This window comes from Phaeobacter sp. JH204B (genome assembly GCF_048055755.1).
GTDB lineage: Bacteria > Pseudomonadota > Alphaproteobacteria > Rhodobacterales > Rhodobacteraceae > Phaeobacter > Phaeobacter bryozoorum.
On sequence record NZ_JAYMXF010000002.1, the window covers coordinates 1 to 229925 of the forward strand.

Below are 229925 nucleotides of genomic sequence, written 5' to 3' on the forward strand. Positions count from 1 at the left end.
AAACGCCTGAGACGGCATCCGCGATGCCGGGGAACGGGGGCGGGAGCCTTTTGCGACGCCCCAGGCAGACAGCCCCAGATTGCACGGGGGCGCGCGTGAAAGAGGCTCAGCCCTGCTCGTTCAGCCGGGCCACGTAACGGGCCAGCGTGTCGATCTCAAGATTCACCGCATCGCCAATCGCGACATCCCCCCAGGTCGTCACTTCCTTAGTGTGCGGGATGAAGTTGATGCCGAAATCACATCCGTCGACATCATTCACAGTCAGCGAGGTGCCATTCAGCGCCACCGATCCCTTTGGCGCGATAAAGCGCGCCAGCTCCTGTGGCGCGCGCAGAGTCACGCGGGTGCTGTCCCCTTCGTCGCGGAGATCCACCACCTCGGCCACGCCATCGACATGCCCCGACACGATATGGCCGCCCAGCTCATCACCGACCTTCAGCGCGCGTTCCAGATTGACGCGCTTGCCCAGGGTCCAGCCGTTGCCGCCGATATTGGTCTTGGACATGGTCTCGGCAGAGATCTGCACATCATACCAATCCTCCCCCAGTGCGATCACCGTCAGGCAGACACCGTCAGAGGCGATCGAGGCCCCGATGTCGATGGTTGCAGTGTCATAGCCGGTCTTGATCCGCGCCCGCAGGTCGCCCTGCTGCTCCAGCTCGGTGATGATGCCGATATCGGTGACGATGCCTGTGAACATGGGCGGGCTCCTGCAGGTTGCATATGCGGTTATGGCCGTCTTGGTCGGCCGGCGCCTCTCTGGTAGCCATTGGACCGCCGCGCGGCAAGCCCCGCTGTTGCCGGATAGGCGCGCCCGGGTCGCTGTGGCGCAGAACAGGCCGCCACTGGGCTTGCCTCGCCCAGCCGCGCCAGCCTACCCTTGCGCGGAAAGATGGTTAAATCCGATTAGGGGTTAAGCCATTGTTTGTACAATCGGGATATATTCGGCCCATTATGCACAAGACCGACCATCCACAACGCTGCTTTTTGTTTCTGCAAGGGCCTCATGGCCCGTTCTTTGCCAGCCTGGCAGAGATGTTGCAGGCTGCGGGCTCAGACGTGTGGCGGGTGGGGTTCAACGCCGGCGATCAGGCGTTCTGGCGCGACCGGGCCAGCTACCTGCCCTATCGCGGCGCCCCACAGGATTGGCCCACCCATCTGGAGACGATGCTGGACGACAAGAAGATCACCGATCTGGTGCTCTACGGCGATACCCGCCCGATCCACGCCAAGGCGGTGAGCATCGCGCGGAGCCGCGGCATCCGCGTACATGTCTTTGAGGAAGGCTATCTGCGCCCCTATTGGGTCACCTATGAGCGGGACGGCTCCAACGGCAACTCGCGGCTGATGGACATGCCCGTGGAGCAAATGACCGCAGCGCTTGCGCTCTCCGATATGGAGGCGCCGCTGCCCCCTTCACATTGGGGCGATACCCGACAACATGTCATCTACGGCGCGCTTTACCACGGCTGTGTTATGCTGCTCAATCAGGGGTACCGCCAGTTCCGCCCGCATCGGGCGCTGCCGGTCACCCGCGAATTTCAGCTCTATCTGCGCCGCCTGCTGCTGATGCCAATTCAGGCCCTGGAACGCCGATTGGCGACCCGGCGCATCCGCAACGGCGGCTTTCCCTATCATCTGGCCCTGCTGCAACTGGAACATGACAGCGCCTTTCAGGAGCATTCCCCCTTTGCCAGCCTCACGGATTTCCTGACCGAGGTGTTCCAGGGCTTTGCCGAGGGCGCGCCGCGCCATCACCATCTGGTGGTCAAGGCGCATCCGCTGGAAGATGGCCGTGTTCCGATCCGGCGCGCAGTGCGCCAGCTGGCAAAACACTACGGGCTGGAACAGCGCGTCCACTACGTGCGTGGCGGCAAGCTCGCCACCCTCCTGAACGAGGCCCGCACGGCGGTCACGGTGAATTCAACGGCCGGCCAGCAGGTACTCTGGCGCGGCATCCCGCTGAAGGTGTTTGGCAGGGCGGTCTACGACAAGCCCGAATTTGTCTCCACCCAACCCCTGCCGGAGTTCTTTGCCGCGCCCGCACGACCGGACAATCGCGCCTATAAGGATTATCGCCGCTATCTTCTGGAAACCTCGCAGCTCCCCGGTGGCTTCTATTCCCGCAAGGGCCGCCGCCAGCTGCTGCGGCAGGTGGTGGATATGATGCTGGCGCCGGAGGACCCCTATCAGGCGCTGATCCAGGGGACAGCGGCACCGCGGCAACAGTTGCGTGTGGTGAACTGACGAGGCAGACCTCCAAGGCTGGATTTTTTCAAAACACTGCGCTAGCTTGGCCTTAAAACTTGAGGCAGAACAATAATAGGTCGAGGAGACCGAGCAGTGAAAACCGTTCCCTTGCAATGGGCGCGCCCGGTTGCGATTCTGGCCGCAGTCACGCTGGCAGCATCCTGTGGCCTGCCCCAGGTCGGCCCGAACAAGCGTCAGATTTATGCCGGTTCCGTGCAAAAAGAAGGCGATGCCTTCATTGTATCGGTCAATGATCGCGTGACCCGCGCCACCGCCGTTGTCCCGGCGCTTGGCTTTTCCGAAAGCTTCCGCAGCGCCGGTCAGCTGACCTCCGACGTGATCCGCCCCGGTGACGTTCTGGGCCTCACCGTCTGGGAAAACGTCGATGACGGGCTCTTGGCGGCAGAGGCCACCAATGCCACGGTGCTGGAAGAGGTGCAGGTCGACAGCGCCGGCTTTATCTTCGTGCCCTATGCCGGTCGGCTGCGCGCCTCAGGCAATACGCCGGATCAGCTGCGCCGCACCATCACCAAGAAACTCGAAGATCAGACCCCCGACCCGCAGGTTCAGGTCCGCCGCCTCGCAGGCGATGGCGCCACTGTCAGCCTGACCGGGGCTGTCGGAGGACAGGGGGTTTACGCGATCGAACGTCCGACACGGACGCTGGCCACCATGCTGGCCCGCGCCGGCGGCGTCGCGATTGAGCCGGAAAACGCCCAGATCACCGTTATTCGTGGTGCGGAGCGCGGCACCATCTGGTTCCAGGATCTGTTCAAACACCCCGAGCTGGACATCGCCCTGCGCGGCGGTGACAAGATCCTGGTGGAAGAGGACAGTCGCTCCTTTACTGCTTTGGGCGCAACCAGCGCGCAGGCGCGTGTCCCGTTTGAAAGCCAGAACCTGTCCGCACTTGAGGCCATCGCCCAGGTCGGCGGTCTGGTCTCCACCGCATCAGATCCGACAGGCGTCTTCGTCTTGCGCAATGAGCCTGCGGAAATCGCCAATCAGGTGCTCGGGCGCAACGATCTGATCGGGGCGCAGCGGCTGGTCTACGTGCTGAACCTGACCAAGCCCAACGGGTTGTTCGTGGCGCGCGACTTCGTGATCCGCGATGCCGACACGCTCTATGTGACCGAGGCACCCTACGCCCAGTGGACCAAGACCATCTCGCTTCTGGCCAGCCCGCTGGCGCCAATCGCCAGCGTCGAAAGTTTGGCCAGCGGCGGCTGATGACATGACGGGAACAGACCCGACGACAAGGGCCGGGGGCATTCGCTCCCGGCTTTACTATTTCAACGCCGGTTTCCTGCGCCAGCGGCGGCTGCGGCGCATCCTGTCACTGGCGGGCTATGACCTGCGGCTGGGCAAGCCGACGGCAGAGGATCTTGTCGCGGTCTGGGGCAATGCCGATACCGCTCATCGTGGTCTGGCCGTGGCGGCGGCACAGGGCTGTGGCCTGCTGCGGGTCGAAGACGCGTTTCTGCGCTCGATCTATCCCGGCCGTGAGGGAGAGCCGCCGCTGGGCTTGCTGCTCGACCGGTCAGGGTTGCATTTCGATCCCGCCACCCCCTCGGATCTGGAGCAGCTGCTGGCCACGCACCCGCTGGATGACAGCGCGCTGATGCGCCGCGCCCGCCGCGCGATTGCCCGGCTCCAGGACGCCCATCTGAGCAAATACAACGCCTATTCGCCAAACGCGCCGGTGCCGGAACCGGGTTATGTTCTGGTGATTGATCAGGCCCGCGGCGACGCCTCCGTGCGCGCATCCACCCCTCATGAAGGAACCGATCACGCGCGCTTTCAGGAGATGCTTTACTATGCGCAGGACGAACATCCCGGCGCCCGCATCATCATCAAATCCCATCCGGAGGACCGCGCAGGCCATCGCCCCGGTTACTATACCGCCGCAGACGCGCAGAGACGGGTCGAGATCCTTGATGCGCCGGTCTCGCCCTGGGCGCTGCTGGAGGGCGCCATCGCCGTTTATACCGTGTCTTCGCAGATGGGGTTCGAGGCCATCCTCTGCGGTCACAAACCCCGCGTTTTTGGTCAGCCCTTCTACGCGGGCTGGGGCCTCAGCGAGGATGAATTCCCGATCACCCGGCGCCAGCGCCGCCTGACCCGCGCGCAGCTGTTTGCGGCGGCGATGATCCTCTATCCGACCTGGTACAGCCCCTATCACGACCGGCTCTGCGAGCTGGAGGAGGTGATCGACGCGCTGGAGGCCGAAGCCCGCGCTTGGCAGCAGGATCGCGCAGGCTGGATCGCCTCAGGAATGCGGCTGTGGAAACGACGGCCGCTGCAACAGTTCTTTGGCCGCTACCGACGTCTGCGGTTTAGCGACAGCCCCAAGGTCGCGCGCGCCAGCGGGCGCAACTGGATGATCTGGGCCGGGCGCACCGGCACCGGGCAATCTCCGGGCGCCCATCGTGTCGAGGACGGGTTTCTGCGGTCCCGCGGGCTGGGGGCGGCGCTGGTGCCGCCACTGTCGCTGGTCGTCGACCGGCAGGGTATCTACTACGATCCGCATCAGCCCAGCGACCTGGAAGACCTGATCGCCGCCCGCGCGACCCTGACCGCCCAGCAGCAACAGCGCGCCGAGAACCTGACCCGGCGGCTGGTGCAGGACAGCCTGTCGAAATACAACCTCGGCGGAACGGTCCCGAACCTGCCCGAGGGGCACCGCATTCTCGTGGTCGGACAGGTGGCAGATGATGCCTCGGTCCGTCTGGGATGTGAGAAAATCGCAACCAATGCCGACCTGCTGCGGGCGGCCCGTGCGGCCAACCCGGACGCCGTGCTGATCTACAAGCCGCACCCGGATGTGGAGGCCGGGCTGCGCGACGGTAGCATCGCCGCCGAGGGGCTGGCGGATGTGGTCGTGCCCGACAGTGACCCGATGGCGCTTCTTGACATGGTGCATGAGGTCTGGACGATGACCTCGCTTCTGGGCTTTGAAGCGCTGCTGCGTGGGGTCAAGGTGACCACGGTTGGCGCACCGTTCTATGCGGGCTGGGGGCTGACCCGGGATCTGGGCGCGGTGCCCGTTGCCCGACGGCAGGCCCGCCCCTCCCTGATGGGGTTGGTCCATGCCGCGCTGATTGATTATCCGCGCTATGTGGATCCGGTCAGCGGCCTGCCCTGTCAGGTCGAACTGGTGGTGGAGCGGCTGGCGAAGGGCGATATTCCTGCCCCGGGCACCGCCACCCGGTCCCTGGCAAAGCTTCAGGGGCTATTCTCCACCTATGCGCATCTCTGGCGCTAGGCTGCTGCCATTAGGCGACCTAGCCCAGTGAACGGGCCCAACGGTGCTGGATATCTGCCCCAACGGGACGCATGTCGATCAGATCAAAGCGCGGCGCATCGGCCAAACCCTTTAGGCCCATGCTGCCAATTGAGGACAGACCATCACCCCCGATGGCCAGCCCGGCAGTGAAGCCAATCAGCTCATCCACCAGATCCTGCGCCAGAAGCGAGGCCGCAAGCGCGCTGCCGCCTTCGCAGAAGACGCGTGTCAGACCCGCCTGCCCCAGCTGCTGCAAGACATCAGCCGCATCCAGCTGCTGACCCTCTGCGGCGCAGGGCAGCAACCGCGCGCCCAACCCTTCCCAGGCGCGCAGGCGCTCAGCATCGGCGCCGGTCCCATGGCAGATCCAGACCGGGATATTGCGTGCACTGCGTGCCAGCTGCCCCATCAGCGGCAGGTCGAGATGTCGCGAAATCACCACCCGCACGGGCTGACGGCTCACCCCAAGATCCCGCACGGTCAGTGACGGGTCATCCGCACGGGCAGTCCCACCACCCACCATCACCGCATCATGGCGTGCCCGCATCGCGTGGACGGCACGGCGGGCCTCGGGTCCGGTGATCCATTTGCTCTCGCCCGCAGCGGTGGCAATACGGCCATCAAAGCTGCTCGCAAGCTTCAGCGTCACAAAGGGGCGCCCTTGTTCCGTCTTCAGAAAAAAACCGGCATGATCCCGCGCCGCCGCGTCCGAGCACACCCCGGTGGTGACCTCGATACCGGCATCGCGCAGCATCGCAAACCCGTGGCCTGAAACCCGTGGATCACTATCTTCCATGGCTGCCACCACCCGCGCCACGCCAGCGTCGATCAGGGCCTGAGCACAGGGAGGTGTCTTACCGGTATGAGAACAGGGTTCCAGCGAGACATAGGCGGTAGCGCCGCGCGCCAGTGCACCGGCCTGGCGCAATGCCTCGGTCTCCGCATGAGGGCGGCCCCCCGGCTGGGTCCAGCCCCGGCCGACAATGCGGCCTTTGCGCACGATCACACAGCCGACAGCCGGGTTCGGCCAGCATTGCCCCTGCCCCCGTCGTCCCAGCGACAGGGCCAGCAACATATAGCGCGTATCCCCAGCCCGCATCCGTCCGGAGGCGTTCACTCTTCCGGCGCCTCCGGCGGGCGCAGCTCGTGAACGAAATCCTCAAAATCATCCGCCGCCTGAAAGTTCTTGTAAACACTGGCAAAGCGGACGTAGGCCACGGTATCTATACGGGCCAGCGCCTCCATCACGATTTCACCGATCTTCTTGGACGGGATATCGGTCTCACCCATGCTCTCCAAGCGCCGCACGATGCCCGAGATCATCTGATCTATGCGTTCCGGTTCAATCGGGCGTTTCTGCATGGAAATGCGGATCGAGCGCTCCAGCTTGTCGCGGTCGAAATCTTCACGTTTGCCATTGGTCTTGATCACCACGAGGTCACGCAACTGCACCCGCTCATAGGTGGTGAAGCGGCCACCACAGGCCGGGCAGAACCGGCGCCGCCGGATCGAAACGTGATCCTCAGCAGGGCGCGAGTCCTTTACTTGGGTGTCGATATTTCCGCAAAACGGGCAGCGCATCAGCTGTCCCCCCTGTTCCAGTCCGCCGGTCAACCGGACGCCGCTGCGCCCTTATCCACAACTATATGGCAGCCTCTAGGGTTTGGGTAGAGGTGAATTAAGACCACAAGATGCCGGGGCTTAAACCAAATGCGCGATCACCCTGCGGCTGTGCGCTGCGTCGCGATGCTCGAACAGGTAGATGCCCTGCCAGGTGCCCAAGGCAGGCCGCCCGGCGGTCACCGGGATCGACAGGCTGACAGGCAGGATCGCCGCCTTGATATGGGCAGGCATATCGTCTGGCCCCTCATAGGTGTGGCGCAGATAGGCCATCGACGGATCGGACGCGGGCGGCACCAGACGCGACAGATAAGCGAGGAGATCGCCCTGCACCTCCGGATCGGCGTTTTCCTGGATCAGCAGCGAACAGGAGGTGTGCCGCACAAAAAGCGTCAGCAGCCCGGCGTCGCAGGGCGCGCGCGATACCCAGTCCACGATCTGATCGGTGATTTCATACAGCCCCTGCCCGCGGGTGGAGACGGTGAACTCTGCCTGCATGGATCACCTCGATGCCCAAACTTCTGCCCGGCTATCAGTTACGGCTGCGAAAGGGGAAAATCCAGTCTTCGCATTTGCCATAGGCCGCATTGGCACGAAACGCATAGCCGGGCGTCAGGATATCACCGGTCCAGTTGCCGGTGAATGGCGTCACCCCGGCGGCGGCCGGATCCAAGGTGAACCGCACGGCGGAGCGTGCACCGGTGGTGCTGCTGGCCCCGATGCCGTCGACGGCGTAGATCTTTGTCTGCCAGGGCAGTCCGAGCGATTTGCGCACATAATCTCCGGCGGCACACCAGTAGTCGGATTTCAGCGCCCCGGCCCGTCCGATCACCTCAAACTGACTCGCCCCCGCGGGCACGACCTCCAGCCGGTTGATCGCACGAAAGGCGGATGCCGGCACCGCCAGCGCCAGAAGGCCAAGCCCAACACCCAAAACGGCGAGTGCCGTCCGGCGTGGTCCAGCCCGACGGCCCCTGGAGATCTGACGCGCTCTGCGGAATTTGAAACTGGGAAAGCCGGTCATGATGAACCTCGCCTATTGCGAATGAGGGCGACGGTCAGAAGCGAACAAAGGCGGTGGTGCACTGGTGATCGGCCTCCTGAACGCTGAGCCGGTCACCAACGCGATAGGCATTTGTCCGTTTCAGCCAACTGTCGGGACGATCACTTGCAACCGGGCTCAGGCTGAAATGCACGGTGGATTTACGGTTCACGGCGACGCCCTCGCCGACACCCCGCGCGACATAGATGCTCTGCCCCCAGTCGGCACCAAGCGCGCGGCGCGCGTAGTCCGCCGCGCCACACCAGAATGCCGAGCGCACTGCGCCCTGCGGCGGGACCACTTCGAAACTGCCGTCAGGAAGAGCAAAGACACGCGCCTGATCGACGGTCACATGACCTGTCGGGGTTGCTTCGGCGCAGGCTGACAGCGCAAGCGCCGCCGCAATAGTCACAGAAAATAGTCGCATGATGCCTATCCTTGATGAGTAATCCAGCCCGCGGCTCTGAGGATGCGCGCGCAAGCTGACCTGCGATCTGCGCGAAGCCCCAGGTTAGAGATAGAGGGCCACCGGCAGGATTCCAGATACCGCCGACCACGGCCAGTCACAACTGTTCACATTCAACGCTGCCGAAACGGGCCCATCACCTGCGCAACCAATCGGGCACTCGCCGCGTTGAGCGGTCAAACAACCACAAGACAGAGGATCCTCCCATGGCTCAGAAAACCCTGTTCATCACCGGCGCATCCAGCGGCATCGGCGCAGCAACCGCGCGTGCGGCCCACAAGGCAGGCTGGAACGTCGGCCTGTTCGCCCGGTCCGAAGACAAGCTCAACAGCCTCGCCGAGGAACTGGGCGACGGCGCCCTGGCCTTGCCGGGAGATGCCACCAAATTCGAGGATCAGGTCGCCGCCCTACAGCATCTGCGCGACAGTTTCGGCCAGATCGACGCAGCCTTTGCCAATGCCGGGACCGGTCTCAACACTCCCGGGACGGAAAACGGCGACCCCTCGGAATGGCATGACATGGTTCATATCAACATCATGGCCCTGCTCTACACGGCAAAAGCCGCTATCCCGCATCTGAAACCGCAGAAAGGGCATATCGTGCTGACCGGTTCGGCGGCAGGGCGGGTGCATATCCCCGGCTCCATCTATGGCGCCTCAAAATGGTTCGTCCATGGCTATGGCGGCAATCTGGCCGAAGAGATGAAGGACTGGGGCGGGCGCTGTACCGTGGTTGCGCCGGGGATGGTGGACACCGCGTTCTTCGACGAAGCCAAGCCCGACAAGCTCCAGCCCGAAGACGTGGCCGATGCCGTTGTCTTTGCGCTGGAGGCCGACCCGCGCAATGCCGTGCGGGAGGTCTTCCTGATGCCGACCGGCTGAGGCCGCACGCGCCGCAGCACTGCGGGGGAGTAACGCCCATAAAAACATCCGGAAGGGTCACCCCTTCCGGATGTGTCACCTCAGGCGCGGTGACGCGGCGGTGCCTATGGCCCGCTCAATGACGTCGGTCGGTGGGAAACGGAATGATTTCAGCTGTTTGCCCTTCGGTTAGGGCGGTCGCCAGCACCTCCAGAACATCTGGATCTGCGGCATCTCCTGCGCCCGCACCAAAGCACTGGCAGGCGCGGTCCATCAACATCGCCCGGGCAGCAGGGGCTTCCATCTGTTCAAGCAGGGCGCGATCTTTGCGCATGATTTCGACAAGAAAGGCATTCGCCTTGGTCAGCGCGCTGAGCGAGCGGAGCTTGTCGTCCAGCACATTAAGTGCCTCGTTCAAATTCGAATGATGCGCCATTGGACCCCTCCGATCTCGCAAAGTTAACATATTGGTAACTTAGGTATTCGCGGCTCAAAAACAATCGCTGACTGTTAGGAATGGTTAACAACGCCACCCAGACAGGCGGGCCGGGCTGCGACGGGCTGGACCCGCAAAATCCATGCCGAACCGCCCCCTGCTGCAAGGCACACAGCAAAAAGGCGCCCCACCGGGGCGCCTGTTCTGTTCGGATATCAACTGCCGCATTACTGGTCGAGGAAGCTGCGCAGTTTGCGAGACCGGCTCGGGTGCTTGAGCTTGCGCAGCGCCTTCGCCTCGATCTGGCGGATCCGCTCGCGGGTCACGCTGAACTGCTGGCCCACCTCTTCCAGCGTGTGGTCGGTGTTCATGCCGATGCCAAAACGCATCCGCAGAACCCGCTCCTCACGCGGGGTGAGCGAAGCCAGCACGCGGGTGGTGGTTTCCTTGAGGTTTTCCTGAATGGCGCTGTCGAGCGGCAGCACGGCATTCTTGTCCTCGATGAAATCGCCCAGCTGGCTGTCTTCCTCGTCCCCGATCGGGGTTTCGAGAGAGATCGGCTCCTTGGCGATTTTCATCACCTTGCGGACCTTCTCCAGCGGCATCTGGAGCTTTTCGGCCAGTTCTTCCGGCGTCGGCTCGCGGCCGATTTCATGCAGCATCTGGCGGCCGGTGCGAACCAGCTTGTTAATCGTCTCGATCATATGGACCGGAATACGAATGGTCCGGGCCTGATCCGCGATGGAGCGGGTGATCGCCTGCCGGATCCACCAGGTCGCATAGGTCGAGAACTTGTAACCGCGGCGGTATTCGAATTTATCCACCGCCTTCATCAGGCCGATGTTGCCTTCCTGAATGAGGTCAAGGAACTGAAGGCCGCGGTTGGTGTATTTCTTGGCGATCGAGATCACCAGACGCAGGTTGGCCTCAACCATTTCCTTCTTCGCCTGACGGGCTTCTTTCTCACCCTTCTGGACCTGCTGCACGATGCGGCGGAATTCAGAGATGTCGAGACCGACATACTGACCGACCTGCGCCATATCGGCGCGCAGCTCTTCGACCTTGTCGGTGGAACGTTCGACAAACATCTGCCAGCCCCGTCCCGGCTTGTCCGCCATATCGGCCAGCCAGTTCGGATCCAGCTCGCGGCCACGGTAGGCATCCACGAACTCGCGACGGTTGATACGGGCCTGATCCGCCAGTTTCACCATCGAGCTGTCGATCTGCATGACACGGCGGTTGATGCCATAAAGCTGGTCGATCAGCGCTTCGATCCGGTTGTTGTGCAGGTGCAACTCGTTGACCAGCAGAACAATTTCAGACCGCAGAGACTGATAGATCTGCTCATCCTGCGCGCTGAAAGAGCCATCTTCGTTCAGCGTGGCCGAAATCCGGCTGTCCTGCATTTCGCTCAGCTGTGCATAGTCGGAGGAGATCTGTTCCAGCGTGGTCAGCACCTTGTCCTTCAGCGCCGCTTCCATCGCGGCAAGGGACATGTTGGCCTGATCGTCCTCGTCCTCGTCGTCGTCCGATGCAATCGGGTTGCCGTCAGCGTCGAGCTCTGGACCGGTGTCTTTCGCCACAGGTTTGCTCGCGGCAACGACAGAGGTATCCACCACCGGCTCGCCAACTTCACCGTCTTCGTCCAGCTGGTTGCCGAACGTCGCCTCGAGGTCGATCACATCGCGCAGCAGAATGTCTTCGGACAGAAGTTCGTCATGCCAGATGGTGATCGCCTGAAAGGTCAGCGGGCTCTCGCAGAGACCGGCGATCATCGTGTTGCGGCCAGCTTCGATCCGCTTGGCGATGGCGATCTCGCCTTCGCGGCTCAGCAGTTCGACCGATCCCATTTCGCGCAGATACATGCGGACGGGATCGTCCGTGCGGTCCAGCTTCTCAGCTGCCGCGCCAGCCACCGCCACTTCGCGGTTGCTGTCGGTGGTCACCAGATCGGTCGAGCCCTTCTGCTCTTCCTCTTCGGCTTCCTCATCTTCGATGATGTTGATGCCCATTTCGGAGAGCATCGACATCACGTCCTCGATCTGCTCCGAGCTTACCTGATCCGGCGGCAGGACCTGATTGAGCTGATCATAGGTGATGTAACCCTTCTCGCGCGCTTCGGCGATCATCTTCTTGACCTGAGCCTGGCTCATGTCGAGAGAGATTTCGGGCTCCTGATCGTCAGGTTTGCGGTCGTCGGTATCTTTGGCGGCCATTCAATGCTCCTCGTCGGGGCTGGGGCGATTCGGTTTCGCGAATCATTATCGCGATCCGCTGATTCGTCACCCGGTTTACCCGTTTTTCTTTCGCTCTTCCTTAGCAAAACGACCTGACTGCGGCGCAGCGGTCACTTCTTGGAGTAGCCAATTCGTTCCAAAAGGGCTCCGAAAGCGTCGCGTTCCTCACGGTTCAGACGCGCTCCGTTCTCCCCCACATCATATTGCGCTCGGTCTTCGTTCTCACTGCGCACGGCTTTGTTGCGCGCTTCGGCAGCCTGTCCCAGCCGCCATGTCACAGCCTCATCAGCCAGCCCGTCCAGATCCTCTTCCGCCTCGGCCAGCTCTGCATCCAGGCCCCGGCTTGCCTCCAGCTTGGCAAATTCCTCCGCCAGGGTCAGGCTGGCGATTTCCACATCGCCGGGACGACGCAGACAGGGGCTGATTGCCACATGGCGAAGCGCAAAGAGGTTTTCAAGGGCATGGCTGCCGGCAGCCTGTGCAATTTCCTCTTTCAGCCGTTCAGGCGCATCGACACCATGACGCAGCACCAGATCGCGCAGCAGCGCGTGATCCGAGCCGACACAGGCCATACGTTCCAGATTGACCTCATATTTTGCAATCACCGCCGGTGTGGTGATCACCGTCGCCAGAATCACTGCCTCACGGACGCGCACCAGCGCTTCCTCGCTGCCGCCAGCAAGCAGCGAATTACGGGTCGTCTCCAGCGGCTGTGGTGGGGCGTTCTTGCCGCGCCAGGGCATCCGGGCACCATCGCGGAAACCACCAGCCTTGCGGAATTTTCCAGCGCTGTAATTGCCCTGATTGCCCGCCTGAGCCGGGGTGACGGACGGCGGCGGCGCCTCATAACCGGGATCAACTCCACTGTCGTAGCCCGGATCGTAGCCGCCATCATAATCGCCGCCAAAGTCGGGATCGCCCGCAACTCCAAAGCCCGGATCAAAGCTTGGCCCCGGATCAAAACCGGTATCAAACCCCGGATCCGGCAGCGCGTCGAACCCGGCGTCCAGCCCCGGTGCCGCTGTCGCTTCGCGCGGGCGCCCGCCGCGAAACAGCTGCCAGCGCAGATCCTGCAGATCCTCGCCATAGTGGCGGCGGATCGAGGGATCGCGGATCAGCCGGATCTTGTCGCGCAGCGCCTTGTCCAGCGCGGCCTTGCGCTCGGGGCTGTCGAAAACCTTGCCTTCCGTTTCGCGCTGCCACAGCAGCCGCACCATCGGCATCGCCTGATCAAGCACCCTCTGCACCGCCTCCGGCCCTTCGGCTCGGATCAGGTCATCGGGGTCCTTGCCCTCGGGCATCAGCGCAAACCGCAGGGATTTCCCCGCCTCAAGCAAGGGCAATGCCAGATCAATCAGCCGCATCGCCGCGCGCAGACCAGCGGTATCGCCGTCCAGCGCGATGATCGGCTCATCCGCAATGCGCCACAGCATCTGGAGCTGGTTTTCGGTGATCGCAGTGCCCAGAGGCGCCACCGCCGCCTCAAATCCGCCCTCTGCAAGGGCGATCACATCCATGTAGCCTTCGGCGACCAGCAGCTGGCCGGATTTCCCCGACGCGGTGCGCGCAGGCCCGTGATTGTAAAGGCTGCGCCCCTTGTCAAACAGCGCGGTCTCCGGCGAGTTCAGATATTTCGCATTGTCGCGCGGATCCATGGCTCGGCCGCCAAAGGCGATCGCCCGCCCGCGCGCATCGCGGATTGGAAACATGATCCGGTTGCGAAAGGTGTCATAGGGCTTGCCGCCTTTGTTCGAGGGTTTGGCCAGCCCCGCACCCATGATCAGCTCTTCCGGCACACCCTTGCCGCGCAGCGCGTCCCATAGGTTCTGCCAGCCGTCAGGGGCAAAACCGATCTCCCAGCGTTCCAGGGCCTGACCCGTCAGCCCGCGCCGCGCAAGATAGCTGCGCGCAGCCTCACCCGACCGCGTGTTGAGCTGAAGGCGGAAAAACCGCACCGCCTGTTCCATCACCTCGGCCAACTGGGCCCGGTGGTCCTGCTTCTGCTGGGCCTTGGGGTCGCGGGCGGGCATTTCCATCCCCGCCTCCTGCGCCAGGATCTGCACCGCCTCCATGAAGCCGACGTTCTCCGTCTCCTGCACGAATTTCAGCGCATCCCCTTTGGCATGACAGCCAAAGCAGTAATAGAAACCCTTGCGGTCATCGACGTGGAAACTGGCGGATTTTTCATGGTGGAAGGGGCATGGCGCCCACATGTCGCCCTTGCCCTGATTCGATTTTCGCTGATCCCACATGACCTTGCGCCCGACAACCTGAGAGAGGCTGACGCGAGTGCGCAATTCATCAAGGAACCCGGGGGGAAGCGACATCTCAGTTGCTCTGCAACTGCTTCTGCATCTTCTGGATCTGATCCCAATTCGCCAGACATTGCTGCTGCAGCAGCGCGCCGAAGTCATTGTCGCGCAGATCGCGCTTGCGCAGACTGTAGATATGCGCGGTCAGCTGCGGAATGGCTTTGCTGTACTGCTCGGGCCAGGCGGGATCACTGTCCAGAATCGTCTGGGCAACATCAGCCTGTTTCACACGGTCCAGCCGCGCCTGCTGCACGGCCGCCATGACCTGCCCTTGATACTTGCAGCTTTCTTCTTTTTTTTCAGCGGCATAGGCTGGCGCGGCCAGCAAAGCTGCGACAAGGGCAAGACGGATCATACACTTGGCTCCCGGAATCAGTTGGTGATCCCCGAGATTACCCCCGTGCCGCAACAGCTTCCATCGCTGTTTTCAGATCATCCACAAGTGTCTCCGCCATGGAGCGGAACACCATGATCTGCAGGCTCTTTGGCCCGAGCCGGGTGACCGAGGCCGCCATGTGCTTCAGCTCGCATCGGACGGTATGGCCGCGTTTGAACACGGCGGGCCGCAAATCCACCGGGCAGAGCCGTGCCAACACCGCGTCGCCCTGCGCGCCTTCCAGAAGCACCACGGCCCAGCCATCGCTCTGATCGGTCAGCGCGGCATGATCTGCCAGCGCAGGATCCGGCCGCACGCCGGACAGCAGCGCCAGCTCACGGCCAAACCAGATAATCCGCGCCCCAGCCTTGCTGTTGCTTCGGTTCGGCTTCGGCCAGCGCAGCCCATGCGCGGCCGACAGCACTTCGGAGAGCGCGGCTTCTTGACCGGCGTAGGGCGCGAGGGTGGTCATTTCCTCCAGCGTCGCCTCCCTCAGCGACAGATCCCCCACCTGCACAGGCAGCAGCCCCGCACAGGGCGATTTTGCAATCAGCTTAACCACGCGCACGCTCCCCCTCTGGATCAAAGAACACCGGCTCGACAATCTCGCAGAGCACGTCCAGCCCTGCCGTGTGATCCACCATGCGGATCGGATCGCCAATCCGGTCTGGACCGGCCTTTATCAGCGCCAGACCAATCGTATGCCCCAAGGTCGGCGAATAGCAGACCGAGGTGACATAACCCTGATCATGTGGCCGGTCGACCGGATCCTCCGGGTCAAACAGATGCGCCCCGGCGGTCAGCTGCTGCACCGCGCCGGTGGGTCTGATCCCGACCAGCCGCATCCGCGCCTTGTCGACGAGCCCCTCGCGCAGGGCCATCGCGCGACCGACACAGGGTTTGCCGGAGCGGAGCATCCCACCGAACCCCAGATCATGCAGCGTCGCGGTGCCGTTGATCTCGGCATGGGTCAGAAACCCTTTTTCAATGCGCAGCACATTCAATGCCTCCAGCCCATAGGCCCCACCGCCAAGCGCTTCCGCCCGGCGCAGCAATTCGCCAAACAGGCTCTCGCCATAGCGCGCAGGAACCGCCAGCTCATAGGCCCCCTCGCCCGAGAAAGAGATGCGGAACAGCCGCGCCGTGACCTCTCCCAGCGCAACTGCGCCACAGGCCATGAACGGCCAATCCTCGCTAACAAATGCCGCGCCGAGGAGATCCTGCAACACCCTCCGCGCCTTCGGGCCTGCGATGGAAAACTGCGCCCACTGCTCGGTCACAGAATGGATCCGCACGTCCCACTCCGGGTGCAGCGCCTGGCTCACGAATTCCAGATGCGCCATCACCTGCCCGGCCGCTGCGGTCGTGGTGGTCATCACATAGTGGTCTGGCGCCAGACAGGCGGTGGTGCCGTCATCCATGACAAACCCGTCTTCGCGCAGCATCAGCCCATAGCGCACCCGACCGGGTTGCAGCGTGGCAAACCCATTGGCATAGACATAGTCCAGTAACCGCGCGGCATCCGGCCCCTGAATGTCGATCTTGCCAAGGGTGGAGACATCCGCCACCCCAACCGCATTGCGCACATACCCGACCTCGCGATCGCAGGATTGCCGCCAGCTGGTTTCACCCTGTTTTGGAAAATAGCTGGCGCGATACCACAGCCCCACCTCCATCATATGCGCGCCCATATCCTCGGCCAGCGCATGGGATGTCAGCAGCCGACGCGGCGCAAAGCCGTGATCCTGCGCGCCTGCCCCCATCACCCCGATCGGCACCGGCACATAAGGCGGGCGAAAAGTGGTGGTGCCGGTCTCGGGAATGCTGCGGCCCGTGGCCTCGGCCAGCACCGCCAGAGCCACCACATTGGAGCTCTTGCCCTGATCGGTGGCCATGCCTTGCGTGGTGTACCGCTTCATATGCTCGACCGAGCGGAAATTCTCGCGCCCCGCCTGACAGATGTCCTTGACCGTCACATCGTTCTGGAAATCCACCCAGGCCCGCCCGCGCCCCGGCACCGACCACAGCGGCGTCACCCGGCAGGGCGCATCCTCGGCCTCCGGCAGCTCCACGGGCACAGCGCGCCTGCCCAGCGCCTCTAGCGCGCGTGCGCCCGCCTCCGCCCCATCCCGCAAGGCCGCCGCAGTGGAGAAAGCTCCGCCACAGGCCCCGGCAACCGCCAGCCCCGGCACCGCGCGCTCCTGCGGCACAAAACAGGCCAGATCGCGCCGCCAGCGCGGCCGCCCGTTCAGGTGACAGGTCAGATGCAGCGTCGGATTCCAGCCACCGGACATGGCCAGACAGTCGGTCTGCAGCTTTTCCTCCCCCGCAACAGAGCGCAGCGTCAGGCTTTCCAATCGCTGACGGCCTGAGGCATTGCAGACCTGAGCGCCCCGGATCACCCGGAACTCATCGCTCTGTGGTGCGTCATGGCGGCTGTCGATGACCGCCGCGACATGAACACCCGCCGCCGCCAGATCCCGTGCCGTCCGATGAGCATCGTCATTGTTGGCAAACACCGTCACCCGCTCTCCGGGCGCCACCCCCCACCGATTGAGGTAGCTTCGCACCGCACCTGCCATCATGATGCCGGGTCGGTCGTTATTGGCAAAGGCCACCGGCCGCTCCAGCGCGCCGGATGCCAGGATCGCGCGTTTTGCCACCAGCCGCCAGAAACAGCTGCGCGCAGCCTTGCCGGACCCGGCAGCTGTGGTTTCAAGCGCACCATAGGTGCCCTGATCATAGACCCCGGTCACCGTGGTCGAGGCCATGCGCCGCACATTGTCCAGACTGTCCAGCTCCGCAACCACAGCCGCCACCCAGTCCCGTGCAGGCTGCCCTGCGATGGTCTCGCGCTCGCTCAGCAGGCGACCACCGGGCGCGCTATCTTCGTCACAAAGGATCACATCCGCACCACCCCGCGCCGCCGTCAGCGCCGCCATCAGACCCGCAGGTCCCGCGCCGATGACCAGAAGATCACAGAACCCAAATGCCTTTTCGTAGGTCCCGTCATCCGGCGCCCCGGACAACGCCCCCAGCCCTGCTGCACGACGAATGACCGGCTCGTAGATCTTCTCCCAGAAGATCGCAGGCCACATGAAGGTCTTGTAGTAGAACCCCGCGCCCAGAAACGGGGCCGCCAGATCATTGACGGCCATCACATCAAAGCCCACCGAGGGCCAGCAGTTCTGGCTCCGCGCCGCCAACCCCTGGTAGACCGGCAGGGTGGTGGCGCGCAGATTGGGTTCCTGCGCCGCCCCCTCGCCCAGGGTAACCAGCGCATTGGGCTCCTCGCTGCCCGCGGTCAGGATGCCGCGTGGCCGATGATATTTGAACGAGCGCCCGACAAGGTGAATGTCATTGGCCAACAGCGCCGCCGCCAGCGGCTCACCTTCATGCCCCCGCAACACACGCCCATTGAAACTGAAATCGACCTCGCGCGGCTCTGCCATGCCGCCCCAACCTGCAACCCGCATCAGCCCGCCTCCCCGGTTGCCGCAGGCGCGGCGGCGAGCATCTCGTGATTTGAGGTGTCGCGCCGCACCCTGATCCAGCTGCCACAGCCGTGCTGATGGTACCACCATTCCTCCAGCGGGCCTGCCGGGTTGAGCCGCAGATGGACATGAGCATGCCAGACCTCGAGGGGCGCGCCCTCCTCCGGCGCCTCCAGCACCGCCCCGCGATAATAGAACTCGCGACGATCACGCTCACCGCAGAGCGGACAGGTAATCCTCATGACGGGCGCCCTTTCACCTTTCCAGAAATACTCAAATACGCCGTCACGCCAGCCACGACGCCGGCGCGGACCACGCGATGGTCAATGCAGGTTATGCTGCGCACCGGTCGCCTCCTCATCCATCAGGCCTCGACCGGTCTCAAACCGGTCCAGCCGGAACGCTGCCGCCGCCTGATGCGGGCGATCCGTGGCGATCAGATGCGCATAACACTGCCCCGAGGCAGGGGTTGCCTTGAAGCCGCCATAACACCAGCCCGCATTGAGATAGAGACCCTCAATCGGCGTGCGATCAATGATCGGCGATCCGTCCGGCGTCATATCCATGATGCCGCCCCAGCTGCGCAGCAGCCGCGCCTTGCCGATGGCCGGCAGCATCGCCATGCAGGCCTCCATCGTGTGTTCCACCATCGGCAGATTGCCCCGCGCCGCATAAGAGGCATAGAGGTCGAGATGGCTGCCAAACACCAGCCCCCCCTTGTCGGACTGGCTGATATAGAGATGCCCCTCCGCAAAGGTGATGACGTGGTCGATAATCGGCTTCAGCCCTTCGGAGACAAAGGCCTGGAGCACATGGCTCTCGATCGGCAGGGTCAGCCCCGCCATGGCCGCCACCTGGCTGGAGCGCCCGGCGGCGGCCATCGCAACCTTGCCCGCGCGGATCAGACCACGGGGGGTTTCCACCCCGATGACCTTGCCGCCCTCGGTCCGAATGCCGGTGACCTCGCAATTCTGCAGGATATCGACACCGCGCTGATCCGCCCCCCGCGCAAAGCCCCAGGCGACCGCATCATGGCGCGCCGTGCCCGCCCGCCGCTGCAACAGCGCCCCCTGGATGGGAAACCGGTTATTGTCATAGTTCAGCAGCGGCACCATTTGGCGCAGCTGGTCACGGGACAGGATCTCGGCATCATCGCCCTGATTGATGATCGCATTCGCCCGCCGCACCGCGCTGTCGCCCTGCGCGTCATTGTGGAACACGTTCAGGATCCCCCGCTGCGACATCATCGCATTGTAGTTCAGATCCTGCTCCAGCCCCTCCCAGAGCTTCAACGAATGGGAATAGAACTCCGAATTGCCGGGCAGATAGTAATTCGCCCGCACGATGGTGGTGTTCCGTCCGACATTGCCACCGCCGATATAACCGCGCTCCAGCACGGCGATATTGCGCATCCCGTGGTCCTTGGCCAGGTAATAGGCCGTGGCCAGCCCGTGACCACCGCCGCCGATGATCACCGCATCATATTCGGGTTTGGGATCCGGGTCGCGCCAATGGGCCTGCCAGCACCGGTTGCCTGTCAGCCCTTCGCGCAGCACACGCCAGCCAGAAAATCGCATCCCCGCTCCCCCCTTTGTATCCCGGTTGATCCCCCGGTCGTCCGCAGGCCAGGCCACCTGCACCCGCGGTGATCTCATGCCAGCCGCCGCGCCCTCATGGGCGACAGTCTGGCGCGTTCCGCATCCCGATACCAGCCCTGATGCACCGATTGGCCCGCGCCCTGTTCCCGGTTCCAGCCCTGGCCGGGACACCCGTGCCGACCGGTGCTGCACCTGCCCTGATCCGCCCTTGCAAACGACACCGCCCGCTATCAGCAGCACATTCAATACACATGTGTCCAGAGCAAAGAAGCCAGCGTTGCCGGATCGCGCCTCGGGCCTGGCCAGCGGGCCGCCTTGATCGCAGCGCTACTGCTTTATCGGGGTTTCCTAAGGGCATCGGCGGCATTCCAACGCGTCGCAGCGGACATCCAAAACGCAAGAAACCCCGCCAAGCTGGCGAGGTTTCCTGTAGGTCGGGCGCAAAACCGCGTCAGCGCCCGGTGTGTTTGCGGGGCCCCGATCCGGTTCGGGTCCTTCGCGTGACGATCAAAGCCCCTTGGCGCGGTAGCTCTTGGCGACCTTGTCGATGGACACCAGATAAGCGGCGGTGCGCAGATCGGTGACATCGTCGCGGCCATGCCAGACCTCGCGCATGGACTGATAAGCCGTGCGCATAGTGTCATCGAGCCCCGACCGCACCAGCTCCAGCTCATCGGCGCCCCGCAGGTAGCGTTCCTTGAACTTCGGATCCAGCGTCCAGGTCTTGCCCAGGCTTTCCGACAGCGCTTCCAGCTCATCCACGACCAGCTGATGGCGTGCCTCTTCCTGACGGCGCTGCATCCGGCCAAAACGGATATGGCTGAGGTTCTTCACCCACTCGAAGTAGGAAACCGTCACACCACCCGCGTTGGCATACATGTCGGGAATGATCACCACGCCCTTCTTGCGCAGGATCTCGTCAGCGCCCGCTGTGATTGGACCGTTGGCCGCCTCGATGATCAGATTCGCTTTCACGTTTGCCGCGTTGGAGAGGTTGATCACCCCTTCCAGCGCCGCCGGAATCAGGATGTCACAGGCCTCCTCCAGCAGAACCGCGCCGTTTTCGACGTAGCGGGCATCCGGGTAACCGGTGACGCCGCCATGGTTGGCAATCCAATGGGACACCGCTTCGATGTCCAGACCGTTTTCATCGACCAGACCGCCATCGCGTTCGATCACTGCGGTGATTTTGGCACCGTCTTCGGACATCAGGAACTTTGCCGCGTGGTAGCCCACGTTGCCCAGACCCTGAACGATGACCCGCTTGCCGTCCAGCTTCCCTTCGAGACCGGCCGCAGCCACGTCCTCGGGGTTGCGGAAAAACTCGCGCAGAGCGTATTGCACGCCACGGCCGGTGGCCTCCACACGGCCGGCAATCCCGCCGGCATTCAGCGGCTTGCCGGTAACACAGGCCTTGGCGTTGATGTCGGTGGTGTTCATCCGCGCATATTGGTCGGCGATCCAGGCCATCTCGCGTTCGCCGGTGCCCATATCAGGGGCCGGAACGTTCTGCGACGGGTTGATCAGGTCGCGCTTGGCCAGCTCATAGGCAAAACGGCGGGTGATGAGTTCAAGCTCATGTTCTTCATACTGGCGCGGATCAATGCAGAGCCCGCCCTTCGAGCCGCCAAACGGCGCTTCGACCAGCGCACATTTATAGGTCATCAGCGCCGCCAGCGCCTCAACCTCATCCTGGTTCACGCCCATCGAATAGCGGATACCGCCTTTGACGGGTTCCATATGTTCGGAATGAACCGAGCGATAGCCGGTGAAGGTCTGGATGCCTCCACGCAGGCGAACGCCAAAACGCACCGTATAGGTCGCGTTGCAAACCCTGATTTTCTCTTCCAGGCCTGGTGGCAGGTCCATCAGGGCAACTGCCCTGTTGAACATCAGGTCCACACTCTGGCGAAAACTGGGTTCTGTTGCACTGCTCATCAGGCTGTACTCCGTGCTTCTGCGTCGACTCAGTGAGATAGTGTTCGGACACTATGACTCTTGGATTAAGAAGGTGCGACCTTTTTGACCATTCCCATGCAAAAAGATTTATTTTTAGGCAATTTGAAAACAGTGGGCATTTGACTGAGTCGCCTCTTGCTCGCAGCTACCGTCGATTTGTTCGCAGCGCCCGAACAACCGGCGCGCCGAGACCTCATTGGGCCTGGAATTGACGACAATTCGCGCGATTTGGTCCGGTATACGCCCCAATTCCGCCACCTTCATAAAGCATTAATAAGTGTGAAATTCCATTTCTGATGGCGCTGTGCCGGGGGGTTAAGCGGCTGGGGGTTCGACTTATGACTACGCGTTTTGACAAGATATCCATCGCAGCCCGCAAGGCCTGCCTGACCGCCTGTGTCCGTGGCGATGCGCGGCTGCGGGCGTTCCGCGCGGATGAATCGGGCGTGCTGCTGAAACCCATGGTGGGATTTCTGCTGTCGATGCTGGCCGTCGGCGGGATCGGCGTCGATCTGATGCGCATGGAGCGCGACCGGACTATCCTGCAATATACGCTCGACCGTGCGGTTCTGGCAGCAGCTGACCTCGATCAGCCACTGCCGCCTGCAGTGGTTGTTCAGGATTATCTCAACAAGGCCGGGCTGAACAAATATTACACCCCACCGGTGGCCGAAACCGGGATCGGTTTCAAAAAGGTGCAGAGCACCATCGACACCACATTTGAAACCCATATGCTGAAATTCTCCAGCGGTCAGGACATGCCTCTCTACGCGACCTCGCGCGCAGAAGAGAGCATTGACGGGCTGGAGATTTCACTGGTGCTGGATGTCTCCGGCTCGATGAACTCCAACAGTCGCCTGACCAACCTCAAGGTTGCGGCCAAAGACTTCATCGACACGATGGTCGCCAATACCATCGACAACAAGATGTCGATCTCGATCATCCCCTACGCCACTCAGGTCAGCCTCCCGGCGGATTTGATGGACCAATACACAACGACCGATGAACACGAATACTCCAACTGTGTGAATTTCACCGGCGCCCATTTCCAGAGCACCGCCCTGTCGACCGGGATCGAGCTGCAGCGCACAATGCACTTCAGCCCATGGTCCAGCGGTGATTACCGTCGCAGCTCGGACCTCGTCGCAAGCCCCGTCTGCGAAGATCGCGCAGACCGCGAGACGCTGCCGCTCCAGAAAGATGCAAACACACTGAAAACCTTCATCGACAACCTCTACGCAAGAGGCAATACGTCGATTGACGTCGGTATGAAATGGGGGACCGCCCTGCTCGATCCCTCCGCCCGCCCGGCCATCAGCGCGCTGGCCTCGGGGGGCGCTTCTATGGTTCCGGCAACCTTTGCCAACCGGCCTGCGAATTTCAACGACAGTGAAACCGTCAAGGTCATCGTCCTGATGACCGACGGTCAGAACACTGCGCAGTATTATGTGGAGCAGGATCACCGTGAGGGGCCATCCGACGTCTGGTACAATTCGGCGGCGACCGGATCCAATCCGCGCTATTCGCTCTATGACCCGCAGCGCGACAAATACTGGTGGGATCGCCTCAACCGCTGGGAAGACCACGCCTATGGTCAGGGCAGCTACCGCAAATGCGACAGCTATAGCTGCTGGTGGCAGGACGAACAGGGCGAGCCTGCCAATGTGCAACGGCTGAGCTACGCGGATCTCTTTGCCGACACGTCGCTGAAGTATCTCTATTCCAACCTCTATGGCGACTGGATGGGGCAGTCCTCGGCGCGCAGCGTCTGGTACTACGGTGTCTATGACTACTGGAACACCAGCGTCAAAAACGCCCGCACCAGCGCCATCTGCACCGCTGCCAAGAATCAGGGCATCGTGGTCTATACCATCGGCTTTGAAGCGCCCAGCGGCGGCACTGCGGTGCTGAAGGACTGTGCCAGCTCGGATGCCCATCACTTTGACGTCAACGGGCTGGAGATCAACGACGCTTTTGCCTCGATCGCCACGTCGATCCGCCAGCTGAGGCTGACCCAATGACCTGTCACCTCCCGCATAAGGGCCTCCATCGGCTGCGCCGGGCGCTGCGCCTGTTTCGCGATCGCGAAGACGGCAATGCCACGGTTGAATTTGCCATCGTGATCCCGGCCTTTCTGTTCCTGCTGATGAATACGGTGGAACTGGGCATGATCACCATCCAGCAGTCGATGCTGGAGCGGGCGCTGGATCAGACCGTGCGCGGCCTGCGCCTGTCGACCGGCGTGCCCAAACAGCACAATGAAATCCGCGATGAGGTCTGTAGCCGGTCCGGGTTTATTCGCGACTGCGGCACGTCGCTCAGGCTGGAAATGGTCCAGGTCGACCCCTACGCCTGGATGCCCGTCGATCCCGAGCCCGATTGCATCAACCGGGTCGAGGACGTGCAGCCGGTCCGAACCTTCGTGACAGGGGCGTCAAACGAGCTGATGTTCATCCGCGCCTGCATGGCGTTCAAGCCGGTCTTTCCCCACTGGGGCCTGGCCGATGACATGGACAATGACGCCGACGGCCGGATCCGCCTCTATGCGACCTCCGCCTTTGTTCAGGAGCCTCGGTAAGCCATGTTGACCAATATCCGCGCCCTGTTTCGCCGCTACAAGCGAGAGACCGACGGTTCCGTCTCGGTGGAATTCGCCTTTTACATGCCGCTGCTGCTCGGTGTCTTTGCGGCGATCTACACCTATTTCGATGCTTTCCGGCAGGAAGGTGTGAACCTCAAGGCCGCCTATACGATCTCGGACCTCATCTCGCGGGAGACCTCCACGCTCAACGAGGACTATATCGACAGTATGCACGAGCTGGCCAAGCTGCTGATCCGCGTGGATTCGTCGATCTCCCTGCGGATTTCGGTGATCCGCTGGGACGAGACGGACAACCGCTACTACGTTGACTGGTCCAAGGTGCGCGGCGGACAGTTCGCGGAATGGCAGGACGCCACGATCCAGCAGGTAAAAGCCAACCTGCCAAACATGCCCGATCAGGAGCGGGTCATTCTGGTGGAAACCCGCAACGACATCGACCCTGCGTTCAACATCGGCCTGCCAGCCATGGACATCGAGAATTTCGTCTTCACCCGACCCCGCTTTGCACCACAGGTAAAATTCGAAGGTCAGGATGGCAGCGGCGGCGGCCATGACGACAGCACACCGTCAACAGACTGACACCCTACGGACCACCCAAGAGTGGATCGAAAAACAAAGGCGCCTCCGGTAACGGTGGCACCTTACTATGTTCGTCGAATAAATTCGGTCTCAGACCTGTGGTTGTCCCGCCTCACGCCGTGCAATCATGATGGCGAGGATCTCGGCCATGGATTTGCTCTGCGCCCCCGGCGTCACACCCCCAATGCCAATGCGATGTCCAAGCCGCCACCAAAGCCCGGGCCGCCAGCTGCGGTCGCCCTTTGAGGCGGTGCGGATCAGAAACCCGTTTGACGGCTTGAACGCAAATACGCCGCGGTCCACCGCGACGACATCTGCGACCTCGGCGATCACGGCCCCGTCAGAGCTGCGCAGCACCTGTTCTGTCAGCTCGATCCGCAACGCTGTCGCCTGCCACAGACGCATCGCCAGCCACAGGCAGAAACCGCCGATGGCCAGCAGGAACACCAGCCAATGCGCGGCAGGCGGCGTGGCCAGTGCAACATAGATCACCAGCGCCCCCACCACGACCAGCATCACTGTCGCCAGCAGCCGTCGCGGTGCCGAGGCATTGACGGTTGCCAAAATCTCATCGCTCATCTCGCCCGATCCAGTCATCTCGCCCATCACCTGCTCCCTCAGCCTGTTCGTCGCACCCCGCCTGCATCACGGGGTTGGTCCGGGCGGATGTACCCTGATTGCGTCTGACCGCATAGCCCCCCTGTTGTCGCGGCACCGCTGCACCAGGGGCCGTACCGACTGCGGCTGTGCGCTCCCGCACATCAGCCGTTAACCGGAAGGGCTTTTCGACACACTCGCACAGGCCTATTTATGACGGAGCAATCAGCAACCGGAGACCCGCTATGTCGATCCGCCCTATCCTAGAGACCCGCCCCGCCACTCCGGCGCTGGAGGGCGCAGGCGTCAAACTGCATCGCGCTTTCGGCTTCCACGACCCCAGTGAACTGGACCCGTTCCTGCTGTTTGACGACTTCCGCAATGACCACCCTGCGGATTTCGAAGCGGGGTTTCCCTGGCATCCGCACCGCGGGATCGAGACCATCACCTATGTTCTGGACGGCACCGTTCAGCACGGCGACTCACTCGGCAACAACGGTGTCCTGGGCGCAGGTGACGTGCAGTGGATGACCGCAGGGTCAGGCATCCTGCATCAGGAAATGCCAAAGGGCAACGCAAAGGGTCAGATGCACGGCTTCCAGCTCTGGGGCAATCTTCCCGCCAGCCAGAAGATGACGGCGCCGCGCTATCAGGACATCACCGCCAAGGACATTCCCGAGGTCATCGACGATGACGGCACCCGCGTAAAGGTCATCGTGGGCGAATTCTGGGGCAAGCGCGGCCCGGTGGACGGAATTGCCGCCGACCCGCAGTATCTGGATGTCTCGGTGCCTCCCGGCGTGAAAAAGACCTTCTCCATCGACACCTATCGACGGGCCTTTGCCTATGTCTTTGCCGGTCAGGGCGCTTTTGTCGATGCCGCCCCGCCACAGGGGGTCCTGCTGGAAAAAGAGGTCGCAGGCGAAGAGCTGCATATCCGCGACATGTCAGGGGATCGCACATTGGTGCGTTTTGGCAGCGGCGAGGAAATTACCGTGCAGGCAGGCCCCGATGGCCTACGCTTCCTGCTGATCTCAGGCGCGCCGATCGAGGAACCCGTGGCCTGGCACGGCCCGATCGTGATGAACACCCAGGAAGAGCTGCGGCAGGCCTTCAGGGATCTGCGCAACGGCAGCTTTATCCGTCCGGCGCATTAGACCTCAAACATCACCGCCCCGGCGGGTGCGGCGTCAACAGCGCCGCGCCCGCTGTCGGGCTGTCAGGCGCGCACGGATTTCTGCACCATATCCCAGTAAATCGCCTCGACCTCATCCAGCGACAGACGTCCACCGCTGCGATACCAGGTCATCACACCGTTCAGCATCGCAATCACCGCCAGCGTCGCGATCTTGGTATCGGGGATGTGAAACACCCCCAACCGCACGCCATCCTTCAAGATGGTCTCCAGTGTATTTTCATATTCGCGGCGCAGGGATTCGATGGCTGCGAAATTGTCCTCTGACAGGTTTCTCAGCTCCATATAGGCGATGAACACCGCATCGGGCCGTTCCAGGTGAAAGCGAATGTGAAACCGGGTAAAGGCCTCAAGCCGCGCCACCACATGGTCCTCGGCGCTGCCGGTTGTAACCGCCTGATCGGGGCTGCGCTGATCCTGCCAGGCCTGCAACAGCTCGGTCATGTGACCTTCCATCAGGCTGAACAGCAGGCTCTGCTTGTCTGGTGTATAGTTATAGAGCGCCCCCGCCTGCACCCCGACCTCTGATGCGATCTGGCGCATTGAAACAGCCGCATACCCATGCTGGGCAAACAGCTGCAGGGCGGCGGCACGGATGCGTGGGCCTGTGATATCGGAATGTGAACCTTGGGTACGTGCCATGCCTCAACAATATCTGAACAGATGTTCAGATAAAAGCCCCGCTTGTGCCTTTTCACCAATATGTGCATCAAGGGAACAGCGAACAAGGATGGTTTTGATGCAGTTGACCGCAGAGCCCGAGAACCGGCCGCAGATGCCCGCAACTGATGACGAGCGGGCGGCATGGATCAGCCACGGGACCACCATGCGCCTGACCTTGCTGACCGCGGCCGTGCTGCTCTGCGGCTGCGCGCGGGTGCCGGAGCTGGAAGACCGGCTGACCCCAGACCTGCGCGGTGCCGATTATCCGGCCCTTGTTCCGCTGGAGCAGGCCTTGACCCCCGAGACGCCCCCCGCCGAGGAGAGCAAAGCGCTCCAGCAGACGCTGGAGGCCCGCGCTGCCCGCCTTCAGGCCCGCGCCGATGCGCTGCGCGCAGCCCAGCCCTAGGCGACACCTGCCTTGGACGCCGGTCGAGATACCCCTGCGCGTGGATCCTGCGACTGCATTGCTGCCACCAAAACCCGCTCTTCGGAATTGTCCGCCCGGAGCCGCCGCTGCCGTTGCACCGCTGCGCCGAACCCGCTAAGGCGGGGAGACGTCTTTCGGAATTAAAGGATCCCCAGCTATGACAGAGCCGCTTCGCCTTGGTATCGCAGGTTTGGGCACGGTTGGCACCGGCGTGGTCAAGATCGTCCGTCGGCAGGCGGCCATGCTGGAGGCCCGCACCGGACGCCGCATCGAGATCACCGCGGTTTCGGCGCGCGACGCAAGCAAGGATCGCGGCGTCCCGCTCGGCGACTACGCCTGGGAAACCGATCCCGTGGCGCTGGCAACCCGCGACGATGTGGATGTCTTTGTCGAGCTGATGGGCGGCCATGAAGGCGCCGCAAAAGCCGCCACCGAGGCCGCGTTGGCTGCGGGCAAGGATGTGGTCACCGCCAATAAGGCGCTCCTGGCGATCCACGGTCAGGCTTTGGCCGAACAGGCCGAGGCCGCAGGCCGCGTGATCCGTTTCGAGGCCGCTGTGGCCGGTGGCATTCCGGTGATCAAATCCCTGACCGAAGGTCTGGCCGGTAATCAGATCACCCGCGTCATGGGCGTGATGAACGGCACCTGCAACTACATCCTGACCCAGATGGAAGCCACCGGTCAGGGCTACAATGCCCTGTTCGAGGAATGCGGCCGCCTGGGCTATCTTGAGGCCGATCCGAACCTTGATGTGGGCGGCATTGATGCCGGGCACAAGCTTGCGATCCTTTCGGCCATCGCCTTTGGCACCAAGCCCGCCTTCGACGACGTGCAGCTGGAAGGCATCCAGCGCATCAGCCTGGATGATATCCGCCACGCCGCCGACATGGGCTACCGCATCAAGCTTCTCGGCGTTGCACAGCGCACCGGGCGTGGGTTGGAACAGCGCATGACACCCTGTCTGGTGCCGGCGGATTCACCGCTTGGCCAGCTGGAAGGCGGCACCAATATGGTCGTGATCGAAGGTGACGCGGTTGAACAGATCGTTCTGCGCGGCCCCGGCGCCGGCGAGGGCCCAACCGCCAGCGCGGTCCTGGGCGATATCTGCGATCTGGCCCGTGGCACTCGTCTGGCCACCTTTGGTCAGCCTGCCACCTCGCTGGAGGATGCCCCCGCCGCCCGCACGAGCCTGGCCGCACCGCATTACCTGCGCCTGGCGCTGCTGGACAAACCCGGCGCGCTGGCCAAGGTGGCGGCGGCCCTCGGCAATGCCGGCATCTCGATCGACCGGATGCGCCAATACGGCCATACCGAACCGACCGCTCCTGTGCTGATCGTCACCCACAAATGCACCTCCAGCACCCTGCAGACCGCGCTGGAAGACCTCGCCAAGACCGATGTGGTGGCAAGCGAACCCGTTGCCCTGCGGATTGAAGAGGTCTGACAGGCCCAAACGCAGAAAAACACCGGTAGCGGCGCCGATTGCAGCGCGCTGTTACCGCCAACTGCCCTTGCCCGCGCTGCCAGATGCAGGGTATGCGACGGCACCGACCCGGGATTGAGATAGGACATTGGCTATGACTTCTGACACCAACGACGCCGCATTCAACGACCGCCTGCTGTCGCTCGGCCTGGCCCGTGTGGCCGAACAGGCCGCTCTGGCCTCGGCACCGCTGATCGGTCGCGGCGATGAGAAAGCCGCCGATCAGGCCGCCGTCAACGCCATGCGCGAGCAGCTGAACCTGCTGGACATCGCAGGTGTCGTGGTCATCGGCGAAGGCGAGCGTGACGAGGCGCCGATGCTTTATATCGGCGAGGAAGTCGGCACCGGCAACGGCCCCGGCGTCGATATCGCTCTGGACCCGCTGGAAGGCACCACGTTGACCGCCAAGGACATGCCCAATGCGCTGACCGTCATTGCCATGGGACCGCGCGGCTCCATGCTACACGCACCTGACACCTATATGGACAAGCTGGCTGTCGGCCCGGGCCTGCCCGAGAATGTCGTCTCCCTCGACATGAGCCCGCGTGAACGGGTCGAAGCCCTCGCCAAGGCCAAGAACTGCGCGCCCGGCGACATCACCGTCTGCATTCTGGAACGGCCGCGTCATGAGGCCATGATCGCCGAGGTCCGCGAAACCGGGGCCTCGATCCGCCTGATCACCGATGGCGACGTTGCGGGCGTCATGCATTGCGCCGAAAGCGAGATCACCGGCATCGACATGTATATGGGCCAGGGTGGCGCGCCTGAGGGCGTGCTGGCCGCCGCTGCGCTGAAATGTATGGGCGGGCAGATCTTTGGCCGTCTTCTGTTCCGCAACGACGATGAGAAAGCCCGCGCCGCCAAGGCTGGCATCACCGATCTGGACCGGGTCTACAGCCGTGATGAAATGGTGACCAGCGATGTGATCTTTGCCGCGACCGGCGTCACCGGCGGTTCGCTGCTGCCGTCGATCAAGCGCCAGCCGGGCTGGGTTGAGACCACCACCTTGCTGATGCGATCCAAGACAGGCTCGGTCCGCCGGATGAGCTATCGCACTCCGCTGAGCGCGCATCAGTAAGCTCTGACCGTGCGGCTTGCAGCACCGGTCGGGATTTGAGTATTTGAAGAAAGGTGAAAGGCCGGGTCCGCGCAGATCCGGCCTTTGCCATGGTCAGCCCGGTATCGGACTAGGGGCGGGCACGCAGGAAAGGGGCGCAGATATGAACTTTCTGGGAGTTGAGACCTCGCTCACCGGTCGTCGCTGGATCGGTCCCGACGTGGACACCGCCCGCGCCGCCGAAATGATGGAACAGCAGACCACCCTGCCCCCGGCCGTCTGTCAGGTGCTGGCCCGGCGCGGCGTCCCGGCGCATGAGGCCAGCGGCTTTCTGACCCCGCAGCTGAAGGAGCTGCTGCCGGACCCGCGCCGGATGAAAGATATGGAAAAGGCCGCCGCCCGGTTTCTGCAGGCGGTGGAGCGGCGCGAGCGGATTGCGGTCTTTGCCGATTATGATGTGGATGGCGGGTCTTCTGCCGCACTGCTTCTGGTCTGGCTGAACCAGGTCGGCCTGAGCGCCACGCTCTATGTCCCGGACCGCATCGACGAAGGCTATGGCCCCAATGACGAGGCGATGGCCGCCCTGGCGCGGGATCACGATCTGATCGTCTGCGTCGATTGCGGCACGCTGTCTCACGGCCCGATTGCCGCCGCCAAAGGCGCCGATGTGGTGGTTCTGGACCACCATCTGGGCGGTGAAACCCTTCCCGACTGCGTGGCGGTGGTGAACCCCAACCGTCAGGATGAGGACGGCGATCTGGGCTATTTCTGCGCCGCGGGTGTGGTGTTCCTGATGCTGGTCGAGCTGCGCCGCCAGATGCGCAACAAGGGACTTGGCACCGGGCCGGACCTGATGGCGCTGCTGGATCTGGTGGCGCTGGCCACCGTTGCGGACGTGGCGCCGCTGATCGAGGCCAACCGGGCGCTGGTCCGTCAGGGGTTGAAGGTGATGGCCGCCCGCCAGCGCCCCGGCCTGGTGGCGCTGGCCGATGTCTCGCGGATGGATTCGGCCCCTTCGACCTATCACCTCGGCTTCCTGCTTGGGCCTCGGGTCAATGCAGGTGGCCGCATCGGCAAGGCCGATCTGGGCGCGCGCCTGCTGGCGACCACGAATCCTGCCGAGGCCGAGGCAATCGCGGCCCGGCTGGATGAGCTGAACACCGAGCGTCGTGATATTGAAAACGCCGTTCGCGCCGCGGCGCTGGAACAGGCTGAGGCGCGCGGACTGGATGCACCGCTGGTCTGGGCCGCAGGCGAGGGCTGGCATCCAGGCGTTGTCGGCATTGTCGCCTCGCGCCTGAAAGAGGCCGCAGGTCGCCCCGCCATTGTCATCGGCCTTGACGGCGACGAGGGCAAGGGGTCGGGCCGCTCTGTCAGCGGCATCGACCTTGGCGCCTCGATCCAGCGGGTCGCCGCCGAAGGGCTGCTGATCAAGGGCGGCGGTCACAAGATGGCCGCTGGTCTGACTGTCGCGCGCGACCAGCTGGAGCCCGCCATGGCACGGCTGAGCGAGCTGCTGGCGAAGCAAGGTGCCGGTGATCTGGGGCCAAGCGACCTGAAGCTCGACGGAATGCTGATGCCGGGCGCCGCCACGGTATCGCTGATCGAACAGATTGAACAGGCGGGCCCCTTCGGCGCGGGCGCACCGGCTCCGCGCTACGGGTTCCCCGATCTGCAGGTACGCTTTGCCAAACGGGTTGGTGAAAGCCATCTGAAACTCTCGCTCAGCGACGGGCTGAGCAGCGGGATTGACGCCATCTGCTTTGGTGCCTTTGACACCCCATTGGGCCAGCGCCTGCTGGACCACGGCGGCGCGCGGTTCCATTTTGCCGGGCGCCTTGAAATCAACACCTGGGGCGGCCGACAGTCGGTGCAGCTGCGACTGGAGGATGCGGCAGAGGCCTGACCGCGCGCCGCCAGCAGAGCCAGGGAGAGCACAACAATCTCCAGTTTTTGGCGGGGATAAAATAAATCGCGATGCCGGTGTTTTTTGGCTTGCGGCTTCCGGCCTGAGCCACTAAACACCCGCTCACACCAAGTGGCCCGTTCGTCTATCGGTTAGGACGCCAGGTTTTCAACCTGGAAAGAGGGGTTCGATTCCCCTACGGGCTGCCACTTTTCCTCCCCTTGCATATCCCTGCTGATCGTGACGCCCCTGTTGCCTTTTGCGCGTCTGCGTGGCCTGCCTGCGGGTCTCCCGCCGTCATGTTCCCTTGCAACACCGGCAAACGGCCCGTTCGAATAAATCCGAAAAGCTCTGATTATATTCTGAGGTTTTTCAGAAGCTTGCAGAGTTTTTTACGATTTGGAAAAAAACTGGTCTTCTTGTGAAAATCCCTCTTGCACCGGGGCAGCGTACTCAGTAAACACCCCCTCACAGACCAAGTGGCCCGTTCGTCTATCGGTTAGGACGCCAGGTTTTCAACCTGGAAAGAGGGGTTCGATTCCCCTACGGGCTGCCACTGTATCTCCACAGATTTTGCTTCGAGTTGCCTACACGCTTGAGATCCGATTGGCCCTGTTGGTGGGTTCAAAGGGTATCCGGGTCTCGAATATATCACCCGTTTTCCCGGCAGATGCTGAGCCCCTGCGCAACGGGTGATCTGGCAAATCCATCTGAAAAACAGCCTCCGATGCGCCTCCAGCGACGTCTGCCGATGAGACAGGTCCAACTCGCCGGTCGCGAAATCAGGCCGCAGGGAGCATCAGACGCCTGAAGGCCGCGCGCAGGTCGCGCCGCCGCGGAACAGCCGCTTAAATCGGCTTGACGGTGTCTTTGTCTTCCATACCCGGCTGGTAAAAGAAATGGCGCGCGCGCCCGGCGTTTTTCGCCGCATAGAGCGCCACATCGGCCTGATTGAGCAGCGTCGCGGCATCCAGCCCGGCAGAAAACATCGTAGAAAGCGCGGTGCCTGCGCTTGCCGAGATCTTGCAGGTCTTGTCGCCAAAAGGGATCGGCTCTTCAATGCTGGCGATCAGACGGCGCGCGATGCCCGATAATTGGATCCGGTCAATAAGCCCCTCGAAGATCAGAACAAACTCATCCCCGCCGACCCGGGCAACGGTGTCGTTCTGGCGGGTACATTGCACCATAAGCTTTGCCACCCGCTGTAGCACGGTATCGCCGGCGGCGTGACCAAGCGTGTCGTTGACCTCTTTGAAGAAATCCAGATCCACATGCATCAACGAGAAATCCCGGCCCGAGGCAATCAGCCGGTTGAGGATATGATCCATCGCGCGGCGGTTCTTGACCCCGGTCAGCGTATCAGTGAAGGCCTGTTCCTCGGCGGCGATTTTTGCCCCCTGCAGGCGCAGATTCAGCTGGCGTGACGCCTCCATCGCGGCCGATTTGGCCTCAACCAGATAGAGCATCTCGATGGTCAGATCGGTGGGGGAGAAATCGGCGCTGGTCAGGTCATAATCACGCACGGCCTCAAGCACGGAAATACCAAAAGACAGGTTGATGAACCCACCCTTCCCCTCTGGAAACGGTGCCAGAACCCCCTTCAGGCCGGTCTGCGGCGCATCGCGGAAATTCAGGTGCAGTTTGGCCCCTGCCGTCTTCATCAGATCCTCGGTCGAGCGCACCCGGCGCGGCCGCGCCAGATCAAAGATCCGAAAGAACCTGCTGCCCAGCCATTCGGTGTCCGGGCGCAGCTTTCGCAGCGTCGGTCCGACCCCGGTAATCCGACCCTCATGGTTAATGACCACATGCATCGGGCAGATTTCATTGGCGATGGAGGAGATTTCCTGCATGCTCAGCATCATAGAGAATGGGCCCCAAGATCGAAGGCCCGGCCTTCGGCAAATTCGGTTTCGACCAATGTGATCGATATCACCTCGGCATTGTCCTGCGTGCCGGAGTGGTCAAGGAAGACCAGATCGCCGTAGTCATCCGCCATCGCCCGAAGCACGCCCATCAAAACATGGGCATAGCCCGGCAGACCCGGCTGGCAATGCAGTTCGAATTGCCCCGGCGCCTGTTCGATCAGTTCCAGTCCGGGCAGGTTCAGATCCGATACCGCAAGCCGCGCACGATCCGGCAGATCGTCCAGAGAATGCAGGAATTCCACATAGTTAACCCCGCCAAACCGCAGCAATCTGCGCAGCGACTCCAACTGCGGGTTCGACACCAGAAACGTGCCCATATCCTCAAGCATTTCAGGCAGCGGACGCCTCAGTAGCTCTTCGGCGGTGCGCAGCATGGTCTGGGATTGTTCATCCGTGTAGGTGAGCATGGCTTCGAACTCGCTGAAGCCGAGCTCTGCCGAATCCATAATCGCCTGCCAGCTCTCCGTTCCGAAGGTGGTGCTGACAAACGCCTGGAATGCCCTGTTGATCAGACCGTGCATCACTGGCCCCTTGCTACATGTCTCTACTTTTGGCCCAGCCTGGTTAATAAAGGGCCAACAATTAAAATTGCTACGGTTTTCCCTCAACCGTCGATCAGGGGGTTATCAGAACCTCCAAATCGCCCAATTTCAACGTATTTTGCCGCGCGGGCGAGATTTCGAAACGACCCGCCTGCGCCGCCGCCAGCAGGGCCTCGACCTGCGCTATGGTCTGCTCTGTCCGGGCCGCCTCTCCAAGCAGAACGCTGCCCAGCATCTCGGCCCCATCCGGGCCAAACCGCAGGGCCAGACTCTCAAGCTGGGCACCGTTGCGGCCCTCTCTGAACAACAGCAGCGCCTGATCGTCGGCCGCATCAGCACTCACCCCGAGTGGCCCGCGAACCAGCACACATCCGGCGGCGCCATCCGGCAACAGCTGTTTGCAGCCCCGGATCCAGCGGACCAGCTGATAACGCCTCAGCCCCCTGAAATCCTCAGGAGTCGGCACCGCTCCGGCTGGCTGCACCGGCATCACCTCCAGCAGGTTCCGGCGCAGATCATCGGTGACATCCTGCACATCCGCCGCCAGTTCCCAATAGGTCGCGGCACTGCGCGCCTCTTGCAGCCGGGTCGTCAGATCCGTGTTGCCCGAGGCCTCGGCATAGTCCGCCAGCTGCTCCAGCCCGTCGCGCCCGGCCGTCCCCCACCGATGCGCCATCTGCCACAGGGGCAATTCCGCCGCATCGGCCTCGCCCGCCAGCACCCGCGCCACCTGGCTCTTGGCGGCAATGCGCCCGGCATCCACAACCGGTGTCAGGATCAGGGCCAAGGCGGCCGCGGTCACCAGCGCAAGGCCAACAGCCGCCCGGCGCAGCCGACCGGGCCACGCTGACCCGCCAAAGACGGCACAGCCGGCATAGGCCAGCCCATGCAGCAGCAAGACCGCCGCGAACCACAGCGCATAGACCCGATCCGGGGTCCAGCCATATTGCCGCACGCGCATCAGCACCGCCCATACGGCAAGCCCGGTCACCAGCATCAGCGCACCCGCCAGCAGGCGCGCGGCAGCCCCGTTGACCCCGCTCGGGTGCTGTTGCCAGGTCAGCGCCACGCAGACCAGCATCATCATCACAAGAGCCATCGCCATCAGGGTTCCCGCCGACGACAGCTGGCCAAAGGCGCTGGACAGCCCCTGCACAGGGATAGCGGCCAGGAACAGGCCGACCACCAGCGCCACCGGGATCAACAGCAGGCTGAGCAGCCGGAACAGCAGCTGAGGCGCACCGCTGCCACCCAGATCCTGCACCACCGCCAGCCCCAGCCCAAAGACAGCGCCGCTCAGCATCAGCGCCAGCCAGTCGATCTCGGCGATATCCTCCAGCAGGGTGATGTTCACCAGATCAAGAAGCGCATGGGACAGGAATCCCAGGATCCAGAACACCAGAACAAACCCGGCGCCACAGGACAGGCGGAACAGCATCCCCCAGCTGGCCGACGACAGATCAGCAAAACGCATCCAGCGCCCCGGCTGCGACATCCGCAACAGAACAAAGGGGCAGGCGATCGCCACCAGCACCACGGCCACCAGGACCAGAACTTCGTTGTCAAAGAGACCTGTTGCGACCTCGTACCGCGTTCCCGCCAGCAGCATCAGACCCGTGATCGGCAGCGCGATCCACAGCGCCCCCCGCAGCGCCCGCGCCAGCGATACCGGGCCAATCATCGCAAGCGCCGCACCGCAAAAGCTGGAGAGAAAGGCAAATACCGCCAGGAACCCGGCCTCCGGCAGGACCGTCTGATCCCAGGACCGCGCCAGCAGCCAGAAGGCAAACCCGCTGCCAGCCCCCAACGCCACCATCGGCAAGCGGGCCCGTAGCAAGGTCGCGGTATCCGGATCAGTCATGGTTGCGATTCTCTCGTTAGACCGTCCTGATTTATACAATCGCATCAATTAATGGCAGAGGTCCGAACAGGCGAAACTTCCCCTCAACCGGGATTAGAAGTCCGTGGGGGCACCTCCCTCGGATTTTCGCCGCGCGACAAACTCCGCCAGCTCCTCGCGCAGAGCGGGATCCAGCGGTGGAGCCTCAAACCGGGCGATGATCTCCTTGAACAGGTTATGGGCGCGCTGCGGGGTCCAGATGGCGCCTGCCGCCTCCCAGGCCTCGTAATTGCGCCAGTCGCTCAGATAGGGCTGGTAAAACGCGGTGCTGTAGCGGTCCTGCGTGTGCTGGATGCCAAAGAAATGGCCGTCGTTCCCGACCTCGCGAATGGCGTCCAACGCGATATCCTCAGGGCCGGTCCCAATGATCTCAGGCTGCATATAGCGCTGTATCTGCTGGAGAATTTCGCAATCCATGATGAACTTCTCGGGGCTGGCGATCAGCCCGCCTTCCAGCCAGCCCGCCGCGTGATAGACCATATTGGTGCCGGACTGCACCGCCGCCCAGAGCGAATTGGAGGTCTCCCACATCGCCTGCCCATCAGGCACATTCGCCGCGCAGACACCGGAGGATCGCATCGGCAGCCCATAGTAGCGCGCCATCTGCCCGGTCATCTGGGTCGAGCGCATATATTCCGGCGTCCCAAAGGCCGGGGCGCCGGACTTCATATCCACATTGGAGGTAAAGGTGCCGATCACGCAGGGCGTCCCCGGGCGCACATATTGAAACAGGGCAATGGCCGACAGCGCCTCCGCGATGGATTGCGCAACTGCACCGGCCATGGTCACCGGCGCCATCGCCCCCGCCAGGGTAAAGGGCGTCACGACAATCGCCTGACCACGGCGCGCCAGCCGCAGACAGCCGTCGATCATCGGCTGGTCATGTTTCAGCGGCGAGGTGGAGTTGATGTTGGTATACATATGCGGACGGGCCTCGAACTCCTCATGAGTAAGCCCTGCGGCGATGCGCACCATCTCCATCACATCCTCGACCCGCTCCTTGCCCAGCGAATAGGCGTGCATCGCCTTGTCGGTCAGCGTCAGCTTGTCATAAACCACGTCCAGATGCCGCACCGAGGCATGGATATCCACGGGTTCCACCGGGTAGCCACCGGCAAAATGAATGCAGTTGAAATACTGGGTCAGCTTCAGCAGGTTCTGGCACTGCTCGCGGGTGCCAGCCACCTTCGCATTGAGCGACATGTCCCAGTAGTTCGGTGGCGAGGAGACATTGCCGAACAGCAGGTGATTGCCGCCCACCGGCAGGCTATGGTTCGGGTTGCGCGGGGTGATGGTGAACTCAGACGGTGCCTTGGCGATCATCTCCATCACGAACTCACGATCCAGATGCACGCGGTCGCCGACCACCTTGCAACCCGCTTCCCTGAAGATCGCAAGCGCCTCATCGTTGAGGAACACGATGCCGATCTCTTCCAGGATCCGCATCGCGCCATCATGGATCGCCGCAACCCCCTCAGGCCCCAGCGGTTCCACCGGGCGGTCGATGTTGCGCGGAATCGACCAGGGCATCTGTTCGATCACCGCATCGCCGCGCCGGGCAGCTGCCCCCGCGCGCCCACCACCGCGCCGTCTGGATCTGGTCTCGGATGTCATGGCGGCCCTCCCCTGCTGTCATCCAGCCGCAGCAGACACATTGAGATGCGCCCGACCGCCGGCTCATGTCTCTCAGCAGGCCCTGTTCACACCGGGCAGGAATGCCTGTTCCCGACAGGTTTTGTCGCTTTTCAGCGCCAAACCGTCTCAGAACACATATTTCTGGGCATATGTGTCCAGTCCGTCAAACCCTGACCGCCGGTCAGCGATCCAGCCAGGCCGGGATATGGCCAATATCCGGCAGGACCACATCGGCATGCGCTTCCAGCTCCGCGGCCCCGGCAAGGCCGGTCAGAACCGCGATCCGTCGCATCCCCGCCGCCGCACCGGCCTCCAGATCGTGCAGGCTGTCGCCCACCATCGCCGTCCGCTCAGGTGCGATCCCGGTGGCGGCGCAGAAGGCCAGCAGCGGATCGGCATCCGGCTTTGCGCCATGGCCGCTGTCGAACCCCGCCACAAAGGCAAAGCGATCCAGCACACCGACGCGGCTCAGCTGCGATTTGGCCGAGAGTTCCGCATCATTGGTCATCACCCCAAGCACCTTGCCCCGCGCCAGCAGATCATCAAGGAAGGCCGCCAATGGCACCGCCTCTGCAAGCTCTGCCGCCCCGGCGCTTTCAGCCATGTAACGCTCCAACGCATCCAGATCCATCGTCGACACATATGGCGCCAGAGCCTCGGCAACCTGTCGATTGGTCGAGGCAATCACCAGGCTGCTGGGCAGGATCTCTCCGGTCTGAAGATCAAAGTCGATGGCCGCAGCCATGGCCTGCAACCGCTCGGCATCGCCGTCCGACAGCAGCTCCAGCATCCGCCGGGTCCAGCGGTTCCAGGTCTCGGCAAAGTCGAACAGGGTTCCGTCCTTGTCGAACAACAGGGCATCAACGGGCATGGGCTCTCCTAGATCAAAGCTCTGTTTCATCCCGCGCCCTGACATCAGCGCAACGGGTCAGACGCGGAACGGTTGCCCGCAGGCTGCCGGAGACGTCGCCCGAGTCATAGGCGATTGCCACGCCCCACGCCAGAGCGCGGCAGCACTGCCCAGATCGCCTGGTTCAGAGAGGTTAATCAAACCGGTTAACACCGCTCCAACCGGCCGCGCACGTCAGCGTCACATTCCCGCCATCACAGCCGTTGCAGACCTGCCACCCCGGCTGGAAGTCGTGACTGGGCGTCCCCGCCGCGTGGCTCATGTCCAATGCACCTGCGAACCGCCGGGCAACGCCATCCGCGCCTGCATCGGTTGATCATAGGCCAGCCCGACACTGTCGCAGAACTGCATGACCCAGGCGTCATCCATGGTCAGAAAATCAAGGACGGACCCCAGAAACTCGGGATTTGCGGCCTGATCGCGCAGATCCGCCTCGCTCGCTCCGGTTGCGCCCAGAAAAACCGGCAGCAACTCATCATTGCCCGCCAGCCAGGCAAGCGCTTTTAAGCCCAAAGTCTCGGCTGCATCGGCGGAAAATAGCATATGGGCACACATTCCTGACACTTCGCTGTCAAATTGATGAAAATACGAAAGGGTTTGTTAACCAGTCTCATTAAAACTTGAGTCAATTCCAATGCAAGGGGCGAAAGGGCACCACGTGCAGGGCACTATCCTCATCATCGACGGGGTTGCGACCAACCGGATCATGCTAAAGGTCCAGCTGTCCGCCGCCTATTACCGGGTGGTTCAGGCCGAAACGGTCGCCGATATTGCCAAGACCGCCAGACGCTGCCGCCCCGACCTGATCCTCAGCGCGATGTCGCTGCCCGATGGCGAGGCGATGGATGTGAAACAGGCGCTGGCCGCAGATGACCAGCTTGCTGAAATCCCGATGATCGCCATTGATCGCGACAGCGACGCCGACCGCCGTCTGGCCGCTCTCAGCACCGGCATCGACGACGTGCTCTGCCAGCCGCTCGACGACACCATGCTTCAGGCCCGCATCCGCAGCCTGCTGCGCGCCAGCAGCACCCAGGAAGAGCTGCATCTGCAACAGGGCGGCTCGCATGGCTATGCCCTTCCCCTGTCCAGCCCGCATATCAGCGCCGGTCTGAGCGGCGCCCATGTCGCGCTGGTCACCGAACAGACCGCCACTGCGGTCTACTGGCAGGCGCAGCTCGCGCCGCGGGTTCCCTACCACCTGTGCAACCACCAGTTCAGCGCGGTGCATCCGCTGATGCGCGAACCGGTGCCGGATGCCATCGTGATCGAACTCGGCCGCAATACGCTGGCGCAGGGCCTGCGCCTGCTGGCCGACCTGCGCGCCCGCGCCGCCACCCGGAAATCCGTCGTCATCGCTGTCGTCCATCCCGCCGATCCCGCCATCGCCGCAGAAGCTCTGGACCGGGGCGCTCATGATGTGCTCCAGTCCGGGTTCGATGTCGCCGAACTGGCGCTGCGACTGGATAGCCAGCTGCGCAACAAGGCGCGGATCGACCAGCTGCGCGACAATCTGCGCAACGGGCTGCGCGCCGCCGTCGAAGACCCGATGACGGGCCTCTTCAACCGCCGCTATGCCAAGCCATTTCTGGAGCGCGTCGCGCAGACATCGGCCAAGACCGGCGAGACATTTGCCGTCATGCTGGCCGATCTGGACCACTTCAAACAGATCAATGATCTCTACGGCCACCCGGTCGGTGACGCCGTGCTGATCGAAGCGGCCAAGCGCCTGCAGACCGCGCTGCGCCCAGTGGACCTGCTGGCCCGCATCGGCGGCGAGGAATTCATGATCGTGATGCCCGCGATCGGCGAGGCCATGGCCGAGGCCGCCGCCAGCGATCTCTGTAACCGGATCAACAGCAAGCCGTTTCACATCGCCGGTGTCGAGACACCGATCTATGTGACCATCAGCATCGGTGCGGTGATCGGCGGGCGATCGACCCCGGCAGATCAGCACAGCCGTACCGCGCTGTCGCCTCAGGATCAGGACAGCGCCGTCAGCGCCCTGATCACCAATGCCGACCGGGCGCTTTACGCGGCCAAACATGCCGGACGCAATCAGGTCTCGCTCGCGGAGCTTGCCGCCTGACGCAGTCCACCACGGCTCCGGGACTTCTTGCCGGGCAAACGGCTCAGAGATATCCGCGCGGACCATGGCGCGGCGCAGGACACAGACCACGACCACCAGACACGGGACAGTGTTATGGGCGCCAGCGGCCACAGACCGGGACAACCCGGCAGGCCACTGGCACAGACGCAGGCAGGACCGGCCGAGCAGCCAAAGGGTCCAGAAACATGAAACGGGGCAGCGATCCTCTCACTGCCCCGTTTGGTATGGCTGCAATTCGACGAGGTGCCATATCCCGATCATTCGCACCTCATGCCTGTTAGCCTGCGCAGCAATGGCTCAATGCGGCCACCGGCGCCGACGCGGATGTTTGATCCGCTGTTCCAGATTGTCGGCATAGGCCGCCCGTTCGACCGGGCTCATCGCCACCACCTGATCCAGCCAGGCCGCCTGCACCGAGCGCTGGAACCCATGCCGCCGCTCGGCGTGTTCATCCAGCATTCCGCTCAGCGCCTCGGCATCAAAGGGGTCGGCCCGCAGCAGATCCACCACCTTGCGCCCCTCGGCCTGACGCCGTCCCTGATAGCTGCCGTGCTCGCCTTCTGCCGCTTTGCGCAGGCTACGGCGGGTCTCGACCTCCAGATCCCGGAACAATATCGCGCCCACCGGTGGTGGCATCCCGGCAGCGGCCCTGCCGCCCGCAAACCGCCAGGCGGCCCCGCCCACAATGCCGACAATCACCAGGTTCAGCGCCAGAGAGGCAATCAGAAGCCAGCGCATCCAGCGACGCCGCTCAGGTCTGGGGGGTTCGTTGGTCATTCCATCTCCTCGCTCAGCACCATCGCCAGATCGTAACTGTCATCCGGCAACGCATCCTCACTCATCTCCAGCCCGGCAAGGCTCACCGGGTCGGGCAGGAACGACGGCGGCGCCAGCCCGATCCACAGCCCCGCCGCGCCCGCCACGCTAAGGCCTCCTAGGGCAGGCCATCCGCCCAGCCCGGCCAGCAGATCCCGCAGCCCGGCAAAAATCCGGTCGCGCATATCAGCGGGCTCAGCCGCCAGATCCCCCACAGGCACGCTGCGCTGCAGGATCGCCGCCTGCGTCGCCTGTGCATCGCTCAGGATCGCGCGCTCCAATGCCGGGGGCAGCGCCATCGGTGCGGCGGTTCGCGCCTCGGCAAACAGATCGTCCAGCACCAGCTCCGCAGCTTCCAGCGCCGCCGGATCCAGCTCATGCAGCGCATCATCGCCCATATCCGCGGGCGCAGTTTTTCCAGTTTTATCAACCATCACTATACCCCAGTTCGGCCCGCCGCCCGGCAAGAAGAGCCGCCAGCGCCCGCTTGCCCCGCGCGGTCAGACTTTCGACCGCCTCGACGCTGATGTCCATGATCCCGGCAATTTCCGGGTTCGGCAGATCCTCAATGTGGCGCAGCACCACCGCCTGCCGCTGACGCTCCGGCAGCTGCATCAAAGCCGCCTGCAAAGCATCCTGCCGCGCGCCATCCTGCATCTTCTCTGCGGCGGATTTCGACGGATCGGGCGGATCGGGTATCGCATCCAGATCCACATGCCCGCCGCGCAGGCGGCGCTTGTGATCGATACAGAGGTTCATCACCACACGGTAGAGCCAGGTCGACAGCCGCGCCCGTCCGGGTTCCCAATGTTCCGCCTGTCGCCACAGACGCACCATTGCCTCCTGGGCGATATCCTCGGCCTCGGCCCGGTTGCCCAGAACCCGCATCGCGACCCCTAAGGCCCGAGGCGCCAGCCGCGAGGTCAGCAAACCCGCCGCATCGCGGTCGCCCGCCGCAAATCGGATCAGCAAGGCGCCATCGGGATCATCCAACACAGGACCATCCACAGCGCCCATATCAGCCGCCGCCTTGACGTCAGGCGGTGACATCAGCGGGCCCTCATCACGGGCCCGCTGCAGGGTATCGGCAGAATTATGCACCTGTCGTATCGGATCAGTTCTGTTCCGTCCCGCTGTCCTGCGCCCCGGCGCGTGGTCGGTGACCAGCGCCATGGCGGTCACGGAACTTTGCCCGGGCAGCTTCGAATTCATCCTTGCTGATTGCACCATCGTCATTGGCATCGGCGCGGTCAAACATCTTTCCGATCCGGCGCGGTTTCGGCAACTCATCCAGGCTCAGCGCACCATCCTTGTTGGCGTCCATCCGCTCCAGCATCGCTGCGGCACGGGTCTTGGCACGGGCCTCGGCAGCCTTTTCCATCTCAGCCAGCGTCAGCTTGCCATCGCCATCCGCATCCGCCGCAGCAAAGCGCGCCTCGCGCAGACCTTCCATCTCGCTCCTGGTGACCTGACCATCACCATTGGTGTCCATCTCCTCAAAGCTCATCCTTGGACCATGCCCGCCCTTGCCCGCAAACCCCGGTTTGGCGATCGCACCGGTGGCCCCGATCAGAGCTCCGACAGCAACAACAGCGGCAATAAAATTGGTATGCTTCATATCTGCGCGTCCTCTTGCAGCAGGCAGCCCCATGCTGCCGATCACAGAAACAAAACGCAGCCCCATCCGGGTTCCGTCGCAAAAACTTCAAAACCGTCGCAGAAAGTTTCAACCGTCCATTGCACTGAAGCACTTGGCAGCGCAGTCTTGCGGCATGCCGACGCACTGTGGCGCACTGCCTCTTTAAACTTATGGGAGAAACGCTCAGATAAGCGAACAAAAGATAGGATTTGTCATGACCGAGTCATCTGTGGCCCTTTCGGCCGATATTCAATCGAACGATCAGGAAGACCGCCCCACCATGCCCGCCGTTCTGCGCGGCTGGCGGTGCAAATGCCCCAACTGCGGCGAAGGCAAGCTGCTGCACTCCTATCTGAAGGTGAACGACAGCTGCTCCAACTGCGGGCTTGATCTCACCCATGCGCGCGCCGATGACGGCCCGGCCTATCTGACCATTCTGCTGGTCGGCCACATCATGGCCCCGCTGCTGCATGTGGTCTATTTCACCTGGCGGCCCGAGCCGATGGTCACCTTCACGGTGTTCTCGCTGGGCTGTTTGCTGTCCTCGCTGTTCCTCCTGCCACGGATGAAAGGCATCGTGATCGCCTATCAATGGGCACGCCGGATGCACGGCTTCGGCAAGAACAGCTGATCCCGAAAATCGACAGGAAGACCCAGACATGAGCAAATCGCCCAGCCCGGCCCAGGCAACCATGGACACCGGCTACGCCGATGCCGCCACTGCCCGCCGGGACACAACACCGATCCGCAACGCCGCGACAATTATCGCCGTGCGCGACCGGATGGGCGACGACCCTCAGGTGCTGATGGGGCAGCGCGGGGCAAAGGCCGCCTTCATGCCCAACAAGGTGGTCTTTCCCGGCGGCGCCGTCGATCCGGGCGACGCCGATGTCCCGCTCGCCAGCGCCCTGCCGCCCCTCTGTCGCGAACGGCTGACGGAGCAGGCGCAGGAGGATCTGCATCACGCCCTTGCCGCCGCAGCCATCCGCGAGCTGTGGGAGGAAACCGGCCTCATCCTCGGGCAGCCCGGCAGCTGGCCGACAGCCCCCACCCCCGACTGGGTCGAATTTGCCGCGACCGGTCATCTGCCTGCCGCCGAGGCGCTGCAATTTGTCTTTCGCGCCATCACGCCCCCCGGTCGCCCGCGCCGCTTTGATGCGCGGTTCTTTCTGGTGGATGCGGCGCATGTCAGCAGCGATATCGACGATTTCTCCCGCGCCTCGGATGAGCTGTCGCACCTGCAATGGATCCCGCTCAGCCAGGTGCGCACCTATGATCTGCCCTTCATCACCGAGGTGGTGCTCGCCGAGGTCACCCGCCGCATCCGCCAGGAAGGCCCGCCCGCAAGCGTGCCGTTCTTTCGCAATGATGATGAATCGAGCCATTTTCTGCGGCTGAACGGCTATCCGATGCCGCAGCACGGCTGACCCCCAGCCAGTTGCCTCGCTCGCACGATCGCTCAGATCGCCAGCAGCAGTGCCAGAATGGACAGGATCAGCAAGCCCATGCCCAGGATTTCCCGGCGCGTGATCTGTTCCCTGAAAAACAGCACCGATGCCAGCAGGGACAACAGCAATTCGATCTGTCCCAGCGCCTTTACATAGGCCGCGTTCTGCAGGGTGAAGGCCCAGAACCAGCAGAAGGATCCCGCCATGCTGGTCAGGCCCACCCAGATTGCCACCCGCCGCGCCGCCCAGACCCGCGCGATTTCGCCCGGCTCCCGCCACTTCAGCCAGACCAGCATGAACAGCGTCTGCAGGCTCACCACGATGGCCAGCGTGACCCCGGCACGAAACGCAGGCGCCAGCGCGTCAAGCTCAAGCGAGGCGGCGCGGTAGCTCACCGCGGAAAAGGCAAACAGCACCCCCGATCCCAGCCCCAGCAGCGACGCCGGACTGGACAGATGCCGCCACCACGGCCCCTTGCTTTCGGGCGTCTTCGACAGCACCAGCACCGCGCAGAGCCCGATGACAATGGCCAGCCAGCCCAGCGGCGTGATCTGATCGCCCAGCACCACCAGCCCCACCAGCGCGGTCTGAATCACTTCGGTTTTCTTGAAGGTGATGCCCACGGCAAAATTGCGCTGGCGAAACAGCGCCACCACGCAGACGGTCGCAAGGATCTGCGCCGTCCCGCCAATGGTGGCAAACACCCAGAACCGTCCGGTCAGCGCGGGCATCCCCTGCCCCGATATCGCCAGATAGGCCAGCAATCCGGCCCAGATCACCGGCGCCGAATAGACAAACCGGGCAAAGGTCGCGCCGGCCGAAGACAGCGTGACGCTGCTCAGCACTTTTTGCAGCATGAAGCGAACCGTCTGGAAACTGGCCGCGGCGATAGCGATGGGGATCCACAATGTCATACCGCTCTTATGGGGCGCTATCGGCGCTCTGACCAGATCGGATGTGCCACCGGATCCTTTGCGCGCAGCGCATATCGGCGCAGGACCGCGCCATAAGACGGGTAGGCATAGCCTTCGTTGCGCCTGAGAAATTCCGCGCGCCGACTTCGGTACAGCTTCGGCAACGCGTACCAGGGCACCCCCGGATGGCTATGGTGCACCACATGCAGGTTGTTGTTCAGAAACAGAAACCCCAGAACACCGCCCCGCTCGATGATCACCGTGCGCGCCGCCGGGCTGACATGGGCGCGATGCTCCAGAAAGGTGCGGATCTTCAGGATCGCAAGCCCCAGATAGGCCGCCAGCAGATAGGCCCATAGCGGCAGCGCGCTCTGTCCCACCAGCCACAACGTCAGCCCAGCCCCCAAGATATGCAGCAGCCAGTCGCGCAGCACTGCCATGCTCCCGCCCCGGATCAGCCGCCAGTCCGCCACCATAAAACGGATCTGCCCCAGCAGCGGCCCCAGCAGCACCCGCCCCAGAAGCGTGTTGTTCACCCGCAGCAGCAGCCGCGCCGGCAGCCCCAGCCGCCGCCATCGCGCCGGATCCAGGTAATTGCTTTCGGGATCATCATAAGGATCGGTCAGCCGCTCATCCCGGTGATGCGCCAGATGGGTGTCGCGAAACCGGCCATAAGGAATGGCAAGGTTCAGTGGCAGCGCCATCAGCGCCTCGTTCAGCGCCCTCAGGCGGAACGGATGCCCATGCAGCGCCTCATGACAAAGCGAGGATTGCAACGTGATCAGAAAGGCCAGAACCGGCACCGCCAGCCAGACAGATAGAGGTGGCAGCCAGATCAGCGCCGCGCCCCAGACCGCGTAACAGCCGAGCATCAGCCCCAGCGTGCCCCATTCGACCCGCCCCGGATTGAGCACGAAACGGTCTAGGCCAACGCTGCGGGCGGTATGCGGATCAGACATGCCGCCGCCCCCAGCCCACGCCTGCCCAGACCCGTTCATAGATCACATAGCACAGGAACCCGACGCAGCTGTTCAGGATCGCAAGCCTGCCGCCCAGCCCGGCAGATCCGGTCACCAGCCAGCCAACGCCCGCCATCATTATCAGGCCAAGCAGGTTCCAGATCACCGCCTTCGCCACGGATCGCGCCCGCGTTTCCATCCGCATCCTCCTGTTTTTTCGGCTCCCCTCAGGCCTACCCCGGCGCGACACGATGCAGAATTCGGAATATGATTAACAAAATTCAGCAACAGTGATAATAATCACCACATGATTGAAATTCTGGACAAACGGCTACGCGCCGAACAGTTCCGCCTGCGTCTCAACCGCGCGCTCAGCGACAGCGGCCTCAGCCAGAGCGCGCTGGCCCGCGCTATCGGCGTCGACCGCTCCACCATCTCGCAACTGCTGACCGACGCCGGCGCGCGGCTGCCGAACGCCCATGTGGTCGGCGCCTGCGCCGCGGCCCTCGGTGTCTCTGCCGACTGGCTCCTCAGCCTGTCGGACCGCCCGGAGAACGCCGCCGATCTGGTGGCCGCCAGCCTGACGATGACCGCGGCCCCCCGCGCTCTGGTGGATGAACGTATCTTTGAATGGCACCAGGAGGCACAGGGCTACAAGATCCGCCATGTGCCCGCCGCCCTGCCCGACATGCTGAAAACCCGCGCCCTGCTGGAATGGGAATATGCCCCGCATCTGGGCCGCACCGCCGATCAGGCCATCGGCGCGTCGGAGGATCGTCTGACATGGATGCGCCAATCAGCCTCCGATTATGAAATCGCCATGCCCATCTATGAGCTGGAGAGCTTTGCTCAGGGCGTCGGCTACTATGAGGGGCTGTCGGCAGAGATCCGGCGGGAGCAGCTTACCCACTTTGAACGCCTCTGTGAGCAACTCTACCCCCGCCTGCGCATCTATCTCTTTGATGCTAAGCGGCTTTATTCCTCACCGATCACCATCTTCGGCCCGCTCCTAGGGGTGTTCTATGCCGGCTCGCATTATCTGGCCTTCCGCGACAAGGAGCGGATTGCCACCTTCACCAGCCATTTCGACAATCTGGTGCGCGAGGCGGATATCACCGCCCGGCAGCTGCCGGGACGGCTCAGAGCGCTCAGCGCCGCGATCAGCAGCGGTTCCACCTAACACCGAGGGCTGCGCCTGCCTTGCAGCCGGGCAGAACATTTCACCGTTGGGCAGGCCTTTCCGCCCGCCGCCCCACCGTCACAGCTTCGGGTCCGGATTCTCCGTGTGGCCATCAACCGCAATCACCTGCCCCGATACCAGCCGCGCCGCGTCAGACCCCAGAAAAACCGCCATATTGGCAATGTCGCTGGCCTCGACAAACCGTCCCATCGAGGTGCCGGAGGCATAACCCGCATAGACCTCATCCCGGGTCATGCCCTTGGCCGCCGCCTCGCGCTCCAGCACCCCTTCCATCCGCGGCCCCTCCACCGCTCCGGGACAGATCACATTGGCGCGGATGCCAAAGGGGCCAAGCTCCATCGCCAGCGTCTTCATCAGGCCGATGACCGCCCATTTGGCCGAACAATAAGGTGCCCGGTTCGGATAACCGTACTGCCCGGCAGTTGAGGATGTCACGATGATCGACCCGGCCTTTGCCGCCTTCATCAAAGGTGCGGCGTATTTGGCGGCCAGAAAGCAGCCCTCCAGATTGACGCTCACGCATTTGCGCCAGTCTTCCAGCTGAATGTCCTCAATCAGCGCGGTCGGCCCGGCGATGCCCGCATTGGCGCAAAGCACATCGAGCCCGCCCCAGGTGTCAGCGATCTCCGCAAACAGCGCCTTGACGCCCGCCTCATCGGTGGCATCCACTGCCGTCGCCCTCCAGCCCTCCGGCACGTCTGCCAGTGCGACGGCGCTCACATCCGTGACCCAGACCTGATGGCCGGCGGCGGCAAAGCCCTCGGCCATGGCGCGGCCAATTCCTGACCCGCCGGCGGTGATCAGAACCCGGCTCATGCCCGAAACCTCACCGTGGCGCGCCGATGGCGCGGCCCAGCCCGTCCGGCGCGGGCAATGCGGAATGCGCCTCGGCCAGCTTCACCAGATTGGCCTCGATATGCGGCGCAGGCGGGGCAGAGCGGCGGGTCGCAAGATCCACATGCAGCAGCATATGCTCGCCGGTCGCCAGCAGACGCTCGCCCGAATACATTTCGTGCCACAGGTGCATCTTCTTGCCAGCGCCCATGATCACCCGTGTCCGCACCTGGATCGGATCGCCCGCGTGCACCTCGTCGATGTGGCGGATATGGGTCTCAGCGGTGAAATAGCTGCCGCCACTGGCGATATACTCCGCATCGCAGCCGATGATCATCATCAGCCGGTCGGTGGACTGCGCGAACGCATCCAGATAGCGGCTCTCGGTCATATGGCCGTTGTAATCGGTCCAATCCAGCGGCACCACGCGGCTCTGGGTCAGAACCGGCTGGCTCAGGTCTTTCAGGTCCCCGATGGCGCGCACCAGACCGGCCTCGCCTTCGCGGTTCAGGTCATGACTGTTCTGCAGCGCGCCCGCACCCCAGTTGTTTGCGCCCAGCGCCCGCATCATGCCGACCAGGTTGTCGTCCCGGTGCCGCTCCAGCTCGCGGATCGAATACTGGCCGGACTGCGCGTCCGACTGGCCCGCGATCAGGTCTACCAGCTCATCGGTGAACTCCGGCACATCCATCAGCTTGGTCCAGGGCCAGCTGAGGCAGGGGCCGAACTGCGCCATGAAATGCTTCATGCCCGCCTCGCCGCCCGCCACCCGGTAGGTCTCGAACAGACCCATCTGCGCCCAGCGGATGCCAAAGCCATAGCGGATCGCGTTGTCGATCTCCTCGGTGGTGGCGATACCGTCCTTGACCAGCCACAGCGCCTCGCGCCAGACTGCCTCCAGGAAACGATCCGCCACATGGGCGTCGATCTCTTTCTTCAGGTGCAGCGGGTACATGCCGATCTCGGTGATGATCGCCTTGGCCCGGTCGACAACACCCGCCGGGTTGGCCCCGGTGGTGACCAGCTCCGCCAGCGGCAGCAGGTAGACCGGGTTGAACGGATGCGCGACCACGATCTGGCCGGGATTCTCGCGCCCGTCCTGCAGCTGCGACGGCTTGAAGCCCGAGGTGGAGGAGCCGATCACCGCATCCGGCGCGCAATGCGCCTGCAGCTCGGCATAAACCTTCTGTTTCAGGTCCAGCCGCTCCGGCACGCTTTCCTGGATCCATGCCGCGCCGTCCACGGCATCCGCAATGGTGTCATGGAAGGTCAGGCTGCCCTCCGCAGGCAATGCCACATTGCCAAGGCCGGGCAAGCTCCGGCGGGCATTCCCCAGCACTTCGCCGATCTTGCGCTCCGCTTCCGGGTCCGGGTCGAACACCCGCACGTTCCAGCCGTTCAGAAGAAACCGCGCGGCCCAGCCGCCGCCAATAACCCCGCCGCCGATGATTGCTGCTGTTTTCATGTCAGAATACTCATCCAAGTCCAGGTCCATAGCGTGGCAATACCGACAAGAAATGCCACGCCTCCTACTTTTCCCGCTGTACTGATTCGCTTGCCGATCAAACCGATCACTGCGCCCGCCAACACCAATGCACCTGCGTTGAAACCGCTTCCCACGAGAAACGCAATTTGCCCATTCTGTTGCCAGCCCTCATGAAGAAATGCCGGAGCGGCCAACGCTGCAGCCATCATGGCGACCGCGGCGGCAAAGTACCTCCATCCGCCATCGCTTGCCTGAAGAAAGGCAGAAAGACCAACAATCCCTGCAAACGGAAGCGTCATTACCAAAACCATGCTGAAATCCCCTTTTTGGTTATGATTCGCATCATTGGGTTTTCGCTGCCAAGTTCAAGCAGGGCCAATTGGCCGGTGCACAGGGGGGCACAGAGGGTGCACGCATGTCACCCCCGGTTTTGAATGCTTACTTCGCCACCGGTGCGCGTTTCACCAGACCCAGCTGCTCCCGCACGTCCTGCGGCCCCATCACGCGGGCCCCCATGTTCTCGATGATGGTGCCCGCCCGTTCGACCAGCTGCCAGTTTTCCGCCAGCTGCCCTTTGCCGAGCCACAGGTTGTCCTCAAGACCCACCCGCACATTGCCGCCCGCCAACACGGAGGCCGCCACATAGGCCATCTGATCGCGCCCCAGCGAGAACGCCGACCAGTCCCAGTCACCCGGCACATTATTGACCATCGCCATGAAGGTGTTGAGGTCATTGGGCGCGCCCCAGGGGACCCCCATGCACAGCTGGACCAGCGCCGGGCTGTTCAGCACGCCTTCCTTCACCAGCTCCTTGGCGAACCACAGATGACCGGTGTCGAAGGCTTCGATCTCCGGCTTCACCCCCAGATCGGTCATCATCTGGCCCATGGCGCGCAACATGCCCGGCGTGTTGGTCATCACGTAATCGGCCTCGGCGAAGTTCATCGTGCCGCAATCCAGCGTGCAGATCTCCGGCAGGCACTCCGCCACATGCGCCATCCGGGCGGTGGCGCCGATCATATCGGTGCCAGCCTCGCTCAGCGGCAGCGGGTTTTCGGTGTCGCCAAACACCATGTCACCGCCCATGCCCGCTGTCAGGTTCAGCACCACATCGACATCCGCATCGCGGATCCGCTCGGTCACCTCGCGGTACAGATCCAGCCGTCGGCTGGGGGCACCGGTCTCGGGATCACGCACGTGGCAATGCACGATCGCCGCCCCGGCCTTGGCCGCCGCAATCGCGCTATCGGCAATCGCCTGGGGTGATCTGGGCACATGCGGGCTGCGATCCTGGGTGCTGCCAGAGCCGGTCACGGCGCAGGTGATAAAGACGTTTTTGGCCATATTCAGAGGCATTTTGGTTTTCCCCTCGATGTACAGGGTTGTGCCCGAGTTATCCCCAAGCCTGCCCCCAGATTCCTGTTTGTGTTGCTTTCAACAGTGCCGCAGCCTTGGTGCACCCACTAGTCAACATGCGAATCGAACTTGATGAAATCCGCAAAAAACATCCTCCAGCCCGAGAATCAGCCGCTAAAAACCGCTGTTTTGGTGCTTGATGAGAGCAATACGCTGTCCTTCGCCGCTGCCGTCGATCCGATGCGCGCGGCCAATCGGCTGGCAGGTCGCGGCGCATTCGACTGGGACTATGTCACCGCCACCAGCGAGCCTGCGATGCTGACCAGCGGCCTCTCGGTGCCCGGCATCCCGCTGGCCCGGCTGCAAAGCTGCGAATTGCTGATCGTGATCGCCGGCTTCCAGCTCGCGCGGCATGCGACCCCCAGCCTGCTCGCCGGTCTGCGCCGTCTGGCGGCAGGTGGCGCGACCATCGCGGGCATCGACGGCGGCCCCTGGCTGATGGCCGAGGCCGGTCTGCTGGACGGCCACCCCGCGACGACACATTGGGAAGATCTGGACAATTTCGCCAGCCGCTTTCCGGGCGTGCAAAGCCGCAACGATCGCTTCACGCTCTCCGAGGGGCGGATGACCTCCGGCGGGGCGACCCCGGCGATCGAGATGATGCTGCATATCATCGGCAGCCGTCATGGTGCGGGCTTTGCCTCACGCGTGGCCGGTCTGTTCCTCTACGATGGCCCCGGCTCGACCGAACGGCCACAAAGCCGCCTTGGCAGCTCCAGACATTCCTCGCTCACGGCACGGGCCAACGCCCTGATGGAGGCCGCGCTGGACGATCCCAAACCGCTCAGCGAGATTGCCGAGGAACTGGGAACCAGCACCCGCAGCCTGCAACAGCAGTTCCGCCTGCGGCTGAATACGACGCCGCAGGACCATTATCTGCAACTGCGTCTGGCCGAAGCGCGCCGATTGGTGACCGACACCGATCTGCCGATCATGGAGGTCGCGCTGGCCACCGGCTTCAACTCGCAGTCGAGCTTTGCCCGCGCCTTCCGCACCGCCCATGGCATCACCGCGCGCGAACTGCGCCAGACCAGCCTCGCAACCGCCGCAACGCCACGTCTGGCGGCAAGCAAACCGCTGTTCAGCCAAGCCCCCCTGTCGCAGGGCCAGACCTCGCTGCGCCAGAGCGGACCACTGCCACGGCACTCAACCGGTTCTTACTGACTGAGCCTTTTGCAGATCAGAACGGGCGCCCCGGCGGGCGTGCCCGTTCTGCCAGCAGCACCGCCAGATCAATAAGGCATCGGATGGGCGCGATGGGCCGCGTCGATCTCGTCCATCACCTCCGGCGACAGCGTCAGATCATCGCCCGCCAGCGCGTGCTCCAGCTGCGCCAGCGTGGTGGCACCCAGAATGGCCGACGCCATGAACGGCCGGGTATGGCACCAGGCCAGCGCCATATGCACCGGGTCCAGACCATGGCGCGCGGCAATCTCCAGATAGGCAGCTACCGCCGGATAGACCCGCGGCGTATCACGCCCGCCCAGTTCCGGGTTCAGCGTCTTGCGGGAGGCCTCAGGCACCGCACCATCCTGATATTTCCCCGTGAGCAAGCCCGTTGCCAGCGGTGAAAATGCCAGCAGCCCGACGTCCTCATAGGCGCTCAGCTCCGCCAGATCGGTATCGTATAGACGGCACAGCAGCGAGTATTCATTCTGGATCGAGGCCACCCGTGGCCCGCCCGTCTCCTCCGCCAGCCGCAGCCAGTGCGCCGTGCCCCAGGCGCTTTCGTTGGACAGACCAAAGGCGCGGATATTGCCCTTGTCCACCTGCGCTTTCAGCGCCTCCAGGCAGCCGGCCATATTGTCCAGCACCTCGGCCCGGTCATCGCCACCCGGATCATATTGCCAGTTCTTGCGGAACATGTAGCTGCCCCGATTGGGCCAGTGAAACTGATAGAGGTCGATGTAATCCGTCTGCAGCCGCCGCAGCGATCCCTCGATGGTGGCCGGAATGGTCTCTGTGGTGATCGCAGCGCCATCGCGCACCGCCTGCAACCCCTCGCCGGAATGTTTGGTCGCCAGGATGTAATCCCCGCGCCGCCCGCTGCGGGCATTCCAATTGCCGATGATCGCCTCGCTGTCCCCGATCGTCTCGGCGCTGATCGGATTCACCGGGTACATCTCGGCGGTATCCAGAAAATTCACCCCCGCCGCCAGCGCCAGGTCGATCTGCGCATGGGCGTCAGACTCATCCGTCTGGGTGCCAAAGGTCATGGTGCCAAGACAGATACGCGACACCTCCATACCGGTGCGGCCAAGCGGGTTCTTTTTCATTTCGCGCAGATCCTTCGTGTTGCAACTCGCAACAGACCCTAGCCCACCCGCGGCCCAGTGCAACCAGATCGCCTCCGTCGTGCATCAGGGCGTTAACCTTTCATGCACAATCCAGACGTGAAACACGATGGATATGATATGATTAAAATTGTCGCAAATCTAGAAAAGGAGAGTGACAACATGACGTTCTCTATGTCCAAAAGCTACAAAGACCTGATCGCAGAAGCTGAAGCCATCGTGGTGTCGATTTCCCCGGCAGAGGCGGCAGATCTGCATGGCCGTGACGACAGCCTGTTTGTCGACCTGCGGGTAATCCGCGAAGTTGAACGCACCGGCGTCATCCCCGGCGCCCTGTCCTGCCCGCGCGGCCTGATGGAGTTCTGGATTGATCCCTCCAGCCCCTACCACAAACCGGTCTTTGCCGAGGATCGGGCCTTCATCTTCTATTGTGACAACGGATGGCGGTCGGCCCTGGCTGCCAGCACCGCGCTGGAAATGGGATTGCAGCGGGTGGTCTTTTTGAAAGGCGGCTTTGATGCCTGGATCGCCGACGGGGGCGATGCCATCCCTTACAAGTGGTAAATACCGGCTGATACCGGACAAGCGGTGCTTGTCACCCCGCGCAAAACCCGGCAGCCTGTGCCTCTGACAGCCAGAGGGAGCACAGCATGCCGCAAACCATCACAAAAGGCGTCAAGGCGCTCCTTGACGAGGCCAACGCCGTCGTGGACACCATGTCCGTGGAGACCGCAAAAGAGGCCATCCATGATGACGCCTATGCCTTCATCGACCTGCGCGATATCCGCGAATTGCAGGCCAGCGGCATGATTCCAGGCGCCTTTTCCTGCCCGCGCGGGATGCTGGAATTCTGGATCGACCCGGACAGCCCCTACCACAAACCGGTGTTCAATCAGGACAAGACCTATGTCTTCTACTGTGCCAGCGCCTGGCGCTCCGCGCTGGCCGCCAAGGCGGCGATGGAGATGGGGCTCGGACCGGTGATGCACCTTGAGGGCGGCTTTACCGCATGGAGCAAGGCCGGCGGCGAAATCGCCCAGCGCGACGACTGACCCGCAGCCCACCTGCGCCGGAACGACCTGCACCGGAATAACCCGCGCCTGACAGGCCTGCGCGGCAAATCTGCCGCGCCGCTGCACAATACGACATTCCTGACCGGCAAATGTCGGAAACACCCGTGCAATCCCGCGGCGCAGCGGTCATGACTGGCCATTATGCGGATGATGATTTCCTTTGCGGCGCTGTTTCTTTCGGTGATCCTGTTGCAACTGTCGACCGGCGGCGTTGGCCCGCTGGACGCGATCTCTGGCCTGACGCTTGGCTTTGACAAGGAGCAGATCGGCTTTCTCGGCTCGGCGCATTTCCTTGGCTTTTTTGTCGGCTGCTGGTGGGTGCCGCGCCTGATGGGCAATGTCGGCCACAGCCGCGCCTTTGCCGTCTGTACCGCGCTCGGCGCCATGGGGCTGATCGGCCATACCCTGACCGAGGATCCAATGGCCTGGGCCGTGATGCGCATGGCCTCCGGCCTCTGCGTTGCGGGCTGCTACACGGTGATCGAAGCCTGGCTGAACGCCAAGGTCACCAATGAAAGCCGTGGCCGCGCCATGGGCACCTACCGGATCGCGGATCTCTCCGCCTCGCTCGCGGCACAGCTACTGATCGCGGTGCTGCCGCCAGCCTCCTACGTGTCCTACAACCTGCTGGCCATCCTCTGCTGTGCCGCGCTGCTGCCACTCACCATGACCAAGGCGAGCCAGCCGGAGATCCCCGACGCCCCGCGCCTGCGCCCGAAACTGGCCTGGGCCTGCTCGCCACTCGCCGTCGCGGGGGTGATCGTCGCCGCGCTCAGTTCAGCCTCCTTCCGTATGGTGGGGCCGATCTACGGTCAGGAGGTCGGTCTGGAGGTCGGCCAGATCGCCTTCTTCCTCGCCACCTTTGTTCTGGGCGGCGCGCTGGCGCAATATCCGCTCGGCTGGCTGGCCGACAAATACGACCGCCGCTGGGTTCTGATCTGGCTGTCGGTGGTGGCGATCCTGTCCTGTGGCGTCACCATGGCGGCCAGCGGCATGGGCACATTGGCGGTGATGGCCTCTGCCGCCTTCTTCGGTTTTACCACCATGCCGATCTTCTCGGTCTCGGCCGCACACGCTAACGACTTTGCCACCTCGCAGCAGCGTGTCGAACTCTCCGCCGCGCTGATGTTCTTCTACGCCCTTGGTGCCATCGCCTCGCCGCTGATCACCTCGGCGCTGATCGAAAACTACGGTCCCGGCGCTTTGTTTGCCTTTGTCGCCGTGGGCCACCTTGGGCTGATCGTCTTTGGCCTGCTGCGGATGCGCGCCCGCCCCGCCCCCGAGGATCGCACACGCTATGTCTATGCGCCGCGCACCTCCTTCACCATAGGCCGCCTGCTGAAACGCTCCCGCGAGCGCCGCTAGCCCGCCGCGACCCGATACGGGAAAATGGCGGCAAAGCGCACCACGGGGTTTTCGGCGGCAGCGCCATGCGCTAGACGGGCCAGCAGAGCTTTAGTTGGATGGATGATATGGCGCGCTTTCTCATTACCTCGGCGATCCCCTATATCAACGGGATCAAGCATCTGGGCAATCTGGTCGGCAGTCAGCTGCCCGCAGATCTCTATGCCCGCTACCAGCGGGCGCGCGGCCATGAGGTGATGTTCCTCTGCGCCACCGACGAACACGGCACCCCCGCCGAACTGGCCGCCGCCAAGGCAGGCAAGCCGGTGGCGGAATACTGTGCCGAAATGCACGAGGTCCAGGCCGGTATTGCCAAGGGGTTTGGCCTCAGCTTTGACCACTTCGGCCGTTCCTCCAGTGCGCAGAACCATGCGCTGACCCAGCATTTCGCAGGCAAGCTGGCCGAACAGGGTCTGATCCGAGAAGTGACCGAAAAACAGGTCTATTCCCACGCCGACGGCCGCTTCCTGCCCGACCGCTATATCGAAGGCACCTGCCCCAACTGCGGCCATGAGAAGGCGCGCGGCGACCAATGCGAGGAATGCACCAAGCAGCTGGACCCGACCGATCTGATCGACCCGCGCTCCGCGATCTCCGGCTCCACCGATCTGGAAGTGCGCGAGACCAAGCACCTGTACCTCTGCCAGTCGCAGCTGAAGGACCAGCTGGATGCCTGGATCGACTCCAAGAAGGACTGGCCGGTCCTCACCACCTCGATTGCCAAGAAATGGCTGCATGACGGCGACGGCCTTCAGGACCGCGGCATTACCCGCGATCTCGACTGGGGTGTCCCGGTCAAGAAAGGCGATGAAGATTGGCCCGGCATGGAGGGCAAGGTGTTCTACGTCTGGTTCGATGCCCCCATCGAATACATCGCCTGCGCCAAGGAATGGGCCGACGCCAACGGCAAGACCGACGCCGATTGGGAACGCTGGTGGCGCACCGACAAGGGCGCTGAGGATGTGAAATACGTCCAGTTCATGGGCAAGGACAACGTCCCCTTCCACACCCTCTCCTTCCCGGCCACCATCCTTGGCTCGGGTGAGCCGTGGAAGATGGTCGACCACCTCAAATCCTTCAACTACCTGAACTATGACGGCGGCCAGTTCTCCACCTCGCAGGGGCGCGGTGTGTTCATGGATCAGGCGCTGGACATCCTGCCCGCCGATTACTGGCGCTGGTGGCTGCTGAGCCATGCGCCGGAAAGCAGTGATTCCGAATTCACCTGGGAGAACTTCCAGCAATCGGTGAACAAGGATCTGGCCGACGTGCTGGGCAACTTTGTCAGCCGCATCACAAAATTCTGCCGCTCCAAATACGGCGAGGCGGTTCCCGCAGGCAATGACTACGGCGAAGCCGAACAGGCGCTGATTGACGAAATCAGCACCCGCGTCACCGCCTATGAGGGCCATATGGCCGCCATGGATGTGCGCAAATCCGCGCAGGAGCTGCGGGCGATCTGGGTCGCAGGCAATGAATACCTGCAATCCGTAGCCCCCTGGTCCGTCTTCAAAACCGACCCCGATCAGGCCGCCGCTCAGGTGCGTCTGGGGCTGAACCTGATCCGGCTCTATGCGGTGCTGTCCGCCCCCTTCATCCCCGACGCGACCGAGCGTCTGCTGGCCGCCCTTCAGACCGAGGATCGCAGCTGGCCCGACGATGTGGCCGCCGCCCTCAGCGCGCTGCCCGCAGGTCATGCCTTCACCGTGCCGGAGGTGCTCTTTGCCAAGATCACCGACGAACAGCGCGAAGACTGGCAGGAGCGCTTCTCTGGCACCCGCGACTGTTCTCAGGGCCGCGCCCCGTGACAAAGACCAAGGCCGCTCCACCGGGAGCGGCCTTTTTCGTCAGATGCGGGCCATTCCGCCCAGCACCGCCACCACCCACACATGCGCGCTGAAAAATATCAAGGCGCGCAAAAAACCTTAATCTGACTAAAAAAGTCAGGTTGACGATTCCGATTAAATCGGTCAGGTTTAGCGCAGTTCAGCCAACCTGTGATTGTGCAGCCAGCCCGACTGATAGCAATTCAACCGAGATCGTCCAGTGTCGTTTCTTCTGCAATTCTTTTCCCTGCGCCACCGCCCCGCCGAGGGTCGGAGCATACCGCACAGCCTGAACGCCTACGGGCTGCCGCGCGGCGATCAGGGGTTTTGCCTGGAGTGGTATCTGGATCGGTCGGAAAACAGAAACGGGTGACCCTGATGAACCAGATGAATTTTGACCACGCCACCACCACGACAACTGCGGCCACCGAAGTCTTCCCAACCTACCACGCCGAGGAACTGGCCCGTGGCGGGAACCAGGCCCGCATTCTGCTCAACGGCCAGATCTACAGCCTGCGGATCACCCGCGCCGGAAAGCTGATCCTGACAAAATGATTTCCAATACTGCAACAGCCGCATCTGCGGTCTCACGGGGCGGGGCCACTGTTGGTCTGCTGACCGACTTGCCCGCCCTGGAAGCCATGGTCGTTCGCCAACTGCGCCACTGGTTCAGCGGGGCCGAAACCCGCATCGCCCTGCGCCACCAGCTGCAAGACCTGCTTGGCCCGGTTCTTGGCCGTCAGACCTATGAGAATTTTGGCCGCCTCTGCAACTTCTGCGTGACCGAAGGCCGCCGCCCGCTGGTGCGCCACGGGATGACCTGCACCTGCCTTGGCGCTGACGAAAACTGCTTTGCCAATCTGGTCGCCGCTGCCGCGCGTGGCGAATATGAGGATGCCAATCTCTTTGCCGCGCTGATCGTGCAGCCCCGACAGGCGCAGCGCGCCACCGTTCTCGCCGCCAAGATCGGCCTGGTACTCGACCAGCTCGCGGATCGGCAGGCCCGCCCCTCCGCGCATCCGGCACCGCTCACCCCGCTGTCGGCAACTCTTCACTGACGGTCCGGCGCCGACCGGCACCCGTCGCTTAACCCGTTCCACTTTACCCGTTTCGACGATCACCTAAGGACCAACCAGATGACATCGCATTTCCTCGCAGGCACCGCTGTTGCAGCGCTCGCCACAGTTGCGGCTCCCGCTTTTGCGGCCGACAAGGCTGAGGTGCTGACCACCTACGCAAATATTGCCCAGGCCAAATACCAGGACAGCCTTGAAACCGCCAAAACCCTGCAAACAGCCGTGGACAGCCTGATCGCTGAACCCTCCGCCGAGGCGCTGGAAGCCGCCCGCAAAGCCTGGCTCGCCGCCCGCGTGCCGTATCAGCAGTCCGAGGTATTCCGCTTTGGCAATGCCATCGTTGACGACTGGGAGGGCAAGGTGAACGCCTGGCCGCTGGATGAAGGCCTGATTGATTATGTCGATGCCAGCTATGGCGGTCCGACCGATGAAAACACCCTCGCCGCGCTGAACATCATCGCCAATCCCAGCTTTGAGCTGTCCGGCACCAGCATCGACGCCAGCACCATCACCCCCGACCTGCTGGAAACCACCCTGCATGAGGCCGACGGCGTCGAGGCCAATGTCGCCACCGGCTATCACGCGATCGAATTCCTGCTCTGGGGGCAGGACCTGAACGGCACCGACCATGGCGCAGGCACCCGCGCCTGGACCGATTTCGCCGCAGGCGAGGACTGCACCAACGGCAACTGCGACCGCCGGGGCGACTACCTGAAGGCGGCGACCGATCTGCTGATCTCCGATCTGCAATGGATGGCCGCGCAATGGGACAGCGAAGGCGAGGCCAGAACCACGCTTCTGTCGGACGAAAACGCAGGCATCACCGCCATGCTGACCGGCATGGGCTCGCTCTCCTACGGCGAGACCGCAGGCGAACGTATGCGCCTTGGCCTGATGCTGAACGACCCCGAGGAAGAGCATGACTGCTTCTCCGACAATACCCACAACAGCCACTACTACGACGGTCTGGGCGTGCAGAATGTCTATCTCGGCGAATATATCCGCGCCGATGGCAGCCTGGTCTCCGGCGCCTCGCTCTCCGATCTGGTGCAGGATATCGACCCGGCGCTGGACGCTGAAATGCGCAGCAAGCTTGCGACCACCATGCGTGCGCTGGGTCAGATCAAAACCGCAGCCGAGGCTGGTTTCTCCTACGACCAGATGCTGGAACAGGGCAATGAGGCCGGCGAGGCGCTGATCATGGGCGGCGTCAACGGTCTGGTCGATCAGACCCGCTCCATCGAACGGGTGGTCACCGCGCTGGACCTCGACGGCGTCGCCATCGAAGGCTCCGACTCGCTCGACAACCCATCGGCGGTTTTCCAGTAACCCCGCAAACACTGCGCCAGCAGCACTGATCAGGCAGGGGCCGCGCATCGCGTGGCCCCTCTATCCGGGGGTCGGCCCGCCAGTCCGCTGCCCCCCGGACCCGCCCCGGCCCACCGGGGCACTTTAGTGCCCCGGCAAGAGTTGATGCCAGCTGCGGTTCCCCCTATCCATGGAAAGGAGGCACAGCGCCCGCCCAAGAAAAGTTGTCCTGCCCGTATGCGAGTTGTCCCGCCGCCCTGCCGTCCGCACCTGCCCTCCCTCGTGGTGGGGCTCAGCCTGATCGCACTGGCCGCGCCGCTTGCGCCCGCCTCGGCAAATCCGCAGGCCACCCCGCTGTCAAAGACCCTCACCGGGGATGTTGCCAATACCACGGCGCGCCAATCCTCCCCCTTTGACATTCTGACTGACGCGCATCTCGCCCCCCTTCCCCGCACCGCCCAGGAACAGACCCGCATCCGCGCCGTCACCCGCCCGGCAGATCAGTTCGACCAGACCGAACCCTATGAGGCCCTGCCCGCAGGGGCCGCCACCGTCCGCGCCCGCACCGATGACGAGGCGTTTTCGCAGCACAGCGCCAATCTCAGCTTTGAGGAAGAGCTGGAATTCAAGCTCGGCAACGGGCTGTTCAAGAAAATCTGGGTCTTCTCCCCCGCCTCCACCCTCGCCTCCGACGGGCTGGGCCCGCTCTACAATTCCCGCGCCTGCCAGCGCTGCCACCTGAAGGACGGGCGCGGCCATGTGCCGGATAGGCCGGACTATGCCTCGACCACGATGTTCCTGCGCGTCTCTGTTCCCGGCCCGGTGCCAGAGCAGATGCAAACCATCGCCGACTATATCGGCACCGCGCCAGAGCCGACCTATGGCGGCCAGATGCAGGATTTCTCCGCCCCCGGCATCGCCCCGGAATACCGCCTCGGCGTCACCTACACCGAAGACACCATCGCACTTGCAGGCGGCGAGACCGCCACCCTGCAACGCCCCGAGTACAGCGCCAATACCCTCGGCTATGGCCCGCTGCACCCCGATGCCATGCTCTCCCCCCGCGTCGCCCCCAGCATGATCGGCCTCGGCCTGCTGGAGGCGATCCCGGCCGCCGACATTCTGGCGGGCGCCGACGAGGATGACAGCAACGGCGACGGCATTTCCGGGCGCGCCAATCTGGTCTGGTCGGTGGAACACAACCAGATCATGCTCGGCCGCTTTGGCTACAAGGCCGGGCAGCCCACGGTGCATGAACAATCCGCCGCCGCCTTCTCCGGCGATATCGGCATCTCCACGCCGCTGTTTCCGGCCCATGCAGGCGATTGCACCACCGCGCAGACCAGCTGCCGCAGCGCGCCCCATGGCGGCGCGGACATCCGCGAGACCGAGATCGACCAGCCCAATATGGATCTGGTCACCTTCTACAACCGCAACCTCGGCGTGCCAGCGCGCCGCACCCCGGAAGACCCCGCCGTGCTGCGCGGCAAGGCGCAGTTCTACGGCGCAGGCTGCACCAGCTGTCATACACCGAAATTCGTCACCAACCGGCTGGAGGCGCAACCCGCGCAGAGCTTCCAGCTGATCTGGCCCTATAGCGACCTCTTGCTGCATGACATGGGCGACGGCCTTGCCGACAACCGCCCCGAAGCCCGCGCCACCGGGCGCGAATGGCGCACCGCGCCGCTCTGGGGGCTGGGGCTGGTGCAGCAGGTCAATCCCCGCGCAGGTTTCCTGCATGATGGTCGCGCCCGCACCCTGCTGGAGGCAATCCTCTGGCATGGCGGCGAAGCCCAATCCGCCCGAGACACCGTGGTGGGCCTTGCGCCCGAAGACCGCGCCGATCTGATCCGCTTTCTGGAGTCGCTCTGATGCCCGCATCCCCCAACGCCACCCCCGCGCCATCGCGCCGCTACCGCGCGCTCCTCACCGGTCTCGCTCTGGCCGCAACCCTTGGCGCAACCCTCCCCGCGCCGCCGCTGCTGGCCCAGACCGCGCCGCCGCTTCAGATCACCGCGCCGGAGCTGCCGCCCGCGTCGCTCAGCCGCGCGCTTCAGGTGGACTGGATCCTGACCCACCACATCCTCCCCGGCTTTGACGAGCTGGCCGCCCGCAGCGCCACCCTGGCCGAGGTCAGCGCCCGCCACTGCACCCCGGATGATCCGGCCCTGCGCGATGCCTTTGGCCGTGCCTTTGATGCCTGGATCAAAGTCAGCCATCTGCGCTTTGGTCCCACCGAAACCGACAATCGTGCCTTTGCCCTCGCCTTCTGGCCCGACAGCCGCAACAAGATCCCCGGCACCCTGCGCCGCGCCGTCACCGAAACCCCGCGCGAAGAGCTGACCACCCCCGAGATCTTTGCCAGCCAATCGGTGGCCCTGCGCGGGTTCTATGCGCTGGAATATCTGCTGTTCGATGCGGACATGCAGACCGAAGGCAGCGCCGCACAACGCTGCGCGTTGGTGGCCGCCATCACCAGCGATATCGCCCGCACCAGTGCCGCGATCCGCAACGACTGGCACAACAGCTATGCCGCAACGCTGGTGACCGCCGGGCCGGGCTATCGCTACCGGTCCCAGGCGGAAATCCGGCAGGAGCTGTTCAAAACCCTCACCACCGGGTTTCAGGTGCTCTCCGACATGCGGCTGGGCCGTCCGCTGGGCCAGTTCGACGCCCCCCGCCCCAACCGCGCCGAGGCCCGCCGCTCAGCCCGCAGCCAGCGCCATATCGCGCTGAACCTCGCCGCGATGGAACCGCTTGCCCTTGCCCTTGCGGCGGGCGACCCCGCGCTGATGCAGGATATCGACGCAGGCTTTGCCAAGGCGCTGAAACGCGCCTCCGCGCTGGACGATCCGTCCCTGGCCGGGGTTGCCGATCCCGCCCGCCGCTTTCGCATCGAAGCCCTACAGCAGGATATCAACGACCTGCGCGACCTGATCTCCACCCGGCTGGGCGCGGCCCTTGGCGTCACTGCCGGGTTCAACTCGCTCGACGGGGACTGATCCATGGCAGGCCCCTCCCGTCGCGGCTTTCTCGCCGGTCTACTCGCCGCAGGCATGGCCCCGCATGCCAGCTGGGCCGACCTTGGCCACCCGGCCTATCTCGCCGCCGGTAAACCCCCCGATGGCAGCTTCCTCCTCGCCGGTCTGGACCGCAGCGGCGCCATCCTGTTCCGCCACGCCCTGCCCGCCCGTGGCCATGCCGCAGCCGCACACCCGAGCCGCCCCGAAGCCGTCGCCTTTGCCCGCCGCCCCGGTCAGTTCGCGGATGTGATCGACTGCCGCAACGGCGCGGCACTGGCGCGGCTGACGCCACCGACCGGGCATCATTTCTACGGCCACGGCGTCTTCTCACCGGACGGCGCCTATCTGTTCACCACCGAAAACGCCTATGAAAGTGGCGATGGTCGCATCGGGATCTGGGACGCCAGCGCGGGCTACCGCCGCATTGGCGATCATGCCTCCGGCGGGATCGGACCGCATGATATCCGCCTGCGCACCAGCCCTGACGGCCAGCACAGTCTGGTGGTGGCCAACGGCGGCATCCAGACCCACCCCGACAGCGGCCGCGCAAAGCTGAACCTCGCAACAATGCAGCCCAACCTCAGCTACCTCAGCCTTGATGGCACCCTGGACGATCAGCTGATCCTGAACGCCGACATGCGCCTGAACTCGATCCGCCACCTTGCCATCAGCGCCTCCGGCACCGTCGGCTTTGCGATGCAGTGGCAGGGCGATGCCGGCGCCGATCTGCCAATCATCGGCCTGCACAATCCCGGCTCCGCCCCCCGCCTGATGGCCGAGGATGACCCCCGCCTGCGCAATCTTGATGGCTATGGCGGCTCCCTCGCCTTTTCCCGTGATGGAACACAGATCGCCGTCACCTCGCCACGCGGCGGCGTGGTGCAGATCGCCGACTGCGCCAGCGGCGCGCTGCTGCATGAGGTCCGGCTGGCCGACGTCTGCGGACTCACTGGCGCGGGCGCGGGCTTTATCGTGACCACCGGCGCCGGTGAGGTCAGCACGATCCGCGACGGCACGCTGACCCATCTGGGCCGGGCCGATCTCGCCTGGGACAATCATCTGGTTCCAATCCCCTGACGCGCCCCAGCAGAAAGCAAAACGAAAGCAAAACGAAAATAACTCGTGACTTTTCGCAATCGAAGGCCTAGATAAGCCTGCGAGAGGACTGGCTATGGACGCAACCGAAAGACAAACGGCAATTCTGGACCTGCTGACCCGGCAGGACCGGGTCGAGGTCGAGGACCTCGCCCAGCGCTTTGGCGTCTCATTACAAACCATCCGCACCGACCTGCGCGATCTGGCCGCCCGTGGCGCACTCTCCCGCGTACACGGCGGCGCGGTGCGCAGCAGCAGTGGCGCCAGCCGCGACTACGCCGAACGGCGCAAGCTGAACGCCCGCGGCAAACGCGCCATGGCGGCCCTTGCCGCTGATCTGATCCCTGACAATTGCGCCATCACCCTCAATATCGGCACCTCCACCGAACAGGTCGCGCGCGCGCTCTCCGGCCATCGCGGCCTCACGGTCCTCTCCAATAATATCAACATTATCAATATGATGATGGAGGATGAGAGTAAGGAATTGATACTTGTCGGCGGTGCCATCCGGCAAAGCGATGGCGCCATCGTGGGCGAGGACGCGCTGGAATTTATCGCCCGCTACAAGGTCGATATCGCCGTTATCGGCGCTTCGGCCATGGACGCCGACGGTGCCATTCTCGACCATGATGCACGCGAAGTCTCGGTTGCCCGCGCCATCCTGAAGAACGCCCGCAAACGGGTGTTGGTCTGCGACGGCAGCAAGTTCGAGCGCACCGCCCCGGTCCGCATCTGCGATGTTGCCGATCTTGACGTGGTGATCACCGACCGCCCCGTCCCCCCTGAATTTTCCCGCGCAGCCGAGGCTGCGGACACGCAAATCCTCTGGGTTGGCGAAAACGAAAGTAGCGAAAATGCCTGATACTCACGCGCAAGACCAGATCACCGATCTTTTCATCATCGGCGGCGGCATCAACGGCTGCGGCATCGCCCGCGACGCCGCAGGGCGCGGCCTGTCGGTGGCGCTGGCCGAAATGAACGACCTCGCCTCCGCCACCTCCTCGGCCTCCACCAAACTGTTCCACGGCGGCCTGCGCTACCTTGAATACTTCGAATTCCGTCTGGTCCGCGAGGCGCTGATCGAACGCGAGGTGCTGCTGAAGGCGATGCCGCATATCTCCTGGCCGATGCGCTTTGTCCTGCCCTTCCACAAGGACATGCGCTTTGACAACACCACGCCGACGTCGAAACTGCTGACCACCTTTCTGCCGTGGATGAAGGGCCGCCGCCCCGCCTGGCTGATCCGCCTTGGCCTTTTCATGTACGACAGCCTCGGCAAACGCGGCATCCTGCCCGGCACCTCCAAACTGGATCTCGCCAGCGACCCCGCAGGCCGCCCGCTGGACCCGAAGTTCAAGACCGCCTTTGAATATTCCGACTGCTGGATTGAAGACGCCCGTCTTGTGGTGCTGAATGCCCGCGACGCCGAGGCCCGCGGCGCCGAGATCATGACCCGCACTAAGGTCACCGGCGCCCGGCGTGGCGATGACCACTGGGTGATCCAGCTTCAGGATATCGCCACCGGCGAGACCTTCGAACGGCGCGCAAAGATGCTGGTCAATGCCGGCGGCCCATGGGTTGCCGATGTGCTGCGCCAGAAACTGGGCCAGAACAGCCGCGAAAGCGTACGGCTGGTGCGCGGCAGCCATATCGTGGTCCCGAAGCTCTACGATCACGGGCGCTGCTATTTCTTTCAGGGCACCGATGGCCGCATCATCTTCGCGATTCCCTACGAAGAGGACTACACGCTGATCGGCACCACCGATGCCGACCACCCGGATCCCGAAACCGCCCCGACCTGCACGCCCGAGGAGCAGGATTACCTGATCAATTTCGCCTCGCAGTATTTCGCCAATCCGCTCAGCCGTGACGATATCGTCTGGACCTATTCCGGCGTGCGTCCGCTTTATGACGATGGTGCCAGCTCGGCCACCGCTGCCACGCGCGAATACGTGCTGACGCTGGACAACACTGCCGCGCCGCTGCTGAATGTCTTTGGCGGCAAGATCACCACGTACCGCAAACTGGCCGAGGCCGCGCTGGAGAAAATCGGCACCCAGTTTCCCGACCTCCCCCGCGACTGGACCGCAGGTGTCGCCCTGCCCGGCGGCGATTTCCCGGTCGGCGATGTGGCGAAACTCACCGCGAAACTGGCGCAGGACTATCCCTTCCTCAGCCCCTACGCGACCCGCCGCCTGATCCGCGCCTATGGCACCGAGGCCTGGGACGTATTGGGCGAGGCAACCTCAGCCGAGGATCTTGGCCAGGCTTTTGGCGCCACCATCACCGCGCGTGAACTCGACTGGACCATTGCCCGCGAATGGGTCCGCACCGGCGAGGATTACCTCCTGCGCCGCACCAAACTCGCCCTGCGCCTGACCGAGGAGGAGCGCGCCGCGGTTGACGGCTATATCCGTGCAAGGGCCGCCGATCTGACCGCCTGAGGGCCAGTTGCAGAGCAGGCGCGCCTCAGCTCGTTTCAGCCTGCGCGGCTTAACCCTGCGGCAACACCTCCCAGCCCTATGCGCCCGCAGCCTGCGCAACGCCTACAAAAAGTATCAGCCCCCCTGTCCGATTGTTTCGCACGCGAAACATTTGGTCAGAGGGGCTGACATTGTTGGCAGCAAGAGCGGCAATGCCCGGGGTGAGCAAGCGTTGCCATATTCCTTCGGTCAACAATCCGCAGCGGCCTTCGTCCGGCGCGGCCTGCCGGTGCTATGTCCCGGCACGACCCAAGGATCTCCCGCGCCTCATGCGGTCTGATCTGCGGGCGACGGATCGTTGGAGCACAGCTTGCTGATGTGCTGAAGCCGCTGCGAGATACGCTGCTGGAATCGTCCCAGCTGGTCGATGATGTCAGACAGGGAATGACCATCCTCGGGAAGCCGCGCGCTTTCGATTTTGCACAGCACCCGCGTCGAACTCAGCCCCAGCAGCTGGCGCTGCATGTTTTCGCAGATCTTGGTGATCCGCTCCGCCTCGCGGTTCACATCCGACAGCTGTGTGCGAGCATGTTCTTCCTGTACCATGGCTAGCGCCCGCAGCAGCGATTGCTCATGCGCCCGGCCCTCCTCACCCAGCACTGCATGATTTTCGCTTTGAAGCTGCTTGCTGCATTCACTGAAAATACGTACGACGCCTGCCACGAACAGGCTCTGGCTGACCTGCCCCTTGATCTTTGAAAAATTGCTGTCCTTGCCCATAACATGGGTGGCGAACCAGTTCGACATCTCCTGCGAGATGGACCCGTAGTTCTGTGACAGCACGGTCACCGGGCCGCCCGACGGTTCAATCCGCGACGCAAGGACCCGCAGGTTGTGGGGAATGGTGCGCATCGCCGCAAAATCGTCGATCAGACCACGGGTTTCTTCTGCAAGAACATCCGAGTTTGCGAGCATGGTCCGCAGGCGTTCAATCGCCAGATCAGGCGCATTTTCCATCCCCTGATCGCGGGCCGCCAGCTCATCTGCCAGCGCGTTGGCGGCAAACTGCTGGTAGTTCTCAAAACCCAGTTCACGACACCAGTCCAGCAGCCTGTCACGGCTTTCCTCAGGGCTGAGCCCGCCGTCCTGCTCGGCTTTCAGCAGATCCGCATAGCCTTGTGCAATCTTATCAAACAGTTTGCTGGTCGGTTTGATCCGCGCCGAAAGAAACCCCTCTTCGCAGGGGACAACAACTGCATAAACCCAGTAGTGCAGCCCATCGCGGGACTTGTTCTTTATGTAGCCGCCAAAGAAATCGCCGGCCTGGATGGTCTCCCAGAACAGCTGGAACACCCCGCGCGGCATATCCTCGTGGCGGATGATCTTATGTGGCGCTCCGATCAGATCGCCCCACGGGTAGTCTGACACCCGCCGGAAAATCTCGTTTCCGATTTGAATAACCCCACGGCCATCCGTTCTGGAGTAGAATACTTCATTGAGCGCAAAGGGAGCCTCTCCCCTGAGCGGGCGCGCTTCGATCCGGCTGTCCATGAACGTCAAAGTGATTTCCCATCGCTACTTGTGTAGGTGACCTGCCTAAACCTTGTGCGTTACACAGCCGTAAATTCACCGTGGAAAATCGAGATAAATTTCAAGAATTCGGACTCTCCCGGCCCGGAGCCCGCCCTGCGGGTCCGCTTTCACCGCCTGCCACTGACCCCGCATCCGAACAACAACCGCCAACAAAAAAAGCCCCCGCAAAATAGTGCAGGAGCTTTCCGCCTCATGTCACGATCACGTCAGAAGATCAGAACTCCACACCCTTCTGGGCTTTGATGCCGTCGCGGAAAGGATGTTTGATCTGACCCATTTCGGTGACCAGATCGGCGATCTCGATCAGCTCTTCCTTGGCGTTGCGACCGGTCAGGACGACATGGGTCATCGGCGGTTTCTCGGTCTCAAGGAATTCCACCACATCGGCAATGTCGATGTAGTCATAGCGCAGCGCGATATTGATTTCATCGAGGAGCACCATGGCGTTGCGCTCGTCGCGGATCATCTCCTTGGCCTTCTCCCAGCCCTTCTGTGCGGCGGCAATATCGCGCGCCTTGTCCTGGGTCTCCCAGGTAAAGCCTTCGCCCATCGCGTAGAACTGGCACAGCTCGCTGAAGTTCTCCTCGATCAGGGTGCGTTCACCGGTCTGCCAGGCGCCTTTGATGAACTGCACCACTGCCGAGGGCATCCCATGGGCAATGCAGCGCATGATCATGCCAAATCCGGAGCTGGACTTGCCCTTGCCCGGACCGGTGTGGACGATGATCAGCCCCTTTTCGCCATCCTTGTTCTGCATCATGCGGTCGCGGGCGGCCTTCTTCTTGGCCATTTTCGCCGCATGGCGTGCCGCTTCTGCTTCGGAAATGTCGGTCTCGGGCGTATCGCTCATTGTGGCTCTCCTACTGGTTCGCCCATCTCTTGACAAAGACAGGGGCAATGGCGCAAGGGGGTTTTGTTGGTTCCTGCCATTTGGCAGGCGAAGAGGGAATGTGACAGTTGGGCCATCAGGGTCCGTCAAAGCACAGCCGCCCCCGCGACCGTGACCGGAGAGGTCTCCGACGCCACTGAGTACCACTCGGGAAGGCAGGATGACCGTCAGGACCCGAAAAAGGTCCTGGCATCCGCAAGCCGGGAGACCTGCCAACGCACGAAATGCAACGGGCGGACGGGGTGTTCCGCGACCGGCTGGGATCCGCGCGCGACCCTTGCGCCCCCGCTGGCCCGCAGCCCCCTCGCTGAACCAAGTGAAGGGCGCTCATGGCCGAGGTAACATTGACGATCTGCACCACCTGCCGTCGCGGCGAGGTGACCGACCCGGAGGCCCCCCGCCCCGGTGCCCGTATGCTGGCCGCCCTGCAAGAGGCCGATCTGCCCGAAGGCGTTGCGGTGCGCGGTGTCGAATGCCTCTCGGCCTGCACCCGTGGCTGTTCCATGGTGCTGAGCGGCGGCGACGCCCGCTGGAGCTACATCTACGGTGATCTTGATCCCGACGAACATGTGCCCGACATCCTGAGCGGCGCTGCCGCCTATGCCGCCACCACGGATGGTCTGGTGCCCTGGCGCGAACGCCCCGTGGTGTTCCGCAAGCAATCCATCGCCCGTATCCCGCCTGCGCCGGCACCTGCGGCGACCTCTCCCACTCCTCCCTCCTTATCCAAGGACTGACCCCATGAGCGATCTGAACAAAATCCCCGTCACCGTCATCACCGGCTTCCTTGGTGCGGGCAAAACCACCCTGATCCGCCATCTGATGCAGAACCCGCAGGGCAAGCGTCTGGCCGTGGTGGTCAATGAATTTGGCACCGCCGGTGTGGACGGTGAAATCCTGAAATCCTGCGCCGATGAGAACTGCCCGGCGGAGAACATCATGGAGCTCGCCAACGGGTGTATCTGCTGCACCGTGGCCGATGATTTCATCCCCACCATCGAACAGCTGATGAACCTGCCGGAAAAACCCGATCACATCGTGATCGAAACCTCCGGTCTGGCGCTGCCGAAACCGCTGCTGAAGGCCTTTGACTGGCCCGCGATCCGGTCGCGCATCACCGTGGATGGCGTGGTTGCGCTGGCCGACGCCGAAGCGGTCGCCAAGGGCCAGTTCGCCACCGATCTGGATGCGGTGCAGGCCCAGCGGGAAGCCGATGAGGGCATCGACCATGAAACCCCGCTGTCGGAGCTGTTCAAGGATCAGATCTCCTGCGCGGACATCATCCTGTTGTCGAAGGCCGATCTGGCCGGTGAAGAGGGCCTGGACAAGGCCCGCGCGATGATCGAGGCCGAAGCGCCGCGCAAACTGCCGATCCTGTCGATGTCCGAAGGCGTGATCGACCCGCGCGTCATTCTGGGACTTGAGGCCGCGGCCGAAGACGATCTGGATGCGCGCCCGTCGCACCATGAGCATCATCACCACCATGACGATGATCACGACCACGATCACGATCATCACCACCATGATCACAGCCATGACGATTTTGATACAATCGTGGTCGACCTCGGCGAAGTTTCCGATCCGCAGGCATTGCAAGATGCCATCGTGAAACTCGCCCGCGAGCGCAATATCCTGCGCGTCAAAGGTTATGTGGCGGTGGAAGGAAAACCGATGCGGATGCTTGTTCAGGCCGTGGGCGAACGCCTGCGCGCGCAATATGACCAGCCCTGGGGTGACATGCCCCGGCGCACCCAGCTGGTGGTGATTGCCGAGCATGACAACATCGACGCCGCCGCCATCCGCGCCGAGCTGGGGGCCTGAGCCGATGCCGGTCGGGCGCATTCGCACCCTCCCAGGCTCGGACGCAGCCCACAGAGCGCCCGCCGCCTGCCAGAATACAAAGGCCTGACCCATGCATGTCGTCTTCCGCGAAAGCCACGGCCTCGACGAGAGTGATACACCACAGGATCTGGGGCAGACGCCTGCGGACCTTGTGGTGCTCTCGTTCTCCGACAGCGATCTCGGGGCCTTTGCGGCGGGCTGGCACCGGGCCGAGGGCAAGCTGCCCAGCCTGCGCCTTGCCAATCTGGTGGCGCTGAAACACCCGCTCTCGGTCGATGTCTATGCCGAACAGACACTGGAGGGCGCCAAGGGCGTTCTGGTACGTCTGATCGGCGGCGAAAGCTACTGGTCCTACGGGCTTGCCACGCTACAGGATCTGGCCCGGCGCAAGGGCATCGCGCTGGCGATCCTGCCGGCTGACGGGCGCGAAGATGCCCGTCTGGACGCCCTCTCGACCCTGCCGGTTTCAACTCTGCGCCGGCTCCAGCATCTATGTGATGCCGGCGGTGCGGTGGCGGCACAGGCGGCACTTGCCCAGCTGTCGCTGGCGGCGGGGCTTTATGCCGGTCCGGTCCTTGGCCTCAAGAGCACGCCCGAACACGGGTTCTATGACCCGGAAAAAGGCGTGCTGGCGGATCTGCCGGCGCAGGACAAACCCCTCATATTGGTGAGTTTCTACCGCTCCTATCTGACGGCGGCCGATACCGCCCCGGTGGATGCGCTGATCAATGAGCTGCGCGGACGGGGCTATGCGGCCTATGGCGCCTTTGCTGCCAGCCTCAAGGCACCGGCCAGCGCGGACTGGCTGCGTGACAAACTGCCCGGACTGGCCCCGGCAGCCATCGTGAACGCCACCGCCTTCTCGGCGCAGGGCACCGATGGCAGCGCGTCGCCGCTCTCCACCACCGGCTGTCCGGTGTTCCAGGTCGCCTTGTCCACCGCGCGGCGCAAGGACTGGGCCGAGGCCGATCGCGGGCTGTCCCCGGCCGATCTTGCCATGCATGTGGTGCTGCCCGAGGTGGATGGCCGCATTTTCGCCGGGCTGGTCAGCTTCAAGGCGCCGGGCAAGAAAGACCCGGATCTGCAATATTCCCGCTTTGCCCATCGCGCCGATCCCGGCCGCATCACCGCAGCCGTTGACCGGATCGAGGGCTGGCTGCGGCTGGCGCAGCTGCCAAATGCCGACAAACGTCTGGCGCTGGTGCTATCCACCTATCCGGGCCGCGATCACAATCTGGCCCATGCGGTGGGACTGGATGCGCTGGCCTCCTGCGATGAAATCCTGCGCGAGCTCTGGGATCAGGGCTATGTCGTGGAACCGCTGGAAAGCACCGGCCTGCGGCTGATGGCGGAGACGCAGACCATCTCGCTAGAGGGCTACCGGGCTGCGCTGGCGACCCTGCCGAAGGTGTTGCAGGACAGGCTGTCGGAGGCCTGGGGTGCCGCTGAGGAAGACCCGGATTGCCGCGATGGTGCCTTTCACTTCAAGGCGTTGCGGGCAGGCAAGGCGCTGATCGCGCTGCAACCCGAACGCGGCGAGGTGAAAACCCGCGTCGATGATTACCACGATCTCGACCGCACCCCGCGCCATGCCTATGTGGCGTTTTACATCTGGCTGCGCAGCCAGTCCGACGCCATTGTCCACATCGGCGCCCATGGTACGCTGGAGTGGCTGCCGGGCAAGGCCGTCGCCCTGTCGGAGCACTGCTGGCCCGAGGTGCTGACCGGGCCGCTGCCTGTCGCCTATCCCTTTATCGTCAATGATCCGGGCGAGGCCGCGCAGGCCAAGCGCCGCATTGGCGCCGTCACCCTGGGCCATCTGCCGCCGCCGCTGGCGCAGACCAATCTGCCCGCAGGCATGGCGCGGCTGGAAAGCCTGCTTGATGAATATTCCACCGCTGACGGACTGGATCCGGCACGCCGCGACCGGCTGATCGACAGCATCCGGGCCGAGGCGCAGGGCACAGGCGTGGAGGCTGATCTGGGCCTCACGCCAGACACCTCGCCCGCCGAGGCGATCACCCGGATCGACGCCTTTGTCTGCGACATCAAGGAAAGCCAATATGGGGAAGGGCTGCATATCTTTGGCACCGGTCAATGCGGCGCTGAGGAACGCGCCGGGCTGGTGGCCGCGCTGAATGGCCAGATGGTGGCCCCCGGCCCCTCCGGCTCGCCGTTTCGCGGCCGTACGGATGTGATCCCGACCGGGCGCAACCTCTTTACCACGGATCCCCGCGCGGTGCCGTCGCGCGCGGCGCAGGCGCAAGGGGTCAAGCTGGCGGAAGAGCTGCTGCGCCGCCATCTTCAGGACCATGGCGACTGGCCACGCGGGCTGGTGATTGATCTCTGGGGCTCGGCCACCATGCGCACCGCGGGCGAGGAATTTGCCATGGCGCTGCATCTGGCGGGGCTGGCGCCCAAGTGGGACGAAGGCTCCGAGCGCGTCTCCGGTTTCGAGGTGCTGCCGCTCTCGATGCTGAACCGGCCACGCATTGATGTCACCCTGCGGGTCTCCGGTCTGTTCCGTGACGTCTTCCCCGGTCTGGCGCAGATGTTCGAGGCCGCCGCCGCCGCGCTGGCAGGCCGCGAGGAAAGCGCGAGCGACAATCCCTATCTGGCGCAGACGCCCCGCGTTTTTGGCCCGAAACCGGGCCAATATGGCCTATCGATGAACCCGCATCTGGATGACTACAGCGACGCGGCCCGCGCGGCAGCGGGCGAGGCCTGGCTCAATGCGTCGTCGCACGCGATTGATGCCAAGGGCACCATCACCGATGCCCGCGAGGCCCTGGAGATCCGGCTGCAAACCACGGATAGTTTTGTGCACCTGCAGGATCTGCCGGAAACCGACCTGCTGGTGGCCTCGGATTATGCCGCGCATGAGGCCGGATTTGCCGCCGCCATGGCGCGCATCGGCCAAAAGGCACCGGCGCTCTACCACATGGATGCCACCCGGCCTGACAAACCGCAGGCGCGCAGCTTGGGCGAGGAGATCGCCCGCGTGACGCGCGCCCGCGCCGCCAATCCCGATTGGGCCACCTCGATGATGAACCACGGCTTTCGCGGCGCGGCGGAAATCGCGGCGACGCTGGATCATATGGCGGCCTTTGCCCATCTGGCGCAGGTGGTGCAGCCGCATCTCTTTGATCTCTATTTCGAGGCCACTTTGGGCCGCGAGGATCTGGTCGACTTCATGGAGCGCGAGAACCCCGACGCGCTGGCTGCCATGCGCGACCGCTTTCGCGCGCTGTTTGATGCCGGCCTGTGGAGCACGCGGCGGAACTCGATCATGGCCGAGCTGGAGGGCGCGGTGTGACTGAGCAAGCCGCCTCCCCAGCGCCCAAAGTCTATGGCTGGTGTCCCGGTGCGCTGCGTCCGATGTTGTCGGGCGACGGGCTGGTGGTGCGGGTGCGTGCACCTTCGGGGCGACTCACACCGGATCAGGCGCGTGGTCTGGCCGATCTGGCGCAGCGCTGTGGATCCGGCATTGTCGATATTTCCGCCCGCGCCAATCTGCAACTGCGCGGCATTCGCGAGGACGCCCATCTGCCACTGATCGCAGGTCTTGGCGATCTGGGTCTGGTAGATGAGGACGCAGAGGCCGAAGCGCGTCGCAATATCACCCTGACGCCGTTCTGGCGCGCAGGCGACGACAGCCACCAGATTGCGCAGACGCTGGCCGCCGCGCTGACGGAGGCCCGCGATCTGGCGCTTCCCGGCAAGTTCGGCTTTGCCGTGGACTGTGGTGACCTGCCCGTGCTGGCCGAGACAGCCGCAGATATCCGCATCGAACGTGGCCCTGACGGGCTGATCCTGCGCGCCGATGGTGCAGACAGGGGCCTGCCGGTCACGGCTGACGGTGCCGCAGGCGACGCCCTCGCGCTGGCGCGCTGGTTTCTCGACCAAGGCGGCGCGTCCGGGGGGCGTGGCAGAATGCACCGGCTGATTGCGCGCCGCGGCCCCCCTGCGGCGCATGCGGCAACGGTCGGTGCCGCAACGTCTTCCCTCCGGCCTCTCCCGGGCGCATCGGCGCAGGGGCTGTTGGTGGCTTTGGAATTTGGCCAGATGCCTGCCCGCACGTTGGCCGCGCTGGCCGATCACGGCGCGCTGCGGCTCACCCCCTGGCGGATGCTGCTTGTCGAAGGCGCCAGCACCCTGCCCCCCCTGCCCGGCCTGATCCTGGATGCAACGGATCCCCGCCTGCGGGTGAGCGCCTGCACCGGGGCACCCGGCTGCCCGCAGGCGCGCGCGGCGACGCGCGCTCTGGCCCGCGATCTGGCCCCTGCGGTGCCTGCGGGCCTGCATCTGCATGTCTCCGGCTGCGCCAAAGGCTGTGCCCACCCCCGCCCCGCCGATCTGGTGCTGACCGCCACCGGTGACGACCAATTTGACCTGATCCGCAATGGCACTGCCGCCGATCACCCGCTAAACACCTCCCTGAGCGCCGCCCGCTTACGCGCCGCTCCAGACCTTATGACAGAGGGCAGCTGATATGCTCCACACCTATGAAACCAATGGCGCCGCGATCTATGCCGAAAGCTTTGCCACCATCCGCCGCGAGGCCGATCTGGCGCGCTTCAGCAAGGACGAGGAAGTTGTCGTCGTCCGCATGATCCACGCCGCAGGCATGGTGGGGCTGGAGGAGCATGTGCGGTTTTCCCAAGGCATGGCCGAGACCGCCCGCGCAGCCCTTGCCAAGGGCGCGCCGATCCTCTGCGATGCGTATATGGTCTCCGAGGGCATCACCCGCCCGCGCCTGCCCGCGGACAATGAGGTGATCTGTACCCTGCGAGACCCCAAGGTGCCGGAGCTGGCCAAGGAGATGTCCAACACCCGCTCCGCCGCCGCGCTGGAGCTTTGGCGCCCGAAACTGGAAGGTGCGGTCGTGGCCATCGGCAATGCCCCAACCGCGCTGTTTCACCTGTTGAACATGCTGAAAGACCCCGATTGCCCCCGCCCCGCCGCCATTATCGGCTGTCCCGTCGGTTTTGTCGGTGCGATGGAATCCAAAGAGGCGCTGATGGAAGATCTGCCAGTGCCGTCGATGATCGTCAAAGGGCGCCTCGGCGGGTCTGCAATCACTGTCGCTGCCGTGAACGCGCTGGCGAGCTGGAAAGAGTAAGCCATGACCATTGCGAAGGGCAAAGTCATCTGCGCGGGGCTCGGCCCCGGCGATCCCGATCTGATGAGCCTGCGCTCGCACCGGATGATTTCCGGCGCGCGCCACATCGCCTATTTCCGCAAGGCCGGCCGCAAGGGCCAGGCCCGCGCGATTGTCGAAGGCATGCTGGCAGACGGCGTCACCGAACACGCGATGGAATACCCGGTCACCACCGAGATCCATTTCTCCGATCCCGAATACAACCGGGTGCTGGCGGAGTTCTATGACCGCTGGGCCGACACATTGGCCGAGATTGCCCAGACCGAGGACGTCGTGGTGCTCTGTGAGGGGGATCCGTTCCTCTATGGCTCTTATATGCATCTCTACACCCGCCTTCAGGGCCGGGCCGCGCAGGAGATCATTCCCGGCATCACCGGCATGTCCGGCTGCTGGACCGCCTCCGGCCAGCCGATCACCTGGGGCGATGATGTGCTGACCGTGGCGATGGCCACCCTCAGCGAGGATGAGCTGGCCAAACGCGCCGCGGAAACCGACGCGCTGGTCGTCATGAAAATCGGCCGCAACCTGCCCAAGCTGCGCCGCGCCCTGGAACGTGCGGGCCGCGCCGATGACGCCTGGCTGGTCGAACGCGGCACCATGCCCGGGCAAACCGTGCAGAAGCTGTCGGAGATCGACGGCGAGGTGCCCTATTTCTCTATCGTCTTGGTTCACGGACAGGGGCGCCGACCATGACTGTATCGCAAAACGGCTGGGTGGTGATTGCGGGGCTTGGCCCCGGCAACGAGGCATTGGTAACGCAGGAAGTGCGCGACGCCATTGATGAGGCCACGGATATCGTTGGTTATATCCCCTACGTGAACCGGGTCGCGCCGCGCGAGGGGCTGACGCTGCATGCCACCGACAACCGGGTCGAGGTGGACCGCGCCACCCATGCGCTGGAAATGGCATCCGAGGGCAAGCGGGTTGTCGTGGTGTCCTCCGGTGATCCAGGGGTGTTCGCCATGGCCTCCGCTGTGTTTGAGGCGCTGGAGAACAACGCCGAAAGCAACCCCGAGTGGCTGGATCTGGAGATCAAGGTGCTGCCCGGCATCACCGCCATGCTGGCCGCCGCTGCTGCCATCGGCGCGCCGCTGGGGCATGACTTTGCCGCCATCAACCTCAGCGACAACCTGAAGCCCTGGAGCCTCATTGAAAAACGCCTGCAACTGGTTGGCGAGGCCGGTCTGGCGATGGCGTTCTACAACCCGCGCTCCAAGTCGCGACCGCATCAGTTTGCCCGCGCGCTGGAGATCCTGCGCGAGGCCTGCGGCGCGGAGACGCTGATCACCTTTGCCCGCGACGTGACCAAGCCGGGACAGGAGCTGCTGACCGTGCCGCTGAAGGATGCGACGCCCGAGATGGCCGACATGCGCACGGTGGTTATTGTCGGCAACCGCGACACGCGGCGGGTGGGCCATTACGTTTACACCCCCCGCTACGCGGCTGAGGGTTAAGCGGCGGAATGCAACAGCCAGGCCATCACCTCTGCCACGCTGCCCAATACGGGCCGCTGAGGCACCTCGGGTCTGCCGATCATGATGACCGGCAGGCCGAGGGTGCGCGCGGCGGCGAGTTTGGCGGCTGCGCCTGCACCGCCGGCGTTCTTGGCCACGATATGGGTGATGGCGTGGCGCTGCATCAGATCTGTGTCGCCCGCCACGTCAAACGGCCCGCGGGCGATTTCAACCGTGGTGTTTGGCAGCGGCAAATCCGCCTCCGGCGCATCCACCAGCCGAAGCAGATAGTGGTGCTGCGGTTTGGCGGCGAATTGCGCAAGGTTCTGTTTGCCGATCGCCAGAAACACCCGCGCGGGGGAATCCGGCAGAGCATTTACCGCGCCTTCGATGCTGTCCGTCTGAACCCACCGGTCGCCCTCCCCCGCCTGCCAGGCCGGGCGTTCAAAGGCGCAGAGCGGTACGCCCGCCGCTTCGCAGGCGTGCACCGCGTTGGTGCTCATCTGCGCCGCGAACGGGTGGGTCGCGTCGACCACATGGGTGATGTTTTCGGCGCGCAGGTAGGCTGCCAGACCTTCGATCCCGCCAAAGCCGCCAATGCGGGTGGGCAGCGGCTGGTTGACCGGTTTGGCGGTGCGGCCCGCGTAGGAAAACACTGCATCCGCGCCAGTTTCCGCAAGGGTTTTGGCCAATTGCGAGGCCTCGGTGGTGCCGCCCAGCAGAAGGATGCGTGTCATGTCTGATGGCCTTTCACAGCACTGGCTCACAATCATTGGTCTGGGCGAAAATGGACTGGATTCCTTAAGCGATGCAAGCCGGAAGGCGCTGGAGCAGGCCGAGGTGATCTTTGGCGGCCCGCGGCATCTGGAGCTGGTGGAGGCCGGCAGCAAGGGTCAGCCCTGGCCGGTGCCGTTTTCAACCGGGCCGGTGCTGGCGATGCGCGGGCGCAAAGTCGCTGTTCTCGCCTCCGGCGATCCGTTCTGGCATGGCGCCGGCGGGTCGCTGATGCGGGATCTGGCGGCGGGTGAATGGGTGTCGCACCCGGTGCCATCCTGTTTTGCGCTGGCCGCCAATCTTCTGGGCTGGAAGCTGGAGGAGGTTCTGTGCCTTGGCCTTCATGCCGCACCTTTTGCGCGGCTGCTGCCGCTGCTGGGCCGGGGCGTGCGGGTGATCTGCACCCTGCGCGATGGCAAGGCACCGGCGGAGCTGGCGCAATGGCTGGCTGCAAACGGCCAGCCCGACGCGCGGCTTCATGTGATGGAACGGCTGGGCGGGCCAAGGCAACGGCTGCGCCAAGCAACAGCCGAAGCCTGGGATCTGCCGCAGGCAGAAGCGCCGGTCCTTATGGCCATCGAGGCCATGCGGCCCGGGCTGCCGCAGGCGTCGGGGCTGGCGGATGACCTCTTTTCCAGTGACGGGCAGATCACCAAACGCCCCATTCGGGCGCTGACCCTGTCGGCGCTGGCCCCGCGCGCAGGTGAGCTGCTGTGGGACATCGGCGGCGGGTCTGGGTCCGTCTCGGTGGAGTGGTGCCTGGCGGCACGCAGCGCGCGGGCGATCACCTTCGAGCCGCGCGAAAGCCGACTGGCGAACATCCGCGCCAATGCGGCGGCGTTCGGGCTGGATCACCGGATGACGGCGGTGCTGGGCAAGGCGCCGGAGGTGCTGGACGGGTTTGAGATGCCCGCCTGCGTGTTCATCGGCGGCGGCGGCTCGCAGGCGCTGCTGGATCATCTGTGGGACATCCTGCCCGCAGGCACCCGGCTGGTCGCAAACGGCGTCACGCTGGAGACCGAAACCCTGCTGATGCGCGCCCATGCGGACCATGGCGGGCATCTCTTGAAAGCGGAGATCGCCGAGGCCGGGCCGCTGGGCACCATGCGCGACTGGCGCCGGGCGCGGCCTGTCATACAATGGAGTGTCACGCGATGAAGGTGGCAGGCATCGGGTTCCGCAGCACGGCCACGGCGGCGGATTTGCAGTCCGCGCTGGCGCTGACCGGGGAGCGGGTGGATGCGCTGGCCTCCATCGCTCAGAAGGCCGACGCCCCCGCTATGCAGGAGTTTGCGCGCAGCCTTGGGCTGCCGGTGATTTCATTGCAGGAACAGGATATAACCGGGGAGCAGACATTGACCTGCTCGCCAAGGATAAAGGCGCGGTTCGGCACCGGGTCGCTGGCGGAAGCCGCGGCGCTGGCGGGCGCGCGCCATGGGGTGAAGGGCGCGCGCGCGCGCCTTCTTTCCCCGAGAGTTGTCACCGCGGATGGGCTTGCCACCGCGGCCATAGCAGAAAGACTTGAGCCATGACCGTTCACTTCATTGGCGCCGGCCCCGGCGCTGCCGATCTTCTGACCTTACGCGGGCGCGACATCATCGCCGCCTGCCCGGTGTGCCTCTACGCGGGCTCGCTGGTGCCGGAGGAAATCCTGAGCCATTGCCCCGAGGATGCAAAGATCGTGAACACCGCGGCGATGGATCTGGATGCCATCGTGGCGGAGATCAAGGCGGCGCATGAGGCGGGACAGGACGTGGCGCGGTTGCATTCCGGCGATCTGTCGGTCTGGTCGGCGATGGGCGAACAGCTGCGCAGATTGAAGGCGGAGGGCATTCCGGTGAGCGTCACCCCCGGTGTGCCATCCTTTGCCGCTGCGGCGGCCGCGCTCGGCACCGAGCTGACCCTGCCGGGCCTTGGCCAGTCGGTTGTGCTGACCCGCACGCCGGGGCGCGCGTCCTCGATGCCCGAGGGCGAGACGCTGGAGAATTTCGCCCGTACCGGTGCCACGCTGGCCATTCACCTGTCGATCGGCAATCTGGACCATGTGGTGGACAGCCTCGCGCCCCATTACGGCGCGGATTGTCCGGTGGCGGTGGTTTACCGCGCCAGCTGGCCGGATCAGCAGATCATCCGCGCCACGCTGGAGACCCTGAAGGATGCGCTGGACGAGAAAATCTCCCGCACCGCGCTGATCCTTGTTGGACCGGTGCTGAAGGGCGAAGGCTTTGACGAAAGCTGCCTCTATTCCACCGAATACGATCGCCGCTACCGGCCGCAGAGCGCCGACAGCCCGTGGTCGAGCTGGAGCCATGGGGACGACTAAGGCCATGACAAATATGAACCCTCCCGGACTGATGATCTCGGCGCCCTCCTCGGGCACCGGCAAGACCACCGTGATGCTGGGCCTGCTCAGGGCGCTGGCCGAAGACGGGCTGGTGGTGCAGCCTTACAAGAGCGGGCCGGATTATATCGACCCGGCCTTTCACCTGGCGGCGGCGAAACGGCCCAGTTTCAACCTCGATACCTGGGCGATGGACGGCGGCCTGCTGGATGCAGTCACAGCGCAATCTGCGGGGGCGGAAATCTGCGTCGGCGAAGGCTCCATGGGCCTTTATGACGGTGTGGCGACGCGCGGGCAGTCGGGCTTTGGCTCCTCCGCCGAGACCGCCAAGCGGATGGGCTGGCCGGTGGTGCTGGTGGTAGACGTGGGCGGACAGGCGCAATCGGCGGCGGCCACGGCGCTGGGGTTCAAGAATTATGACACCGAAGTGCCCTTTGCCGGGGTGATCCTCAATCGTGTAGCCAGCCCGCGCCATGAGCGGCTGACCCGGCTGGGGATGGAAAAGGCAGGCATCAAGGTGCTCGGCTCCCTGCCCCGGCGCGGCGATCTGGCGCTGCCGGAGCGGCATCTGGGCCTGATCCAGGCGGTGGAACATCCCGATCTGGAAGCCGCCATCGCGGGCTATGCGGCGTTCCTGCGCGAGAATGTCGACCTCGACGCGATCAAGGCGGCAGCGCTGGCGGGGCCTGCCCCCGCCCCGGCGCGCCTGCCCAAGCCACCTGCCCAGCGGATTGCGCTGGCGCGGGATGCGGCGTTTTCCTTCACCTATCCGCACCTGCTGGAAGGCTGGCGCGCGGCGGGGGCAGAGATCCTGCCGTTCTCGCCGCTGGCGGATGAGGCACCCGCGGCTGATGCCGATCTGGTCTGGCTGCCCGGCGGCTACCCCGAGCTGCACGGCGGCACGCTGGCGGCGGCGGAGACCTTCCGCGCCGGTGTCCGCAAGCACGCCGAGACCAAACCGGTGCACGGCGAATGCGGCGGCTACATGGCCCTGGGCGAGGCGCTGATCGACAAGGAGGGCAACCGCCACCGGATGCTGGGCCTCTTGGGCCTCGTGACCTCCTACGAGAAGCGCAAGTTCCACCTTGGCTACCGCCGTGCGGTGCTTCAGGCGGCGATGCCCGGATTTGACGCAGGCACAGCACTGCGCGGCCATGAGTTCCATTATTCGACCATTCTGGAAGAACCCGATGCGCCGCTGGCCAATGTCATGGATGCCGACGGCGGCCCGGTGCCAGAGACCGGCTCGATCAAGGGCCATGTTACCGGCACGTTCTTTCACCTGATCACGGGAGAGCGCGCATGAGCGGTTTTGTCTCCTTTGTGTCCTCCGGTCCGGGCGACCCGGAGCTCTTGACCGTGAAGGCGGTGAAGCGGCTGGAGGCCGCGGATGCGGTGCTGTTTGACGACCTGTCCTCGGGGCCGATCCTGACCCATGCCCGCGCCGACGCGGATCTGGTGGGCGTGGGCAAACGGGCCGGACGTCCCTCCCCCAAGCAGGACCATGTGAGCCAGCTTCTGGTGGATTATGCCCAAAGTGGGCTGCATGTGGTGCGGCTGAAATCGGGCGATTCCGGTGTCTTTGGCCGGCTGGAGGAAGAAATCACCGCGCTGCGGCAGGCGGGTATCGGGTTCGAGATCGTGCCCGGCGTTACCGCGGCCTCGGCAGCGGCGGCGGCGGCGAATATCCCGCTGACCCGGCGGCTGACGGCGCGGCGATTGCAATTCATCACCGGCCATGACGTGACCGGTGGGCTGCCCGATCAGCTGAACCTCGCCGCACTGGCGGACCCGGATGCGACCACCGTGGTCTATATGGGCAAGCGGACCTTTGCGGCGCTGGCGGAGAAGCTGCTGGAGGCGGGGCTGCCCCCGCAGACCCATGCGCTGATTGCACTGGGGGTCTCGACGCCGGAGCAGGAGCTGCATTGCCACACGGTGGGCGAGCTGCCGGAGGTGCTGCGTGCGATGGAGACCACCGCGCCGGTGCTGATCCTCTATGGCCCGCTTGCCGATCAGCCTGCGGATCCGGCCCATGCCGCCGTGAAGGCCAAGGACGACCACTGACCCGCCGTCACCGCGCGGTCCCTACGCCCGGACCAGAGGTCATCCCGCTCTGAGCGCGCCACACCCTGCCCGTGTTTCGCGGGTGGGGCATTTCCATTTTCGCGTGTTCGCCGCAGCTGACCCAAGGGCGCGTCGCAATCGCCTTCTCCGGGGCCGGATTCAAACTTGACCGAGTCGGGGCGCAGGGGCCAGATAGGCGCCATATGGTGTCCAACGGCGCGAAGCGTCAGGACTGAAACGGGAATGAGGAACGGTGGACCCAATTGCGGCACCGAAGCCTCAACCGCCCCCGCGACTGTGAGCGGCGAGCAGCTTTCCAACACCCACTGGCCAACTGGCTGGGAAGGGGGAAAGCAAGCAGCGACCCGCGAGTCAGGAGACCGGCCATACCACATAATCAACCCGTCGGGTGAGACGGAGAGGAGACAGATATGCATATCGAACCGGGCATCGTTGATGCCACCAAAATTGGCTTGTCCTATGCCACCGCAGCCGGTGCCGCGACCTATGCTGCAAAAGAGACCTTTGTGGATCTGAAGAGGACCAATATCGCCTCCTACGCGCTGCGCGCGATGATCGCGACCGTGGGTGTGCTGGTGTTCTTTGAAGTGCTGCCGCATTTCCCGGTGGGCGTCTCCGAGGTGCATTTCATTCTCGGCTCGACCCTGTTCCTGATCCTTGGGTCCGCGCCTGCGGCCTTTGGTCTGGCGATGGGTCTGCTGATCCAAGGCGTGTTCTTTGCCCCGTTTGATCTGCCGATGTACTTCATCAACCTGACCACGCTCTTGGTGCCACTGTTTGCGCTGCAGGCGCTGGCCAGCCGCATCATCGCGCCTGGCACCGCCTATATCGACCTGAAATACAGCCAGGCGCTGGCATTGAGCACCGCCTATCAGGGCGGCGTGGTTGCCTGGGTGGCGTTCTGGGCCTTCTACGGTCAGGGATTTGGCAGCGCGACCGTGACCTCGGTGCTGAGCTTTGGCGGCGCCTATATGCTGGTCATCCTGATCGAGCCGATTGCCGATCTGGCCGTTCTGGCGGCGGCAAAGGCGACGCGTGGCCTCAATGGCAGCGCGCTGGTCACGCCGCGTCTTTACAACAACGCCTGATCCTTGGCACATGAGTGAACCGGCACGGCCCCGCCTTCGGGGCCGTGTTTTCGTCTGAAAGGCCCCGCAATGATTGACCTCACCCTGATCGGTATCGGCACCGGCAACCCGCAGCATCTGACCCTTCAGGCCGTTGAGGCACTGAACGCGCAGGATCTGATCCTGATCCCCAACAAAGGGGCCGGCAAAGATGATCTGGCGGGACTGCGACAGGCGATCTGCGCCGAGGCGATCCGCAGTCGCGGACAGCAGGGCGATGGCCCCCGTATCGTGGAATTCGACCTGCCGGTGCGCGATGAGGCGACACAGGATTACCGCCAACGGGTGGATGACTGGCATGACGCCATTGCCGAGATCTGGTGGCAGACCATCACCAGCCACCTGCCCGAGGGCGGCGCGGTCGGGTTTCTGGTCTGGGGGGATCCGTCGCTCTATGACAGTACGATGCGGATTGCGGACCGGCTGAAAACACGGGCCGAGATTGCCCTGCGCGTCATTCCCGGCATCACCTCCATTCAGGCGCTGACGGCGGCCCATGCGATCCCGATCAATACGATCAACGGCCCCTTCACCATCACCACCGGACGACAGCTGCGCGATGCCGGCTGGCCTGCCACCGCGGATACCGTGGTTGTGATGCTGGATGGCGCCTGTTCGTTCCAGTCTCTTGAGGCTGACGGCATCGACATCTGGTGGACGGCCTATGCCGGCATGGCGAATGAGATTTCGATCTCGGGTCCGCTGGCCGAGGTCACCGATCAGATCATCGAGACCCGTGCCAAGGCGCGTGCGGATCACGGCTGGATCATGGATATCTACCTGCTGCGGCGCAGCTGACAACAGCTGCGCAGATGTCCGGTCTCGCGCTCGGCGATGACTGTGGCCATGCGCTTGAGCTTAGGGCAGCTGGAGTGGCGGGGAGACAGGGATTCGAACCCTGGGAACGCTCTCACGTTCAACGGTTTTCAAGACCGCCGCATTCGACCACTCTGCCACCTCCCCGGTCGGCGCCGGGTTTAGGCGCTGGTTGCCGTTCTGGCAAGAGGGAATTGCAGCGGGCGGCATTTCTGCAGCGCCGTGCTCAGCCGCAGTTGGCCCCCTGCGGGGACGTGGAGGGCGGGCGGATCCGCGATCTTCGAAATCTTGCCGAGCGGGCGGCGGCAGGGTTTCCATGCGATTGCCTGACGGCTATGCTGCGCCCAGCATAAGGGCGCCGGAACAACCGGTACAGGAACAGCTGACGCCGGAGCAACCGGCTCGGGGTGGGTGACTGGTCATATGGCTGAGCACAAGACCGGGCGCGGGACGCCGTCAGATACAGGCAAGGAAGCACACATGGTTCACGCTATGTCGACACGGAAACACAGCGCGCGACGCCTCGGTGCGCCGCGTCGCGGGGCGCGGCTGGCTGCGGCATTGGCCGGGCTTATGATCCTTGGTGCCTGCGAGGACGGCCCCGGGCTGGCCTTTCTGAAACCAAAGGCGCAGGACGCGGGCGCCGTCACGCCCTCAAGCAGCACCCGGCTGGTGGAACGCGAGGTCGAGGCGCCGGAAGTGTTCCAGGTGACCGAAGCGGGTCTCTGGGATGGTCGCCCGTCGCTGGGCGGGGTCTGGGTGGCGCATCCGGATGCCGAAGATCCCGAACAGGTGATCATCCGCAATCAGACCAATGGCAAATTTGTGATCGGCGCGCTGTTCCGGCGCGAGCGGGAGATCCCCGGCCCCCGGTTGCAGGTCTCCTCCGATGCCGCCGAGGCGCTTGGCATGCTGGCGGGCGCGCCGGTTGAGCTGAATGTGACCGCCCTGCGCCGCGAAGCTGTGGCCGACCCGGATCAACCTGCGCCGGAGCTGCTGGATGACGCGGATATCGCAATCAGCGATGCCGCTGACATCGACATCCAGCCGCTTGATCCGATTGCCGATGCAGCCGCTGCGATTGATGCCGCAGCCCCCACCGCCATTGCCCCGGCGCCCGCCGCCGTGAGCGCAGCACCCGCTGCGACAGCCAAGGTGGCGGCGACCAGCTCATCGCTGAGCAAACCCTATATCCAGATCGGCATCTTCAGCGTTGAGGCCAATGCCAAACGCACCGCCGATCAGATGCGCAACGCCGGGCTTGTGCCCTCTGTCCTGGCCCAATCCAGCAACGGCAAGCCGTTCTGGAGGGTGCTTGTGGGTCCGGCTCAATCGAAATCAGAACGCAGTCAGCTGCTGAAGAGCGTAAAGGACGTCGGCTTCTCCGATGCCTATGCGGTCACCAATTGACCCTGCCTGTGCGGCGCTGCCTGACCTGACCAATCGGAAAGACGACCCTGTCATGACCTTTCTTCCCTCCCCGTTTCGCTCTGCCTTGAAACTGACCTGTGCGGCTGGCCTTCTGGTCAGCCTCTCGGCGCTGTCGGCGGCGGCTTTTGATACCCGCGCCCGCGCCGCCTATGTGCTGGATCAGGAGACCGACACGGTGCTGCTGGCCAAGAACGCCGATCTGGCGCTGCCGCCTGCGTCGATGTCGAAGCTGATGACGCTCTATGTGGCGTTTGAGGCGATCCGCGATGGCCGCCTGACGCTGGATGAGCGCCTGCCGGTCAGTGAACACGCGATGAGCTACAAGGGCTCGACCATGTTCCTCAACACCCAGGACCGGGTCCGGGTCGAGGATCTGTTACGCGGGATCATCGTGCTGTCAGGCAATGATGCCTGTGTGGTGCTGGCCGAAGCGCTGAGCCCGGATGGCACCGAGGCGGGGTTTGCCCGCTACATGACCAAGCGGGCGCAGGAAATGGGGATGGAGAATTCCACCTTTGCCAATTCCAACGGCTGGCCCGCCGCCGGGCACCGTATGTCGGTGCAGGATCTGGCGATTCTGGCGGAAAAGCTGATCGAGGATTTCCCCCAGTATTATCCACTGTTTGCCGAGCGGGAGTTTGAATTTGATGGCCGCGCGCCCTCCAATGTGCGCAACCGCAACCCGCTGCTGGGTCTGGGCATTGGCGCGGATGGTCTGAAGACCGGTCACACATCCGAGGCGGGGTATGGTCTTGTGGGCTCCGCGGCACAGGGTGACCGACGGGTGATTTTTGTGATCACCGGTCTGGACAGCACCACCGCCCGCGCAGAGGAGGCCGAGGCCATCGTTAACTGGTCGTTTCGCCAATTTGCCAAAAAAACGGTGGCTAAAGCGGGTGTTCCGGTCGCAGAAGCCGAGGTCTGGCGCGGGGCAGAGACAACCGTAGGGCTGGTGCCTGCCGAGGATCTGAATGTGTTGTTGCCTGCGCTTGCGGGCCGCGAAATCACCGGCGAGGTGGTCTATACCGGGCCGATTGATGCCCCCATCGAAAAGGGCCAGAAACTGGCCGAGCTGGTGCTGCAACCGGATGAGCTGCCCGAGGTGCGCCTGCCGCTGGTGGCGGAGAAGGACATTCCGACCGGCGGCTTTCCGGTGCGGGTGAAAACCGCAGCCCAGGTGCTGGTGAAACGCTTCCTCAGCGGTCCCGAGGTCAGCCAGTGACAGCAGCCAAACCTGCCGCTGGCTCCGGCGGTGCCTCTGCTTACCCCGGCCTGTTCGTGACCTTTGAGGGCATCGACGGGTCCGGCAAATCGACACAATGCCGGCTGCTGGCCGAGGCGCTTGAGGCGCGTGGCCATGAGGTGGTGCTGACCCGTGAGCCGGGAGGCTCCGATGGTGCCGAGGAAATCCGCCGTCTGGTGCTGGAGGGGGATCCTGACCGCTGGTCTGCGGAGACCGAGCTGCTGTTGTTCACGGCGGCACGGCGCGACCATATGGAACGGCGGATCCTGCCTGCGCTGGCGGCAGGCAAGGTCGTGGTCTGCGACCGCTTTGCCGATAGCACCCGGATGTATCAGGGGCTGTCGCGCGGCGATCTGCGCGCCAGCGTCGACCAGCTGCACGCGCTGATGATCGGGCAGGAACCGGATCTGACCGTGCTGATCGACATGGACCCGGCCAAGGGGCTGGCCCGCGCCAAGGGGCGTCAGGGCAGCGAGGAGCGGTTTGAGGATTTCGGTCTGGATCTGCAACAGCAGATGCGCGCAGGATTTCTGGCGCTGGCGGAGGAGTTTGCCGACCGGTTTCGCGTCATTGACGGGGACCGCCCGATTGAGCTGGTGGCCGAGGATGTGCTGGCGACCGTCACCCCGTCGCTGCCCGGCGTGACCTCAGCCGCCGCAGAGAATGGCGCGGCGAGATGAGCAAGGATGACGCCCCCCTGCGCGCGGATCAGACCGTTGGCGCGCCGCACCCGCGCGAGACGGTTCAGCTGTTCGGACAGGATCAGGCAAAGCAGGATTTCCTGACCGCCTTCAATTCGGACCGGCTGCATCACGGCTGGCTCGTGACCGGACCGCAGGGTGTGGGCAAGGCGACGCTGGCCTGGCGGATCGCGGCCTTTCTGCTGGCGCAGCCCCCGGCGGAGGATGCCGGTCTGTTTGGCGCGCCGCCGCCTGCCACCTCGCTGGAGATTGGCGCGGACCACCCGGTGAAGCACCGTATTCAGGCGCTGGCGGAGCCGGGGCTGGCCTCGATCACCCGCAGCATCAACGACAAGGGAAAGCTGCGCGATCAGATCGTGGTCGATGACATCCGCGCGCTGAACAAGTTCTTTGGCCTGTCGGCAACTGACGGCGGGCGCCGGGTGGTGATTGTCGATGCCGCCGACGAGATGAACACCAGCGCCGCCAACGCGCTGCTGAAGATGCTGGAGGAGCCGCCCGCCCGCACAACGCTCTTGCTGGTGTCGCATCAGCCCTCGCGGCTGTTGCCGACGATCCGGTCGCGCTGTCGCCTGCTGCGGCTGTCGCCGCTGGGGCCTGAGGATATGCTGGCTGCGCTCAATCAGGCGGGGGCCGAGCTGCCCGGTCAGGCCGATCATCTGGCCGCATTGGCCAATGGCTCTGTCGGGGCGGCGCTGCGGCTGCTGAACCTTGGCGGCCTACAGGCCTATAGCGATGTGGTGCGGCTGCTGGACAGTATGCCCCGGCTGGATCGGCAGCGCGCCATGGCGCTGGCGGAACAGGCCGCAGCGCGCGGTGCGGCCGACAAATTCGAGCTGCTGCTGACGCTGATCGACACCGCGCTGGCGCGGCTGGCGCGCACCGGGGCCACCGGAATGGCGCCGCAGCCGGAGGCCGCCCCGCAGGAGGCCGCGGTGCTGTCGCGGCTTTCTCCAACACCGCAGAAGGCGCGGGCCTGGGCGGATCTGGCAGCGCAGGTGACAGCCCGGATGCGCCACGGTCAGGCGGTGAACCTTGACCCCGCAGCACTTGTTCTAGATACGGTTTTCAAGATGCAGGACACTGCGGCGCGCTGATCCGGGCGACCGGACCGCCCCGCAGGACGCGACAGAGAGCACAGATGACCGAGAGCCTTTCCCCCATGCCCCCGTCCATCACGGACAGCCATTGCCATCTGGATTTCCCCGATTTCGAGGGCGAGCTGGACGCGCTGATCACGCGCGCGGCAGAGGCCGGTGTCACCCGGATGGTCACTATCTGCACCAAGCTGCGCAATGAACCCACCGTGCGCGCCATCGCCGAAGCGCATGCGCCGGTGTTCTATGCCGCCGGCACCCACCCGATGAGCGCCGCGGATGAGCCGCTGGTGTCGGTTGATGAGCTGGTGACGCTGGCGCAGCATCCCAAGTTTGTCGGCATCGGCGAGACCGGGCTGGACTATCACTATACCGCTGAGAGTGCTGAGGTGCAGAAGACATCGCTCAGGACCCATATCACGGCAGCGCGAGAAACCGGCCTGCCGCTGATCATCCATGCCCGCGCGGCGGATGATGATATGGCGATGATCCTGCGCGATGAGATGGCCAAGGGCGCCTATACCTGCGTCATGCACTGCTTCTCCTCCTCGCCCGAACTGGCACGGGCGGCGCTGGATCTGGGGTTCTACCTGTCGATGTCGGGCATCGCCGCCTTCCCCAAGAGCCAGGAGCTGCGCGATATTTTTGCCGCCGCCCCCTTGGAGCGTATTCTGGTGGAAACCGACGCGCCCTATCTGGCGCCGCCCCCCTATCGCGGCAAACGCAATGAGCCGGCCTATACCGCCCATACCGCCCGCGTGGGTGCCGAGGTGTTTGGTGTGGACTACGCCGATTTTGCCGCGCAGACGCAGGCAAATTTCGACCGGCTGTTCTGGAAAGTCGCCCAATATGAGGCTGCCGCCTGATGGGCGTGCTGCGCTTTACCATTCTGGGCTGCGGCTCATCCGGTGGGGTGCCGCGTCTTGGCGGGCATTGGGGCGCCTGCGACCCGACCAATCCGCGCAACACCCGGCGGCGCTGTTCGCTGCTGGTGGAGCGTGAGGGGCCGGAGGGCACCACAACGGTGCTGATCGACACCTCCCCGGATATGCGAAGCCAGTTGCTGGACAGTGGTATCGGGCGGCTGGACGGGGTGGTCTACACCCATTCCCATGCCGACCATGTGCATGGCATCGACGATCTGCGCATGATCGTCTTCAACATGCGCGACCGCATTCCGGTCTATGCCGATGGCGAAACGCAGAACGCGCTGCTGTCGCGGTTCGGCTATGCCTTTGTGCAGCCCGAAGGCTCTCCCTACCCGCCCATTCTGGACCTGCGCAGCATTGATGGACCGCTGACCATCTCTGGCCCCGGTGGCGATATCACCCTGCGCCCGTTTGAGGTCAACCACGGCTCCATGGATGCGCTGGGGTTCCGCATTGGCGATCTGGCCTATCTGCCAGATGTGGCCAAGATCCCCGACAGCGCGCTGGTGGAATTGCAGGATCTGGACTGCTGGATTCTGGATGCGCTGCGCCGCAAGCCACATCCCACCCATCTGTCGCTGGACGAGGCGCTGGAGTGGATCGACCGGATGGCGCCAAAACGCGCGGTGCTGACCAATATGCACATTGATCTCGATTATGCCGAGGTCGCCGCAGAGACCCCCGATCACATCGACCCGGCCTATGACGGGATGGTGATCGAATACCCGATCTGATCCGCGTCCGCCGGTGGGCAGACCCCTCTCCCGCCGATAGGAAGGCACGTCATGTTTCAGAGCCTGATTGATGTCATCCTGCCGGTATTTCTGGTCATCGGTGCGGGGTATATCGCCACCCGGCGGGGGTATTTTCAGGCCAGTCATGTCGATGGGCTGATGAAATTCACCCAGAGCTTTGCCATCCCCTGCCTGTTGTTCCGCGCCATTGCGACGCTGGATCTGTCGGCGAGTTTCGATCCGCGCCTGCTGATCAGTTTCTACACCGGCGCCGCGGCCTGTTTCTGTCTGGGCATGGCGGGCGCGCGGCTGATTTTCAAACGCGACTGGGAAGATTGCGTGGCGATCGGGTTTTGCTGCCTGTTCTCCAATTCGGTCCTGCTGGGGCTGCCGATCACGGAACGGGCCTATGGTGCCGACAATCTGACCGGCAACTATGCGATCATCGCCTTTCACTCGCCGTTTTGCTACGGGCTGGGGATCACGGTGATGGAGATCGTGCGCAGCCGGGGCGCTGGCAGCAGCAAGACCGTGAAGGCCGTGCTGAGCGCGATGTTCAAGAATGTGCTGATCCTGGGCATCGCCCTGGGGTTTGTCGTCAATCTCTCGGGCCTGTGGATCCCGCAGGCGGTGGATGAGGCGCTGTCGCTGGTCATTCGCGCCGCCCTGCCTGCGGCGCTGTTCGCACTGGGGGGCGTGCTGGTGCAATACCGGCCAGAGGGCGATCTGCGCGCCATTGGCTTTGTCTGCGCGATCTCATTGATGGTGCATCCGGCAATTGTCTGGAGCATGGGCACGGCACTGAAGGTGCAGCCGGATCTGTTCCGCTCCGGCGTGCTGAACGCGGCCATGGCGCCGGGGTTCAACGCCTATATCTTTGCCAATATGTATGGGCGCGCGAAACGGGTGGCGGCCTCCTCGGTGCTGATTGCGACCGGCAGCTGTATCCTGACAGTCTGGCTGTGGCTGCTGATCCTGGGCTGAGGGGGCAAACAAACAGGGGCGCCGCAGCGCCCCCGATGGTCTGTTTCCATGGCGCCCGTCAGTCGCCGTCCGCCACCCCGGCCTGACGCAGCCGCGCGCGGCGGGCGCGGTAGCTGGGCAGGATCACCAGAATGGCTGCCAGCCCCAGCAGGCCGATGGTCATCGGGCGTTCCATCAGGAAGCCCAGCCCATCATAGAGCTGCATCGAGCGGGAGAAATTATCCTCCAGCATCGACCCCAGGATGAAGCCGATCAGCAAGGGCGCAAGCGGATAGTCGGCAAAGCGCAGCACCGTGGCACAGATCCCCAAACCCACAAGGATCAGCAACTCTGTCGCATTGTTCTGCCCGATATAGGCCCCCATCAGCGTAAAGAAGAAGATGAAGGGGATCAGGTAGTTGCGCGGGACCGCCAGCACCTTGGCAATATAGGGGATCAGCGGCAGATTGAGGATCAGCAGGACCAGATTGCCGACATACATCGAGATGATCACGGCCCAGAAGATCTCCGGCTCATCCACCATCAGGCGCGGACCGGGCGAAACATTGAGCGCAATCAGCGCCCCCAGAAGGATCGCAGTGGTGCCGGAGCCAGGAATGCCCAGCGTCAGCAGTGGCACAAAGGAGCCGGTGCAGGCCGCGTTATTGGCGCTTTCGGGCGCGGCGAGGCCTTTGATCGAGCCTTTGCCGAACTCTTTCTGTTCGTCCTTAGGCGCGATATTGCGCTCCACCGCGTAGCCCAGGAAGGAAGCGATGGTGGCTCCGGCCCCCGGCAGGACGCCGATCAGAAAGCCCTGGATCGACTGACGGCCAATCACCGGCGCGATGGACTTGGCCTCCGCTCTGGTGATGCGCAGATCCTTGATCTCGCTGCTGCCGCCTTCGCTGGCAGAGCGGCTGGGATCAAGCACCAGATAAAGCGCCTCCGGCAGGGCGAACATCGCCATCGCCAGCGTGATGAAACCGAAGCCCGACTGAAGATCCATGATGCCCATGGTAAAGCGGGGCATGTTGAACAGCGCGCCCTCGCCCACAGTGGCCATGATCAGGCCAAGCACGGTCATCAGCAGCGCCTTCACCACCTGGCCGGTCCCCGCAAAGGCGGCGATGGCCGACAGCCCCACCACCATCAAGGCGAAGTATTCGGCGGAGTGGAACAGCAGCGCGACGCTGGCCAGTGCAGGCGCGAAAATCATCAGCAGGACGGCACCAATGGTGCCGCCGCAGAAGGAGGAGATCGCGGCGACGGTCAGCGCCTTGCCGGCCTTGCCCTGCCGCGCCAGCGGGTAGCCATCGAAGGACGTTGCCACTGTCGAGGCCACGCCCGGCGCGTTGATCAGGATTGACGAGGTGGAGCCGCCAAAGATGGCGCCATAATAGACCCCGGCCAGCAGGATCAGCGCCGCCGAAGGATCGCCGATGGAAATCGCCACCGGGATCATGATGGAAATGATGCTCATCGGGCCGAGACCCGGCAACATGCCGATGAAGGTGCCGATGAGGCAGCCACCGATGACCATCAGCAGGTTGCTGAGGGAAAAGGCGGTGCCGAGGCCGATCAGAATACCGTCCAGCATATCAGACTCCATTGCCAAGGAAGAGCGGCAGCGGGCGCAGGTAGATGCCCAGCACCCCCTGCACGAGATACCAGACCACACCTGCCGCAACGACGGCGATGGGGATCAGGATATGCAGCTTGCGTTCGCCCAGGATCATGGCGCTGATCACCAGAAAGCCGACGGTTGCGATCAGGAACCCAACCGGGCGCAGCGCCAGTGCATAGATCACCATCATCGCCAGCAGTGCAACGGCCTGCCCCAGCTTGTAATCCAGCAGGCGGCGGTAATCGATGTCACCCGTCTTTGGGCCTGCATCGGCTTTCTGCGGCGACAGCAGGATGATCAAAGCACAGATCACCGCCAGAACCGACAACCCCTTGGGGAAGGTGCTGGGCCAGATGGCATTGAATTTCATGAACGGCGGCAGCCCTTCGTCCATGGTGAAAAAGGCCGTGTAGCCATAGGCGAGGCTGATCATGAGGATGACCAGCGCGATCCATCGGTCGAGCGCCATGAGGCTCTCCCCCCCTTTGGTGAGATATGTTCAGAATGAAACCTGAGAGGCAGCGCGGCTCCTCCCGAAGATCTGCGCCGCCGGTTTCTGTCGTCAGAGGCGGGCGCCCGACACCTCTCGGACCGGACGCCTGTCTGCTCTGCCAGACTTAGAGGAAGCCGAGTTCCTGCATCAGGCTCTTGATAACTTCTTCCTGACCTTCCAGGAAGCTGACGAAATCATCGCCGCTGTTGTGGATGTTGACCCACCCGTTGCGGGCGCGGACCTCTTCCCATTCGGGGGTGTCATACATCTTGGCCAGGGCCGCGCGATAGGCGTCGACCTTTTCCTGCGGAAGGCCGGGGGCGCCAAAGAAACCGCGCCAGTTGACGAAGGTTGCGTCGATCCCCTGTTCTTTCATCGTGGGGGCGTCTGCATAGGCCGGCACGCGGTCCTCGGCGGTGACGCCGATGATTTTCACCTCGCCTGCGTTGGCCAGATCAATCGCCTCGGAGAAACCGGTGGAGAGTGCTGCGATTTCACCGGACAGCAGCGCCGCCATGGCAACCCCGCCTGCATCATAGGGGATGTATTTCACCGCCGTCGGCTCTTCGCCTGCGGCCTTCATCACCATTGCGGCAACCAGATGGTCCATGCCACCGGGTACCGAGCCACCGCCGATGGCGGTCTTGCGCGGATCGGCCTGATAGGCGGCGATCAGATCGGACATGGAGTTGATCGGGCTGTCCTTGCCCACCACGATGGCCGCGTAATCGCCAATGGTGCCTGCGACCATGGTGAGGTCACGGAAGTTATGCGGGAAGACACCGGTCAGCGAGCGGATCACAATCGGGGTGGAGTTCACCATCAGGGTGCCGTGGTTGCTCTCGGCGTTTTCGATCAGATAGCCGATCGCCTTGCCACCGCCGCCGCCGGACATGTTCTCGTAGGAGGCATTGCCCACAAGCCCCGCCTTGGTCAGCGCCTCACCGGTGCCGCGCGCGGTGCCGTCCCAGCCGCCGCCTGCGCCGCCGGGGATCAGAAAGTGGATGCTGTCCACCATCTCATCTGCGGAAACCGGCGCCGCAAAGGCCAGTGTCGCAGCGGTCACCGCCATCAGGGCGCGCCGGGTCAAAGTCGTTTTCATCTGTTTGTCCTCCCATTTGACAAATGGCGGCTTGGCCGCTCATGACTGGAAGGGAACACGTTAAGCTGACACAAACCTGTCACACCCGATGCAGCCGCCACCTGCCCGGCCACCTGGATGAATGGACTCCCATGCGCTTCTTGCTGGTTGAAGACAATCTGAGCCTTGCGGCCGCCGTCGAGGACCGGCTGCGGATGGATGGCCATGTGGTGGACCATGCCCCGGATCTGGCGGTGGCGGATGACTATGCGGCGACCGCGGATTACGATTTGATTTTACTGGATATTATGTTGCCAGACGGGGATGGCCGCAGCTTCTTGAAATCCCATCGCAACCGTCAGGGCACAACGCCGGTGATTGTGCTGACGGCACGTTCCGAGGTGTCGGACAGGGTTGGTGTGCTGGATCTGGGGGCGGATGACTACATCACCAAACCCTTTGATTTTTCCGAGCTGGAGGCGCGCTGCCGGGCGGTGCTGCGGCGCCATGGTGGCGGCAGTTCCAACCAGAAACGATTCGGTGCGCTGATCTTTGATCCGCTTGCCGGAACCCTGACGGTGGGCGGCAGAACCGTATCGCTGCGCAACAAGGAGCTGCGGCTGCTGGAGATTTTCATCAACGCGCCGGACCGTATCTTTTCCAAGTCGAAACTGGTGGACCGGTTGTTCTCCTATGAGGAGGACGTTTCGGAAAATGCGATCGAGGTCTATGTGGCGCGGCTGCGCAAGCATCTGGCCGGATCTGAGGTGGAGATCACCACGGTACGCGGCCTTGGCTACCGGATGTCGCTTGCATGAGCGAGGCCATCCGCACCAGTGGGTCGATCCGGCGGCGTCTGACGCTGCAACTGGTGGGGAGTGCGGCCTTTCTGGCGTCGCTCTTGTTCTTTATCGTGCTGGTCTTCACCCGCGATGTGTCGCAGCAGACCCATGACAGCATTCTACAGGCCTCGGCTACCTCGATCATGGATTCCGTTTCGGTCCGCTCGGGCGATGTGACAGTGGATATCCCCTATGCGGCGCTGTCGATGCTGGGCAACGTCAGCAATGACCGGGTATTTTATCGCGTCGCGCAGGATCAGCTGGTGCTGACCGGTTACGACGACCTGCCCCGACCCGACCCGTTGCCGCGACAGGGGGCGCCCCGGTTTCAAACGCTGAGCTACAAGGGCGACAGCATTCGGATGGTGACGCTGGCGCGGCGGGTTTCGCTGGGCGGGCAGGCATCCGACCTGATTATTTCGGTGGCGCAGACCCGCGAGGGGCAATCGGCGCAGCTGGCGCAGCTGACACGCCGCGCCTTGCAGCTGGGGGTCGGTTTCTTTGTCATTGCCGCAGTCCTCGCGATCTGGGCGGCGCAATCCAGTGTGCGGCCGCTGGCCGAACTTGCCGGGGCGGTGTCGCGGCGCGGGCCCAAGGATCTGCGCCCGGTGCGCAGGCCCGTGCCCTCGGAGATGATCCCGCTGGTGTCCTCGCTCAACCGGTTTATCGACCGACTGCGGATTTCGCTGTCTCGGTCGGAGGATTTCATCGCCGAGGCCGCGCACCGGGTGCGCACGCCGCTGGCCACTGTGCGCACGCAGGCGGAGATCACGCTGCGCCGGGTTGAGCGGGACGAAAACCGCGCCTCGCTGCGCGAGATGATCCGCGCAATTGACGAAAGTTCGCGCGCGGCGGGTCAGCTGCTGGATCATGCGATGGTGACCTTTCGCACTGACAGCCTCTTGCGCGAAGAGGTGGATCTGGGGGCCCTCTGCCGGGAGCTTCTGAACCGGCTTCGTCCGATTGCCGAGCTGAAGGACATCGCGCTGCATTGCGACCTGCCGCAGACACCGGCCCTGTCGGGTGATCCGATCCTGATCCAGAACGCGGTGCGCAACCTCTTGGACAATGCAATCAAATATGCGCCGGGCGAAAGCGATGTGCAGGTGATCCTGCGCCGGGAGGGACAGGCGCTGCGGCTGAGCATCATCGATGAGGCTGGTGGGTTTCCGGATGGCGACACCGACGCGCTGACCGCGCGGTTTGCCCGTGGCACAAACGCCGAAGGCACCATCGGCTCCGGTCTTGGCCTTACCATCGCGCGCGAGGTGGTTGAGGCCCATGGCGGACGGCTGAGCATTGCCCCCAGCGACGCCACCACCGGCCCGCCAGCGGCGGCCCCAAGACGGGAGGGATCATGCGTATCCTTGTATTTTCCGCTATCGTGAGCCGCCCGGTGCGGGGTCTGTGTCTGGCGCTACTGGCGCTTGTTCAGCTGGGGATCGCAGCGCAGGCGTTTGAGATCGAAGATCGCCGTCGCTTTGGGCCTGCCGCAGCCGAGGCGGCACCGGATCTGCTGCGGGTTCTGTCAACCACAGACACCGATCTGCTGGCGCCGCTTGTCGATAGCTTCCTGCGGACGCGACCGACCGTGGTGGTGGACTATGTCGCTGTCAGCAGTGCCGAGCTGATGCGGGCGGTCGTGGAGGAGAACGCGCCGTTTGATCTGGCCGTTTCCTCGGCGCTGGATTTGCAGACCAAACTGGCCAATGACGGCTATACGCTGGCGCACCGCTCCACCACGACGGCGCAGCTGCCGGTCTGGGGCAACTGGCGCGACCATGTCTTTGCCTTCTCGCAGGAGCCTGCGTCGATTGTGCTGTCTCCGGCGGCCTTTGAGGGGCTGGAGATGCCGCGCAGCCGGCAGGCGCTGATGTCGCTCTTACGGCGATACCCCAACCGGTTCCGGGGCCGCATCGGCACCTATGATGTCGAGACCAGCGGCCTTGGCTATCTGTTTGCGACGCAGGATCTGCGCACCTCAGAGAGTTTCTGGCGGATGATGGAGATTTTCGGCAGTCTTGACCTGCGGCTCTATTGCTGTTCCGGCGAGATGATCGAGGCGGTCGCGCGGGGAGATCTGGCGATTGCCTATAACGTGCTGGGCAGCTACGCCCGCGCGCGGGATGATCTGGCGGATCGGATCGAGATCGTGGATCCGCAGGATTACACCAACATGATGCTGCGCACCGCCGTGGTGCTGAAGGGGGCTGAGCGGCCGGATCTGGCCGGCGCCTTTATCGACCACCTGCTGCGCGCGGCCTGGGGAAGCAGCCGCGATCCGGCCTATCCGTTCCCAAGGTATCCAACCGGGGCCGCCAGCCCCGAGGCGGCGCTGCGCCCGATCCAGATGGGACCGGGGCTGCTGGTGTTTCTGGACCGGCTGAAACGGGCGCGTTTTATCGAAGAATGGCGCAGCACCGTGTTGCAGAAATAAGCCCGCCTGCCGCCCGCACCGCTCAACGATAGAGCAGCGACTGGCCGTTGTGGAACAGATGCAGCTTGGCCGGGTCGGCGTAGAGCCGCACAGAGGAGCCGCGCAACCCCTTGTGAATGCCGGGGAGTTTCGCAATCAGGGGATCCTTGCCCTCGCCTGCGGCGATGTAGAGCACCGTCACCTCACCCAGAGCCTCCACAATATCGACGCGGCTGTCGATCAGCGCGCCGCCTGTGCCGGTTTCGACCAGATCCTCGGGCCGGACGCCGACATTCACCGCGAGCCCCTGATCGGCGTCGGTCGTGGGGATATCGGCGATGACCTCTTCGCCACTGTTGAGCCGCACGGTGGTGCGTGGGCCAGTGGCGATCACAGTGCCGGGAATGAGGTTCATTGCGGGCGAGCCGATGAACTGGGCGACAAATTCATTCTCCGGGCGCTGGTACAGCTCCAGTGGCGTGCCGACCTGTGCGATGCCTTTGTCGGCCAGAACCACAATGCGGCTGGCCAGCGTCATCGCCTCCACCTGATCATGGGTCACATAGATCATGGTGCTGTCCGGCATCGCCTCTTTCAGCTGGGCGATTTCGATCCTTGTGGCGACCCGCAGGGCCGCGTCCAGATTTGAGAGTGGCTCGTCAAAGAGATAGACCTTCGGATCACGCACGATGGAGCGACCGATGGCGACCCGCTGGCGCTGCCCGCCCGACAGCGCCTTGGGCAGGCGGTCGAGATAAGGCTCCAGCTGCAGGATCTTGGCGGCGCGGTCGATGGCGGCGTCGATCTCAGGCTTGCTTTTCTTGGCGATTTTCAGCGCAAAGGCCATGTTGTCGCGAACGGTCATATGCGGATAGAGCGCATAGGACTGGAACACCATCGCGATGCCCCGCTGGGCGGGCGGGATATCATTCATCACCGCATCGTCGATTTCCAGCGTGCCGCCGCTGATCCGCTCCAGCCCCGCGATCATCCGCAGCAGGGTGGATTTGCCGCAGCCGGAGGGGCCGACAAAGACGATCAGCTCCCCCTGTTTGATATCGAGATTGATATCTCTCAGGACCTCGACGCCGCCCCCGTAGGTCTTGGCGACATTGGTCAATTTCAGGTTTGCCATCTACTGGTCCCTCCCCTGCTCGTCGTTTCTGTCAGACCCGCACCGCAAGGCAGGCCTGCCACGGTGCCAGCGCGACACGGGCGCCGCTTTGCGGCAGGTCGGCCAGGGCGATGTCGGTGTCGGGCCTGCGCCATGTGCCCTCCGGCAGGGTGATCTCTGCCGGGGTGTCCCCCAGATTGAAAGCGCAGAAGATCACCTCGTCACGGTCCTGACGGGTGAAGAAGGCGACATTGCCCTCTGCCCGCAGCTGGTCATGAGTGCCCACCGCGAGCGCCGGATGTGCCTTGCGCAGGGCGATGGCGCGGCGGTAGTGGTGCAGCATGGCCTGCGGGTCGGCTTCCTGACTGGCGACGCTCAGGCTGAGATGCTCGGGCGAGACGGGCAGCCATGGCTTGCCTTCGCTGAAGCCGCCTGCGCTGTTTGACGGTTCCCAGACCATTGGCGTACGGCAGCCGTCGCGGCCCTTGAATTCGGGCCAGAACTCAATGCCATAGGGGTCCTGCAGATCTTCAAAGGCGATGTCTGCCTCTGGCAGGCCCAGCTCCTCGCCCTGATAGATGCAGGTGGTGCCGCGCAGGCACATCATCATGGTGGTGAACAGGCGCTGCGCCTCCGGGCTGAGATCCCAGCGGCTGCTGTGGCGGATCACATCGTGGTTGGAAAACGCCCAGCAGGCCCAGCCGCTGGCCGCAACGCGGTCCACCTCGGCAAAGACTTCGGCCAGCCGGGAGGCGGTCAGCACATCCTTGGCCAGGAGCTCAAAGGCGTAGCACATGTGAACGCCGCTGTTGCCTGCCGTGTAGCTGCCCATGATCTCAAGACCGCGCTGCGCGTCGCCCACCTCGCCCACGGCCGCCTTGGCCGGGTATTCATCCAGAAGCGCGCGGAACCGGCCAAGGAAGGCCAGGTTTTCCGGCTGGTTCTTTGAGTAGAGATGTTCCTGGTGATTATAGGGGTTTACCGAGGGCGCGATGGTGGCATTGCGCTGCTCTGGCGGCAGGGCCGGGTTCGACCGCAGCTCAGCGTCGTGGAAATAGAAGTTGATGGTATCCAGACGGAAGCCATCAACGCCGCGCTCCAGCCAGAAGCGGGTCACATCCAACAGCGCGTCCTGCACGGCGGGGCAGTGAAAATTCAGATCCGGCTGCGAGACAAGGAAGTTGTGCAGGTAATACTGCTCCCGCCGGGGATCCCATTGCCAGGCAGAGCCGCCAAAGATCGACAGCCAGTTGTTCGGCGGCGTGCCATCGGGCTGCGGGTCGGCCCAGACGTACCAGTCAGCGCGGGCATTGTCGCGGCTCTGGCGGCTTTCGCCGAACCACGGATGCTGGTCAGAGGTATGCGACAGCACAAGATCAATCATCACCCGCAGGCCCAGGCCGTGCGCCGTCGCGACCAGCTGGTCAAAGTCGGACAGGCTGCCGAACATCGGATCGACGTCGCAATAGTCAGAGACGTCATAGCCGAAATCCTTCATCGGTGAGGTGAAGAACGGCGAGATCCAGATCGCATCCACCCCAAGCGAAGCAATATGCGGCAGGCGCTGGGTGATGCCTCTGAGGTCACCGATGCCATCGCCGTTGCTGTCCTGATAGCTGCGCGGGTAAATCTGATAGATCACTGCACCGCGCCACCAATCGGGGTCAGCGGCGAGAACCTGTGCCGGGTCGAGTTGAGCTTGAGCGTTCATATCAGCTGTTTCCATAGTCTGTAGAGTAAGAGGCAGGACCGGTGTGATCCGGCCTGCGGATCACGTCACTTGACCGAGCCTGCAAGGAGGCCACGGACGAGGTATTTCTGCATGGCAAAGAAGACACCGAGCGGCACCGCAATCGAGACAAAGGCGGAGGTTGCGAGGATCTCCCAATTGCCGCCACGGGTGCCCAGCAGCTCAACGATCTGTTTGGTCATCACGGTGGTTTCCCCGGTGGCGTCGATCAGGAACACCATGGCCACCAGAAGGTCGTTCCAGGTCCACAGGAACTGGAAGATCGCAAATGAGGCCAGCGCCGGAAAGGACAGCGGCAGGATGATGCGGGTGAAGATCATGAAATCGGTCGCGCCATCGACACGGGCATTTTCGATGATATCGCGTGGGATGCCGACCATGTAGTTGCGCAAGAGGTAGATGGCGAGCGGCAGGCCAAAGCCGGTGTGGGCCATCCAGACGCCGATGTAGCCTTTGCCGATGCCGATCTCATTGTGGAATTTCAGCAGCGGGATCAGCGCCAGTTGCAATGGCACCACCAGCAGGCCAACGATGGCCGCCACCAGCAGGGCGCGGCCCGGAAATTCCATCCACGCCAGCGCATAGGCCGCGAAGGCGGCAACAAGGATCGGGATGATGGTTGCCGGAATGGTGACGGTCAGCGTGTTGAAAAATGCCTTGGCCATATTGTCGGTTGAATTGCCGGAGATGAGCACTGTTTCATAGTTCTCCAGCGTGAATTCCGGCGGCACGGTTGCGGTGACAAACACCCGGGGGCCGCGTTTGCCGCTGATTTCCTCGGTGCTTTCCAACCGGTAGGCGCCATCTGCCGCAACCGACAGGGTGCCGCCACGGCGCAGCTCGGCCGTTTCACCGGGCTGATAGGCGGCAGGCTCGCGCGCCGAGGTGCCCCAGGCGGAAATCTCGCTGCTGGTGTCTTCGGCAAAGAGGCGGCCCTCAATCACGAAGAGATTTCCCTGTCGCAGCTGTTCGCTGGGCGGGTCAATGCGCAGGGTCAGGTTCTGTTCACTGGGGAACATCGCGCGCCACCAGCCGCTGGTCGCGATCTGATCGGCGGTGCGGAAGGAGGACACCAAGAGGCCCAGCGTCGGGAACAGCCACAGCCCTACGAGCAGCACCACAGAAAGGCGTAAGGCCCAGGTCAGCGCAGGTTTTTGTCCGGCAATCATTGTCATGGCGGTCTCTCCTCAGCGCATTTCGCGGCGGGCGTTGTAGACGTTCCAGACCAGGATCGGCAGGACCAGAAGCATGATGACCATGGCGCTGGCGGAGCCGACGCCCCAGTCATTGGCGCGGAACAGTTTGTCGTACATGTAATTGGCCAGAACCTGCGTCTCCCACTGGCCGTTGGTCATGGCAAAGACGATGTCAAAGACCTTGAGCACAACGATGGTGATGGTGGTCCAGACGACGACGATCGTGTCCATGATCTGCGGCACCTTGATCTTGAAGAAGATCTGAAACGGCCCGGCCCCATCCACGATGGCGGCTTCAACGGTTTCTTCGGGGATGCCGCGCAGGGCGGCGGAGAGGATCACCATGGCAAAACCGGTCTGGATCCAGATCAGCACCATCATCAGGAAGAAGTTGTTCCAGAACGGGATGGTCAGCCACTGCATCGGCCCGTCGCCGCCGAAATAGATGTAGAGCGCGTTCAGAACGCCGATCTGCTCGGTGCCCTCGGGGCGGGCGTCATAGACCAGTTTCCAGATCACCGCAGCCCCGACAAAGGAGATCGCCATCGGCATGAAGATCAGTGACTTCGCAATATTGCCCCAGGCCAACCGGTCCGTCAGCTGTGCGGCCAGCAGGCCGAAGGCGGTCGAGGCGGCAGGCACCACGAGAAGCCACAGGAAATTGTTCTTGAGCGCTTCCCAGAATTTCGCCTCGGCCAGCATCTGCTGGTAGTTGGCAAGGCCGACGAATTCAGATCCGCCACCGGGCAGGCGTTCGCTGACAGAAAGGCGCAGCGTCTCGACCACCGGATAGGCAAGATAAAGCCCCAGCGCCAGCAAGGCGGGCAACAGGAACAGCCAGGGTCGGATCATGTTGGCGCGGCGGATATTGCGGGCGATATGCGCACCGCGTGCCGGAAAGATCACCCGGTCCAGCACCAGATTGGAGAAGTAGAAATAGCCGACACACCCTCCGACGCCAAAGGCGATTGTGAGCAGGCCCTGAATGGCTGGGTGCATGGGAAACTCCCTTCGCGGTGGGGTGGAGTGGGCAGATCAGCCCCCGGCAGCAACGCAGGCGGGCAGATCGGCGCGGATCTTCGATGGGAAAACTGCAAATGGTGCGGGCCGACCGGGTAGAGGCAGCCCGCACCTGTGACTTATTTCAAAGCATCCCAGGAGGACTGGATCTCGGCCGCGACCTCTTCTGCCGGGGTGCCGCCAGCGTAGCCGACCATGCCTGTCCAGAAGGAACCCGCGCCGACCGCGCCGGGCATCAGATCCGATGCGTCAAAGCGGAAGGTGTCTGCGGACAACAGGATATCGCCCATCTTTTTCAGCGTATCAGTGGCATAAAGGTCGGTGTTGACGCCCTTGTGCGGGGTCAGGAAGCCCTGTTGCGCCATCCAGACCTCATGTCCGATGGGGGATTTCAGGAATTCCATCAAGGCGCGCGCGCCCTTGCTGTCGTTGGTGATCGACCACAGGGTGCCTGCCCCCAGAACCGGGCTGCCCAGATCCTTTTCCTCATAGGCCGGGAAGTAGAAGAAATCCGCATCCAGCCCCACCTCGGTGCCTTCGGGGAAGAAGGCCGGGATGAAGGACGCCTGACGGTGCATCAGACATTGCGGCGGGCTGGCGAAAAGGCCCTTGGGGCTGTCGCGGAAATCAGTGGAGGCCACCGCCCCTGCCCCGCCCGAGACATAGGCGTCATTGCGGGCGAAATGCCCAAATTCCTCAATCGCACCGATGACGCGGGGATCGGTGAAGGGGATTTCGTTGCTGACCCACTGGTCATAGACGGACGGGTCCTGGGTGCGCAGCATCATATCCTCGACCCAGTCAGTCGCAGGCCAGCCCGTGGCGCCACCGGACCCCAGACCAATGCACCAGGGCGTATTGCCATCCTCGACCATCTGATCGGTCAGCGCCTTCAGCTCTTCCATCGACTGCGGCACGTCGTAGCCGAAATCCTCAAAGGTCTCAGGCACGTACCAGACAAGGGATTTGACATCGACCTTGTAGAACAGGCCAAAGAGATCCTCGTTGCCATCCGGCCCCTTGAAGGTGCTGAGATCGACCCAGGAGTCGCCAGCGGCGTAGTTTTCACGCACCCAGTCGGCGGTGTCGCTGCCCAGAGGCGAGATAAAGCCGCGTCGCGCCATGTCCGCCACCAGTCCCGGCTGTGGGAAGACGGCGATGTTGGGCGCGGAGCCGGCCTCGGCGTCCACGACGATCTGCTGTTCGAAACTGTCGGAGCCGGTGTAACGCACATCGGCGCCGGTAGCCTCGGCAAAATAGGCCAGCACTTTCTCGACCAGTGCCTGATCGGGGCCAAGCCAGGGTCCGAAGACGGTGACCTGTTCACCGGCAAGATCGGTCGCCTTTAGCGCCTCGAAGCTGTCCCAGTTGAACTCTCCCTCACCGACCGGAAAGGTCAGCGCCCCGTCGGCCTGCGCAAGTCCGGCTGTCAATGCCAACACGCCCGCAGCGGCAGTAAGCCTGCGTTTCATGATATTTCCTCCCGATAATCACAACGCCCTGCCAGATCCTGTTTGATCCGGTTATCCAAAGCGCTTTGGATTTCGCTACACTTCTAGATTCGCGCGGCGCTGTCAACAAATTACCAAGAAACACCTCTTATCTCTTAATTTAAACGACCCTTGCCAGCCTCACCTCACCCCTGCCATAACTACCTGAGCATGAGCACTGCGTTGCGATATGCGCCCGAAATATCAAAGCGCTTTGGAGACTTTCCGTATGAATCTGAAGGAACTGGCCGCCCATCTGAACCTGTCACAGACAACGGTCAGCCGTGCGTTGAATGGGTTTCCCGAAGTAAGCGAAGCCACCCGCAGGCGGGTTGCGGCGGCGGCGGAGCAGCACAACTACCGCCCCAACACCCGCGCCAAGGCGCTGGCAACCGGGCGGGCAATGGCCATCGGCCATGTGATTCCGCTGTCATCGCAGCATGAGATGGTGAACCCGATCTTTGGCGATTTCATCGCCGGAGCGGGCGAGAGCTACGCCAAGGCCGGCTATGACATGGTGCTGTCGCTGGTCGAGGACAGCAAACAGGAAAAGGCCTATCGCGAGATGGCGGCGAAGCGGAACGTCGATGGCATCGTGCTGCATGCGCCGCGCATGTCGGACCCGCGGATTGCACTGTTGCGCGATATTGGCCTGCCTTTTGCGGTGCATGGCCGGGCCTCCGATCTGGAGGGGCCGTACAGCTGGCTGGATGTGAACAACAAAAGCGCCTTTGAACGGGCGACGCAATTCCTGCTCGATCTCGGGCATCGGCGGATCTGTCTGGTCAATGGTCTGGAGAGCATGGATTTCGCATGGCGCCGTCGCGCAGGCTACGAATGCGCGCTGACCGCAGCGGGCATCCCCCTGGATCCCGCGCTGATGTTTGCCGAGGAAATGACCGAGAGCTACGGTCACCGCACCGTCGTACACACTCAGGCCATGGCCGATCCGCCCACCGCCTATCTGGTGTCGTCGATCATCCCGGCGATGGGTGTGCGCCGCGCAATCGAGGATTCGGGGCGCCAGATGGGGCGCGATATTTCGGTGATCACCCATGACGATGATCTCTCCTATCTGCGCAATGGCGATGAGCTGCCGCAATTCACCGCGACGCTTTCTTCTGTGCAGGAGGCCGGCCGACAGCTGGCCGACCTGCTGCTGGCGCAGATCCGCGATCCGGGTGACGCCCCTTTGACACGCCTGCTGGAAGCGCAGCTGACGGTTGGCCGCTCCACCGGGCCTGCGCCGTCGCGCTAGGCTCACCGCTGCCCGCACCATCCAATCAGGAGAGCCGCCATGTTACGCAACAGCCGCCAGGACTTCCCCGAGGGTTTTCTCTTTGGCGCGGCAACCTCGGCCTATCAGATCGAAGGACACGGGTTTGGCGGCGCCGGGGCGACCCATTGGGACAGTTTCGCCGCCACCCCCGGCAATGTAGTGCGAGCCGAGCACGGCCAGCGCGCCTGCGATCATTACCACCGCTACGCTGAGGATCTGGATCTGGCGGCGGCTGCCGGGTTTGACTGCTACCGGTTCTCCACCAGCTGGGCGCGGGTTCTGCCCGAGGGGCGTGGCACACCCAACCCCGACGGGCTGGATTTCTACGACCGGCTGACGGATGCGATGCTGGAGCGGGGGCTGAAACCCTGCGTGACGCTCTACCACTGGGAATTGCCACAGGCGCTGGCCGATATGGGAGGCTGGCGCAACGCCGATATCGCCAATTGGTTTGGCGACTTTACCGCGGTCATCATGGGCCGCATTGGCGACCGGATGTATTCCGCGGCGCCGATCAATGAACCATGGTGCGTAGGCTGGCTGTCGCATTTCCTTGGCCATCATGCGCCCGGCCTGCGTGATATCCGGGCAACGGCGCGGGCGATGCACCATGTGATGGTAGCCCATGGCACCGCCATCGAAACGATGCGCGGCCTAGGCATGGAGAACCTTGGCGCCGTGTTCAATCTGGAATGGGCAGCCCCCGCCGACAACAGCGAGGTCGCCCGGCAGGCCGCTGCGCGCTATGATGCGATCTACAATGGCTTTTTCCTTGGCGGTGCCTTTCACGTGCGCTACCCGGATCTGGCGCTGGAAGGGCTGGAACCGCATCTGCCGCACGGCTGGCAGGATGATTTTGCCACCATCTCAGCCCCCGTCGACTGGTGCGGCCTCAACTACTATACCCGCAAGCTGATTGCGCCGGGCAGCGGCGCCTGGCCCCATTACGCCGAGGTCGATGGCCCGCTGACCAAGACCCAGATGGGATGGGAGATCTATCCGCAGGGGCTTTATGATTTTCTGACCCGGACGGCCCGCGACTATACGGGAGATCTGCCGCTGATCGTGACCGAAAACGGCATGGCCAACGCGGATATGGTGACAGATGGCACCGTGCCGGACGACGCCCGGATCGCCTTTGTCGATGACCATCTGGACGCGGTGCGCCGTGCCATTGCGGATGGCGTGCCGGTGCAGGGCTATTTCCTGTGGTCGCTTCTGGACAATTACGAATGGGCGCTGGGGTATGAGAAACGGTTCGGGCTGATACATGTGGATTTCGACACGCTGACCCGCACCCCCAAAGCATCATACCGCGCGCTGCAATCGGCGTTGGCACCCCCGCCATGATGCCGGTGCTTCGATCGCGGGCTGGCGTCAGTCCGCCAGCCGCGCTGCCAGCTGGTCCAGCACGCTGAGGCATTGCCCGAGCTGGTCAATGGCGAGGTATTCATCCGCCTTATGCGCCTGCGCGATGGACCCTGGCCCGCAGACGACCACATCCATACCCAGCGCCTGAAACAAGCCCGCCTCGGTGCCGAAGGGCACCAGATCCGCGCTCTTGCTGCCCAGCAGCTCCGCCATGATGTCGCGGGCCTCATTCCGCGTGGTGGGGACCAGCCCTGCCACCTCTCCCACCACCTCGGTGTCGATGCTGGCCTCGGGGTAGACCGCGCGCATGGCAGGCAGCAGAACATCGTGGCAATAGCGTGCCATCGTGTCCTTTACATGGTCGGCGTCGGCCTGCTGGACCGGACGCATCTCCCAATCGACCTGCGCCTTTGATGCGATGACATTATGCGCGCTGCCACCGTTGAGCGCACCGATGTTCAGCGTGGTCCAGGGCGGATCAAATCGACTGTCCGGCGGGGTACGCTGCTGCAAATCCAGGCGCAGATCGAGCAGGCGGCTGACATAGCGCACCGCGTATTCCACCGCATTGACCCCTCGTGACGGATCCGACCCGTGACCCTCAAGCCCCTGAAAACGTGTGGTGTATTCGTGGCAGCCCTTATGGCCCTCAATGATGCGCATACTTGTCGGTTCACCGATCATGGCCAGTCGCGGGCTGATCTCGCGGTCGCGCAGCGTCTGAACCAGATGACCGGCACCGACGCAGCCCACCTCCTCGTCGTAGGTAAAGGCGAAATGCAGGGGACGCTTGCCGATCTGCCCGGCGAACTGCGGCGCCATGGCGAGGGTCGCCGCGATGAAACCTTTCATGTCGCAGGTGCCGCGTCCGTAGAGCCGCCCGTCGCGCTCCACCATCGTGAAGGGGTCACTGCTCCAGTCCTGATCGGTCACTGGCACCACATCGCTATGGCCTGACAGCACGATCCCGCCATCGGCGTCCGGGCCAAGCGTGGCAAAGAGATTTGCCTTCTGACCGCTGGCATCAAACAGCACATCAACACTGGCGCCGCAGTCCTCAAGCCGGTTGGCAAGATAGGCAATCATCTCCAGATTGCTGTCAGCCGAGACCGTTGGAAAGGCAATGAGATCCGACAGGATCCGGGTGGTCTCATCAATCACCGGCTCATCCTTTTATGAACAGTTTCCGCTCCACTGTGCAGAGCGGTTCGGCGGCGCCGGTGTCGCGGATCAGCAGGGTTTCGGTGGTCTCAAGCCCCCAGCTGTCCATCCAAAGCGCCGGCATAAAGTGGAACACCATACCCGGTTGCAGCACGGTGGTGTCTTCGCTGCGGATCGACGCCGTTCGTTCGCCCCAGTCCGGCGGGTAGGACAGGCCAACCGGGTAGCCCATGCGGCCAGAGCGTTCGATGCCGTGTCTGGCCATCACCGCCATAAAGGCGTCGGCGATGTCGCAGGTGCGATTGCCTGCGCGCGCCGCCTCGATACCGGCGGCGATGCCTTCGATCTGGGCAGCCTCGGTTCGCAGCATCTCCGCCGGAGGAGTGCCGAGGAAGACCGTGCGCGACAGTGGCGCATGATAGCGGCGATAGCAGCCGGAGAGTTCAAAGAACGTCGCCTCGCCCGCGCGCATCGGGGTGCCGTCCCAGGTCAGATGCGCTGCGGTGGCATCCAGCCCCGAAGGGGTCAGCGGCACGATGGCGGGATAATCCCCCCAGTCCTCGCCCACGCCGGTGATGCCCGCATGAATAATATCCGCGACCAGATCATTTTTGCGCACCCCGGGTTCGGCGCGGTCGATGGCGGTCTGGATCACCCGATCGGTGATCCGCGCCGCCTTGCGCATGAAGGTCAGCTCAGCCTCGGTTTTGATCAGCCGTTGCCAGTTGACCACTCCGGTTGCGTCCTGAAGGTCGGCATGAGGCAGCTCTGCCGCCAGTACCGCATGTGCCTTGGCTGAATAGTAGTAATTCTCCATCTCGACACCGATGCGGGCGCCCGCAAGCCCCTGCGCGCGCAGCCGCTCGGCCAGATCCTGCATCGGATGGCGGTCGATTGATTGAACATAGTGATCGCCGTAGCCGAGAAGCCTGTCCTGAGCCATCCAGCAGGTGCGGCGGGCCCCCATCATGTCCATATGCCGCCCCCACCAGATCGGGTCATCGTCATGGGTGACGATCACCCCCTGATGGACATAGAAGGACCAGCCGTCATAGCCGGTGAGCCAGGCCTGATTGGAGGGATCGGTGACAAAGAGCGCATCCAGACCGGCGGCAGCCATGGCGGCCCGGGTCTTGGCCAGCCGCTGCTGGTATTCGGATTGCTCAAACGGGGTATTTGGCTTGACCATTTTGTATCTCCCTTCCTGCCCTCAGCCCAGAACCGCAGTGACGGCCCGGTGCGTTGCCGCGACCACCTGATCTGCCTCCTGCCGGGTCAGGCAGAACGGCGGCGCAAAGCCGAGGATATCCCCCTGCGGCATCGCCCGCGCAATCACGCTGTCCTGCTCTAACAGTTTGGCCGCGATCTGCGGTCCGATCTTGTCACTGGCGTCAAAGAAACGGCGATCATCGCGCTCGGCCACGAATTCCACCGCGCAGAGCATCCCCTCGCCGCGCACGTCGCCCACATTGGGATGGTCTCCCAGCGCCTTGCGTATCTCATCATTGAGGTAGGCGCCGATGGCACCGGCGTTTTCGACAAGTCCGAGCTGGTCGATCAGATTGAGGTTGGCCACGCCAGCGGCGGCGCCGATGGGATGCGCCGAATAGGTCCAGCCATGACCAATCGGGCCGTTCTCATCTGTGCCGCGCTCCAGAACCTGCCACATCTTGTCTGACACGATAGAGCCCGACAGCGGCGCATAGGCTGAGGTCAACCCCTTGGCGATGGTGATAAGATCGGGTCGCATGCCGTAGTGATCAGAGCCGAACATCGTGCCCAACCGGCCAAAACCGGTCACCACCTCATCCGCGACCAACAGGATATCGTGGCGCTCCAGCACCGCCTGAATGGCGGGCCAGTACCCGGCAGGCGGCGGCACGATGCCCCCGGTGCCCAGCACCGGCTCACCGATAAAGGCCGCGATGGTGTCGGCCCCCTCACGCTCGATCAGCGCCTCAAGCTCAGCTACGCAATGGGCGACAAAATCGGCCTCGCTCTGGCTGCGATCCGCACGGCGGAAGTAATATGGCGCCTCGGTATGCACCACCTGCGCCAGCGGCAGATCGAATTTGTTGTGAAACAGCTCCAACCCGGTCAGCGACCCCGTCATCAGCCCGGATCCGTGATAGCCCCGCCAGCGGGAGACGATCTTTTTCTTTTCCGGGCGGCCGAGGATGTTGTTGTAATACCAGATCAGCTTGATGTTGGTTTCATTCGCGTCGGACCCGGAAAGGCCGAAATAGACTTTCGACATGTGATCGGGCGCCCGGTCCATGATCATCTTGGCGAGGGTGATCGAGGCCTCGGTGCCATGGCCGACATAGGAGTGGTAATAGGCCAGATCGCGGGCCTGGGTGGCGATGGCCTCGGCAATCTCAGGGCGCCCATAACCGACGTTGACGCAGTAAAGCCCCGCAAAGGCGTCCAGCATCCGATTGCCATCGCGATCCTCGATATGGCAGCCACTGCCGCCGGTCACCACCCGCTGCGGCAGGTTTCCGCGGGCAAATTCGGCAAGATGCGTGGAAGGGTGGAAAAAACTGTCGCGGTCCCATTGGTCCAGTTGATCGTTGTGCAGCATGGCTCTGTCCTTGGCTATGGCGGCGCGCCGCCTTTGGTCACATGAAGGGAGCCAGTTGCACGCGACAGGCCAGCGGGGCGGCCTGTTTTTGAGCAGAAGAAGGCTCCGCTCACCCGGACAGCAGCGCGCAATGCCTTTATTGCCAGGGTCGTGCAGCAGTTGGACCATGAGAGACCGGCCGATGGCAACAGATTTTTTTGCGCCGTGGCTAGGACCGGTGGTCGCCGACCCCTGCCCCGATGGTCGACGCCGCAGATCTGTTTCCAAACCGCGCGGTATCACAGATTCGACGGCAGCCCTATCCGGCAGGCGGCGGCGCCAAGGAGTTCCGTCTGACAACAGCTGTGTTGATGCAGATCGACTGACCGTCGGAGCGGCCTTCAACCATGGCGATCAGCTGTTGAGCCGCCTTGCGCCCCATTTCACGGTGCGGAACATGCACCGTCGTCAGCGGTGGGCTGACGATCTCCGCCAGTTCAATATCATCAAAGCCGGTTATCGAGACATCCTGCGGCACCGCGATGCCAAGGCGATGCGCCTCGCCCAGCGCACCGGCTGCAAGGACGTCATTGCCACACATGACCACGGTCGGACGAGGATCACAGGCCATCAACTCAGCAAATGCCCTGGCGCCTTTTTCAATTTCATAGGGGGTTTCGATCAATGTCAGCGCCTGCGGATCGCAGCCCTGCGCCTGGAGGGCATCGCGGACCCCGCTGACGCGGTTCTGTGCCCGGTCATTGCCTTGCCGGATACCCGAGATCATGGCGATGCGACGGTGGCCCGCCGTTAGCACCGCCTGCGCCAGCTCATACATGGCACCGGTATTGCTGAAGCCGACGGAGATCTGAGGCAGGTCGGGCGCATATGACCAGGCCACCAGAACCGGCACCTGATGTTTCGCAAGATACTGGTAGATCTTCTCGTCCCGTTCATGGCCAATCAGCAGCAGACCGTCGGCCCCGCGCGCAACCAAAGCCCGGATCTGCTCCTCCTCCACGTCTGGGCTGTAGGCGGAGCTGGAGACGAGAAGCGTATAGCCATCCTCGCGCAGCTGGTCCTGAAAGGCCTGCAGGCCGCGGGCAAAGATCGCGTTGTCCATGGTGGGAATGATCGCCCCGATGGTGAAGCTGCGTTTGGCAGCCATCACCCGCGCGGCGAAATTTGGCGTGTACCCCAGCGATTCGACCGCTTCCATCACCCGGTCGCGGGTTGCCTTGATCACCCGGTCAGGTGAATTCAGGCAGCGCGACACCGTCGCGGTGGAAACGCCCGCCGCCTTGGCAACATCGTTAAGTGTTGGAGCTGAGGGGATTTTTCCCATGTCTTACCTGCCATGTCTTTGGCGTATGTTAGCATAAATCGGGGCAGCTGCCAGCTACCAATGTAAGCGCTTGCATTATTTATGTAAGCGCTTACAAATGATGTTGAGATACAAACCGGGATCTTGCGATGTTTCTGATGGCGTCTGTTTGCGTATTTGTCGTGTTCTTTGCCAATGTTGCCCTCGGCGCGTTTGGCGGCGGCGGCTTCCTGGGCGATGTCGGCGAAATGGTGGTCCTGTTTGCAGCTTCCATTCTGTTTGTGGCGGCAATTCTCAAACGAGAGGCTGACCAGAAAAATCAAAACGGCAGCTGACGGATTTCCAAGGGAGGAAGACAATGACCAATGGCAAGGATGGCCTCAAATCTGCGGAGCGCCGCAATTTTCTGAAACTGGCCTCGACCGGCTCTTTTACTGCGGCGATGGTCGCAGGGGCTGGCGGTGTGCTCTGGTCCACTGAGGCGGTTGCGCAAACCGCCAAGGAGGAAAAGGAACGTGAGGGTGCGGCCGAGCATATCATGACCGTGGCAACCGCCTATGTGCTGGGCGCGTCGCGCAGCTATCCGATCATGCAGCTGGATCTGAAGGAAAACATCCAGAACGCCACCAACGGCAAGGTCTACGTGAAGCTAGCCCCCGGCGGGCAGCTCGGCGCGGGCGGCGCTTTGGTGCAGAAGGTACAGGGCGGCACCATCCAGGCGGCGCAGCATTCGCTGTCAAATTTCGCGCCCTTTGCCTCTACCGTAGACCTGATCAACATGCCCTATCTCTGCGGTTCCAACCAGCGGTTCACCAATCTGGTGACCTCAGATTTCTGGAACTCGGAGGTGCATCCGAAAGTGGAGGCCGCAGGGTTCAAGGCGCTGTTCTATGTGAACATCGACCCCCGTGTGGTGGCGGTGCGCAAGGGTGGCAACGCGGTGATGTCACCCGGTGACATGGCCGGGGTGAAATTCCGGGTGCCGGGCTCGAAAATGCTGCAGCAGTATTACCGGATGGTCGGCGCCAACCCGACGCCGGTGGCCTGGGGCGAAACACCCTCGGCGATCAAGCAGGGGGTGGCGGATGCGCTCGACCCTTCGGTCGGGGCGCTCTATGTCTTTGGCTTCAAGGACATCCTCAGCCATGTGACCTTTACCCAGGCGGTGCCGGACAGCCAAGTCTATTCCTGCAATCTGGAATGGTTCAACTCATTGCCCGCCGATGTGCAGCAGGGCGTGATCTGGGGGTCGGAGATGACCGCGCATCAGAACCTGTCCAAGGTGCCCTCCGCCCGCGCCTATGCAATGGCGGAACTGACCAAGGCAGGCGTCGAGTTTCATTCGCTCAGCGATGACCAGCTGGCGGAGTGGAAGGAGGCCGGCGGCTACCAGCGCAGCGAATGGGATTCCTTCAAGACAGAGCTGGCCGGGTCGATGGACAATTTCGCCAAGCTGGAGGAGGCCGCAGGCACCCAGGGCAAATACTTCGTCCACGACGCCTGACCGCTGCAGGGGCGCGCGCCGGACACCGGCCGCCGCCCGTCCTTATTCCAACAGCCGCCGCCGCAACAGTCTCCCGGGCTGGTTGCGGGGGTGCGCCTGAACCACGGGAACGGCAATGCAGATCCTGCGAACGATCGACAAGAACGCGGAGCGCTGGCTGCTTCTGGTGTTCTACGTGATGCTGGTCATCACCATGGCAATCGAGGTGATCCGGCGCGAGCTGTTTGCCTTCTCCTCGATCTGGGGCGAGGAGATCGTCCGCTATTCCTTCATCTATCTGGCCTGGATCGGTGCCGCCGCCGCGGTCAAAGAACGTGCGCATATCCGCATTGATGTGCTGATGCACTACCTCGGCCCACGGCCCAAGGCGCTGCTCTATATCTTTGGCGATCTGGTGATGCTCATCGTGGCGCTGGTGGCGCTCTACTGGTCATTCGAGACGGTTCTGGTCTCCGCCAAGTTCGGATCGGTCAGCCACGGGCTGCGGATTTCGATGGTCTGGTTCCTGATGGCGGTGCCTGTGGGCTTTGCGCTGATGGTCTGGCGGCTCTTGCAATCCTTCCTGCGCGACTGGCGCAGTCTTCGCGACGGCACCCCCGTCTTCGAAGGCGACAAGCTGTTTGATTGAGGGGCGTTAAGCGATGCTGTGGAATTCACTCAATCAAACGGTCGAACTGGGATGGGATTTCTACCTGCCGGTGATCATGTTCGTGGCGCTGATTGCGCTGGCGGTACCTGTCTGGGCCGCCATTGGTGCTGCTGCCATCACCATGCTGGTGATGTCGGGAGATTTGCCGCTGAGCGCCATCGGTGAAAGCCTGTTCACCGGCATTGATGCCTTTGCGCTGACCGCGGTGCCTTTGTTCATCCTGACCGGCGACGTGCTGGTGCGCACCGGCCTCAGCAAGAAATTTCTGGATGTGGCAGAGGCGCTGACCTGCTGGACGCGGGGCGGCTTCGGCTCGGCCACGGTGCTGGTCTGCGGCATGTTCGCGGCGATCTCCGGCTCCGATGCGGCCGGTGCTGCCGCCGTCGGGCGGATGACCATCAACCGGCTGGTCGAAAGCGGCTACCCCCGCCCCTATGCCTGCGCGCTGGTCGCGGCGGGTGCCTGCACCGGCATCCTGATCCCGCCCTCCATCGCCTATATCATCATCGGCCTGGTGCTGGGCATTTCCGCCTCCACCCTGTTCCTGGCGGCGCTGATCCCGGGAATTGCCATTCTGGTGTCGATCCTGGTCACCAATATCATCATGAACCGGCTTTACACTTATGAGACCGGCGGCAACATGGGGTTCGGTGAATGGCTGGGCAATCTGGGCCAGTCGCTGAAATCCGGCTGGTATGCCTTCATCGTGCCGGGGATCATCTTCTATGGCATCTTCTCAGGCCGCCTGACCCCGACAGAGGCCGGCGCCACGGCAGTGGTCGTCACCATCCTGATGGGCTTTGTCCTCGGCACCCTGAAACTGGCGGATTTCCCCGCGATGCTGGTCAGCTCAGCCAAGGTGAACGGGGTGATCCTGCCGATCATCGCCTTCTCCGCGCCGCTGGCAGAGGCGCTGGCGATCATGGGTGTGCCGCAGGGGTTTGTGACGGCTGTGACCGGGCTGACCGATGACCCCTCTGTGCTGATCCTGCTGATGATCTGCATCCTGATTGCGGCCGGCTGCGTGATGGAGACAACCCCCAACATCGTGATCCTGGCGCCGATCCTGAAGCCGCTCGCCGACAACATCGGCATGAACGAAATCCAGTTCTGCATCATGATGATCACCGCGCTGGGGGTCGGCTTTATCACCCCGCCCCTGGGCCTGAACCTCTTTGTCGTCTCCGGCATCACCGGCGAGTCCATCCTCAAGATCGCCGCCCGCGCCATCCCCTTTGTGCTGACCATGCTGATCGTGGTGCTGCTGATCGCCTATATCCCCGCGATTTCGACCACGCTGCTTCCTGATATTTACAAGTAGGACCCTCTGACATGACCCGTGAATACCTGAAAAAGGCGGCCCTGACCCCCAAGTCGGACGCGTCCGAGACCCATAAGATCGTGCAAGGCATCCTGGACGACATTGAGGCCGGCGGCGATGCCAAGGCGCTGGAGTATGCCGCGAAGTTCGACAAATACGAGGGTAACGTCCTGCTGACGACAGAGGAGATCGAAGCCGCCTGCGCGCAGGTACCGGAGAAGCTCAAGGCCGACATCCGGTTTTCCCACGACAACGTGCGCCGCTTTGCCGAGCTGCAGAAAAGCACGATGCAGAACGTGGAGACCGAAATCTGCCCCGGCTTCATCACCGGGCAAAAGGTGATCCCGGTGGATGCGGCGGGCTGCTATGTGCCGGGCGGGCGCTACAGCCATATCGCCAGCGCCATCATGACGGTGACCACCGCCAAGGTGGCGGGCTGCAAGCACATCACCGCCTGCTCGCCGCCGCGCCCCGGCGTGGGCGTGGCCCCCGCCATCGTCTATGCCGCCCATATCTGCGGCGCCGACAAGATCATGGCGATGGGCGGCGTGCAGGGGGTTGCGGCGATGACCTTTGGCCTGTTCGGCCTGCCCAAGGCCAATATCCTGGTCGGCCCCGGCAACCAGTTCGTGGCGGAGGCCAAGCGCATCCTGTTCGGCCGCGTCGGCATCGACATGATTGCTGGCCCGACCGACAGCCTGATCCTGGCCGACAGCACCGCCGACGCCCATATCGTCGCCACCGATCTGGTGAGCCAGGCCGAGCATGGCTATAACTCGCCGGTCTGGCTGGTGACCGACGATCGCGCCCTGGCCGAGGACGTCATGCGGCTGGTGCCGGGGCTGATCGACGACCTGCCGGAGGTGAACCGCGAGAACGCCGCCGCTGCCTGGCGCGACTATGCCGAGGTGATCCTGTGCAAAGACCGCGAGGATATGGCGGCCTGCTCCGACGAATACGCGCCCGAGCATCTGACCGTGCAGGCAGAGGATCTGAACTGGTGGCTGGAGCAGCTGACCTGCTACGGCTCGCTGTTTCTGGGCGAGGAGACCACGGTCTCTTACGGGGACAAGGCGGCGGGCACCAACCACGTGCTGCCGACCTCGCGCGCGGCCAGCTATACCGGCGGCCTCAGCGTTCACAAATACATGAAGATCGTCACCTGGCAGCGCGCCACCCGCGAAGGCTCGAAACCGGTGGCGGAGGCCACAGCGCGCATTGCCCGGCTGGAAGGGATGGAAGGCCACGCCCGCGCTGCTGATGTGCGGCTGGCCAAGTATTTCCCCGACGAAACCTTTGACCTGACCGCCAATGGCTGACCCGCGCGCCCTGTTCGATCTGACGGGCCGGACCGCCTGCATCACCGGCGCCAGCTCCGGGCTGGGGCGGCGCGCGGCCATCGCGCTGGCCGCCGCCGGGGCGCAGGTGGTCGCGGTGGCGCGCCGGGCGGAGGCGCTGGCAAGCCTTTGTGCAGAAATCGGACCAAGCGCGGCTTATGCGGTCGCGGATGTGGCGGACCGCAGCGCGCTGGAGGCACTGCGGGACACCGTCACCGACCCTTTTGGCGCGCCGGACATCCTGATCCACGCGGCCGGCGTCAACACGCGGCAGCCTGCGGATGAGGTGACCACGGAAGGCTGGGACCGCACCCTGGCGCTGAACCTCTCGGCGCCCTTCTTCCTTAGCCAAACGTTTGTGCCTGCGATGAAGGACAGGGGCTGGGGGCGGATCGTCAATTTCTCCTCGCTCCAGACCTCCCGCGCCTTTCCCGGCGGCATCGCCTATGGCGCCAGCAAGGGCGGGATCGGCCAGCTGACCCGCGCCATGGCGGAAGCCTGGTCGCCCCACGGCATCACCGCCAACGCGATCGGGCCGGGGTTCTTCCCGACCGAGCTGACCCAATCAGTATTCGAGGATGACGCGCGCGCCGCCCGCAACGCCGCCCAGACCTGCATCGGCCGCAACGGGCGGCTGGAGGATCTCGACGGGCCGCTCTTGTTCCTGTGTTCGGAGGCCTCGGCCTATGTCACCGGGCAAATCCTGATGGTTGACGGGGGGTTCACCGCGAAATGAAAGCCTTGGTTTATGAAGGGGTTGAGACGCTTGCCGTCCGCGATGTGCCGATGGCCGCGGGCCAGCCGGGCGAGCATCTGATCCGCATCCATGCCTCCGGCATCTGCGGGTCGGACATGCACGCCTATCTGGGCCATGACGACCGCCGGCCCGCACCGCTGATCCTCGGGCACGAAGCCGCGGGGGTGGTCGAGGACGGGCCGCAGGCAGGCCGCCGCGTCACCATCAACCCGCTGGTCACCTGCGGCAGCTGCGCGGCCTGCGCATCGGGGCGCGAAAACCTCTGCGCCAGCCGCCAGATCATCTCCATGCCGCCGCGCGAGGGCGCCTTTGCCCAGTTCGTGGCGATGCCGGAACGCAATCTGGTGACCGTGCCGGACGCGGTCCCGCTGGCAAAGGCTGCGCTGGCAGAACCGCTGGCGGTCAGCTGGCACGCCGCCCGGCTGGCGCTGGAGGCGCTGCACCCGGACACCGAACGCCGCGCGCTGGTGATCGGCGGCGGTGCCATCGGGCTGGCGGCGGCGCTGGCGCTGCGCGCGATGGGGGTGGAGGACGTCACGATCCAGGAATCCAACGCCGCGCGCCGTGCCTTTCTGACAGATCGCTGCGGCCAGCAGGCGGTGGCGGAGTTTCAGGGCATGGTGCCGCTGGTGGTGGACGCGGTGGGCTATGCCGCCACCCGCACTGCCGCCTCTGCCACTGCCGCGCCCGGCGGGGTGATTGCTCATGTTGGCTTGGGCGAGGACACCGGCGGCTTGGATATCCGCCGCATGACGCTGCAGGAAATCACCTTCATCGGCACCTACACCTATACCGCGCAGGATTTCCGCGACACCGCGCAGGCGATCTTTGACGGCCGTCTCGGGCCGCTGGGCTGGTCTGAGCTGCGTCCGCTGTCAGAGGGCGCCGCTGCCTTTCGCGATCTGCGCAGCGGCGCGGTGGCGGCGCCCAAGATCATCCTCGACCCCTGGGCCTGAGCCCGCGCCCCTAACAAACGGAGAGCAACGATGTATGACAAAATCCTGGTTCCCATGGCTCTGGATCACGGGGTGTCGGGGACAACGCTGAAGGCCGCCGCCACCCTGTGCAACCCCGGCGGGCAGATCACGGCGCTGCATGTCTATGAGGCACCACAGGGATCCGTCAGCACCTACCTCGACGAGGACGCCCTGCGCGAAGGCCTGGCCAACGCCCGTCTGCAGCTGACAAAGAAAACCGCAGGTCATGGCGATGTATCGACAGAAATCGTCAAGGGCCGGTCCTACCGCGCCATTGTCGAATACGCGCAGCAGCATGGCATGGACTGCATCGTCGTCGGCTCGCACAAACCGGGTCTCAGCGACTTTTTCCTCGGCTCGACTGCTGCCCGCGTGGTCCGCCACGCGCCCTGCGCCGTGCATGTCTGCCGCACCACCTGACCCCGAGAAACAAGACACCCGAAGCAAAGGCAACCTACCATGACCATAGACAAGAGGATCGCTGACGATCTGGCGGCCAACGGCGTCTCCTTCGTCACCACCGTGCCCTGCAAGCAGCTGGCCGGTGTGATCGAGGAGATCGACCAGCGCGACGACATCTTCCATATCCCCTCCAACAAGGAGGATGAGGGCATGGGGCTGTGCGCCGGCGCCTGGATGGGCGGCAAGCGCCCGGCCATCATCATGCAGAACACTGCCATCGGGGTCACCATCAACACGCTGGCGACGCTGATCCAGTACTACCGGATGCCGCTGCCGATGCTGATCTCCTACCGCGGCGAGCTGCGCGAGCCGGTGGCCTGCCAGGTGGAGATGGCGGTGCATACCAAGGCGCTGCTGGCCCAGCTCAACATCCCCACCTACCACTTTCACTGTCAGAAAGACGTCGAGGAGCTGGACAACATCCTGAAATACACCTTCATGTGCAACAAACCCGTTGCCATCCTGACCGACGCCAACTTCTGGGGAGGCTATGGCGACCAATGATCCGTTCCGAAATCCTGAAAGAGATCGCGCCGATCCTGCGCAACGAACTGGTGGTCTGCAACATCGGCATTCCGTCGCAAGAGCTGCACGCCATCGACGACCAGCCCAGCAATTTCTACATGCTGGGCACCATGGGGCTGGCGTCCTCCATCGGCTTGGGACTGGCGCTGGCGCAGCCGAAGCCTGTGATCGTGATCGACGGGGACGGCTCGATCCTGACCAACCTCGGCACCCTGCCCACCATCGGCAACAACGCGCCCGGCAACTATATCCTGATGATTATCGACAACGGCTCCTATGGCTCCACCGGCGATCAGCCGACCTATACCAGCCAGCGCACCGATCTGGCCGGCATGGCCCGTGCCGCCGGCTGCGCCCGGGTGGTGGAGGTGCAGGACAAGGACACCGGCCCTGCGCTGGAGGAGGCGCTGGCCAGCGGCGAGGCGACGGTTCTGGTGGTCAAATGCGACAGCGGCAACGCCAAGATGCCGGTGATCACGATGGACCCGGTGGTGATCCGCGACCGCTTCATGAAGGCCGTGGCCGGCTGATGGGTGCAGGCGCCATCCATTCGGCCGAGGACGCCCGCCGCCTGGCCCGGCGGCGGCTGCCCTGGATGGTGTTTGACTATATCGACGGTGCCGCCGGGCAGGAAACCGGGGCGGCGCGCAACCGCGCTGCCCTGGACGCCATCACCCTGCGGCCCCGTATCCTGCGCGATGTCAGCCAGCGGTCGCTGGCGGTTCGGATTTTTGGTGCCGAGGCGGACCGGCCCTTCGGGATTGCCCCCATGGGCATGTGCAACCTCGCAGCCCCCGGCGCCGACCTGATGCTAGCCCGGCTGGCGGCGCGCTACCGGGTACCGCATGGGGTCTCGACCGTTGCCTCGACCCCCTTGGAGACTATCCTGGAGGCGGCGGAGGGCTATGCCTGGTTCCAGCTCTATTTCAGCGGCGACGGCACCGGCACCTTCAAACTGGCGGAGCGCGCCCGCGCAGCCGGGTACCAGACGCTGGTGCTGACGGTGGATGTGCCCGAGGTGGGCCGCCGCCCGCGCGAGTTGCGCCATGGCTTCAAAATGCCGTTCCGCATCGGCCCGCGGCAGTTCCTCGATTTTGCCCTGCACCCGCGCTGGTCGCTGACGGCGCTGCTGAAGGGCAAGCCGGTGATGGCGAATTTTCTGATGGAAGGCTATGACTTCGACCGCACCGAAAGCCGGGCGCGCGCCACTTGGGACACGCTGGCACGGCTGCGCGATCTCTGGCCCGGCAAGCTGGTGATCAAGGGCGTGCTGGACGTTGAAGACGCCCGCGCGCTGGTGGCGGCGGGCGTCGATGCCATTCAAGTCTCCAGCCACGGCGCCCGGCAACTTGAGGCAGCCCCTACCCCGATCGAGATGCTCGCGAAGATCCGGGCCGCGCTGGGGCCGGAATTCCCGGTGTTCTACGACAGCGGCCTCCGGTCGGGTGAAGACGTCCTGAAAGCCTTGTCCATGGGGGCTGATTTTGTATTTCTGGGCCGCATTTTGCAGTTTGCGATTGCTGCAAAAGGAGAATCCGGACTGACCCAGCTTTGGCAGGCGCTCAGCGACGAGTTGAGTATTGCCATGGCACAGACCGGGCGCAACTCACTGGATCGCCGTGACCATCAGATCTGCTAAGATAACGGAATACCCACGCGTGACGCCCTGCGCATTCACGCCGCATCGCTGCGCTGGCTTTTTGCAACGACGCTAAGGTGGTAGGCTTGGCAGACTTCTCCACCCGCTTCGAACCGGGGGCCTGCCGAGCTTATCGAGAGGCTGGCCCTGCGCATGAGCAGCGCCGCCGTCACCGAGGTGATACACAAGAACGTATCAATATTCCAATCCCGGGCGAAACGGGCAAACCCCTGTTCCAGCAGCCGCCGCACCCGCATTCTGTCACGGGCTCCCAGAGTGTCTTCGACAAAGAACCGGCTGACCTCCCAGATCCCCGGATCCTGTGGCGCGGCGTCATCCAGCACATTGGAGGGCAGTCCCGGCAGCAGGCCCAGCTGCGCATCCCGCAACATATAGCTGGTGTTCATACATTGCGCTGTTGTGGGGGTCAGCCTAAAGCCGCCGAGAACAGCCATCCCGTCGTGAACTGCACAGTAGATACTCTCGGGCGTGTCATATTGGTCGAACTCCAATCCACGCACATTGGGCAGATCCCAGCGCCGTAGCTTGACGAAATGACGGTAGCGCGCGCGCAAAAGCTCGGTAAAGAGCGCGCCGGTCTCCCCAAAATTATCAAATGTAATATCTGTCGACTGCATCCGCGATCCGGCCAGCTGTTCCTGCCGCCCGCGGGCGTGCATTCTGCAAATTTATCGAAAATTTGACTCAACCTATCCGGCAATCGTAAATTTTGAATTAATTCCTGTGGGTTGAACTTCTTTTTACGAACGGTTCTTGTCGGTGTGAGAGCCGATCAGACCGTGCGAGTTAACGACGGCATCGCTATCTTGCGAATTTCCGACAGTAGAACCGATTTCTTGACAGGTTTGGCAAGGTAACTGGCCGCACCCAGCTGCAAAAACAGCTCCTGCTCCTCAGGGGCCGCATTCGCTGTCAACATGATCACCGGGGTGGCCCCGATCCGTCCACCACGCCGCAGCATTTCGGTCAGTGTTTCGCGACCGTCCATGACCGGCATCTTCATGTCCAACAGCACAAGATCAACCGGGTTCTGCTCAAGCCAGGCAAGCGCCTCGACGCCATTTTCGGCATCTGTGATCTGGACGTTGCTGTTTTTGAGGAAGGCGCGAACGACCATTCTATTGGAGGCGGTATCATCCACCAAGAGGATCGACAGCCCCCCGAGATCGCTGATCTCGCTACCGGTTGCCGGCTGTTGAAGGGTCTCAACCTCCGCAGGGTCGAGGCTTTTTATCGGACAGAAAAAGGTAAAGCAGCTGCCCCAGTCGGGGCTGGTCCGAACGGTGATATCGCCCCCCATGATGCGTGCCAGATGGCGGGCGATCGCCAGGCCCAGACCGGTGCCCGGCACATTTGGGGCAGCCTTGTCGATGGCACGATAGAAATCCGTGAACAGCTTGGCGCTCTGCTCGGGTGTCATGCCACGTCCGGTATCCGACACCGCGACACGCAGCATCGCACGCCCCTCGAACTCTTCGATATCGGCGACGACCTCGACATGGCCGACCTCGGTGTATTTCACGGCATTCGAAACAAGGTTTCCGATCACCTGACGCAGGCGCAGCGCATCACATTCGGCATAGTCGGGAATACCCGGCTCCAATCTGATATGAAGCCTGAGCCCCTTCTCATCCGCCCGTGCGCGATACATTTCAACGGCACTGGAGATTTCTTCGCTCGGGACCGCTGTCGCGAGGTTCAGCTCGAACTGACCTGACTCGATCTTGGCGTGATCCAATACGTCATCAAGAATGCCGGTCAGCGCCTGAGACGATTTGCGCAGAAGCTGCGTCTGCTCCCTCAGCGTTTCAGAGCCGGAGTTTTCCTCCTCGATCAGCTCGGACATGCCGCAGATCGCATTCAATGGTGTGCGGATCTCATGGCTCATCGCTGCGAGGAAACGGCTCTTCGCGCGGCTTGCAGCTTCTGCCGCACGCAGGGCCTCTTGCAGGCGGGCGGTCAGCCGGTGCTGCACCCACATGGCATGAAGCATGTAGGCGGCCCCCAGCAGGGCGACCACCGCTGCTATGACCATCTCTCCCGCACTGGCAAACCGGGACAGCGTCGCGCTGATCATATAGCCAACCGTGCAGATGATCGGCACCGCCGTGATGATACCGAAATGAAGCCAAGCTGACCGCGCAACAACACAGTGGTTGAGCGCGATGATCAGCAGCATTGCGCCCATCAGTTTCGGAAAGGGTTCCGGGTGCAGAAACAACAGCAATGACAGGGAGTTAAAGACGCAGACGCCGACGAATGCGGAGCCGGCAAACAGCAGCGTGTTGCGGACGGTCACCTCAGATATCAGCCTGCGATAGACCCGCAGCCCAACAACTTCGACAAGGACATAGGCGCCATAGACCACCGCGACGGCCTGAAACGACAGGAAGTAGAGCGACAACAGCGAGACCAGGCTGATGGAGGCAAACCGCGACGGAAGATCCGAGCGCACAAGCTGGTTTTGACTGGAAACGGAGTTCACGAGGTCTGGCGATAAAGAAAACAAACGCATCCTCCTTCCCGTGTTTCTTTGGCGCTGTCCCTTCGGTTACGCCCAAGCGTGAAAACAAGCCTCACCTGACTGCATCACTGCTAACCGATTCGTCCCTACCGTTAAATTGCAGTCAAATAATGACGGATGACTTAATACAGTCACGCTGGCCTCTTGACACAGTCAGGTGGATTACCCTGCGCGGTGGCGGTGGATCGGATAGGTCCTGTACCAAAAAGGCCAGCCCGCAGTGCAAGGGCCGGAAAGACCCACGTCATGACCGAAGGTCGCCTGAGGGCATCCCATCAACTGATTGCGACTGCAAAGAGCGTAAATCCATCGATCATACCAGCTATGTCAGGTAAATGGTGCCCCCACACGGACTCGAACCGCGGACCTACTGATTACAAATCAGTTGCTCTACCAGCTGAGCTATAGGGGCCTTGGGCAGCGAAATAGCGTCTCTGGATGGAGGGTGCAAGACGAAAAATTCGTCACCCACCCGAGAATTTCGCGGCGTCAATTTCGCAGCAGAGCCCGTGCCCTCTCGTAGCGATCGGCGCAGTGTTCGTCGTGGTCAGACAGGAGGCCGCTGAAGCCCTGCCTTGCAGGCGCATTGACGAAATAGTAGCGCTCAGGCGAAACCTGCGCCTGCTGGTTCGACAGGCAGGCGGTCAGGCAGCAGATGCCAATCTCTCCAGAGACCTACTGGCAGCGGTGGTGGAAATATATGATCATGGCCGCAACCGCATTGCAGGGGATGTCGCATACGTGTCGAAAGTATATGAACACCGCATCGCCAGAAAACCGGGCGCCACAACATGACCGATCCCCATTTCAACATCATGATCATCGGACAGGCCGGACGGTTGCAATATGAGGCGGTGCTGTTTGCCGCCTCTCTGCGACACTATGCTCCCGATTTTGCCGGGCGGCTCTATGTGGCGGTTCCGCAGCCTGGACCCAAGTGGCACAAGGACCCGAGCATCCGCAGCCAGCCGGTCTTGCAGGCGCTGGATATGCTTGGGGCGCACCTCCTGCCATTTCAGTCCGACGTCTTTGGTCAGGCCTACCCCTATGGGAACAAGATCGAGGCGCTTCTGGCGCTTCCGGAGGGGCAGCCTTTTGTCTTCTTTGACAGTGATACGCTGATCACCGGTCCGATTGATCAGCTGCCGTTTGATTTTGGTCGGCCCTCGGCATCGCTGCGGCGCGAAGGCACCTGGCCGAAGCCCACGCTCTATGGGCCCGATATGACAGGAATCTGGCGGGCGCTCTATGACCGTTTCGATCTGGATTTTGACAGCAGCCTCGATCTCAGCCAGCCTGAAAATTTCTGGCGCCGCTATCTCTACTTCAATGCCGGCTATTTCTATGGTGCCTGTCCGCAGGTCTTTGGGCGCCGGTTTCTCGACTATGCTACATCAATCCGCGACGACCTGCCCATGGCGCTGATCGGGCAGTCACTGGACCCCTGGCTGGACCAGATCGCCCTGCCCCTTGTCATCCACAGCCTGGGCGGTGGCCGCGACACGCTGCCGGAGGGATATCTCGACGGGGTGACCAGCTGCCATTACCGCAGCTTCCCGCTGCTATATGCGCGCGAGAGCGACGCCGTTGTCGACGCGCTGGAGACCGTGGCAAGTCCGAACAAAATCAAGAAAGTTCTGAAGCAATATGAGCCGATGAAACGGATGATCTACCAGGGGCGCGGTGCCAAGCTGCGCGCGATGTTTGACCGCGACAACCTGCCTCGCAAGGAGCAGGCCCTGCGCAATCGGATCAAATCCGCAGGCTTCTGGATGCGATAACCGGCGCCGCCGCTGGCAGCCCCGGATCAGGACCAAGGGCCAGGCAGCGCTGTTTCAATCGGCCCCGGCGTCACCGATCAAGAGGCGCGTCCAAATTGCGCCTTGCCTTACGCGCCGTGGCGGAGTGTTCTTACGCGCGAGACGTATTCGACCATCCAAGGGGAGCACATCCATGTCTGAAGCGCCAAGCTACGGGTTCGACACATTGCAGATTCACGCGGGCGCCAAGCCCGATCCGGCCACCGGTGCGCGGCAGACACCGATCTACCAGACCACGGCCTATGTGTTCCGCGATGCAGATCACGCCGCCGCCCTGTTCAATCTGCAGGAAGTTGGCTTTATCTATTCGCGCCTGACCAACCCCACGGTCGCTGTACTTCAGGAGCGCATTGCGACCCTGGAAGGCGGCGTCGGCGCGGTCTGCTGCTCTTCCGGCCACGCCGCACAGATCATGGCGCTGTTCCCGCTGATGGGCCCGGGCCGTAACGTCGTTGCATCGACGCGCCTTTATGGAGGCACCGTCACCCAGTTCAGCCAGACCATCAAACGCTTTGGCTGGTCAGCGAAATTTGTCGATTTTGACGACCCGGATGCGGTTGCGGCCGCAATTGATGACGATACACGGGCCGTATTTGGGGAATCGGTCGCCAACCCCGGCGGCTATGTGACCGATATCCGCTCGATTGCGGATGTTGCAGATGCGGCGGGCGTGCCGCTGATCATCGACAACACATCTGCCACGCCATACCTCTGCAATCCAATTGCCCATGGTGCGACGCTGGTGGTGCATTCCACCACGAAATACCTGACCGGCAATGGTACCGTCACAGGCGGCGTGATCGTCGATTCCGGCAAATTCGACTGGTCGGCAAATGACAAATTCCCGTCGCTGTCGCAGCCCGAACCGGCCTATCACGGGCTGAAGTTCCACGAGACCTTTGGCGGGCTGGCCTTTACCTTCCACGGGATTGCCATCGGTCTGCGTGACCTCGGCATGACGATGAACCCACAGGCCGCGCATTACACCTTGATGGGGGTCGAAACCCTTAGCCTGCGGATGGAACGCCACTGCGAGAACGCCAAAACCGTTGCGTCCTGGCTCGAACAGGATCCGCGGGTTGATTATGTGACCTATGCGGGGCTGCCCTCGTCGCCATATCACGCCCGTGCCAAGGAGCACTATCCCAAGGGCACCGGCGGGCTGTTCACCTTTGCGGTCAAGGGCGGCTATGACGCCTGTGTCAAACTGGTGAACTCTCTCGAGATTTTCAGCCATGTCGCGAACCTTGGCGATACCCGGTCGCTGATCATCCACTCGGCCTCCACCACCCACCGTCAGCTGACGCCGGAACAGCAGGAAGCCGCCGGCGCCGGGGCCAATGTCGTGCGTGTCTCGATCGGGATCGAAAATGCTGAAGACCTGATCGCCGATCTGGATCAGGCGCTGACCGCCGCCACCAGCTAGGGCAACGGCACTGCCAAAACATGAAAAAGGCCGGGGTAACCCGGCCTTTTTGCTATGTGGTTAGTCGGCGTCGGTGGATTTGATATCGTAGACAACCGACACGCTGTGACTAAAGCTCAGCTCGCCCGCCTCGATCGGCATAGGGGCGCTGCGGGCCATCTCCATCGCCATCATCGGCTGGCCACCGCCGGTCTCGCGGTCATGGATCGACCGTACCGGCCCCAGTTCGACCCCAGCGGCTTCGGCGAGCTGGGTCGCCTTGCGCAGGGCATCCTTTACCGCTGCCCCCCGGATCTGGTCCTGCACCTTGGCCGGATCGGCCACACCAAAGCTAAGCCCGCGGAAATCATTGGCGCCGACCCTCAGCACCTGATCAAGCACCTCGCCCAGACGATCCAGATCGCGGATCCTGAGGGCTAGGGTATTTGACGCCGAGAACCCGGTAATTTTGCGGCGGCCGTCGTCATAGCTGCGATCCTGCGACCAGACCGGGTTGAGCGAGATCTGCTGGGTCTGCATATCCTCAGCCGCGATGCCGGCCGCTCTCAACTCATCGACGACCTCCACCATCTTGGTCGAGACGGCCGACATGGCCAGCGCGGCCTCATCAGCTTCTTCGGTCACGCCAAGCGTGATTGTTGCCAGCGTGGGCGTGACCGCGATACGTGCGTCCCCGGTGACGGCAATCTGCCGGTCGATGCGGGTTTCATCGGCACTTGCCAGACCTGCTGCCAGCACGACGGCCAGGGCCGAGGCCAAAATATGTGTCGCTTTCATAGAACTGCTCCCTTTCTGAGGTGTTACATGGGGATGGCAATTGACCGCCTGCAAGGGGGAAATGGTGTCTTTTCCTTTCCCTTGCGCCCGCTCTGCCGTATGGTCTGCGCCAAGATCGCCTTGCCACACTGGGGTATGGGCACATTAGAGCTGAAGGCGTGTTTGCATCATGAAACCGGGGTTTGCACTCTCTCTGTCCTCCACCGGCGTTTGCCTGTTGCAGCGAGCCGCTGGTGGCTGGCGTCAGATTGGCACGGTTGCGCTGGATGTGGAGGATCTGGGTGAGGCATTGGCAGACCTGCGCCGACTGGGCGAACGGTACGCCCAGGGGCCGATCGCCTGCAAGCTCATCATTCCCAATGATCAGATCCGTTATCTGACCCTTCAGACCGGCGTCACTGACACTGCGGATCGTCGTGCCGCCGCCGAACGGGGACTGGACGGGGCGACCCCGTATCGGGTCGATGAACTGGCCTTTGACCTCAGCGAGGATGGATCGCAGACGCATGTGGCCGCAGTGGCCCGGGAGACACTGCAGGAAGCCGAAGATTTTGCTCTGATGCACGGGTTTCTGCCGGTTGGTTTCGTGGCGGTACCGGGCGATATGGATTTTCTGGGAGAGCCCTACTTTGGTGCCTCGCAGACGTTGCTGCAATCAGGGGAAGAACCGGCTGAGCCTGATGGAATTGCGGTCGTCAACATAGGCCCCGCCGCGCCGCCTGAGCCTGAGCCTGAGCCTGAGCCTGAGCCTGAGCCTGAGCCTGTGGAAAGCACGTCTGACGGCACCGAGGCCAGACCCGACGAGCAGCCGGATGCCCTGCCGACCGATGCCGCTGCTGTCGCCAAGGACGCAACGGCGGACGAAGCGGTTGTGAACACGGCTGCAACCGCGCCTGAAGCGAGCAACACTGTCGAAACCTCTGCGGTGGAGACCGCACCATCAGCGACAGCCGACACCCCAAGCGACCCCGCCGAACCCGCTGCCGCGACCGGGTTTTCCACGCGCAGGCGCAAGGAGGGCGCAGTCCGGAGCGAACCAACGCTGCGCGCCACGACCGCCGCTGCGGATGTGGCGTCGATCCCGGCTGGAACTTCCACGGACGCGGCGCAACCGTCAGATAAACCGTCGGACAAGGTCGCTGCTACAACACCAGGGCTGACTGCGAATGGCAAATCCCCTGATGCTGGTCGCGTGGTCCCGCATGCGGCGTTTGGCACGATCGCCCTGGCAGATAGCCCTGTCGGGTCTGGTGGTGGTCTGGGCAAGGCCCCGGCCATAGTTTCGCCGCCCGCAGCCGCCAAGGCCATCATCCCCCCGGCGCCAAAACCATCGGGTCCAGCGCCTGTCCTGCCCCGCGATGAAATGGTTGAGATTTCCCTGACGGACACCCCGAAGGATAAGAAATCCCTGCATGAAGCAGGCAAGGCTGCTCTGCTGGCCGGCGTCAGAAAGAAAAAAATCGGCGGCAAACCACGTTTCCTGGGGCTTGCTCTAGTGACGGCTCTGCTCCTATTCATGGCAATCGTGGCCGCCTGGGCCATACTTGCGGAAAAGCAGACGCGCAACGCCGTGACTGATGGCACCGCGGTCCCTCTGGACACGCCCGAGACCGCTGAGGCTGGCGACATTGCCCCACAGGTAAGCGCCATTCCCGATCAGCCGGACGATGGTTCCCTGCTACCGCTGGACAACATCTCCGATGACGCCGCCGCCGTGCCCTCCGACCCGGCAGAGAGCGACGTGGATGGGCTTTCCAGTACCGATACGGCGGTTCTGGATGCCCTGCGGCTTGAACAGGAGGGACCCGAAGCGGCGGAGCAGACGCTGACCGAAGACCTCGATCTGGCAGAGCTGGCACCTGAGGCGGACCCAGAAATGGGCGACGCCGAACAGGATACACCGCTGACCCGCGCCGCCCAATATGCGGCCACAGGTATCTGGCAGCACGCCCCCGAAACGCCGGAGGCACCGGGGGCGGAGAACCTCGAGACGCTTTACGTGGCCTCGATTGACCCGACAGATATTTCCGAAGATGCCATCGCGCTGCCGGATCCGGATCTCTACGCGACCGACCTGCAACTTGGTTCGGTCAGCACGCCAACGGCCCCCGGTCAGCAGTTTGAACTGGATGAGCGCGGCTTGGTCAAAGCGACTCCGGAAGGCAGCTTGAACCCGGATGGGGTCATGGTGTTCCTCGGTCGCCCGGAGAAAGTCCCGCCGCCGACACCGGCCCGCCCCGACCCCGAAGTTGCAGCGGCAGCAGAGGAAGCCGCGCGACAGGCGATCCTGTCGGAACTCCGGCCGAAGCAACGCCCAAGGGATCTGGTTGAGCAGAACGAACGGGCCCAGCTCGGCGGGTTGAGCCGCGCCGAGCTGGGCGCCTTACGTCCCCGCCCGCGCCCGCCCGGACTGAAGCCCGCTGAAGAGAACAGCCTGCCTGCAACCGCACAGGCCATTGCGCGCTCCGTGGTTCCGCGCGCGCGGCCGGCCAATTTTGCCAATCTGGTCGATCGTGCCCAACGCAACCCGCAGCGCAACGCGGAGCCGAGCATTGCCGAAGCCGTTGCCAGCAGCCCGCCGCAGACCGTGACGCCCCGGATCCCGTCCAGCGCGTCCGTGGCCCGTCAGGCCACGATCGACAACGCGATCAACCTGCGGCGCGTGAACCTGATTGGTGTCTATGGCACCCCTTCAAATCGCCGGGCGCTGATCCTGATGCCCAATGGGCGTTACAAGAAGGTGAAGGTCGGAGACCGGATCGACGGTGGCCGCGTTGTCGCTATCGGCGACAGCCAGCTGCAATACCAGAAAGGCAATCGAAATCTGACGCTGAAAATTCCGAGTGGCTAATTCCGAGTGGCTAGGGGCTGCATCTTAACTGAAGACGCTCATTCGAAGCTGACTTGTCAAAGCCGGACCTGCATAGGCCCGGCTTCTTTGGTTCAGTGGGGTAAGGGGCAGTTATTCTACCCCTGTAAGCTCTCCATTGGCGATCTGCTCGCGCTCGATCGATTCAAACAGAGCCTTGAAGTTCCCCTCGCCAAAACCATCGTCGCCCTTGCGCTGAATGAACTCAAAGAAGATCGGCCCGATCACGGTCTTGGAGAAGATCTGTAGCAGGATCTTGGTTTCGCCCCCGTCAACGACCCCTTCGCCGTCGATCAGGATGCCGTGTTTCTGCATCCGGTCCAGAGGCTCGTCATGACCGACGACACGATCATGGCTCATCTCGTAATAGCTCGCGGGCGGCGCCGGCATGAAGGTGATCCCGCGTTCGGAGATTTCGTCGGTCGCCCCATAGATGTCCTCGGTCCCGACAGCAATGTGCTGGATACCTTCACCGTTGTATTTCTTCAGATAGGACACGATCTGCCCGGTTTCGCCACGATCTTCGTTGATCGGAATGCGGATCCGGCCACAGGGGGAGGTCAGCGCGCGGCTCAACAGGCCGGTGAACTTGCCCTCGATATCAAAGAAGCGGATTTCCTTGAAGTTGAACAGTTCACCGTAGAACTTGAACCACTTGTCCATATTGCCCTTGTAGACATTGTGGGTCAGGTGATCGAGGTAGTAGAAGCCGACGCCGCGTGGTTTGGACTGCTTCAGCCACTCGAACTCTTCGTTATAGGGCGAGGTGTCATAGTACTGGTCGATGAAGTAGATCAGAGAGCCGCCGATCCCCTTGATCGCGGGCACATCCATGGTCTTGTCGTCGCCCTCATAGGCTTCGGCGCCTTTGGACAGGGCATGTTCGAACGCTTTTTGCGCGTCAACCACCCGCCAGCCCATCGAGGGTGCGCAGGGACCATGCTCGGCCACGAATTTCTCGGCAAAGCTACCGGCCTCGGCATTCAGGATATAGGTGATATCGCCCTGCTGCCACAGCTCCACGCCGGGCTTTGCCTTATGATGACCAACCAGCTCATAGCCCATGCGCGTAAACAGATCGCGCAGCTCCTGAGGCTCGGGGTGAGCGAACTCGACAAATTCAAAACCATCGGTGCCGGCTGGGTTTTCGGCGCTGATGACGGACTTCGGGGCATTATGCGGGAACGGACCCATGCGGCTTCCTCCAGATCGGGAATGGTGTAGCTGCATCCAGAATACCGCAATTCCGATGCTTGTTTTGCGCATAGTTTAGGCTACACCTAGGACCAGATGCGCAGAATGCGCATTCATCTAGTGATTTACGTGAAAGTTCCGCACATGTTGGACGCAACCGATCAGAAACTGCTGGCAGCCTTGCAGAAGGATGCCCATCTTACCGCGCAGCAGCTGGGAGAATTGCTGAATCTCTCTGCCAGTCAGGCGGGGCGGCGCAGGCAGCGACTGGAGGCTGATGGCTATATCCGCAGCTACGAGGCGCGGCTTGATCCTGACAAGTTGGGGTTGAGCGTACAGGGGTTTGTTCAGGTTCATCTGGAGAGCCACGGACCCGAACAATCTGAGCGATTTTCCCGGTTGATCAGATCGCGCCCGGAAATCACCTCCGCCTGGACGATGACGGGCGAAGCGGACTATTTACTTAGGGTATTTTGCACTGATTTGGCCGCCCTGAATCGACTTTTGCATGAAATTTTACTGCCACATCCCACTGTTGCGCGGGTCCAAAGTCAGATCGTCATGGCACAATTAAAAAGCGATGGCCCCCTGCCAACTTAAGGTTCCGTGAACACTCGTGCGATATACAAACACGGTACAGACTCAGAGATTGGATAGAGACCGTGTCCTTTGTAGATCGTCGCATTGAAAGCCGCCCCTCCCGCGGAGAAGCCCCTTTTGGGCTGAACGAAGTATTTTTCTCGCGCACTGACAGCCGCGGGGTCATTCTTGCCGGTAACTATGTATTTCAAAGGGTGTCCAATTACGACTGGGAAGAGCTGCTGGGCGCGCCGCATCGCACCATTCGCCACCCGGACATGCCCAAGGGCGTGTTTCAACTGTTCTGGGACACGATCAAAAGCGGCCAGACCATGGGCGCCTACGTCAAAAACAAATCGAAGGATGGCCTGTATTACTGGGTCTATGCGGTTGTCGTGCCCTGCGGCGATGGCTACCTGTCGGCCCGCCTCAAACCCAGCAGCAAGATCTTTGACAACGTGCGCGCCCTATATACCAAGCTGTTGGCTGCTGAAAAAGACGAAGGTCTGTCGCCAGAGGAAAGCGCCGAACGGCTGAAGAGCTGGATCGTCGAACATGGTTACGAAAACTACCGCCAATTCGCCACAAAAGCGATGAGCGAAGAACTGATCGCACGAGACATCGGGCTGGAGAACGAGCCGGATCAGATGATCGTCGATCTGTGCAAGATGCTGGCCAACGCCAAGACGCTTGTTGCGGAAACCGAAGGTCTGATCAAAGATTTCGACGCCATGCACACGATCCCGCATAACCTGCGGGTCATCGCGTCGCGCATTGAGCCATCAGGCGGTCCGGTCACCGTGCTCTCGCAGAACTACGGTGCTATGTCGCGCGAGATGTCGGATTGGTTCGCGGCCCATGTAATGGGGAAAGACAGCAATTTTGCGGTGATTGAAACCGCCGTCGATGATTCACTGTTTGTCGAATGTATGGTTCGCGTTCTAAAGGAATGCGACATCCAGCTTCAGAAAGAGCGTCGCAGCCTTGGCGATGTCGACATGCAGGGCGAGCGTGAGGTACTGGCCGAACTGGTGGCTGCGCAGCTTGAGCGCGCGGGCAAAGGACTGGATCAGGTGGACCGCGAGGCCTCGCGCATCATGCATGCCTGCCAGGTCATGCACCGACATTTTCTTGGCCTCAGCTCAACCCGTGTCCTGTGTAAGATTGAAAGCGCCCGCCTGCCGGAATCGGGCGAGACACTGGCCGATATCATCGACCAGCTCGGCGTGTTTCAGGAACGTATTTCCCATCGCCTGGAACGTATCGCCAAATTGAGCAATGAAATCCGCTCGCTGGAACGCTGAGACTGACCAAGCTGTTATGCGGCTCATTCTTTCGCATGGCGCTTTCGCGCGCCTGACCGGGGGCGCTCCTTGCTGTGGAGCGCCTCCGGGGTTCGTTGATCCCTCCGCATTTTGACATCCACGGCCGTGTCCCCGCCCGCTCTCATGATCGGTGGTGTGAAAGGCCGACCGGCGGCAACGCTCCGCTATCGGGACGGCGGCATGTTAGACGTTGCCAACACGCCCTACGCTTGCGATATCAAAGCCTATGGACGCATTTCTTTATCAGGCGACAATTTACCTAGCAGCCGCTGTAATTGCGGTGCCCATCGCGGCGCGGTTGGGCCTCGGTTCCGTGCTTGGCTATCTGGCGGCCGGGATCATCATCGGACCGGTTTTTGGCTTCGTCGGAAGCGAAGCAGAAGACCTGCGGCATTTCGCCGAATTCGGCGTCGTCATGATGCTGTTCCTGATCGGATTGGAGCTTGAGCCGCGCGCGCTTTGGGCAATGCGGAACAAACTGCTTGGCCTTGGGGGATTACAGATCCTTCTCAGCACCGTGGCCCTGATGGGCGCGGCCATGCTGGCGGGGGAGACCTGGCAGGTCAGCCTGGCCGTTGGTCTGGCGCTCTCGCTCTCGTCAACTGCGATCGTCTTCCAGACCCTCTCGGAGAAAGGCCTGATGCGTACCGGTGGCGGGCGGGCGACATTCTCGGTGCTGCTGACACAGGATATCGCGGTCATCCCGATTCTTGCACTGCTGCCCCTGCTCGCTGCCCAGCATGGCGCTCAGATCATTGGCGATGGATCCATTGCGCGCAACGCCGAGGAAGCCCATGCGGCCTCCGGCCACGCAACGCTTTCTCTGGTCGAAGGGCTGCCCGGCTGGGCCGTGACACTGGTCACCATTGGCGCGATTGCGTCCATTGTGCTGGCCGGTGTCTATCTTGCCCGCCCGGTCTTCCGCTTCATCCATGCATCGAATCTACGGGAGATGTACACCGCCCTGGCGCTGATGATCGTCGTCGGCATTTCCTTCCTGATGACGCTGGTTGGTCTCTCGCCTGCGCTTGGCGCCTTTCTGGCCGGGGTTGTTCTGGCCAACAGCGAATTTCGCCATGAACTCGAAAGCGATCTCAACCCTTTCAAGGGGCTGCTGCTGGGGCTGTTCTTCATCACGGTCGGGGCTGGCATCAACTACCGCCTGTTCCTGGCCGAGCCGGGCGATCTGATCGGCCTTGCGCTTCTCGTCATCCTTGCAAAAGGCATAGTGCTTTATTTTGTCGGCAAGGCCTTCGGCCTGAAGAAACGAAATCACTGGCTGTTTACGCTGGGCCTTGCACAGGCGGGGGAGTTTGGCTTTGTCCTGCTGGCATTTTCGCGGCAGCTCAATGTCGTGCCGCCCGAGCTGTCGGAAAAGCTGCTTCTGGTGATTGCATTGTCGATGCTGATCACCCCGCTTCTGTTCATCCTCTATGACGTGCTGTCGAAATACAGCAAGGACAACCCCAAGGAACAGGCCGCCGACGAAATCGACGAAGAAGGTCCCGTCATCATAGCCGGGATTGGCCGCTTTGGTCAGATTGTCAATCGTCTGGTGCGCGCCAGCGGGTTCAACACGGTTGTGCTCGATAGCAATATGGCCTCGGTACAGCTGATGCGCCGGTTCGGGGTGAAGAGCTTCCTCGGCGATCCGACCCGGCCAGAGCTGCTAAAGGCCGCGGGGATTGCCAAGGCCAAGGTTCTGGTTGTCGCATTGGATGATCGCGAGGCCGCGCTGAGGCTGGTCGCCCATGCCCGTCGCGGCCATCCGGAGCTGCATATCGTTGCGCGCGCCTTCGACCGCAACCACGTGTTTGAGCTCTATAAGGCGGGGGCGAATGATATCGTCCGCGAGATGTTCGACAGCTCGCTTCGCGCGGGGCGCTACGTTCTGGAGCAGATCGGCCTAAGCGAATATGAGGCCGCACAGGCTGAACAGACCTTTTATGCGCATGACCGCCATACTGTGCGGGAACTGGCGAGCCTCTGGATCCCGGGCACGCCGGCCAGTGAAAACCCAGCCTACATCGCCCGCGCCCGCGAGTTGGAAAAAGATCTGGAAACAGCCCTGCTGGAGCTTGCCGAAGCCAAGAAGTCCACTGACCAGAAGTCAGCCTGAGCGCCGATCCTGCCCCGTCGCGCCCCGGCCTAGCTGACCGAGACGCCCGCCTCTTCAAATGTCGCCATACCGCTGTGGCAGGCAACGGCGGCCCGCAGGACCTGGATCGCCAAAGCCGCACCCGATCCCTCGCCAAGGCGCAGGTCAAGCGAGAGAAACGGCGGCTTGCCCAGGTGGGTCAACAGCGCGGCATGGGCGCTTTCGGCGCTCTGGTGACCCGCGACCGCATGATCCAGCGCCGCCGGATGGGTCCGCATCAGGCAGGCCGCAGCGGCACAGCAGATAAAGCCATCAAGAATAACCGGGATACGCATCATGCGGGCCGCAGTCATCGCCCCGGCCATGGCTGCAATCTCACGCCCGCCCAAACGGCGCAGCGCCTCGACACCGTCGGTGATGGCTGGGCCATGCAAGGCCACTCCTTCGGCCACGACCCGGGTTTTGTTGGCAAGCCCGGTATCATCAATACCGGTCCCCCGGCCGGTCCAATCCGCAGCGTCGCCGCCAAACAGCGCGCAGGCCAGCGCTGCGGCGGGGGTCGTATTGCCGATGCCCATTTCGCCGACAACAAGCAAATCCGCAGCCGGATCCACCGACTTCCACCCGGTCTGAAGCGCGCTGAGCAGCTCGACGCTGTCCATGGCGGCGCCTTTGGTAAAATCCTGAGTCGGTTTTTCAAGATCAAGGCTGTGAACATCTAGCCGGGCGCCTGCCAGCTTGGCCAGCTGATTGATCGCCGCGCCGCCGTGTTTGAAGTTCGCGACCATCTGCGCTGTCACTTCACTGGGAAAGGCAGACACCCCCTGCTCCACAATCCCGTGGTTACCGGCAAAGACGATCACCTGCGGCGCGCGGATCACCGGACGCTCGCTTCCGCGCCAGCTGCCGTACCAGATTGCCAGATCCTCAAGCCGCCCCAGCGAACCGGGCGGTTTGGTCAGTTGACTGTTGCGCTCGGCGGCAGCGGTCTCAGCCTGTTCGTCCACCCCCGGGGCCTGCGCAAGCTGCGCACGAAAGTGATCAAGCGAAAAGAGCGGTGACAGCATTGAAAGCCTCATTGCATCGAAGGGGTCGTCGCAGGTAAAGCGGATCATCCGTATGTACCCGTTCATCTTGACACCGCAAGCCCTCTGTGAGGCCCGCAAATGCGAAAAAACGACATATCTGGCATAGATTTTCTACTCGTGTTGATCTTGTTGACACGTTTGCCGATGCCAAAGTTGCAAAAACAACAGTTTGCGCGCCATGCGCACGCGGTCTGGGCCTTCCCCTTTGCCGGGGTTGCCGTTGCGTTACCTGCCTGCATTCTGTCGATGATGGCGCTGGCCTTCGGGCTCAGCCCGATGGTCGCGGCGGGGATTGCGCTGCTGACGCAGACGGTGCTGACCGGGGCGATGCATGAGGACGGGCTGGCCGATACAGCTGATGGGTTCTGGGGTGGCTTCACGCGGGAGCGGCGGCTGGAGATCATGAAGGACAGCCATATCGGCACCTATGGCGTTCTGGCCCTGATCCTGAGCGTTGGCCTGCGCTGGATGGCGTACGCCAGCATTCTGGCGGCGGCCGCCCCGTGGGCCCTGCTGCCTGTTGCAATGCTGAGCCGGGCCATGATGCCACTGGTGATGGCCGCGCTTGCGAATGCGCGCGGCTCGGGTCTGTCATCCTCCGTCGGCCGACCGCCTTGGCGTGCCTGCGGGCTGGGGCTGGCGATTGCGGGTCTGGTGGCGCTGCTGATACTGGGCTGGTCAGGCTGGGGCGTATTGCTGGCCATGCTTGCCGCGACAGGTGTGATCGCGGCAACCGCGCGTACCAAGATTCGCGGACAAACCGGGGATGTACTGGGGGCGACGCAACAGCTGAGCGAGCTTTCCGGGTTGCTGGTCCTTGCGGCGGCGTTTGGCTGAACAGCCACGCCTGGTTCCGGTCACTCCACCCCGCTGGTGCGGATTTTCAGCTGCCCGCCGCAATGTTTACAATGCACCGCGTCGATATCGTGGCGCGTCAATCCGCATTGGCTGCAGGTGTAGCGCACCCGCTGGGGGTTAAAGATCGCCTGCGCCAGCCGCACGAACAAAGTCACCCCCACAACCATGACAAAAACCGAAAATGTCTTGCCAGCTGGTGTGGCCATGGTGATGTCGCCGAAGCCGGTCGTGGTCAGTGTCGCCACGGTAAAATACAGCGCGTCAATGTAAGGATAATCGCTGCCGGATGTATCCATGAAGAACACCAGAGCCGTCATCGAGGTTGCGAAGACAAAGATGAAGAGGTTGATCCCCGCGATGATTGCATCTTCATGGCGGCGGAAAAACCGGCTGTCGCGCCGCAGGTCCTGTAGCAGATGATAGGAGTGGATCAGCCGTAGCCCTCGCAGGATACGTAGGAAAGCCAGCCCTCCCGGCAGGATCGTCTCCAGCAGCAGTGAGATCAGCACCACTATGTCGGCCAGCGTATAGATGCGCCAGAGCAGTTTGCGGCGGTTGCCGCTGATCCAGAACCGCGCCGCCAGATCCAAAGCGATGACGACACCGGCCATCCAGCTCAGCCCGATCAGCCAGGGACCATGGGGAATATGGGCCGTCGACATGAAGAATAGAATTGTAACCGCATCAAATCCGATCAGCCCGTAGCGAAACCGGACCGACGCGCTGTCGGTCCCGCGATAGAGATCGGTCAGGCGAGTCTTTAGGTCCGTCATGGTGTTCTCTGCTCGTTTTTTGGGTCTTGGCTCGATGTGTCACACACGAACGCCGTCACGATCCACATGTCAGCGCCTAAAGCATAGCGCAAAAACGAAAAAGGCCACGCCCTGGAGCGCGGCCTAGGTTTCTTTGTTCGTATATCCGATGGATCGGACCCTGCGGCGATCAGATCTGGATCAGGCCGCGCGGGAGGTCAGCACCTCGTCCACCTGCTTGGCGGCGGAGATTTCGTCACCACCTGAAACCGCCGCAACCTCGCGCGTCAGACGCTCAAGTGCCGCTTCATAGAGCTGACGCTCGGAATAGCTTTGTTCACGCTGGTCATCGGTGCGGTGCAGGTCACGGACCACTTCAGCAATGGAGATCAGGTCACCGGAATTGATCTTCTGCTCATACTCCTGGGCGCGACGCGACCACATGGCGCGTTTGACTTTCGCCTTGCCTTTGAGCGTGGTCATGGCTTTGGCGATCACATCGGGGGAGCTGAGCGACCGCATGCCGATTTCGGTGGCTTTATTGGTCGGCACCCGCAGTGTCATCTTGTCCTTCTCAAAGGTGATCACAAACAGTTCCAGCGTGAAGCCGGCCACTTCCTGCTCTTCGATCGAGATGATCTGGCCAACGCCATGGGCAGGGTACACAACATAGTCGTCAGGGCGGAATTCAGGCTTCTTCGATTTAGTCATACAGGTCTTTCCTCGCTCTGTGCCGACCTTCGGGTCGGCTGGGCTGCCACACATCCACGCGCGCGGTGATCCGAATACCCGCACCCACAGAAATGCCGCAGAAAAACCGCCATAGGACCCGTGCGTCGCAGGGCGCACAGTCAAGGCGGACATCCGTGGTTGGTCATTTACTGAAAGAGTATATCATATTTTCTGCCCCACAAAAAGGCAGCGCTCCGTGAAACATCATGGTCCCAATGGATCCAGACCCGAAAAATGCCATAAAACGGCGGGTCTCAGGTGCGGCCCGTTCCCGGACCGCGCAGTCTTGCAAAGGTGAGTCGCGAAGCAACCAGCCAGCTGGAGCCGCAGACACCTGCTGTTATCAGCCGCCTTCGCCGGGAGCTTCGGAGAAGTACTTCTCCAACTTGCCTTCTTCTCCGTCGCGTTCCTCTGCATCTGGCAGCGGATCTTTCTTGGAGACGATGACCGGCCACATTTCGGAGTATTTCCGATTGAACTCAACCCATTTGTCCATATCCGGCTCGGTATCCGGGCGGATCGCATCGGCGGGGCATTCCGGTTCGCAGACGCCGCAGTCGATACATTCATCCGGGTGAATCACCAGGGTATTCTCGCCCTCGTAGAAACAATCGACCGGACAGACTTCGACGCAGTCGGTGTATTTGCAGGCGATGCAGTTATCCGTAACGACATAAGTCATGGTGGCCGAGTCCCGTAGCTGTTTGGCTTGTAGCTAATTCACCCGAGCGCCGGCTTCAAGATGTCAAAACGCACCATCCCGGCGACTAAGATCAAGCGCCCTGCGCTCTTTCTTATCCGGGCGACCTTTTCCTTCGTAGCGCGGATTACGCGGCACGGGGTCCTGTTTTTCGGTCAAATCAAAGTACAGCGCCTGTGCCTCTGGAGCAGGTCCGCGCCGTGTTCCAAGTGCTTCAACCCGGACGGTCCGGATGATGCGCCCTTGAGGGAAGGTCAGAACGTCCCCAAGAGAGACGTTCTGAGCCGGTTTTGCAATCTTGTTGCCATTGAGACGGAGATGGCCCGCGCTGACCATCTTGGCGGACAGGCTACGGGTCTTGAAGAACCGCGCCTGCCACAACCATTTGTCGATCCTGATCTTTTCAGAGACCTGCGTCATCCATGGCACCAGCAGCCGATCAATCGGATTGTTTCAGTCCCATCAGCGCCGCTGCAAAGGGATTGTCGGGATCAATCTGCTTTTCCTTCTTCGGCGGGCGGGCCGAATAGGTTTTGCTGCCCTGATCCTGACGGCCACCCTTCTTGTCGGGCTTGCCATCGCGGCCAGGCTTGCCGCCACGTGGTTTGCCCTTGCCGCGCGCAGCGTCGCCGCCACGCTTTGCGCCGCTCTCGCCAGCGTCCTGACCGCGACGGCCACCGCCGCGGTGGCCGCCCGTCTTCCGGGCGCGCCCCCAGGTGAAGGTGTAGAACACCTCCATCTCAAGCTCGTCTACATTGGCATCGGCAGCTTCGCCAACCGGGGTCTCGATCTCGGCGGTCTCGGGGATCGGATCAACAGCTGCCGGGTCGGCCATGGTTTCTGCAACCGGTGCCACCCCTGCGTCCTCAATCGCCGCAACATCAGCCGGAACATCAGCTGGCGCGTCTGCATCAGCGGTAACTGTTTCCGTAACGGCAGCGGTATCGGTCTCATCCGGGGCGGCGGCAGGCGTGTTTTCAACCTGTTGCGCCGCGTCCATCACCGGGATATCCGCATCAGGCGTGCTGGTTTCGGTGACCACCGTGTCAACCGCCTTGGCCTTGACCCGCTCGCCCTTGTCGGCCTGATAGCCAAGCCCCTGCATCAAATCTGCAAACTGCTCCAGCGTCATGCCGGTGATCGACAGCATGTCGGCCTTGGCCTCGAACCCGCCACGGCTGTCTTCGGCGCGCAGCATGTCTGCAAGACGTTCGAGCATGTCGATACGGATCATGCGTTCGCCCGCGTTGCGATACCCGCACATGGTATCATAGCCCTGCGGAGCATCCTTGATCACAGGAACGGTCACCAGACCGGCAGGCGGTGCATCGGGGAATTCGCCAAGACCCTCGGACAGAGCCCAGAGCACCAGCCGCAGGCGGGTCGGCGCCGGCTTCAAAAGCAGCGGCATGAAGATGGTGAACTGGCCAAAGCGGATGCCATGTTTGCGCAGCGCGCCACGCGCATCCTGGTCCAGATCTTTCACTTCCTGCGCGACACTGCCGCGCGGCAGCAGACCCAGACCCTCGACCATGCGGAAGGCAAAGCCACGGGCCAGGCCGGTCAGCTCCTCGTCGCGCTGCAGGTTGAGCAGCGGCTCAAACAGCGCGTTGATCTTGCGTGAGATGAAATGTTGCAGGCGGCGTTCGACCTTCTGGGCCACATCTGGGCCCGCAGTATCGTCGACAAACACCTCGATGCGCGGATTCAGCGGGTCAGCGCCGGCCACCAATTTGCCGACAGCATATTCACCCCACATCAGGCCGCCCTGATCGGTAAAATCAATTTCGGTATCCGGCGCGTTGTAAAAACGGTCAGCCCGGAGATGGAAATGCGGTGCGAGTGCTTGCAGGGAGGCGGATTTCAACGCCTTTGCCTCGGCGCCTTGTGCGCCCTTGTCCGGAGAGAACCGGAACCCTTCAAGACGACCAACGAATTCACCTTCGACGGTCACTTCACCCTTATCATTCACTTCGGCCAAAAGGGCCTCCTTCTGTTTGAGCCGGCGCAAAAGCACGGATGTGCGCCGGTCCACAAATCGCTGAGTCAGACGTTCGTGCAAGGCGTCCGACAATCTGTCTTCTACAGCGCGCGTCTCCCCGCGCCAATGACTTTCATCACGGACCCAGCCGTTCCTTTGTGCGACATAGGTCCATGTTCGTATAAAGGCCAAACGTTTCGACAATGCGTCAATGTCGCCATCAACCCGATCAATCCGTTTGACCTGCCGCGCCAGCCAGTCGTCCGGGACAACGCCTGAGTCGTGCAAATACTGGAACAAAACGCCCAAGAGCCCCGAATGTTCCGATTGCGAGATACCGCGAAAATCCGGGATGCGACAGATATCCCAGAGCAATCGTACCGAGGGCGCGTTGGTTGTGCGCGCCAGAATTTCATCCTGCTGGGACAAGGATTTCAAGGCGATAAGATCGTCCGCTTCGCGGGCGCGGATCAGGTTCTGATCGTCAGGCGCTGATTCGAGAGAGCGGATCAGTGCCTCTACCGTGCCGAATTGCAGCGCCGAGGAACGCCAGTTCAATTTCTTCAACGGCGTGAACCGGTGTTCCATGATCGCCTGCGCGACGCCATCCTCCAGCGGCGGGGCATCGCCGGTAACCCCAAAGCTGCCGTGACTCATCCCGCGCCCTGCCCGCCCCGCGATCTGGGCCAGTTCATTCGGGGCCAATTGCCGCATCCGGCGACCGTCAAATTTGCTGAGCGAAGAAAAGGCGACGTGATCGATATCCAGATTGAGACCCATGCCGATGGCATCGGTCGCGACCAGATAGTCCACCTCGCCATTCTGGTAGAGCTCGACCTGGGCGTTGCGGGTCCGGGGGCTGAGCGCGCCCATCACAACGGCTGCCCCGCCCTTCTGTCGGCGCAACAGTTCGGCGATGGCATAGACATTGTCGATGGAGAACCCGACGATAGCGGTGCGCGCAGGCATCCGGCTGAGCTTCTTGGATCCGGCATAGACCAGATCCGAAAGCCGTTCGCGGCGCATAAACTGCACGCCCGGAACCAACGCAGCAATCGGCCCGCGCATGGTGTCAGCGCCAAGAAACAGCGTCTCATGAGTGCCACGCGCCCTTAGCAGACGGTCGGTAAAGACATGGCCCCGTTCCGGGTCGGCGCAGAGCTGGATTTCATCCACCGCAAGGAAATCGCAGCCCATCCCCTCGGGCATCGCCTCAACAGTGCAGATCCAGTATTGTGCGCGCGGCGGCACGATGCGCTCTTCACCGGTAATCAGTGCCACCACCGACGGGCCACGGGCGGCGACGACCTTGTCATAGACCTCGCGCGCCAGAAGCCGCAACGGGAATCCCATGACACCCGTGCGATGCCCCAGCATACGTTCAATCGCATAGTGCGTCTTGCCGGTATTGGTCGGCCCCAAAACCGCCAGGACCCTGGCGCTCCCGGAACTCTGCATGCCTGTCATGATATTGCCCTCAACGCCCGAACCGAGCTCAACTGTCCGCCCTAAAGCTCTTTGCCCTCGACTTCGGTCTTCAGCCGGTCGAGCGCGCTGGTTATCGCCTCGTGGTGCGGATGTATAGCCTGCGCCCTTTTATAGGCCTCATAGGCGTTTTGCGGGTCATTGAACTGTTCGAACATCGCCCCCAGCGCAAAAATCGCATTGTAGTCGTTGGGGTTCAGCATCAGCGTCTGCTCCAGATCGGCCACGGCAGGGCCATAGAGGCCCGCGGTGAAATACGCCCGTGCGCGCTCGTACCAGCCCATGGCAAATCCTGGCGCATGATCGGTCAGCGCGGTCAGATGCTCGATGGCAATGCGGGTATCGCCGCGGTCCAGCGCATCCTTGCCACGTTTCAAAAGCAGGTCCATCGCAGGTGAGCCGCTACTGTTCCAGAGCGCCTGCAGGGATCTGTCCAGACCGATGGCTTCCTGCGGGTCGGCATCGGACAAAGCGGCCAGCAGGTCCGCCTCGCCCTGAACCTCCTGAGCGTGACCTTGCAAAGGCACGGAAAACAGGACTGTCAAAGACGTTGCCGCCACGATAGCTTTGAGATTGGAGAATTTTGCAACCATGATGGGTTAAGTGTAACCGCGCAGCCTGCGTTTTCCAGAGTGGGAAGGACATCCTTCACATAAATTTGCAGGCTGCGGACCAAAATGAGGACTGAACATGAGCGAAACGCTGACCCAAGCAGCAGAAACGCTGAACGCAAAAATGGATGGTGGCTTTGACGGCTCCGCCAAATTCGACATCACCGGCATGGGTACCATCATGCTGGATCAGAACGGGGCCCGCGTCGCCGACGAAGAGGCAGAGGTCACCATGACCGCCGACGCAGAGACGTTTCAGTCCATCATCGAGGGTGAACTGAACCCGACCACCGCGTTCATGAGCGGCAAGCTGACCATCGACGGTGACATGGGCACCGCGATGAAACTGGCATCGGCGATGGCCTGATGGACGCGCGCCCGATGGATCTGACCCCCGCTCCCTTCTTTGCCGATATCGCGCGAGGACCAGACGGCGGGCAGGCCCATTGGGTAAGCACCAGCGATGGCCTGCGCATCCGCGTGGGCCATTGGCGTCCTGCGGGCGCTGAGAAGGGCACGTTGCTGCTGTTTCCCGGGCGCACCGAATATATCGAAAAATACGGCGGAGCTGCCCAGGATCTGGCAAGCCGAGGCTATGCAACGCTGGCAATCGACTGGCGCGGCCAGGGGCTGGCGGACAGGATGCTGCCGGAGCGGCTTCTGGGTCACGTCGTCGCCTTTCGCGATTTTCAGAAAGACGTCCAGGCGGCGGTTGAGCTGGCCGATCGGCTCGCTCTGCCGAAACCATGGTTCGTCCTCGGCCATTCTATGGGCGGCGCCATCGGTCTTCGCGCAGTCATGGAAGGGCTTCCGGTCAAAGCCTGCATTTTTTCCGCGCCGATGTGGGGAATTCAGATCCCGCCCGCGCTGCGGCCCGTGGCGCGGCTGCTCAGTTCTATGGGTGACCGGTTCGGCATCGGCGCAATGCGGACCCCGACGACAACCCTAGCCCCATATGTGCAGGCCAGCCCGTTCGAGGGCAATTCGCTCACCAATGATCCTGAGATGTACCGCCTGATGCAGGATCAGCTTGCGGCACAGCCCGATCTGTCGCTTGGCGGGCCGACCGTCCGATGGCTGGGCGAAAGCCTGCGAGAATGTGCCGCCCTTGCGAAAATGCCCTCACCCGCACTGCCCTGCATCACCTTCCTCGGCACACAGGAACAGATCGTCAATACGGCAGCCATTCATGACCGGATGGCGCGCTGGCCGGGGGGCGAACTGGATCTGGTCGAGGGGGCGCAACATGAAGTGATGATGGAAGGGGCTGAAACCCGCCGCGCCATTTTTGACAAGATCACCCGTTTGTTCGATCAATACGCAGACTAGGTTCACCCCGGACAGGCTGACGCGATCAGCGTTCTTAAAATCTCGCGCGCAGTGCCCCCTGCCCGGCCAATAAATCGCCGCCCGACGCGGGCCGCTTGCTTGTGATCCCCAGCCCTCGCGCTTAGATGTCGGAGAAGACACACAACAGCCCGAGGTGCCCTGATGTTCAACGCTCCCTTCCTTGACCGCGACCTGATGCGAGACGCCAACGCCAATGCTGCGGGCGGTGCCGGGCCGGATGGGCTGGGCAATCTGCCTGAGTGGGATCTGAGCGACCTCTACACCTCTGAGGATGCGGCAGAGTTGGACCGCGACCTCAACTGGCTGGAGAACGAATGCGCCAGTTTCGCCAGTGACTACGAAGGCAAACTGGCCGATCTGGATGCCGACGGTCTGCTGGCCTGCGTCTTGCGCAACGAGAAGATCAACGCCATCGCCGGGCGGATCATGTCCTTTGCTGGTCTGCGCTATTATCAGCTGACCACCGATGCCGGTCGCGCCAAATTCATGTCCGACATGCAGGAGAAGGTAACGATCTTCACCACGCCGCTGGTGTTCTTCTCGCTTGAAATCAACCGGATTGAAGACGCGGCACTGGAGGCCCATTTCGCCGCCAACAGCGATCTCGCCCGCTACAAACCGATTTTTGACCGTATTCGCGCGATGAAGCCTTATCAGCTGTCTGACGAGCTGGAGAAATTCCTGCATGATCTGGGCGTTGTAGGCGACGCCTGGGAGCGGCTTTTTGACGAAACGATTGCCGGCCTCACCTTCACCGTTGACGGCGAAGAGTTGAACATCGAAGGCACGCTGAACCTGTTGACCGAGCAAGACCGCACCAAGCGGGAAGCCGCGGCGCGCGAACTTGCCCGGGTGTTCTCCGACAACATCAAGATCTTTGCCCGTGTCCACAATACCCAGGCCAAGGAAAAGGAAATCCTGGACCGCTGGCGCGGGATGCCCTCTCCGCAGATGGGACGCCATCTCTCCAACCACGTCGAGCCGGATGTCGTCGAGGCCCTGCGCGAAGCTGTGGTGGCCGCCTACCCCAAGCTGTCGCATCGCTATTACGAGCTGAAGCGCAAATGGCTGGGGCTGGACCGGATGCAGGTCTGGGACCGCAATGCGCCGCTGCCAATGGAGACCTCCCGCACCGTCAAATGGGAGGAGGCACGCAAGATGGTGATGGATGCCTATAGCGCTTTTGATCCGCGCATGGGCGATCTGGCAGAACCGTTCTTTGACAAGGGCTGGATCGACGCCGCCGTGAAACCGGGCAAGGCGCCGGGGGCATTTGCTCACCCGACCGTCACCGATGTGCACCCCTATGTGATGCTGAACTACCTCGGCAAACCGCGCGATGTGATGACGCTCGCGCATGAGCTGGGCCACGGCGTGCATCAGGTACTTGCAGCCGAGCAGGGCGAAATGCTGTCGTCAACGCCGCTGACGCTGGCGGAAACAGCATCTGTGTTCGGCGAGATGCTGACCTTCCGCAAGATGCTGGAAAACGCCAAGGACCAGAACGAGCGCAAGATCCTCTTGGCGGGCAAGGTCGAGGACATGATCAACACGGTCGTGCGCCAGATCGCGTTCTATGACTTTGAATGCAAATTGCATGCCACCCGCGCCGAAGGCGAGCTGACCCCTGATGACATCAACGCGCTGTGGATGTCGGTACAGGCCGAGAGCCTTGGTGAAGCCTTTGATTTCATGGAGGGCTACGAGACCTTCTGGACCTATGTACCGCATTTTGTCCACTCCCCCTTCTACGTATACGCCTATGCTTTTGGCGACGGGCTGGTGAACGCGCTCTACTCCGTCTACGCCGAGGGGGCCGAAGGGTTCGAGGACAAGTATTTCGACATGCTGAAGGCAGGCGGCTCCAAACACCACAAGGAACTTTTGGCGCCCTTTGGCCTGGATGCATCAGACCCCAAGTTCTGGGACAAGGGTCTGTCGATGATTTCCGGCTTCATTGACGAGCTGGAGGCAATGGAGGACTGATGCCTCTCTCTCTGCGCCCGGTTTGCCGCAGCGAATTTGATCTGGTCTCCCATATCCAAGTGGAACCGGACCAGGTCCGTTTTTCCGGCACCGTGGCTCAGGCCTTTGAAGACAATGAGGACGGCGTGGATTTTCACGCCATCCTCGACGGCATCCGCGCGGTCGGGTTCTTCAAAACTGACCGTCTTTACCACGAGACCTATGATTTCGCGGAAGCAGATACTCTTGGCCTGCGCGGATTCATGATTGATCGCAGCGCGCAGGGTAAAGGCTATGCCACGGCCGCCGTCGCAGCCCTGAAAACCTACTTTCCCGCCCTATACCCGGATCGTCCTGCCGTGGTGCTAACGGTCAACATGCAGAACCCCGCAGCTGTCCGCTGCTACCTGAAAGGTGGGTTTCAGGACACCGGCGGCATCTATCCCGATGGCTTGGCAGGCCCGCAGCACATCCTGCGGATGAAACTAACGTAGCCACTCGTCGCAATAATCTCCTGAGCGCAAGCTACCCATAGATAAACTAGAGCCGAAAATTGAAAGGAAGCACTTTGCGAAACGACTTCATGCTTGGAAGCGTCAAGACTTACGCTGCAACTACAAGAAAGCTCCTAGAAACATACGAGAAAACGATGGGAGAGCCCGCGCCAAAGCTGCAGGGTCCACCGAAACAGCGATACCAGACTGCGTTAAGCTTATTCGAGAAGAAAAGTATTCGCCTACCAGAGTCATTGCCGAACACTCAGAACATCAGCGACATTGACGACATCCCACCCAATGCCTTCTTTGATGCTATGGTAGATACAATTTTTAGTGAAAAGTTTAGCAACGATGACGACTACTTGCTTCGGGACTTCCTAAGAACGGCTACAACCCTAGCCACCCAGAACCTGGGTGCAACCAAGCGCATCAACGTCGGAAACAATTTGCATTTCCAGCGCATGTTTCAATACGTTAGAGAACTAGAAGAATGGGCCGACGCAGAGGAACCCGGATATGGCCTCCAGGTTCTGAATGCAGCTGGGGCTGGCAAAGTTGCGCAATACCCTGAGGGTCCTGACAAGCTCATAATACGCATTTGGCACAACTGATCTGCGCTTAAGTAATTTGGGAACGCAATTCTTGGGTCGAATAGCGTTCCCCTTTTTTGTGAACTGCTTCTTACAGATGCGGGAAGTAATCCTCGCACTCCCCCTCGCGGTAGACATCCGCGGTGCAGCAGTGCAGACCGCCGCCGAACGCATAGGCGTCGCGCAGTTCGACCTCGACCACTTCTAGACCCAGCTTGTCCATCTGCTCTGCCTGATAGACCTCGGACTTCTCGACGCAGACGGTTTTCGGGTCCAGCACCAGCACGTTCATCGACAGCCAGGTGGAGGAATAGCACAGCGGCGGCGGGGTGTTGTGGGCAGGCTGTGCTGCGTCAACGATTTCCCAGCCGTTCTTATTGAACATTTCGCGCTGCTCGTCCGGCAGGCGGCGCTGCGGGTTGTTCAGGATCAGCCCCGGCCGCAGCGGCGTGAAGGTTGCGTCGATGTGGATCGGATACGGGTCGCCCGGGAAGTTCACCGTATGCACCCGGTGATCCGGGAAGTGGCGGCGCAGCCATTCAATGCCCTTTAGGTTGGTGGTAAAGCCGTGCTGCACCACCAGATCCTTGCCGAAGCGCAGCACGTCGGCGGCGTCAAACAGCGGCTCTTCCTCGGTGGTGACAAAGAATTTCTCCGCCGCCCATTCCAGCCGCTTGGCCACGCCGATCTTCTCGCTGAGGTAATCCGGGTGGTAATCTGCGTCCGTGAGGCGCGGCTTGGGGGCGGCTTCGTGGCGGAACCTGGGGTCTTCTTCCCAGTACTTCTGCAAAAGCGGGCGGTAGTTCAGGTATTCGAACCAGCGGCAGCGGTAGGACATCGTCGCTTCCAGCATCTCATGGCCGACAGTCAGCAGCACGTCACGCGGCGGCATGCAGCCGAACTGGCTATCGGTGTTGAAGTCCGGGGTGGTCACCGGCTGGGAATGATCAATCGAAACCGGCCGGTCCACCCGGATGCCGCGGTTCTGCAGCTGGCTGGCGAAATTGTCCAAAAGCTCATTGGCACGATCGATGGTTTCCTGCGGGCGGCGGCCCCACTGGCCGCGCATGTCGCTGTCTTCCGGCACCTTGGCATCCAGCGCGGGCTCTTCCGGCGGGATGTGGCAATCATCGGCACGGCCCACGATCACATGGCGCAGCGTGTCCCATTCATTCCAGCTTTTGACTTCAGTTTTTTCCGGCGACCAGGCCATGGATGCCTCCCTTGATCTCGGGAGGCAAAGGCGGGGCCTTCAATCTCCCGATTGAAAGTCCCGGCGTACAGGAGCGTTGTTTTGGGCCAGAGCAGTCTGCCTGCGGCGACGCCATCGCCTGTGAGCCCGGCTCGGGATATAGCATCCGCAGATGGCGCGAGGAAGATACTTCGGCGCGATCAAATCGGCGAAAGGACCATGTTACTTCAGCTGGCTGTCCTTGGAGCCGCGCCGATTGATCCCGCCACGCGCCTGCTGGGCGCCGTCGCGTTCCTGCTGACACTCGATACAGAGTTTGACGCCAGGGATCGCCTTACGCCGCGGTTCGGGGATCGGCTCCTCGCAATCGGCGCAATGTGTCAGGCTTTCACCGACAGGAGCGCGCCTCGACCTGAGACGCGCCAGCTCGTCACTGATTGACGCTTCGATCTGTTCACTCACCGCACCATCGCGGGTCCATCCTCCGGCCATACTGTTTCTCCTCCTGTCCTGCGATTTACTGGTTTCGACCTGCTGCACCCCTGGCTGCGAAACGCCCTCCACACCGCTCGGGTTCCGGTATCCGCCGGATCGCAGTCTACAATGCGGGCGCTTTATTGGGAACGAAATCGCGATCCGGGCTGTTGAGTATTCGACGACGGCACCGATGCCGTCTTTCTTTTGTGACCGCGCATCACTGGCATGACAAGTATCTGAGCCGAGCGCGGAATTGACCGACTCTGAAGGAGACGCCGCTCATGCTGAAGATCCACTGCCTCGCCTACTCCCGCGCAATTCGCCTGATCTGGCTGATGGAAGACCTCGGGCAACCCTATGATGTCACAACCTACGACCGCACGGATAACTTCAGGGCGCCTGAAAGCCTTGCCAAGATTCATCCGCTCGGCAAATCGCCTGTTATTGAGGACGCCGACATGAAGATAGCGGAATCGGCGACCTGCCTGCGGTATCTTTCTGATCGCTATGGTGACAGCCGCCATCAACCAGCTCCGGGGACAGCAGACGCATTGCGCCACGACGAGCTGCTCGACTACGTCGAGAGCTCCTTTGCCGAGGTTGCGATGGGCGTGCTCCTACCGGCCCTGAAGGGAGAGGATTCTGGAGATGAGGCCAAGAAAGCTGTGGACCTGCATCTGGACTACATCGCCCAGCAGCTTCCTGAAACGGGTTTGCTGTTTGGCGATCAGGCCGCGCTCGCCGATATCCAGTTCTCGTACATCCTCGCCAATCTGGCGGCGATTGGCGCGCTGAAGGATGCGCCGCGCGTCGCGCGCTACTGGACCGATCTGCAGGCACAGGATGGCTACAAGGCCGCAGTGGCGAAGGTGGGACCGATGGCCCCGTCGTTCTGACCCGTGGCCCCGCTGTGTCCCCCCAATTGTCCCAATCCCATTATCGAAATGAGGAGACCGTTATGAAAGTTCTTGTCGCAGGTGCTACTGGCAATACAGGCCGCCGGGTGGTGGAAAAACTTCAGCGCCTGGGCCATCAGCCCATCGCATTGATCCGGGAGGGGTCGGATACCAGCACGCTTCCACCCGGGACTGGCACGCGGCGCGGCGACCTTACCGACCTGCCTACGGATGTCTGCGAGGGGTGCGACGGTGTGATCTTTGCAGCAGGATCTGGCGGCGACACCTCTCGCGAAATGACGGACAAGGTTGATCGTGATGGCGCGAAGGCGCTTGTGGATCTTGCAAAATCATCGGGCGTGGCCCGGTTTGTCATGCTTAGTTCGATAGGAGCCGGCGATCCCGATCCCAAAAGCGAACTTGCCCATTACCTGCAGGCCAAACACGACGCGGATGTTTATCTGGAACAGTCGGGACTGGACTACGCGATCCTGCGCCCAGTACGTCTGACTGAAGGCGACGGCAGCGGAGACCTGCTGTTCGGCGAGCAGGTCGATCCCGAAGGCGTCGCCGCACGAGGCGATGTCGCCGCAACCCTCGCAGATGCCGTCAGCAACCCGGCATGGTCGGGAAAAACAAAGCGGATGCAGTCACTGTAGCCGCGGACCATCGCTGACAGCCCTCCTCCTTCTAGCGCAGACGCAGTTCTGTCGTCCCGTCAAAGAAATAGGCGTCAGCATCGTCAAAATCCAAGGCGACGGCGCTTCCTTCGGGCAGCGCCTCGTCCCCCCGTGTTTCGACAATGATCTTCTCTCCTGTTGGGGTGCGTAGATAGTCGTAGGACACACCGCCCAGCCGCTCGCGCAGATCAAGGATCAGATCGCTGTCACGGGCAACGACAGAGAGATGCTGCGGGCGCAATCCCACAAGGACCGATGCACCCTCTTCAGGCAGCGTGACAGAGGCCGCGATCCGGCGGCCGCCAAGAGCGGGTACTGTGACCGCGCCGCCGGAAACGGTCGCTTGCAGGAAATTCATGCTCGGCGAGCCGATAAACCCCGCGACGAACCGGTTGTCGGGATCGGCGTATAGCTTCATCGGGCTGCCAACCTGTTCGACGCGACCGGCCCGAAGCACGACGATCTTGTCTGCCAGCGTCATCGCCTCCACCTGATCATGGGTCACATAGATCATGGTGGCGCCAATTTCCTTGTGCAGCCGAGCGATCTCGACCCGCATATCCACGCGCAGCTCGGCATCGAGATTTGACAGCGGCTCATCGAAGAGAAAGACATCCGGCCCGCGCACGATCGCACGTCCGATGGCGACGCGCTGGCGCTGCCCGCCCGACAGCGCCTTGGGTTTGCGTTTAAGATATTGATCCAGCTTCAGGATCCGGCTGGCCTCTGCCACCTTTTCCCGGATCGCATCCTTGGGATGACCGGTCATCTTAAGCCCGAACCCCATATTATCCTCAACCGTCATATGCGGATATAGCGCGTAGGACTGGAAAACCATCGCAACCCCACGGTCAGCCGCATCCAGTCGTGTGACATCCCGCTCACCGATATGGATGCTGCCGCTGCTGGTCTCCTCCAACCCGGCGATCATCCGCAGAAGCGTCGACTTTCCGCACCCGGATGGGCCGACAAAGACGCAGAACTCACCGTCCTCAATGGTGAGGTCCACGTCGTGGATCACCTGAACGTCACCATATTTCTTGACGGCCTTGGCCAGAGTGACCCCTGTCATGTGTTCTCTCCCTCGGGTTAATTTGGAAATTGCCAGGTCTCGGCCGCTGCCGCGATTTCCTTGGCGGTTGTCATCAGGGCCGGTCGAAGCGTCTCCAGCTCCTCCAGCGAGCGACGCTGCACGGAGGAGGTGATCGACAGCCCGCCCATCACTTTGCCCGCCTCCGACAGGATCGGAACGGCAATGCAGATGATGCCCGGTTCATGCTCTTCACGGTCGAAGGCAACGCCGTCTTTGCGGATCTGCTGCAACTCGTCCATCAGCGCCTCTGGCGTGGCCAACGTGTTGGGCGTATGGGCAAAAAACGCCTGCCTGCGGATCGCATCCTGCTGCGCCTCCTGCGACAGATACGCGATCATCGCCTTACCCACCCCGGTACAGTAGCCCGGCCCTATTTTGCCCGCCTGGCTGAACATCTCAATCGGTGTGGCCGCATTACGCTTGTCGACGTAGAGTACCTGCCCCCGATCCAGCTGCGCCAGATGTATGGTCTCGCCGATATCCTGTGACAGCTTGTCCAGATAGGGCCGCGCCACCGGAGCCAGCGCGCTTTGCCGCCAGGCAGCATGAGCCAATCGCACCAGGCGCAAACCCGGAGCATAGGTCTGATGGGTCTCATCATAGGACAGCATCCCCTGATTGGTCAGCGTCTGCACCAGCCGGTACAGCGTCGCCTTTGGGTGATCCGAGGCCGCCAGCACCTCGCCGAACCGCATTGGGCGGCCCGCTTCAGCGATCTGATCCAACACGGCCAGAGCCTTGCCAACGGTGCCATCTGTCTCTCGCGATTGGGGCGCAGCTTTCGCCATTACTGTCCTTTCTCTGATCGGGCGGGGCCGATGTAACTGTTGACATCCTTAGCCGAGCGCGGTCATAGTTTCAATAGTTGGAATTTGGTTCCAATATATGAAACCAAACGACACACGTCAACAGGGAGGACGTCATGAAGACTTTGAAAGGAACAGTTGCGGGCCTGGCTCTCAGCCTCGGCCTGGCCACTGCGGCACAGGCTGAATTGAGCGGCACGCTCAAGATTTTCTCAGATATGTCCAATCCTGCGCCGCGCGCAGTAATGGAGGGGATGGCGGCTGAATTCGACGCGATGCACCCGAACCTGACCGTTGAGCTGACGGTGATCGACCGCGAGGCCTACAAGACGCAGATTCGCAACTTCCTATCTGCCAACCCACCGGACGTGGCCAACTGGTATGCGGCAAACCGGATGCGGCCCTACGTCTCTGCCGGGTTGTTCGAAGACATTTCTGACCTTTGGGCAGAGCCGGAAATCGCTGATGCGCTGGCCTCCACCAAGGGCGCAATGACATTGGACGGCAAGCAATGGGGCGTGCCCTACACCTACTACCAGTGGGGCGTCTACTACCGCGAGGACATCTACAACGAGCTTGGCCTCGAAGAGCCCGAGGACTGGGAGACCTTCAAAGCGAACTGCCAGAAGATTCTCGGTTCAGGTCGCAAGTGTTTCACCATCGGCACCAAGTTCCTGTGGACGGCCGGCGGCTGGTTTGACTACCTGAACATGCGCACCAACGGCTATGATTTCCATATGGCGCTGACCAATGGTGAAGTCGCCTGGACCGATGACCGTGTAAAGCAGACCTTTGCCAACTGGCGGGAACTGATCGACATGGGGGCCTTTATCGACAACCATCAGTCCTACAGCTGGCAGGAGGCCCTGCCCTTCATGGTCAAAGGTGAAGCCGCCGCCTATCTGATGGGCAACTTTGCCGTAGCACCGCTGCGCGAAGCCGGTCTTGGCACCGATCAGCTGGATTTCTACCAGTTCCCGACCATCAATCCCGATGTCGAGCTGGCTGAAGACGCACCAACCGACACCTTCCACATTCCATCCGGCGCCCAGAACAAAGAAGCCGCGCGCGAGTTCCTGCGTTTCGTCGTCTCGGCGGACAATCAGACCAAGATCAACGGCGGCGCAGCACTCGGCCAGCTGCCTGTGAACTCAAAGTCCTCCGTCGATGATGACGAAATGCTCAATCAGGGCTTCGAGATGCTGTCCGCCAACGCGCCCGGTGGTATCGCGCAGTTCTTTGACCGCGATGCACCAGCGGAAATGGCCTCCGTTGCCATGGAGGGCTTCCAGGAGTTCATGGTCTTCCCGGACAATCTGGATGATATCCTGAACCGTTTGGAAAAGACCCGCGAGCGCGTCTACTGATCACTGCTGCTGGCCAAAACAACGCGCAAGGCCGATCTGCCTATCGGCCCTGCGCAGCCCTGTCACGGACCGGAGCGCGCAATATGCTGAACCGTATCGGCCCTTCCCAGTCGACAGGCTGATATCAATCGACAAACAAGGGAGAATTCCCGTGGCTGAGATGAACCTCGCTCCAGAAACCAGATCGTCTGCCAGCGCATCAGGCAGCCGTGACAGCTGGCTAAGGCGCAATCGTCAGACCCTTGCGCCCTGGCTCTTTCTGGCGCCCGGCGTGATTTTCTTTCTCTTCTACGTGATTTTCCCGATCGTACAGAGCTTCAACCTGTCGTTCTACCGCTGGGACGGGCTCGGTGATCCACAGTTCGTCGGCATGGAAAACTACCGGGAGCTGATGGATGATCGCGCGTTTGAGGTCTCGCTCTGGAATAACCTGAAATGGCTTCTGCTGTATTTGCTGGCAATCCCGGCAGGCCTGTTCATCGCGCTGTTCCTCAATCAGACCGTAACCGGCATTCGCCTATACAAGTCTCTGTTCTTCTTTCCATTTGTGATCAGTCAAGTTGTTGTCGGCCTGGTGTTCAGCTGGTTCTATGACCCGACCTTTGGCCTGCTCAATCAAGTGCTGGGCTGGGTTGGTCTTGGGCCGTTGAATGTGCTGGGGGATCCGACGCTGGTGACCTATGGCATCATCGCGGCAGGCCTGTGGCCGCAGACGGCCTATTGCATGATCCTCTACCTCACGGGCCTCAATGCGGTTGATCCCGAACAGGTCGAGGCGGCGCGGCTGGACGGTGCCAAAGGCGCCAAGATGCTGTGGTATGTGATCATCCCGCAACTGCGGCCGGCGACCTTTGTTGCCTTTGTCGTGACAATCATCGGCGCACTGCGCAGCTTTGATCTGATCTCCATCATGACCAACGGCGGCCCGTTCGGCTCCAGCCGGGTGCTGTCGTTCTACATGTTTGAAAAGGCCCTGTCGGAATATGGCTTCCGCATGGGTTATGGCGCAGCAATTGCAGTGGTGCTGTTCCTGATCATGCTGTGCTTCATCGCCTACTTCCTGTGGTCCATGTACCAAGACGACAAAGGGGGCCGCTGATGTTTCCGAAACCCATTCAGAACAGTTCTCGCGGATGGCAGGCCACCTATCAGGCCCTGGTTCCGACTGCGCTCGTCCTTTGGCTGTTGCCGCTGATCGCGGTGGCCATCTTCTCGATCAAACCGGATGTGGACTTTACCACCGGCAACTACTGGGGAATGCCGAGCTCGTTTGAAGGCGCCAGCAATTACGGCAAGGTTTTCTTTGGCTCCGACATGCCACGCTACCTATTGAACTCCGTCCTGATCACGGTGCCGACGGTGATCGGTGCGGTAGCACTCTCCTGCATGACAGGCTTTGCGCTTGGCGTGTATAAATTCCGTGGCAACCTGCTGCTGTTTTTCATGTTTGTGGCAGGCAACTTCGTGCCGTTTCAGATCCTGATGGTTCCGGTCCGCGATCTGACGCTGGACATGGGGCTCTACAACACCAAAACTGGCCTTGTGCTGTTTCATATCGCCTTTCAGACCGGGTTTTGCACGCTCTTTATGCGCAACTTCATCCGCGCCCTGCCTTTTGAGCTGATCGAAGCCGCCCGCGTCGAAGGGGTCGCGGAATGGCGGATCTTCTGGTTCGTGGTATTGCCGCTGATGAAACCCGCAATTGCGGCGCTCAGCGTGCTGATCTTTACCTTCATCTGGAATGATTATTTTTGGGCAGTTGTTCTGACCCAGGGCGCCGAGAGCCAGCCAGTGACCGCAGGCATCACCTCCTTCAACGCGCAATACCGGGCAGCGTACCATCTGATGAGCGCGGGCAGCATCGTGGCGGCCCTGCCGCCGGTTGCGATGTTCTTCCTGATGCAGCGCCACTTTATCGCCGGTCTGACGCTGGGAGCCGTGAAGTGAGCACGGTGAGAGACATCCGCTGCTGGGCGCTTCAGGATCAGTGCCAAAGCCTGATCCTCGCCGCCCGTGGCACCGATCTGGCAGAGGTCATCTACTGGGGACCGCGGCTGCCCGATGGAACCGATCTGGACATGCTCGCCGCCGCCTCGCGCATGGATGTGACGGGGGGGATGCTGGATCAGGTGCCGCCGCTGTCGATCTGCCCCGAGGCACGCCGCACCTTCCCCGGCCAGCCCGGTCTGTCGCTGACGGATGGCGCGGGCAAGGCACTGCTGCCACGCTTCACCTTCGAGCGGGCGGAGGAAGGCACTCGGACCCTCACACTCCACTATCGCGATGCCAATAATGGCCTGCACTATCAGGCACAGTTTGAGCTGACGCCCGTAACCAGCATGATCACTGCGCAGGCCGCTCTCACCTCGGAGCAGCCCGTCAGCGTGAACTGGCTCTCCGCTCCGGTCTTTCCGGCACCTCAGAACAGCCATCAGATGATCGACTTCCATGGCCGCTGGATCGGTGAATTTCAGACCAGCCGCACCGCCTGGAGCGCAGGCGCGCGGCTAAGGGACAACCCCACAGGGCGCACCGGGCATGAGCATTTCCCCGGTCTGATTGTGCCCTGCAGTGGTGCCACGAACAGCCAAGGATCCGCCTATGCCTTCCACTACGGCTGGTCCGGGGGCCATAGAATGCTGGCAGAGGAACTCCCCGACGGGCGTCGCCAAATCCAGTGGGGACACGCCACCGGCAGCCGCCGCACATCCGGCACGCGTTTTCAGACGGCGCCACTCTATGCGGTGTTCTCGGATCGGGGGATCAATGGCTGCGCTGTCACCTTCCAACGCCACCTGCGCGATGAGATCCTGCGACCACCTGAGCCTGTGAGCGCGCGTCCGGTGCATTACAACTGCTGGGAAGCGGTCTATTTCGAGCACGATCACGCCATGCTCTGCGAGATCGCAACCCGTGCGGCCGACCTTGGCGCGGAACGTTTCGTGCTGGACGATGGATGGTTCGGCAAACGTGATGACGATACCACATCCCTCGGCGACTGGACGATCGACAGGCGCAAATACCCCGATGGGCTGATGCCACTGATCGACCATGTCCACGCCGAAGGCATGGCATTTGGCATCTGGTTTGAACCGGAAATGATCAATCCTGAAAGCGATCTGTTCCGCGCCCATCCCGACTGGGTTCTGGGCGACTTGGATCAGGTGCTTGGTCGCCAGCAAATGGTACTGAATATCGCCCTGCCGGAGGTACAGGCCTATCTCTACGACCGCATTGCAGCGGTTCTGGCAGATCACCCGATCGACTATGTGAAATGGGACCACAACCGTGTCCTGCCCGAGCCGGACAGCGCCCAGGCCGAGGCAGCCTATGCGCTCTTTGACCGCCTGCGGGCAGACTTCCCCAAGGTGGAATTCGAGAGCTGCTCCTCGGGTGGCGGGCGTATAGACTTTGGGATCCTATCGCGCACCCATCGCGTCTGGCTTTCGGACAGCAACGATCCGCTGGAACGGCTGCGGATCCAGCATGAAGCGGCGCTTTTCCTGCCGATGGTGGTCACCGGCAGCCACGTAGGTCCCCGAAAATGCCACACCTCTGGCCGGGTGACAGACATCCGCCTGCGCGCCTGGGTCGCGGCGCAGCGCCACATGGGGTTTGAAATGGACCCGCGCGAGCTGACCGAGGAAGAGGCAGACATCCTCCGCAAGGTAACTTCCTGGTGGAAAGACAACCGCCACTGGATGCAGCGGGCCGATATTCTGCGGCTCGACAGTGACGATCCGGCGGTAATCGCAGAGCTACAGCGCGCAGAGGATGGCAGTCGGTTTGTCGTCTTTGCCGGGGTTTGTGAGGCCAGCGCACAGATCCTGCCCCGCCCGCTTCGCCTGACCGGGCTAGAGCCGGATACGCTATATGAAATCAGCCTGCTGAACCGCGAGGATGCCCCCGGCCTGTCACGCGGTTCACCTCTTTTGAAAACCGGCACTGCCCCCCTTAGCGGCCAATATCTGATGCACCAAGGGATCACCCTGCCCTGGACATTCCCACAGTCGATCTGGGTGATTGAAGGAACACGCCTATGACCAAAGACAGACGAAATCGCGCCTGGTACGGCAAACTGGACAAAGACGGATTTATCCACCGCAGCTGGATGAAAAATCAGGGCTTTCCCGATCATGCCTTTGACGGCCGACCAATCATCGGGATCTGCAATACCTGGTCCGAACTGACGCCCTGCAACTCCGGTCTTCGCGATCTCGCCGAGGGGGTGAAGCGCGGGGTCTGGGAGGCTGGCGGCTTCCCGGTTGAGTTCCCGGTCATGTCGCTTGGTGAAACCCAGATGAAACCGACGGCGATGCTGTTCCGCAACCTTCTGGCCATGGATGTGGAAGAGTCGATCCGGGCCTATGGGATTGACGGCGTTGTCCTGCTTGGCGGTTGTGACAAGACCACACCGGGCCAGCTGATGGGAGCGGCCTCGGTCGATCTGCCTTCCATCGTGGTCAGCTCGGGCCCAATGCTGAACGGCAAATGGCAGGGTAAGGATATCGGTTCCGGCACAGACGTCTGGAAATTCTCCGAAGCGGTGCGCGCGGGTGAGATGACCTTGCAGGACTTCATGGCGGCTGAATCCGGGATGAGCCGATCCAAGGGCGTGTGCATGACCATGGGTACGGCCTCCACTATGGCGTCCCTCGTCGAAGCGATGGGGATGAGCCTGCCGACGAATGCCGCCCTGCCAGCAGTGGACGCCCGCCGCATGGCGCTGGCGCATCTCACCGGAAAGCGGATTGTCGAAATGGTGGAGGAAGATCTCAAACCCTCCGACATTCTGACCCGCGATGCGTTCATCAACGCGATCATGGCCAATGCAGCGGTTGGCGGCTCGACCAATGCGGTTGTCCATCTTCTGGCACTGGCTGGCCGTGTCGGGGTAGAGCTGACCCTGGATGATTTTGGTCTGGGGAGCGACATCCCCCTCTTGGTGAACTGCATGCCCTCTGGCAAATACCTGATGGAAGATTTCTGCTATGCGGGCGGCATGCCTGTCGTGCTGAAGCAACTTGCCGATAATGGGCACCTGCGCAGCAACACCACCGTTCTGGGGGGCGACATCACAGCATATGCCGAGGGTGCCGAATGTTTCAACGACGACGTCATCAAGAGCTTTGACGAACCCGTCAAACCGGCAGCGGGCCTGCGTGTTCTGCGCGGCAATCTTGCGCCCAACGGGGCCATCGTCAAGCCCTCAGCCGCGACCGATCATCTGCTGGAGCACGAAGGCGTCGCCCATGTTTTCGAGACCATTGAGGACATGAAAGCCAATATTGACCGCGACGATCTACCGGTGGCCAAAGACAGTATCCTGGTGCTGAAAGGCGTCGGTCCCAAGGGCTATCCGGGTATGCCGGAGGTCGGCAACATGCCGATCCCACGCAAACTGGTGCGCGACGGGGTACGCGATATGATCCGCATTTCCGATGGTCGAATGTCCGGCACGGCATTTGGCACCGTGATCCTGCATGTCTCGCCAGAATCGCAGGCTGGTGGTCCCCTTGGCCTGGTCCAGACCGGCGACCGGATCCGGGTCAGCGCAAAGAACGGCACGCTTGACCTTCTGGTTTCGGAGGAAGAGCTGACCGCGCGCCGGGAGGCCTGGCGACCAGAGCCGCCGCATTACACGCGCGGCTATGCAAAACTCTATGTCGACAGCGTCCTTCAGGCTGAAAAAGGCGCTGATCTTGATTTTCTCGTGGGCAAAGACACCCGCCCCGTCACACGGGAGAGCCACTGATGAGCAATACTGCAATCTTTCCGGACCTGAAGGGCACATCGGTTTTCATCACCGGCGGCGGTTCCGGCATTGGGGCCGCGCTGAGCGAGGGGTTTCTGCGTCAGGGCGCCAAGGTCGCCTTTGTCGGACGCTCCGATGCCTCCGCATTTGTTCAACGGATGGAAGCCGAGACCGGCAACCGCCCCTTGTTCATCCAATGCGACATCACCGATATCCCGGCGCTGAAATCCGCGATTGAGCAGGCGGCAGAGGCACATGGCCCGATCACCACGCTGGTGAACAACGCCGCCAACGATCAGCGCCACGCCACGCTGGATGTGGACGAAGAGTTTTGGGACTGGGCGCAGGCGATCAATCTCAAGGCCTATTTCTTTGCCTGTCAGGCTGTGCTGCCAGGGATGCAGGCCGCCGGTGGCGGGTCAATCGTGAACTTCACCTCCATCAGCTATATGATGGGCAACAGCGGCTACCCCGCCTATACGACTGCCAACGCAGGCATCAATGGCCTGACCCGCAGCCTTGCCCGCGAGTTCGGGCCGGATCATGTGCGGGTGAATGCGCTGGCGCCCGGGTGGGTGCTGACCGACAAGCAGCTTGATAAATGGGCCACGCCCGAGGCGCTTGCCGCCCATCTCGATCGCCAATGCCTGAAGGATCATCTCGCCCCTCAGGATATCGTCGGCTCCACGCTTTTTCTGGCCTCGGCAACAAGCCGCATGATCACAGGACAGACGCTGGTGGTGGATGGCGGGGTTGTGGTGACAGGATGACGGCCGATCCCAACCGTTCCTTTGACATGATGCCAGCTGGCCCGACGCCTGCATGGATTGCGGCTGACTGGGGGACGAGCCAGCTGCGGCTGTGGGTGATGGACAACAGTAATCAGGTCCTCGACCGCATCTCCTCTGACCGCGGCATGTCGCGGCTTGGCCCGCAGGACTATGAACCGACACTGCTGGGCCTGCTTGGCGATCGTCTGGCGCCCGGCAGCAACAGCGATGTCCGGGCGGTCCCGGTCATCTGTTGCGGAATGGCAGGTTCGCGTCAGGGCTGGGCCGAGGCCCCTTATGCCACCGCGCCCTGCCCCCCGCCGGGAATAGCCGAGGCGACCCGACCGCTGATACAGGACAAACGCCTGACCGTTTACCTGCTGCCCGGCATCAAGACGACCGATCCGGCGGATGTGATGCGCGGGGAAGAAACCCAGATTGCGGGGTACCTCGCACAAGACAGCAATCAGACCGGGCCTCAGGTCATTTGCCTGCCCGGCACCCATAGCAAATGGGTCAAACTGGATCGGGGCCAGGTCACCAGCTTCTCGACCTTCATGACCGGCGAGATGTTCGCACTGCTGCAAGGCCAATCCGTACTTCGACACTGCGTCTCTGAGGATGGCTGGGACGAAAAGGCGTTCAAACAGGCCGTGGCCAAGGCGCTCTCCTCGCCGGCTGCGATCTCGGCACAGCTGTTTCGTATCCGTGCGGATGCGCTGTTGTCCGGGCAGAACGCGGAGACCGGAAGAGCGCGCCTGTCAGGGCTTTTGATCGGTGCGGAGCTTGCCGCGACCCGGGGCTACTGGTCTCACCAATCCGTCACCATACTCGGCACAGATGCGCTGGCCCGCTGCTATGAAACAGCCCTATCCGCGCTGGGGCGCAAGCCCCGTCGCGTTGACGCCGAATCCCTGACACTCGCGGGTCTATGCGCCGCATATGACCAACTGCAAAAAGGCCAAACCCAATGAGCCGTAACATCATCGCCATCCTGCGCGGTCTGCGCCCCAAAGAGGCGCGCGCCATGACCGATGCCCTGATGGATGCAGGTATCACCAAGATCGAAGTGCCGCTGAACTCTCCCCAGCCTTATGACAGCATCGCCGCCATGCTGGATCAGGCAAAGGGGCGCGCCACAGTCGGCGCTGGAACGGTGCTCAACACCGGCGCAGTGGCTCAACTCGCGGCCATGGGGGCGCAGATGGTGGTTTCGCCAGACTGCAACCCTGATGTGATCCGTGCAACCAAAGCCGCAGGCATGTTGTCCTATCCGGGTGTCTTCACCGCGTCAGAGTGTTTTTCGGCTCTCCGAGCCGGTGCTGATGGTCTGAAGTTCTTCCCTGCCTTCAAACTGGGACTGGACGGTTTTTCGGCGCTGAAAGCGGTCCTGCCCGCTGATGCTGAAACCTACGCGGTAGGCGGTGTCGGGCCTGCGGATTTTGCTGATTGGCACAGGGCAGGCATCACCGGTTTTGGCATGGGGTCCTCTCTCTACAAACCCGGCCGCCCTGTCGAAGATGTCGCCCTCCTCGCTGCAGAAACCGTCGCGGCCTACGACGAGGCCTTCGATGGCACGTGATCCGGCGCTCCATCCCATGACAGCGCAGGTCTTCAGCGAAACGCGCTGCACGCTGGGGGAAGGTCCGCTGTGGCATCCGACGCGCAAACAGTTGTTCTGGTTCGATATCCTTGAAAAACAGCTGCTGAGCGTTGCCGGAGAAACGGAGATCCGCTGGCAGTTCGACGACTGCGTTTCCGCCGCAGGCTGGGTCGATGATCAGACCCTGATCATGGCCGGCGCCCGTGCGCTATGGCGGTTTGACATCGAAACCGGCACCCGCACGCATCTGATTGATGTGGAGGCCGATCAGCCGCTAACCCGCTCCAACGATGGGCGCGCAGATCCCTGGGGCGGGTTCTGGATTGGCACGATGGGCTACAAAGCGGAACCCGGCCTTGGCGCCATCTACCGCTACCATCGGGGCGAATTGCGCCAGCTGGTCGCACAGCAAACCATCACCAATGCCATCTGTTTTGCCCCTGACCAATCCTGCGCGTATTTCACCGATACAACGACCGGCAAGATCATGCGCCAGCCTCTGGCGACCAAAGACGGCTGGCCGGTTGGCGCGGCATCGGTCTTCCTCGACCTCAGCAACCAGGATTTTGGCCCTGATGGCGCGATTGTCGACGCCGAAGGCCGCTTCTGGAATGCCCAATGGGGGGCCGGCCGTGTCGCTGTCTATACCTCGACCGGCGCGCTGTCAGAGATCTATCCGATCCCAACCTCCCAGGCCTCCTGCCCTGCGCTTGGCGGGGACACCTTGTCAGAGCTGTTCGTTACCACCGCCGCAGACGGGCTGAATGATGCGGCTGCAGGTAGGACCTATCGCATTCAAACAACGGCCAAAGGCCAGCGCGAACACCGCGTCATTCTCTGAGGATCTCCATGCAGCGCACACTTGGCACCTGCTACTATCCCGAACATTGGCCCGAAGACATCTGGCAGGAGGACGCCGAGCGCATGGTTGCGGCCGGGCTCACCTGGGTTCGCATTGGCGAGTTTTCATGGTCGCGCATTGAACCTAGCCCAGGCGATCTGCAATTGGGCTGGCTTGATCGCGCCATTGATGTGCTGGTGTCGGCCGGATTGAAGGTGGTGCTGGGCACCCCCACCGCTACGCCACCCCGCTGGATGGTGGACCGCCACCCCGATATGTTTGCGCTGGACGTCGACGGCAAACCGCGCGGTTTTGGCTCGCGCCGCCACTATTGTTTCAGTCACGAGGGCTACCGCGCCGAAGCCCGGCGGATCGTCTCCCTGATGGCGGAACGTTATGGCCCAGGTGACCGTATCGCCGCCTGGCAGACCGACAATGAATACGGTTGCCACGACACAACAATCAGCTATTCCCCGGCGGCACAGATCGCCTTTGTCCGCTGGCTAGAGGCGCGTTATGACGGCGATATTCATGCGTTGAACAGTGCCTGGGGCAATGATTTCTGGTCGATGAACTATGATCGCTTTGATCAGATCGGCCTGCCCAACCTGACCGTGACCGAACCGAACCCGGCGCATGTGCAGGCCTTCCGGCGGTTTTCTTCGGATCAGGTGGTGAGCTTCAACCGCGATCAGGTCAAGATTCTGCGTGCCCATTCCGATGCGCCGATTGCCCATAACTACATGGGGCGGGTGACCGATTTCGATCACTACAAGGTTGGCGAGGATCTCGACATCGCCAGTTGGGACAGTTACCCTTTGGGCTTTCTCGAAGATCGAGTGGGCGCCAACCCCGAGGACCAGCGCCGCTACGCGCGTCAGGGCGACCCTGATTTTCAGGCCTTCCATCATGATCTCTATCGCGCCGTCGGGCGCGGACGCTGGTGGGTGATGGAACAGCAACCCGGACCGGTGAACTGGGCCCCCTACAATCCCGCACCGCTGCCCGGCATGGTCAGGTTCTGGACCTGGGAGGCCTTTGCCCATGGTGCGGAGGCGGTCTGCTATTTCCGCTGGCGCCAGGCGCCGTTTGCGCAGGAACAACTTCACGCCGGTCTGCTGCGTCCTGATAGCCAAGATGCCCCTGCCATCGTCGAGGTGCGTCTGGTTGCCGATGAACTGGCCGCAGCGGGCGCGGTGGCACCGGCTCAAGCTCCCGTGGCGCTGATCTTCGACTATGACGCCGAATGGGCCTGGCAGGTGCAGCCACATGGCCAGGGTCTGAGTTATTTCGACCTTGTGCTGGCGCATTACCGTGCACTGCGACGGGCCGGCCTGTCTGTGGACATCGTTCCCCCGACACAGAGCGATTTTGCAGGATACGCCCTGATCCTTGCACCCGGTCTGATGCACCTCCCCGACCATTTGCGCGCAGCCTTGGCAACAGCGGCGGCTCAGGTGCTCTATGGGCCGCGAACAGGCGCGCGGGATGCGGACTTCAACATCCCGACCAGCCCCCTGCCCCCAGCATTGGACGGGTTAGATATTGTCGTTGCCGCAGTCGAGAGCCTGCGACCGGATATGCCGCTGCCGCTGGCGCAGGTCGACGGGGCCGTCACCGGTTACCTGGAAACACTGGATGGTCAGGGAGAGACTCTGATCGAGACGGCCAACGGTCAGCCCGTGGCTGTTGCCGCAGGAAACAAAGTCTACTGCGCGGGCTGGCTGGACGCGGCGGGTCTGGATCAACTTGTCGCAATGCTTTGCAAACGTGCGAAGCTGCGCATCTGCAAGATGCCGCTGGGCGTGCGTCGGCGCCAGACCGCGACCGAAGAGTTCTGGTTCAATCATCTGGCTGAAGCGGTAGAGACCGAGGTCGGCACTCTGCCACCTGCGGGCGTTCTGCGCAGAGCAAGAGGCAACTGACCGTACAACCACCCGCCCGGGCAGAAGCCCCGGCGGGTGGTTATCTTCTGAGCCGACATTGGTTCAGACCGTACCGCCGAGGCTCCCCTCCAGTGTCGCCAGCTCTTGCCCGCCGGCCATCATGTCCTGCAATTCCTCTGGCGTGATTTCGCCGCGTTTTGCAGTACCAAGGGTCTGCCCGCGATTGAGAACGGTAAACCGATCACCAACAGCCATGGCGTGGCGGACGTTATGGGTGATGAAGACAACCGCAACACCTTGCTTGCGGACTTTGTCGATGGTGGCCAGAACATTCGCTGTCTGGCGCACCCCAAGTGCCGAGGTCGGTTCATCCAGGATCAGCACTTTGGCCCCGAAATGCACCGCACGGGCGATGGCAACCGTCTGACGCTCCCCTCCCGACAGGGTTCCAACCGCCTGATCCGGGCCGCGCAGGTTGATGCCCATCTTGCGCATTTCTTCCATGGTGACCCGGTTGGCATATTCATGGTCAAACAGTTTCAGCGGGCCGATCTTGCGGATCGGCTCATTGCCCATGAAGAAGTTGCGACTGACTGACATCAGCGGGATCATCGCCAGATGCTGGTGTACTGTGGCGATTCCAGCGGCAATCGCGTCACGAGGATCCGCGAAATGAAGTGGCTGACCCTCAAACAGGATCTCGCCTCTGGTCGGTTTATGCACACCGGACATGGTCTTGATAAAGGTCGATTTCCCGGCGCCATTGTCGCCAAGCAGGCAGTGACATTCGCCCGGAAAGACATCGACCGAAACCCCGGCAAGCGCAATGACGCTGCCAAAATGCTTCTCGATGCCCTGCATCCGGATCAAGGGTTGAGACATGGACATATCAGCGCTCCCCCGTGATGACGCGACGAATGTAGGTGTTGAGGATCACGGCAAACAACAGGATCAACCCCAGGAAAACGCGGAACAGCGAACTTTCGACGCCAGCAAAGAACAGCCCCTGCTGCACGACGCCAAAGATCAACGCACCCAGGGCGGCGCCAAGCACAGACCCGTAACCGCCAGTCAGAAGGGCACCGCCAATCACCACCGCAATAATCGCTTCGAACTCTTTCAGCAGGCCCCGGTCCGATCCCGCGCCACCAAATTCCATAACCTGACAGGTCGCAAAGACCGTCGCGCAGAAGGCGGTGAACATGAACATCAGGATCTTTACGCGGTTCACTGGCACGCCGGAATTGCGCGCGGCCTCGGCATCGCCACCGGCCGCGAAAATCCAGTTCCCGAACCGTGTCTTGGTCAGGATGATATGTCCGACGATAACCAGCAGAATGGCCCAGACGATCAACATCGGCAGCCCGTCGACTACCGGCTGTCCCTTGCGGGTGCCGCGTTCAAAAACGGCGATCCAACCATTGTCACCCAGCCACTGGAACAATCCCGTCAGGATCTTGCCACCAAACAGAGCGGCAAGCCAATCACCCTCAGCTGCGTCTGCCACGCCACCGATAATGGTTTTGCGTTCAATGGTTTGCGGCAGGTAGATCGCAAACCCACGCAGAATGAACAGAAACGCCAGCGTGACGATGAAACTGGGCAACCCCGTCCGCACTACGATAAAGCCGTTCAATGCCCCGATCGCCATCGCCAGCACAAAAGTCACCAGGATCGCAAGCCAGACCGGCCAACCCAGAGTCACACTGAAGATTGCGATCAACATGCCGGTAAAACCGATCATGGAGCCGACAGACAGGTCAAACTCGCCTGCGATCATCAGCAGGCAGGCACCAACCGCAATGATCATGAACTGGGCAGAGATCTGGCTCCAGTTCAGCACGCCCTGACTGTTGAACATGCCGCTGTCACCGGCAAAAATAATAAACATCGTAAAGACGGCGATGGTGCCGATAATGCCGCCGAGCTCTGGTCGGATCATGGCTTCGCGGAACTTCGAACGGCTCTTGATCCGTTCGTCCTCCGCAAATTGGGTATGTGCGTCAGACATTGTACTCTCTCTAAAAAAAGGGCGGCCAAATTGCTTCGGCCGCCCGCACCTGGGGGAGATTGTCAGCGGTACTCGCCCGCGAACTCCTCGACCTTTTCCAGGCCGTCCTTGGTGACAAAACCAGGGCCAGAGTTGATGTTGTTGCCCGGCAGAACGCCGTAGCGGTGGTAATTGGTCAGAACCACCACGGGCAGATAGGCCTGCAGGAAGGGCTGCTGATCAATACCCCAGTTGATAACACCGGATTTCAGACCTTTGACGATTTCCTCGCCCAGATCAAAGGTGCCGAAATAGATGTCGCCGGCCATACCGTTTTCTTCCAGTGCCAGCATTGTCGGATCAGCCGATGTCGGTCCCAATGTCAGGATCGCGTCAGTTTCCGGGTTGGTGTTCAGATAGGCAAGAACCCGGTTCTTGATCTCAGCCGGATCCTGACCGCTGTCGATCATCTGGTCGCCCAGTTCGATCCCAAGACCATCTGCAAACCCCTGGCAGCGCTCTGTCGAAGAGGGCGAGCTGATATAATGGTTCACACAGAGGAAGCTGCCAACACCGTCGGATTTGGCGCGCAGGCCGGCCGCGTGACCGGCGTCATATTCTGGCTGACCAACATACATCAGAGCCCCCACCTCGCGGGCCTGTTCCGGGGTGCCGGAGTTCATGATGATCACATCCACACCACTGTCGACAGCTGCTCTGATAGGACCGGACAGGACGTCGTAATCGGACAGGGTGGTGATGATGCCATTGGGCCCGGAAGCCGCCGCCTGTTCGATGATCCGCGCCATATCGGCAAGGTCACCGGTCGGCGGGTTGCGATATTCCACCTCTACATTCATCTGCTCACCCGCGAGGGCGATGCCGTTCTTGATGGTGTTCCACCAGCTGTCGCTATCGGGCGCGTGGCTGACAAGGATGTATTTTTCGCCTTCTGCCGAGGCGGTGGTTGCCAGCATCATCGGCGCCGCTGCAACCGTTGTCGCCAGCAGGAATGTCTTGAAAATTGACGTCATTCTTTCCTCCCAAAGTTTTACCGTCACGATCGCGTCCGGGCGGTCCCATCCGCGTCGGGGATCAGCATAACCACGAATCGATTTTTTTTGCAACCGGTTGCAAATTGTGGCAGCATTTTTTCTGCTGAACTTGAATTCGATCCGCGATAGATAGTCTGATCCGGTGCGCAGCCGGTTGCACAGGTGGATGGGCCCACGATGGCCCTGACAAGAGGAAGAGCAGGAATGGCTGTTACGTTAAAAGATGTGGCTGAACGGGCGCAGGTCTCGCGTTCGGCGGTGTCGCGCACATTCACCGATGGCGCATCGGTATCGGAGAAGATGCGCCGCAAGGTTGAGAAAGCCGCCCAGGAGCTCGGCTATAGTCCGAACGCGCTGGCCTCCTCCCTGACAACCGGGCGGACCAAATTGATTGGCCTGGTGTCCAACAACTTTCACAACCCGATTTTTCTCGAAGTCTTCGACCGGTTTACGCGACGGCTTCAGGACAAGGGGTTGCGCCCGCTGCTGGTCAACCTCTCTGACGAAACCGACCCCGAGAACTCGGTTCGTATGTTGCGGCAATATTCCGTTGACGGCGTTGTTGTCGCCTCCTCGACCCTGCCGCCGGGGTTTGCCAAGGCCTTTCGAGATGCAGGCGTGCCTGTAGTTCACAGTTTCGGCCGCTCCTCCTCCACGCCGCAGGTGCATGTGGTTGGGATCGACAACGTCGAATGCGGACGAATGGCGGCGCGAACGCTGATTGATCGCGGCTATCGCAAACTGGCCTTCATGGGCGGCCCCCAGAGCGCGACCTCGACTCAGGATCGCTGGAAGGGATTCACGCTGGAAATGGAAGCTTATCCGGATATCGTCTCATCCTACAGTTTTGCGGATGATTACTCCTTTGAGGCCGGTCGCCGGGAAATGCTGCGCCTGTTGCAGGACGACCCGGCCGAAGCCTATTTCTGTGGGGATGACGTGTTGTCAATCGGGGCGCTCAGCGCGATCCGCGAACAGGGCCTAAAGGTGCCAGGTGACATCGGGGTCATCGGTCTCAACGATATGGAAATGGCCCGTTGGGAGAACATAGACCTGACCACCATCCACCAGCCGATCGAACAGATCGTCAATTCATCAATCGAGCTGGTTGTTGCCATGCTCGACGAGCCGGATCGCTATCCTGAAGCCCGCATCTTTCCCTGCCATGTGGTGGATCGCGGCACATTGCGACCGCTGACATCCTGAAGCGATCCTAGGCATGAAAAGGACACCCGCTGCCGGGTTGCCCTGCGATTGCTTAGACCACGGTGTCAGCGAAACATCGGCGGCCGGGCATCAACCCAGGCGCCATCTGTTGCGCCGCTTTCGGCGACGGCAAAAACAGCCGCCATGGACCGCAGCCCATCTTCGGCCCGTGGATAAAGATCCGCCGCCGGGTCCATGGATCGCCCGGTTTTCCGCGCGCCGATGGCTTCGGCCAAATCGCTGTATATATTGGCAAAAGCCAGAGGCATCCCCTCGGCATGGCCGATTGTCACGCGGCTGGTGCGATCCGCTTCGGGGCTGAGGTTGGCTTCACCACGTTCGATTACCTGCAAGCGGCCGCCCAGCGGCATCCAATAGAGCTGGTTCGGCTGCTCCTGCGACCAGCGCAGACCGCCCTTTTCACCAAACACCTGCAAGGTCAGCCCATGCTGGCGTCCGATTGCCACAGACGAGGTCCAGAGCCGCCCGACGGTGCCGCCATCAAAGCGCATATTGACCATGGCGTCGTCTTCCAGAACCCGGCTCTCAATACAGCTGACCGTATCCGCAGAAAGGCGTTCCAGTTCCTGCCCAATCACAAAACTGGCCATATGCAGCGCATGGATGCCGCAATCGGCAAACTGCGCAGAAACCCCGGCCTGAGCCGGATCATAGCGCCAGCGCACCCGCGGATTGTCCGCATCAGCCGCATCAGCATGATGCCCATGGGCAAACTCGGCCTTCACAAGGCGGATCTTTCCAAGATCACCACGCGCCACCATCGCCTTCATGTGGCGGACCAGAGAATAGCCGGAATAGCCATAGTTCACCGCGCAGATCTTGCTCTGCGCCTTGGCGATTTTGACGATTTCCTCGCCTTCCTCCACCGTCATTGTCATCGGTTTTTCGCACAGCACATGAAAACCGGCTTCAAGGAAGCTCTTGGTGATTTCAAAATGCGTGGCATTGGGTGTGGCAACGGTGACAAGATCAACGCGGTCGTCGCGATGACGTTCCCCCTCCAGCATCTCCTGCCAGTCGCCATAGGCGCGGTCTGCGGCCAGCCCCAGCCGCTGACCGTAGGCGCGCCCTTCGTCGGGACGGTGATCCAATGCCGCTGCGGCGAATTCAAACGCCCCGTCAAGCCCTGCTCCCAGACGATGGGCCGGTCCGATCTGGCTGCCTTCACCACCGCCGATCATGCCCCACTTCAGCTTTGCCATGGTGTTACCCCCTAGTTGAAACCAATGGATTCAAGATATTCACGGTTGGCCCGCGCATCCCCCACCGGGTCGGGATCCAGCGTTGGATCGCAATCCTGCTCCACCGTACACCAGCCGGAAAATCCAGCGTCTAAAAGCAGTTGCCTCACCGCCGGAAAATCCACATCACCCTCGCCGAGATTGCAGAAAATCCCCTGCCCGCAGGCATCATAGAAGTTCGTCCGCTTGGCGATCACATCGGCTTTCACCTTCGGGTCGATATCCTTGAAATGCATATAGCTGATACGATCCATGTGCCGTTTCATGAAAGCGACGGGATCAAAACCGGCGTAGGAATGGTGGCCGGTGTCAAAACAGATCTTCAGGATCCTGTCGTCGACCTCATCCAGCAGCCGCTCCAGCTCCGGCTCGAAATCCATGAACCCCGCCGCATGGGCGTGGATGCCGACGGTGAGACCGTAGTCCTCGGTGCCAATCCGCGCGACGGTGGCGAGCCGGTCACGGAATGCCGACCATTCGTCGCGATCCATCTGCTCGGCTTCATCGGCGCGGCCAGCAGTCGGCGCACGGCGCGGCGAGATCGAGTCGATCAGCACCAGATGCTCGGCTCCATGGGCTTTCAACGCCTTGCAGGTGCGGTGCGCCCCGTCCAGCACATCCTCCCATTGGGCCGGATCGTGGAAGGCACGGAAGACGACGCCACCGATCAGTTCCAGATCATGCTCGGCGAGCGCGTCCCTCAGGATCGCAGGGTCCTCAGGCATATACCCAACTGGTCCTAATTCGATCCCCTTGTAGCCAGCATCGGCGCAGTCCTTCAGAACGCTGCGCCATTCCGGATTGCGGGGATCCTGTGCAAATTCCACCCCCCAGGAGCATGGGGCATTGCCAATTCTGATCGTCATTTTGCAGTGCTTTCTTAGATGCTTAGAACTTTGATACGGTTTGCCACGACCGGGCCTTGGACGACGCCATGGCAGCGGCAATCACCTGATTTACGGCCACGCCATCCTCGAATGTCGGCCAAATCGGTGTCTGTGTCTCAATCGCGCGCAGGAAGTCACGCGCCTCGATCAGGATCTGATCCTGATAGCCAGTGCCATGTCCAGGGCCCTGGCAGAACGGCAGATAGTCGGGATGCGCGGGACCGGTCAGGATCTTGCGGAAGCCACGGGTAGCGTCCTCGCCCTCGCTGAGGTAGAGCCAAAGTGCGTTCTGATCCTCCTGGTCAAACCTGATCGCACCCTTTGTTCCCGTAATTTCATAGGCATAGCCCATCTTGCGGCCCGTCGCGATCCGGCTGAAAAACATCTGCCCCATTGCCCCACCGGCAAAGCGGCACATCATCTGGCCCTGATCGTCATTGGTGACAAGGCCACCGGGGCGGTCGCTATGGACGGTCTCAACCTCAGCAATCAGCTCTGCTATCGGCCCGATCAGCGCTATCGCTGCATTGATCATATGCGGGGCAAGATCCCCCATCGTGCCATTCGCCTCTCCTTTGGTCCGCCAGCTCGCCGGGGTATGGGGATCGGCATAGAAATCCTCGGTATGTTCGCCACGAAACCAGGTGACCTCGCCGATCACGCCATCTGCAATCAACTGGCGGGCAAATTGGCTAGCCGGTGTACGGATGTAATTAAAGCCTACCATGTTGGGACAGCCCGAAACCCGGGCCGCCTCGACCATCGCACGGCTGTCCGCCAGCGAAGCGCCGAGAGGTTTTTCACAGAAAACCGGTTTACCCAGCGCAAAGGCCGCCTCTGCCACCGCACGATGTGTCTGCTGCGGGGTCGCAATCACAATCGCCTCAACCTTTGGGTCATTGACCAATACCTGCCAGTCATCCGTCGCACGACGAAAGCCATAGGCCCGCCGATATCGCTCTGCACTGGCGGGGGTTGAGGCACAGACCATCTCCAGCCGTGGGCGCAAAGACGTATCGAACACCGCCCCCACTGCGGCCATCGCGACGGCATGAGCCTTGCCCATGTACCCACCGCCTAGAATTCCGATACCGATTTCGGTCATTCAGGCCTCCCAATCCATGAAATTCGATTTGCAACCGGTTGCAAAACTTGTATCTTGGGATTCGATATCTCGCAAGATCAAATCGACCCGACCACCGACCATCCCAGGGATCCCTGCCTATGACGACGCCGCCGAAAACGATAAGATTGACCACCGCCCAGGCCATCATCCGATGGCTCTCCAATCAGTTCATTGTGATCGACGGGGAGGAAATGCGCCTCTGCGGCGGCGGCTTCGGGATCTTCGGCCATGGCAACGTAACCTGCCTCGGAGAAGCCCTTTATGAAGCGCGCGAGGCGCTACCGCTCTATCGCGGTCAGAATGAACAGAGCATGGGATTTGCCGCCGCGGGATACGCCAAACAATGGCTGCGCCAACGCTTCATGTTCTGCACGGCAAGTGCCGGTCCCGGCACATCGAATCTGGTGACCTCGGCAGCGCTGGCGCACGCCAACCGGCTGCCGATGTTGATGCTCTGCGGTGATACCTTCCTGACCCGCCTGCCCGATCCGGTGTTGCAGCAGATGGAGAACTTCGACGATCCGACCTTTGGCGTGAATGATGCGTTCAAGCCCGTGTCGCGCTACTGGGACCGCATCACCCATCCGGCGCAGATCATCCAGTCCCTGCCCGCCGCGATTGCCACGATGCTGGATCCCGGCGACTGTGGCCCGGCCTTCCTCGGCCTGCCACAGGACGTCCAGGGCTGGACTTATGATTACCCGGAGGTTTTCTTTGAAAAGAAGACCCATCGCATTCGCCGTATCACACCGGACACCGCCGAGATTGCCGAAGCCGCAGCAGCGCTGCGCGGTGCCAAACGCCCGATGATCATCGCAGGCGGTGGCGTGCAATACAGCCGCGCGGTGGCTGAGCTGACCGCCTTTGCCGAGGCCCATCAGATCCCCGTCGTAGAAACCATCGCAGGCCGCGCCAACCTGCGCGACACCCATCCGCTGAACATCGGCCCGATTGGCGTGACCGGGTCGGACAGCGCCAATGCCATCGCGGCAGAGGCGGATGTGATCCTCGCAGTGGGCACAAGGTTGCAGGATTTCACCACCGGTTCCTGGACCGCATTTGCGCAGGATGCCCAGTTCATCTCGATCAATGCGGCACGCCATGATGCAGGCAAGCACTGTGCATTGCCGGTTGTCGGTGACGCCCAGCGCGCCCTGCTCGACCTCGGCTCCGCTTGCCAAGGCTACAGCGCCCCGCAGGACTGGGTGGCCCGCGCACAGGAGGAACGACGCAGCTGGGTCGCCTATGTGGCTGACAATATATCCTATGGCGACAACCGGCCCAATTCCTATGCCCAGGCCATCGGCGTGGTGAACGCGCTCTGCGACCCGCGCGACCGCGTCGTGGCAGCGGCGGGCGGCCTACCCGCCGAGGTCACCGCCAACTGGCGCACGCTGGAACCTGGCACGGTCGATGTCGAGTTCGGATTTTCCTGCATGGGCTACGAAATCTCCGGTGCCTGGGGAGCTCGCATCGCCCAAACCGAGCGTGAGCCGGAGCGTGACACCATCGTCTTTGTCGGCGATGGCTCATATATGATGCTGAACTCTGATATCTACTCCAGCGTACTGAGCCGAAAGAAACTGATCATCCTCGTGCTCGACAATGGCGGTTTCGCCGTCATCAACAAGCTGCAGAACAATACGGGCAACACCAGTTTCAACAACCTTCTCGCCGATTGCCCGACCATCCCTGAGGCCTTTGGCGTGGACTTCGCCGCGCATTCAGCCGCTATGGGCGCGATTGCGGAAACGGTCGCCAATCCGGGCGAGCTGGCAGAGGCCTTCAAGCGTGCTCAGGGCAACGACCGAACCACCGTCATCGTGATGAACGTCGATGCCTACGAGGGTTGGACGACGGAAGGTCACGCCTGGTGGGAAGTCGGCACGCCGCATATCACCAACAATCCCGATGTGCAGGAGGCCCATGTCGAATGGGAATCCAGCCGCGGCAAACAACGGCGGGGGGTCTGATGAACACCCCATCCATAGCCCATGGCGATCTGTCAGGGCGCAACTTCCTGGTCATCGGGCGGGTGGGCATGGATCTTTGTCCAACCCCGGCAGGCACCGCAACAAAAGATGCCCAAGACATGATGGTGGCGATGGGCGGCAGCAGCGCAAATATCGCCGCTGGACTGGTCAAAATGGGATGCCGTGCCGCGCTGGTCACCAGCATCTCAGACGATGCCGTGGGTTGGTATTGCCTGAACCAGCTGGATCACTACGGGATCGACCGGACTCACGTGAAACGCATCACCGGCGAATATCGGACATCGCTTGCGATTTACGAAAGCGTTGTGGAAGACCACCAGAGCGTGATCTACCGCAACAACGCCGCCGACTTTCAGATGACCATCGCTGATGTCGAGGCGGTGGATTACAGCCAATACAGCGCGCTGATCACCGCAGGCACGGTCTTTGCTGCCGAACCATCGCGCAGCGCGACCTTCCGCGCCTTTGAACTGGCGCGCGCTGCGGGCTTACCAATCATTTTTGACGTCGATTACCGGCCCTACAGCTGGCCCTCGGCCGAGGTGGCCGCTGATGTTCTGTCGCGTGCTGGTGAGTTGTCCGACATCATCGTCGGCAACGACGAAGAATTCGGGTTCATGGCCGGTGGCGTTGACATGGGGCTCGCCAAGGCGCGCAGCCTTGCGCAAACCACCGCCTCCGTCGTGGTTTACAAGATGGGTCCAGAGGGCGCCATCACCTTTGCCGACGGGCAGGAAATCCGCACCGGCATCTACCCTGTTGATGCGCTGAAACCAACCGGCGCGGGCGACAGCTTCATGGCCGGCTTCCTCGCCGCGCTTTCCGAAGGACGCCATACGAAAGAGGCCATTCTACGCGGCTCCGCCTGTGCCTCCGTTGTTGTAGCCAAACCTGGCTGCGCCCCGGCGATGCCCGATCTTGCTGCGCTGGAGGCGTTCCTCGCAACGCACCCCGGCGCCACCGAAATCTGAAAGGACCCCCCCATGCATATCGCCCCCCATGACAACCAGAACAAAGCCATCGTCGATGCCGACAACGATCTGGTGCCGCTCAACTATTTCAACATCGTCAAGCTGACCAAGGGCCAGACATTCGAATATCAGGTCCCCGGATATGAGACCTGCATCGTTCCCGCCACCGGTACCGTGGATATCGAAGTGGAAGGTCTGAGCTATGCCGGGATCGGTAACAGAACCGCGGACGTCTGGGATGGCGAACCAGAAGGCGTCTATATCCCGGTCGGCGCAAAGGTCACGATCACCTGCACCACCGACGCAACGGAAACCTTCGTTGCCGGTGCAAAATACGACAAGGTTCTGGAGCCGTTCGACGTCCGCGCGGATGGCATCGACCTCGTGCAATACGGATCTGATGACACCAAGACTCACCGGAAGATCAAACATATTCTCGGACAGAAGCAGCATGACATGGTCGGACGCCTGCTGGTTTCGGAGTTGTTCACTGTGGGTCAAGGCGGCTGGTCCGGCTTTCCGGCGCACAAGCACGACACCGATCGCAAGGACGCCGATGGCAATATCATTGAAACGCGTCATGACGAGACCTATAACTTCCGCTTCCGCCCCAACCATGGTTCCGGCGTCCAGATCCTGCAACGCGAAGAAGGCAAGCCGGGGGATGCTTACCAACTGATGGACGGCTCCACCATCATGATCGACAAGGGCTATCACCCCTGCGCCGTGATGCCGGGATATGAGATGTATTATTTCACCATCCTTGGCGGTCTGAGCCAGCGCAGCCTGATCCAGTATTTCCAGCCAACCCATGCCTATCAGGTCGAAACGATCCCCGGCATCAAGGATATGGTGGCCAAGTTCAAATGACCGTTGCAACTCTGGCTGAGGTCCTGCAACCGGCCCTGCGCGATGGCTATGCCGTCGCCGGGCTGGTGACGCTGGGCTGGGAAGACATGCGCGCCTATGTGGCAGCGGCAGAGGCCGAAGGCGTGCCTGTGATCTTGCAGGCGGGGCCATCCTGTCGCGCCCATACGCCGCTGCCAATCCTGGGCAAGATGTTCCACCATCTGGCCGAGGCCGCATCGGTTCCGGTGGTTGCACATCTCGATCATGGCTACACCCCAGAGGATTGCCGTATTGCCATCGACAGCGGCTTTACCTCCGTGATGTTCGACGGCTCGCGCAAACCTCTTGAGGACAATATCGCCGAAACCGCTGCCATCGCCGAAATGGCCCATGCCGCAGGTGTCTCATGCGAGGGTGAAATCGGATTTGTCGGCTACTCGGGCGGCGAAGGGTCGGCAGGAACTGATCCTGAAGAGGCCCGCCGCTTTGCACTGGAAACCGGCGTGGACGCGATGGCAATCTCTGTCGGCAATGTGCATCTGCAACAGGACAAGGACGGCGGGCTGGATATTGACCGGATCCGCGCCATCGAGGCCCTCACCGAGGTGCCGCTGGTCATCCATGGCGGCTCCGGCGTACCGGTCGCACAGCGCAGAATGCTGGCCCGCGAGTCGCGTATCTGCAAATTCAATATCGGCACCGAATTGCGCATGGCTTTCGGCGCCGCCATGCGCGATGCGGTCAACCGGGACCCGGACCGCTTTGACAGGGTCAGCATCCTGTCGGAAACCCACGATCCGGTCGTTGCCGCGGCGCGCGGCGTACTTCGCGCCTTCAAGGGAGAAACACAATGTTGAATATCGGCCTTCTGGGCTGCGGGCGCATCGGTCAGGTCCACGCCCGTTCTGTTGGACAATTGGACGGCGTGCGTGTGACAGCCGTCGCCGATGCCGTGCCGGAAGCCGCCAGCGCGCTGGCCAGCAAGATCGGCGCGGATGTGCGCGACGCCTCGGCGCTGATCACCAGCGCGGACGTAGACGCGGTGGTGATTGGCACACCCACCGATACCCACTACGACCTGATCCATCAGGCAGCAGCGGCGGGTAAGGCAATTTTCTGCGAAAAACCGGTCGATATGTCCGCCGACCGCATCCGTGATTGCCAGAAGGTGGTGGCGGAGGCAGGGGTTGCGTTCCTGACCGCGTTCAACCGACGGTTTGACCCCAACTTTGCCAATCTGCAGCAGCGTCTGCGCGCGGGCGAGATTGGTGACGTAGAGATCGTCTCGATCCTGTCGCGCGATCCCTCTCCGCCCCCGGTCAGCTACATCAAGACCTCTGGCGGGTTGTTCCGGGATATGATGATCCATGATTTCGACATGGCGCGTTTTCTGCTGGGCGAAGAGCCAATTCAGGTCTTCGCCGTCGGCTCGGCCCTGGTCGACCCGGCTATTGGCGCGGCAGGTGACGTGGACACTGCCGCCGTCACCCTGACCACGGCCAGCGGAAAGATCTGCCAGATCTCGAACTCGCGCCGGGCCACCTATGGCTACGATCAGCGGGTTGAGGTACATGGCTCCAAAGGGATGCTGCGCGCTGCCAACATGCTGGAAAACACGGTCGAGGTTGCCGGGGCCAATGGCTTCCAGACAGCGCCCGCGCAGCATTTCTTCCTTGAGCGCTACGAGGCTGCCTATCGCAACGAAATGGCCCGCTTCGTCGAGGCTGTTCAGGCAGGCACCACCCCGTCGCCCAGTATCGACGACGGGCTTCGCGCTCAGATGTTGGCCGATGCCGCCGCCAAATCGCTTGAGACGGGGACACCGGTCAAACTGTAGTAGGTCAGATTATCATGCCCGGCGGCGCGCGTCTTGCGCCGCCAGCGCTTCGTTGAAACGCTCGGGCGGCCAGCCCTCAGCCAGCGCCTGATGCAGCAAATCCGCCTGCGTCTGCGGGGCCAGACCTCCCGTCGGCGGATCTCTATCCAGATTGGTCGGAAAGGAATAGCCCTCGGCGCAGGCTGCGATTGCCGCGGCGCGCTCCGCCTCTGGCATCGCGCCCTCAGCCTCCAGTTGCACCAGCGCCGGATAAAGCCGCTCGGACATGCCGCGCCGATCCACGGTTTCCATCGCGCGACCAAAGGCAGACGAGACCTGCAACAAATTCGCCATGCGCTGGACATCCTGCGACCGGTTGGCGCCTGCGGCATGAAACAAAGCCGGGTTGAAAAACACCGCATCGCCCTTGGCCAGTGGCAGCTGGACATAGCGCTCCTCGAAATAGGCGCGGAAATCCGGCCGCCGCCAGGCCACATAGCCCTCCCGGTATCTCTGCGAGAACGGCAGCAGCTTGGTTGGGCCACTTTCAACAGGCATGTCCCCATGGGCGACCGCCCCCTGCAAGGTCAGAACCGGCGACAGATCATGCACATGGGCTGGATACTGCGAGGATGTTTCCGCCGTTTGAAAGCCCAGATGATAGTCGCGATGCGCCTGCTGGGCCTCACCGCCCGGCCGAACCAGATTGATCTGCGCCGTCATCTGGTAGTTCGGCCCCAGCCAAGCCTCGCAAACTGCGGCCAACGCCACATTACCAAAGTAACGCGCGAAGACCTCCGGCGCGGCCTCGCAGAGTTTCTGAAGAGAGTTCCAGATCCGGTCATTCGAGCCTGCCGCCGCGAAGTGATCCGCACCGCCACCATTGGCCAGCTTCTCCTGCGCGATGATCTGTTCATATATCGCGCTCGCGCTGTCGATAGCGGCCGTGTCCTGATAGGCCTGTTTCAGCACCAATACGCCAGCCCCTTCGCGCAAACCTTGCGCCCATTCCGCCATCAGCCGCCGCCGGTCATCACTGTTGCCGAGCATCCCGCTGAGGGCCGTCATGTCGTAGATCGGGATATTCTTCTCGATGGCACCCGCGAGCGGCACCTGATCCGCTGTCAAATCCTGTTCTACCAGCTTCCGATAATCACTTAAGTCACATCCGGCAGGGTCGAAATAGGTATCTCCTCTTCTTGCTGCTCTGTCCGCCATCCCTGTTCTCCTTTGCGTGGTTTCAAATCTCCTGCCATCAGACTGCCGGTGTAATCACTTGTGGTCAGCCGCATGATCCATCAAAAATACATCAATGAGCCATCGCTTCCCGATTAAGGATATCGCTCGGCAGTCCGGGCTGAGCACGGCAACCGTGGACCGCGTCCTGAACGGGCGCGCCAATGTCAGCGCCCGCAGTCGCGCCAGGGTCGAGGCGGCCATCGCCGAGCTGGAAGGCCAGGAACAGCAGCTCTCAGCCCGTGGGCGACGCCTCTATTTCGACGTTGTTGTCGAGGCTCCCGAACGGTTCAGCCGGGAAATCCGTCTCGCGACCGAGGCCGTCCTTCCAACCATCGGTCCGGCGGTGATCCATACCCGCTACAGTTTCCGACAGATTATGTCCGCCGATGACTGCGTTGAAATCCTCGGGCAGATCGCCCGGCGCGGCAGCCATGGGGTTGTGCTGAAGGCACGGGATCTGCCTCAGATTATTGCAACGGTGGCCGAACTGGACAGCAAAGGCATTCCTGTTGTCTGTGTCTTTACCGACCTGCCAAACAGCCCCCGCAGGCTCTACTGCGGGCCTAACAATTATGCGGCGGGCCAGTCTGCCGCCTACATGATCGACAAATGCCTTCCCGGCATCCCTGGCCCGGGCGCAACCATCCTGACCACCCTTAGCCAGATGGCATTCCACGGTGAGGAACAACGGCGGCGCGGCTTCTTGCGCGTCTTGCAGGAACGCCGCCCGGATCTGAGACTGGTCACCCTCAGTGCCGGTGCAGGCCTTGCGCTGGAAACCACGGAGCTGCTGCGTCAACGGCTGGCCGAACCGGATCTCGGCCGGATAGTGGCGGTCTATTCAATGGGCGGCGCCAATCGTGCCATCATCGAACAGCTGTGCGCCTTTGGCCACCAGCCCCGCGCCTATATCGCCCATGATCTGGATGCGGAAAATCGAACCCTGATGCGTCAGGGCAAGATCACCGTGGTCCTGCAACACGACATCGCCAGCGATATGCGCAATGCCTTTCTCAGCCTGCTCCATGCCAACCACATCCTGAAGGCACCTCCCCCCGCGACTCAGAGCCGGATCTCCATGGTTACGCCCTTCGACGCCAGCGAAAGCTGACCAAAGCGTGCCTTTATCGGCTTCTTCCGGAACACAGGAATATTTCTGCGCTGGCGCTTTCAACATAGCCTGCGACGCAAATGCCCTTTTGATTGCAAGCGCCAGTCCTGGCGCTAAAAGCCCGTCTCGCCAAAGGCCGATTTTTCAGCCTCGAAGATGCAATTCTTGTTTCTCTTTGTGCTCATTCTTGGAATGCTTTCGACAATAGCCAGCAGGGAGAGCGGCATGAAAGTAGGATTTATTGGCCTTGGCAACGTCGGCGGCAAACTGAGCGGCAGCCTGCTGCGCAACGGTATCGACCTCAGCGTCTATGACCTGAACGACACGCTGGTCGCAAAGGCGGCCGAGGCGGGAGCGACGGCAGCGAAGAACCCCGCCGAGTTGATGCGCAGCTGTGACGCGGTGATCACCTGCCTGCCGTCGCCTGCGGCCTCGGATCAGGTTATGCAGCAGATGCTGCCGGAGATTGGCCCCGGCAAGATCTGGATGGAGATGTCCACCACCGATGAGGCAGAGGTCAAACGCCTCGGCGAGCTGGTGGCGCAGGCGGGCGGCACAGCCGTAGACTGCCCGGTGTCGGGCGGATGCCACCGGGCCGATACCGGAAACATCTCGATCTTCGCCGGATGTGACCGCGAAACCTTCGAACGGATCGTCCCCCTGCTGAAAACCATGGGGCGGCGCATTCTGCACACCGGGCCGATCGGCTCGGCGTCGGTGCTGAAGGTCATCACCAATTATCTGGCCACCGCCAACCTGCTGACCTGCTGCGAGGCGCTGGTCACGGCCAAGGCTGCAGGCATGGATCTCAACACCGCCTATGAGGCGATCAAGATCTCCTCCGGCACCTCATTCGTGCATGAAACGGAAAGCCAGGTGATCCTGAATGGATCCCGCGATATTTCCTTCACCATGGATCTGGTTTCAAAGGATATCGGCCTGTTTCAGGCAGTGGCGGATCGGCATAACGTCCCCCTCGAAATCAACCCGTTGATGATCAAGATCTTCAAGGACGGCGAAGCCCGTTTCGGCAGCCGCGAATTGTCGCCAAACATCATCCGGCGGCTGGAAGAGGCAACAGGGTTAGACATCAGAGCGCCCGGATTTCCGGTTGAGATGGTCGACGACGAGCCGGAGGAACCGGGCTACGAGGTGATCCCCACGGGCCGCAACGCAGCTAGCGGCAGCTAAACCTCCGATACGGAAAATGGTAGTGGGGGCGTCTGGCGGCGCCCCCCTTTAGGCACCTGTGCCCGGTGCGCTGGCTCGCGGGCTAGTTGCGCATAGTTCCGCCGACACACCCTATGGAGTCTTGCCAGACTCATTTTTCCCGAATTACGGTACTATTGTCCGTATTATGGGATTCACATGCAGGACCGTCAGATCCTCCTTCTGGAAGCGGTAGCGTCGTCCGCGACGCCAGTGAGCGCAAGCGAGCTGGCCAGAATGACGGCGACCCCTCGGGCCAGCCTCTATCGCCATATTGCCACCCTGCTGGCCTGCGGGTTCCTGGAAGAGATCGACACCGGCAACCGTTACGTATTGGGCATGCGGTTCATCAAGATTGCGCTGACCGGAAAATCGGACACTCATGTGATCAACGCGGTCTCCGCCGTGCTGCTACGGGTGGTCAAAGACCTGGGAGAAACCGCATTTCTGGCGCGCTACCGAGCTGGGCGCGTTGACCTCATCCATACGCAGGTCCCGACAGATCCTTCTGTTCCCCATATCTACCCCGGGTTGGGCGCGCGTCCGGTTCATGCCTGCTCCTCGGCCAAGGTTATTGCCGCCTTTCTGGCACCGGAGCTCCAGTGTGATCTGATTGAAACGCAACCCACGCGCTTTACCGACAAGACCCGCACCGACCCCGAGCAGATCACCCGCGAATTGCAGCAGGTGCGCCGCCACGGCTATGCAACCTGCGACGGCGAGATCGACGTCGGTGTCACCAGCATCGCCGTACCAATCATTATTGATCGTCTCGGCGCAGTTTTTTCCATGGGCGTGGTCGGGCCATCTGTCCGCATCACTCCGGCCATTCACCCCCGCATTCTGCCAATTTTGTCGAAAGAAGCCTTTCACGCCGCTGCGGCCATTCAGCATTGCTCGGTCGTTGAGGCGGAAACCACAAATGCCATGTCACTGGCTGCAGCAAAGGAAAGGTCGAACCAACAACACTGAATTCATTGAAGGGAGAAAGAACATGAACAGAAGAGAATTCGGCGGGCTGACCGCTGCTGCTGCACTGGCCATGGCCGGCCCGTTTCGCGCCTTTGCAGACGAGACCTGCCAATCCCCCTATATGCCCAAGATTACGGGCCAAGAAGAATTTGTGTACGTCTGGACCCTCGGTGTCGAGGGGATGGGCGACGAGCAGGACAAGATGGTAACCGTCGACCTCCGCCCTGGCTCATCCACGCGCGGAGAGGTCATCCACAGCCTCTCTGTAGGGGGCCGAAACGAGGCTCATCATGGCGGCTTCTCCGCAGATCGTCGGTATTTCTGGACCGGCGGGCTTGATACCAATCGCATCTTCATCTTTGACATTCACAGCGACCCGGCGGCCCCCAAGCTGCACAAGGTGATTGAAACCTTCGTCACCGATTCCGGCGGTGTGGTTGGTCCCCACACGTTTTTTGCCCTGCCCGGCAGCATGATGATCACCGGGCTCAGCAATCAGGACGATCACGGCGGTCGCACCGCGCTGGTCGAATATAACGATGATGGAGATTACGTCGCCACCTACTGGATGCCCACCGCAAATGACATGCAGGGTGCCGTTGCGGTGGATGGCGCGGTTGCCGATGGCTACGGCTACGATATCCGCGCGCTGATCCGCAAGAATGTCATGCTCACCTCCTCCTTCACGGGCTGGTCCAACTACATGATGGATTTTGGCCAGATGTTGCAGGATCCCGAAGCGATGAAACGCTTTGGAAACACGATGGTGTTGTGGGATCTGCACACCCGCCAGCCCCGCAAGGTGTTCAATGTGCCCGGCGCACCGTTGGAAGTGCGCTTTCCCTGGGGTCCGAATGCCAATTATGCCTTCTCCACCACCGCGCTCACCTCGCAGCTGTGGCTGATCTACGAAGACGATGATGGCGAATGGCTGGCCAAATCGGTCGCGGATATCGGCAACCCGGAGGACATCCCCCTGCCCGTCGATATCTCCATCGCTGCGGATGACCAGACGCTCTGGGTCAATTCCTTCATGGATGGCAAAACCCGCCTATTTGACATCTCGGACCCGCATAACCCGTCGCAAATCTACGAGAAGACCATCGACCGGCAGGTCAATATGGTCAGCCAGAGCTGGGATGGCAAACGGGTCTATTTCTCGTCGTCGCTGCTCGCCAACTGGGACAAGAAGGGCGAGGATGATGTGCAGTATCTGCGCGCCTATACATGGGACGGCACAGATCTGGTCGAAGATTTCAATATCGACTTCTATGCCGCTGGATTGGGCCGCGCTCACATCATGCGCTTTGGCAGCTCTGCGCTTTACTCAGCCTGACTGCCAGTTCCCGGGGCGGCCAGCTGCCGCTCCGGTCTCCCCTTGCGGACCTAAACTTGCCGGAGGATCTCCATGCGCAAGACAACACTCGCTGTTTCCATTACCGCCGCTGCGGCCTTGCTGACGGGCGTTGTCGCCCTGGCCGACACCTGGCGTCCCTCAGATCTGCTCGCACGGTTGACACCTGCTGCGCTGCGGACCGCCACCACTCCCTTTTCCGATATCTTCCCGAGCGATCCCGCCTTCCAGTTCAGCCCACCGGAACCGGGATCCTACAGGCTGAACCGGCTGAAGCCCGCACCCGATGGCGCGGTTCTGACCACAAACGGAATACAAACCCGCCTGCACCAGCTGTTCGACGAGAAAATCACCCTTGTCAGCTTTGTCTATCTTACCTGTGGCGATGTGGACGGCTGCCCGCTGGCCTTCTCGACGCTTTATGACATTCATGATGCCAGCGCCCAGCTGCCCGGACTGCGCCAGAAGGTGCAGCTGATGACCATCAGCTTTGACCCCGAGCGCGACACGGTAGAGGCGATCGCCGCTTTTGCCCACCCGGTCAGCAGCGACCCCGCCAGCGCGCAGAAACTGGACTGGCACGTCCTGACCACCGCTGACGCGGAGGCGCTGCGCCCCTTTCTGGATGGATTTGGCCAGGTTGTTGATCGCGGATCCTCGGATGATCAGATCAATCACCTGCTGCGGATGTATCTGGTCGACACCCAAGGCATGATCCGCAACGTCTATGGTCTTGGCCTGATCGACCCGCGCCTTTTGATGACCGACGTGGAGACCCTACTGATGGCGGAGGCCGCAGAGTGACCCACCGCCCGCCCGCCTTGCTGCGTCAACGTCTTGCACTATGTGCGGCGCTTCTGGCACTGCTCTGGACCGTCCCGGCATCGACTGCGGCGCCGCTACAGATCTCGGCGGAAACCTGTGAACGCTCGCCCGATAATTGGGCTGAAGCTGCGTCAAGACGTAGCCGGACGCCGCAGCTCGGCCTACCGCCATTGCAACATCCGGCCGACAACCCGCCCACCGCAGCACGCATTGCGCTTGGCCGACGGATCTTTTTTGATCGCGCCTTGTCGATCAACAACACCATGTCCTGCGCCATGTGCCATGTGCCGGAACAGGGATTTGCCAATTGGGAGCTGGCGACCTCCATCGGCGTCGAGGGGCGAAGCGTGAAGCGGAATGCTCCCAGCCTGATCAATGTCGGCCTGCTGCGGCCCCTGTTTCATGATGGGCGCGACCCTACACTGGAAACCCAGTTCATCGGACCGATCACCGCCCTTAACGAGATGGCAAACCCATCGGTGGGCCACGTGGTTGCCTATCTTCAGGAGCAGGCTGACTATGACCGATTGTTTCGCGAGGCATTTGGTGCCTCCGCGTCTCTGGATCGCATAGGCATGGCGCTCGCGGCCTACCAGCGCGCGTTGACGCTGGGCAACAGCTCGTTCGATCGGTGGTTTTATGGCGGCGACAGCGCTGCTGTTTCTTCGGCCGCCAAACGTGGTTTTGACGTCTTTCGCGGCAAGGCAGGCTGCGTTTCCTGCCACAGCATCGGACCAGATGACGCGCTCTTCACCGATCAGCAGTTCCACGACACAGGCTACGGGCAGATGCGCGAACTGGCGCGACAGAACCCGCCCGAAACCCTGCCGGTTCAGGTCGCTCCCGGCGTGATCCATCAGATCGACTACGCGCTGGTTCGCGCCGTCAGCGGTCCGCGGGAGGCCGATTTGGGGCGCTACGAAGTCACCGAGGATCCAGGCGACCGATGGCGTTTCCGAACGCCGACGCTGCGCAATCTCGCCGTCTCGCCGCCCTATATGCACGACGGCGGGTTCGGCACCCTTGCTGAGGTGATCGACTTCTACAATGGTGGCGGTGCCAATCTGCCCGGTCAGGATCCGCGCATTCGGCCGCTCCGTCTGACCGATGGCGAACAGCGAGACCTGCTGAGCTTCCTCGAGACGCTCACCTCTTCGGGACTGGACTGCCTCGTCGCGGAGGCACGCCAGCGATAGGCGCCGAACAGCCCGCGAAACCGGTCGGGCGTCCTGAAATCGCCCAAACTCCATGATCAATAGCAGAAACAGACCTGACGAGGGCGCGTCTCACTCTAGGTGATAGCCGCGAAACTCCTTCACCGTAGAAACCGCCAGCAAGGTCTTCATCTGTGCGACCGACGGGATGTCCGACAACCGGTTGCGATAGAGGTTTTCATAGGTTTCCGTATTGCGCGCCGCGACGCGTATCAGATAGTCGAACTCGCCCGAAATCAGGTGGCATTCCAACACTTCGGGCATATGGGCAATGGTGTTCTCAAAGGCCTGGATATGCTCGCGCTGCTGACCGACCAGCTTGATCTCGATAAAGATCTGAAGCTCCAGACCAATCTTCTTGCGATCCAGCCGCGCGGCATAGCCTTCGATCATACCGCTGGCTTCCATCAACTTGACACGACGGTGACATGCGGACAAAGACAGCCCTACTTTCTCCGAGAGGCGCGCCATTGATATCTGACCATCCTGCTGTAGGGCGGAAAGAATACGAGAATCCAGCATGTCCATCGGAAATTTTCCCAATACTTAATCGTTATCCGCACATTTTTCCGAAATTTTCCGAATAGGCAAGGAAATCGAGAACCTTTCCTATCAACAACGTCATAAAATTGAGACACTTCGTCACAGGGATGACGTAACCAAGGGAGGGGCAGATGGCCTCAAAAATCGTAGTTGGCTACGACGGCAGCACGAGCGCGCGGAGTGCGCTCAACTTTGCGCTGGGTGTAGCAAAGGCGCAGGGCGGCAGCATTGTAGTCGCGCATGTGCTGGAATGGTCACCATATTCTTTTCTATCCGCAGCCGAGCTGGCAGAGCGCCACAAGCGCCGCACCGAAGAGCTTGAACGCGCCGAGACCGCGCTGATCCAGCCCCTGCTCAAGGATCTTGAGACCAGCGGTGTCGAGGTCACGGCCACCGTGAAATACGGCAATATCGCCGAGGTTCTCGTGTCCATCGCGAAGTCCGAAGGGGCCAATCACGTGGTTATCGGGCGCACCGGCCATTCCGCATTGTCATCGCGGCTGTTTGGTTCGGTCGCAGGCAGTCTGGCGCAGGCCGCGCCGGTTCCGGTCACCATTGTCCCATAACTGATCGACAGGGGTAATCATGAACAGTTTTTCCAAAGCGGCCGCACTGGCCGTCCCCGGCGCCCTAGTGCTGTCGGGTCCGCTAATGGCACAGAGCATCGACCAGAAGGTCAACGATCTCTTTGCCAGTTCCACGGGCTGGTTTGTCAATTTCATCTTCAGCCCATTTCCGGGCACCAGCTTCCCGTGGATCGTGGCATGGCTGGTAATTGCAGCGACGATTTTCACCATCTATTTTGGCCTGATCCAGTTCCGCGCCTTCCCGCACTCGATCTCGCTGGTGAAGGGCGACTACTCCGACCCGAATGATGCAGGCGAGGTCAGCCATTTCCAGGCTCTGGCCACCGCGCTTTCCGGCACCGTTGGCCTCGGCAATATCGCAGGCGTCGCGGTTGCGGTTGGCATCGGTGGTCCTGGCGCAACCTTCTGGATGATCCTCGCGGGTCTGATGGGGATGGCGTCGAAATTCACCGAATGTACGCTCGGTGTGAAATACCGCAACGAATACCCTGACGGCACAGTTTCCGGTGGCCCGATGTACTACATGACCAAGGGCTTTGCTGCACGGGGCCTGCCCGGGGGCAAGTTCATGGCGGTCCTGTTCTCGATCTTCTGCATTCTGGGCGCCCTTGGTGGCGGCAACATGTTCCAGGCCAACCAGGCCCATGCCCAGCTGACCAATGTTCTGGGCGACTATCCGGGCTGGGTCACCGGCGTTATCTTCGCTGGTGTCGTCTTTGCCGTGATCATTGGTGGCCTGAAGTCGATCGCCAAAGTCACCGAAAAAGTGGTGCCGTTCATGGGCGTGCTCTATGTGCTGACCGCGCTGGTGATCATCCTGATGAACTTTGACAAAATCGGCTGGGCCTTTGGCCAGATCTTCGACGGTGCCTTTACCGGTCTTGGCGTTGCGGGCGGCATGGTTGGCGCACTGATCCAGGGCTTCAAACGCGCGGCCTTCTCCAACGAAGCGGGCGTTGGCTCCGCGGCAATTGCCCACTCCGCCGTGCGGACCAAGGAGCCGATCACCGAAGGTTTCGTCTCGCTCTTGGAGCCGTTCATCGACACCGTGGTGATCTGCACCATGACCGCCTTGGTGATCATCATCACCGGCCAGCTGGTCAGCAACCCTGAAACCGGTCTCTACGTGCTGAACGAGGCAGGAAGCGCGATCCAGACCGTGGATGGCAATTCCGGCGTGGCTCTGACATCTGCGGCCTTCTCGTCGGCATTTGGCTGGTTCAAGTATATTCTGGCCATCGCGGTGATCCTGTTTGCCTTCTCCACCATGATCAGCTGGTCCTACTACGGCCTCAAAGCCTGGACCTTCCTGTTCGGTGAGGGCAAGACCACTGAACTGGTCTTCAAGGTGATCTTCTGCCTGTTTGTCATCATCGGCGCCGCGGCCAGCCTGGGTCCGGTCATCGACTTCTCCGATGCGGCAATCTTTGCCATGGCCGTGGTGAACATCGTCGCGCTCTACTTCCTGATGCCAATCGTCAAGGGCGAGTTGAACAGCTACATGGCACGCCTCAAGACCGGTGAAATCAAGAAGTTCCAGTAACAAAGCAGCAACCCGGCCGCCGATGGTGGCCGGGTTATTTGGCTGATCCGTCGCCGCGATTGTGCCGACCTGCGGACAGCAACACCCGCGCCTCATGGCTGCGCAAGGACCGCCGCGCCGTCGGAAAGGCCTGCCCCATACTCTCCAGCTCCGGGAACAGTTGGCAAAGCTCTGACCGCTGGGCCATATCCATCCCCGCCAGTGTCAGGTCACCGGGCTGAAAACTCTCGCTCCAGGCTCCATCGGTGCAGATGATTTCATGCTGATCGAAGAGCAGATGAATATAGGTCACATCCAGTGTTCGCGCCCGGCGGATATCGCGATCGTTGATCAGATGCACAGCCGCCACCAGCACCTCGTTTGAGCCGAACAGCAGTTCGGCACGGCTTCCCGTCAGCAGCATCCTGTGTTGCGGTGACACCATCATATCCCGGTTCGGCACAAGCTCGGCCCCCTCCTGGCCGAGCGCCCCGGCCTCAATCAGGATCGGTTGGAACTGAGGGCGGCGTGCCAACTCTGCCGTTGTAACCACCCGTCGCGCGGTCCAGCGCAGGGTTTGCAACCCGCTGTCGCGCGTCAGTACGCGATCACCAATCTCCAGATCCTCGACCGGAACCGCACCCTGCGGTGTCAGGACAAGGCTGCCCGGCGTAAAACAGGGAATGACCTCCTCGATGTTATAGAAGGTCAACGTTCCAACGGTGTCATTGTTGTTGTTCGTGACCTCGACCCGGCCGTCCTCGCGGTCAGCGCTGGTATAGATGATCCGGGTGTTTCCAAGCGCGCGCAGCTCGCTGATATCAAGCCGGTCGTAATCATCACCACCTTCGCCACCATCGACGATATCCCCGGCCCCGCCGATCAACAGATCCCGGTCATCCTCGCCGTATAGGCTGTCCGCACCCGCACCGCCGATCAGCGTATCAGCGCCGCTTCCGCCTTCGATTATGTCATCTTCGCTGCCGCCATCCAACGAGTCGCCGCCTGCGCCGCCACTCAGCTGGTCATAGCCCTCGCCGCCCAGCAACGTGTCATTGCCGACGCCGCTGTTCATCACGTCGTCGCCACGGCCACCTTCGCCATAAAAGGATGACCCGGCGGTGCTCCCATCGAGATAGTCATTGCCATCGTCGAGGAAGATGCGGTCGGAATCTTCATAGACACCGATAAAGGCGAGGTCGTCGCCATCGCCGCCATGGATCTCATCATTGCCTTGGCTGCCCGCCAGAATGTCATTGCCAGCCCCGCCCCAGACGGTGTCGGTTCCCATGCTGCCGATCAGCGTGTCATTGCCGTCTTCACCATAAATCAGGTCATCCTGATCGCGGCCAAAGACATGGTCGTCCCCTTCCCCCGCATAGATCAGATCGTTGCCATAGAGCCCTTCGAGCTGGTCATTGCCAGCCCCGCCATAGATCGTGTCATCGCCATAGCCTGCGGTGATCGTATCGTTGCCATCGCCGCCCAACAGCAGATCGTTATCGTCGCCGCTGCTAAGCGAGTCATGCCCGATACCACCTTCCAGCGTGTCGCGCCCGGCGCCGCCCTCCAGCGTGTCGCTACCGATGCCACCTTGCAGCAGATCATCACCGGCGCCGCCCTGTAGCAGATCGTTCCCATCGCCGCCAAACAGGGTGTCCGACCCGATACCCCCTTCGACCGAGTCATCGCCGGCGCCTGCATCGACCCGGTCATCCCCCTCACCTGCGATAACGGTATCATTGCCGCCGCCGGCCTCGATCACGTCATCCTGAGAGCCATCAGCCGCGTCGGCGCTGTCGACCCGATCGCCTTCGGGATCGCCCAGATAGTTGACGTCGATGCGCTCGCCGGAATCGGTGCCTTCGACGATGTAATCCAAGGCCGGCGGGATCGTGAACGTCAGATCGGACAGTCCCGCTCCGCCGGAAACAGGTGCGTCCCCCCCATTGTCAAAGATCACATCCAGCTGCGAAACGGGACCGTCGATTGCAATACCGATATCGGCGGCTGTGCTGCCCTCAGCCTCGATCGAGACCGTGCCATCGGCGTTGACCGTGACCTGATGGTGGGTAACCCCGGTCAACCCGGCAATGATCTGCGATGCGGGGATCAACACACCGCTTGCGTCCAGCACCCGAAGCGTAAACTTATCGTCATTCGAACTGCCGTTCGAATTCACATGCTGAAGATCAAACCGTAAATTTGTGACAGGATTGGAGAACCCGTAACTTGCGGTGATGGGATCGCTGACGCCAAAGGCACCGAAATCGGAAACCGCGTAGCCATCCTGCGAACTGTCCCAGCTGTCCGCTGTGAACGTGCCTGTCACAACCGTGGTATTGCCGCCTTCACTCAGTGAGGTAGACCCACTTTGCGCGGTGCCGTTGATGCCGGTCAACCAGATCGCATTGTCAAGAATGGCCATGTCTCGCGTCTACCTTGTACCTAACAATTAACTCCGCTCCAGCAACAGCAGCGGACACCCCGCGCCGATACAGCCGGCGCCCCCGATGACGCGCCCGCGCCCAGATCCCACAGGCGGCGCGCTGTTAGGGTCCAGGGAAAAACACATCCAACGGCCAAGATTTACCCGGCAAACACGTCCAACACAGGACCGCTCTGGGACCGGTGCTGGCCCATTTTGCGGTCAGAATATGGCGAAACGCCGGGCCGGTGCCGCTGCGATGGTCCGCGCGACAGGGCTACGGCTAGAGTTTTCAATGCAAAATCAATAGCAGCGGCGGCCAAAACCTGACTAAACTGCGGTCATGCAGCGCGCAGATGGTCGCGACGTCTGCTCAATGAAAATGACTTCGTTAACAGGGACAAACAACATGCTTCAGGAATTCAGAGATTTCATTGCCAAGGGCAATGTGATGGACATGGCCGTCGGCATCATCATCGGCGCCGCCTTTACCGCGATCGTCAGCAGCATGGTCAACGACCTGATCAACCCCATCATCGGATTGTTCACTGGCGGGATCGATTTCACCAACTCCTACCTGGTCCTTGCGGGCAACGTCCCTGAAGGTGCCAGCCTGGAGGCCGCACGTGAGGCGGGCGCCGCTGTGTTTGCTCACGGTGCCTTTGTGATGGCAGTGATCAACTTTCTGATCATCGCATTCGTGGTGTTCATGCTGGTGCGCTACGTCAACAAGGTCAAAGACGCCGCTTTCCGCAAGCAGGAAGCCATGCCCGCCGAGGAAGCCCCCGCCGGCCCCACAGAGCTGGATGTCCTGTTGGAAATCCGCGACTCCCTGAAACGGTAAGCAGACACAGACGATCCGCAGGTGGCATCCTGCGGCCGGTCGGACTAAGGCCACATCTCGGGCACCGGCGACCTCGCGTTGCCGGTGATCGGGCATTCCTTTGAGACAATGGCAGGGACCAGACAACGACATGGAAGAATGGATCGAACAATTGGGCGCGCTCTGGCCCTTGCTAATCAGTGCGGCCAAGGCGCTGGTTGTGCTGGTGCTTGGCTGGATAACCGCCGGTATCATCAGCAGCACCGTGCGCCGTCGCATCAACGCTACGCCACATCTGGATCAAACACTCGGTAATTTTGCCGCCAGTGCCGTCCGCTGGATATTGCTGGCCATCGTGCTGGTCGCCGTGCTTGGCATCTTTGGGATAGAGGCCACCAGCCTGGTCGCCATGCTCGGCGCTGCGACCCTGGCGATTGGCCTTGCTCTCCAGGGAACGCTGAGCGATCTGGCTGCGGGCGTCATGCTGGTTCTATTTCGCCCCTACAAGCTCGGCCAGTATGTCGATATCGGCGGCACCTCCGGCACCGTGGTTGACCTGAACCTCTTCGTGACCGAACTGGTCACACCGGACAACGTCCAGATCATCATTCCCAACGGTCAGGCCTGGGGTGCAATCATCACCAATTACTCCGCCCATGACACCCGCCGCGTGGATATGGTCTTTGGCATCGACTATGGCGACAGTGCCGATGACGCCAAGGAGATCATCATGGCCCTCGCCGAGGCCGATACACGGGTCATGGCGGATCCTGCTCCTTGGGTCCGGGTGACCAATCTTGGCGACAGCTCGGTCGATCTCACCGCACGTCTGTGGTGCAAGGCCGCGGATTATTGGGAGCTGAAGTTCGCAATGACCCAAGCCGTCAAAGAGGCTTTTGACGACAAGGGCATCTCAATCCCCTACCCGCACAGCGTGGAAATCAAGAAAGAGGGCTGATCTCCCGGCAGCCGCCCCGGATCTACGTGCAGGGCGGCTGTCTATGGCTTCGAAAGCGTGTTAGCGCGGGATCGCTCTGGTCATCACCAGTGTCGGCTCTTGACGGTAGTTGGCTTCGTGACTGGCGCTGTAGCCCATCTTCTCGGCGACTCGGATCGAGGCTGCGTTGTCAGGATCCAGAAGACAACAGGTTGATCGCCATTGAGTCTCCTCGGCAGCCCACCGGTGTATGCGCTCGACCGCCTCTGTCGCCAGCCCCTTCCCATGTTCCGCTGGCATCAGCCCCCAGCCCGCCTCGGGCACCGAGCCGAGCGGAGGGTCGATATCGCGCTGATAATCAGCAAAGCCGGCGGTGCCGAGATAGCGTCCGTCGTCGCGGCTGGTGATCGCCCAGTAACCGTAACCCAGCACCTGCCAATGTCCGATGTAGCGCAACAGGCGCGTCCAGGTTTCCTCGCGGCTGGCCGGGCGACCGATCGTATGACGGACAACCACCGGATCCATCCACAACGCCGTCAGCGCATCAAAATCCTCCAGCCGGTGCGGGCGCAGCGACAGCCGCTCCGTCGTCAATGTCGGCCCGGTCACGCAGGCAGGCTCCCCTGCAACACGTAGCGCAGAATTTCGACAACCTGCCGCGGTTCTTTCGCGACAGCCAAGGCAGCGGCATGTACCTCTTTCAAGGCATGCTGATGCTCATCCTGGGACAGGACAATCAGCGACTTGCCCAGAGCGGCCGCATAGCCCGCATCAAAGGCCGCGTTCCACTGTTTGTATTTTTCGCCAAAGCGGACCACGACGATATCCGCGTCTGACAGACCCTTGCGGGTGCGAATGGCATTGACCATCGCGCCTTTGTGGTCGTGCCAATACTTGTTCGGCTCACTGCCCAGAATAGCCACACCGCAGTCATCGCTGGCGTCATGATCGGTAACCGGGCTGGAAAAATGCACATCCAGGCCCGCTGCACCATCAATAATCTGGTCCCGCCAATCGGTGTGAATTTCGCCTGAGAGATATACGTTCAAAGTCACGGAATGTCCTTTCCTGCGCGAGCAGCTGACGGTTTCGGCCCGCCCTACCAGATCCTGTCTGTTGCTGGCCCCGCCAATGTGATGTGCCCTGGCGCCGGGACCATAGCCCGTTCGGCCAGCAGGCAGAGTATCCACCAGCTGCAACAATTCGTCCACTGCTTCGCGTCAGCTCAGGAAGCTAGCGCCGCCGTGCCACCAGATAACGGCTCGGTATCGAGATCGGGTAATTGCCGGTCTCGATAATCTCGAACCCGGCTCGCTCAACGGCGGCCTCCAGCTCCGCAATACTTAGCAAAGCCACCGAACTCGGCGCCTTTCCGACCAGACGCATCAATGGGATCAGTACCGAGAACATCCAGTACTTCAGGCTGCCACGCGCCTCGCCCAGACAGGGTGTCTTGGAAATGAACAGCTTCCCGCTCGGCACGCGTTCGGCGACCGACGCAAGTGCGGCATCCACATCCAAAACCAGATGCAGAAGGTTGAAAGCCATCACCACGTCAAACGGTCCGGCTGGCAGCGCGTCGTCACCGCAATGTTCAAAGGTCACGTTGTCCGCCCCGGCCTGCGCGGCCCTGTCGCGACCGATGCGCAGCATTCCCTCCGACAGATCGGTTGCGGTCATCGCCGAAACCGCGTCCGACAGTGCGATCGCGGTGGATCCCGTACCGCAGCCCACTTCCAGCACGTGGTCGCCCGCCTTCAGATAGGCTCTCGTGCGCTCCAACGTGTATTGATAGGCGGCCTCATCCCGGATTTTGGATTTGGCGTATTTGGGGGCAATCCTGTCCCAGAAGCGCGCATCGGTTGTCATCTCTATCCTCCTAAGATGGCTACAGGCTACCCATGCAGAAACATAAGTAAAATTGCCAAAATTTGCAGTTGAGGTATACATATTTGTATGGATAAACTCGACTGGAATCATATCCGGGCGTTTCTGGCGACGGCAGAAACCGGCTCCCTCTCCGCCGGTGCGCGCAAGCTGGGGCTGACCCAACCGACCCTGTCCCGACAGGTCGCAGCCCTAGAAGCCGATCTCGGTGTGATGCTGTTTGAACGTCCGGGGCGCCGTCTGGCACTGACTTCCGCAGGGCAGGATCTGCTGGACCACAGCCGCAGGATGGGGGCCGCAGCCGAGGGCCTGTCACTGGCGGCCAGCGCCTCGGCCCAAACCATCGAAGGCACCATTCGGATTACCGCAAGCGACGTCGTGTCGGCCTATGTGCTGCCGCCTGTGCTGCGCCAGATCCGACAGCGCGCGCCGCGGCTGACGATTGATGTCGTGGCCGCCAACGACATCCGGGACCTGATGCGACGCGAAGCGGATATTGCCATCCGCCATGTGCGCCCTGACCAGCCGGAACTGATCGCGCGCCTCGTGCGCGAAGCGCGGGCGCATTTCTACGCCGCCCCGAGCTATCTGGAGCGGCGGGGTCGTCCGGCATCAACCAGGGAGTTGGCAGACCACGATTTCGTCGGTTTTGCCGATGTGGACCGTTCGATTGACTTCCTGGCGCCGCTTGGAATCCATCTTGCGCCGGAAAACTTTCGGATCAAGTCCTCCAGCGGTCTTACCGCCTGGGAGCTGGTCAAACAGGGCTTCGGCATCTGCCCGATGATGGAGGATGTGGCCGAGCCCACGCCCGGCATTGAACGGCTACTGCCGCGGCTGGATCCAATCGTATTTCCGATCTGGCTGACCACTCACCGCGAGCTCCACACCAGCCGCCGCATCCGGCGGGTCTTTGACATTCTGGCAGATTTTCTCGCCCAGAACTGAAAACGCGCCCTCAACCGGGGCGCGTTTCCAGAATAATACAGGTTTCAGCCAGAGGTCACAGGCGCCGTTATCCGCGCAATATGCCGCCGGTGGCCTTGGTGACTTTTGTGACAATCTTGTCGCTGACCGCTTCGATATCCTTTTCGGTCAGGGTTTTTTCGGTCGGCTGCAAGCGGACCGTGATGGCCAGAGACTTGTTGCCCTCTCCCAGGCTGCCACCGATGAACTCGTCAAAAACGCGCACATCATCAATCAGCGCCTTGTCGGCGCCTGCGGCGGCATTGACCAGGGTAAGGGCTTCGACGTCCTCGGCCACGACAAAGGCGAAATCACGCTCGACCGCTTGCAGGTCGCTTTGAACCAGCGCACCACGATTGGCACCGGTTTTGCGTGGCATCGGAACTTCGTCAGGCCAGATGGTAAAGGCAACAGCGGCCCCCTTGATCCCCATTTCGCTCAGAACCTTCGGGTGCAGTTCGCCAAAGACACCCAGCACTTTCTTCGGACCCAGGCAGATTTTGCCATGCCGCCCCGGATGCCACCAGGGCTCTGCCCCGCGAAGGATCTGGACCTTGGCAGGCGCACCGATTGCGGCCAGAACCGCCTCGATATCTGCCTTGGCGTCAAACGTGTCGACCGCGCGGCTGGTGCCATGCACGTCCTTGGGGCCGGTACGGCCAACCAGAAGGCCGGAAATCAGGTTATGCTGCTCACCCGGTTCACCACCGTGAAAAGCAGGTCCCGCCTCGAAGAGCGCCAGATCCATGAAGCCACGCGCCTGATTGCGTGCGGCAGCCTGCAACAGCCCGGGCAACAGTGCCGGACGCATGTGCGACATCTCGGAGGAGATCGGATTGGCCAGCATGGTCGCATCGTCCCCGCCACCAAACAGCGTTGCAGAGGCCTTGTCGATGAAGGTGTAGCTCACCACCTCGTTATAGCCGAGGCTGGCGCAGGTCCGGCGCGCGATCTGCTGGCGGCGTTGCTCAGGGGTCATCACCGGTGCAGGGACGCCATCTGTCAGGCGCTGCAACGGCTTGCCTTCCAGTTTCGTGAGCGACGCGATACGCGCCACCTCCTCCACCAGATCAGCCTCCCCCATCACATCCGGGCGCCAGCTCGGAACATGGGCCATATTGCCCTCAAGCCGGAAACCCAGACGGGTCAGGGTCTGGCGCTGCTCTGATTCCGGGATATCCATCCCGACCAGCGACTGGACCCGCTCGGGATCCAGCTTATAGGCGCGCGCGTGATCCGGTACAGCGCCTGCGATCACCACATTCGACGGCTCGCCACCGCAGAGGTCGAGGATCATCCGGGTGGCATGATCGAGACCTTCACGGGTGTATTCGGGGTCGACGCCCCGCTCGAAACGGTAGCGCGCGTCCGAGTTGATTTTCAGCGCCCGGCCAGTGGTCGCGATCTGCACATGGTCCCAGAATGCGCTCTCAAGGAACACATCGGTCGTTTCCTCGGTGCACCCGGTGTCGGCCCCGCCCATGATGCCCGCAATGCTCTCCGGGCCGTTGTCGTCGGAGATGACCATCTGCCCTTCGGCGAAGGTGTAGTCCTTCTCGTCCAGCGCGGTCAGCGTCTCGCCACCCGCTGCCCGGTGGATGCGCAGATTGCCCGCCACCTTGGCTGCGTCAAAGACATGCAGTGGGCGGTTCTGATCGAAGGTGAAATAATTGGTGATATCAACCAGTGTCGAAATCGGACGCAGACCAATGGCGCTCAACCGGTCCTGTAGCCACTGCGGGCTAGGGCCGTTCTTCACGCCGCGGATCAGGCGACCGGTGAACAGCGGGCAGCCATCCAGCGTATCTGCGTCGATATTGACCTTGATCGGGCTTTCGAATCCGCCGTCGACCGGCTCGATATCAAGCGGCTTCAATGTGCCCAGCCCGCGTGCGGCCAAATCCCGCGCGATCCCCCTAACCCCCAGCGCATCCGGGCGGTTCGGCGTGATGGCGATTTCAATAACGGGATCGACCTTGGCCGGGCTATTCTCGGCCAGCCAATCGACGAAGCGATCGCCGACATTGCCCGAAGGCAGCTCGATGATGCCGTCATGTTCATCCGACAGTTCCAGCTCGCGCTCGGACGCCATCATGCCAAAGCTCTCGACACCGCGGATCTTGCCCACACCGATGGTGATGTCGAGACCGGGAATATACATGCCCGGTTTGCAAACCACGACGGTGATACCTTCACGGGCATTGGGCGCGCCGCAGATGATCTGCATCTCGCCTTCATCGGTGTCGACCTTGCACACCCGCAGCTTGTCCGCGTCGGGGTGTTTCTCGGCATGTTTCACATAGCCGAGCGTAAAATCCTTCAGCCGGTCCGCAGGGTTCGACACACCTTCGACCTCAAGCCCGAGGTCGGTCAGTGTTTCGGTGATGTCCTCGACGGAGGCCTCAGTGTCGAGGTGGTCTTTCAGCCAAGAAAGAGTGAATTTCATCGGTCCGGTTTCCTATGGCAAGCCATGCATGTTGCAGCAGGCAATGACAAAGATTGCCCCCATGTGCAAGCCTTGGCTCCGCTCTCGGCCTAAGGATAGCTGGGGGTGAGACCCAAAAGCTCATCCAGCTGCCGACCGATCCAACCATGCGGGATGAAATGCCCGCCCGAGTGCAGATCCAGGGTGACATCATGCCCACCGCAGCTCCAGCCGGTGCGCGAAAACGTCAGGAAACTGCGGACCTGCCAATCTCCCTGCGCCTCGCCTCCGCCGGAACAGTCGAACGCCCGCCGCCACAAGGCCACCGGATAGGTCACATCACCCCCCGGCCCCATCGGAAAATCCATCACCGTGTCCGCAAGCCCGTGCACATGCCGAACCTCCTGCGGGGCCTCGGCGCAGGTTTCGGTTTGATCAATACTGCCCGCCACTGCCAGCAATGCCGCAATCCCCTTGCCGCTCTGGCAGGCGTAACGCCAGGCCATGGCGGATCCGTAGGAATAGCCCGAGACAAAGACCTGTTCGGCATCGACCGGGTAGCGTTTTGCCACATCCGCCAGCACCGCATCGGCAAAGGGCACATCCTCGGTGTCTGCCGTCCAGAAATTCCAGCTCTTGCCACGGCCATTCGGGGTGACCAGCAATACGCCCCGCCGTTTGGCCGAGGCCCCGACCCGATCGGAGCGCAGCGCATGTTTGCCTGTTCGCGACCAGCCATGAAAATGCATCAGCACAGGCAGCGGCGCGACACCGTCCCAGTTATCAGGCTCCATCACGTGATAGCTGCGATCTCCCAGCGCGCAGGCCAGCTCTTCGCCGCAGGGGTCTGCATTTGCCTTCCACGGCCCCATGGCCGCGACAGAGGTGGCGTACATGTAAGCGGTTGAGAGCAAGAGGAGAAAACGTGTCATAGACGGGAGACTACCCGACACCACGCCCCTGTCATTTCACATGTTTGTGGGGCGGTGAACCTAGGCCCCAAACCAAAACGCCCGCCTCAGGTACGAGGCAGGCGTTCAGAAGTCCGTCACCCGGGCCTAGCGGCTCAAACCACCGTGCAGCGTCGGCACGTCGAGACACTGGAAACCGTAGTGGCGCAGCCAGCGCAGGTCGCTGTCGAAGAAGGCGCGCAGATCAGGAATACCGTATTTCAGCATCGCGATCCGGTCGATCCCCATCCCGAACGCAAACCCCTGATAGATGTCTGGGTCGATCCCGCCAGCGGCAATCACCTTGGGGTGCACCATGCCGGAGCCGAGGATTTCAAGCCAGTCGTCACCCTCACCAATCTTCAGCGTGCCATCTTTCCAGGAACAGCGGATATCAACCTCGGCCGACGGTTCGGTGAAGGGGAAATGCGACGCACGGAAACGCAGATCGACGCTGTCCACCTCAAAGAAGGATTTCACGAATTCTTCCAGCACCCATTTCAGGTTCGCCATGGAGATGTTCTTGTCCAGCGCGAGGCCTTCGACCTGATGGAACATCGGCGTGTGGGTCTGGTCGTAATCAGCGCGGTAAACGCCACCCGGACAGATGATGCGCAAAGGCGCACCCATCTTCTCCATCGAGCGGATCTGGACGGGGCTGGTATGGGTGCGAAGCACATGCGGCGGGCGGTTATCGCCCTCGGCGCGGTGCATGTAGAACGTGTCCATCTCAGCGCGTGCCGGATGGTGGCCGGGAATATTCAGCGCATCGAAATTGTACCAGTCGGTGTCGATACGCGGACCTTCGGCAACGGAGAAACCCAGCTCGGCAAAGATCGCGGTCAACTCCTCGCTGGCCTGGCTGATCGGATGCAGAGTCCCGCTGCGCGTCGGGCGGGTCGGCAAGGTGACGTCCAGCCATTCGGTCCGCAGGCGCGCATCCAATGCGGCATCGGCCAGCCCGGCCTTCTTGGCGGCGAGTGCGGCGTTGATCTCATCCTTCAGCGCGTTCAGGGCCGGACCCGCAACCTGACGCTCTTCAGGCGTCATCTTGCCCAGCTCACGCATCTTCAGCGCGACTTCGCCCTTTTTCCCAACAGCTGCAACCCGGATGGTCTCCAGCGCGTTTTCATCGGCAGCATCGGCGATCTGCCCGAGATATTTTGCTTTAAGATCGTCCATGACGGTCCCCTGAATAATGCTGCAGCCCTGCTACCACAGCAGAAGCTGAAAGCAAGCTTTTGAACCGGTTCTCTGCCAATCGGGCGGCAATCGCGACAATCCGGCAGCCTCCCCGCCTCCGTCAGACCGTATAGCCTGCCTCTCTAGCAGATCAGCAACAGCAGAAGGGCCGCCCTTTGCAGAGCGGCCCTTTCGGAATTGTCTTGCGCCTAAGCTTAGGCTGCCAGTGCGCTCTGTGCCTGCTTCACGATGGCACCGAATGCTTCGGGCTCGTGTACGGCCAGATCGGCCAGCACTTTGCGGTCCACTTCGATACCGGCCAGGGTCAGGCCGTTGATGAAGCGGGAGTATGTCAGAGCCTCGTCGTGGCTACGCACAGCTGCGTTGATCCGCTGGATCCACAGCGCGCGGAAATTCCGCTTGCGGTTCTTACGGTCGCGGGTTGCGTATTGGTTTGCCTTGTCAACAGCCTGACGCGCGACCTTGAAGGTATTCTTGCGACGGCCATAATAGCCTTTTGCGGCCTTGATGACTTTCTTGTGACGGGCGTGAGTTGTGGTACCACCTTTAACGCGGGACATATCTCAGATCTCCTCTTAGCGGTCGTAGGGCATGAAGCCCTTGACGATCTTTGCGTCGGGTGCCGACAGGGTAGTGGTGCCGCGGGCGTCGCGGATAAACTTGCGGGTCCGCTTGATCATGCCATGGCGCTTGCCGGCCTGACCTGCGAGGACCTTGCCGGTCGCGGTCACTTTGAAGCGCTTCTTGGCGCTCGATTTTGTCTTCATTTTGGGCATTTCCGTCTCCTTCAATGCGGGTTCGGTCTATGCGCGACTCGGCATGCCACATTGGGCCGGCCACGCGAACAGGGCTGCCGTTTACGCAAGCTGGACCATAAGGGCAAGCAGATTCTTCGAGCAGACGGCCAATCCGCCCTCCTTGAGGTTCAGTCAGCGCGGCCTCGACAGTCAGCGCGCGCCATGACGCTCAGGTAAAGCGGCCAATCACCCGGAAAATGGCTTTCGGGATATCGTCGATCTGATACCCGCCGGATTTGGTACTGAACGCATATAGGAGCAGACCCACCGCCACGACAAGAAAAACCGCCGACACCCTGGGGGTGCGGCGGTCGGTAGCGGCAGACAACAGCGCGGGTATTGCCAGAAAAGCCAGCAACAACCCAAGCACCAGTGCCAGATCCGTATCCATGCTGCGCGTCCTCGCAGAAGACTAAGACGCGTTCAGGTTACTCCGGGTCGGTGCTGTAGATCAAACGTTCATCGCAGGGTGCCACACGCAGGATGTTGGTGGTGCCCGGAACGTTGAAAGGCACACCGGCCGTCACGACGATCTGATCGGTTTCCCCGGCGAAGCCGCCGGAACGGGCGGCACGCGCGGCACCGACCACAGCGCCTTTGAAGCGTTCCTGATCCGGCGTCACCACACAGTTGCAGCCCCAGCTCAGCGCCAGACGGCGGGCTGTCCGGTTCAGCGGCGTCAGCGCAATGATCGGCACGCCCGGACGCTCCCGTGCGGTCAGCAGCGCGGTGGTGCCGCTTTGGGTATAGCAGCAGATCGCCTTGATCTCGGTCTTCTCGGCGATTTCACGCGCGGCAGCGACAATGGCGTCGGCGACGGTATCGCCCTTGGCCGAGCGGGAAGAGGCAATGATCTGGCTATAGGTCGGATCCACCTCTACCTCGGTGGCGACATTGTCCATCGTCTTCACCGCTTCGATCGGGTACTGGCCTGCCGCGGATTCAGCGGAGAGCATGATTGCATCCGCCCCCTCGTAGATCGCGGTCGCCACATCGGAGACTTCGGCGCGGGTCGGCATCGGGCTTTCGATCATGCTTTCCAGCATCTGGGTGGCCACGATCACCGGTTTGGCAGCTGCACGGCAGCGACGCACCAGTCGTTTCTGGATCGGCGGCACTGCAGCAACCGGCAGTTCAACACCCAGATCGCCGCGCGCAACCATGATCCCGTCGGAGGCATCTAGGATTTCATCGAAATTGTCGACCGCAGCCGGTTTTTCGATTTTCGACAGCACAGCCGCGCGACCATCCGCAAGACCACGTGCCTCGTAGACGTCCTTGGCGCGCTGAACAAAGGACAGCGCCAGCCAATCGACGCCCAGCCCGCAGACAAATTCCAGATCGCCGCGATCTTTCTCCGACAGGGCCGCCAGCGGCAGCACCACATCGGGAACATTCACCCCCTTGCGGTTGGAGATTGTCCCACCTGTGGTGACGGTACAATTGGCGAAGTCGTTGCCGCAGGTCTCCACCTTCAGGCGAATCTTGCCATCGTTGACCAGCAGATGGGCACCGGGCTGCAGGGCTTCGAAAATCTCGGGGTGGGGAAGACAGACGCGATTCACGTCACCCTCTGCCTTGTCCAGATCCAGCCGGAAGGACGCACCTTCGACCAGCTCCTCCGAACCATTGGCAAAGACGCCGACACGCAGCTTCGGCCCCTGAAGGTCGGCGAGGATGGCAATCGAGCTGTCCAGATCGGCCTCGACCTTGCGAATAATCGCATGTTTGGCGGCAATCTCTTCGTGGCTGCCGTGCGACATGTTCAGACGGAACACATCTGCACCCGCCTCATGCAGGGCACGGATGGTCTCATAGGTTTCGGATGCCGGCCCAAGGGTGGCAACAATCTTTACATTGCGCGATCTTCTCATGGGGTCATCCTCTTCATCGGCTGGAACGGTGTTATCGCAAACATTGCTGCGGCGCTTATCGCCTAATTCCCATTTTGCCGCAACTCCCCTAAAGCTTCATCATCAAATGGCGACGGACAGATGACATATTCACCATTCTTCTTGCATGGGGCCGGGCGCCCTGCCCGCTGGGTGATCTGCTGCGATCATGCCACCAATCATGTCCCCCCCTTTGTGAACAACGGCGGACTTGGCCTGCCGCGCGCGGACATGGAGCGCCACATTGCCTATGATATCGGCGCCTATGGGGTGGCACAGCAGTTGGGGCAGCTTCTGGATGCGCCGGTCATCGCCTCCAATTTCTCGCGACTGGTGATTGATCCAAACCGTGGCCCGGATGATCCGACCCTGCTTATGAAACTCTACGACGGGACCATCATTCCCGGCAACCGCCACGCCGATGCGGCCGAGCGAACGGCGCGGATGGCGGCCTGCTACCACCCCTATCATGATGCCCTGGCCGAGCTGCTGATGCGGCCCGGCGCGGTTCTGGTGTCCATCCACTCCTTCACCCGCCAGCTGCGCGGACGTCCGCCACGCCCTTGGCACATCGGAATCCTGTCACCTGACAACGAACCCCTGTCGCCCCATATCGTCACCGAGCTGAAGGCGCAGCCGGACCTCTGCGTCGGCGTGAATGCGCCCTACACAGGCTATCTGCCCGGCGATACGCTGGATCGACATGGTACCGCCCATGCGCGCCCAAACACGCTGATCGAACTGCGCAACGATCTGATTGCCAGTGCAGCCGAGCAGCAGGACTGGGCCGAACGTCTGGCCAATGTACTGCCCTGCGCCTTGGACAAATCAGGTCTCTGACACCCGATAGGGCGCGACCATCGGTGCGAGTTGCCCCGCCCGGGTGCAACTGCTAGTCACGCAGATAGTGTCATGGAAGGAGCCCGACATGGACAAGCAGACCCAGATCGAACTAGAGGCGGCCGCCTTCCGCCGGTTGCGCCAGCACCTGATGGAAGACCGCACCGATGTGCAGAACATCGACATGATGAATCTCGCAGGGTTCTGCCGCAATTGCCTGTCGCGCTGGTATCAGGAAGCCGCCAATGAACGCGGCATCGAGATGGGAAAAGCCGAGGCACGTGAAAGCTTCTACGGCATGACCATGGATGAATGGAAAGCCAACTATCAGACCGAGGCCTCTGTCGAGAAACAGGCCGCTTTTGAGACCGCATTTCAAGAGAATGTAGGAAAAGAGCCCTCCTGACGGTCCAGCGCCGCCACCGACGGACCGCGAAGTTACTGCCGCGTGAAGCGACCTGATGAAGGCCCCGGCAGGGGCCTTTTTTGCGTCACTGCGCCCCTGATATATAGGCGATCATAGCCGATTGGTCGCCGGCTGGTCAGATCACGCCGATTTCCGCAAGCGCCTGCGACAGCTCAGGCGGCAACGGCTTTTCTGCCACACGCCCTTTTCGCAGATCCGGCGGCGTGTCCTCCGGCTTCAGATAGCGCCACCCCTGAAAAGCCCGCCGCGTTGCGACCTGTGTACGGTGGATTTCCGGCTCCAGAACAATTGCACAGCGGCGGATTCCGTCGCCACCGATCACCTCGTCCAGCCGCAGAATGCGTTGACGACACTGGATTTGTCCCTTGATCACCCAATAGATCGACCCACCATTGAGGATCTCCGCTTCGCGCTTGGGCCACATCCGCGTAACATGGCGCGGCAATCCCTCCGGCAACTGCTTGCGGTACTCCGCCTGCCAGGCTGCCAGCCCGTCAACAGTTTCAGTCCCAACGGAAAGTTTCACGAGGTTGATATAGTTATCCACAAGATGCCCACAGAGTCGTCCAGATGATCAACTCTATATTGTAGGTCAGACTGGCAGATCGACAAGGTGTTGTGGTACGATGATGATAAATTTACGCCTCCGCGCGATTTCTGCGTTGAGGATATCGGCGCGGCTGGTGTAGTCAGGCCGCCACCTTGCCACGACCGACCATAGGGATTCGCCATATGAGCCGCTTTGCCGCCCCGATTGCCGAACAGATCTGGGACATGAAATACCGTTTCAAACAGGCCGATGGCACCCCCATCGACCAGACCGTCGAAGACAGCTGGCGCCGCATCGCCCGCGACCTGGCACGGGCTGAGACCGATCCCAAGATGTGGGAGGACAAATTCTACGGTGCGCTTGAGGACTTCCAGTATCTGCCCGCTGGCCGGATCACCGCCGGTGCCGGCACAGCGCGGCAGGTGACCCTGTTCAACTGCTTCGTGATGGGCACCGTCCCCGACAGCATGGCTGGCATCTTCGACATGCTGAAAGAGGCCGCGCTGACCATGCAGCAGGGCGGTGGCATCGGCTATGACTTCTCCACCATCCGTCCGCGCGGCGCCGATGTGAAAGGTGTTGCCGCAGACGCCTCTGGCCCGCTCAGCTTCATGGATGTCTGGGACGCCATGTGCAGAACCATCATGTCCGCAGGCTCGCGCCGGGGCGCGATGATGGCGACCATGCGCTGCGACCATCCCGATATCGAGGCCTTCATCACCGCGAAATCCGACCCCGCCCGCCTGCGCATGTTCAACATGTCCGTGCTGGTCACCGACCCCTTCATGGAAGCGGTAAAGGCAGATGGATCCTGGGATCTGGTTTTTGGTGACAAGGTTTATCACACCGTCCAGGCGCGGGACCTGTGGAACAAGATCATGCAGGCGACCTATGATTACGCCGAACCCGGTGTGATCTTCATCGACCGCATCAACAAGGCCAACAACCTGTCCTACGTGGAACAGATCGCGGCCACCAACCCCTGCGGCGAACAGCCCCTGCCCCCCTATGGCGCCTGCCTGCTTGGCTCGATCAATCTGGCGCGCCTGGTCAAGAACCCCTTCGAGAAAGACTCCGAACTGGATCCGCAGGCCCTGAAAGAGCTGGTCGCCACCGCGGTGCGGATGATGGACAACGTTGTAGACGTGTCGAAATTCCCGCTGGAGGCCCAGGCACAGGAAGCCCAGAACAAGCGCCGCATCGGTCTTGGTGTAACAGGCCTTGCCGACGCACTGCTGATGCTGGGGCTGCGCTATGGCTCGGACGAAGCCGCGCGGCAGACCGAGGATTGGCTGCACGCGATCGCCCGCGCGGCCTATCTGGCCTCGGTGGATCTGGCCAAGGAAAAAGGCGCCTTCCCGCTGTTCGATGCGGACGCCTACTTGGCGTCGGGCACCATGATGAATATGGACGAGGATGTGCGCGACGCAATCCGCGAACACGGTATCCGCAACGCGCTGCTGACCTCCATCGCACCGACCGGCACCATCTCGCTTTATGCGGGCAACGTGTCCTCGGGGATCGAACCCGTCTTTGCCTATGCCTATACCCGCAAGGTCCTGCAAAAGGACGGCAGCCGCACTGAAGAGGAAGTCGTGGATTACGCCGTGCAGATGTGGCGCGACAAGTTCGGCGACAAGGAGCTGCCCGACTATTTCGTCAACGCCCAGACCCTGCCCCCCTCCGACCACGTCAAGATGCAGGCGGCGGCGCAGAAATGGATCGACTCGTCGATCTCCAAGACCATCAACTGCCCCGAAGACATTTCCTTTGATGAGTTCAAGGACGTCTACATGCAGGCCTGGGACCTTGGTTGCAAAGGCTGCACCACCTATCGCCCCAATGACGTAACCGGCTCAGTCCTGACCGTCAGCGAAAGCTCCGACAAGGCGCCGGGCGAAAGCGCCGATGCACCGCATCAAAGCGATATGGGCGAGAATGGCGCCGAAGTGGTCTATATGTCAGAGCCGCTGGACCGCCCGCAGTCTCTGGAAGGCCACACCTACAAGCTGAAGTGGCCGGATTCCGAGCACGCCATTTACCTCACCATCAACGACATCATCATCAACGGCCACCGCCGCCCGTTTGAGGTCTTCATCAACTCCAAGAACATGGAGCATTACGCCTGGACCCTGGCGCTGACCCGGATGATCTCGGCCGTGTTCCGCCGTGGCGGCGATGTGTCCTTTGTCGTCGAGGAGCTGAAAGCGGTCTTCGATCCGCGGGGCGGCGCCTGGGTGCAAGGCAAATACATCCCCTCCATTCTGGCGGCGATCGGCGGCGTGATTGAAACCCATATGGTGGCAACGGGCTTCCTCGAAGGTGAAGGCATGGGGCTGAAATCAGATCCGCAAGCGGAAGTGGTTTCCCTCAATGCTCCACGCGGCAAACCCTGCCCCAGCTGCGGCCAATACGATCTGCAGATGGTGGAAGGCTGCATGACCTGCCGCAGCTGCGGCCACAGCAAATGCGGGTAACCTGCGGCACCTGATGTCTCGACAGTCGGACGCAGCATGACCTTCGCATTCAGAGGCGCTTCCTAGCCTTCTGATGCACAGCAAATAGACCACCGGGAGCCCCGCTCTCGGTGGTTTTCTATTAGGCATACTTTCTGCAAAACACCGACTTTGTTGGAGGTTTCTTTCAGGAGAAGCAGCCTGCCTTCAACGTGGGGTTCGCCATCGGCTCCCGGGAAGAGCGAAAAAAAACTCGCTAGCTGCGCATCCGTCAGCTAGAAGAGATCAGACATGGTCAACACTCAGTTTTCGAACCGTCAGTCACGCATCCTGTCAGAAACCAATCGGCCTCCCCCTCGGTGAAACGATCGAGCCTGTGAGCGATTTCCTGTCAAGCCCCTGGAATGCCGACGAAAAGCGATGGCTCTTGGGACAAGAACCATCTTCAACGCGGCCATCAAACCACCATGGGCCTACGACAGATAGACCGTTTGCCGCAGGGTGCAAGATGCTGAGAGTCTTGGATTTTTGGATGTCTTCACATCAAAATGTGAAATGGTGCGAACGAAAAGAGTTTCTTCGAACCGCTCTGACAGCCATTCTCAGCCAAATTTTGAAGAGGTTTTTGAGGAACTCGAACGTTGGAACGACATCCTCAAAGATGACAGAAACATCTTGCGGGGGCCTCGACCATGACCCGCCCTGCTCCCTTCTCTATTCGCCTTACACCAGAAGAACGTCAGCAGCTTGAAGCCCAAGCTGGGGCGATGCCGTTGGCGTCCTATATCAAGTCCGTGGTTTTTGCCGCTGAAGCTCCCAAATATCGGAAGCGGCGGAAACCACCTGTTGCGGAGCAACAGCTCTTGGCGGAGGTGCTGGCACGGCTTGCTCAGACAAAGCACGCCAACAACCTCAACCAGATCGCCAAACACCTGAACCTCGGCACGTTGGTTATTGATCCTGAACTGGAAGAGGATCTCAAACGCGCTGTCGCCGAAGTGGCATGGATGCGGACAACGCTGATGGAAGCTTTGGAGGTAAAAACATGATCCTCAAAGGCTCGCAACGTGCGGGCGCGAAGGCTCTTGCAGATCACCTTATGAATGAACGTGACAACGATCATGTCACCTGTTTAGAGTTGCGAGGATTTTCATCTGATCAACTTCATGATGCGTTGGCCGAGACCTACGCCATTTCAAAGGCAACCCGCTGCAAACAGTTCATGTTCTCGCTGAGTTTAAACCCGCCCACAGATCACATCGCTACCGAAGATGAGTTTCTTGAGGCAGCAGATCGTGCAGAACAGGCACTCGGGCTGGATGGTCAACCCCGCGCCATTGTCATGCACGAGAAAGAAGGCCGTCGTCATGCCCATGTGGTCTGGTCGCGGATCGATGTGGATGAGATGAAGGCAATCAATTTGCCGCATTTCAAAAACAAGCTGCGTGATCTGTCTCGCGATCTTTTCCTAGATCATGGTTGGGTACTACCTGACGGGCTGGCAACCTACGGCAACAAGTCACCTTTGAACTTCACCTTAGAAGAATGGCAGCAAGCAAAGCGCCAGAACCTCGACCCGCGAGAAATCAAACAAGCTTTCCAGCAAGCATGGGAACGCTGTGACAGTCAGATCGGCTTCAAGCATGCCCTTGAAGATCGGGGGTACTTCCTTGCTCGTGGTGATCGTCGTGGGTTTGTGGCCTTGGATGTCGATGGCAATGTCTACGCCATCCCAAAGTGGACTGGCCTCAAAGCCAAGGATGTGAAGGCAAAACTCGGCTCATCTGATGAACTGTCATCCGTTGACAATGCCCGTACCACCATCCGTTCCAAGGTTTCGGGCCAGATGCGGGAATACATTACCCAGACCAAAGAACGGCAGGCGGAGGAGTTTCAGCCATTACACGCTGAACATCAGGCCATGAAATCGGCCCACAAAGATGAACGAAAAAAGCTGAAAGACGGTCAGGCCAAACGCTGGCAAGAGGAAACTAAATCTCGTTCGGATCGCCTCAACAAAGGTGTTCGCGGGTTGTTTGATCGCCTGACAGGCAAGGCCAAATCCATTCAATCTGAAAATGAAATGGAAGCGCGCAAGGCTGCTGAGCGTGATCAGAAACAGCGCGATTTCATGGTCAAGGAACAGATGAAAGAGCGCCAAGCGCTTCAACGCGATGTTCAAAAGCTCCGCCGCCGTCACAAACAGGAGCGCAGCCTACTGGCACAGCGCATCAAGCAAAGCTTGTCTAAAACTGCTCCAGCCAAAGATATTTCTAAATCGCGCCGCCCTGATCGCGGCATTCAGCTTTCTCCTTAATTCAGCCTAGAAGGAATATTCTTTTGCGAAATCAGAACACAGCATTGCTCTGGCAGGTCGCTGCTGGGGTGATCCTTTTGGGCTTACCTGCTGAAGCACAACTCTTCTCAGGTCAGAGTTCTTCTTCTGGAAACGGTGCAGAAGCTGGTTTGCGTATTGGCTTGGTCCTTGCCTCAACCGCCATCGGTTTTGGTTTAGGTTGGCTCACTACCGATCAAGCACGAAACGCCCGTCTTATCATAGGCGGAACCATCGCCGCGGTCGTGCTCATGATGGTTCTGCTGATGGATAATGCGCTTGGATGGAGCATGGCACTGGCTTCATCATTCCTTGGGTTTTCCGTGGCTCTCGGCTGGTGGGCGCGAGCTGGACTAAGATCGCTTGCTGAAACTCCCACAACGTTTGGTTCGAGCCGTTGGGCCAATGATCAAGATTTGGTCAATGGTGACGTTCTGGGAGATGAAGGCATTGCTCTCGGGGAAACACTAACTGATCCCTCCGTAGAAAATGACTTCATTTCATACAAAGGTGATCGCCATCTTTTCACCGTTGCCCCGACTCGTTCTGGAAAAGGCACAACCCAAATTATCCCCAATCTGTTGACCTATGAAGGGTCTATGCTGGTAATCGATCCCAAAGGTGAAAACGCAATGATCACGGCCAAGCGTCGAAATGAGCTCGGCCAAGAAGTACATATAGTGGATCCTTGGGGCATTGCTCATGTAGAGGGTTTTGAACCGTCAATGTTCAACCCGTTCGATTGGTTAGATACTCGTGACCCTGATTTACCCGAGAATGCCATGCTGCTTGCTTCTGCTCTTGTTGTTGAGGGCAACAGTAAAGACCCATTCTGGGACGAAGAGGCAAAGGCGCTGCTTCAGGGTCTAATCATGTATGTCGCAACAGACCACGAGGAAGATGGCAAACGTCATTTGCCTCGTGTTCGAGAACTGCTCGTTCAACGTCAAACCGATCTGAATGAACTGTTTGAAAAAATGGCACAATCTTTTCACCCTATCGTACGCAGTACAGGAGAGCGCAGCCTTCAAAAAGAAGAGAAAATGTTTGCCAGCGTCCTTGCCTCTGCACAGTCTCACACGCACTTTCTGGACAGTGATCGCATCGCAGCCAATATGAAGGCGTCTAGCTTCAAGTTCGAAGATCTCAAAACAAGGCCAATGACGGTTTTTCTGGTTTTGCCCGCAGATCGTTTGAATACCTTTGGTCGATGGTTGCGCTTGCTAGTGCAGCAAGCCATCACAGTGAACGCGCGGAACATCGAAGTAAAACCAACCAAACCCATTCTGTTTATCTTGGATGAGTTTGCCGCTCTGGGTAAGCTCAGCATGATTGAGCAGGCTTATGGCCTGATGGCTGGATTTGGGATGCAGATTTGGGCGATTATTCAAGATCTGAACCAGCTCGAGAGAATTTACGGCAAAGGATGGCAGTCATTCATCGCCAATGCTGGGATGATCAACTATTTCGGATCTTCTGATAAAATGACCGCAGAGTATTTCTCTAGCTTGTGCGGAGAAAAGACCGTTTGGAACATAAGTACCGCACTGTCCAAAGCCATCGGCAGCAGCACGGGTTCGGGGCAAGGTGGTGGCTCTTCATCGACAACGGATACGACCAGTGACACACATGCCGCCGCTCAGCGGAAACTGATCTATCCTGATGAGTTGATGCGCCTCTCAAAGGGACAGCAGCTTGTTCTAATCGAAGACCTGCCGCCCCTGATGGCCAAGAAAGTTCCGTGGTTCGAAGATGAAGAGCTGAAGGAACTCGGCTGCAATCTGCAAAATTGAAAATTTCAGCGGGTGGAGCTCTCCATCCGTTTGACCTCTACGGAAGAGGAAGGAACCAGATCTTGACGCAAGACAATAGCAAGCACCCGAAAAAGCCCTTCAACGAAGCCGCAGAGAAACTAGTGATGGAGGTCGTGTTCGTTTCAGATATGGACGATACGTTGGACAATGACGCCGAAGCACCATTGCGTGGCAACACAGATCCCAAACACGACCCCAAGAATGTTAAAAACAAAGGGCTTACACCATCAGGAACGAACTCCCCGTTTGGACGTCCACGGACGCAAGGGCAGGAAATGGTTAAACAAGCCAAAAGTCCAAGTGGTCAACCCGCCAACAAGGAGAGACAAGAAGAACTCTTGAACGGAAATCATACCGTTGAGGACGTGTTTAATGGGCTAAGAGTACGGGCAACCCTTGCGGACGAACCCTTTGAGGCAGGAATTCGCGGTGGTCGCATCGAACAGCTTGTCGTCACCGAAGGCGAGCGAGGGCATGAAGTAGAGCTGGCCCATTTTCTCGGCGGCGACTGGAAAATGCCCCCTGAGGCGTCTCCAGTTCGTCAAGCAGTCATGGACGCTGTTGTCGAATACGACCCAGAATGCATGAAAACGAAGACAAGATCAGAAGGACCTGACAAAGAGCAAGAAAGGGAGTTCCGAAAAGATAACGGTGATAACAAAAGGCATTCTCGATAATCTGGATTTAGGTCATCATTTGTGACATAATAACTTTATGGATATATTCGACAATGACTTTCTACCAGATGGAGAATGGACATCAAGATACGTCAAAAACGCCTTTGGCATAGATGAAGCGATTAAACTTCCTGTCACACATTGGAAGCATTTTGACTGGCTGGCTTCGAATGGTGCTGACATGGATCAGTTTACGATGGAATGCGATGTGAACCGCCATATTGGGCAACCCTACCATATCAGTTTCTCAGGGTATGTTTGCAAAATGCTAGTCAATGACGAAGCTCATCGCCATCGTTCAGGCGAAGATGTGCCGTTGTACATCAACCCATATCGACCCTTGTGACGCTATCGTCACCTAATTCCTTTCAGAGAACCAATGGATAGAAAAACAGAAACCAAGCAAATTGCAGGTCACCTCACAGCCGACGATTGGAAGCTACGCAAGAAGCAACTTGAAGACTCCCCAACAGAAGATAATTGGGCGCAGGCATACGAAGACTTTTTCCGACAGAGGTTAGGGTTGCGGTATTTAGAGCCAATATCCTTACTTCAGAGGGAGGGAAGCTTTCAAGGTGAGGGATTTTCAATAGTAACTATTCAGTGCGCCCTCATAGAGTTCTTGGAAGCCACTCGCCAAGGCATCAATTATCGGTACGTTCGAAACCGTGACCAACTTGGAGAATATGAATACAATAGAAGCGGCGCATTGTTCTCATCGTTCCTTTCAGGCAACCTGCCTTTTTCTGACTACTTCAACGACGATAGCGCCACAGAGTTTTATAAGTCGGTTAGGTGTGCGTTACTTCATGAGGCCAGCACCAAGAATGGTTGGAAAATCTGGGCTTCGGGTACGAAACCTGTAAACATCGAAAACAGGACCATGTTCCGAGATGCCTTTCAGAGGGCGTTACTAGAGTACATTGAATGCTACGGTCGAGAGCTGCTCACAGATGCAAACTTACAAGCCGCATTCATTCGGAAGTTTGATCATCTCGCAGACACCTGATCATAGCTTCATCGACGGATACGACCTACAGTTAGCCCCTACTCATTGTCCAAAAATATTGAAAACCGTAGGATTCAAAGCGTAAAGCACACTTAGAGCATTCACCTCCTCTATTCGTAAGGTAAGTGACCCATCAACTCTATCATCAAGTCGCCGTCTAGAACCTCAAAGGGGATATCTAGATAATGGTCTGGGTGACGCGGTTTTGCTTTCCCATCGTTGGGTGCGTTACGCGTATGCCCCCTCACTTTCTCACCAGAAGTTTTTATGTAAGGCAAGATTACTAATCGGCCATGATTTCGTGACTCAATAGTTCCACCAAACCAAGTCGCCTCCCCTTCACCACTCTTCCCGTTGGAAACTTGCTTCACCTGCCATCCAATGTCTCCATCTTCTTCATACCAAAACACTAACCCATTGCAGACAAGTGCTTTCTTACCCTGCGCAAGAGCTTCTGCAAGAAGCCTCTTGACCTGCGCCAACTGAAGAAGCTCATTTGCACGAGGTAACAGTATTCTTCTGATTTCCGACTTAGTTTTTCCCCAGTGGGAAAGAGCACTCAGCCCAAATGGGTTAGCAATGCGGGCACGATAGGCAGTTTGGGCATGCTTCTTTGTCAGGTTGTACGGTTTTGACCAGGTATCGTTTGAACCCTTAAACAACACCCGCCGAGAACCTCCCTCACCAACCACAGCAATCGAAAGGGATGGGATCGTTCTCAGAAGATCGTACAGTTCCTGACGATAACCTTCGCTCTTGAGATCTAGAACAAGATGATCAATGCTTGGAGCTTCATTTGCACCGTCACGTGCGATTGCTTGCTCCTCCATAAGGCGCTCTTCGTCGAACAACCTATTCTTAGCTTGCACAGCTTTCTCAACCTTTAGGTTTAGCGAGCTCTGTTCCGCTCCCGACAAACCAATCTTACCGACTTCTTCGGACAAGCTGTTGTTCAGCGCTTCTATGTACGAACGCATGCTTTCAATATCGTCGTAGCGATCCATACGAACGAAACCTTCATTCGTAGGTACTAGGCGCATTCTCCAAGTCGGCCTATCTTCGCCGTTAAATACAAGCTCTTCCACACGCCAAGTTTGATAGTAAGGATCGTAAGTTGGAGCAACGGCTAGAATTGTGTCCAATCGCCGTTTCATGTCTTCCCACCTCAATACGCACCTCCCAAAAATTCTTTAATTAACAGTCCGCTACGGTAACACAGCGGCGCTCTCAGGATCAAAGGATCTTTCGGTCCACGATTGAAATATCATCAAATCACAATAACCTAGCAGGAAACACCTCTAAGCGCCCTGTTGTCACCTTACCCCTTCGTTTTGGGCGTCCAACATGAACACCTCGCGCCTTGGCGGCGGCCATTCCTGCCTTGGTGCGCTCAGAAATCAAACTGCGTTCATACTCCGCGAAGACAGCCAACTGGCCATAGAGCATCCGCCCCACGGCAGTTGTCGTGTCGATCCCTTGCGTAATGGCCTGAAAACCCACGCCGCGATCCCTGAGGTCGCTGAGCAGAGTTAGAAGATGGATCGTGGATCGTCCTAGTCTATCCAGTTTCCAGACCACCAGCGTGTCGCCTTCGTCGAGACTGGCAAGCATGTCATCCAACCCACGCCGTTGAGTTCGTGCACCTGACACACCGTGGTCACCATAGATGACCTCACAACCCGCTGCTTTCAGCGCATCATATTGCAGATCCTCGCTCTGATCTTTGTCTGAGACGCGGACATACCCAACCTTGCGCCCCTGTCGTTTGCCGTTTTCCATCTCTAAATCGTAGCGAGCAAAATTGTTCTCACAAGCCGTTTTCATGGCGATTTTCCTCTTTGCAAAAGGGGTCCCTTTGCAAGCCGCTCTGTGTATGGGTTTCATCGGTCCGCCGCCGCCAAAAAATCTGTGGAAAAACAGTGGCCGCAGACTCCGATGATGGTGATGTGTTACCCTTATCAAAAGGGACCCCTTTTTGACTGCGCCGTTCAAACTCGTTCCTTGAGGTGCAGCAATGAACCAGCAAGTAGCCGTCCAACAGCTTGACGATGAGACAAGCGACCCAGATGTGTTCACCCACGATTTTGAAGCTGACGACGTGGTGTTCTTCACCCGTGATGCTGGGTTTGCGATCAATGTTTCAAAGGCCAGATTGATCATCTTCGAAAAGGCCTTGGGACTTTGGAACGATGAAACGGTAAAGCTCCATATGCTGCGCGGGGCAAGAGAACACACTCCTTCAACAGCGGGTGACATGTACTATTCGTCTGGTGTTGGTTCACGAGCCATTGGCCAATCCGTTGCCAATGCCATACGTGCAACCGTTGATGCCGCGAAAATCCGCAATGGGACGGGTGTTGAACTGAGCTTCCGTTCCGTGAACAAGCCAGTGCTCTTTCTGCAAGTACTCGACGGTCAAACCCGTATGAAACTCATGGAAGCCCTGCGGCAGGTGCTAGAGGACGGCAGAGTATACACGGCGTATCGGGAGATATCCGATGACGTCAAAGAAGCCTTTCGCGAACGAACCGACGAAGAAATTGAGCAAGGCGAAATCCAAGATCAGCAAAGGCAGGCAAGGCAGGCCAAGCGCAAACGGGCGTTACGGGTTTCTTGGTCAGCTTATGCTCTCATGGCCTTGATAGCAGGTGGATTGGCGTCGCCAGCATTTGATCACTTTGGACATCTGGTGTTCTCAGACGCGCAAACGAATGCGCATTTTGCAACGGACTATAAGATCGTGTTCTTCTTAGCCCTTGTCGTTGCATTGCGCATGATGGTCGGGGTGGCAAAGCGCGTGAGGTTTTGGTTTGCCTAGCTGCCTTCGTGAGGCAGCCTGTGGCGCCAGAGATATTTAGATGTTCACACCGCTCGATAAATCAGGGTTTCACCAGCGATCTCGGTTTCTGTGTAATCGAATTCCAGATCACGGGCGATGGCGTGTATGTCGATATAGCCGCTGAGTTGATCAGGAATATCGCCAAAGAAACCCTCATCAACAAACTGCTCCGCCAACTCTGTCATGCTCTCCACATGATAGATGTCGATGTCAAAGTTGTCAGGAAAAACCGTTTCGGGATCGAACTGATACCCGACCTCACCAACGGCGATGATGAAGACTTTCTTCTGGTAGTCTTCCCAATCATCACAGGCATTGAAGTAGCCACCGATATTGACCTGATTGATCCCCCACGCCTTGGCCAAGGCACAGTCGATGTCATCACCATCGATGAACTGGATTTCGTATTCTTCGACTGGATCGCCATAGGCGTTGCGGTTCTTTCCTGCCTTGCTGGCGTAGTCTTCCAAGCTGTCAAAGTAATATCCGTTTGCGTTTATGTCGTATGGTTGTGCGTGTAGCTGCGGCATGTCTTTTCTCCTCTCGTATCTGACGGGTTGCGCATGCAACCATCTGGCTTCCGCCGAGGAGCTGGGGTGCAAGGATCAAAGGTGCCGCAGGCAGGACCAGAGCCACGCGGAGCTGCAATGCATATGAAGCGAGCATGGCGAGGACCCACCCTTTGAACCGCGCGGGGGCGGCAGCCCTAGTCAGTCATGGGGGTATTGGGGGAACGGACAGGTTTCCCTGATTGCGGATCAAACGCGCAGATCGTTTTTTCGGGTTCAGCTTCGACAAGCTGGCGGCATTCAATCGGCGGACGGTTGATCTGGGTTCCAAGGGGCAGGAACGCCCCTAGGTCGATGGGTGCAGGGAGAGCGAAATCTCACCTGCGAGGGATCAAACACCGATATGTTTGCATGGTCGTGACTGGCTCAATGCCAATCTCGACCATCCGCTTTGGGGGATACAACGGGGGAGCGCAGCAGCCCCCTTGTCAAGATCGTGTGGTACTACCACACACATCTTGCAGCACGACTTAGTGCTGTGAGATGGCCGCAGGGATCGCAGCGAATGGTGTCATCAGATCCACATCTCACAGCAAACACTAGGTCGGAGGTCAGCCCGCAAGGGGTGCAGCGCATGCGTGCCGTTTGAAACTTCCTCGATCCAACTCAAATCCTTCGGATCGTTCGACAAAGATAGGTGATTTTCCGAAGCAGTTTTAACAGAAGCAACTTGTGGACAGCAGGATAGGATCCCTTGACCACCCCCACTGCGCCACCTACCGTAAGGGGATAAGTCACTGAAGAAAATTTACAATAGGTTGCAATGAACAAAGGGCATTCTCCAAGCACAACTTTAGACACGAAGGACCCGGGGGACGACACTCTTGAGCGCTACAAGTACCAGTGCAGCGTTGCCGCGATAAACTGCGTTCGCTTGCTGACGGCATCGACGAATGTCGTACGTGTAGTATGCGAGAATTATGAGGACATATTGATCGAGCACTCCGACGGATCATTTGTCGGCCTCCAAGTAAAGACCAGAAAGATCGACCTTGATGCCTTCAAATCCACGGACCATGCAGTAATCAAATCACTGTCTCGTTTTTGCGCGCTGGATCAAATGTTCCCGGGCAAATTTACCGCTTTCGATTTTTCTACAAATCACTGGTTTTGGGAAACATCCCAAAACGAAAAGAACCTTCCTTGGCTTATAGATAGGATCAAAGAACGGGGCAACGTGAAGAGATTGCCAAATACAAATCCACTGCGAAAATTTGTGAAATCCATATGCGAAACATCGACTTTCACAGAGGAACAGGTTGTCTCCACTCTCTGCAAGACCGTTCTTAACTGTCGTTCTGAACCAGTTTCGGTCATCGCAGTCAGAGTTAGAGAAGCTGTAGGAAGCTACCCTGCAACAAGCGAATTAACATTTAGCCAAAACGCTAAAGTGGCCGAAGACTTAGTGAATTTGACCTTTCAAGCCTCATCCAAGAAGCTGGATGGCGAAGTGACCGATTTGTACGCTGCAGGAGTTTCGTTTGATGCTATACTAGACGCGCATACACTCGCAGGAAAATGCATAAGAAAGGATCAGGTTGAGAGGCTCCTTGTGCCTCCCAAAGATTCATCTGAACCGCTAGAGCTTTCAAGTCTCGTTCCCATAGAAAGCCTGCCGACCCACCTCGCCGTGATGGTACAAAAACTGGACAAAGGTGGATTGCAGGCGGCTCGAATTGAACAAATGAATGATCTGGTGCAATCATTTCAAGCACTATTATTTAGATGGATCAACAAACACGGTGTAAAACAAGCTGAAGCGAGGTATCAGACCTTACTCGCTACGGTCAAATTTGAGTGCACAGAAGCTCAGATCGCCAGTGAAGCCCCCGACACTCAGTATGCTCCTCGGATGTACGAATTATTATTTGAGCGCTTGCGTGCACGTGTTGCTGAAGAACACGTTGACCTCCATGGCTGTCGACCAGAGCACCTAATGGGCGCTGCCGGAATGCTAACTGAACAATGTAAAACTTGGTGGTCACCAAAGTTTAAAATTGAGAAGGCATAGCAATGGCGCTCGATTTTTTTGAACTAGTTTCCTCCTTAGACCAGAACGAAGACATTCATCTTGCAAGAATATTAGTTCTTCTTGAATCCTTTCAGCGCGCAGACGAACCTGCAATTGTAGGTATTACAAAACTTGCGAAGTTAGATTTCCTACTAAGGTATCCGTCTTGTTTTGAAAGAGCTATGATAGCTAGAAAAGTATCGCCAAGAAACCTTCGTATAGCAGAATTTGAACATGCCACTATTGAAACTAGCATGGTTCGCTACCGCTTCGGCCCTTGGGATCATAGATATCGAAAATTCCTCAATATTCTTGCAGCTCGAGGTCTTATAACACTCACAGTAGAAGGTCGAACGGTGGTCATCGATTTAACCACTAAGGGGGCCGAACTAGCACATATACTGTCACAATCAGAAGAATTCGAAGACGTTAAATTTCGGGCTGGACTGCTTCGCAAACACCTAGACCTCGGTGCAACACGCCTTATGGAATTCATCTACGAACAATTTCCAGAACTAAATAACATGCAACTCAATACTGAAATTGAGTTGAGGACACTCGCATAATGAAACTGAAGATAGAAAACCTACAATTACTCTGCAAGAACAGTGAAGAAGACGTTCCCTTTGGAGAACACATCTCCTTCTTTCACGGGGAAATGGGGGCAGGAAAATCAACAATCGCCGAAATGGTGAATTTCTGCTTGGGCGGGAAACTTGTAAACACACCTGCCGTTTCGAGCGAAGTTATCTCAGTCAGATTGTTTCTAAAAGCAGCAAACACGGAACTCCTCCTTGAGAGGGACCTTCGCTCAACGACTTCTGTAGTCGCAAGTTGGAAGAGTGAAGACGAAATAGGACGTTTAGACTTACCCTTTGATGCTGGCACTGAGCCCCTATATGGCGAGGAGGTTTATAACTTCAGTGACTTTATCTTTCGCCTTCTTGAAATACCAATTCTAAAAGTTCGCAAAAAGAAAGATGATCCAGATTCTCAACTTCATCGAGTGAGTTTTCGTGACTTTTGGAAGTTCTGTTATCTGGATCAACCAAATTTGGATTCCAGCTTTTTTGTTTTAGACCAACCCATTCGCGCGGAGAAATCCAAAGACGTTTTGAAGTATGTTCTTGGGATGCATAGTGATCGATTGGTCACTCTTCAACGTCAACTCAGCGAGGCGCGGCAAAAACAAAGAACATTAAGGGAAGCAGCGACACAAATACATGACTTTTTGGCACGTTTCGGATTTAATTCAGAGGCAGAGATTGACTTACAGTTAGATGCTGTCAACAGCTTGACTGAGCCTCTTGAGATTGAAAAAGAAGAGCAGTTACGCTCCTCGTCCAAGAGGAAGACTGTCTCCGACTCGGATAGGGAGGAATTTTCCAATTTAGATCGTCAACGCCAGACGAAAGCTGAAGCAGTAAATGATATTTCCAGTAAGATCTCTGAACAAGAAAGCTTGATCGCCGAATTTCTGAGTATGAAGTTTAAGGCCGCTCGATCATCTCTTGCAACTGAGATATTGAAAACCTCCGAGTTCAATGCTTGCCCATCTTGTGGAACGGACGTGTCACATAGACATGATGCCGAAAACTGCAATCTATGCACGTCGCCTCTAGCAGACGCTCCGGGAGGGTTCAGTCAGAAAAGGGCTGTCATAGAGCAGGATCTAAACGATCGTATAAGCGATCTGAAGCAATCTGTACGTCGCTTAAAACGGTCTCTCGAAGTTCAAGCACGTGAACTTGAGCAGGTTAGCGAAGCTCGTCTTGTGGTACAGCACCGAATAGATGCGAGTCGAAGGGAACTGGAATCGGAATACATCAAAGCTGCCCGTAGAGTTGAATCCAAACTTGGTGCACTAAACGAGCGCCGCCGATTTCTTGTACGAGTTAGAAAGATGCCTGCGGAAATCGAGGAAACTAGAGAGAAGGCAGACAAGCTTAGTGAAAAAATCAGCAAAATTAACAGAGAGATAGAAGAGGAAGAGGCTCGGTTCGAAAACGGCCGATCTAATGTAAAGGCTCTGGAAAAAAACTTTAAAAAGGTATTGCTAGCCATCCACTTTCCAGGATTGGGCGAAAACGACACTATTTCCATCAACCTTCGATCCTGGATTCCATACATACTTCCAGACGGAAACGACGAACGAAAATGGTCATTTGGCGACGCTGGGAGTGGCGGAAAAATGGTCCTGTTCAAAATGTGCTACACCCTCGCTTTGCACTTAACGGCACGAGAGAGAGATCTTCCAATACCAAAGCTCATCGTCATAGACTCGCCGATGAAAAATATTACCCCCGACATCAATCCAGATGTATTTGAACATTTTTACAAGGAGCTCTATCGCCTTCTAAGCAATGAGTTATTCAGCTGGCAATGTGTGATCGTTGACCAAACATTCTGCCCATTCGAAGGGCTCGAAACCGGTGTGACAGAGCGAAAGCTCACGAAGTCTGATCCTGACCATCCACCATTGATCGGCTACTACACCGGTCACTAGATCCCAGTCATGAGACTACAATCTAAGCAGTGAAAAACCGCCCCACCGCTCTCCCCTCCAGTGCGTAAATGTTGGAGGGGAAAGAACGCTCTTAGTTACGAATACGTTACAGCTAGATAAGACTACTTGCTCTTCTTGACTTCACACCCAAATGCATTGCTAAAAGCATTTGAAGTCAAGCTGTATTGTCCAAGCCTCTTGGCCACCTCTGAAACGCTCTTCGAGATGTCCGCATTCGCAATTTCGGAGGCAAATCCCTGAATGGATTTTCTAAGTTTGTTCAATCCTTTTTCATCGATAACCATCATGCCCTGAACGGGGCTCGCAGCCTTTCGGAGAAACGTTTGTGGGTGGAACATGAGTGGTATGAGATGCTCACTTTGATACTTGCTCTTAAACCATTCAACTGACTGACCCAGCTGACCGGCATCATGCTTGGAGATACCGTCATCAGAGGTCACGCCATTCTTGCATTCGATGACCAAAAACCGACCTTCTGGCAAAGCCCACAAGTTATCAGGACCTTCGTTGAACTCCTTTTCTGGCCTATGTCCGTTTAAACCAATAAACCTAGCCAGATCATTTACCGCAGCCTCAAATCGATCAGCGGACACTCCTTCGAACTGCAAATCTGAACATAGCGCGTTAGCAAAGAGTTTCATTTCTACTGCGTCAATAAAGCGTTCCTCATGAAACTTAATAACGTTGGCAGCTTGCTGTCCTGTCGCCGGCGTCAGTTTCTTATACTTCGAACCTACCAAAGGCTTCATCACACCCCGCTCCAATGAATGCGCTTTTGTGAGCGTTTTTTGAGCGCTAGAAGCATCAATATTGTGCTCAATCGCAGCCTTCTTAGTTAAAAGCCATGCCTGCTCCTGCTCGTCTTCGATCTCATTTACAGCATCCGAAATAATTTTTACCGCATCTTGAAGTTGATTTGATCTAGCTGCACTAAACGCTTTGCTCAAGGCGATTTTTGCGGAGTCAAAATTCAAACTATCATCCGCATCAATTCCTATCAGAACTTTTTTACTTACTTTAACCCAGCCTGCATCACGGTTTAAGCACTGAAGGATCACATCGTGAATTTGGGAAATTGACGGCTTTTTCAACTTCCTCGCAATCTTTCTGGAGAGCCCCAGTTGGGCTCGGGTGGCTGGAGTTAACAAGCGCTCACCTTCGTGGGACCTTACTCTTCCAGTAAGTTTCGGCCCGAGTAGTAACACAGCACAATAATCATCGTTGGATCGAACACCACGTCCCATTCCCTGCTCTATACGCTCTATTTGACGTCGAAGATCGAGAGAAGAATCACTCAGAACACTCTCATCAATCAGCTCGGAGTATGATGTGACTTCCGGCAATCCTGAAATTGCCAGAATCCTGCATGCAGAAGCAGGCAAATCGATACCATCATATCGGTTCACCAAAACTGTAAGGCCGACGTGTGCGTTCTTCAGCTGGGCGACACCAGCGGCCACACCATCACCGACTAGAATCTGATCTGCCACATCCTCCCAAGAGCTAGAAGCATGAACAGAGGGGACGATAACGACGACGTTATGCTGCTTTGAGAAGGAACTAAGCATCCCTTTGATATCTTCGGGGGTGAGATCAGAATTCAGCTCCTGAGGCATCAGGATCATTCTTTCTCCCATAGACTGTGAAGACGTTGGAACCAGTGGCTCTCCAAGCTTTTCAGAATCTGCACCAAAGTGTGTTGCGAGGACACTGTCATCGGAAAGTGTTGCAGTCATGTAAATCCGGCGCTTTGCTCTTCGAAACGAAGAGAAAACATCTATCGCAGGAAAAGGAGGTTCAATTTCAAGATTTTGACCACCAATTACACACCGGCAAAGCGGCAATAATTCCTTCAAAAGCGGGTAAGTAAAACACAAGTCGTCATCATTTCGATGTCTTTGAAGAATTTTTAAGATGTCTGAATGATGTGCTGACCAAGTCCAAAATGGAACTTCCATTATCGCTCGTGGATCACCCTCCTCAACATCGAGAAACTTGGCCTCATTGTAATCGACCATATCCTGCCGAATGCTCTGAAGAATATGCTTGTAAGCTTCGTGACCATTCGGAAGAACTATTCTAAACTGATCCGATATTGTCGAAACACACGCGTGGGCGTCATCCACAACGACAGAACCTATTTTTATTTTTTGTCCGGCATCCGCTGCGCCAAAAACAGACCTACCGTTAAATAACTTATAAACGTTGACTACGCATATTTTCTCTCCAGCCTCGTAGCTTGGATCTCTGGGATCGTCGGTAACTTCGAGACCAAGTAGCTTCGCTTCCTGTAGAACTTGTTGAGTTAGCTGTTTATCGGGCGTAACAAAGAGAGCAGGCCCTTTCCCCTCATTTAGGGAGCTTTGAAGAAGCATAAGACCAACCAACGTCTTTCCACTTCCAACATTGAGCTTAATTATATTATCTCGGTTATCCCGACTTTCAAACCAAAGTTTCATCACTTCAGATTGAATATCGCGAGGGAACGAGAAATTTGATGCCTTATTTAGAGAGAGGAAAATGTCGCGCGGATTAATAACGGCATCATCGGCTTCATCCATCAGTTCTTCAAAATCAATCGGCATCAGTGTCTTCCTAAAATTCATTTTTGACTTATCAGTAGAAGTCATTCTACCATCCCCAAGACCTGCGTGTCTCAGGCCTCACAACTTAACGCATTGGTTGTAGGCCTGCAACTTGCTACTCCTCGTTTTGCACAACCATCATTCAAACTATCCCTCTGATATTAAAAATATATCTGACAATCACCTTTCATACCGAGGCGACCAATAATGTGTTTGAAAGTGACCGGAACACCCTCTCAAAATGCTTCAAGTGCTCTTGGTTCCCGCTCTAAGCACCTGTTAGACCAAGTACATTCAAGCTGGGTGCCTGACGACGGCTTTTGGGCGTACGCTGAACAAAGTTTAGAAGGCTTCACAGTCGGAGTATCAACCGGCCTCCAAAACGCGATAGTGCGACTTTGGGCAAAGGTTTCTTCATTGGAAAGCAGCTTGACGAAGCTGCCTTTCCTACAGGCGCAGTCCGTTGAAAAAATGGTAAAAATTTCCATCGCATGGCTAGTACTCCATGAGTATAGTCATCTCTCTTTAGGCCATTTTAGACTGGCTAGCCGTCTAGGGGTTGCACAACGGTCTTCCTTGAAAGTTCCTTCACTCACTTTGATTCCCAGTGAGCTTCACCGCTGTGCACCTCTTTGCCTCGAGATGCAGGCGGATCATGAAGCTGCGAATATGATGCTGGGTACCTGCTCAACTAGCCGTATGGTCGTATCGACTGGCTTCAACTGACTTTCCCGTTCAAGGATGCCCATAACCAGAGGAACCTGAACAAGTCTGAAACTGTCGGTTCTGGAGCGTTCATCAAGGATCGTCTGCCAGCGTTGCTCTGGTGTTTCTGGGAAAATCTTAGCAGCAAGGCGGTGTGCTAATTCGAAGTGGTTCTCAGTAAGCCATTGGTGGATCAGCGTGGCATAAGACGCCGCTATCTCCCCTCTTCGCATATTGCGCACATAGTCTTGGCCTCGCGCGACAGGATAGCCTACGGCGTCATCCATGAGCAGTTCTGGTGTCTTGCGTGGATCAAGATCAGCCAACGCCTTGAGCACAGGATAAAGCTTCGCCTTGTCGGCCTTATTCTTTGGATCAAATGACATGCCTTTTCATACACCCGTATTCACCCCCTGAACACCCGAGATGGCCACAGCCTTGCCATGCTACCGACAGACTAAGCGCCTAGGATCATTCAGAGATTTTCCTTGCGTGATCGCAGGAAGATGTGGTTATATGTTCTATATTTGTTCTCAATGTGCGCTCCGAACACTTAGCGACTTGAGACACACATTTTCCAAAAACCGATTTGAAGAAAGGAGTGCGCGCATGACCTGTCCGCCCGAACCATTTGATATGCCTAAACGCCCCAGCCTCTCCGTTGACTGGGAGATTTACGCAGCCATGCTTGAAACGAGCGATATGCCACTGGATCAGCAAAAGGAGTTGATCGAGACCCTGTGGTCGATTGTCGTGATGTTTGTCGATCTCGGCTATGATCTGAAATCCCCCACGCAAATCTGTGGAGAACAGCAGGAAGCATTGGATCAGGATTCCGCTGATTTGGTATCCTTGCTGAACAGAGAATGGGCACAGACCCGTTCAGAAGAGGAGAACCAATGGCAGGAGTAAGCAGAACAAGGCCAAGCAAAGCAGTAATCTACTGCCGCGTTTCTGGGGCAAAGCAGGTGCGCGAGGGCGATGGCCTCGCCTCACAAGAAAACCGTTGCCGCGAATACGCCACCTACAAAGACTATGACGTTGTGGAAGTGTTCAAGGACGATATGTCGGGCAAGTTTGAACGCCGCCCTGCCATGGATCGGATGCTGGCATTTTTGCGCCTGCATCCCAAAGGCAGTGTTGTTGTCATCATCGACGATATCAGCCGCTTCGCCCGCAATGTGCAGGCACATATCGCCCTGCGCGAAACACTGAGCGATGCAGGCGGCATTTTGGAAAGCCCGTCGATTGAGTTTGGCGAGGACAGTGACTCGCGCCTTGTCGAACATATGCTGGCCTCTGTGGCGCAGCATCAACGCGAGAAAAATGCGGAGCAGACCTCTAACCGTATGAAGGGACGGATGATGAACGGCTATTCCGTCTTCGCTGCACCTGTTGGCTACACATACAAAAAGACAAAGGCACACGGGAGACTGCTCACCCGAGATGAACCTGTTGCCTCCATCGTAAAGGAAGCTTTGGAAGGCTATGCCTCTGGTCGGTTCTCTGGGCAGGCAGACATCAAGCGATTTTTGGAAAGCCAGCCTGAGTTCCCCAAAGACCTGCCGAACGGCTTGATCCGTCAACAGAAGGTAACGAATATCCTCAACCGTGTGATCTACGCAGGATATATTGAACATGAACCGTGGGGTATCACGCGCCGCAAAGGTCATCATGAAGCTTTGATCTCTTTGGAAACTTTCGAGATCATCCAAGAGCGTCGAAACGGCAAAGGCATCGCGGCCAAGCGGCCTGATATCAATGAAGACTTCCCTCTGCGTGGATCTGTTGTCTGCGCTTGCTGTGACAAGCCAATGACTGCCTATTTTGCACGCAGCGCCACAGGTAAACGCTACCCATACTACAACTGTCAGACCCGCGATTGCTCTGAATACCGTAAAGGTATCCGCGCTGAGAAGATCGACACGGGGTTTGAGGCGATCCTGCGTGCCATGGCACCCACAGAGAAAATGCTCTCTATGGCAACCTCGATGCTTCACGATGCATTAGGGCAAAGCAAGGAACAGGTAGCACAGGCTAAATCTGCGCTTAAACGCCAGATCAAGGAGCTGGATAAGCAGCAAGATGCTTTGGTTGAGCGTTTGGTTGAAACCTCGAATCCAAAGGTCATTGCCGCGCTCGAAACTAAGGTCGCCAAACTAGAAAACGACAAGCTCCTGCTGAACGACAAACTGACTCAGGAGACACAATCGGCCTTCCCCCTAGGTGAAATTATCGAACTCTTGAGAGACTTCCTGTCAAACCCTTGGAATATCTACGAAAAGGGCTCACTCTTGGTACGCAAGACCATCCTGAAAGCAGCCTTCAAAGCACCATTGGCATACGACCGAAAAAACGGTTATCGAACTCCGCAAGTATCTGAAATTTTTGAGTTTTTGGGGATATTCACATCAAAATGTGAAATGGTGCGGTCGAGAAGACTCGAACTTCCACGGGTGTTACCCCACAGCGACCTCAACGCTGCGCGTCTACCAATTCCGCCACGACCGCACTGTCTTGACTTGGTGTAGCGGCGTATAGACGAGCGCGGGACGGTTGTGAAGATGCAAAATGATCATTTCTCAGGCTTTTCTGCTCGCCCGAAAAAGGAACGGGGGCGGATGATCATTCCGCCCCCGTTGACAGGTCTGATGGTGTGAAAAACCGATCAGTCGGTTGAGAAACTCGGCAGCGCGGCTGCGGTGCTGGACGCCGGTACAGGTTGTGCCAATGCGCCGGTCAGGCCCGCAGCGGCGGCCTTGATCAGGGCGACTCGTTCCGGCTGTCCGGGTGCGAAGACCGGATCAACCCCGGCCTCCAGCGCGGAAACCGCTGTCTGATACCAGCCCTGTGCCTGCTCGGGCGATTTCGCAACGCCAAAGCCCTGCGCCAGGTGATGGCCGATCAGCTCGGCATAGGGACGCTGGCCGACACCAACCATGATGAGCGCCGCTCCTAGCGCCACCTCCATATTGTCACGGCGATACCCCGAGAACAGGCAAATCCCGGCGGTATTGGACAGCTGCTCGATCGACATGTTGGATTGCAGCACAAATTTCTGCACGTCGGAAATCAAGGCGTCACTGCCCGTGGTCGCCAGTTTGGCAAGATAGGGCTGAACAGCAGGTCCAAAGGCGTCGCACTGGCTGTCGA

General features: G+C 61.1%; 212 protein-coding genes, 5 tRNA genes, 2 pseudogenes and 2 riboswitches (1 of these 221 running past the window's edge). Of the genes and pseudogenes, 124 read left to right on the plus strand and 95 right to left on the minus strand.

Features of this window, described 5'->3' with window-relative positions; genetic code table 11:
• Window positions 1–106: 106 nt before the first annotated feature.
• Window positions 107–700 carry a riboflavin synthase gene (locus VXL81_RS00010; RefSeq protein ID WP_416552382.1) on the minus strand — a complete coding sequence of 198 codons (594 nt, stop codon included), beginning with the start codon at window positions 698–700 and terminating at the stop codon, window positions 107–109.
• 254 nt (window positions 701–954) lie between these two features.
• On the opposite strand from VXL81_RS00010, the gene VXL81_RS00015 reads away from it, so the two are divergent.
• From VXL81_RS00015 to VXL81_RS00025, 3 genes are all read left to right on the plus strand, one after another.
• Window positions 955–2247, plus strand: coding sequence for a capsule biosynthesis protein (locus VXL81_RS00015; RefSeq protein ID WP_416552384.1), 1293 nt, complete (start codon window positions 955–957; stop codon window positions 2245–2247).
• A gap of 96 nt (window positions 2248–2343) precedes the next feature.
• Window positions 2344–3480: a polysaccharide biosynthesis/export family protein gene (locus tag VXL81_RS00020; protein WP_340544981.1), complete on the plus strand. Its 1137-nt coding sequence runs from the start codon at window positions 2344–2346 to the stop codon at window positions 3478–3480.
• Window positions 3481–3484: 4 nt separating this feature from the next.
• Window positions 3485–5515, plus strand: coding sequence for a capsular polysaccharide biosynthesis protein (locus tag VXL81_RS00025; RefSeq protein ID WP_416552386.1), 2031 nt, complete (start codon window positions 3485–3487; stop codon window positions 5513–5515).
• A gap of 19 nt (window positions 5516–5534) precedes the next feature.
• On the opposite strand, the gene ribD is transcribed toward VXL81_RS00025, so the two are convergent.
• From ribD to VXL81_RS00050, 5 genes are all read right to left on the minus strand, one after another.
• Window positions 5535–6611, minus strand: coding sequence for a bifunctional diaminohydroxyphosphoribosylaminopyrimidine deaminase/5-amino-6-(5-phosphoribosylamino)uracil reductase RibD (gene ribD / locus VXL81_RS00030; RefSeq protein ID WP_416534818.1), 1077 nt, complete (start codon window positions 6609–6611; stop codon window positions 5535–5537).
• Window positions 6612–6649: 38 nt separating this feature from the next.
• The gene (nrdR, locus tag VXL81_RS00035) at window positions 6650–7117 is read right to left on the minus strand and encodes a transcriptional regulator NrdR (protein WP_340544979.1); all 468 of its coding nucleotides are present in this window, start codon (window positions 7115–7117) and stop codon (window positions 6650–6652) included.
• Window positions 7118–7237: 120 nt separating this feature from the next.
• Window positions 7238–7654, minus strand: coding sequence for a secondary thiamine-phosphate synthase enzyme YjbQ (locus VXL81_RS00040; protein WP_340544978.1), 417 nt, complete (start codon window positions 7652–7654; stop codon window positions 7238–7240).
• A gap of 34 nt (window positions 7655–7688) precedes the next feature.
• Window positions 7689–8180 carry a hypothetical protein gene (locus VXL81_RS00045; protein WP_416552388.1) on the minus strand — a complete coding sequence of 164 codons (492 nt, stop codon included), beginning with the start codon at window positions 8178–8180 and terminating at the stop codon, window positions 7689–7691.
• Between the two features lie 34 nt (window positions 8181–8214).
• Entirely contained in the window at window positions 8215–8625 is a 411-nt protein-coding gene (locus VXL81_RS00050; protein WP_416544093.1) for a hypothetical protein, read from the minus strand.
• Window positions 8626–8870: 245 nt separating this feature from the next.
• Between VXL81_RS00050 and VXL81_RS00055 the strand changes: the two genes are divergently transcribed.
• Window positions 8871–9545 (plus strand): SDR family oxidoreductase, encoded by a 675-nt coding sequence (locus VXL81_RS00055; RefSeq protein ID WP_416534804.1) that lies wholly within the window; start codon window positions 8871–8873, stop codon window positions 9543–9545.
• A 115-nt stretch (window positions 9546–9660) separates the two neighbouring features.
• Here VXL81_RS00055 and VXL81_RS00060 read toward each other — a convergent pair whose 3' ends face one another.
• The 9 genes from VXL81_RS00060 to VXL81_RS00100 form a co-directional block, all read right to left on the minus strand.
• Window positions 9661–9960 carry a hypothetical protein gene (locus VXL81_RS00060; RefSeq protein WP_416534803.1) on the minus strand — a complete coding sequence of 100 codons (300 nt, stop codon included), beginning with the start codon at window positions 9958–9960 and terminating at the stop codon, window positions 9661–9663.
• 227 nt (window positions 9961–10187) lie between these two features.
• Window positions 10188–12176: an RNA polymerase sigma factor RpoD gene (rpoD, locus tag VXL81_RS00065; protein WP_416544091.1), complete on the minus strand. Its 1989-nt coding sequence runs from the start codon at window positions 12174–12176 to the stop codon at window positions 10188–10190.
• 131 nt (window positions 12177–12307) lie between these two features.
• Complete coding sequence (gene dnaG / locus VXL81_RS00070; RefSeq protein WP_416552390.1) at window positions 12308–14524, minus strand: DNA primase; 2217 nt, start codon at window positions 14522–14524, stop codon at window positions 12308–12310.
• A gap of 1 nt (window position 14525) precedes the next feature.
• Window positions 14526–14864, minus strand: coding sequence for a hypothetical protein (locus tag VXL81_RS00075; protein ID WP_416552392.1), 339 nt, complete (start codon window positions 14862–14864; stop codon window positions 14526–14528).
• Between the two features lie 37 nt (window positions 14865–14901).
• Window positions 14902–15447, minus strand: a complete 546-nt coding sequence (locus VXL81_RS00080) for a sarcosine oxidase subunit gamma (RefSeq protein ID WP_416539314.1) — start codon at window positions 15445–15447, stop codon at window positions 14902–14904.
• On the minus strand, window positions 15440–18361 hold the full coding sequence (locus tag VXL81_RS00085) for a sarcosine oxidase subunit alpha family protein (protein WP_416552394.1): 2922 nt from the start codon (window positions 18359–18361) through the stop codon (window positions 15440–15442). The genes VXL81_RS00080 and VXL81_RS00085 overlap by 8 nt, the downstream gene beginning before the upstream one ends.
• The gene (locus VXL81_RS00090; protein WP_416534798.1) at window positions 18361–18621 is read right to left on the minus strand and encodes a sarcosine oxidase subunit delta; all 261 of its coding nucleotides are present in this window, start codon (window positions 18619–18621) and stop codon (window positions 18361–18363) included. Before VXL81_RS00090 ends, VXL81_RS00085 begins: the two co-directional genes overlap by 1 nt.
• 81 nt (window positions 18622–18702) lie before the next feature.
• Window positions 18703–19956 (minus strand): sarcosine oxidase subunit beta family protein, encoded by a 1254-nt coding sequence (locus tag VXL81_RS00095; RefSeq protein WP_416552396.1) that lies wholly within the window; start codon window positions 19954–19956, stop codon window positions 18703–18705.
• A 528-nt stretch (window positions 19957–20484) separates the two neighbouring features.
• Window positions 20485–21915: a Glu/Leu/Phe/Val family dehydrogenase gene (locus tag VXL81_RS00100; RefSeq protein WP_340544963.1), complete on the minus strand. Its 1431-nt coding sequence runs from the start codon at window positions 21913–21915 to the stop codon at window positions 20485–20487.
• 359 nt (window positions 21916–22274) lie between these two features.
• Between VXL81_RS00100 and VXL81_RS00105 the strand changes: the two genes are divergently transcribed.
• The 3 genes from VXL81_RS00105 to VXL81_RS00115 are packed head-to-tail and all read left to right on the plus strand — an operon-like array spanning window position 22275 to window position 25117.
• Window positions 22275–23957, plus strand: coding sequence for a pilus assembly protein TadG-related protein (locus VXL81_RS00105; protein ID WP_340544962.1), 1683 nt, complete (start codon window positions 22275–22277; stop codon window positions 23955–23957).
• A complete protein-coding gene (locus VXL81_RS00110; protein WP_416540471.1) occupies window positions 23954–24514 on the plus strand; it encodes a TadE/TadG family type IV pilus assembly protein in 561 nt (186 codons plus the stop codon). Before VXL81_RS00105 ends, VXL81_RS00110 begins: the two co-directional genes overlap by 4 nt.
• 3 nt (window positions 24515–24517) lie before the next feature.
• Entirely contained in the window at window positions 24518–25117 is a 600-nt protein-coding gene (locus VXL81_RS00115) for a TadE/TadG family type IV pilus assembly protein (RefSeq protein WP_416544086.1), read from the plus strand.
• Between the two features lie 90 nt (window positions 25118–25207).
• On the opposite strand, the gene VXL81_RS00120 is transcribed toward VXL81_RS00115, so the two are convergent.
• Window positions 25208–25723 carry a hypothetical protein gene (locus VXL81_RS00120; RefSeq protein ID WP_340544958.1) on the minus strand — a complete coding sequence of 172 codons (516 nt, stop codon included), beginning with the start codon at window positions 25721–25723 and terminating at the stop codon, window positions 25208–25210.
• Window positions 25724–25959: 236 nt separating this feature from the next.
• On the opposite strand from VXL81_RS00120, the gene VXL81_RS00125 reads away from it, so the two are divergent.
• Window positions 25960–26871 (plus strand): pirin family protein, encoded by a 912-nt coding sequence (locus VXL81_RS00125; RefSeq protein ID WP_340544957.1) that lies wholly within the window; start codon window positions 25960–25962, stop codon window positions 26869–26871.
• A 62-nt stretch (window positions 26872–26933) separates the two neighbouring features.
• On the opposite strand, the gene VXL81_RS00130 is transcribed toward VXL81_RS00125, so the two are convergent.
• On the minus strand, window positions 26934–27551 hold the full coding sequence (locus tag VXL81_RS00130; RefSeq protein ID WP_340544955.1) for a TetR/AcrR family transcriptional regulator: 618 nt from the start codon (window positions 27549–27551) through the stop codon (window positions 26934–26936).
• 97 nt (window positions 27552–27648) lie between these two features.
• Here VXL81_RS00130 and VXL81_RS00135 point away from each other — a divergent pair, with 97 nt between their 5' ends.
• The 6 genes from VXL81_RS00135 to VXL81_RS00160 all read left to right on the plus strand — a co-directional run bounded on the left by VXL81_RS00135 (window position 27649) and on the right by VXL81_RS00160 (window position 33001).
• Window positions 27649–27978: a hypothetical protein gene (locus tag VXL81_RS00135; protein WP_416552398.1), complete on the plus strand. Its 330-nt coding sequence runs from the start codon at window positions 27649–27651 to the stop codon at window positions 27976–27978.
• A 178-nt stretch (window positions 27979–28156) separates the two neighbouring features.
• A complete protein-coding gene (locus VXL81_RS00140) occupies window positions 28157–29443 on the plus strand; it encodes a homoserine dehydrogenase (protein ID WP_340544952.1) in 1287 nt (428 codons plus the stop codon).
• A gap of 133 nt (window positions 29444–29576) precedes the next feature.
• Window positions 29577–30560 (plus strand): class II fructose-bisphosphatase, encoded by a 984-nt coding sequence (glpX, locus tag VXL81_RS00145; RefSeq protein ID WP_340544950.1) that lies wholly within the window; start codon window positions 29577–29579, stop codon window positions 30558–30560.
• Between the two features lie 142 nt (window positions 30561–30702).
• Entirely contained in the window at window positions 30703–32445 is a 1743-nt protein-coding gene (recJ, locus tag VXL81_RS00150; RefSeq protein ID WP_416552400.1) for a single-stranded-DNA-specific exonuclease RecJ, read from the plus strand.
• A 134-nt stretch (window positions 32446–32579) separates the two neighbouring features.
• Window positions 32580–32654 (plus strand) — tRNA-Glu (locus VXL81_RS00155).
• Window positions 32655–32926: 272 nt separating this feature from the next.
• A tRNA-Glu gene (locus tag VXL81_RS00160) sits at window positions 32927–33001 on the plus strand.
• Window positions 33002–33293: 292 nt separating this feature from the next.
• Here VXL81_RS00160 and VXL81_RS00165 read toward each other — a convergent pair.
• From VXL81_RS00165 to VXL81_RS00190, 6 genes are all read right to left on the minus strand, one after another.
• Complete coding sequence (locus tag VXL81_RS00165) at window positions 33294–34304, minus strand: diguanylate cyclase domain-containing protein (protein WP_340546291.1); 1011 nt, start codon at window positions 34302–34304, stop codon at window positions 33294–33296.
• Complete coding sequence (locus tag VXL81_RS00170; protein WP_416534793.1) at window positions 34304–34891, minus strand: heme NO-binding domain-containing protein; 588 nt, start codon at window positions 34889–34891, stop codon at window positions 34304–34306. The genes VXL81_RS00165 and VXL81_RS00170 overlap by 1 nt, the downstream gene beginning before the upstream one ends.
• Before the next feature lie 94 nt (window positions 34892–34985).
• The gene (locus VXL81_RS00175; RefSeq protein WP_416552402.1) at window positions 34986–36773 is read right to left on the minus strand and encodes a DUF4153 domain-containing protein; all 1788 of its coding nucleotides are present in this window, start codon (window positions 36771–36773) and stop codon (window positions 34986–34988) included.
• Window positions 36774–36866: 93 nt separating this feature from the next.
• Window positions 36867–38426: a trimethylamine methyltransferase family protein gene (locus VXL81_RS00180; protein WP_416534791.1), complete on the minus strand. Its 1560-nt coding sequence runs from the start codon at window positions 38424–38426 to the stop codon at window positions 36867–36869.
• 202 nt (window positions 38427–38628) lie between these two features.
• On the minus strand, window positions 38629–39318 hold the full coding sequence (locus tag VXL81_RS00185; RefSeq protein ID WP_340544941.1) for an HAD family hydrolase: 690 nt from the start codon (window positions 39316–39318) through the stop codon (window positions 38629–38631).
• Between the two features lie 297 nt (window positions 39319–39615).
• A complete protein-coding gene (locus VXL81_RS00190) occupies window positions 39616–39900 on the minus strand; it encodes a DUF3572 domain-containing protein (protein ID WP_340544939.1) in 285 nt (94 codons plus the stop codon).
• Window positions 39901–40015: 115 nt separating this feature from the next.
• On the opposite strand from VXL81_RS00190, the gene VXL81_RS00195 reads away from it, so the two are divergent.
• On the plus strand, window positions 40016–41446 hold the full coding sequence (locus VXL81_RS00195; RefSeq protein ID WP_416540480.1) for a diguanylate cyclase domain-containing protein: 1431 nt from the start codon (window positions 40016–40018) through the stop codon (window positions 41444–41446).
• Between the two features lie 318 nt (window positions 41447–41764).
• On the opposite strand, the gene VXL81_RS00200 is transcribed toward VXL81_RS00195, so the two are convergent.
• From VXL81_RS00200 to VXL81_RS00215, 4 genes are all read right to left on the minus strand, one after another.
• Complete coding sequence (locus VXL81_RS00200) at window positions 41765–42244, minus strand: periplasmic heavy metal sensor (RefSeq protein ID WP_340544935.1); 480 nt, start codon at window positions 42242–42244, stop codon at window positions 41765–41767.
• Window positions 42241–42717, minus strand: a complete 477-nt coding sequence (locus VXL81_RS00205; protein ID WP_416552404.1) for a hypothetical protein — start codon at window positions 42715–42717, stop codon at window positions 42241–42243. Before VXL81_RS00205 ends, VXL81_RS00200 begins: the two co-directional genes overlap by 4 nt.
• On the minus strand, window positions 42710–43333 hold the full coding sequence (locus tag VXL81_RS00210; protein ID WP_416552406.1) for an RNA polymerase sigma factor: 624 nt from the start codon (window positions 43331–43333) through the stop codon (window positions 42710–42712). Before VXL81_RS00210 ends, VXL81_RS00205 begins: the two co-directional genes overlap by 8 nt.
• Before the next feature lie 64 nt (window positions 43334–43397).
• Complete coding sequence (locus VXL81_RS00215) at window positions 43398–43901, minus strand: EF-hand domain-containing protein (RefSeq protein WP_416544079.1); 504 nt, start codon at window positions 43899–43901, stop codon at window positions 43398–43400.
• A gap of 235 nt (window positions 43902–44136) precedes the next feature.
• Between VXL81_RS00215 and VXL81_RS00220 the strand changes: the two genes are divergently transcribed.
• The gene (locus VXL81_RS00220; RefSeq protein ID WP_416540485.1) at window positions 44137–44553 is read left to right on the plus strand and encodes a DUF983 domain-containing protein; all 417 of its coding nucleotides are present in this window, start codon (window positions 44137–44139) and stop codon (window positions 44551–44553) included.
• Window positions 44554–44581: 28 nt separating this feature from the next.
• Window positions 44582–45349 carry an NUDIX hydrolase gene (locus VXL81_RS00225; RefSeq protein WP_416552408.1) on the plus strand — a complete coding sequence of 256 codons (768 nt, stop codon included), beginning with the start codon at window positions 44582–44584 and terminating at the stop codon, window positions 45347–45349.
• A 32-nt stretch (window positions 45350–45381) separates the two neighbouring features.
• Here the strand turns inward: VXL81_RS00225 and VXL81_RS00230 are convergent, their stop codons facing one another.
• From VXL81_RS00230 to VXL81_RS00240, 3 genes are read right to left on the minus strand one after another with little or no spacing between them, the layout of a single operon-like run.
• Window positions 45382–46284, minus strand: coding sequence for a DMT family transporter (locus VXL81_RS00230; protein ID WP_340544924.1), 903 nt, complete (start codon window positions 46282–46284; stop codon window positions 45382–45384).
• Between the two features lie 17 nt (window positions 46285–46301).
• Window positions 46302–47243, minus strand: coding sequence for a fatty acid desaturase (locus VXL81_RS00235; RefSeq protein ID WP_416552409.1), 942 nt, complete (start codon window positions 47241–47243; stop codon window positions 46302–46304).
• Complete coding sequence (locus VXL81_RS00240; RefSeq protein ID WP_340544921.1) at window positions 47236–47442, minus strand: DUF2061 domain-containing protein; 207 nt, start codon at window positions 47440–47442, stop codon at window positions 47236–47238. Before VXL81_RS00240 ends, VXL81_RS00235 begins: the two co-directional genes overlap by 8 nt.
• A 108-nt stretch (window positions 47443–47550) precedes the next feature.
• Here VXL81_RS00240 and VXL81_RS00245 point away from each other — a divergent pair, with 108 nt between their 5' ends.
• Entirely contained in the window at window positions 47551–48423 is an 873-nt protein-coding gene (locus tag VXL81_RS00245; RefSeq protein WP_416544077.1) for a helix-turn-helix domain-containing protein, read from the plus strand.
• 78 nt (window positions 48424–48501) lie between these two features.
• Here the strand turns inward: VXL81_RS00245 and VXL81_RS00250 are convergent, their stop codons facing one another.
• From VXL81_RS00250 to VXL81_RS00265, 4 genes are all read right to left on the minus strand, one after another.
• Window positions 48502–49260: an SDR family oxidoreductase gene (locus VXL81_RS00250; protein WP_416552411.1), complete on the minus strand. Its 759-nt coding sequence runs from the start codon at window positions 49258–49260 to the stop codon at window positions 48502–48504.
• A gap of 10 nt (window positions 49261–49270) precedes the next feature.
• Entirely contained in the window at window positions 49271–50743 is a 1473-nt protein-coding gene (locus tag VXL81_RS00255; RefSeq protein ID WP_416552413.1) for a carnitine 3-dehydrogenase, read from the minus strand.
• The gene (locus VXL81_RS00260) at window positions 50740–51075 is read right to left on the minus strand and encodes a hypothetical protein (protein WP_416543101.1); all 336 of its coding nucleotides are present in this window, start codon (window positions 51073–51075) and stop codon (window positions 50740–50742) included. The genes VXL81_RS00255 and VXL81_RS00260 overlap by 4 nt, the downstream gene beginning before the upstream one ends.
• A gap of 127 nt (window positions 51076–51202) precedes the next feature.
• The gene (locus VXL81_RS00265) at window positions 51203–52120 is read right to left on the minus strand and encodes a 3-keto-5-aminohexanoate cleavage protein (RefSeq protein ID WP_416552415.1); all 918 of its coding nucleotides are present in this window, start codon (window positions 52118–52120) and stop codon (window positions 51203–51205) included.
• 132 nt (window positions 52121–52252) lie between these two features.
• Between VXL81_RS00265 and VXL81_RS00270 the strand changes: the two genes are divergently transcribed.
• Window positions 52253–53344: a GlxA family transcriptional regulator gene (locus VXL81_RS00270; protein WP_260114364.1), complete on the plus strand. Its 1092-nt coding sequence runs from the start codon at window positions 52253–52255 to the stop codon at window positions 53342–53344.
• A 68-nt stretch (window positions 53345–53412) separates the two neighbouring features.
• Here the strand turns inward: VXL81_RS00270 and VXL81_RS00275 are convergent, their stop codons facing one another.
• Window positions 53413–54456, minus strand: coding sequence for an aldo/keto reductase (locus VXL81_RS00275; RefSeq protein WP_416552417.1), 1044 nt, complete (start codon window positions 54454–54456; stop codon window positions 53413–53415).
• Window positions 54457–54636: 180 nt separating this feature from the next.
• On the opposite strand from VXL81_RS00275, the gene VXL81_RS00280 reads away from it, so the two are divergent.
• The 12 genes from VXL81_RS00280 (at window position 54637) to glpD (ending at window position 67723) form a co-directional block, all read left to right on the plus strand.
• Window positions 54637–55038 (plus strand): rhodanese-like domain-containing protein, encoded by a 402-nt coding sequence (locus VXL81_RS00280; RefSeq protein ID WP_340544911.1) that lies wholly within the window; start codon window positions 54637–54639, stop codon window positions 55036–55038.
• Window positions 55039–55124: 86 nt separating this feature from the next.
• A complete protein-coding gene (locus tag VXL81_RS00285; RefSeq protein ID WP_416539295.1) occupies window positions 55125–55526 on the plus strand; it encodes a rhodanese-like domain-containing protein in 402 nt (133 codons plus the stop codon).
• Between the two features lie 162 nt (window positions 55527–55688).
• Window positions 55689–56912, plus strand: coding sequence for an MFS transporter (locus tag VXL81_RS00290; protein WP_340544909.1), 1224 nt, complete (start codon window positions 55689–55691; stop codon window positions 56910–56912).
• A 107-nt stretch (window positions 56913–57019) separates the two neighbouring features.
• Window positions 57020–58759, plus strand: a complete 1740-nt coding sequence (gene metG / locus VXL81_RS00295) for a methionine--tRNA ligase (RefSeq protein ID WP_416552419.1) — start codon at window positions 57020–57022, stop codon at window positions 58757–58759.
• A 405-nt stretch (window positions 58760–59164) separates the two neighbouring features.
• Window positions 59165–59332, plus strand: a complete 168-nt coding sequence (gene hemP / locus VXL81_RS00300) for a hemin uptake protein HemP (protein WP_317961085.1) — start codon at window positions 59165–59167, stop codon at window positions 59330–59332.
• On the plus strand, window positions 59329–59835 hold the full coding sequence (locus VXL81_RS00305) for a hypothetical protein (RefSeq protein WP_416552421.1): 507 nt from the start codon (window positions 59329–59331) through the stop codon (window positions 59833–59835). Before hemP ends, VXL81_RS00305 begins: the two co-directional genes overlap by 4 nt.
• Window positions 59836–59913: 78 nt before the next feature.
• Window positions 59914–61182: an imelysin family protein gene (locus VXL81_RS00310; protein WP_416552423.1), complete on the plus strand. Its 1269-nt coding sequence runs from the start codon at window positions 59914–59916 to the stop codon at window positions 61180–61182.
• Window positions 61183–61398: 216 nt separating this feature from the next.
• A complete protein-coding gene (locus VXL81_RS00315) occupies window positions 61399–63033 on the plus strand; it encodes a di-heme oxidoredictase family protein (protein WP_416552425.1) in 1635 nt (544 codons plus the stop codon).
• A complete protein-coding gene (locus tag VXL81_RS00320; RefSeq protein ID WP_416552427.1) occupies window positions 63033–64163 on the plus strand; it encodes an imelysin family protein in 1131 nt (376 codons plus the stop codon). Before VXL81_RS00315 ends, VXL81_RS00320 begins: the two co-directional genes overlap by 1 nt.
• A 3-nt stretch (window positions 64164–64166) precedes the next feature.
• Complete coding sequence (locus tag VXL81_RS00325; RefSeq protein ID WP_416552429.1) at window positions 64167–65261, plus strand: DUF1513 domain-containing protein; 1095 nt, start codon at window positions 64167–64169, stop codon at window positions 65259–65261.
• 94 nt (window positions 65262–65355) lie between these two features.
• The gene (locus VXL81_RS00330; RefSeq protein ID WP_416534773.1) at window positions 65356–66141 is read left to right on the plus strand and encodes a DeoR/GlpR family DNA-binding transcription regulator; all 786 of its coding nucleotides are present in this window, start codon (window positions 65356–65358) and stop codon (window positions 66139–66141) included.
• On the plus strand, window positions 66134–67723 hold the full coding sequence (gene glpD, locus VXL81_RS00335) for a glycerol-3-phosphate dehydrogenase (RefSeq protein ID WP_416552431.1): 1590 nt from the start codon (window positions 66134–66136) through the stop codon (window positions 67721–67723). The genes VXL81_RS00330 and glpD overlap by 8 nt, the downstream gene beginning before the upstream one ends.
• Window positions 67724–68029: 306 nt before the next feature.
• Here the strand turns inward: glpD and VXL81_RS00340 are convergent, their stop codons facing one another.
• Both VXL81_RS00340 and cobO read right to left on the minus strand, forming a co-directional pair.
• Window positions 68030–69262: a PAS domain-containing protein gene (locus VXL81_RS00340; protein WP_340544895.1), complete on the minus strand. Its 1233-nt coding sequence runs from the start codon at window positions 69260–69262 to the stop codon at window positions 68030–68032.
• 247 nt (window positions 69263–69509) lie between these two features.
• Window positions 69510–70145, minus strand: a complete 636-nt coding sequence (cobO, locus tag VXL81_RS00345) for a cob(I)yrinic acid a,c-diamide adenosyltransferase (protein WP_340544893.1) — start codon at window positions 70143–70145, stop codon at window positions 69510–69512.
• A gap of 50 nt (window positions 70146–70195) precedes the next feature.
• Window positions 70196–70416, plus strand: a riboswitch (cobalamin riboswitch).
• A 97-nt stretch (window positions 70417–70513) separates the two neighbouring features.
• Between cobO and VXL81_RS00350 the strand changes: the two genes are divergently transcribed.
• From VXL81_RS00350 to cobJ, 7 genes are all read left to right on the plus strand, one after another.
• Window positions 70514–70921, plus strand: coding sequence for a DUF1636 domain-containing protein (locus VXL81_RS00350; RefSeq protein ID WP_340544892.1), 408 nt, complete (start codon window positions 70514–70516; stop codon window positions 70919–70921).
• A gap of 4 nt (window positions 70922–70925) precedes the next feature.
• The gene (gene cobW, locus VXL81_RS00355; RefSeq protein ID WP_416534771.1) at window positions 70926–72005 is read left to right on the plus strand and encodes a cobalamin biosynthesis protein CobW; all 1080 of its coding nucleotides are present in this window, start codon (window positions 70926–70928) and stop codon (window positions 72003–72005) included.
• Between the two features lie 91 nt (window positions 72006–72096).
• Window positions 72097–75342, plus strand: coding sequence for a cobaltochelatase subunit CobN (gene cobN / locus VXL81_RS00360; RefSeq protein WP_416552433.1), 3246 nt, complete (start codon window positions 72097–72099; stop codon window positions 75340–75342).
• Window positions 75339–76517: a precorrin-3B synthase gene (gene cobG / locus VXL81_RS00365; RefSeq protein ID WP_416552435.1), complete on the plus strand. Its 1179-nt coding sequence runs from the start codon at window positions 75339–75341 to the stop codon at window positions 76515–76517. The genes cobN and cobG overlap by 4 nt, the downstream gene beginning before the upstream one ends.
• Window position 76518: 1 nt before the next feature.
• Window positions 76519–77148, plus strand: a complete 630-nt coding sequence (locus VXL81_RS00370; RefSeq protein WP_416543116.1) for a precorrin-8X methylmutase — start codon at window positions 76519–76521, stop codon at window positions 77146–77148.
• Between the two features lie 3 nt (window positions 77149–77151).
• Window positions 77152–77880, plus strand: coding sequence for a precorrin-2 C(20)-methyltransferase (locus tag VXL81_RS00375; RefSeq protein WP_260087413.1), 729 nt, complete (start codon window positions 77152–77154; stop codon window positions 77878–77880).
• Window positions 77877–78641, plus strand: a complete 765-nt coding sequence (gene cobJ, locus VXL81_RS00380) for a precorrin-3B C(17)-methyltransferase (RefSeq protein WP_416552437.1) — start codon at window positions 77877–77879, stop codon at window positions 78639–78641. The genes VXL81_RS00375 and cobJ overlap by 4 nt, the downstream gene beginning before the upstream one ends.
• Here cobJ and VXL81_RS00385 read toward each other — a convergent pair.
• On the minus strand, window positions 78638–79378 hold the full coding sequence (locus tag VXL81_RS00385) for a cobalt-precorrin-6A reductase (protein ID WP_416552439.1): 741 nt from the start codon (window positions 79376–79378) through the stop codon (window positions 78638–78640). The two genes, cobJ and VXL81_RS00385, sit on opposite strands and share 4 nt — an antisense overlap.
• Between VXL81_RS00385 and cbiE the strand changes: the two genes are divergently transcribed.
• From cbiE to cobF, 7 genes are all read left to right on the plus strand, one after another.
• Entirely contained in the window at window positions 79377–80573 is a 1197-nt protein-coding gene (gene cbiE / locus VXL81_RS00390) for a precorrin-6y C5,15-methyltransferase (decarboxylating) subunit CbiE (protein ID WP_416552441.1), read from the plus strand. The genes VXL81_RS00385 and cbiE overlap by 2 nt on opposite strands.
• Window positions 80570–80947 (plus strand): cobalamin biosynthesis protein, encoded by a 378-nt coding sequence (locus tag VXL81_RS00395; protein ID WP_416552443.1) that lies wholly within the window; start codon window positions 80570–80572, stop codon window positions 80945–80947. Before cbiE ends, VXL81_RS00395 begins: the two co-directional genes overlap by 4 nt.
• Window positions 80944–81738: a precorrin-4 C(11)-methyltransferase gene (cobM, locus tag VXL81_RS00400; protein ID WP_340544881.1), complete on the plus strand. Its 795-nt coding sequence runs from the start codon at window positions 80944–80946 to the stop codon at window positions 81736–81738. The genes VXL81_RS00395 and cobM overlap by 4 nt, the downstream gene beginning before the upstream one ends.
• A 4-nt stretch (window positions 81739–81742) precedes the next feature.
• Window positions 81743–83062 carry a cobyrinate a,c-diamide synthase gene (locus VXL81_RS00405; protein WP_416544058.1) on the plus strand — a complete coding sequence of 440 codons (1320 nt, stop codon included), beginning with the start codon at window positions 81743–81745 and terminating at the stop codon, window positions 83060–83062.
• Window positions 83059–83823, plus strand: a complete 765-nt coding sequence (gene cobA / locus VXL81_RS00410) for a uroporphyrinogen-III C-methyltransferase (RefSeq protein WP_416540507.1) — start codon at window positions 83059–83061, stop codon at window positions 83821–83823. Before VXL81_RS00405 ends, cobA begins: the two co-directional genes overlap by 4 nt.
• A gap of 187 nt (window positions 83824–84010) precedes the next feature.
• Window positions 84011–84227, plus strand: a riboswitch (cobalamin riboswitch).
• Window positions 84228–84254: 27 nt separating this feature from the next.
• A complete protein-coding gene (locus tag VXL81_RS00415) occupies window positions 84255–84932 on the plus strand; it encodes an energy-coupling factor ABC transporter permease (RefSeq protein ID WP_340544878.1) in 678 nt (225 codons plus the stop codon).
• A gap of 69 nt (window positions 84933–85001) precedes the next feature.
• Window positions 85002–85769: a precorrin-6A synthase (deacetylating) gene (gene cobF / locus VXL81_RS00420; RefSeq protein ID WP_340544877.1), complete on the plus strand. Its 768-nt coding sequence runs from the start codon at window positions 85002–85004 to the stop codon at window positions 85767–85769.
• Window positions 85770–85844: 75 nt separating this feature from the next.
• On the opposite strand, the gene VXL81_RS00425 is transcribed toward cobF, so the two are convergent.
• A tRNA-Ser gene (locus tag VXL81_RS00425) sits at window positions 85845–85934 on the minus strand.
• Between the two features lie 333 nt (window positions 85935–86267).
• On the opposite strand from VXL81_RS00425, the gene VXL81_RS00430 reads away from it, so the two are divergent.
• The 7 genes from VXL81_RS00430 to VXL81_RS00460 are packed head-to-tail and all read left to right on the plus strand — an operon-like array spanning window position 86268 to window position 92906.
• Window positions 86268–87197 (plus strand): SPOR domain-containing protein, encoded by a 930-nt coding sequence (locus VXL81_RS00430; RefSeq protein WP_416552445.1) that lies wholly within the window; start codon window positions 86268–86270, stop codon window positions 87195–87197.
• Between the two features lie 52 nt (window positions 87198–87249).
• Window positions 87250–88440: a D-alanyl-D-alanine carboxypeptidase family protein gene (locus VXL81_RS00435; protein WP_340544874.1), complete on the plus strand. Its 1191-nt coding sequence runs from the start codon at window positions 87250–87252 to the stop codon at window positions 88438–88440.
• Window positions 88437–89141: a dTMP kinase gene (tmk, locus tag VXL81_RS00440; protein ID WP_340544873.1), complete on the plus strand. Its 705-nt coding sequence runs from the start codon at window positions 88437–88439 to the stop codon at window positions 89139–89141. Before VXL81_RS00435 ends, tmk begins: the two co-directional genes overlap by 4 nt.
• On the plus strand, window positions 89138–90259 hold the full coding sequence (locus tag VXL81_RS00445) for a DNA polymerase III subunit delta' (RefSeq protein WP_416552447.1): 1122 nt from the start codon (window positions 89138–89140) through the stop codon (window positions 90257–90259). The genes tmk and VXL81_RS00445 overlap by 4 nt, the downstream gene beginning before the upstream one ends.
• A 44-nt stretch (window positions 90260–90303) precedes the next feature.
• On the plus strand, window positions 90304–91125 hold the full coding sequence (locus VXL81_RS00450; protein WP_416552449.1) for a TatD family hydrolase: 822 nt from the start codon (window positions 90304–90306) through the stop codon (window positions 91123–91125).
• Window positions 91125–91922, plus strand: a complete 798-nt coding sequence (locus VXL81_RS00455; protein WP_340544870.1) for an MBL fold metallo-hydrolase — start codon at window positions 91125–91127, stop codon at window positions 91920–91922. The genes VXL81_RS00450 and VXL81_RS00455 overlap by 1 nt, the downstream gene beginning before the upstream one ends.
• 51 nt (window positions 91923–91973) lie before the next feature.
• The gene (locus VXL81_RS00460; protein WP_340544869.1) at window positions 91974–92906 is read left to right on the plus strand and encodes an AEC family transporter; all 933 of its coding nucleotides are present in this window, start codon (window positions 91974–91976) and stop codon (window positions 92904–92906) included.
• A gap of 58 nt (window positions 92907–92964) precedes the next feature.
• Here the strand turns inward: VXL81_RS00460 and VXL81_RS00465 are convergent, their stop codons facing one another.
• The 3 genes from VXL81_RS00465 to VXL81_RS00475 form a co-directional block, all read right to left on the minus strand.
• Window positions 92965–94482 (minus strand): tripartite tricarboxylate transporter permease, encoded by a 1518-nt coding sequence (locus VXL81_RS00465; protein WP_340544868.1) that lies wholly within the window; start codon window positions 94480–94482, stop codon window positions 92965–92967.
• Window position 94483: 1 nt separating this feature from the next.
• On the minus strand, window positions 94484–94978 hold the full coding sequence (locus VXL81_RS00470; RefSeq protein WP_416552451.1) for a tripartite tricarboxylate transporter TctB family protein: 495 nt from the start codon (window positions 94976–94978) through the stop codon (window positions 94484–94486).
• Window positions 94979–95126: 148 nt separating this feature from the next.
• Window positions 95127–96104 carry a Bug family tripartite tricarboxylate transporter substrate binding protein gene (locus tag VXL81_RS00475; protein ID WP_260090143.1) on the minus strand — a complete coding sequence of 326 codons (978 nt, stop codon included), beginning with the start codon at window positions 96102–96104 and terminating at the stop codon, window positions 95127–95129.
• Window positions 96105–96235: 131 nt separating this feature from the next.
• Between VXL81_RS00475 and VXL81_RS00480 the strand changes: the two genes are divergently transcribed.
• The 3 genes from VXL81_RS00480 to VXL81_RS00490 are packed head-to-tail and all read left to right on the plus strand — an operon-like array spanning window position 96236 to window position 99362.
• On the plus strand, window positions 96236–96901 hold the full coding sequence (locus VXL81_RS00480) for a response regulator transcription factor (protein WP_260090142.1): 666 nt from the start codon (window positions 96236–96238) through the stop codon (window positions 96899–96901).
• A complete protein-coding gene (locus VXL81_RS00485; protein ID WP_416534755.1) occupies window positions 96898–98313 on the plus strand; it encodes a sensor histidine kinase N-terminal domain-containing protein in 1416 nt (471 codons plus the stop codon). The genes VXL81_RS00480 and VXL81_RS00485 overlap by 4 nt, the downstream gene beginning before the upstream one ends.
• Window positions 98283–99362 carry an ABC transporter substrate-binding protein gene (locus VXL81_RS00490; RefSeq protein ID WP_416543131.1) on the plus strand — a complete coding sequence of 360 codons (1080 nt, stop codon included), beginning with the start codon at window positions 98283–98285 and terminating at the stop codon, window positions 99360–99362. The genes VXL81_RS00485 and VXL81_RS00490 overlap by 31 nt, the downstream gene beginning before the upstream one ends.
• A gap of 22 nt (window positions 99363–99384) precedes the next feature.
• Here the strand turns inward: VXL81_RS00490 and VXL81_RS00495 are convergent, their stop codons facing one another.
• The 5 genes from VXL81_RS00495 to VXL81_RS00515 form a co-directional block, all read right to left on the minus strand.
• Entirely contained in the window at window positions 99385–100476 is a 1092-nt protein-coding gene (locus VXL81_RS00495) for an ABC transporter ATP-binding protein (protein WP_340544861.1), read from the minus strand.
• A gap of 31 nt (window positions 100477–100507) precedes the next feature.
• On the minus strand, window positions 100508–102166 hold the full coding sequence (locus VXL81_RS00500) for an alpha-amylase family glycosyl hydrolase (protein WP_340544860.1): 1659 nt from the start codon (window positions 102164–102166) through the stop codon (window positions 100508–100510).
• Window positions 102167–102231: 65 nt separating this feature from the next.
• On the minus strand, window positions 102232–103380 hold the full coding sequence (locus tag VXL81_RS00505) for a carbohydrate ABC transporter permease (protein ID WP_416552454.1): 1149 nt from the start codon (window positions 103378–103380) through the stop codon (window positions 102232–102234).
• Between the two features lie 12 nt (window positions 103381–103392).
• On the minus strand, window positions 103393–104400 hold the full coding sequence (locus VXL81_RS00510) for a carbohydrate ABC transporter permease (protein ID WP_260102984.1): 1008 nt from the start codon (window positions 104398–104400) through the stop codon (window positions 103393–103395).
• Window positions 104401–104540: 140 nt separating this feature from the next.
• Window positions 104541–105893 carry an ABC transporter substrate-binding protein gene (locus VXL81_RS00515; RefSeq protein ID WP_340544856.1) on the minus strand — a complete coding sequence of 451 codons (1353 nt, stop codon included), beginning with the start codon at window positions 105891–105893 and terminating at the stop codon, window positions 104541–104543.
• A 247-nt stretch (window positions 105894–106140) separates the two neighbouring features.
• On the opposite strand from VXL81_RS00515, the gene VXL81_RS00520 reads away from it, so the two are divergent.
• Both VXL81_RS00520 and VXL81_RS00525 read left to right on the plus strand, forming a co-directional pair.
• Entirely contained in the window at window positions 106141–107169 is a 1029-nt protein-coding gene (locus VXL81_RS00520; RefSeq protein WP_340544854.1) for a substrate-binding domain-containing protein, read from the plus strand.
• Between the two features lie 39 nt (window positions 107170–107208).
• Complete coding sequence (locus VXL81_RS00525; RefSeq protein ID WP_416552456.1) at window positions 107209–108540, plus strand: GH1 family beta-glucosidase; 1332 nt, start codon at window positions 107209–107211, stop codon at window positions 108538–108540.
• A gap of 27 nt (window positions 108541–108567) precedes the next feature.
• Here the strand turns inward: VXL81_RS00525 and argE are convergent, their stop codons facing one another.
• The 4 genes from argE to VXL81_RS00545 all read right to left on the minus strand — a co-directional run bounded on the left by argE (window position 108568) and on the right by VXL81_RS00545 (window position 113630).
• Window positions 108568–109722 (minus strand): acetylornithine deacetylase, encoded by a 1155-nt coding sequence (gene argE, locus VXL81_RS00530; protein WP_416552458.1) that lies wholly within the window; start codon window positions 109720–109722, stop codon window positions 108568–108570.
• 4 nt (window positions 109723–109726) lie between these two features.
• Window positions 109727–110911 carry a M24 family metallopeptidase gene (locus VXL81_RS00535; protein WP_416552460.1) on the minus strand — a complete coding sequence of 395 codons (1185 nt, stop codon included), beginning with the start codon at window positions 110909–110911 and terminating at the stop codon, window positions 109727–109729.
• 21 nt (window positions 110912–110932) lie between these two features.
• Window positions 110933–112306, minus strand: a complete 1374-nt coding sequence (locus tag VXL81_RS00540; protein ID WP_416552462.1) for an aspartate aminotransferase family protein — start codon at window positions 112304–112306, stop codon at window positions 110933–110935.
• A 298-nt stretch (window positions 112307–112604) separates the two neighbouring features.
• Window positions 112605–113630, minus strand: a complete 1026-nt coding sequence (locus VXL81_RS00545) for a LacI family DNA-binding transcriptional regulator (RefSeq protein WP_416552464.1) — start codon at window positions 113628–113630, stop codon at window positions 112605–112607.
• A gap of 128 nt (window positions 113631–113758) precedes the next feature.
• Here VXL81_RS00545 and VXL81_RS00550 point away from each other — a divergent pair, with 128 nt between their 5' ends.
• From VXL81_RS00550 to VXL81_RS00600, 11 genes are all read left to right on the plus strand, one after another.
• Complete coding sequence (locus tag VXL81_RS00550; RefSeq protein WP_340544846.1) at window positions 113759–113944, plus strand: hypothetical protein; 186 nt, start codon at window positions 113759–113761, stop codon at window positions 113942–113944.
• A gap of 23 nt (window positions 113945–113967) precedes the next feature.
• Window positions 113968–115113: a TRAP transporter substrate-binding protein gene (locus VXL81_RS00555; RefSeq protein ID WP_416552466.1), complete on the plus strand. Its 1146-nt coding sequence runs from the start codon at window positions 113968–113970 to the stop codon at window positions 115111–115113.
• Window positions 115114–115228: 115 nt separating this feature from the next.
• A complete protein-coding gene (locus tag VXL81_RS00560; protein WP_416552468.1) occupies window positions 115229–115741 on the plus strand; it encodes a TRAP transporter small permease in 513 nt (170 codons plus the stop codon).
• A gap of 13 nt (window positions 115742–115754) precedes the next feature.
• On the plus strand, window positions 115755–117083 hold the full coding sequence (locus VXL81_RS00565) for a TRAP transporter large permease (RefSeq protein ID WP_340544842.1): 1329 nt from the start codon (window positions 115755–115757) through the stop codon (window positions 117081–117083).
• Window positions 117084–117094: 11 nt separating this feature from the next.
• Complete coding sequence (hisD, locus tag VXL81_RS00570) at window positions 117095–118402, plus strand: histidinol dehydrogenase (RefSeq protein WP_416552471.1); 1308 nt, start codon at window positions 117095–117097, stop codon at window positions 118400–118402.
• Entirely contained in the window at window positions 118395–119156 is a 762-nt protein-coding gene (locus VXL81_RS00575) for an SDR family NAD(P)-dependent oxidoreductase (protein WP_416552473.1), read from the plus strand. Before hisD ends, VXL81_RS00575 begins: the two co-directional genes overlap by 8 nt.
• A complete protein-coding gene (locus VXL81_RS00580; protein ID WP_416544044.1) occupies window positions 119153–120133 on the plus strand; it encodes an alcohol dehydrogenase catalytic domain-containing protein in 981 nt (326 codons plus the stop codon). The genes VXL81_RS00575 and VXL81_RS00580 overlap by 4 nt, the downstream gene beginning before the upstream one ends.
• A gap of 30 nt (window positions 120134–120163) precedes the next feature.
• Window positions 120164–120574 carry a universal stress protein gene (locus VXL81_RS00585; protein WP_416552475.1) on the plus strand — a complete coding sequence of 137 codons (411 nt, stop codon included), beginning with the start codon at window positions 120164–120166 and terminating at the stop codon, window positions 120572–120574.
• A gap of 39 nt (window positions 120575–120613) precedes the next feature.
• A complete protein-coding gene (comD, locus tag VXL81_RS00590; protein ID WP_260099858.1) occupies window positions 120614–121120 on the plus strand; it encodes a sulfopyruvate decarboxylase subunit alpha in 507 nt (168 codons plus the stop codon).
• Window positions 121117–121671: a sulfopyruvate decarboxylase subunit beta gene (comE, locus tag VXL81_RS00595; RefSeq protein WP_058286650.1), complete on the plus strand. Its 555-nt coding sequence runs from the start codon at window positions 121117–121119 to the stop codon at window positions 121669–121671. The genes comD and comE overlap by 4 nt, the downstream gene beginning before the upstream one ends.
• Window positions 121671–122780, plus strand: coding sequence for an alpha-hydroxy acid oxidase (locus tag VXL81_RS00600; RefSeq protein ID WP_416552478.1), 1110 nt, complete (start codon window positions 121671–121673; stop codon window positions 122778–122780). Before comE ends, VXL81_RS00600 begins: the two co-directional genes overlap by 1 nt.
• 35 nt (window positions 122781–122815) lie before the next feature.
• Here VXL81_RS00600 and VXL81_RS00605 read toward each other — a convergent pair whose 3' ends face one another.
• The 3 genes from VXL81_RS00605 to VXL81_RS00615 form a co-directional block, all read right to left on the minus strand.
• Window positions 122816–123418 (minus strand): acyl-homoserine-lactone synthase, encoded by a 603-nt coding sequence (locus VXL81_RS00605; RefSeq protein ID WP_416540530.1) that lies wholly within the window; start codon window positions 123416–123418, stop codon window positions 122816–122818.
• 155 nt (window positions 123419–123573) lie between these two features.
• Entirely contained in the window at window positions 123574–125316 is a 1743-nt protein-coding gene (locus VXL81_RS00610; protein WP_416552480.1) for an ATP-binding protein, read from the minus strand.
• Between the two features lie 345 nt (window positions 125317–125661).
• Window positions 125662–125737, minus strand: a tRNA-Thr gene (locus tag VXL81_RS00615).
• Between the two features lie 379 nt (window positions 125738–126116).
• On the opposite strand from VXL81_RS00615, the gene VXL81_RS00620 reads away from it, so the two are divergent.
• Together VXL81_RS00620 and VXL81_RS00625 are read left to right on the plus strand one after the other, a co-directional pair.
• Window positions 126117–127106 carry a hypothetical protein gene (locus VXL81_RS00620; RefSeq protein ID WP_340544794.1) on the plus strand — a complete coding sequence of 330 codons (990 nt, stop codon included), beginning with the start codon at window positions 126117–126119 and terminating at the stop codon, window positions 127104–127106.
• 172 nt (window positions 127107–127278) lie between these two features.
• The gene (locus tag VXL81_RS00625) at window positions 127279–128571 is read left to right on the plus strand and encodes an O-acetylhomoserine aminocarboxypropyltransferase/cysteine synthase family protein (RefSeq protein WP_416534734.1); all 1293 of its coding nucleotides are present in this window, start codon (window positions 127279–127281) and stop codon (window positions 128569–128571) included.
• Between the two features lie 60 nt (window positions 128572–128631).
• Here the strand turns inward: VXL81_RS00625 and VXL81_RS00630 are convergent, their stop codons facing one another.
• Window positions 128632–129348, minus strand: coding sequence for an SIMPL domain-containing protein (locus VXL81_RS00630; RefSeq protein WP_416534733.1), 717 nt, complete (start codon window positions 129346–129348; stop codon window positions 128632–128634).
• 169 nt (window positions 129349–129517) lie between these two features.
• On the opposite strand from VXL81_RS00630, the gene VXL81_RS00635 reads away from it, so the two are divergent.
• The gene (locus tag VXL81_RS00635) at window positions 129518–132199 is read left to right on the plus strand and encodes a hypothetical protein (protein WP_416552482.1); all 2682 of its coding nucleotides are present in this window, start codon (window positions 129518–129520) and stop codon (window positions 132197–132199) included.
• Between the two features lie 111 nt (window positions 132200–132310).
• Here VXL81_RS00635 and hppD read toward each other — a convergent pair whose 3' ends face one another.
• Window positions 132311–133411 (minus strand): 4-hydroxyphenylpyruvate dioxygenase, encoded by a 1101-nt coding sequence (gene hppD, locus VXL81_RS00640; protein ID WP_340544789.1) that lies wholly within the window; start codon window positions 133409–133411, stop codon window positions 132311–132313.
• Between the two features lie 144 nt (window positions 133412–133555).
• Here hppD and VXL81_RS00645 point away from each other — a divergent pair, with 144 nt between their 5' ends.
• The 3 genes from VXL81_RS00645 (at window position 133556) to VXL81_RS00655 (ending at window position 137434) form a co-directional block, all read left to right on the plus strand.
• Window positions 133556–134011 (plus strand): Lrp/AsnC family transcriptional regulator, encoded by a 456-nt coding sequence (locus VXL81_RS00645; protein ID WP_416552484.1) that lies wholly within the window; start codon window positions 133556–133558, stop codon window positions 134009–134011.
• Window positions 134012–134073: 62 nt separating this feature from the next.
• Entirely contained in the window at window positions 134074–135294 is a 1221-nt protein-coding gene (locus VXL81_RS00650; RefSeq protein ID WP_340544787.1) for a PAS domain-containing protein, read from the plus strand.
• Between the two features lie 247 nt (window positions 135295–135541).
• Window positions 135542–137434 carry a monovalent cation:proton antiporter-2 (CPA2) family protein gene (locus VXL81_RS00655; RefSeq protein WP_416552486.1) on the plus strand — a complete coding sequence of 631 codons (1893 nt, stop codon included), beginning with the start codon at window positions 135542–135544 and terminating at the stop codon, window positions 137432–137434.
• A 29-nt stretch (window positions 137435–137463) separates the two neighbouring features.
• Here the strand turns inward: VXL81_RS00655 and cobT are convergent, their stop codons facing one another.
• Window positions 137464–138480, minus strand: a complete 1017-nt coding sequence (gene cobT / locus VXL81_RS00660; protein WP_340544785.1) for a nicotinate-nucleotide--dimethylbenzimidazole phosphoribosyltransferase — start codon at window positions 138478–138480, stop codon at window positions 137464–137466.
• A 99-nt stretch (window positions 138481–138579) separates the two neighbouring features.
• Here cobT and VXL81_RS00665 point away from each other — a divergent pair, with 99 nt between their 5' ends.
• Window positions 138580–139338, plus strand: a complete 759-nt coding sequence (locus VXL81_RS00665) for an adenosylcobinamide-GDP ribazoletransferase (protein ID WP_340544784.1) — start codon at window positions 138580–138582, stop codon at window positions 139336–139338.
• A gap of 20 nt (window positions 139339–139358) precedes the next feature.
• Here VXL81_RS00665 and VXL81_RS00670 read toward each other — a convergent pair whose 3' ends face one another.
• The 6 genes from VXL81_RS00670 to VXL81_RS00695 form a co-directional block, all read right to left on the minus strand.
• Complete coding sequence (locus tag VXL81_RS00670) at window positions 139359–140132, minus strand: ion channel (protein ID WP_340544783.1); 774 nt, start codon at window positions 140130–140132, stop codon at window positions 139359–139361.
• A gap of 180 nt (window positions 140133–140312) precedes the next feature.
• Entirely contained in the window at window positions 140313–140822 is a 510-nt protein-coding gene (locus VXL81_RS00675; protein WP_340544782.1) for a CarD family transcriptional regulator, read from the minus strand.
• A gap of 364 nt (window positions 140823–141186) precedes the next feature.
• On the minus strand, window positions 141187–141525 hold the full coding sequence (fdxA, locus tag VXL81_RS00680) for a ferredoxin FdxA (protein ID WP_008559821.1): 339 nt from the start codon (window positions 141523–141525) through the stop codon (window positions 141187–141189).
• Window positions 141526–141588: 63 nt separating this feature from the next.
• Window positions 141589–141963 carry an RNA-binding S4 domain-containing protein gene (locus VXL81_RS00685; RefSeq protein ID WP_340544781.1) on the minus strand — a complete coding sequence of 125 codons (375 nt, stop codon included), beginning with the start codon at window positions 141961–141963 and terminating at the stop codon, window positions 141589–141591.
• Window positions 141964–141982: 19 nt separating this feature from the next.
• On the minus strand, window positions 141983–144991 hold the full coding sequence (locus VXL81_RS00690; protein ID WP_416552489.1) for a helicase-related protein: 3009 nt from the start codon (window positions 144989–144991) through the stop codon (window positions 141983–141985).
• 41 nt (window positions 144992–145032) lie between these two features.
• Complete coding sequence (locus VXL81_RS00695) at window positions 145033–145602, minus strand: tetratricopeptide repeat protein (protein ID WP_416543152.1); 570 nt, start codon at window positions 145600–145602, stop codon at window positions 145033–145035.
• 97 nt (window positions 145603–145699) lie between these two features.
• On the opposite strand from VXL81_RS00695, the gene VXL81_RS00700 reads away from it, so the two are divergent.
• The 5 genes from VXL81_RS00700 (at window position 145700) to VXL81_RS00720 (ending at window position 150043) form a co-directional block, all read left to right on the plus strand.
• On the plus strand, window positions 145700–145987 hold the full coding sequence (locus tag VXL81_RS00700) for an SCP2 sterol-binding domain-containing protein (protein ID WP_340544777.1): 288 nt from the start codon (window positions 145700–145702) through the stop codon (window positions 145985–145987).
• Window positions 145987–146949 carry an alpha/beta hydrolase gene (locus VXL81_RS00705; protein ID WP_340544776.1) on the plus strand — a complete coding sequence of 321 codons (963 nt, stop codon included), beginning with the start codon at window positions 145987–145989 and terminating at the stop codon, window positions 146947–146949. Before VXL81_RS00700 ends, VXL81_RS00705 begins: the two co-directional genes overlap by 1 nt.
• Before the next feature lie 162 nt (window positions 146950–147111).
• Window positions 147112–148956 (plus strand): M3 family oligoendopeptidase, encoded by a 1845-nt coding sequence (locus tag VXL81_RS00710; protein WP_416552491.1) that lies wholly within the window; start codon window positions 147112–147114, stop codon window positions 148954–148956.
• Window positions 148956–149429 carry a GNAT family N-acetyltransferase gene (locus VXL81_RS00715; protein ID WP_416552493.1) on the plus strand — a complete coding sequence of 158 codons (474 nt, stop codon included), beginning with the start codon at window positions 148956–148958 and terminating at the stop codon, window positions 149427–149429. The genes VXL81_RS00710 and VXL81_RS00715 overlap by 1 nt, the downstream gene beginning before the upstream one ends.
• Before the next feature lie 74 nt (window positions 149430–149503).
• Window positions 149504–150043 (plus strand): hypothetical protein, encoded by a 540-nt coding sequence (locus tag VXL81_RS00720; RefSeq protein WP_416552495.1) that lies wholly within the window; start codon window positions 149504–149506, stop codon window positions 150041–150043.
• 70 nt (window positions 150044–150113) lie between these two features.
• On the opposite strand, the gene VXL81_RS00725 is transcribed toward VXL81_RS00720, so the two are convergent.
• Window positions 150114–151235, minus strand: coding sequence for a serine/threonine protein kinase (locus tag VXL81_RS00725; RefSeq protein WP_416552497.1), 1122 nt, complete (start codon window positions 151233–151235; stop codon window positions 150114–150116).
• 201 nt (window positions 151236–151436) lie between these two features.
• Window positions 151437–151706, minus strand: a complete 270-nt coding sequence (locus tag VXL81_RS00730; protein ID WP_340544771.1) for a DksA/TraR family C4-type zinc finger protein — start codon at window positions 151704–151706, stop codon at window positions 151437–151439.
• A gap of 266 nt (window positions 151707–151972) precedes the next feature.
• On the opposite strand from VXL81_RS00730, the gene VXL81_RS00735 reads away from it, so the two are divergent.
• Together VXL81_RS00735 and VXL81_RS00740 are read left to right on the plus strand one after the other, a co-directional pair.
• Window positions 151973–152587 (plus strand): glutathione S-transferase family protein, encoded by a 615-nt coding sequence (locus VXL81_RS00735; RefSeq protein ID WP_416552499.1) that lies wholly within the window; start codon window positions 151973–151975, stop codon window positions 152585–152587.
• Between the two features lie 62 nt (window positions 152588–152649).
• Window positions 152650–153246 carry an SDR family oxidoreductase gene (locus VXL81_RS00740; RefSeq protein WP_416552501.1) on the plus strand — a complete coding sequence of 199 codons (597 nt, stop codon included), beginning with the start codon at window positions 152650–152652 and terminating at the stop codon, window positions 153244–153246.
• A gap of 31 nt (window positions 153247–153277) precedes the next feature.
• On the opposite strand, the gene VXL81_RS00745 is transcribed toward VXL81_RS00740, so the two are convergent.
• Window positions 153278–154339 carry an ABC transporter ATP-binding protein gene (locus VXL81_RS00745; protein WP_340544768.1) on the minus strand — a complete coding sequence of 354 codons (1062 nt, stop codon included), beginning with the start codon at window positions 154337–154339 and terminating at the stop codon, window positions 153278–153280.
• Window positions 154340–154356: 17 nt separating this feature from the next.
• Complete coding sequence (locus VXL81_RS00750; RefSeq protein WP_416543214.1) at window positions 154357–155148, minus strand: IclR family transcriptional regulator; 792 nt, start codon at window positions 155146–155148, stop codon at window positions 154357–154359.
• A 134-nt stretch (window positions 155149–155282) separates the two neighbouring features.
• Between VXL81_RS00750 and VXL81_RS00755 the strand changes: the two genes are divergently transcribed.
• The 10 genes from VXL81_RS00755 (at window position 155283) to VXL81_RS00800 (ending at window position 167427) form a co-directional block, all read left to right on the plus strand.
• Complete coding sequence (locus VXL81_RS00755; RefSeq protein WP_416552503.1) at window positions 155283–156533, plus strand: ABC transporter substrate-binding protein; 1251 nt, start codon at window positions 155283–155285, stop codon at window positions 156531–156533.
• A gap of 160 nt (window positions 156534–156693) precedes the next feature.
• A complete protein-coding gene (locus tag VXL81_RS00760; RefSeq protein ID WP_340546288.1) occupies window positions 156694–157632 on the plus strand; it encodes a carbohydrate ABC transporter permease in 939 nt (312 codons plus the stop codon).
• Window positions 157632–158480, plus strand: coding sequence for a carbohydrate ABC transporter permease (locus tag VXL81_RS00765; RefSeq protein WP_340544765.1), 849 nt, complete (start codon window positions 157632–157634; stop codon window positions 158478–158480). Before VXL81_RS00760 ends, VXL81_RS00765 begins: the two co-directional genes overlap by 1 nt.
• A complete protein-coding gene (locus VXL81_RS00770) occupies window positions 158477–160576 on the plus strand; it encodes an alpha-galactosidase (RefSeq protein WP_416552505.1) in 2100 nt (699 codons plus the stop codon). The genes VXL81_RS00765 and VXL81_RS00770 overlap by 4 nt, the downstream gene beginning before the upstream one ends.
• On the plus strand, window positions 160573–162288 hold the full coding sequence (locus VXL81_RS00775; RefSeq protein ID WP_416552507.1) for an IlvD/Edd family dehydratase: 1716 nt from the start codon (window positions 160573–160575) through the stop codon (window positions 162286–162288). Before VXL81_RS00770 ends, VXL81_RS00775 begins: the two co-directional genes overlap by 4 nt.
• Window positions 162288–163058 (plus strand): SDR family NAD(P)-dependent oxidoreductase, encoded by a 771-nt coding sequence (locus VXL81_RS00780; protein ID WP_416552509.1) that lies wholly within the window; start codon window positions 162288–162290, stop codon window positions 163056–163058. The genes VXL81_RS00775 and VXL81_RS00780 overlap by 1 nt, the downstream gene beginning before the upstream one ends.
• Window positions 163055–164032: a 2-dehydro-3-deoxygalactonokinase gene (locus VXL81_RS00785; RefSeq protein WP_416552511.1), complete on the plus strand. Its 978-nt coding sequence runs from the start codon at window positions 163055–163057 to the stop codon at window positions 164030–164032. The genes VXL81_RS00780 and VXL81_RS00785 overlap by 4 nt, the downstream gene beginning before the upstream one ends.
• Window positions 164029–164640 (plus strand): 2-dehydro-3-deoxy-6-phosphogalactonate aldolase, encoded by a 612-nt coding sequence (locus VXL81_RS00790; RefSeq protein WP_416545155.1) that lies wholly within the window; start codon window positions 164029–164031, stop codon window positions 164638–164640. The genes VXL81_RS00785 and VXL81_RS00790 overlap by 4 nt, the downstream gene beginning before the upstream one ends.
• Complete coding sequence (locus VXL81_RS00795) at window positions 164630–165502, plus strand: SMP-30/gluconolactonase/LRE family protein (RefSeq protein ID WP_416552513.1); 873 nt, start codon at window positions 164630–164632, stop codon at window positions 165500–165502. Before VXL81_RS00790 ends, VXL81_RS00795 begins: the two co-directional genes overlap by 11 nt.
• A gap of 8 nt (window positions 165503–165510) precedes the next feature.
• The gene (locus tag VXL81_RS00800; protein WP_416552515.1) at window positions 165511–167427 is read left to right on the plus strand and encodes a beta-galactosidase; all 1917 of its coding nucleotides are present in this window, start codon (window positions 165511–165513) and stop codon (window positions 167425–167427) included.
• Window positions 167428–167490: 63 nt separating this feature from the next.
• Here VXL81_RS00800 and VXL81_RS00805 read toward each other — a convergent pair whose 3' ends face one another.
• From VXL81_RS00805 to VXL81_RS00815, 3 genes are all read right to left on the minus strand, one after another.
• Entirely contained in the window at window positions 167491–168276 is a 786-nt protein-coding gene (locus tag VXL81_RS00805) for an ATP-binding cassette domain-containing protein (RefSeq protein ID WP_340544757.1), read from the minus strand.
• Between the two features lies 1 nt (window position 168277).
• Complete coding sequence (locus tag VXL81_RS00810) at window positions 168278–169399, minus strand: ABC transporter permease (RefSeq protein ID WP_340544756.1); 1122 nt, start codon at window positions 169397–169399, stop codon at window positions 168278–168280.
• Between the two features lie 62 nt (window positions 169400–169461).
• Window positions 169462–170412 carry a sugar ABC transporter substrate-binding protein gene (locus VXL81_RS00815; protein WP_416535867.1) on the minus strand — a complete coding sequence of 317 codons (951 nt, stop codon included), beginning with the start codon at window positions 170410–170412 and terminating at the stop codon, window positions 169462–169464.
• A gap of 225 nt (window positions 170413–170637) precedes the next feature.
• Between VXL81_RS00815 and VXL81_RS00820 the strand changes: the two genes are divergently transcribed.
• Window positions 170638–171639, plus strand: a complete 1002-nt coding sequence (locus VXL81_RS00820) for a LacI family DNA-binding transcriptional regulator (RefSeq protein WP_416540554.1) — start codon at window positions 170638–170640, stop codon at window positions 171637–171639.
• Window positions 171640–171704: 65 nt separating this feature from the next.
• On the opposite strand, the gene VXL81_RS00825 is transcribed toward VXL81_RS00820, so the two are convergent.
• From VXL81_RS00825 to VXL81_RS00835, 3 genes are read right to left on the minus strand one after another with little or no spacing between them, the layout of a single operon-like run.
• On the minus strand, window positions 171705–172862 hold the full coding sequence (locus tag VXL81_RS00825) for a Gfo/Idh/MocA family protein (RefSeq protein WP_416552517.1): 1158 nt from the start codon (window positions 172860–172862) through the stop codon (window positions 171705–171707).
• An 11-nt stretch (window positions 172863–172873) separates the two neighbouring features.
• Window positions 172874–173767 (minus strand): sugar phosphate isomerase/epimerase family protein, encoded by an 894-nt coding sequence (locus tag VXL81_RS00830; RefSeq protein ID WP_340544752.1) that lies wholly within the window; start codon window positions 173765–173767, stop codon window positions 172874–172876.
• Window positions 173768–173789: 22 nt separating this feature from the next.
• Window positions 173790–174893 carry a Gfo/Idh/MocA family protein gene (locus tag VXL81_RS00835; protein ID WP_416535864.1) on the minus strand — a complete coding sequence of 368 codons (1104 nt, stop codon included), beginning with the start codon at window positions 174891–174893 and terminating at the stop codon, window positions 173790–173792.
• Between the two features lie 119 nt (window positions 174894–175012).
• Here VXL81_RS00835 and iolD point away from each other — a divergent pair, with 119 nt between their 5' ends.
• Genes iolD through iolG form a run of 5 tightly spaced genes read left to right on the plus strand, consistent with a single transcriptional unit; the run spans window position 175013 to window position 180565 of the window.
• On the plus strand, window positions 175013–176887 hold the full coding sequence (gene iolD, locus VXL81_RS00840) for a 3D-(3,5/4)-trihydroxycyclohexane-1,2-dione acylhydrolase (decyclizing) (RefSeq protein ID WP_416552519.1): 1875 nt from the start codon (window positions 175013–175015) through the stop codon (window positions 176885–176887).
• A complete protein-coding gene (gene iolC / locus VXL81_RS00845) occupies window positions 176887–177879 on the plus strand; it encodes a 5-dehydro-2-deoxygluconokinase (RefSeq protein ID WP_416552521.1) in 993 nt (330 codons plus the stop codon). The genes iolD and iolC overlap by 1 nt, the downstream gene beginning before the upstream one ends.
• Window positions 177880–177891: 12 nt before the next feature.
• Entirely contained in the window at window positions 177892–178749 is an 858-nt protein-coding gene (locus VXL81_RS00850) for a 5-deoxy-glucuronate isomerase (protein ID WP_416552523.1), read from the plus strand.
• Entirely contained in the window at window positions 178746–179585 is an 840-nt protein-coding gene (locus VXL81_RS00855) for a class II fructose-bisphosphate aldolase (protein WP_340544747.1), read from the plus strand. The genes VXL81_RS00850 and VXL81_RS00855 overlap by 4 nt, the downstream gene beginning before the upstream one ends.
• The gene (gene iolG, locus VXL81_RS00860) at window positions 179579–180565 is read left to right on the plus strand and encodes an inositol 2-dehydrogenase (protein ID WP_416552525.1); all 987 of its coding nucleotides are present in this window, start codon (window positions 179579–179581) and stop codon (window positions 180563–180565) included. The genes VXL81_RS00855 and iolG overlap by 7 nt, the downstream gene beginning before the upstream one ends.
• Before the next feature lie 12 nt (window positions 180566–180577).
• Here iolG and VXL81_RS00865 read toward each other — a convergent pair whose 3' ends face one another.
• A complete protein-coding gene (locus VXL81_RS00865) occupies window positions 180578–181762 on the minus strand; it encodes a phytanoyl-CoA dioxygenase family protein (protein ID WP_416552527.1) in 1185 nt (394 codons plus the stop codon).
• A gap of 94 nt (window positions 181763–181856) precedes the next feature.
• Between VXL81_RS00865 and VXL81_RS00870 the strand changes: the two genes are divergently transcribed.
• The 6 genes from VXL81_RS00870 to VXL81_RS00895 all read left to right on the plus strand — a co-directional run bounded on the left by VXL81_RS00870 (window position 181857) and on the right by VXL81_RS00895 (window position 188450).
• Entirely contained in the window at window positions 181857–182894 is a 1038-nt protein-coding gene (locus tag VXL81_RS00870; RefSeq protein ID WP_416552529.1) for a LacI family DNA-binding transcriptional regulator, read from the plus strand.
• 225 nt (window positions 182895–183119) lie between these two features.
• On the plus strand, window positions 183120–184085 hold the full coding sequence (locus VXL81_RS00875; RefSeq protein WP_416552531.1) for an NAD(P)-dependent oxidoreductase: 966 nt from the start codon (window positions 183120–183122) through the stop codon (window positions 184083–184085).
• Window positions 184086–184262: 177 nt separating this feature from the next.
• On the plus strand, window positions 184263–185075 hold the full coding sequence (locus VXL81_RS00880; RefSeq protein ID WP_416552532.1) for an IclR family transcriptional regulator: 813 nt from the start codon (window positions 184263–184265) through the stop codon (window positions 185073–185075).
• A 22-nt stretch (window positions 185076–185097) separates the two neighbouring features.
• On the plus strand, window positions 185098–186411 hold the full coding sequence (locus VXL81_RS00885; protein ID WP_416552534.1) for a selenium-binding protein SBP56-related protein: 1314 nt from the start codon (window positions 185098–185100) through the stop codon (window positions 186409–186411).
• A gap of 72 nt (window positions 186412–186483) precedes the next feature.
• Window positions 186484–187233, plus strand: coding sequence for an SCO family protein (locus VXL81_RS00890; RefSeq protein ID WP_416552536.1), 750 nt, complete (start codon window positions 186484–186486; stop codon window positions 187231–187233).
• Window positions 187230–188450: a cytochrome-c peroxidase gene (locus tag VXL81_RS00895; protein WP_416552538.1), complete on the plus strand. Its 1221-nt coding sequence runs from the start codon at window positions 187230–187232 to the stop codon at window positions 188448–188450. The genes VXL81_RS00890 and VXL81_RS00895 overlap by 4 nt, the downstream gene beginning before the upstream one ends.
• 90 nt (window positions 188451–188540) lie before the next feature.
• Here the strand turns inward: VXL81_RS00895 and VXL81_RS00900 are convergent, their stop codons facing one another.
• A complete protein-coding gene (locus VXL81_RS00900; RefSeq protein WP_416543219.1) occupies window positions 188541–188861 on the minus strand; it encodes an Lrp/AsnC family transcriptional regulator in 321 nt (106 codons plus the stop codon).
• Window positions 188862–188864: 3 nt separating this feature from the next.
• Window positions 188865–188996, minus strand: a pseudogene (locus VXL81_RS00905) (AsnC family transcriptional regulator); the annotation flags it as partial.
• A 146-nt stretch (window positions 188997–189142) separates the two neighbouring features.
• Between VXL81_RS00905 and VXL81_RS00910 the strand changes: the two are divergent.
• Together VXL81_RS00910 and VXL81_RS00915 are read left to right on the plus strand one after the other, a co-directional pair.
• Complete coding sequence (locus VXL81_RS00910) at window positions 189143–189577, plus strand: universal stress protein (protein WP_416535851.1); 435 nt, start codon at window positions 189143–189145, stop codon at window positions 189575–189577.
• Between the two features lie 19 nt (window positions 189578–189596).
• Window positions 189597–191141 (plus strand): alanine/glycine:cation symporter family protein, encoded by a 1545-nt coding sequence (locus tag VXL81_RS00915; RefSeq protein WP_340544732.1) that lies wholly within the window; start codon window positions 189597–189599, stop codon window positions 191139–191141.
• A 34-nt stretch (window positions 191142–191175) separates the two neighbouring features.
• On the opposite strand, the gene VXL81_RS00920 is transcribed toward VXL81_RS00915, so the two are convergent.
• On the minus strand, window positions 191176–193548 hold the full coding sequence (locus tag VXL81_RS00920) for a Hint domain-containing protein (RefSeq protein WP_416552540.1): 2373 nt from the start codon (window positions 193546–193548) through the stop codon (window positions 191176–191178).
• Window positions 193549–193957: 409 nt separating this feature from the next.
• Here VXL81_RS00920 and mscL point away from each other — a divergent pair, with 409 nt between their 5' ends.
• Both mscL and VXL81_RS00930 read left to right on the plus strand, forming a co-directional pair.
• Window positions 193958–194392 (plus strand): large conductance mechanosensitive channel protein MscL, encoded by a 435-nt coding sequence (gene mscL, locus VXL81_RS00925; protein WP_340544729.1) that lies wholly within the window; start codon window positions 193958–193960, stop codon window positions 194390–194392.
• A gap of 130 nt (window positions 194393–194522) precedes the next feature.
• Window positions 194523–195329 (plus strand): mechanosensitive ion channel family protein, encoded by an 807-nt coding sequence (locus tag VXL81_RS00930; RefSeq protein ID WP_340544728.1) that lies wholly within the window; start codon window positions 194523–194525, stop codon window positions 195327–195329.
• Between the two features lie 60 nt (window positions 195330–195389).
• Here the strand turns inward: VXL81_RS00930 and VXL81_RS00935 are convergent, their stop codons facing one another.
• From VXL81_RS00935 to VXL81_RS00945, 3 genes are all read right to left on the minus strand, one after another.
• Window positions 195390–195917 (minus strand): GNAT family N-acetyltransferase, encoded by a 528-nt coding sequence (locus tag VXL81_RS00935; RefSeq protein ID WP_340544726.1) that lies wholly within the window; start codon window positions 195915–195917, stop codon window positions 195390–195392.
• Window positions 195914–196363, minus strand: coding sequence for a YtoQ family protein (locus VXL81_RS00940; RefSeq protein ID WP_416552542.1), 450 nt, complete (start codon window positions 196361–196363; stop codon window positions 195914–195916). Before VXL81_RS00940 ends, VXL81_RS00935 begins: the two co-directional genes overlap by 4 nt.
• A 178-nt stretch (window positions 196364–196541) precedes the next feature.
• On the minus strand, window positions 196542–197177 hold the full coding sequence (locus VXL81_RS00945; protein ID WP_416552544.1) for a class I SAM-dependent methyltransferase: 636 nt from the start codon (window positions 197175–197177) through the stop codon (window positions 196542–196544).
• Window positions 197178–197264: 87 nt separating this feature from the next.
• Here VXL81_RS00945 and VXL81_RS00950 point away from each other — a divergent pair, with 87 nt between their 5' ends.
• Window positions 197265–198143, plus strand: coding sequence for a LysR family transcriptional regulator (locus VXL81_RS00950; RefSeq protein ID WP_416552546.1), 879 nt, complete (start codon window positions 197265–197267; stop codon window positions 198141–198143).
• A gap of 67 nt (window positions 198144–198210) precedes the next feature.
• On the opposite strand, the gene pheT is transcribed toward VXL81_RS00950, so the two are convergent.
• The 7 genes from pheT to pyk all read right to left on the minus strand — a co-directional run bounded on the left by pheT (window position 198211) and on the right by pyk (window position 205410).
• Window positions 198211–200607, minus strand: coding sequence for a phenylalanine--tRNA ligase subunit beta (pheT, locus tag VXL81_RS00955; protein WP_416552548.1), 2397 nt, complete (start codon window positions 200605–200607; stop codon window positions 198211–198213).
• Between the two features lie 89 nt (window positions 200608–200696).
• Window positions 200697–201518 carry an alpha/beta hydrolase family esterase gene (locus VXL81_RS00960; RefSeq protein ID WP_416552550.1) on the minus strand — a complete coding sequence of 274 codons (822 nt, stop codon included), beginning with the start codon at window positions 201516–201518 and terminating at the stop codon, window positions 200697–200699.
• A 126-nt stretch (window positions 201519–201644) separates the two neighbouring features.
• A complete protein-coding gene (pheS, locus tag VXL81_RS00965; protein WP_340544717.1) occupies window positions 201645–202718 on the minus strand; it encodes a phenylalanine--tRNA ligase subunit alpha in 1074 nt (357 codons plus the stop codon).
• 215 nt (window positions 202719–202933) lie between these two features.
• Entirely contained in the window at window positions 202934–203299 is a 366-nt protein-coding gene (gene rplT, locus VXL81_RS00970) for a 50S ribosomal protein L20 (RefSeq protein WP_014873789.1), read from the minus strand.
• A gap of 15 nt (window positions 203300–203314) precedes the next feature.
• Entirely contained in the window at window positions 203315–203515 is a 201-nt protein-coding gene (gene rpmI / locus VXL81_RS00975) for a 50S ribosomal protein L35 (RefSeq protein ID WP_014873788.1), read from the minus strand.
• Between the two features lie 190 nt (window positions 203516–203705).
• Window positions 203706–203927: a hypothetical protein gene (locus VXL81_RS00980; RefSeq protein WP_340544710.1), complete on the minus strand. Its 222-nt coding sequence runs from the start codon at window positions 203925–203927 to the stop codon at window positions 203706–203708.
• A 37-nt stretch (window positions 203928–203964) separates the two neighbouring features.
• Window positions 203965–205410, minus strand: a complete 1446-nt coding sequence (gene pyk / locus VXL81_RS00985; protein ID WP_416535844.1) for a pyruvate kinase — start codon at window positions 205408–205410, stop codon at window positions 203965–203967.
• A 120-nt stretch (window positions 205411–205530) separates the two neighbouring features.
• On the opposite strand from pyk, the gene VXL81_RS00990 reads away from it, so the two are divergent.
• Window positions 205531–206268 carry an N-formylglutamate amidohydrolase gene (locus VXL81_RS00990; RefSeq protein ID WP_416552552.1) on the plus strand — a complete coding sequence of 246 codons (738 nt, stop codon included), beginning with the start codon at window positions 205531–205533 and terminating at the stop codon, window positions 206266–206268.
• Window positions 206269–206356: 88 nt separating this feature from the next.
• On the plus strand, window positions 206357–206674 hold the full coding sequence (locus tag VXL81_RS00995) for a DUF1244 domain-containing protein (protein WP_416535842.1): 318 nt from the start codon (window positions 206357–206359) through the stop codon (window positions 206672–206674).
• Between the two features lie 136 nt (window positions 206675–206810).
• Here VXL81_RS00995 and VXL81_RS01000 read toward each other — a convergent pair whose 3' ends face one another.
• Window positions 206811–207242 carry a DUF1489 family protein gene (locus tag VXL81_RS01000; RefSeq protein WP_416538417.1) on the minus strand — a complete coding sequence of 144 codons (432 nt, stop codon included), beginning with the start codon at window positions 207240–207242 and terminating at the stop codon, window positions 206811–206813.
• A 185-nt stretch (window positions 207243–207427) separates the two neighbouring features.
• Between VXL81_RS01000 and VXL81_RS01005 the strand changes: the two genes are divergently transcribed.
• The 7 genes from VXL81_RS01005 (at window position 207428) to VXL81_RS01035 (ending at window position 215536) form a co-directional block, all read left to right on the plus strand.
• Window positions 207428–209722 (plus strand): adenosylcobalamin-dependent ribonucleoside-diphosphate reductase, encoded by a 2295-nt coding sequence (locus VXL81_RS01005; protein WP_416535840.1) that lies wholly within the window; start codon window positions 207428–207430, stop codon window positions 209720–209722.
• Window positions 209723–210393: 671 nt separating this feature from the next.
• On the plus strand, window positions 210394–210750 hold the full coding sequence (mobC, locus tag VXL81_RS01010; protein ID WP_416552554.1) for a plasmid mobilization relaxosome protein MobC: 357 nt from the start codon (window positions 210394–210396) through the stop codon (window positions 210748–210750).
• Entirely contained in the window at window positions 210747–212018 is a 1272-nt protein-coding gene (locus VXL81_RS01015; protein WP_416552556.1) for a relaxase/mobilization nuclease domain-containing protein, read from the plus strand. The genes mobC and VXL81_RS01015 overlap by 4 nt, the downstream gene beginning before the upstream one ends.
• Before the next feature lie 23 nt (window positions 212019–212041).
• Window positions 212042–213829: a type IV secretory system conjugative DNA transfer family protein gene (locus tag VXL81_RS01020; RefSeq protein WP_416552558.1), complete on the plus strand. Its 1788-nt coding sequence runs from the start codon at window positions 212042–212044 to the stop codon at window positions 213827–213829.
• 62 nt (window positions 213830–213891) lie between these two features.
• Window positions 213892–214527, plus strand: coding sequence for a hypothetical protein (locus VXL81_RS01025; RefSeq protein ID WP_416552560.1), 636 nt, complete (start codon window positions 213892–213894; stop codon window positions 214525–214527).
• 37 nt (window positions 214528–214564) lie between these two features.
• Complete coding sequence (locus VXL81_RS01030; protein ID WP_416552562.1) at window positions 214565–214873, plus strand: hypothetical protein; 309 nt, start codon at window positions 214565–214567, stop codon at window positions 214871–214873.
• Window positions 214874–214906: 33 nt separating this feature from the next.
• Window positions 214907–215536: a hypothetical protein gene (locus tag VXL81_RS01035; protein ID WP_416552564.1), complete on the plus strand. Its 630-nt coding sequence runs from the start codon at window positions 214907–214909 to the stop codon at window positions 215534–215536.
• Between the two features lie 110 nt (window positions 215537–215646).
• Here the strand turns inward: VXL81_RS01035 and VXL81_RS01040 are convergent, their stop codons facing one another.
• Both VXL81_RS01040 and VXL81_RS01045 read right to left on the minus strand, forming a co-directional pair.
• Window positions 215647–216690 carry a hypothetical protein gene (locus VXL81_RS01040; RefSeq protein WP_416552566.1) on the minus strand — a complete coding sequence of 348 codons (1044 nt, stop codon included), beginning with the start codon at window positions 216688–216690 and terminating at the stop codon, window positions 215647–215649.
• 118 nt (window positions 216691–216808) lie between these two features.
• Window positions 216809–217360, minus strand: a complete 552-nt coding sequence (locus VXL81_RS01045; protein ID WP_416552568.1) for a recombinase family protein — start codon at window positions 217358–217360, stop codon at window positions 216809–216811.
• Between the two features lie 190 nt (window positions 217361–217550).
• Between VXL81_RS01045 and VXL81_RS01050 the strand changes: the two genes are divergently transcribed.
• Window positions 217551–218354, plus strand: coding sequence for a hypothetical protein (locus VXL81_RS01050; RefSeq protein WP_416552570.1), 804 nt, complete (start codon window positions 217551–217553; stop codon window positions 218352–218354).
• 44 nt (window positions 218355–218398) lie between these two features.
• Here the strand turns inward: VXL81_RS01050 and VXL81_RS01055 are convergent, their stop codons facing one another.
• Window positions 218399–218905, minus strand: a complete 507-nt coding sequence (locus tag VXL81_RS01055) for an antirestriction protein ArdA (RefSeq protein ID WP_416552572.1) — start codon at window positions 218903–218905, stop codon at window positions 218399–218401.
• Window positions 218906–219707: 802 nt separating this feature from the next.
• Between VXL81_RS01055 and VXL81_RS01060 the strand changes: the two genes are divergently transcribed.
• The 3 genes from VXL81_RS01060 to VXL81_RS01070 are packed head-to-tail and all read left to right on the plus strand — an operon-like array spanning window position 219708 to window position 223461.
• Window positions 219708–220955, plus strand: coding sequence for a dsDNA nuclease domain-containing protein (locus VXL81_RS01060; protein WP_416552574.1), 1248 nt, complete (start codon window positions 219708–219710; stop codon window positions 220953–220955).
• Window positions 220956–220957: 2 nt separating this feature from the next.
• A complete protein-coding gene (locus VXL81_RS01065; RefSeq protein ID WP_416552576.1) occupies window positions 220958–221521 on the plus strand; it encodes a hypothetical protein in 564 nt (187 codons plus the stop codon).
• Window positions 221521–223461, plus strand: coding sequence for an AAA family ATPase (locus tag VXL81_RS01070; protein ID WP_416552578.1), 1941 nt, complete (start codon window positions 221521–221523; stop codon window positions 223459–223461). Before VXL81_RS01065 ends, VXL81_RS01070 begins: the two co-directional genes overlap by 1 nt.
• Before the next feature lie 122 nt (window positions 223462–223583).
• Here VXL81_RS01070 and VXL81_RS01075 read toward each other — a convergent pair whose 3' ends face one another.
• On the minus strand, window positions 223584–226112 hold the full coding sequence (locus tag VXL81_RS01075; protein ID WP_416552580.1) for a DEAD/DEAH box helicase family protein: 2529 nt from the start codon (window positions 226110–226112) through the stop codon (window positions 223584–223586).
• A 608-nt stretch (window positions 226113–226720) separates the two neighbouring features.
• Complete coding sequence (locus VXL81_RS01080; RefSeq protein WP_416552582.1) at window positions 226721–227158, minus strand: hypothetical protein; 438 nt, start codon at window positions 227156–227158, stop codon at window positions 226721–226723.
• Between the two features lie 223 nt (window positions 227159–227381).
• Here VXL81_RS01080 and VXL81_RS01085 point away from each other — a divergent pair, with 223 nt between their 5' ends.
• Window positions 227382–227684 (plus strand): hypothetical protein, encoded by a 303-nt coding sequence (locus VXL81_RS01085; protein ID WP_416552584.1) that lies wholly within the window; start codon window positions 227382–227384, stop codon window positions 227682–227684.
• Window positions 227672–228646, plus strand: a pseudogene (locus tag VXL81_RS01090) (recombinase family protein); the annotation flags it as partial. The gene VXL81_RS01085 and the pseudogene VXL81_RS01090, both read left to right, overlap by 13 nt.
• A gap of 550 nt (window positions 228647–229196) precedes the next feature.
• Here the strand turns inward: VXL81_RS01090 and VXL81_RS01095 are convergent.
• Both VXL81_RS01095 and VXL81_RS01100 read right to left on the minus strand, forming a co-directional pair.
• A tRNA-Leu gene (locus VXL81_RS01095) sits at window positions 229197–229283 on the minus strand.
• Window positions 229284–229440: 157 nt separating this feature from the next.
• Window positions 229441–229925 carry the 3' portion of a peptidoglycan-binding domain-containing protein gene (locus tag VXL81_RS01100; protein WP_340544704.1) on the minus strand. Its footprint extends 1189 nt past the window's final position, so only the last 485 of its 1674 coding nucleotides appear in the window; its start codon lies off the right edge, out of view; it ends in the stop codon at window positions 229441–229443.

Coding starts and splice junctions, on each gene's coding strand:
- VXL81_RS00395 (WP_416552443.1), top strand. CDS start 80,570: ATGAAGGTGGCAGGCATCGGGTTCCGCAGCACGGCCACGGCGGCGGAT.
- comD (WP_260099858.1), top strand. CDS start 120,614: ATGACCATAGACAAGAGGATCGCTGACGATCTGGCGGCCAACGGCGTC.
- VXL81_RS00855 (WP_340544747.1), top strand. CDS start 178,746: ATGACCGTTGCAACTCTGGCTGAGGTCCTGCAACCGGCCCTGCGCGAT.
- VXL81_RS00525 (WP_416552456.1), top strand. CDS start 107,209: ATGTTACGCAACAGCCGCCAGGACTTCCCCGAGGGTTTTCTCTTTGGC.
- VXL81_RS00655 (WP_416552486.1), top strand. CDS start 135,542: ATGGACGCATTTCTTTATCAGGCGACAATTTACCTAGCAGCCGCTGTA.
- VXL81_RS00605 (WP_416540530.1), bottom strand. CDS start 123,418: ATGCAGTCGACAGATATTACATTTGATAATTTTGGGGAGACCGGCGCG.
- VXL81_RS00200 (WP_340544935.1), bottom strand. CDS start 42,244: ATGACCAACGAACCCCCCAGACCTGAGCGGCGTCGCTGGATGCGCTGG.
- VXL81_RS00740 (WP_416552501.1), top strand. CDS start 152,650: ATGAAAGTTCTTGTCGCAGGTGCTACTGGCAATACAGGCCGCCGGGTG.
- VXL81_RS00700 (WP_340544777.1), top strand. CDS start 145,700: ATGAGCGAAACGCTGACCCAAGCAGCAGAAACGCTGAACGCAAAAATG.
- VXL81_RS00055 (WP_416534804.1), top strand. CDS start 8,871: ATGGCTCAGAAAACCCTGTTCATCACCGGCGCATCCAGCGGCATCGGC.
- VXL81_RS01060 (WP_416552574.1), top strand. CDS start 219,708: ATGAACAAAGGGCATTCTCCAAGCACAACTTTAGACACGAAGGACCCG.
- VXL81_RS00690 (WP_416552489.1), bottom strand. CDS start 144,991: ATGACAGGCATGCAGAGTTCCGGGAGCGCCAGGGTCCTGGCGGTTTTG.
- VXL81_RS00870 (WP_416552529.1), top strand. CDS start 181,857: ATGAGCCATCGCTTCCCGATTAAGGATATCGCTCGGCAGTCCGGGCTG.
- VXL81_RS00100 (WP_340544963.1), bottom strand. CDS start 21,915: ATGAGCAGTGCAACAGAACCCAGTTTTCGCCAGAGTGTGGACCTGATG.
- VXL81_RS00015 (WP_416552384.1), top strand. CDS start 955: ATGCACAAGACCGACCATCCACAACGCTGCTTTTTGTTTCTGCAAGGG.
- VXL81_RS00190 (WP_340544939.1), bottom strand. CDS start 39,900: ATGCTATTTTCCGCCGATGCAGCCGAGACTTTGGGCTTAAAAGCGCTT.
- VXL81_RS01075 (WP_416552580.1), bottom strand. CDS start 226,112: ATGACTTCTACTGATAAGTCAAAAATGAATTTTAGGAAGACACTGATG.
- VXL81_RS00225 (WP_416552408.1), top strand. CDS start 44,582: ATGAGCAAATCGCCCAGCCCGGCCCAGGCAACCATGGACACCGGCTAC.
- VXL81_RS00385 (WP_416552439.1), bottom strand. CDS start 79,378: ATGACACGCATCCTTCTGCTGGGCGGCACCACCGAGGCCTCGCAATTG.
- cobF (WP_340544877.1), top strand. CDS start 85,002: ATGATTGACCTCACCCTGATCGGTATCGGCACCGGCAACCCGCAGCAT.
- VXL81_RS01080 (WP_416552582.1), bottom strand. CDS start 227,158: ATGTCATTTGATCCAAAGAATAAGGCCGACAAGGCGAAGCTTTATCCT.
- VXL81_RS00575 (WP_416552473.1), top strand. CDS start 118,395: ATGGCTGACCCGCGCGCCCTGTTCGATCTGACGGGCCGGACCGCCTGC.
- VXL81_RS00620 (WP_340544794.1), top strand. CDS start 126,117: ATGACCGATCCCCATTTCAACATCATGATCATCGGACAGGCCGGACGG.
- VXL81_RS00085 (WP_416552394.1), bottom strand. CDS start 18,361: ATGCGGGTTGCAGGTTGGGGCGGCATGGCAGAGCCGCGCGAGGTCGAT.
- VXL81_RS00230 (WP_340544924.1), bottom strand. CDS start 46,284: ATGACATTGTGGATCCCCATCGCTATCGCCGCGGCCAGTTTCCAGACG.
- VXL81_RS00285 (WP_416539295.1), top strand. CDS start 55,125: ATGCCGCAAACCATCACAAAAGGCGTCAAGGCGCTCCTTGACGAGGCC.
- VXL81_RS00585 (WP_416552475.1), top strand. CDS start 120,164: ATGTATGACAAAATCCTGGTTCCCATGGCTCTGGATCACGGGGTGTCG.
- VXL81_RS00455 (WP_340544870.1), top strand. CDS start 91,125: ATGGGCGTGCTGCGCTTTACCATTCTGGGCTGCGGCTCATCCGGTGGG.
- VXL81_RS01030 (WP_416552562.1), top strand. CDS start 214,565: ATGGATATATTCGACAATGACTTTCTACCAGATGGAGAATGGACATCA.
- VXL81_RS00460 (WP_340544869.1), top strand. CDS start 91,974: ATGTTTCAGAGCCTGATTGATGTCATCCTGCCGGTATTTCTGGTCATC.
- VXL81_RS01035 (WP_416552564.1), top strand. CDS start 214,907: ATGGATAGAAAAACAGAAACCAAGCAAATTGCAGGTCACCTCACAGCC.
- VXL81_RS00475 (WP_260090143.1), bottom strand. CDS start 96,104: ATGAAAACGACTTTGACCCGGCGCGCCCTGATGGCGGTGACCGCTGCG.
- VXL81_RS00240 (WP_340544921.1), bottom strand. CDS start 47,442: ATGGAAACGCGGGCGCGATCCGTGGCGAAGGCGGTGATCTGGAACCTG.
- VXL81_RS00430 (WP_416552445.1), top strand. CDS start 86,268: ATGGTTCACGCTATGTCGACACGGAAACACAGCGCGCGACGCCTCGGT.
- VXL81_RS00960 (WP_416552550.1), bottom strand. CDS start 201,518: ATGACACGTTTTCTCCTCTTGCTCTCAACCGCTTACATGTACGCCACC.
- VXL81_RS00210 (WP_416552406.1), bottom strand. CDS start 43,333: ATGTCACCGCCTGACGTCAAGGCGGCGGCTGATATGGGCGCTGTGGAT.
- VXL81_RS00215 (WP_416544079.1), bottom strand. CDS start 43,901: ATGAAGCATACCAATTTTATTGCCGCTGTTGTTGCTGTCGGAGCTCTG.
- VXL81_RS00670 (WP_340544783.1), bottom strand. CDS start 140,132: ATGACGGACCTAAAGACTCGCCTGACCGATCTCTATCGCGGGACCGAC.
- VXL81_RS00865 (WP_416552527.1), bottom strand. CDS start 181,762: ATGGCGGACAGAGCAGCAAGAAGAGGAGATACCTATTTCGACCCTGCC.
- VXL81_RS00555 (WP_416552466.1), top strand. CDS start 113,968: ATGACCAATGGCAAGGATGGCCTCAAATCTGCGGAGCGCCGCAATTTT.
- fdxA (WP_008559821.1), bottom strand. CDS start 141,525: ATGACTTATGTCGTTACGGATAACTGCATCGCCTGCAAATACACCGAC.
- VXL81_RS00675 (WP_340544782.1), bottom strand. CDS start 140,822: ATGACTAAATCGAAGAAGCCTGAATTCCGCCCTGACGACTATGTTGTG.
- VXL81_RS00890 (WP_416552536.1), top strand. CDS start 186,484: ATGCGCAAGACAACACTCGCTGTTTCCATTACCGCCGCTGCGGCCTTG.
- VXL81_RS00600 (WP_416552478.1), top strand. CDS start 121,671: ATGGGTGCAGGCGCCATCCATTCGGCCGAGGACGCCCGCCGCCTGGCC.
- VXL81_RS00130 (WP_340544955.1), bottom strand. CDS start 27,551: ATGGCACGTACCCAAGGTTCACATTCCGATATCACAGGCCCACGCATC.
- VXL81_RS00470 (WP_416552451.1), bottom strand. CDS start 94,978: ATGGCGCTCGACCGATGGATCGCGCTGGTCATCCTCATGATCAGCCTC.
- VXL81_RS00780 (WP_416552509.1), top strand. CDS start 162,288: ATGAGCAATACTGCAATCTTTCCGGACCTGAAGGGCACATCGGTTTTC.
- VXL81_RS00545 (WP_416552464.1), bottom strand. CDS start 113,630: ATGGGAAAAATCCCCTCAGCTCCAACACTTAACGATGTTGCCAAGGCG.
- VXL81_RS00175 (WP_416552402.1), bottom strand. CDS start 36,773: ATGACTGATCCGGATACCGCGACCTTGCTACGGGCCCGCTTGCCGATG.
- VXL81_RS00325 (WP_416552429.1), top strand. CDS start 64,167: ATGGCAGGCCCCTCCCGTCGCGGCTTTCTCGCCGGTCTACTCGCCGCA.
- VXL81_RS00800 (WP_416552515.1), top strand. CDS start 165,511: ATGCAGCGCACACTTGGCACCTGCTACTATCCCGAACATTGGCCCGAA.
- VXL81_RS00915 (WP_340544732.1), top strand. CDS start 189,597: ATGAACAGTTTTTCCAAAGCGGCCGCACTGGCCGTCCCCGGCGCCCTA.
- VXL81_RS00790 (WP_416545155.1), top strand. CDS start 164,029: ATGAGCCGTAACATCATCGCCATCCTGCGCGGTCTGCGCCCCAAAGAG.
- VXL81_RS00125 (WP_340544957.1), top strand. CDS start 25,960: ATGTCGATCCGCCCTATCCTAGAGACCCGCCCCGCCACTCCGGCGCTG.
- VXL81_RS00260 (WP_416543101.1), bottom strand. CDS start 51,075: ATGGTTTTGGTAATGACGCTTCCGTTTGCAGGGATTGTTGGTCTTTCT.
- VXL81_RS01085 (WP_416552584.1), top strand. CDS start 227,382: ATGACCTGTCCGCCCGAACCATTTGATATGCCTAAACGCCCCAGCCTC.
- recJ (WP_416552400.1), top strand. CDS start 30,703: ATGAACTTTCTGGGAGTTGAGACCTCGCTCACCGGTCGTCGCTGGATC.
- VXL81_RS00375 (WP_260087413.1), top strand. CDS start 77,152: ATGACCATTGCGAAGGGCAAAGTCATCTGCGCGGGGCTCGGCCCCGGC.
- hisD (WP_416552471.1), top strand. CDS start 117,095: ATGACCCGTGAATACCTGAAAAAGGCGGCCCTGACCCCCAAGTCGGAC.
- VXL81_RS00165 (WP_340546291.1), bottom strand. CDS start 34,304: ATGCTGAGCATGCAGGAAATCTCCTCCATCGCCAATGAAATCTGCCCG.
- VXL81_RS00350 (WP_340544892.1), top strand. CDS start 70,514: ATGGCCGAGGTAACATTGACGATCTGCACCACCTGCCGTCGCGGCGAG.
- VXL81_RS00520 (WP_340544854.1), top strand. CDS start 106,141: ATGAATCTGAAGGAACTGGCCGCCCATCTGAACCTGTCACAGACAACG.
- VXL81_RS00725 (WP_416552497.1), bottom strand. CDS start 151,235: ATGGCCTGGTCGCCGGAAAAAACTGAAGTCAAAAGCTGGAATGAATGG.
- VXL81_RS00745 (WP_340544768.1), bottom strand. CDS start 154,339: ATGACAGGGGTCACTCTGGCCAAGGCCGTCAAGAAATATGGTGACGTT.
- VXL81_RS00810 (WP_340544756.1), bottom strand. CDS start 169,399: ATGTCTGACGCACATACCCAATTTGCGGAGGACGAACGGATCAAGAGC.
- VXL81_RS00835 (WP_416535864.1), bottom strand. CDS start 174,893: ATGACCGAAATCGGTATCGGAATTCTAGGCGGTGGGTACATGGGCAAG.
- VXL81_RS00140 (WP_340544952.1), top strand. CDS start 28,157: ATGACAGAGCCGCTTCGCCTTGGTATCGCAGGTTTGGGCACGGTTGGC.
- VXL81_RS00535 (WP_416552460.1), bottom strand. CDS start 110,911: ATGGTCAAGCCAAATACCCCGTTTGAGCAATCCGAATACCAGCAGCGG.
- VXL81_RS00565 (WP_340544842.1), top strand. CDS start 115,755: ATGCTGTGGAATTCACTCAATCAAACGGTCGAACTGGGATGGGATTTC.
- VXL81_RS00095 (WP_416552396.1), bottom strand. CDS start 19,956: ATGCGATTTTCTGGCTGGCGTGTGCTGCGCGAAGGGCTGACAGGCAAC.
- VXL81_RS01015 (WP_416552556.1), top strand. CDS start 210,747: ATGATCCTCAAAGGCTCGCAACGTGCGGGCGCGAAGGCTCTTGCAGAT.
- VXL81_RS00050 (WP_416544093.1), bottom strand. CDS start 8,625: ATGCGACTATTTTCTGTGACTATTGCGGCGGCGCTTGCGCTGTCAGCC.
- VXL81_RS00665 (WP_340544784.1), top strand. CDS start 138,580: ATGCGAAAAAACGACATATCTGGCATAGATTTTCTACTCGTGTTGATC.
- VXL81_RS00185 (WP_340544941.1), bottom strand. CDS start 39,318: ATGCCCGTTGATGCCCTGTTGTTCGACAAGGACGGAACCCTGTTCGAC.
- VXL81_RS01040 (WP_416552566.1), bottom strand. CDS start 216,690: ATGAAACGGCGATTGGACACAATTCTAGCCGTTGCTCCAACTTACGAT.
- mobC (WP_416552554.1), top strand. CDS start 210,394: ATGACCCGCCCTGCTCCCTTCTCTATTCGCCTTACACCAGAAGAACGT.
- VXL81_RS00645 (WP_416552484.1), top strand. CDS start 133,556: ATGTTGGACGCAACCGATCAGAAACTGCTGGCAGCCTTGCAGAAGGAT.
- VXL81_RS01050 (WP_416552570.1), top strand. CDS start 217,551: ATGAACCAGCAAGTAGCCGTCCAACAGCTTGACGATGAGACAAGCGAC.
- iolC (WP_416552521.1), top strand. CDS start 176,887: ATGAACACCCCATCCATAGCCCATGGCGATCTGTCAGGGCGCAACTTC.
- VXL81_RS00370 (WP_416543116.1), top strand. CDS start 76,519: ATGCTCCACACCTATGAAACCAATGGCGCCGCGATCTATGCCGAAAGC.
- VXL81_RS00910 (WP_416535851.1), top strand. CDS start 189,143: ATGGCCTCAAAAATCGTAGTTGGCTACGACGGCAGCACGAGCGCGCGG.
- VXL81_RS00625 (WP_416534734.1), top strand. CDS start 127,279: ATGTCTGAAGCGCCAAGCTACGGGTTCGACACATTGCAGATTCACGCG.
- VXL81_RS00705 (WP_340544776.1), top strand. CDS start 145,987: ATGGACGCGCGCCCGATGGATCTGACCCCCGCTCCCTTCTTTGCCGAT.
- metG (WP_416552419.1), top strand. CDS start 57,020: ATGGCGCGCTTTCTCATTACCTCGGCGATCCCCTATATCAACGGGATC.
- pheS (WP_340544717.1), bottom strand. CDS start 202,718: ATGGACGATCTTAAAGCAAAATATCTCGGGCAGATCGCCGATGCTGCC.
- VXL81_RS00990 (WP_416552552.1), top strand. CDS start 205,531: ATGACATATTCACCATTCTTCTTGCATGGGGCCGGGCGCCCTGCCCGC.
- hppD (WP_340544789.1), bottom strand. CDS start 133,411: ATGGGTCCGTTCCCGCATAATGCCCCGAAGTCCGTCATCAGCGCCGAA.
- VXL81_RS00775 (WP_416552507.1), top strand. CDS start 160,573: ATGACCAAAGACAGACGAAATCGCGCCTGGTACGGCAAACTGGACAAA.
- VXL81_RS00060 (WP_416534803.1), bottom strand. CDS start 9,960: ATGGCGCATCATTCGAATTTGAACGAGGCACTTAATGTGCTGGACGAC.
- VXL81_RS00275 (WP_416552417.1), bottom strand. CDS start 54,456: ATGAAAAAGAACCCGCTTGGCCGCACCGGTATGGAGGTGTCGCGTATC.
- rpmI (WP_014873788.1), bottom strand. CDS start 203,515: ATGCCCAAAATGAAGACAAAATCGAGCGCCAAGAAGCGCTTCAAAGTG.
- VXL81_RS00025 (WP_416552386.1), top strand. CDS start 3,485: ATGACGGGAACAGACCCGACGACAAGGGCCGGGGGCATTCGCTCCCGG.
- VXL81_RS00510 (WP_260102984.1), bottom strand. CDS start 104,400: ATGCACCCAGCCATTCAGGGCCTGCTCACAATCGCCTTTGGCGTCGGA.
- cbiE (WP_416552441.1), top strand. CDS start 79,377: ATGTCTGATGGCCTTTCACAGCACTGGCTCACAATCATTGGTCTGGGC.
- cobO (WP_340544893.1), bottom strand. CDS start 70,145: ATGAGCGATACGCCCGAGACCGACATTTCCGAAGCAGAAGCGGCACGC.
- VXL81_RS00815 (WP_416535867.1), bottom strand. CDS start 170,412: ATGACGTCAATTTTCAAGACATTCCTGCTGGCGACAACGGTTGCAGCG.
- VXL81_RS00280 (WP_340544911.1), top strand. CDS start 54,637: ATGACGTTCTCTATGTCCAAAAGCTACAAAGACCTGATCGCAGAAGCT.
- VXL81_RS00090 (WP_416534798.1), bottom strand. CDS start 18,621: ATGAGGATTACCTGTCCGCTCTGCGGTGAGCGTGATCGTCGCGAGTTC.
- VXL81_RS00075 (WP_416552392.1), bottom strand. CDS start 14,864: ATGATCCGTCTTGCCCTTGTCGCAGCTTTGCTGGCCGCGCCAGCCTAT.
- VXL81_RS00920 (WP_416552540.1), bottom strand. CDS start 193,548: ATGGCCATTCTTGACAATGCGATCTGGTTGACCGGCATCAACGGCACC.
- VXL81_RS00255 (WP_416552413.1), bottom strand. CDS start 50,743: ATGAAAACAGCAGCAATCATCGGCGGCGGGGTTATTGGCGGCGGCTGG.
- VXL81_RS00315 (WP_416552425.1), top strand. CDS start 61,399: ATGCGAGTTGTCCCGCCGCCCTGCCGTCCGCACCTGCCCTCCCTCGTG.
- VXL81_RS00750 (WP_416543214.1), bottom strand. CDS start 155,148: ATGGCGAAAGCTGCGCCCCAATCGCGAGAGACAGATGGCACCGTTGGC.
- VXL81_RS00825 (WP_416552517.1), bottom strand. CDS start 172,862: ATGGCAAAGCTGAAGTGGGGCATGATCGGCGGTGGTGAAGGCAGCCAG.
- VXL81_RS00500 (WP_340544860.1), bottom strand. CDS start 102,166: ATGAACGCTCAAGCTCAACTCGACCCGGCACAGGTTCTCGCCGCTGAC.
- rplT (WP_014873789.1), bottom strand. CDS start 203,299: ATGTCCCGCGTTAAAGGTGGTACCACAACTCACGCCCGTCACAAGAAA.
- VXL81_RS01065 (WP_416552576.1), top strand. CDS start 220,958: ATGGCGCTCGATTTTTTTGAACTAGTTTCCTCCTTAGACCAGAACGAA.
- VXL81_RS00405 (WP_416544058.1), top strand. CDS start 81,743: ATGACAAATATGAACCCTCCCGGACTGATGATCTCGGCGCCCTCCTCG.
- VXL81_RS00305 (WP_416552421.1), top strand. CDS start 59,329: ATGATTTCCAATACTGCAACAGCCGCATCTGCGGTCTCACGGGGCGGG.
- cobM (WP_340544881.1), top strand. CDS start 80,944: ATGACCGTTCACTTCATTGGCGCCGGCCCCGGCGCTGCCGATCTTCTG.
- VXL81_RS00995 (WP_416535842.1), top strand. CDS start 206,357: ATGGACAAGCAGACCCAGATCGAACTAGAGGCGGCCGCCTTCCGCCGG.
- VXL81_RS00695 (WP_416543152.1), bottom strand. CDS start 145,602: ATGGTTGCAAAATTCTCCAATCTCAAAGCTATCGTGGCGGCAACGTCT.
- VXL81_RS00320 (WP_416552427.1), top strand. CDS start 63,033: ATGCCCGCATCCCCCAACGCCACCCCCGCGCCATCGCGCCGCTACCGC.
- VXL81_RS00875 (WP_416552531.1), top strand. CDS start 183,120: ATGAAAGTAGGATTTATTGGCCTTGGCAACGTCGGCGGCAAACTGAGC.
- VXL81_RS00550 (WP_340544846.1), top strand. CDS start 113,759: ATGTTTCTGATGGCGTCTGTTTGCGTATTTGTCGTGTTCTTTGCCAAT.
- cobJ (WP_416552437.1), top strand. CDS start 77,877: ATGACTGTATCGCAAAACGGCTGGGTGGTGATTGCGGGGCTTGGCCCC.
- VXL81_RS00980 (WP_340544710.1), bottom strand. CDS start 203,927: ATGGATACGGATCTGGCACTGGTGCTTGGGTTGTTGCTGGCTTTTCTG.
- cobW (WP_416534771.1), top strand. CDS start 70,926: ATGAGCGATCTGAACAAAATCCCCGTCACCGTCATCACCGGCTTCCTT.
- VXL81_RS00310 (WP_416552423.1), top strand. CDS start 59,914: ATGACATCGCATTTCCTCGCAGGCACCGCTGTTGCAGCGCTCGCCACA.
- ribD (WP_416534818.1), bottom strand. CDS start 6,611: ATGTTGCTGGCCCTGTCGCTGGGACGACGGGGGCAGGGGCAATGCTGG.
- iolG (WP_416552525.1), top strand. CDS start 179,579: ATGTTGAATATCGGCCTTCTGGGCTGCGGGCGCATCGGTCAGGTCCAC.
- rpoD (WP_416544091.1), bottom strand. CDS start 12,176: ATGGCCGCCAAAGATACCGACGACCGCAAACCTGACGATCAGGAGCCC.
- VXL81_RS00830 (WP_340544752.1), bottom strand. CDS start 173,767: ATGACGATCAGAATTGGCAATGCCCCATGCTCCTGGGGGGTGGAATTT.
- VXL81_RS00010 (WP_416552382.1), bottom strand. CDS start 700: ATGTTCACAGGCATCGTCACCGATATCGGCATCATCACCGAGCTGGAG.
- dnaG (WP_416552390.1), bottom strand. CDS start 14,524: ATGTCGCTTCCCCCCGGGTTCCTTGATGAATTGCGCACTCGCGTCAGC.
- VXL81_RS00900 (WP_416543219.1), bottom strand. CDS start 188,861: ATGATCGAAGGCTATGCCGCGCGGCTGGATCGCAAGAAGATTGGTCTG.
- VXL81_RS00630 (WP_416534733.1), bottom strand. CDS start 129,348: ATGAAAGCGACACATATTTTGGCCTCGGCCCTGGCCGTCGTGCTGGCA.
- VXL81_RS00715 (WP_416552493.1), top strand. CDS start 148,956: ATGCCTCTCTCTCTGCGCCCGGTTTGCCGCAGCGAATTTGATCTGGTC.
- glpX (WP_340544950.1), top strand. CDS start 29,577: ATGACTTCTGACACCAACGACGCCGCATTCAACGACCGCCTGCTGTCG.
- VXL81_RS00795 (WP_416552513.1), top strand. CDS start 164,630: ATGGCACGTGATCCGGCGCTCCATCCCATGACAGCGCAGGTCTTCAGC.
- VXL81_RS00515 (WP_340544856.1), bottom strand. CDS start 105,893: ATGAAACGCAGGCTTACTGCCGCTGCGGGCGTGTTGGCATTGACAGCC.
- cobN (WP_416552433.1), top strand. CDS start 72,097: ATGCATGTCGTCTTCCGCGAAAGCCACGGCCTCGACGAGAGTGATACA.
- VXL81_RS00105 (WP_340544962.1), top strand. CDS start 22,275: ATGACTACGCGTTTTGACAAGATATCCATCGCAGCCCGCAAGGCCTGC.
- VXL81_RS00505 (WP_416552454.1), bottom strand. CDS start 103,380: ATGACAATGATTGCCGGACAAAAACCTGCGCTGACCTGGGCCTTACGC.
- VXL81_RS01055 (WP_416552572.1), bottom strand. CDS start 218,905: ATGCCGCAGCTACACGCACAACCATACGACATAAACGCAAACGGATAT.
- VXL81_RS01070 (WP_416552578.1), top strand. CDS start 221,521: ATGAAACTGAAGATAGAAAACCTACAATTACTCTGCAAGAACAGTGAA.
- VXL81_RS00735 (WP_416552499.1), top strand. CDS start 151,973: ATGCTGAAGATCCACTGCCTCGCCTACTCCCGCGCAATTCGCCTGATC.
- VXL81_RS00205 (WP_416552404.1), bottom strand. CDS start 42,717: ATGGTTGATAAAACTGGAAAAACTGCGCCCGCGGATATGGGCGATGAT.
- VXL81_RS00850 (WP_416552523.1), top strand. CDS start 177,892: ATGCATATCGCCCCCCATGACAACCAGAACAAAGCCATCGTCGATGCC.
- VXL81_RS00820 (WP_416540554.1), top strand. CDS start 170,638: ATGGCTGTTACGTTAAAAGATGTGGCTGAACGGGCGCAGGTCTCGCGT.
- mscL (WP_340544729.1), top strand. CDS start 193,958: ATGCTTCAGGAATTCAGAGATTTCATTGCCAAGGGCAATGTGATGGAC.
- VXL81_RS00435 (WP_340544874.1), top strand. CDS start 87,250: ATGACCTTTCTTCCCTCCCCGTTTCGCTCTGCCTTGAAACTGACCTGT.
- VXL81_RS00880 (WP_416552532.1), top strand. CDS start 184,263: ATGCAGGACCGTCAGATCCTCCTTCTGGAAGCGGTAGCGTCGTCCGCG.
- glpD (WP_416552431.1), top strand. CDS start 66,134: ATGCCTGATACTCACGCGCAAGACCAGATCACCGATCTTTTCATCATC.
- VXL81_RS00945 (WP_416552544.1), bottom strand. CDS start 197,177: ATGACAACCGATGCGCGCTTCTGGGACAGGATTGCCCCCAAATACGCC.
- VXL81_RS00120 (WP_340544958.1), bottom strand. CDS start 25,723: ATGGGCGAGATGACTGGATCGGGCGAGATGAGCGATGAGATTTTGGCA.
- VXL81_RS00760 (WP_340546288.1), top strand. CDS start 156,694: ATGAACCTCGCTCCAGAAACCAGATCGTCTGCCAGCGCATCAGGCAGC.
- comE (WP_058286650.1), top strand. CDS start 121,117: ATGATCCGTTCCGAAATCCTGAAAGAGATCGCGCCGATCCTGCGCAAC.
- VXL81_RS00110 (WP_416540471.1), top strand. CDS start 23,954: ATGACCTGTCACCTCCCGCATAAGGGCCTCCATCGGCTGCGCCGGGCG.
- VXL81_RS00250 (WP_416552411.1), bottom strand. CDS start 49,260: ATGAGCCGGGTTCTGATCACCGCCGGCGGGTCAGGAATTGGCCGCGCC.
- VXL81_RS00220 (WP_416540485.1), top strand. CDS start 44,137: ATGACCGAGTCATCTGTGGCCCTTTCGGCCGATATTCAATCGAACGAT.
- VXL81_RS00635 (WP_416552482.1), top strand. CDS start 129,518: ATGAAACCGGGGTTTGCACTCTCTCTGTCCTCCACCGGCGTTTGCCTG.
- VXL81_RS00245 (WP_416544077.1), top strand. CDS start 47,551: ATGATTGAAATTCTGGACAAACGGCTACGCGCCGAACAGTTCCGCCTG.
- cobT (WP_340544785.1), bottom strand. CDS start 138,480: ATGCTGTCACCGCTCTTTTCGCTTGATCACTTTCGTGCGCAGCTTGCG.
- nrdR (WP_340544979.1), bottom strand. CDS start 7,117: ATGCGCTGCCCGTTTTGCGGAAATATCGACACCCAAGTAAAGGACTCG.
- VXL81_RS00710 (WP_416552491.1), top strand. CDS start 147,112: ATGTTCAACGCTCCCTTCCTTGACCGCGACCTGATGCGAGACGCCAAC.
- VXL81_RS00450 (WP_416552449.1), top strand. CDS start 90,304: ATGACCGAGAGCCTTTCCCCCATGCCCCCGTCCATCACGGACAGCCAT.
- VXL81_RS00730 (WP_340544771.1), bottom strand. CDS start 151,706: ATGGCCGGAGGATGGACCCGCGATGGTGCGGTGAGTGAACAGATCGAA.
- VXL81_RS00580 (WP_416544044.1), top strand. CDS start 119,153: ATGAAAGCCTTGGTTTATGAAGGGGTTGAGACGCTTGCCGTCCGCGAT.
- VXL81_RS00685 (WP_340544781.1), bottom strand. CDS start 141,963: ATGACGCAGGTCTCTGAAAAGATCAGGATCGACAAATGGTTGTGGCAG.
- VXL81_RS00180 (WP_416534791.1), bottom strand. CDS start 38,426: ATGACATCCGAGACCAGATCCAGACGGCGCGGTGGTGGGCGCGCGGGG.
- pheT (WP_416552548.1), bottom strand. CDS start 200,607: ATGAAATTCACTCTTTCTTGGCTGAAAGACCACCTCGACACTGAGGCC.
- VXL81_RS00290 (WP_340544909.1), top strand. CDS start 55,689: ATGCGGATGATGATTTCCTTTGCGGCGCTGTTTCTTTCGGTGATCCTG.
- hemP (WP_317961085.1), top strand. CDS start 59,165: ATGAATTTTGACCACGCCACCACCACGACAACTGCGGCCACCGAAGTC.
- VXL81_RS00135 (WP_416552398.1), top strand. CDS start 27,649: ATGCAGTTGACCGCAGAGCCCGAGAACCGGCCGCAGATGCCCGCAACT.
- VXL81_RS00465 (WP_340544868.1), bottom strand. CDS start 94,482: ATGCTGGACGGTATTCTGATCGGCCTCGGCACCGCCTTTTCCCTCAGC.
- VXL81_RS01045 (WP_416552568.1), bottom strand. CDS start 217,360: ATGAAAACGGCTTGTGAGAACAATTTTGCTCGCTACGATTTAGAGATG.
- VXL81_RS00115 (WP_416544086.1), top strand. CDS start 24,518: ATGTTGACCAATATCCGCGCCCTGTTTCGCCGCTACAAGCGAGAGACC.
- VXL81_RS00805 (WP_340544757.1), bottom strand. CDS start 168,276: ATGTCCATGTCTCAACCCTTGATCCGGATGCAGGGCATCGAGAAGCAT.
- VXL81_RS00480 (WP_260090142.1), top strand. CDS start 96,236: ATGCGCTTCTTGCTGGTTGAAGACAATCTGAGCCTTGCGGCCGCCGTC.
- VXL81_RS00765 (WP_340544765.1), top strand. CDS start 157,632: ATGTTTCCGAAACCCATTCAGAACAGTTCTCGCGGATGGCAGGCCACC.
- cobA (WP_416540507.1), top strand. CDS start 83,059: ATGAGCGGTTTTGTCTCCTTTGTGTCCTCCGGTCCGGGCGACCCGGAG.
- VXL81_RS00235 (WP_416552409.1), bottom strand. CDS start 47,243: ATGTCTGATCCGCATACCGCCCGCAGCGTTGGCCTAGACCGTTTCGTG.
- VXL81_RS00040 (WP_340544978.1), bottom strand. CDS start 7,654: ATGCAGGCAGAGTTCACCGTCTCCACCCGCGGGCAGGGGCTGTATGAA.
- VXL81_RS00490 (WP_416543131.1), top strand. CDS start 98,283: ATGCGTATCCTTGTATTTTCCGCTATCGTGAGCCGCCCGGTGCGGGGT.
- VXL81_RS00930 (WP_340544728.1), top strand. CDS start 194,523: ATGGAAGAATGGATCGAACAATTGGGCGCGCTCTGGCCCTTGCTAATC.
- VXL81_RS00270 (WP_260114364.1), top strand. CDS start 52,253: ATGAAATCCGCAAAAAACATCCTCCAGCCCGAGAATCAGCCGCTAAAA.
- VXL81_RS00885 (WP_416552534.1), top strand. CDS start 185,098: ATGAACAGAAGAGAATTCGGCGGGCTGACCGCTGCTGCTGCACTGGCC.
- VXL81_RS00755 (WP_416552503.1), top strand. CDS start 155,283: ATGAAGACTTTGAAAGGAACAGTTGCGGGCCTGGCTCTCAGCCTCGGC.
- VXL81_RS00415 (WP_340544878.1), top strand. CDS start 84,255: ATGCATATCGAACCGGGCATCGTTGATGCCACCAAAATTGGCTTGTCC.
- VXL81_RS00785 (WP_416552511.1), top strand. CDS start 163,055: ATGACGGCCGATCCCAACCGTTCCTTTGACATGATGCCAGCTGGCCCG.
- VXL81_RS00330 (WP_416534773.1), top strand. CDS start 65,356: ATGGACGCAACCGAAAGACAAACGGCAATTCTGGACCTGCTGACCCGG.
- VXL81_RS00170 (WP_416534793.1), bottom strand. CDS start 34,891: ATGCACGGTCTGATCAACAGGGCATTCCAGGCGTTTGTCAGCACCACC.
- VXL81_RS00045 (WP_416552388.1), bottom strand. CDS start 8,180: ATGACCGGCTTTCCCAGTTTCAAATTCCGCAGAGCGCGTCAGATCTCC.
- VXL81_RS00560 (WP_416552468.1), top strand. CDS start 115,229: ATGCAGATCCTGCGAACGATCGACAAGAACGCGGAGCGCTGGCTGCTT.
- VXL81_RS00485 (WP_416534755.1), top strand. CDS start 96,898: ATGAGCGAGGCCATCCGCACCAGTGGGTCGATCCGGCGGCGTCTGACG.
- pyk (WP_416535844.1), bottom strand. CDS start 205,410: ATGAGAAGATCGCGCAATGTAAAGATTGTTGCCACCCTTGGGCCGGCA.
- VXL81_RS00540 (WP_416552462.1), bottom strand. CDS start 112,306: ATGCTGCACAACGATCAACTGGACCAATGGGACCGCGACAGTTTTTTC.
- VXL81_RS00265 (WP_416552415.1), bottom strand. CDS start 52,120: ATGCCTCTGAATATGGCCAAAAACGTCTTTATCACCTGCGCCGTGACC.
- VXL81_RS00610 (WP_416552480.1), bottom strand. CDS start 125,316: ATGCGTTTGTTTTCTTTATCGCCAGACCTCGTGAACTCCGTTTCCAGT.
- VXL81_RS00495 (WP_340544861.1), bottom strand. CDS start 100,476: ATGGCAAACCTGAAATTGACCAATGTCGCCAAGACCTACGGGGGCGGC.
- VXL81_RS01005 (WP_416535840.1), top strand. CDS start 207,428: ATGAGCCGCTTTGCCGCCCCGATTGCCGAACAGATCTGGGACATGAAA.
- VXL81_RS00950 (WP_416552546.1), top strand. CDS start 197,265: ATGGATAAACTCGACTGGAATCATATCCGGGCGTTTCTGGCGACGGCA.
- iolD (WP_416552519.1), top strand. CDS start 175,013: ATGACGACGCCGCCGAAAACGATAAGATTGACCACCGCCCAGGCCATC.
- VXL81_RS00445 (WP_416552447.1), top strand. CDS start 89,138: ATGAGCAAGGATGACGCCCCCCTGCGCGCGGATCAGACCGTTGGCGCG.